The sequence below is a fragment of the Flavobacterium sp. WC2416 genome, from assembly GCF_041200095.1.
Lineage (GTDB): Bacteria > Bacteroidota > Bacteroidia > Flavobacteriales > Flavobacteriaceae > Flavobacterium.
In genome coordinates this window covers 980416-1211101 of the sequence record NZ_CP165626.1, presented here as the reverse complement: position 1 = coordinate 1211101, position 230686 = coordinate 980416, and the positions used below count along the sequence as shown (strand labels likewise).

Genomic DNA, 230686 nt, shown 5'->3' with positions numbered 1-230686 from the left:
CTCTTTGATACGCTATTAGTATGGCTTAAATTCTTATATTTACATTCTAGCAACTATAGAAAACATGCTCTACTCTTTTTTTCGAAAAATAATATTGCTTTTTATAATCACCTCAGCTTCTGCTCAAGTAGAAACTGAAGTTGCTCCCCCATTTAATATCAAGACGGTTTCTTTTATCCAAAATAATCAAAATACAATTCCTGTTTTTGAATTGGGTAGTGGGTTTCAATTACAATTTGATGACTTATACGGAAATGAAGCTGATTATTACTATGAAATTATCCATTGTGATTACAATTGGGCACCTTCAGAAATACCAAAAAACGATTACTTACTAGGATTCGACAACCAAAGAATTCAAGATTACAGTAATTCTTTTAATACTTTACAGATATACTCTCACTACAATCTTTCCATTCCCAATCAATACACCCAACAATTACGACTTAGCGGAAATTATATATTGAAGATTTTAAATGAAAATAAAGAAGTTGTTTTTTCTAGAAAATTTATTCTTTACGAAGACTTGGTAACCGTTCCAATTCAAATAAAAAGAGCCCGAACAGTAGCCAATTTAGAATATAAACACAATCTAGAGTTTTCTATAAAATCAACTACAATCAACTTTCAAAATCCCTTAAAAAATATTAAAGTAGTACTATTTCAAAATGACAAGTTGAACAATGCTATTAAAAATATAGTGCCTCAATATACGATAGGTAACGATTTAATTTATAAATACGACACGGAAACCCAGTTTTGGGCGGGAAATGAATTTTTATATTTTGAGAATAAAGACATAAAAGTGGCCAATAATAATGTAGCTAATGTGGATTCAAGCACTGATATTTATGGTGCCTATTTATATACTAATAACGCCCGAACAAATTTCCCTTACTCTTTACGGGAAGATATAGATGGTCGTTTTCTAGTTCGTAATATCAATGCTGAAAATAATGAAATCGAAGCCGATTATGCATGGGTTTATTTTAGTCTTTCCGCACCTACTTTTAGAATAAACAAAGACATTTACATCAACGGGATGTTCAACAACTATAGTTTGGCCCCAGAATACAAGATGGATTACAATGCTAAAAAAGGGATTTATGAAAAAGCGTTGCTAATAAAACAAGGATTTACCAATTATGAATATGTAGTATCTGATACGAAAGGAAACATCGATTATGAAAATGCAATAGATGGAAATTTTTATCAAACCGAGAATAATTACTCCGTTTTAGTATATTACAGAGAAAATACCGATCGCTACGACAAGGTTATTGGCAAAGGAACCGCTAGTTCGATAAACATCATAAACTAAAAAACATTGCGAAAAATAGCTCTACAAAATCAAAATTTCGTAATTTTGTTGCTATTAAACACGTATTAAATACTTTAAGATGGTTTCTCAAATTACAAGAGGCATAAAAATTTCCGTTTTGACTAGTTTTGAAGGCACTTACTTCAAAAACTATAAGATTCATTTTGCCTTTAGTTACGAGATTACAATTGAGAACCACAGTAAGGATTCGGTTCAACTAACTTCTCGTCATTGGGAAATTTTTGATTCATTAAATGATATAGAAATAGTTGACGGTGAAGGCATAATAGGAAAAAAACCCGTTTTAAAACCTGGTGAGCTTCACACGTATAGTTCTGGTTGTCTTTTAGCTTCGCCTTATGGAGCTATGAAAGGGTACTTCAATATGATTAATTTCACTACTACAAAAACCTTTAAAGTATTTGTTCCTACCTTTAGATTAAGTGCACCATTTGCTTTAAATTAATCTATTTTGTTTCTTTAGAATATATTTCGTTTTTCTTATACTTTCTTTATCAATTTTTTAAATTATCCTTTGTACTTTTGTTGTGCAATAAATTATTCGCAACATTTAGTGCAATTATCTATCTTTGAATGTCTAATCTTATCTGTATTTAAACAGATTAAAAAATTACAATATCATGCTAAAAGGATTTTTTCACGTACCAAAAGCGGTAAACGAACCAGTAAAAGGGTATGCACCAAATTCACCTGAAAAAGCAGCCGTACAAGCAGCTTACACTAAAATGTGGAATTCTAAAATCGATGTCCCTCTATATATTGGAAGCGAAGAAATTAGAACTGGAAATACAAAAAACATGTCGGCTCCTCACGACCACAAACATATTGTAGGAACATACCACCTTGCTGAAAAATCACATGTTGAGAAAGCTATTGCTAATGCTTTAGAATCTAGAACAGCATGGGCAAACATGGCTTGGGAACAACGTGCAGCTATTTTCTTAAAAGCAGCTGAACTAATTGCAGGACCTTACAGAGCTAGAATCAATGCTGCAACAATGATTGCGCAATCTAAAAATATACACCAAGCAGAAATTGATGCTTCCTGTGAGCTGATTGACTTTTTACGTTTTAACGTAGAGTTTATGACTCAAATATACGGAGATCAACCAACGTCTACTTCAGATATGTGGAACCGTCTAGAATACAGACCCCTAGAAGGATTTGTATACGCGATTACTCCATTTAACTTTACAGCAATTGCTGCTAATCTTCCTGCAAGTGCTGCCATGATGGGTAACGTAGTGATTTGGAAACCAAGTGATAGCCAAGTATTCTCAGCACAAATTATTATTGAAGTATTCAAAGAAGCAGGAGTTCCTGATGGAGTTATCAATGTTGTTTTTGGTGATGCGTTAATGGTTACGGATACGGTTCTTGCAAGTCGTGATTTTGCAGGATTGCATTTCACAGGTTCAACTCATGTTTTCAAAGACATTTGGGCAAAAATTGGAACAAACATTCACCACTATAAAACATACCCAAGAATTGTGGGAGAAACTGGTGGTAAAGATTTTATCATTGCACACCCTAGCGCTAATGCGAAACAAGTTTCTACTGGAATTGTACGTGGCGCTTTCGAATTTCAAGGACAAAAATGTTCAGCAGCTTCTAGAGCTTATGTACCACAAAGTTTGTGGCCAGCGATTAAAGAACAAATTATCACTGATGTAAAATCAATGAAAATGGGTTCTCCAGAAGATTTTGGTAACTTTATCACAGCTGTTATTCATGAAGGTTCATTTGATAAATTAGCTGGTTTTATTGACCAAGCTAAAAAAGATGCAGATGCTGAAATCATCGTTGGAGGAAACTACGACAAATCAGTGGGATATTTTATTGAGCCTACAGTTATCGTAACAACAAACCCTCATTACACCACAATGGCAACTGAATTATTCGGACCAGTAATGACTATTTTCGTTTACGAAGATGCGAAATGGGAAGAAACACTGGAATTAGTAGATACTACATCTGAATATGCATTAACGGGAGCTGTTTTCAGTCAAGATCGTTATGCAATTGAAGTAGCAACCGTAAAATTACAAAATGCTGCTGGTAACTTCTATATCAATGATAAACCAACAGGTGCTGTTGTAGGTCAACAACCATTTGGTGGAGCAAGAGCTTCAGGAACAAATGACAAGGCAGGTTCTCCATTGAACTTATTGCGTTGGGCTTCTCCTAGAACTATCAAAGAAACTTTTGTTACTCCAGTTGATTACAGATACCCATTTTTGGGAGAATAGATCGCAAAATATAAAGGTTCAAAGTACTTTTAAAAATAACAAAACCCACAAGAACCAATAGTGTTCTTGTGGGTTTTTATTTTAAAGAAACTTTTTTGCCCGTTTCGGCAGCTTCGTAAATAGCTTCTATAATTCGGACATCCTTTATTCCTTCTTCTCCAGTAATATGACTAGGTAATTTTTTATTTTCTAAAATCAATTTTCCTATTTCATCAAGTTGCGTTTGCTGTTGATTTATTTCAGGGAAATTCAATTCTCCATTACTAGTTCTCCCTTTAAATGGTCCGTAACTTATAGCAGGACTTAATTCAAAAAAACCATCATCAGCCGATGCAAATAACCTATCAACTCCACAATTATTAGTACTAGCGGAGTTACTAACTGCACCACTTGGAAAATTCATTTGCCATGTAATCGATTCTTCAACCTCGGCATATTTAATTTTATTAGTAATGGGGCCAAATTGCGCCGTTACCGAAATAGGTTCTTCACCCAGTATATAACGACTCGCTTGAATGCAATAAATTCCTAAATTAACCAACGGCCCACCTCCCGACAATGCCTTTTTTTGATGCCAATCAATCGTATCGCCTGTATTATAACCTAAAGAAGTTTCTATTAAACGCACTTGACCAAAAACCTTTTCTTGACCCAATCGTTTCATCTCTAAATTATACGGTTCGTAATGCAAACGATAACCAACGGCTAATTGAACACCCGCTTTCTCGCAAGCGTCAATCATTTCTTGACAATCACTAGCCGTAACTGCCATAGGTTTCTCTACAATAACATGTTTTCCTGCCTTTGCAGCCCTAATCACATATTCCTTGTGCATCGCATTAGGCAAAACCACATAGACCAAATCAATGTCTTTGTTGTGAATGATGCTATCAAAATTTTGATAATTGTATTTATTTTTCTCTGGAATATTGTATTTCTTTCCCCAATCTACAGCTTTTGAAGGTGTTCCTGTTACAATTCCCGCTAAACGACAATATTTAGAAACTTGTAATCCCTCGGCTAAATATCCTGCATAACGACCCAATCCGATAAGAGCAATATTCAGTTTTTTTTCGTCATGAATGGCACTATTATTTTCAGCCAAGCTCATAAATGAAGGCAATGATGCCATTACTGTTGTTGCCCCAACTCCAATACCAAAATTATGTACAAAAGTGCGTCTAGATATTTTTTTCATTGTTCTCCGGTTTTAATTATCAGCTAAATAATAAGACAGTTGAAACTTTCGAATGTTACAAAATTTGGATAAAAAAAGAAACCCTACAAAAACACAAAGTCTTTGTAGGGATAGTTATTTCTGAATTTAATTTTCGAATATAATGTTAATTCATTGTATTAAACCACAAACTTCAATGGTAAATGCACCACCTTCTTGGTTTCAAAGAATTCATCTTCAAAAAAGTCGGCTAAATTATATTCTGTTGCCTTAGGAAAATCCTTCAACTCTTCGGTTAAATCTCCTCCTTTAAGGTATAAGATTCCGTTTTTCAAAGCGTGTTTCTGTTGCTTTTTTATTTTGGTTTTCACCCAAGAAACAAAATCTGGCATATTCGTAACGGCACGACTTACGATAAAATCAAAGTCTCCCTTCACATTTTCAGCACGTAATTGTTCTGCTTTTACATTTTTTAATTCTAATGCATCAACAACTCCTTGAACTACTTTTATTTTCTTGGCAATTATATCTATCAAAAAGAAACGCGTTTCAGGAAAAAGAATCGCCAAAGGAATTCCAGGAAATCCTCCACCAGTGCCCACATCGAGAACAAAAGTTCCTGGTTCAAATTTCATAACTTTTGCAATTCCAAGTGAATGCAAAATATGCTTAGTATATAAAGCGTCTATATCTTTTCTAGAAATAACATTTATTTTTTCATTCCAATCGTGATATAAAAAATCCAATTTTGCGAATTGTTCTTTTTGAATCTCAGTTAAATAAGGAAAATACTTAATAATCTCATCCATCGTTCTAATTTTTTAACAAAAGTACTATTTTTAACTCTGAAATATTTAACTCAATTTTGCAGAGTTGAAAATTTTAATAATTATCTTTGGAACTTATTACAATTACTTATGAATAATACTGCACCTACATTTGCAAAACAAGATAAACTGAAGTTCTTCAGAACACTTAACTCGCGGGTGAACAATTACTTCAAGGAAAATAACATCCAAAAAACAGGAAACTGGAGGCTTTATTTAAAAACGATAATTCTTATTACCGTTTTTCTAGCTCCTTACTTCTTGATTTTAACATTAGACATGCCTTTCTGGGCACACCTTCTATTAACCATAGTTATGGGAATAGGAATGGCCGGAGTAGGAATGAATGTAATGCATGATGGAAATCATGGTTCATATTCTAACAAAGGTTGGGTTAATAAATTTATGGGAGGAACCATTTATGTTTTGGCAGGAAATGTTCACAACTGGCAAGTACAGCATAATGTACTGCACCATACCTATACTAATATTCCCGGTCATGATGAAGATCTAGATGCAGGAAGAATTATTCGTTTTACAAAAGACGCAAAGTGGCATAATTTCCACCGTTTTCAACAATATTACTCTGTCTTTTTATACGGCTTACTTACTTTTAATTGGGCTTTAACAACTGATTTCAAGCAAATGAGAAGTTACCTAAAAAGAAAACTATCTTATGGTGAAGCCAAGAGCCCAAAAATACTTTGGACCACATTAATTATCACAAAAATCATCTATGTTTCTATCTGGATTGTGTTGCCAATTGTTATTGGAATCACTTGGTGGAAAGTATTAATAGGATTTTTTGTAATGCATTATACTGCTGGATTAATACTAAGTGTTGTATTCCAATTGGCACATGTTGTAGAAGAAACGACTAATCCATCACCAAATGAATTAGGCGAAATGGATAACACCTGGGCCATTCACCAATTGTTCACTACCACTAATTTTGCTCCAAAAAATGCTATCGTAAATTGGTATACTGGAGGATTAAACCACCAAATTGAACACCATATCTTCCCAAATATTAGTCATGTCCATTACGGAAAAATTGCGAAAATCGTAAAAGAAACAGCACAAGAGTGCAACCTTCCTTATTACGAATACAAAACAATGCGTTCAGCTGTAATTGCGCACTTTAAGCATTTGAAAGATTTAGGAATGAAACCAGAAATGATATAATGTAAAGACGCAATTTGCGTCTCTACAACAAAATAAAACTAAAAACTAATCATTAACCTCCCTAAATTAAGACAGTATTCAGGGAATTCAACACTATTTTTAATGAATCCACTTTCAGACAGAATTAACAATCTAGCGACTTCACAAACATTAGCAATGGCTGCTTTAGCTAGAGAATTAAAAGCACAAGGAAAAGACATCATCAGTTTAAGTTTAGGGGAACCTGACTTTAATACACCTGACTTCATCAAAGAAGCAGCAAAACAAGCTATTGACGATAATTATAGCACTTATTCTCCAGTTGAAGGATACGGTGATTTGAAAGAAGCAATTTGCCGAAAATTCAAAAGAGACAACAATTTAGAGTACAAACCATCTCAAATTGTAGTTTCAACAGGAGCAAAACAATCTTTGTACAACATTGCACAAGTAATGTTGAACGATGGTGACGAAGTTATTTTACCAGCTCCATACTGGGTTTCATATTTCGAAATCGTAAAATTATCTGGAGGAGTTCCTGTAGAAGTTCCTACTTCTATCGAAACTGATTTCAAAATCACTCCAGCGCAACTAGAAGCAGCAATCACACCAAAAACAAAAATGATGTGGTTCTCAACTCCTTGTAATCCATCAGGATCTGTTTACAACCGTGAGGAGTTAACAGCTCTTGCTGCAGTATTAGAAAAACACCCTAACGTATATGTTGTTGCTGATGAAATTTATGAGCACATCAATTTCTCAGGAACTTTTTGTAGTATTGGTTCTATCCCAGGAATGTTTGACAAAACGATAACTGTAAACGGAGTTGCCAAAGCTTTTGCTATGACAGGATACCGTATTGGTTACATTGGAGCACCTGAATTTATCGCTAAAGCGTGTACCAAAATTCAAGGTCAAGTAACTTCAGGAGCTAACAGTATTGCACAACGTGCTACAATTACGGCAGTCGATGCTGATCCATCGGTTTTGAAACACATGGTTGACGCTTTTCATTCTCGTAGAGATTTAGTAGTTGGTTTATTGAAAGAAATTCCAGGAGTAAAAATCAACGTTCCAGAAGGAGCATTTTACGTATTTCCTGACGTTTCTTCTTTCTTCGGAAAAACATTAAAAGGTACTGAAATCAAAAATGCAATGGATTTATCTATGTACCTATTAGCCGAAGCTAATGTAGCTACGGTAACAGGTGATGCTTTTGGAAACCCTGACTGTATCCGTTTCTCTTACGCCACTAGCGACGAGATATTGAAAGAAGCATTAAAAAGAATCAAAGATGCATTAGCACTATAATAAAACATCTTAAAGTCTACAAACCGACTTTTACACATACTAAATACCTCAGGAAATTTTCTTGAGGTATTTTTTTTGGGCGTGACCCAAAAAGGGTCGGGCTATTCGCTATATCTTTTATTCCGCTCCGCTACATAAAAGGATGCCGCTACTATCCCTCACGCAAATTCTACTTTAAGTACGTATTATTAAGAAAATAATTCATGAATTGGAAGGAATAAAAATTGATTTATTTACTTTTACTATCTCAATAAAGATAACAAAAACATGAAAATACTATTGCTAGGTTCAGGTGAATTAGGAAAAGAATTTGTAATCGCAGCGCAGCGCATCGGGCAAACCGTAATTGCCGTTGACAGTTATGAAAACGCACCCGCCATGCAAGTAGCTCATGGATTTGAAGTTATCAATATGCTTGATGGAGTCGAACTCGATCGTATTGTAGCCAAACACCAACCTGATTTTATTGTTCCTGAAATTGAAGCCATTCGTACCGAACGTTTTTATGATTATGAGAAGCAAGGAATTACAGTAGTTCCATCAGCAAAAGCGGCTAACTTTACCATGAATCGCAAAGCCATTCGCGATCTCGCTGCTAAAGAATTGGGATTAAAAACAGCCAAATACCGTTATGCCACAACTGCCAAAGAACTGCAAGAAGGGGTCAAAGCTGTCGGAATGCCTTGTGTGGTAAAACCCTTAATGTCTTCCTCTGGAAAAGGGCAATCAACTATAAAAACAACTGCCGATATTGAAAAAGCATGGAATTATGCTGTAGAAGGTTCTCGTGGTGATGTGGTAGAAGTTATTGTGGAAGCGTTTGTAAAATTCAATTCGGAGATTACTTTATTAACCGTTACCCAAAATAACAATCCTACATTGTTTTGTGCGCCTATTGGTCACCGACAAGAACGGGGCGATTACCAGGAAAGCTGGCAACCTGCTAGAATATCGGATGCAGCCTTGTATGAAGCACAAGACATGGCCGAAAAAGTAACCGAAGCACTTGGTGGTGCTGGACTTTTTGGTGTAGAGTTTTTCTTGGCCGATGATGGGGTCTATTTCTCTGAACTCTCCCCTCGCCCACATGATACTGGAATGGTAACACTCGCAGGAACACAAAATTTCAATGAATTCGAATTGCATTTACGAGCCATCTTAAGTTTACCGATTTCTGGAATTACACTTGAAAAAGCAGGAGCCAGTGCGGTAATTTTAGCTTCGGAAAACAGTACAAATCCAACATTTATTGGACTAGAAAAAATAGCCGCTTTACCAAAAACTGATTTTAGAATCTTTGGCAAACCCACATCACGTCCGTACAGAAGAATGGGAGTGGCATTAACAAATGACACCTTAGAAACCCCTATTGAAGAAATTGTAGAACGTGCCAAAGAAGCAGCCGCATTAATAGAAGTTCATTATTAAATTATTGCTTTGATAGTCGAAATCCCTTTGGAGTCATCGAAGTATTTTTCTTAAACAAACGCACAAAATAAGAGTAATCATCGTAACCTAATTTGGTAGCGATTTCGTTTATGGTTAAGTTTTTATTCATCAACATGCGTTTTGCTTCCAGAATTATTCTGTCTGTTATAACCTGAGTCGTTGTCTTTTTTAGGATTTCATTACAAATTCTATTGAGATGCTTTAAGCTAATATTCAGTGCATCTGCATAAAAAGAGGCTGCTTTTTCATCAATAAATTTTTTTTCTACTAATTGCCCAAATTGCTTGATTTTACTATTGTAGGCATGTACTTCAGGTACTACGGTCTCATTGTATTTTCGAGCCAATTCAATATGAATACAATCCAATAAATTCAAGATTTTGTCTTGTTTAAAAATTTTATATTCTAAACTTTCCGCAAGCATCATTTTAAACAACGGCTGTAGTGCTATTGATTCTTGATCTGTTAATAAAATTTCTGATTTGGTGTTCACCGAAAAGTAAAAAGGAAAACTGTCTACGTCTTTTTGTCCAAAATAGAGATTGTACATTTCTTTTGAATAAAAAACAACAAAACCATCTACGTCTTCTGATAAATTCCAGTGATGCATTTGCCCTGGTTGCAAAACAAAAATACTTCCAGGTTGCACTTTAAACTTATCAAAATCCACCTCGTGACTGCCTGAACCAGCTGTAAAAAAGACTAATAAATAAAAATCATGCCGATGCGGTTTTTCTACAAAACTATGAGTCACTAAATGATTCTTAAACGTATTGATATAAAAATCACTGTTGACTGAATTGCAATTGAACTGTTGTATGTTGTAAATAGGGTATTTTTTCATACTGTACAAAATGTCTTTATTGTGCTATAACTAGCGAATATATAAAATAGCTAGAAGAGAATGATGGAATACCTTTGAAAAAAAAAATAAAATGGCAAATTCACTTGTTCACATCCTAAATAATGAATGTCCTCACTGTAATAAAGGTAAGGTTTTCAATGAAAAAAGCATCTTTTTTAACATTGGGTTTCCAAAGATGAATCAAAGTTGCTCTCACTGCCACTATAAATTCGAGAAAGAACCCGGTTACTTTTTTGGCGCCATGTATGTCAATTATGGACTAACTGTTGCACAATCAATTGCGACCTACGTTATAGCCCAATTTTTCTTTGTAGAAACATTCGACTTACGTATTATTGCTATCATCGCCTTTGTAATCATAGCAATGGCTTCTTTTAATATCCGTTTTTCTAGATTATTATGGATTTATATGTTTAAAAATTATTCGTTATAAAACAAGCAAACGAATTTTATTAAAAACTATTATCTTAGCATCTGAAACCTTATAAGATGCCTTTAATACTTCAAAATATTGCAAAACACATCCTACTCACACCTGAGGAGCAACAACTATTTTTATCCAAAATTGAAGTACACCATTTTAAGGCAAAAACTATTTTATTGAACTCAGGAGAAATTTGTACCCATTCCTATTTTGTAAATTCTGGACTGTTGAGAAGCTTTAATATCAATGATAATATAGTAGAGCATGTACTTAATTTTGCCTGTGAAGGCTATTGGATTGGAGATATGTATAGTTTAATATCACAAAAGCCAGGAAATCTTTTTATTGAAGTACTAGAAGATGCTGAAATTGTTTTTCTTTCTAAAGAAAATCAAGAACTATTATACAGCAAAATACCAAAACTAGAGCGCTTTTTTAGAATCCTAACCGAAAATTCATTGGTAGCCAATCAAGAGCGTTTAATGGACAACTTAAGCCTATCTGCTGAAGAGCGCTTTGAGAAATTTTGCAAAAGATACCCAACACTTATTCAAAAAGTTCCTCAAAAACAAATTGCATCCTATATAGGTGTTACTCCTGAATTTTTTAGCAAAATGAAATCTCGACTACTTAGAAAGTAGTTATTTACGGAACCCTTTTTATCCTGCACTCCTTTTCTTAATCTAGGTTAAGTGCTTTCCCCCTTCACTATTTGTAAATTTGTAGTATAAAAATCACTAAATTTATACAAGATGAAAAATACAGTTTTACATAAAGCGAATACAAGAGGACATGCTGATCACGGATGGTTGAAAGCTAATTTTAGTTTTAGTTTTGGAAGTTGGTACAATCCTGAAAGAGTACAATTTGGCGCACTTCGCGTTTTAAACGATGATATTATAGGAGAAGGAATGGGTTTTGGAACGCATCCACACGATAATATGGAAATCATCACTATTCCGCTAGAAGGTGATTTAGCACACAAAGACAGCATGGGAAATGCCGCTACAATCAAAAATGGAGATGTGCAAGTAATGAGTGCTGGAACCGGAATCCAACACAGTGAATTCAATCCTAATGCCGATTTAAAAACAAAGTCATTACAAATTTGGGTTTTTCCAAACAAACGCAATGTCACTCCTCGTTACCAACAAATCTCTTTAAATAAAGAAGATCGTAATAATAAATTACAACAAATCCTATCACCAAATCCAGAAGACGATGGCGTATGGATTCATCAAGATGCTTGGTTTCATTTGGGTAAATTTGACAAAGACAGTGTTGTTACTTATGATCTAAAAAAAGAAGGAAATGGCGTTTATGCCTTTATCCTTTCTGGTAAGTTGACCATTAACGGACAAGAATTAGAAACTCGTGATGGTTTTGGAATTTGGGATGTCAATTCATTAGAAATAAAAATGACAACTGAGGCTGAAATTTTATTAATGGAAGTTCCAATGAAATATTAACTTTATAAAGTAAAAAAGAAACGATGACACAGGATATAAAACTAGAAGTAAACGATAAAAAAGGTTTTTTCTACATAGAAAATGAAGGGAAGCTTCAAGCTAAAATGACATTTATTTTTGCAGGTGAGCACCAAATTATTATTGATCATACTGAAGTCAACTCGAACCAAAACGGAAAGGGATTCGGAAAACAAATGGTCGAAAGTGCTGTTGCTTATGCACGCGAAAGAGGAATTAAAATTCTCCCTTTATGCCCATTTGCCAAAAATGTTTTTGATAAAAATACGACTTTAAACGACGTATTATAACATGGAAAATGTATTAGAGAATAACATTACTGGACATATTGGAACTCAAAAGTATTTCTGTACTATCACATGGCGAAACGGTAAACTTATAATGGATGAGCCCGATAGTATTGAAGGAAAAGATCTTGGTCCAGATCCTTACTCTACACTCCTAGCATCACTAGCAGGCTGTACGTTATCTACTTTACGAATGTATATTGACCGCAAAGGTTGGGATATTCCAGAAATAAATGTTTCTTTAAACTTTTACCAAGAAAACGATCCCGAGCTGACTACAACAATTTCACGCTCCATTAGTTTTTCAAAGGATATTGAAGAAGACATTAAGAAAAGGCTTTTAATAATTGCTGAAAAATGTCCCGTTTCTAAAATATTAAAAAACAATATTATAATCAATACAACACTATAATTATGGATCCAAAAGACATTAAAAAAGAATATACCAATGGTGAAGTTACCGTTGTATGGCAATCTGGGAAATGCATTCATTCTGGAAACTGTGTTAGAAACAATCCAGATGTATTTCAACCCAAAGAGAAACCTTGGATAAAAATTGAAGGCTCTTCGACTGAAAAAATAATTGAAACCGTAAATAAATGCCCTTCGGGTGCTTTGACTTATTACAAAAACAAATAAAATGAAAAAAATTATCGCTTTTGGTGCTTCATCAAGTACTACCTCTATAAACAAACAATTGGCAGTTTATGCTGCCGAGCAATTTAAAAATGCAACTGTTGAAGTTTTGGATTTGAATGATTATGAAATGCCCATTTTTTCTATGGACAAAGAAACAGCAAATGGGATTCCAGAATTAGCCAAGGATTTTTTTGCTAAACTAGGGAGCGCTGATTTGCTAGTCATTTCATTTGCAGAACACAATGGTGCATACTCTACTGCTTTTAAAAATATTTTTGATTGGACATCAAGAATCCATTCTAAAACATTCCAAGAAAAACAAACGCTTATCATGGCAACTTCACCAGGGCCAAGAGGTGGAGCTTCTGTTTTAGAAATAGCAAAAAATCGTTTCCCTTTTCAAGGCGCAGTGGTAAAAGGAAGTTTTTCTTTACCTAGTTTCCATGAAAATTTTGACGAAAAAGAAGGAATTACAAACACCGATTTAAACAATGAATTGTTACAAATTGTACAATCAATTACGCTGTAGTTTTATTTAAAATTCCTATTTCAAAAAAATGCAATTCTATTGCAAAAGCGTTGTGTCGAGCACCGCTTTTTTTATGTGTTGAAATTAAAGTTCGCTATATTTAGCCCTGATGGCAGCGAAAATCCTCGCAGAGATTGTAGCGAACAGCAGGAGAAGTGTTCCAAAAAACAACTATTGTTGGTGCTCCTAAAAAAAATACTATTTTTGCAGTCGGTTTTGTTGTTGTAATTTAAAGAACTTAAACCTTAAACTTTAAATAAAAAATATGAAAGCATACGTATTTCCAGGTCAAGGAGCGCAATTCACAGGAATGGGAAAAGACTTATATGAAAACTCTCCATTAGCCAAAGAATTATTTGAGAAAGCAAATGAAATTTTAGGTTTCCGCATTACAGACATCATGTTTGAAGGAACTGCTGAAGAATTGAAAGAAACTAAAGTGACACAACCAGCTGTTTTCTTGCATTCGGTTATTTTAGCAAAAACATTAGGAGCTGATTTCAAACCTGAAATGGTAGCGGGACATTCATTAGGTGAATTTTCAGCATTAGTAGCTAACGGTGCTTTATCATTTGAAGACGGATTAAAATTAGTTTCTCAAAGAGCCTTGGCAATGCAAAAAGCATGCGAAATCAAACCTTCAACAATGGCAGCAGTTTTAGGACTTGCAGACAATATTGTTGAAGAAGTTTGTGCCTCAATTGACGGAGTTGTTGTGGCTGCAAACTACAACTGCCCTGGACAACTAGTAATTTCTGGAGAAACAACTGCAGTTGAAAAAGCTTGTGAAGCAATGAAAGCAGCAGGTGCAAAACGCGCATTATTATTACCTGTAGGTGGTGCTTTTCACTCCCCAATGATGGAACCAGCAAGAGAAGAACTAGCAGCGGCTATTGAAGCAACTACGTTCTCTACTCCTATTTGTCCAGTGTATCAAAATGTTACTGCAACTGCAGTTTCTGACGCCAATGAAATCAAGAAAAACTTAATCATACAATTGACTGCTCCTGTGAAATGGACGCAATCAGTACAACAAATGATAAAAGATGGAGCTACTTTATTTACTGAAGTGGGTCCCGGAAAAGTATTAGCAGGTTTGATTGGGAAAATCGACAAAGAAGCGGTTACAGCAAATGCTTAATTAATATTCAACTCCTATTTTAATTTAAAACAGGCTTCAATATCATCCTCATAAATTAATTTTTGTGAGGATTTTTTTTTGTGATAATTTCTAAAAAAACTTTTTTGAGTAAAAAGTTGTACATTTAACACTCTTGTTCTTCTAAAACAATTAATTATCAAAACATTAAAAAAAATGAAAAAAGTACTTTTAAGTTTAGCCCTTGTCTTGGCATTAATGACCTCTTGTAAAGAAAAAACACAAGATAAAATGGGAGAAGCCACAGAAGCTGTTGGCGACGAAATGGATGAAGCAATGGATACAGCTGCGGTCAAAATTGATGCTGCGGTTGACTCCACTAAAGTAAAAGTTGGAGAAACTCTTGAAAAAGGAGCTGCAAAAATGGATGAAGCTGGTGAAAAAATGAAAGAAGCAGTTTCAAAATAATGGAATTAAAGGCTGTCAATTGACAGCCTTTTTTATTTTAATATGGGTATCAACCTATTTTAAATCCAATGACCTCGCTTGAATAGCCGTATCTGTAAAGTCAGAAAACACCCCATCCAAACCTAGCCTATAAAAAGCTTGATATTCTAAAAGGGGGTTGTTATTGTAATCACTTAACAAACGATGGCTTTCATTTCTAAAAGTATAGGCATGCACTTGCAATCCTCTTTTATGTGCTTCATTAATTAAGCTTGTAGGCGGTAATGCCATTTTATCGGCTTCATTAATTTTACCATCGGCATTTTTATCATCTGCAATACCATCCTTATTTACGTCAGTTGCTGTATAAGGAATAATAAAAGGTTTCCAAGGACCAATTCCAGTGGCGTAGGTTTTTACAAAATCCAATCCTTTGGGCGTGATGAAAAATCCAAAATCTCTAGTATCCCCTTTTAAATACCAATCATAAGGCATTCCATCAGAAATCAATTCTCCTTTAGGTACTGAAAAAATTAAGTCCCCGTTTAAAGCAACATCTGTGCAACTTAACAACTGAATGGTTTTTACAGTTGATTTGGATCTAATGTATTGTAAGTTAGAAACTTCAAAAGATTGAACAAATACTGGAGCCTCACTATTATTCCAGCCAGCTACTTCTAATGCCGTTAATAATTTATCGGTAATAGGTAAGTTTAGCGCTTCATGAAATGAAGGGTGTTTTGTTTCTGGATAAATCCCAATGGTCCTTCCTAACTCTTTTGATTTTTGTTTTGCCAAAGCAATAACTTCTTCAAATGTAGGAATTAAATACAAGTTATTGAATTCTTGTGGCCTTTCGGCAAAAGCCTGTTTCGCACGCAATTTTTTTATCTCTGCCAAGGTAAAGTCAGACACAAACCAATCCGTTATTTGTTTTCCATCAATGTTTTTGGTTGTTTTTTTAGAAGCAAACTCGGGCATTTCTGAAACATTTGTTGTTCCTGACAACATGGGTTCATGGCGAACAACAAGGAAGCCGTCTTTGGTTACAACCAAATCGGGTTCAATAAAATCAGCCCCCATTTTTATTGCATTGGTATACCCTTCTATAGTATGCTCTGGCAAATACCCAGGCGTGCCACGGTGCCCAATAACAATTGTTTTTTCACCAGACAAAGTAAACTGTTTTTGAATTGGCATATTATTTTTTTTTACATCATAACTTTTACATGATACTATAAAAATTAAACTCAAAAACAGCATATTTTTCTTTATCATACTTCTATTTTCTAACTTTCTGTTCCCAAGCCCATGCACTAGCCATTGCTTCGTCAAGTGTTGACTCTGCTTTCCAACCTAATACATTATTTGCTTTATCCGTATTGGCAAATGCTTCGATCACATCACCCTCACGACGCGGAACAAGTTTATAAGGCAATTTTTTACCACTCCCTTTTTCAAATGAATAAATAACTTCAAGAACGGAGCTTCCTGTACCTGTTCCTAAGTTAAAAACTTCCACTTTTTCTAAATTCTTTTTATTTAACAAGCGTTGTAATGCAATAACATGGGCTTTCGCCAAATCTACAACATGTATATAATCGCGAATACAGGTTCCATCAGGTGTAGGATAATCATGACCAAAAACAGATAGTTCAGTTCTGATACCCATTCCTGTTTGTGTGATAAAAGGGACAAGATTTTGAGGTACTCCAAGAGGCAACTCACCAATTTCCCCAGAAGGATGTGCACCTATCGGGTTAAAATAACGCAATAAAATAGCATTGATATTAGTAACCTTGGCCGTATCAATAATAATTTCTTCTCCTATTTGCTTAGTATTTCCGTAAGGTGACATTGCTGTTTGAACAGGAGCATCCTCCGTAATTGGCATTTTTTCGGCTTGACCATACACCGTACAAGAAGAACTAAAAATAAAACTAGCCTCCTCTTTTTTCTCTAATTCCTGCAAAATATAGATTAGCGTACTTAGGTTATTTTCATAATACAACAATGGATTTCCAACACTTTCTCCAACTGCTTTTGAAGCTGCAAAGTGAATTACTCCTGTTATATCGTGGTGTCTATTAAAAAACGCTTGTACCTTAGTTTTATCTCTTAAATCTAACTTTTCGAATGCTGGGATTTTTCCAGTTATATTTGAAATTCCATCCAATACACTTAGTGATGTATTTGACAAATCATCTACAATTAGTACATCAAAACCTTGATTTTGTAATTCTACAACAGTATGTGAACCTATAAAACCCAAACCTCCTGTTACAAGTATTTTCATAATTTATTTTTAATTAAAATGAGAGTTCTCATTTCATTTTATAAAAAAGACGCGATAAATCGCGTCTCCATTTTGCTTATTTTAAAAACTCTAAAACACTGTCCGTAATGAATTTTATTTGTTCATCATCAAGCTCTGTATGCATCGGTAACGAAATAACTTCTTTTACCAGTTGGTTTGTCACAGGAAAATCTTCTTCTTTGTAACGAACATCCATATACGCTTTTTGAGAGTGTAACGGAATTGGATAATAAATAGCACAAGGAATTCCTTTATCTAATAAATGCTGCATTAATCCATCTCTATCCGCATCTATAATGCGCAAGGTATATTGATGAAAAACATGACAATCACAAATGTCACAAATGTTTGGCGCAATAATGTTTTTATGTCCTTCAAATGCTAGTGAATACTTTCTAGCTGCATCTTGTCTTGCTTTATTATATTCATCTAACAAAGGTAATTTAGCATTTAAAACAGCAGCTTGAATACTATCTAAACGGGAATTCACTCCTACTACATCATGGTGATAGCGCTCGTACATTCCGTGATTTACAATTCCACGCAATGTATGTGCTAAAGCATCATCATTAGTAAAAATAGCGCCACCATCACCATAGCACCCTAAATTTTTAGATGGAAAAAATGAAGTAGCTCCAACATGACCAATAGTACCTGCTTTCTTTTTAGTACCATCCGAGAATTTACAGTTGGCACCAATCGCTTGTGCATTATCCTCTATAACATATAAATTATATTCCTTGGCAACTGCCATAATCGCTTCCATATTGGCCGCTCGTCCAAATAAATGAACTGGTACAATTGCTTTTGTTTTTGGAGTAATGGCACGTTTTATTTCTTCAATAGAAATATTCATATTATGTAGATCCACATCTACTAAAACTGGTGTCAATTGCAACAAAGCAATTACCTCTACCGTTGCAGCAAACGTAAAATCAGCAGTAATAACTTCATCTCCTGGCTTCAAACCCAATCCCATCATGGCGATTTGCAAAGCATCCGTCCCGTTTGCACATGGAATTACATGCTTAACATCTAGATAATCCTCTAATGTTTTTTGAAATTGGTGCACTTGAGGACCGTTGATATAGGTATTTGTGTTTAAAACTTCTTGGATAGACTCATTTACAACAGCCGAAATTTTATCATATTGACTTTTTAGGTCAACCATTTGAATTTTTTTCATTTATATTTTATTAAAACCAATTCATCTAAAAATTAAAAAAAGCACAAAACACAAAAATTACTGTTTTGGGGTTAATTCTTAGCCTTATAACATTAAATTAAACTGATTAATTTGAACTTTATCAAAACTCTTAATTGCAAAAATATGAATTTAAGCACTAAGATTTAAATGATAAACAAAAGAAACTGTATTTTAGCAAAATAAAATTTCTGGTATGCTTTTTCTTTATAACATCGTGATACAAATTACGGGTCCACTCTTAAAATTTATCTCTCTTTTTAACCCAAAAATCAAACTTTTTGTCAATGGACGAGAAAACGTTTTTCAAATTCTAGAAGAACAAATCAAACCCCAAGACAAATCATTTTGGTTTCATGCGGCTTCATTAGGAGAATACGAGCAAGGAATTCCTATAATTGAAAGAATAAAAAACGAGTATCCTTTACATAAAATTGTAGTTACCTTTTTTTCACCTTCGGGATACGAAGTTCGCAAAAACAATACCATTGCCGATGTAACCGTCTATCTCCCTTTGGACACCAAGAAAAACGCGAAAAGATTCCTAGAAATTGTTAATCCAGAAAAAGCTTTTTTTATTAAATATGAATATTGGCTGAACTATTTGAGTGAATTAAAAAAACAAAACACACCCACGTATTTAATTTCAGGTATTTTCAGAGAAAACCAAATGTTTTTTAAATGGTATGGCGGTTTTTACAGAAAAGCGTTAGACAGTTTTACCTATTTTTTTGTTCAAAATGAGAAGTCCAAACTATTATTACAGCAATTAGGAAAAACTAATGTTGTTATTTCAGGAGACACCCGTTTTGACAGAGTGGCTACTATTCTAGAAAAAGACAATACGCTACAATTTATATCCGATTTTAAAAACGATACCTTGACTATCGTTGTAGGCAGTTCATGGCCAAAAGACGAAACTCTTTTACTTGACTTTATAAATAACAACACCTTAAATGTAAAGTTCATTATTGCACCTCATAACATCAAAAAAGAACAAATAGAAGAATTAAAAAATAAGATTTCAAAAAAAGTGGTTCTATTCACTGAAATGGAAGGCAAAAATCTTTCAGATTATGATGTCTTTATAATAGACACAATCGGCATTCTAACAAAAATCTATAGCTATGCTGACATCGCTTATGTAGGTGGAGGATTTGGAAAATCTGGAGTTCACAATCTATTAGAACCAGCCACTTTTGGAGTTCCAATAGTGATTGGCCCTAATTACTCCCGTTTTGCTGAAGCAATTGCTTTAGTAAACATTGGTGGTTGCGTATCTGTTTCTAAAACAAGTGAACTTAATAGTATCTTCAAAAACCTTGTTCTTGATGAAGCTTTCAGAAGCGAACAAGGACATATTTGTAGCACTTTTGTATTAATGAATAAAGGAGCAACAAATAGCATCATGAATAACATCTCCTAAAAAAGCATGTAAAAGTGATAAAAAACGCTTTGATTATATCGCAATAAATAAGGCTATTTTTTTAATTTTTACAAAAAATAAACATCCATTAAATTTTTTAGATAATTGCCTTAGCCATTTACTTCTAATTCAGTATCCGTAAATCTTAAAACAGTACCGCTAAAGAAATAATCACAGGTCTTAATCAAGTTGATCTACAAAATCATAAACACCTCATATATAGAATACTATGACTTAATTTCTATTTACAAGATACAATAAAATCGTTTAAATCCAGTCCGAAACAACTCCATTTTTTGCTACTTCTAATTTTACAATATTTAGTAAAAAATTAAATTGCATATTATTTTAAAAAAAAATTGAAAAAATAATTTACATATCAAAAATTTTATATCTTTGCGTCGAATTAATAATTAACCTTTATATTAAATTAAGATGAAAAAAGTATTTTTAAGTTTAGCTGCTGTTGCTGTTTTGACTGTTGTATCATGTAAAAAAGCTGACGCTTCTGCTGAAGACGCTTCTGCTGTTGTTGATTCTGCTGCTGTTGTTGTTGATTCTGCTGCTGCTGTAGTTGATTCTGCTGCTGTTGTTGTTGATTCTGCTGCTGCTGTTGCTACTGAAGCTGCTGCTACTGCTACTGAAGCTGCAAAAAAATAATTAGAATTTAATTCTAAAAATTTTAAAGCCATCCGCTTAGCGAGATGGCTTTTTTATTTTACATAACTTATTTACAGTCATAAAAAAGGAGCTCTTGATTAATTAATCAAGAGCTCCTTTTTACTTTAGCATAAAATTTCCCTAATCTTCAAATATAAAATCATTATTGGAGAAATCTAATATTTCTGCTTTTGAACCATATTTGACTATTTCATCAATTCCTTTTTGAACCATCAACTCTGTGGTATATTTTCTGCTAGTTGCCTTGACAACACCATCAACTACAACCCTGAAAAAGAACTTCCCTTTAGTAGTTTTAAACTTCACGTAAGAACAAGTTTCAAAAACCGACCGGATATGCTCCGCATCAGCCTCACAATCCATTCTTAATTCATATGCATTGCTAGTGAAAATTGTTTTTCCTTTTCTAGAAGTAAACTCAAATTTATAATCTCCGCTAAACCTTTTACTAATAACAAAAGAACCCATATTTTATTTAAGTGATATTTATGAATTTTCCATACAGACAAAAAAAAAAGCCTCTTCAAAAGAAGAGGCTTTAGTACTCAGAGCGGGACTTGAACCCGCACGAACATTGCTGTTCACTGGATTTTAAGTCCAGCGTGTCTACCAATTTCACCATCCGAGCATTATGTGGTGTCGAGCGAAAAACGGGGCTCGAACCCGCGACCTCGACCTTGGCAAGGTCGCGCTCTACCAACTGAGCTATTTTCGCATTTTCAATCGTTAAAAAGAACCGCGATACTTGTTCTGTATTGCGGATGCAAATCTAAGACATTTATTGAATTACGCAAGCCTTTTTCACAAAAAAAATCAAGATAAAAGTTAAACTTCTGATAACCTAAACTTTAAAAATAAAAAAAAAAATTACTTTCTTGTCAGCATTCTTTTTATTTCGTTTAATTTCATTAAAGCCTCCACCGGCGTTACTGTATTTATATCTAAATTTAATATCTCTTCCTTAATTTCTTCTAACAACGGATCATCTAAATTAAAGAAACTCATTTGCATTTCATCCTTGTCTGACTTAATTCCATTTAATGCTTCACTGGAATGATTCCTTTCTAATTTCTTCAAGAGTTTTTGTGCTTTCAAAATTACAATCTGAGGCATCCCTGCCATTTTTGCTACATGAATTCCAAAACTATGAGCACTTCCTCCTTTGACTAATTTTCTAATAAAAAGAACAGTGTCTTTTAATTCCTTAACTGAAACATTATAATTCTGAATCCTAGGCAATGATTCACTCATTTCATTCAGCTCATGATAATGTGTCGCAAATAAAGTCTTGGGTTTAGACGGATGTTCATGTAAATATTCTGCGATGGCCCAAGCAATTGAAATCCCGTCATAAGTACTCGTTCCTCTACCAATTTCATCCAAGAGCACCAAACTTCGATCCGAAATATTATTCAAGATGGATGCCGTTTCATTCATCTCCACCATAAAAGTAGATTCCCCCATCGAAATATTATCCGAAGCCCCTACTCTTGTAAATATCTTATCAACTATTCCCATCCTAACACTATCAGCTGGAACAAAACTTCCCATTTGCCCTAACAATACAATCAAAGCAGTTTGACGTAAAATAGCCGATTTACCAGACATATTAGGTCCAGTAATCATTATCAATTGTTGTGTTTCTCTATCTAGATAAACATCATTAGCAATATAAGGTGTCCCTACTGGCAATTGCTTCTCAATAACAGGATGCCTTCCGTTTTTAATCTCTAATTCAAAAGTTTCGTCAAGAATTGGACAAACATACTTGTTTTCAATTGCTAATTGCGTAAAAGAACACAAACAATCCAACTGAGCTACTAAATTAGCATTCAACTGAACAGGCTTGATATAAGTGGTAATCCAAGCTACCAGTTGCTCGAATAATTCCGATTCTATTTTATGAATCTTTTCTTCGGCTCCAAGTATTTTAGTTTCGTATATTTTTAACTCCTCCGTAATATAACGTTCCGCATTAACTAAGGTTTGTTTCCGAATCCATTCCGGCGGGACTTTATCTTTATGGGTATTTCTAACTTCGATATAATACCCAAAAACATTATTAAATGAAATTTTTAAAGACGAAATCCCTGTTCGTTCTGACTCTCTAGCTTCAATTCCTTCTAGAAATTCTTTACCCGAAATGGATATCGCACGTAAATCATCTAATTCTTCATTAACACCTTTAGCAATAGCATTTCCTTTGGCTATAGCCACTGGCGCATCCTGATTTAAAGTAGTTTTGATTTTTTCACGTAACAATTCGCAACTATGCAAACTGTCACCAATAATCTTAACTGCTTCCTGCGGGCTTTCTAAAGCCAATTTTTTTATTGGAATAATGGCATCCAGCGACTCTTTAAGGTATACTACTTCCCGAGGCGATACTTTTCCTGTTGCAATTTTGGAAATTAAACGCTCCAAATCGGAAATTTGCTTAATTTGATATTGCATTTTCTGCAAAACCTCTTGATTCTCTTTCAAATAAGAAACTACTTGATGTCGGTTTTTTATTTTATTTCCATCTTTTAATGGCAATGCCAACCATCTTTTTAACAAACGACCGCCCATTGGCGAAAGCGTCTTATCTATAACATCCAAAAGCGTAACCGCATTGGGGTTATAACTATGATATAATTCTAAGTTACGAATGGTAAAACGATCCATCCAAACATAAGCATCTTCCGCTATTCGTTGAATCGAAGTAATATGCTGCACTCTATTGTGTTGTGTTTCAGATAAATAAAATAAAATAGCACCTGAAGCTATAATCCCTTCTTTTAAATCTTCAATTCCAAATCCTTTAAGGGAAATAGTTTGAAAATGTTTCGTTAAAGTTTCTAAAGCATAATCTTCTTTATAAATCCAATCTTCCAGATAAAAATTATGAAAATCTTCCCCAAAAGTATCTCGAAATTCATTCTTATAATTTTTGGGAATTAAAACCTCCGAAGGATTGAAATTTTGTAATAACTTATCAATATACTCCGCATTTCCTTGTGCAGTTAAGAATTCACCTGTAGAAACATCCAAAAAAGAAATACCAATCGATTTATTTGCAAAATAAATTGACGCTAAAAAATTATTCGTTTTAGAATGTAATACTTCATCATTCATGGAAACTCCTGGCGTAACTAATTCTGTCACCCCACGTTTCACAATAGACTTAGTCATTTTAGGATCTTCTAATTGATCACAAATTGCTACACGAAGACCAGCCTTAACTAATTTTGGCAAATAGGTGTTAATAGAATGATGTGGAAAACCAGCTAGTGCTGTTTCAGTTGCCGATCCTGCACCACGTTTCGTTAATGTAATACCAAGGATTTTTGAAGCTCTAACAGCATCATCTCCAAATGTTTCATAAAAATCACCTACACGAAACAACAAACAAGCATCTGGATATTTCCTTTTTATGTCGTTATATTGTTTCATTAAGGGCGTTTCCTTAACTACTTTATCTTTAGCTGCCAAATTATATGTGTTTTGATATATGAGAAAAATATCAGCGAATTTAAATATTTAAATACGAATAACTAAACACTTGAAAAAAAATTAAATACTTTTAAGGAAATTTTAAGTCATTGGCATGATTTTTTCTTTAGATTTGTTAAATCAATTTTAAACTTAAAAAAATGAAAAAAATAATTTTACTAGCTATGCTGACTGTTTTAGGAGTAACTTCTTCTCAAGCACAAGAAACTACAAAAAAAATAAAAGCTACTGCAGCTAAAGTTGCAAAGGTAGATGGCGCAGGAATGGTGTTTGTTTCTGAAACTATTGATTACGGAACAATTGCTCATAATGCAGATGGAAAACGTGAGTTTGTATTTACTAATAATGGTAACAAACCATTAATTATTACAAATACTCAAGGTTCATGTGGATGTACAGTACCTTCTACTCCAAAAGAACCAATTGCTCCAGGAGCAAAAGGGGTTATTGGTGTAAAATATGCTACAGACAGAGTTGGTGCTTTTACAAAAACGGTAACAGTAACTTCAAATGCTGCAGGACAAGCTACAAAAATCCTGACTATAAAAGGTGTAGTATTAGCAGATGATGCTTCAAAAAGCTAAATTTTAAAAACATTAAAAAAAAGCTTCCCTTAACAGTGGAAGCTTTTTTTATTAGATCAAATCTTAAAAAATGAGAAAGCTAGAAAATAGTGAGTTGGAACGAAAATCAATTGAAGCTTTTAAAAAATCTGACAAAACTCCATTGATTTTAGTTTTGGATGACGTTCGCAGTTTACACAATATAGGTTCTGTATTTAGAACAGCTGACGCTTTTTTAATAGAAAAAATATATTTGTGTGGCATAACTGCTACACCTCCAAATAAAGAAATCCACAAAACAGCGTTAGGCGCAACTGATACAGTGACTTGGGAACATAATGATAATGTATTAGATGTAATTCAAAATTTAAAGAATCAAAAAGTGACAACTCTTGCCATTGAGCAAGTAGAAAGCGCCATTTTTCTTCAAGATTTCAAAGTGGAAAAAGGCGAAAAATATGCTTTAGTTTTCGGGAACGAGGTACATGGTGTCTCACAAGAAGCTGTTGCAATTTGTGATGGTTGCATTGAAATCCCTCAATTAGGAACAAAGCATTCCTTAAATATTTCTGTTAGTGCTGGAATTGTTGTTTGGGATTTATTTCAAAAAATGAATTGGCCTGCTAATTAAGAAAATAAATAATTGGTGCATTATCCTATAGTTTAATTGATTTATTATTATTTTGTCACTTATTTATGAAAAAACTATTCTTCCTTCTTGTTTTGCTTGCAAATATTACTGCACAAGCCCAATACACATCAATTCCTGATGCGAATTTTGAGCAAGCTTTAATAAATTTAGGCATTGATAATGGAACAATTGACGGAAGAGTTCTTACAACAAATATTAGTGGAGTTACTAGCATAAATCTTCAATTTGCAAACATATTTGATCTGACTGGAATAGAGGATTTTACTAGTTTGACATATTTAGCAACCAGTATAGGAAATCAATTTAACAATTTAGATATTTCAAAAAATATTAATTTACAAGTTTTGATTTGCGATCAAAACAATTTAAAAACTCTTGATGTTTCAAAGAATATTAATTTAACATTTTTAAGTTGCGAACAGAATCAATTAACAAATTTGGACGTTTCTAAAAATACAAAACTTGCGCGGTTATATTGCAAGAACAACAAACTCATTACACTGAACTTAAAGAACGGAAATGATTTAGCCCTAGACTCAACTCTAAACCCCGATTTATCTTGTATCTTAGTTGATAATGTAGCATATTACAATGCCAGTTACACTGTTTTTAAAGATTTAACTTCTCGTTTTTCAGCAACTTGTCAAACAAATATTGCTCCTATAATTACAGCGAGCGGAAATCAAATTTATTGCCCGAAAACCTCATTAAAAATTGTCACCGATGTTACAATCACAGATCCTGACGATTTCAGCACAGATGCTATTTATATCCAAATATCATCTGGATATGTCAACGGACAAGACCAATTGTCATTAGCAAATCCTTTGTCACATCCAACAATTAGTGCCATTTGGAATTTAAATGAAGGCAAACTAAAATTATCAAGCCCTATTAGCGGAACACCCGTAACATATGCAGATTTTATTGCAGCCATTAAAGATGTTGAATTCTCAAATTCCACAACCTCCCCTTCTGGAACTAGAGATTTCTCAATTAGTATTGGTCAAGCCAATTATCTCCCTAGAAATGGTCATTATTACGAATTTGTTCCTTTTTTAGGAATAAGTTGGACTAATGCAAAACTAGCTGCTGAAGGAAGTAATTACTATGGTTTACAAGGCTATCTAGCAACTATCACGTCAGCAGATGAAGCAAAAATATCTGGAGAACAAGCAGCAGGTGCTGGTTGGATTGGTGGAAGCGATGCAGAAACAGAAGGTGTTTGGAAATGGGTAACAGGCCCTGCCGTAGATCGTGTTGTATTTTGGAATGGCGCATCTAACGGCTCCACTCCTAACTTTGCATTTTGGAACACAAACGAACCCAATAACACCAACAACAATGAACATTACGCACACATTACAGCTCCCGGAGTAGGAATTAAAGGCTCCTGGAATGACCTAAGAGAATCCGGAGACCCAAGTGGGAACTACCAACCTAAGGGCTATATTGTGGAATATGGAGGCATGCCAGGAGACCCAATTCTTCAAATTTCTGCAAGTGCTAGTATAACAATTTCTAAAATAACAGGAACAATCCCTGCAACGAATTGTGGCCCTGGTACTTTGACGCTTCATGCAACAGCTTCAGTTGGAACTATCGATTGGTACGATTCTCCAACTTCAACCACTACATTACAAACAGGTAATAATTTTGACACCCCTTTATTAAATGCAACTACCACCTATTATGTGGATGCAGGATGCATTTCAACTAGAACTCCTGTTATTGCAACTATCAAAACAATACCAACAATTACATCAACGACTCCATCAATAGTTTGTGAATCTGGACCTGCAACTTTAGGAGCAGTAGCTTCGGCAGGAACAATCAATTGGTATGCCACATCCACTGGCGGAACTTCCTTGCGCACTGGGAGCTCATTTACAACTCCAAATATTAACGCAACAACAACTTATTATGTCGATGCGATTTCAGACGGATGCATAAGTCCTACAAGAACTGCTGTTACTGCAACAGTCAACGCTGCTCCTACAGTAATTGTTACAACCGCAGCATCACGATGTGACTCCGGAACTGTAATACTAGAAGCATTTGCATCGGTAGGCAATATTAATTGGTACAAAGAGTCGATTGGTGGTTCTATATTATTTACAGGAAATTCATTTTTGACTCCTAATATAGATACTACAACTACCTATTACGCTGAAGCGTTTTCTGATGGATGTCCAAGCTCCCGAATCCCAGTTACAGCAATTGTATATCCTATTTCTACTATGAACCAAGACGTTGTCTTGTGTCGAGGTGAAACGAAAATACTAGACGCATCCATTCCAAATATGACTTATTTATGGTCGCCAGGAGGAGAAACCACACAGACAATTGAAATTTCAACTATTGGTGACTACAGCGTATCCATAAGTTCCCCAACTGTTATTTCTTGTGAATCGAAAAAGAACATTAGCGTAATAGAGCATCCAGAACCTATTATTAGTTCGATTGAGGTTAATGAAAATTCAGTTACCATAGAGCTTGCAAATCCAGAAAGCTATTTCGAATATTCAATTAATGGCTTAGATTTTCAAGTTTCAAATCAATTTTATTTTATTTCCAGTGGTCAACATACCGCTTTTGTTAGAGAAAACAATGATTGCAACTTAGTGGCACAAGATTTTACCATTTTTACAATTCAAAAATATTTCACACCAAATAATGACGGTTTTAATGATGTATGGAAAATAAAAGAAATGAGCGATTATCCCAATTCAAGTGCTCAGATTTTTGATCGATATGGAAAATTAATAATAGATTTAACCTCAGTTAAATATAGCTGGGATGGCAGTTACAACACCAATCTTTTACCTGCAGATGACTATTGGTATGTATTAAAACTAGACGACACACAACCCGAAATTAGAGGTCATTTTTCGTTAAAAAGATAAATTATTATTTTTTAAACACCTTTAAACAAACACAATAGAGCTACTCATTTACTTTTACAAAAAAATAGAATACTTTTATAAAATGAAAAGCAGTCTTTTTTTTAAGTGTAGTATTCTATTGTTGTTTTTGACTTCAAAAATGACGTATGCTAATCATGCATTTTATGATTTAAAAAAAGACACACTTTCATCTAAAGAAGGAAAATTAAATTATACCATTTCAAAAAAAAAATTACCTCAAATTATAAATGTGGGATTACCCATTTTAAAAGCAACTGGAAATCAAATATACTGTCCGCAGACCAGCTTAAATATTGTAACGGACTTTACTATAAATGATTCCGAAAAGACAAGCACAGAAGCTATTTATATCCAAATTTCAATTGGCTACAACGATACACAAGATTTATTATCACTTACGGGATCACATCCTTCTATTATAGCAAACTGGGATATAAATACTGGAAGACTTACCCTTACAAGTTCAAATCCAGGTTCACTTGTCTCCTATACTGAATTCATTAATGCGGTAAAAGATGTTGTATATACAAATTCCTCCTTGAAGCCAACTGGAAACCGATCCTTTTCGATAAGTGTCGATAAAGTTAGTTTTTTACCCTCAAACAACCATTTTTATGAATTTGTTCCAGGTTCTGGTCCTGCACCTAAATTTGGATTGGATTGGGGAGTTGCAAATGACTTAGCAAATGCCAAAAAATACTATGGATTACAAGGCTATTTAGCAACTATTTTATCTGCCGAAGAAAATCAATTAGCAGCAACACAACAATCAGGAACAGGATGGATAGGAGGGTCTGACATAGTTGAAGAAGGCATTTGGAGATGGATGAGTGGTCCCGAAAAAGGCATACAATTTTTTTACAATCTTGAAAGCACAATGACACCTGGAGTTTACAGATCAAACCCTCGCGGCATCGGATCAACACTCAATTATGTGAATTGGAATAGAAGTAGTCGCAATTGGTATGCTGGGATTCCTTATTACGAACCAGACAATCTATACAATATCGATAACGAAGACGAAGATTATGCAATTATTGTTGAAAATGATGGTCTTGGCACCAAGGGATCATGGAATGATATAAATTACTATGGAGAATCATACAAAGGATCCCAACAAGCCAATGGATATATTGTTGAATACGGAGGGATGCCAGGTGACCCAGAGATTTACATCGCTACAAGTACTTCTCTTATTATACCCCAAATCACTGAAACCTCAACTGATTCAAGATGTGGCACTGGTACGTTAACATTGGGGGCAACCTCCAATTTAGGGACTATTAATTGGTATGAAACCGAAAATGGCGGAACAGCAATTGCTACAGGAACTAGTTTCACCACACCCGAAATTACAAAAACCACAACCTATTATGTGGAAACAAAATATCCCTTATGTACAAAATCAGCAACTAGAACCCCTATTATCGCTACTATATTAAACATTCCAGTTATAACTACTCCGAATTCCAAATTCTCTTTATGTGGTGAAGGTGACATCACCCTCACTGCATCAGTAAGTGAAGGTACTATTTATTGGTACAGTGAACCAACAGGAAGTTCGTTGATTGGGATTGGAAATAGTTTGACTCGGTTTTTAAGTACAAATACCACATTTTATATTGAAGCCGTAAATAAAAACTGTACCACTGGAGCAAGGCTGCCAGTAGAAGTAGTTGTTTATGACTTGCCAAAATTTCAAGATCAAAACATAGTAAAATGCAAAGATGAAAAAATAACAATTGCTGGCTCTCTATACGGAGTTAAATATTTATGGTCGACAAATGAAACTACACCTACTATTGAGATAAATACACCTGGCACTTATACTGTAGCTGTTACAAGACCAGCACCAGAAAGCTGTATTCTGACCGAAACAATTACCGTTATAGAACATCCTGCACCAAAAATAAAAGAGGTGCTTATTGAGGAAAACACTATTTCGATTCAACTTGAAACTCCTGCTGACTATTTTGAATTTTCGATTGACGGAATTAATTTTCAGAGATCCAATGTTTTTCCTAAATACACTAGCGGATTGCAAACAGCAACAGTTAGAGATACAAAAAATTGCAGTTTTGATAGTCAAACATTCATTACTATTATTATGCCTAAATTTTTCACACCTAATAATGACACTTTTAATGATTTTTGGGAAGTTAAAGGTTTAGAAAATTACCCCGAAGCCACCGTAACCTTATTTGATCGCTACGGAAAACTAATTACCATTTTAAATCCGTCAAACACAACATGGGACGGCACTTTTAATGGAGCTGATTTGCCTGCATCCGATTATTGGTATGTATTAAAACTAGATTCTGAAAGCCCCGAAATCAGAGGTCATTTTTCGTTAAAAAGATAAATTACGAAGCAATTTTCTTTCTAATTTCGTCTAAAATATAAAGGTAATCTTCTTGATTTTTTACAAAATCTTTATCCGAAACATCAATAATTAAAACATTTAAGTCTGTTTGTGATTTAATATAATCCAGATAACCACTGTTTATTTTGTCCAAATAATCAGCGGGGATTTTTTGCTCGTAACTTCTTCCTCTTTTCTTTATGTTTTGCAAAAGACGTTCTGAATTTTGATACAAATAAATATAAAGATCCGGCTTGGGCATTTCTCTATAAATAATATCAAATAAATTACGATACAAGCGATACTCATCTTCGGCAAGAGTAATTTTTGCAAAAATTAAAGATTTAAAAATATGATAATCAGCCACAAGAAAGTCTTTAAAAAGATCAAATTGTGCTAAATCATCTGACAATTGTTGGTATCTATCCGCTAGAAATGACATTTCAAGTGGAAAGGCATATCTATTTTGGTCTTTATAAAATTTGGGTAAAAATGGATTATCAGCAAAACGTTCTAAAACAGTTTTGGCATTAAAATCTTCAGCTATTTTTGTTGCCAAAGTCGTTTTACCCGCTCCAATGTTACCTTCGAAAGCTACATAATTAAATTGTTCGAAAGAAATATTTTGCAATGGACTTTCTAAATTATGAACCACAACGCAATTACTGTCATCCGGACAATCTTGTAATAATACTGAAATCGATTTTTTCAAAATAGGATGTTCCCAATTCAAATCTAAATCCTGAATGGGCAACAATACAAATTTTCTATTTTGCATTAAAGGATGCGGAATTTGAAGCTTTTCAGAATCAATAATAATATCATCAAAAGCTATCAAATCAACATCAATAATTCGAGATTGATATCCTTTTTCATCAGTACGAATCCGACCTAGTTTTTTTTCGATTTTTAATGCTAGATTAAGCACTTTATTGGCCGAATTAAAAGTATGTAATACCAATGCACAATTATAAAAAGCATCACTTTCAAAACCCCATGATGGTGTTTCATATACTTTAGAAACTTTAATAATGGTACCTATTTCTTGGTGAATTAATTCCAGACACTGTTTAATGTTTTCAAGGCGATTGCCTTGATTACTACCTAGAGATAAAACGACCTGATGTTGTGATTTCATATTAAGCACAAATTAACTAAAACAATTTTAGAATAGAACTATATTTGCACAAAGTGTTAGTAACTAAATTTAGAGGTTATACATATCTTATCTGTAACATTTAGATGCTTTTTGCGACATATTAAAAAAATAAGATTATGAAGTTTTTAGGAAATGTATTAGCAACTATTGTTGGTTTGTTTGTCTTTTTTATGTTGTTTTTCTTCGGGATAGTGCTTGTTGCAGCTGTTTTTGGAGGAGAATCGGAAGCGGTAGCAATAAAAAGCAACTCGGTAATTGAATTAAACTTAGAAGATATAAAATATGATTATGCCGGAAAATATGAAGATCCTTGGATCAACATTTTTTCAGACAAAAAAAGCGTTGGTTTATCTGATGTTATTAATGCGATTGAAGTCGCTAAAAATGATAGCGACATAAAAGGGATTTCTATTTTAAATAACGAATCTTCACTGGGAATGGCTCAGAGTAAAGAATTAAGAGATGAGTTAGAAAGCTTTAAAAAATCAGGGAAATTTGTTATGGCTTATGCCAATTCCTATACGCAAAAAGAATATTACTTAAACTCCGTTGCTAATACGATTTACTTAAATCCAGTAGGCGACATGGATTTCAAAGGATTATCGGCAGAACTGATGTTTTTCAAAGATTTTCAAGAAAAAACAGGGGTAAAAATGGAAGTAATACGCCATGGAAAATACAAAAGTGCAGTAGAACCTTTCCTTGAAAACAAAATGAGTGATGCCAATAGAGAGCAAACCACTGCTTTATTAAATTCAATTTGGGGTTCTGTAGTTTCTGAAATTGCTTCCAGCCGAAAAGTCTCCGTAGAAAAATTAAATGAAATTGCTAATGGTCTTCTTGCTAGAACTCCAGAAATGGCTAAAGCGCAAAAATTAATAGATGTGATTGCTTACGAAGATGTGTATCATGATGCGATTAGAAAAGCATTAAAAGTGGACAAAGATGAAGATTACAACAAAGTGAACGTTTTTGACTACGCTAAAAAAATAAAAACAACTTCCATTGTTACTGATACACAAAATAAAATTGCCATCATATATGCTCAAGGCGAAATTCAAAGTGGAGAAGGTGATGTGAATACTATTGGTGAAGGATCTATGCGTCGTTCTCTACAAGAAGCCCGAAAAAATAAAGATGTAAAAGCAATAGTACTTCGTATTGATAGTCCAGGTGGAAATGCATTAACTTCTGACTTAATTTGGAGAGAAGTCGAATTGACTAAAAAAGTAAAACCAGTGGTTGTTTCTATGGGAAATTATGCTGCTTCAGGTGGGTATTATATTGCATGTAATGCGAACACTATTTTTGCCGAAAACAACACTATTACAGGATCTATAGGTGTTTTTGGAATATTACCTAATTTCAGTCAACTGACGAAAAAAATAGGTATTAATGTGGAACAAGTACGAACTCATGAAAATGCGTCCCGTTATAGTCCATTTGTCCCATTAGACGAAAAATTTAAAGCGGTTACTCTTGAAGGTGTAGAACATATCTACAATACATTTGTTACTCATGTAGCCGAAGGACGTAAAATGACTTTCGAACAAGTAGACGCTATTGCGCAAGGAAGAGTTTGGGCTGGATCAGAAGCCTTAAAAATTGGACTTGTAGATAAAATTGGTAGTTTGAATGATGCTATCAAAGAAGCAGCGAAGTTAAGTAAAACACAAAAATATGGTACTCAAAACTATCCTGAGTACAAGAAAGATTTTAATGATCTATTATCTAGTCTACCGTTTGCACAATCAAAAGTAAACTTCATAAAAGAGGAAATAGGCGAAGAAAATTATATGCTAATGGAACAAGTAAAAAGATTTCAAGAACAAAAAGGAGTGCAAGCCATGATGCCATTTGAAATTAATATAAAATAATAATAATAATAATAATAATAATATACATTTATCTTAATCCGTCTCGTTTAGTTACCAGACGGATTTTTTTTATATTTATAGGACTTAAAACCAAACTACTGCTAACAAAAAAGATATAACTTATTATGAAAATATTATAAATTATCTTAGCCCTAATACGCTATTTTTGTAAATAAATTACGGCAACATTTTTGTACTACAAATAAAAATAAACAGCAAACCTTATGTTAAAGAAAATATTAAAAATCGTTGGAATCATAATGCTTTTAATAGTGGCATCTCTTTTTGCTATTCCTTATTTCTTTAAGGATCAAATAAAGGCTAAAATTACTGATGCTATAAATGAAAAAGTAGATGCCAAAGTTTCCTTTGCGGATGCTGATTTGAGTTTGTTTAAAAACTTCCCGAATGCAAATGTTACATTAAATAAGCTGGTTATTATCAACAAAGCTCCGTTTGAAGGAGATACTTTAATCTCATTGGGAGAATTGAATTTAAAAATGTCAATCAAAGAACTTTTTAAAGGCAAGAATGAAGCGATGGAAATCCAAGGAATAACTTCCAAAAATGGTTTGATAAACATTCTATTTAATAAAGATGGAATAGGCAACTACGATATTGCTATAAAAGACAATTCTAAAACTGATTCGAAAAGTAGTCCCTTAGCTTTAAATATTCAAAATTATAAAATTGAAAATTTCAAGTTCAAATACTTTGATGAATCGTCCAAAATTAAAATGGTCATCGACAGCATTAACCATGAAGGAACAGGTGATTTTGCAGCTCAAAAATTAGACTTAGTAACAAAGTCTACAGCCAAGGTATCTCTTGATATGGATAAAGTCAATTACATGAATAAAGTTCCTTTGACATTGGACGCTGTTCTAGGAATTGATCTAGATAAAAGTAAATATACTTTTAAGGAAAATAAAGCTTTAATCAATCAATTACCATTGGAATTTGACGGGTTTATACAGCTTGTGGATGCTGGGCAAGAATATGATTTAAAATTTAAAACCCCAACTTCCTCTTTCAAAAATTTCTTAGGAATCATTCCAGCTGCTTACGCATCGAGTTTAGACAATGTAAAAACAACAGGGGATTTTACAGTGGCTGGTTTTGCCAAAGGATTATATTCAGATACAACTGTACCTAAATTTAATATTGATATTGCGTCAAATAATGCTTCCTTTAAATATCCTAACTTACCAAAATCAGTACAAAATATTGTAATTGATACTAAAATTATCAATGAAACGGGGACTTTGAATGATACTTATATCAATTTAGATAAGCTATCTTTCAAAATAGATCAAGATGTTTTTAATGCTAAAGCAAACATCAAAAACATAACACAAAATGCAATTGTGGATGCCGTACTAAAAGGGACAATCAATTTGTCCAATTTATCGAAAGCCTATCCAATTAAATTAGATAAACCCTTATCAGGAATTCTAAAAGCGGATGTGACGACAAAATTTGACATGCAATCTGTTGAAAAAAGCGAATATCAAAACATCAATAATGCTGGTAAAATGAGTTTGTCTGGTTTTAAATATGTAGATGAAAACGGCAAATCAATGAACATCAGTAATGCATTAGTGCAATTCAATCCTAGTCAAGTAAATTTAAAACAATTTAATGCAACAACTGGAAAAAGTGATTTAGCTATAACGGGAGTTTTAGAAAATTTCTATGGTTTTATATTTAAAAACCAAGAATTGAAAGGGAATTTTAATTTGAATTCAAATCAATTGGCCGTAAGTGATTTTATGACACCCGAAACAAATTCAGGAGCTGAAGCTAAAAAAGCAGAAGCGATGAAAATCCCAGCTTTCTTGAACTGTTCGCTTACTGCAAAAGCAAATACCGTTTTATATGATAATTTAACATTGAAAGAGGTGTCTGGAAAATTGATCGTAAAAGACGAAAAAATGACCATGGAAAATGTTAAAACGTCAATTTTTGGTGGAACAATTGGGTTGAATGGTGCCGTTTCCACAAAAGGAAAAACACCAACTTTTGAAATGAACTTAGGTTTAAATCAAGTGGATATTGCACAATCTTTTACCCAACTGGACATGTTAAAAAAGATTGCTCCAATAGCCGGTATCATTAATGGAAAATTAAACTCCACCATTAAATTAAACGGAAATCTTACAGATTCTATGAGCCCAGATTTAAAAACATTGACTGGAGATTTATTAGGACAATTGTTATCAACTACGTTAAATTCAACCAACTCTACTTTGCTAACAGCATTGGGATCTAATTTGAAATTCATTGATGTTAGTAAAATTAATTTGAATGATTTAAAAGCAGCCATTACTTTTGAAAATGGAAAAGTGAATGTAAAACCATTTGACATCAAATACAAAGACATCAAAGCGACAATAGGCGGAACGCATGGATTTGATCAAAGCATGAATTACAATTTAAAATTTGATGTTCCTGCTAAATACTTAGGAACTGAAGCCAATGCACTTATAGCTAGATTATCTCCTGCAGATGCTGCAAAAATGGAAAGCATCCCTATTAATGCTGTTTTAACTGGGAATTTCACTTCTCCAAAAATTACAACTGACATTAAAACAGCGGTTACTAATTTGACAAATCAATTAGTTCAACAACAAAAAGAGCGACTAGTAAAACAAGGAACTTCTGCTTTGACTGATTTAATCAATAAAAATAAAAAACCTGGTGATACTACAAAAACAGTTATCCCAGTTACCAAAGAAGAAATTAAAACAAAAGCTACTGAACAAGTAAAAACGAAAGCTACCGATTTACTGAATGGTTTTTTTAATAAAAAGAAAAAAGTGGTCGATACAACCAAAGTAAATTAATTAAAAACCTTATTTGAACAGTAATGAAAAAGGGGAATCTCAATGCTGAGATTCCCCTTTTTCATTTCATTATACGATTTAATTTTAAACTAAAATCTTTACCACATATCCTTCAGAACTACGGATATTAAAAACAGTTCCATCTTCAAATAAAAGATACTGCCCTTTAATCCCTGTTAATTTCCCCTGAAAACTAGGCGTTTTGTCCAAACTTAAACTTTTCACTTTTGTGGGATATTCCAACACTGGATAATGCATTTCATACAAGTCATTTTTATTCAAAAAGAAATACTCATGAACCTCTTTTGGAATCAAATTTTCTAATTTTAAACGTTCAGCAATTAAGTCTACATGTTCCACATTATTTGTAAGCATTTTACGCCAGTTGGTTTTATCAGCATAATAATTTTTCAGCGCTACCTCTGTAATTCCAGCTAAATAGCGATTAGGTACCTCAACAATTGAAATAGCTTCATTTGCTCCTTGGTCGATCCATCTTGTAGGTACTTGTGTTTTTCTTGTCACTCCCACTTTCACTTCACTAGACAAAGCCAAATAGACTATGTGGGGTTGCAACTGTACTTTCTCTTCATAGGCCAAATCCCTATCTTCAATTCCTAAATGTGCTGTACTTAATTCGGGTTTCATAATCCAATCCCCAACCGAAGCACTGGAATAAAAACAATCATAACAACATCCTTGTCTAAATATTTTTTTCTTCTTTCCACAATTCAAACATTGATACCCTACAAAGTCAATTTCAATTTTTTTATCTAGTAATTGATTGACATTTAAAAAACCGTCCTCGAAAACTAAATAATATTGAATTGGATTTCCAAATTCAGTTTGCATTTTAGTAAGTACACCTTCGTATTGCATTAAGTTTAAAGTTTAAAGTTTGATGTTTGGCAAATTTTGTTATTTTTGGTAAAGTTATCATTCATAATGCTAATTTCATAACGCCAATTTTAAAAAATGCCATTAACTATAATCAATTCGTTTGCATCTTGGGTTTTAAAACAACGAATCCATCAGATAGAACTTTTCCTGAAATACCCAAATGAGGTTCAGGAGGAATTGCTTATGAATTTAATCCATTCTTCAAAGAACACCGTTCTAGGTAAAGATTATGATTTTGCATCAATAAACTCGTACGCTACTTTTAGCGAAAGAGTTCCGGTCACTTGTTACGAAGACATCAACCCCTTAATTGAACGAACCCGAAATGGAGAACAAAATTTATTTTGGGAAACGCCCATTAAATGGTTTGCAAAATCAAGCGGAACAACCAATGCAAAAAGCAAGTTCATTCCAGTAAGTAATGAGGCATTAGAAGATTGTCATTACAAAGGAAGTAAGGATTTATTATGCCTGTATTTAAACAACAATGAGAATTCAGAATTATTTTTAGGCAAAAGCCTTCGCCTTGGCGGCAGCTCTCAGATCTATGAAAACAACAGTAGTTTTTTTGGAGATTTATCTGCTATTTTGATTGAAAATATGCCTATTTGGGCAGAATTTAGTAGTACGCCTAGCAGCAAAATTTCGCTTATGAGTGAATGGGAAACTAAAATCGCAGCAATTATAAATGAAACTAAGAAAGAAAATGTAACCAGTTTTGCTGGTGTTCCATCCTGGATGTTGGTCTTAATGAATAAAATGCTAGAGGAAACAGGCAAAGGAAATCTATTTGAAATCTGGCCTAATCTTGAAGTGTATTTTCATGGAGGTGTTAATTTTGATCCATACCGCGAACAATATCAAAAAATTCTACCTAAAAAAGATTTTAAATATTACGAAATATACAATGCTTCCGAAGGCTTTTTTGCCATTCAAGATTTGAACAATTCAAGTGATTTGTTACTGATGTTGGATTATGGGATTTTCTATGAATTTATTCCAATGGACACCTTTGGGACTCCCAATCAAAAAACCATTCGATTGGCAGATGTTGAATTGTTTAAAAATTACGCCATTGTTATTACTACTAATTCTGGCTTGTGGCGTTACTTAATAGGTGACACCGTACGTTTTACATCTTTAAATCCGTACCGAATTCGAGTGACTGGCCGAACCAAACATCATATTAATGTTTTTGGTGAAGAATTGATGGTCGAGAATACGGATCAGGCCATTGCTAAAGCCTGTTGCATTACCCATTCTGAAATAGTTGATTATACTGTTGCTCCCATATTCATGGTTGATAAAGAAAAAGGAGCTCACGAATGGATGATAGAATTTAAGAGAAAACCTACTGATATGGTTCTTTTTCAGAAAGTATTGGATGAAACTTTACAGTCTTTAAATTCAGATTACGAAGCTAAAAGACACAATAACATGACGTTAAACCCGTTAGTAATTAATGTAGCTCGCGAAAATTTATTTTACGATTGGTTGAAAGACAGGCATAAATTGGGAGGGCAACATAAAATTCCTCGCTTGTCCAATCAGCGTGATTATTTAGAAGATTTAAAACAAATGCAGATTAAAGTGATCTACTAAAAATGAAAAAAGTCTTACTTTTATTAGTTAGTATTACCCTACTTGCCTCCTGCGGACCACACCGCATGCGATGTGGAGCCAGAGGAATATGCAAAGCTCCTCATCATCTAAAATCTATGGAAATTAAGAAGCATACCCTTGTTTTTAATGAGAATTAATTTTCATTTTCATCAAAATTCACCATCCAGTGAATTCCAAATTTATCCACAAACATTCCGAAATAAGCCCCCCAAAACGTTTTATTCATTGGCATAAAAGGATTCCCTCCCGCAGACAGTCCGTCAAACAATTTATCCGCTTCTTCTTTACTTTCAGCATTGATAGAAAGAGAAACATTTCCTCCAAAAACAACGGAGCCACTGGCTGAATTACTATCACTACCCATTAATACAGATCCTTTACCAATGGGCAAGGTAACATGCATTATTTTATTGGCATCTTCTTCAGAAAGCGCTGGTGTACTAGTATCGGAGGCTGGCATGTCTTTAAACTTTCCCAAATAAGGAAATTCACCCCCAAATACCGATTGATAAAATAAAAATGCCTCTTCGCAATTGCCATTGAAAATTAAATAAGGATTGATTGTTGCCATGATTCTATTTTTTTAAATTATTAAATTATCTACTTTTGAAGTTTTCCAAAATCCATATATAAAACGTTCCAACGATGTCCATCTAAATCTGCGAAACCAAAGCCATACATCCATCCTTCATTTTCAGCAGGTTTAGAAAAAACAACACCTCCAGCATCAGTTACTTTTTTTGCCAATTCATTTACTTCTTTCTTACTTTCTGCATCTAACGAAATTAATATTTCCGAACTAGATTTAGTATTGGTAATCTTATTTTGTAAAAATTTACCAAAAACAGATTCCTCAAAAAGCATGACCACAAAATTTTTATCTCCTACTATCATACAAACCGAATGCGCTGTTTCATTTTTCTCATTAAAAGAAAAGCCTATTTTCTCAAAGAATACTTTTGATTTCTTTACATCCTTAACAGGTAAATTAAGCCAGATTTGTTTTGTCATTTTGCTAACTATTAAATTATTTTCAGCATCACTTTTCAATTGAGGTTTCTACTGCTTTATGTAAAAAAAACGAACATTAAAATTACAACTTATTTAAAACCAAATTCTTTTTTAATGAAAATATTAACAATAAAAAAGCCTTAACTCAATTTGAGTTAAGGCCATAAATATTTTTATAATAATAATAATAATAATAATAATATATTACTCCATCATATCAATATGTCTATCATGATACCCCAAAAGATATAAAACACCATCCAATCCCAAACTAGAGATTGAAGTAGAAGCACTTTCTTTTACTGTAGGTTTAGCATGAAAAGCAATTCCTAAACCTGCCAAGTTTAACATTGGCAAATCATTGGCTCCATCACCTACTGCAATGGTTTGGTTGATATGTATTCCTTCTTTATCGGCAATGGCTTGTAGGTATTCGGCTTTTTTAGCTCCATCAACAATTTCCCCTATATATTTTCCTGTTAGTTTTCCATCAATAATCTCTAATTCATTGGCATGAACGTAATCAATTCCCAATTCCTTTTGCAAGTATTTACCAAAATAGGTGAATCCACCAGATAATATAGCCGTTTTGTATCCATAATACTTCAGGGCTTTCATCAAGCGATGTGCTCCTTGTGTTATTGGTAAATTGACTGCCACATTTTGTAAAACTTCTTCACTCAAGCCTTCTAATAAAGCCATACGTTTCTTGAAGCTTTCGCTAAAATCAATTTCGCCGTTCATCGCTGATTCAGTGATGGCTCTCACCTGCTCCCCTACTCCTGCAAGATCCGCTAATTCGTCAATTACTTCCGTTTGAATTAAAGTAGAATCCATATCGAAACAAACCAATCGGCGGTTTCTTCTATACATATTGTCCTCTTGAAAAGAGATATCGACATCTAAAGTTCTGGAAATTTCCATAAAACTAGCTGTCATCAACGTTTTATCTACAATATTACCCGTTACGGATAATTGTACACAAGAACGAGGAAATTCCTCCTTTTCTACAACAGAAGTTCTACCCGTTAATCTTTTGATAGCATCAATATTTAAATTTTGATCCGACATGATTTTAGTAACCGCCGCTAATTGAACAGCTGTCAATGTTTCTCCCAAAATATTGATGATGTAACGTTGCTTGCGTTGCGCTTTTACCCAAATTTCGTAATCTGGGATTGTGATTGGAATAAACTTCACTTTGATTCCCAGCTCATAGGCTTTAAACAATAAATCCTTTAAAACAGGTGCTGAAGAAGAACCCGATTGTATTTCGAATAAAATTCCTAGAGAAAGTGTATCATGAATATCAGCTTGACCAATATCTAAAACAATAGCATCATAAGTTGCTAATATAGAAGTTAAACCAGCTGTTACACCAGGCTTATCCTGACCAGAAACTTTTAATAAAATAATCTCTTTATCTTCTGTTATCATTTTGTTTAATATTGATTTACGCGAACAAAAATCGGCAATCTATTGTAGATATAAAAGAATAATGTTTGTTTTTTTTTACAATAACAAATAGTGTAAAGTACCCATAAAAAAACCTGTTCAAATCAATGAACAGGTTTATATTTTTGAGAAAAACGCAATCTTTATGAAGCAATTTCCAAACGCTTCAATAAATTTCTATTCAACGTTTCTTTAGCGTAATCTACATCAATTTCTAATATTTTATCATCAGAACTTGGTAGTTCATACATGGCATCCGTCAATATCGCTTCACATAGAGAACGCAATCCACGAGCCCCTAATTTGTATTCTAATGCTTTATCAACAATAAAATCCAATGCTTCATCAGTAATGCTGAAATCTACTTCATCCATCAAAAATAATTTTTGATATTGTTTGATTAAAGCATTCTTAGGTTGAGTCAAAATCGCTCTTAACGTTTCTCTGTCTAATGGATCCATGTGCGTTAACACTGGCAAACGACCAATAATCTCAGGAATTAATCCAAAATCTTTGATGTCTTTTGGAATAATGTATTGCAACAAATTGTCTTTATCAATGTTATCCACATTTTTAGAAGTAGAATAACCAACCGCTTGACGGTTCAATCGTTTCGAAATAATTCTTTCGATTCCATCAAAAGCACCACCAGCAATAAACAAAATATTTTGTGTGTTTACCTCAACAAATTTTTGGTCTGGGTGTTTACGTCCTCCTTTTGGTGGTACATTAACTACCGTTCCTTCTAGTAATTTCAATAAGGCTTGTTGCACTCCTTCACCTGAAACATCACGAGTAATAGATGGATTATCACTCTTACGAGCAATTTTGTCTATTTCGTCAATAAATACAATTCCGCGTTCTGCTTTGGCTACATCATAATCCGCAGCTTGTAGTAAACGAGTCAAAATACTTTCGACATCTTCACCCACATAACCAGCTTCAGTAAGTACCGTAGCATCTACAATAGCCAAAGGAACGTCTAACATTTTAGCAATGGTTTTAGCTACTAATGTTTTTCCAGTTCCAGTTTGTCCTACCATGATGATATTACTTTTTTCAATCTCTACTTCATCATCTAATTGCTGTTGCATTAAACGTTTGTAGTGATTGTAAACTGCCACCGACATTACTTTTTTAGTTTGGTCTTGCCCAATAACGTATTGGTCTAAGAACGCTCTAATCTCTTTTGGTTTCTTTAAAATAAGATCCCCTACTAATTTAGAACTGCCAGATGATTTTATTTCTTCCAGTACAATTCCATGCGCTTGTTCGATACATTTATCACAGATATGCGCATCTATTCCAGCAATTAATAGTTGGGTTTCCGGTTTTTTCCTTCCACAAAATGAACATTCTAATTTTTCTTTTGCCATCTTTTTTTGTTTAAAGTTTAAACGTTTAAAGTTTAAAGTTACCACAGCAACCTTAAACCTTAAACCTTAAACTTGTAACTATTTTTTTTTAACTCCTTCTTAAAACTTCATCAATCATTCCGTATTCTTTTGCCTCATCAGCAATCATCCAGTAGTCACGTTCGCTATCGTTGTGTACTTTTTCGAATGTTTGTCCTGAATGGTGCGAAATGATTTTATACAATTCGTCTTTTAGTTTCAACATTTCTCTCAAGTTGATTTCCATATCAGTAGCCACACCTTGTGCTCCTCCTGATGGTTGGTGAATCATTACTCTTGAATGTGGCAATGCCGAACGCTTTCCTGCTGCTCCTGCACATAACAATACCGCTCCCATAGAAGCTGCCATTCCTGTACAAATAGTCGCTACATCTGGCTTGATGTATTGCATCGTGTCATAAATTCCTAAACCAGCATAAACACTTCCTCCTGGAGAGTTTAAGTAAATTTGGATATCTTTAGAAGCATCAGCGCTTTCTAAGAATAATAATTGTGCTTGAACGATATTTGCAATTTGGTCATCAATTCCTGTACCTAGAAAAATAATTCTGTCCATCATCAATCTTGAGAAAACGTCTAATTGAGAGATGTTCAACTGGCGTTCTTCAATGATGTATGGAGTCATATTTGTAGGATTCATTGCTGCTACGATTTTATCGTAATACATTGCATTTACTCCTTGATGCTTTGTAGCAAATTTTTTAAATTCTTTACCGTAGTTCATTTTTATAAGTTTAAAAGTTTGAAAGTCTAAAGTCTGAAAGTTACATAATCCGTAAGTCAAAGTTCATACCCTAAATACAAATAATGTCAATTTGTCTCCTTTTCTAGCCCAGATCGCAGTGTAAAGCTTTTTGAAAACTGTTTTTTAGTTTTTTCATTCTTGTAAAGCGACTGAAAGAAGCTCTTACAAGAAGAATAAAAACTGAAACAGTTGAAAAAACTTGAAACGAAGAGCTGGATTAGCTTCTGAAATTGATTCAAATAAAAGAGCGTCAAAGAAAAAAATTCATTTGACGCTCAAATATAACTATTTTTTATTATTTAGTCTTTGTAATAAAATCATAATTTTTGACATTTGACTTTATGACTTTTGACTTTAAGGACTAAAATTTATTCTCCGTAAGACGCAGCGATAAATTCGTCGTAAGTAACTTCTTTAGTAGTTGGTTGTGCTTTTTCTTTGAACAATTCCAACAATTTTTCAGCAACCACTTGGTCAGAAAGTCTTTTTACTTCGTCTTGGTTAGACAAAACTCTTGCAACAATTCCTTGAACTTCTTCGTCCGTAGGATTTGTTTGTCCGAATTGTGCCATTTGCTGACGGATGTTTTTTGTAGTAAATGTTTTCAAATCTTCAAAAGTGATTTTGATGTCTGATTGAGCCATTGCTCTACCTTCGATCAATTGAAAACGCAATCCTTTTTCAGAACGTGCATATTCAACTTCTGCTTCTTCAGGAGATAATTTTTTCTCTCCAACAGTTTGCAACCATTTTTTCAAGAATTCTGAAGGCAAATCAAATTTTGTGTTTTCGATTAAGAACTCAGTAACATCTCCTAATAATTTTTGGTCCGCTTGAGTTGCAAATTGCGCCTCAGCATCTTCTTTGATTTTTGCTTTCAACTCATCTAATGAAGCTACAGTTCCAGCACCAAACAATTTGTCAAACAATTCTTGATTCAATTCAGCTAGTTCCGCTGCGTTGATTGCTTCAATAGTGAAGTTTACATCAACCTCTAAACCGTGAACATCATCATGACTTACTTTCATCACGTCCATCAATTGGTGGTCGTCTTCAAATAAACCTTTAGTATTTACAGTAACCACGTCACCTACTTTTTTACCAATGAATAAATCAAAAGTCGCTTTGTCTTTAAAAAGATCAGCAGCAATAGTAGTTGCGTTATTAATTCCTTTTTCTTCGTTAGAGAATGTTCCAGTAACATCCGAGTCAGCTGCAACAACCTCTTGAGGAATTGCAGTACCAAATTGTTTTTGGATACGAGCTACTTGACCATCGATTAATTTATCATCAGCAGTAACTACATATTTCACGATATCGTTTTTAGCCTCTAAATCCAATTCGAAGTTAGGAACCAAACCAATTTCATATTCAAAAACCAATTCTTCAGCAGCCCAATCAAAGTTTTCGTTTACTTTAGGAAGTGGAGTCCCAAGAAGGTTTAATCTTTCTGATTGTACAAAACGCTCTAAAGCCAAGTCAACCACTTTTTTAACTTCTTCTTCTTTTATCGCTTTACCGTATTGTTTTTCAACAAGATCTTTAGGCACAGCTCCTTTTCTAAATCCTTTAACTGTTGCCAAAGGCATTTTTTCGTTTATTCTTTTTGCTACTTGACCTTTGTAATCCATCTGAACAACTGTCATTACAATCGTTTCGTTTACAGCGTCTATTGCTACTCTTTTGATATCCATCTTCTTCTTTAATTTACATGATAAAATTCGCCTGCAAAATTATAAAATTTTTGCTCGCCAACCAAGTTTTTTTACCACCGATACTGAAGCGTCAATACAGAATGAAATTTCTATGCGTTTTAGACTGCAATAACGAAGATTTTCCTAAGCATTTGGGCGTGACCCTTCCTAAAAAGTACGGGTCAGGCTGTTCGTTCCCGCTTTTATAGTTTTATCCCGAAGGGTAAAACTATAAAGAGCTCCACTGCCATCCTTCACGCAGTTCCTAGTCGAAAGTTAGAAAGTCGAAAGTCTTAAAGTCAACCCCAAGTTTCAAATCAAGACGATTCGAAAGAAAACAATTACAATCCATAAATAGAAAGCAGAAAAAGTTGCATATATTTGATGATATATGCAAGTTAGTGGCAAATTTTCAACCCTACATTTCAAATGAAGTTTCAACTTAAATTCGACGTAAGCATTTACAACAAACAAATGGATTTGTTGTTCGATTTGGCGTGGAAACGAAAAACAGAATATTACAAGAACTCACATTATTTTGGATTCATACTTTTGGTAATTAGTGCTTTTCTAATCTTTGAACGTCCAAGTTTTTTTGGCTTTGCAATTTTGATTTTCGGTTTAGGTATTCTTGTTCCATATTTCTATTACTATATTAAAATCAAATCTCTATATAGAAAACTAGAAACAGAAAAGACTCGAGAAATTGAAATTTCGAAAAGTCAAAATTTGTTGTTTTGGGAATTCACAGAAACGTCCTTAATAATGGAAAGTGAAGGAAACCAAAGGAAACTGAATTGGGAAGATTTTGTATCTCAATTAGTAAAAGAAAATAATCTGTTCATGTTTACCAAAGAAAATGAACCTATAATTTTAGGAGAAGTGGAAGTTGGAAAAGATAACTTTAAAATGATTGTAGACTTTGTTGACGCAAAAATCTGCCACTAACAGCCGTCAAACTGTCTAAAAACCTCCCTCCCCGTTATTTTATCCCTTGATTACTATGGTTTAAGCAAATAATAATTCATAAAATTTTCATTTATTTTTTGTGAATAATTCAATAACTTTGTGTTGAAAACAAACAATAAGTCTTGCGAAGGGGAAAAAGTTTTTACTACTTCTTCCCTATCAAAAGAAAAATTTATTTAATTGATCTTAAGCTATTTGTCTTTTTTCAAAGGTTCTGTTTTCCTTAATACATGCGCAAAGACGATGTATGAGTTTGTTTCTTACATTGTTAATTACGAGCATTTTGCTTTTTCCTTCTTGTACTTTTCGGCTATAATAAATTTTCAACTCTGGATCACTTGTGATTGCAGATAACGCACACATATGCAACTGTTTTTTTAATTTTTTATTTGCCATATAATGGACTTTTGGTTTTGAACGTACACTTTTTCCTGAAGTGTGTTCAAAAGGTACAACGCCTGCATAACAAGCCAATTGGCGAGGAGTGATATACATTGTAAATTCATTTGTAAAACAAATTAAGAATAAAGTTGTTACTTTTCCAACGCCTGTAACCGATGTCGATATTTTAAATATTCTAGAAAGATTTTCATCTTCGTTGATTATTTTGTCTAATTGTTTTTCTATTTTTTGCAAATCTGTTTCAATTCCTTTAATTGTACTTTTTTGGAGTTTTTCTGAGAGTTTAGCCACTTCTAAATCAAATGACTTAAGTTCTCTTACATTACGTAACAACGAAGCTTTTGTAATCACTAGCTTTTCTCTTAAAGACAATAAGTTTCTGATTTTATCAACTTCTTTTCTAGGAGCTTTGTACAGAACTGCTTCGTCAACATTCTTCATGGCATAATAAGCTATTCTTTCAGCATCAATTTTGTCGTTTTTACCTCTCTGAACACCAATACTTCGAATAATTTTCAACGACATTTCTACCCAAAGATCAAACTTAAATACCATCAAATACTTGATAAGTAACTTTCCATACATGCCAGTGTGTTCTAAACAAATCAATGTGTTTTCAAAAGTAGCATTTTGCTCTTTCAACCATTTGCGAAGTGCTTGGATTCCTTTGTAATCATTTACAAATTGATTATGGATGGTGTTTTGTTTATCTCCATTCAAAATCACAACAGCATCAAAATATTCTTTGGATACGTCAATGCCTAAAAAATGTTTAAATTTGTTCATAAGAAAATGTTTTAAAGATTAGCAACCAGTTTATTGAACACACTCATAACCTTGATAATAGGCCTAAAAACCTGAATTACTATTTGATGCTTGTTCAATACAAACTGACAAAGTCCTAATCGGGGGATAAGTCTAAAACTTTGCGGCGCGAATGGTTCACTTTGTCAGTTTGGTTGTTAATTTAAATTTAATGATTTTTCAAAGAACAAATCTAAAGGCTGGCGCGAGCGTCTCGCTCGTGAACACAAAGTATAAAAAGAGCAACAGGAAATTTAGTTAATTAATGAATATCTACTTTTAAAATAATTAGAAATTGATTTTGATTGCGGACACGAGCGAGACGCTCGCGCAAAGCATGTAAGTTTAGTGTAAGATAAAAATTTAACTAGCTGCAACTTTTGTACTTTTGAATTATAATTTAAACATATACAATTGACAAAACATTTAAAATACCTTCTTTCCCTCTTTCTGGCTTTTGGCTTGATAGTGAATGATGGCGTTTTAGAATCTCGATCTAATTCGGTTGAATATTATCAATATTCTAATGCAATTGTAGGTAGTGAATGGAAAACTAGCCGTTCTAAATTATACGTTTTCAATCTAGTAAACGCTATAAAAACAGCGATTTCGATTCCTTTTAAATACCTTCGGTTTGCAACTAGTTACAGTCTTACCATTCCTGTTCTATTTAAATTAAGAACACAGGTTTATCAAAAAGTAAGTTCATTTATCGAACAACAACTCTTTATAAACGAGAAAAGTACTTCAACCAACTCTTATACCATTTTATACATAGCCTAGAAAAGTCTTTCTACGCATTTATGCCATCCCTTGCATAACAATGATACCTAATGTCTCATCATTTATCATTTACACCATGTATAAAAACAAAAACCAATCTCGTTTGGAGCCATCCAAGCACCCTATTCTTTGGGCTAAAAGAAAAATCATGCTATTCCTAACCGCATTTATGATAGGAATGTCAAACGGAATGAATGTAGGCGACAACATGACGCACAACAAACAAAATCAAACCGAACAACACCATAAAAAAGATTGATTTCATTGCTTTTAGCATTCTAATTTAAAATTCATCTTGTCATTTTCTTCATAACAATAATGCAATCATGCCATGTATAATGGCTCAATTGGATATAAAAAATGCCATGAGTACTTCATGGCATTTGTATTTTTATGAGTATCTTAAGTAACTTTAAACAACTCCTTTTTTAGACACCTCTATAATAGCACCAACATTAACACTTCCCTCCTGTTGTGCAATTAAATTTTGACCAAAAATCACATTATTACCTACTCTTTTATATTTAGACAAAGTAAATAGAGGTTCTTTTCCGGCAACGATTCCTTTTTCGGGATCTACAGTAACCATTACACATCTTCCGCACGGTTTCACACCATAAAAAGGAAAATTTCCTATGGTGAATTCACTCCAATTTTCTTCTTCGTATTCTTGTCCTCCAGTGAACACAAAATTGGGGCGGAATCGTTTCATGGGCACTGCTTCTTTCAAACGGGAATTCAGATCATCTAAAGACGACTGCCCAATAATTAAAAAAGGAAATCCATCCGAAAACGAATTGATATCATTCCCTGAAATGGCATATTTAGGCTCTACTTTTCGGTGACTTTCTTCGGGCATATACACCAATCGAACGGAGTATTTTAAAATTTCAGAAAACCAATGCGATAATTCTTTATCGACTTCATACGCATCAATTGCATCTTCCCAAAGAACTGTTTTTATATTCTCCTTCTTTTCTTCCACAGGTGAAGGATTCAGTGGTACTTTTATTTTATTAGTTGGGTTTTCTTTGTGAGTAATAATTAAAAACTCGCCCTCAATTTCAGTTTGGAAAAGGGCTAATTCAGGAGTGGTTCTTTGCGATAGAAAAACACCATCTTCATCTACCAACATCCAGCGGCGATCGTGTTCAAGTCCACGATGTGTAACATTAGATTCTTGAAGGAGAATTCCTCCTAATGATTTTACAGGATAAATCCAGATTTCAGAAAGTTGAAGCATAACTACTTTATTTTTATCAAATCTACAAAAAAGTACAGCCAACACAAACAACAAAAAAAGCCTCGAAAGGGTTAGTTTTCGAGGCTTACTTTTTGTTTCTAGGAAGGAAATTGAATTAATTTACACATTCAAAAAGTAAATTCCATTTTCAAAAAATACTGAAATCCTTATATGTAAAATATTGTAGCCCGTAGCGGAATCGAACCGCTCTTACATGGATGAAAACCATGCGTCCTAACCGATAGACGAACGGGCCTTGCTTTTCTATTTCGGGTGCAAAAATAGCACTATTTTTGAGATGTACCAAGCCAAATTCCAAAACGGGCTAGTGAAAACTCCTTTTTTTTTATTTACAAATTATAATTAATTCAGAATTAGCACTTACCGTAAAAAAGAATTACAAAGTTTTTTTTTAAAATGTAAATTCTTACTTTTAAAATAAAGACACAACTTCATTAGCCCACTCTATTTTAAAACAGCGGCTACGTGTCGAAATTTAAAATCGACAATTGCCTTTTCGTTATATAAAAAATGCCCCCAAATAGTATCTTACTATTTGAGGGCATTTATGTAAACAGACTAATCTGTTATATTTGTATTTAAAACTGATTAGTTGAATTGAGCAGCCATATATTCAATTAAACTGTCGTCACTCATCTTAATAGAAGTACTTTCTTTAGCCTCCACATTTTTATACTGTGGCGTCTCATTCAAATAATTAATAAATTGTTCTTGTGAAATTCCAGTTCCAGTCACATGCAGTTCATCAACATTTTGCATATGTGCAGTGATGTTCTTGAATAATTTATGCAGCATATCTCTTTCTGCATTGTTTGATGCGTTTTCGCTTGTATGTACAAATTGATCTTCAACATTTTCGTGACCTAAAACAACGAACTTACCTGAAACTACATTTTCTCTTCCTACAATAGTTGCCTGATGTGAATCCATCCAAACTCCAAATTGTTTTTTATTTTTTCCTGACATAATTATATATTTATTATATTAATACTTGTGTTAAATTGTAAAAATTGTGCGCTAAACAGATGCACTGCTTTTCTTATCTTGCAATAGTAGCCTCATGAATCAAACCGTCACTAATTCAATGAGTAGCTATTTATAAGTAAAATTTAGGGGCATTATTCCAAATTATTTAAACTTCTTTGAAAGTGGTTCCTACAGCTAAAACAATGAAACCAAAAAGCAATAGCGTGTAATTGTGTTCTGTTAAAAACGGAACAGCTGCAAAATGCCCGATTATTCCAAGGATACCAAAAATCAATCCTATAATCCATGTAATTTTCTTTGGTGCTGAAGGGTTTTTCATATAAATAATTTTAAATAATGGTCCGAAATCAATGCGTTCCAGTTAAACAAAAATAACCCTATCCCTTTTCAGAAGTGTCATACAATTCGTTATAATGATTATATAATTCACATGTTTTGTGAATGTACTACACACAACAACCTTATTTTAAGCTTATTAAAAAGCCAGCTTAGATAGTAAGCTGGCTTTTTTAAGTAATGAATACTAGTTGTCGGTATTTAGCAATACAATATCCGCCTATACTTTTTTTAAAAATTACTTCTCAATAGATTTAATAATTCACATTCACTCCAAAACCTACACCCATATCACTATCGTAATGGGTCGTTATTCCAATATTTTTACCTACAATATATTTTAATCCCGCCATGTATTCTTTATCGGTATTTACCATAAGCGCCATTCGTAATCTTTTAGAAACTGGAATGTCTTCTCGCATTAATTGCAAACGAACATTACCATCATGAAAAACCTCAGCTTGTGCAATAACTAAAAGTGGCAAGGTATAATTAACCCCTAAACTGACTACCGAACGATTGTCTTTAGTATTCTTTTGACCAAAAACATTTTTTTCTACTTCGTTCATTCCAAACTTTCTATAACGCCAGTCAAAACCTATGAACGGCATTAACCATTGATTTTTCCCGATGTATCTACCAATATGTGTTTCGGTTTCATAACCGTGTTCGTCCATGTACCCCAAACGCCATTCAGTACCAAAACTCCATCTTGCATTTTGCGCCATCGCTTTACCATCATTTCCATTGGTAGCAAAATCATTTTCAGCCATAAGATGAAGTCCGTTGCTTTCAGATTGTAATTTTTTATAAGCCCATTCTTTATTTGTTAAAAGGGGGTTTGGCGCCGAATTTTCATAACTAAAAACCCTGTTCATTCCTGCCATCATATGATATAAAATATGACAATGAAAAAACCAATCTCCATCCGCATTCGCATTAAACTCAATCGTATCTGTTTCCATTGGCATAATATCTAGTACGTTTTTCAATGGCGCATACGCTCCTTGTCCATTCAATACTCTAAAATCATGTCCGTGTAAATGCATGGGGTGACGCATCATGGAATTATTATGCAATACAATCCGTACGTTTTCTCCTTTTTTGATTAAAATTTTATCCGTTTCAGATAAGACTTTGTTATCCATGCTCCACAAGTAGCGATTCATGTTTCCTGTTAATTCAAAATGCAATTCTCGCACGGGAGCATCTTTAGGAAGCGTAGTAACAGTAGGTGATTTTAACATCCCATAATTCAAGGTTACAATTTCATCAGAACCCATGGTATGTTTTGAATGATCCATTTTGGAATCATTCCCATCCATTCCTTCTGATTTCATATCCATTTTGGAATGATCCATCTTTGAGTGATCCATTTTTGAATCCTTCATATCCATTTTGTCCGACTTCATGTCCATTTTCATTGCTGAACTACCCGTGATTTCTGGGTACATCACCGTATTCATGTCCATTTTTTGAAGGCTCATATCCATGCCCATTTCATTCATACTACCATCCACATTCATCATATCATTCATCATCTTCATCCCTTCAAAATAGTTCAATTTTGGTAAAGGTGAAACTAATTGTTTGATACCGTTGCCTATATACAATGAAGCTGATTTGGTTCTGTCTTCGGGTGTTGCTAAAAATTCATACGCTGTATTATCCGCAGGAATGGTAACTACAACATCATACGTTTCCGAAACTCCAATGATTAAGCGATCCACTTCAACAGGTGCTACATCATTCCCATCATTGGCAACGACCGTGATTTTCCCTCCGGCATAAGTCAACCAGAAATAAGAGGAAGCACCCGCATTTGAAATTCGCATACGTACTTTGTCTCCCCCTTTAGATTTACTTAAAACGTTAGCCATAGATTCTTTGGCACCATTAATCAAGAATTTATCATAATACACGTCACTCACATCCATGGCTAACATGCGTTTCCACTCGTTATTGAATTTGGTTTTAAAATGTCCGCTTCTAATGGCTTCCGCATAACTTTGTGTAGTTCCTTTTTTAATTGCAAACCAATCCGAAGCGTTATGTAACATTCGGTGTACATTTTCTGGTTTGTAATCCGTCCATTCGCTCAAAACAACAGGAAGCGTAGGCAAATCATCAATTCCTTTTCTGAAAGTAGGATCGCTTGTTTTTTTCTTCAAAATTAAAGCCCCATACATACCTATTTGCTCTTGCAAACCACTATGGCTATGATACCAATGGGTTCCATTTTGTACAATTGGAAATGTATATTTATGAGTAGTGTGAGGCGCTATCGGCATTTGAGTAAGAAATGGCACTCCGTCCTCTTTATTAGGTAAATACAAACCGTGCCAATGCAAGGAAGTTCCTTCTTCAAGTTCATTATGCACATAAATTTCAGCAATATCACCCTCTGTAAAAGTAAGGGTTGGCATCGGAATTTGTCCGTTGACCGCTATCGCTTTTTTATCTTTTCCTGAAAAATTGACAATAGTATCTCTTACGTACAAATCATATCGAACTGTTCTAGGCGGAGCATCTGCCACAATTCTTTTAACTGGTTCTTCTTTAACTTTAGTGGTTGTTGCAGGAGCATCTAAATGATTTTTATGCGATTCATTGTTTACTGCATTTGTTTTAACAACACTTGATTTTGACGGTGCCGTTTTCGACGCTAGCTTTTTTGGAACAAATTTACTTACTGATTTTGCTTTTTCCTTAATCAAATCCATACCACATTTTGGGCATTTGCCTGGTTTGGCAGCATGAATTTCAGGATGCATTACACAAGTATAAGTTACAGCTTGAGTTTGGAGAATCTCTTGTTTTTTCGAAACCTTACTCTCATTCCTATTTTCTGCTTGAGCATAGGAATAAAACATCAAGATCAATGCTACTACTATTATTCTTCTCATAGTTAAAATCCTAAATATTGATTAATCATTTTTTAAATTTCTAATAACGTAATTCATGCCCGTTTTTCTTTTCCAGAGAAATTAACTATCCTCTCCTTTTCATACAAACCATAGCGAACTGTTTTTTGGTTGTTTGTTGCAAATGCGATAAGTAATAGAAAGAATTTGATTTGTTTTTTCGTTATTTGGCACCAAAATATAACCTTACAATTGCTCGATTACTTTTTTCAATCGATCTCTTATTTCTGAAGCAATTTCAGCAAGTTTGTCATTTCCTACCGCTTGCATAGAAGCTGCCGGATCAACCGCTGAAACCTCAATCTGACCCGCTACTTTCTCTTGAAGAATTACATTACAAGGCAACATAGTACCTATTTTATCTTCTGCTAACAGTGCTTGGTAAGCGAACGGTGGATTACAGGCGCCTAAAATGGTGTAATTATAAAAATCTACATCGAGCTTTTTCTTAAGAGTAGCCTTCAAATCAATTTCGGTTAGTATCCCAAACCCTTCCGATTTTAAGGCTTCCGTTACTTTTTGAATCGCGTTTTCAAAGCTGTCTGAAATTGTTTTATTGAAGTAATAATCCATAATTCTTTTATTTTTTAAATTAAACTTATTTCCTTTTTCTAAATCTATGAGCTACCGCTAATAGTACTAGTGCAAAAATCAATATGGAGACCCACCAAAAAAAGTGCATTCCCATAAATGAGTAATTTCCCATGTGCATTCCTTCATTTCCATGATTATTCATAACTTTTCAAGTTTAGGTTTATACTCTATTAATGGTGTGATTTATGATCTTCTTCTTTTTTGGATTTTTCGTCCATCGCTTTCATTTTTTTATCTTTTTCCATTTTCTCCATCATTTCCATCATCTCCTTATTTTCCATCATGGATTTACACATTCCAGACATCATAGCGCTATCCCCTTTTGATGAGTCCATCATTTTCGACATCATACTTTTCATCATTTCTGGGTTATCTTTCATCCCTTTCATCATTTCAGACATCATGTTTTTCATCATTTCCGGATTTTCTTTCATCATGTTCATCATTTCAGCATGCTTGTCTTTCATCATTTCGGGATGATTTTTCATCATCTCTGCCATCATGCTTTTCATCATTTCCGGATTTTCTTTCATCATATCCATCATTTTAGCATGATTTTCTTTCATCATTTCCTTTTTCTTTTCCTCCATCATCTCTTTACCCTTTTTGCTATTCATTAGTATACCCATCATCTCTTTGGACATACTCTCATTATTAGCAATGGTATTCATAATCTCCATTCTCTTTTCTGATTTAGATAAGACTTGATTGGTTGACTGGCAAGAATACAACAGTCCAATTAAACCCATCAACAGCGCTACTTTTTGTATTATTTTCATGATTTTAACTATTTAAGATTACTACTATAATTACAATTTTAAGCCTCGTAATCGCAACGCATTTGCAATTACCGAAACTGAACTAAAACTCATTGCCAAAGCGGCAATCATAGGAGATAATAAAATCCCGAAAAACGGATATAAAACTCCAGCGGCTATTGGTATTCCCAATGCATTGTAAAAGAAGGCAAAGAATAAGTTTTGATTGATATTTTTCATCACTGCATGGCTCAATTTTTTGGCTTTCACGATACCTTGTAAATCGCCTTTGACCAAAGTAATTTTGGCACTTTCAATCGCCACATCTGTCCCTGTTCCCATCGCAATCCCAATATCAGATTGTGCCAATGCAGGAGCATCATTAATTCCATCACCAGCCATAGCTACAATTTTACCTTCGGCTTGCAAGCGCTTAATTTCTTTGAGTTTATCTTCTGGCAAACAACCTGCAATAAAGGAAGTCAATTGCAATTCATTGGCCACAGCCTTAGCCGTATTCTCGTTATCACCTGTAAGCATAATCACCTCAACTCCTTGACGCATCAATTCTTTTATAGCCGCAACACTTGTTGATTTTATGGCATCCGTGATGGTCACATAACCTAGAACTTCTTTGTCTATCGAGATGTATGAGACTGTTTTACCTAGTTTTTGTTCGGCAATTATTTTGTTTTCAATATCTTCCGACACTGAAGCACTTACTAGTTCCATTAGTTTTTTATTTCCTAATGCTACTTTTTTATTTGAAACCGTTCCTATTACTCCTTTTCCGGAAACAGCTTCAAAATCTTTAACTTCGATTAATGAAACTTCTTTCGTTTTCGCAAAATTGACCACGGCTTGCGCCAAAGGGTGTTCACTGTATTGATTGAGTGAAGCTATATTTTGCAACAAATCATCCTCTTGATTATTAGATGAAAAAACTTTTTCTACCGATGGTTTTCCCTCGGTAATAGTGCCAGTTTTATCTGTAATTAAAACATTTACCTTATTCATGTTTTCTAGTGCTTCGGCATTTTTTATCAAAACTCCTGATTGCGCTCCTTTACCCACTCCCACCATTACTGACATAGGTGTTGCTAAACCCAATGCACAAGGACAAGCAATAATTAAAACGGCAACCGCATTAATAAAACCGTAGATTAATGCGTTTTGTTCTGGACCAAACTTTGCCCAAACAAAGAAAGTAATCACTGAAACGGCGACAACGATAGGCACAAAATACTTCGAAATTCTATCGGCTAATTTTTGGATGGGTGCTCTTGATCGACTGGCATTATTGACCATTTGTACAATTTGCGAAAGCAAGGTTTCTGAACCAATTTTTTCAGCAACCATTACAAATGATTTATTCCCATTAATAGTTCCTGCAACAACGGCATCATCAACTTTTTTATCTACAGGAATAGGTTCTCCCGAAATCATTGACTCATCAATGGTACTTTCACCATCAGTGATTTTCCCATCAACTGGAATTTTATCACCAGGTTTCACACGCAATAAATCTCCTTTTTTAATATCATGAATTGATATTACTTTATCTCCTCCTTCAGCTACCAAAGTAGCTTCTGTAGGCGCTAATTTTAATAGTTCTTTTATCGCGCCACTCGTTTGACTGTGCGCTCTAGCTTCTAATAATTGTCCTAATAAAACTAATGTTAGGATTACTGTTGTGGCCTCAAAATACAAATGAACGGCTCCATTTTCATTTTTAAATTCTGCTGGAAAAACATCTGGAAAAAAAAGAGCAAAAATACTAAACAAGAAAGCGACTCCAGAACCAATTCCGATAAGGGTAAACATATTGAGATTCCATGTAACGACTGATTTCCAAGCGCGAATAAAAAACATCCAAGTCGCATAAAAAACAACTGGTATAGACAAAACTAGCTGCACCCAATTCCAGCTTTTCATATCCATGATTTGCATCAAAGGATTGTTTGGTATCATATCTGACATGGCTATTATGAAAATGGGCACGGTAAAAAGAAGTGCAATTTTCATTTTTTGCACCAAGTCATTGTAGGTTTTATTTTCCTCACTAGCTGTGGGTTCCATTGGAACCAAATCCATACCACAAATCGGGCAAGAACCTGGTCCGTCCTGCACGATTTGTGGATGCATCGGACAAGTATATTGTGTTTTTACAGCAGTTAAATCTGGCGCTTTTACTAAATCCATCCCACATACAGGGCAGTCTCCCGCTTTATCATATACTTTATCGCCTTCACAATGCATGGGGCAATAATATTTACCTGGTGTATTGGGAATCGCATTGTCTTCCTTTTTATGATGTTGATGCGCGTCATTACTACAACACGCTTTAGCTTTAGTCTCTTCAACTGTTTTATCCATCGCCATTTTAGGATGGCTCATTTCTATAGTGTACTTCCCAACTCCTGACAATGCTTCTTGCAAAACGGGTGTTGGAATGTGTTTTTCCATTGTAATTACAGCTTCTTGTGGATCAAGAGAAACCACCGCTTCAACTCCTTCAACTCCATTGAGTGTTTTCTCCACTTTGGTTCGGCAACCATCGCAAGACATTCCAGTAATTGTGTATGTATGTTTCATTTTTTTCGCTATTTAAAATTATAGTACAAATATCCGAATGAAACCCATTTTTATTATTACACAATTGTGGAAGTGATTTGTATAATTTACAAAGAGTCTATTTGTTTTCGGGTATTCTCTTTCATTTTTTTAAAATAGGTAGGTGTAAATCCAGTCACTTTTTTAAATTGGTTGCTCAAATGGGCTACATTACTATAATTGAGTGCTATGGCAATTTCACTTAAAGTAAGTTCATCATAAACCAACAATTCCTTCGCCTTTTCGATTTTCTGGGCAATAAAATAATGTTCAATTGTTGTGCCTTCATTATCCGAAAACAACTTACTCAAAGCACTATAATCCTGATTTAAACATTCAGATAAATAAGTCGATAAATTGACTTTCAACTGATCTTTTTTATAATGTACTAGTTCAACGATCAAGTTTTTAATTTGTTCAATTGTCTGGCTTATTTTATCTTCCAGTAATTCAAAACCTAGTTTTTCCAGGTTAGTACTGAGTTCCTGAATTTCAATATCCGTTAATTCTCGAGACAAATTCACTTCACCTAATTTAATGGAACTTACAGGAAGCTTCATTCTTTCTAACTCCAATTTTACAGCCATTTCGCAACGGCCACAAACCATATTTTTAATAGTAAGCTTCATTTATAAAGTGTTTGTTAGAACATGCTATCAAAGTTCAACCTTTTTGAATTAAAACGAGGCTTTTTTGACAGAATATTAATATTTAAAACCTTGAAATATAGATAATTAATTTAATTTACATTTTCATTCCTGCCATAGGATCATTTCCTTTTCGAAATTTATATTCGCTATTGATAGCATACGCTCCAGTAATTACTACTTTTTTATTAGGATCTATGTCCGATTTGATTTCAATCATCCCATTTGATTCCACACCTGTTTCAACCATTACATTTTCAAAAACACCATGGCTTTTTTCGACCCAAATAAAAGTGGCATTTTCATCCCTGATTACGGCATCAATAGGAATAAACATTCCATTTAAATTGGATTGTATTAATTGTGCATTGGCCTGCATTCCTGGTTTTAAAAGCATATTAGGATTGGGTACTTCCATTCTAATTAACAGCAATCTAGAATCCGGATTAATTTCTGGATTGATAAAAGAAATGGCTGCTTTTATAGTCTTTGTGGGATAATCCATAAAAGAAATTGTAGCTGTTTGACCCAATCGCAAACTTTTGGCATAATTTACATTGACTTGCGTTTCTAACCAAAGACTACTTAAATCGGCCAATTTAATAATAGCCGCCCCTTCCATCACATAACTACCTTCGGTCGCAACAATTTCAGAAATGGTACCACTATAGGTACTATAAAAAGTAGTATATGGCGAAACTTCATTCGTCTTTTTAATGGATTCAATCTGCGCATTGGAAAGTCCATAAAATACTAGTTTTTGTCTGGCTGCATCCAGCATATTCTTTGCATTTTTACCAAAATCTCCTGGCATAGCCAGTTGCCTGTAAGCGGTTACATAATCTTGCTTGGCTATGGCAATAGGTTCACTATAAAGTTGGTAAACCGCCTGGTTTTTTTGAATATAATCCCCTTCAGTTTTAAAATATAATTTTTCGATTCGGCCCATTGCTCTAGCAGAAACACTTCTTATTTTCTCTTGATTTATCGTCAAAACGCCAGTGTAACCTGCTTGCAAACTGCTTTGTGACTCTGAAATAATAGCAGTAGTAATATTGCCTAACTTCATTTGCTGGTCACTTAATGAAATTTCATTTGAAGCTCCATTGTCTTTTTGTATTGGAGTCAAATCCATATGACATATGGGGCATTTTCCAGGTTTGTCTTCTTTTATTTGAGGATCCATCGAACACGTATAATAAATACTTTCTTTGTATTGATGCTTCTCGTGTTCCTCTTTATTTTTAGTATTGCAGGCCACAACCAAGGTGAATGCCAGCAATAGAAAACCGATTTTTTTGAGCTGTTTCATTATTATTTTGTTTTTATAAAGCTTCCGCTATCTATCAAATATTGGGCATTATCAGCAAGGATATCCGAAACTGAAATACCATCTACTATTTGTACAAAGCCATTTATTTCGATACCCGTTTTTATTTCGGCAGTTTGAAAACCATTTCCCTTTTTGATAAAAACTATTTTTTTGTTACCTAAACTAACCAAAGATTGTTTTTGAAGCCAAATCCCTTCTACTGCATTCGTTGCTACTTTCCCTTGCAAGCGCAAACCAATAGGGAATTGCAGTTTTTCATTATTGAGATACACGCGAATGCGATTGGTCTTATCTGTTGGATCAAGTTGTGTTTCAATAAAATTTACTTTTGCATTGACAATCGCATCTGCGTCCAATTCTGATGAAATTTGAATCGACTGATTGACTTTTATTAGACTATTATAGCCTTGGATAACATTAAAAACACCCCAAACTTTATTCGTGTTTACTAATTTAAAAACCACAGTGTTTTTTGTAATATAATCCCCTTCCTTCAAATTTAAAGCAGTCGTTGTTGCCGTTGTATTTTGCATAGTGCCAATACTAGTAGAAACCATACCATCCGTTCCATCCACAATTCCAGTCACTGGACTGTAAATTGAGATTACTGGATTTATTCTTTTGGCTGTAGCCAAAGCATTAATCTGATTGGTACTCATCCCATAAAGCGCTAATTTTTGCTTTAATGCTTTTAGTATGGCTGAATTCTCAGAATCATTTGAAACCAAATAAATAAAATTCTGCTGTTCCGTTACTAATTCTGGACTGTACAAATCGAATAGTTTTTGCCCTTTTGCAACTTTTTGAAATTTATAATGAACATACATTTTTTCAATTCTTCCATTAATTCGTGCGGCTATATTCACAGCTGAATTGGGATCATAGGCCACCAGTCCAGGTAAATTTATGGAGCTATTGAGAACAGTATCTTTGGCAGTAGTTGTTTTAAAATCTCCCACCACAAAACCATCTGTCGGTTTTAATAAATGTTCAATTGAATGACTTTCAACAGGCTGACTTTCAGAGACTTTTTTTACTAAATTCATTCCGCAAATAGGGCAATTACCCGGTTCATTTCGTATAATTTCGGGATGCATCGAGCAAGTATAAATTTCTTCCTTCTGCTTATGCGTCGCTGAATTATTGGCTTTTTCGACAAAATAATATACGGCAAAACCCACCATTACAACGGCAATAGTCCATAAACTATATTTTAAATATTTGTTCATAATTATTTTGTTTCCAGTTGTTTTTCAATTTCTACTTGAGTATTCAAAATAGCTTGTAATTTATCTAACTTATCCATTTGAGCCATGTTCAATGCTTCCCAAGCATCTAGCACCACAAATAATTCACCCGTATTATTTTGCCAAGCCAAAACTGCCGTATCATAATTCCTTTTCAAAGCTGGAATGATGCTTTTATCGGCGATCTCATATTGTTTTTTTAAGTTTGTCAATTCGGTTTGCATTCCTGAAATCATACCTGTTGCTTCGTTCAAAATCATTTGCTTTTGCCATTCCAAGCTCTCATTTTTTATTTGAATACTATTGATTGTGGCCTTGTTCATTTTAGTAGACCATGGCATCGGAATAGTGACCATTGCCATCAAATTAAACTGTTGTGGGTTCTTCCCAAAAGCAAACATATGATCATATTTTACTCCAAACTCGGGTAATAACTTTGATTTTTCGGTGGCAATTTCCAACTGATTTAATTCCATTGTTTTCTCAATTGCCTTCACATCGCTTCGGTTTTGAGAAAGTGCCGTGGTATCTGTTTGTAATAAATCAAACTCTTTTAAAGTATAATTGGGATCAATTTCAAACAACAGTTTTTTATCTCTTGCCATCAACGTATTCAACATAATTCTTTTTTGAGAAATTTCATTTTGCAACATAACCACCATACTTTGCAATTCGTTGTATTTTGATTTGGCTTTGTAGTACGTTGACAATTTATCCATGTTGTACTGGTAGCGAATTTCCATGCTTTTTATCATGTAATCCATAAGCAACAAATTGTCATTGGCTATTTTTATTTTTTTATCCAATACGATCCATTGGTAATAATTAGTTTTTGCTAAAGCTTCCAACTGATTGGCAGTATAATTTTTATTTTCGGCTTCCACAGATGACATAGCACTCATGTAATTAAAATCGGCTTTTTGTCTGGATGCATTGGGGATCATTTGCGTAAAGCCTACCATATATGCGCCCATTCCTGGATTCATTTCATCTGCTTTCCACATTTTGACATTATAAGGTGTCATAAACAAACCGGTATTTATTTGCGGTGCCATCCAGCTTTTGGCTCCTTTGGCAGCAGCATCCATACTTTGAATGTCAGCATCATACATTTTTAGCTGTGGATTATTGGTCTTGATGGTCACCAAAACTTCATCTAATGAAAGTGATTGCGCATTTACATTTGCAAATCCGAACATCAGTCCACTTATAATGATATACTTTTTAATGTTTCGCATTGATGATTTCTATTTTACCTTTTGTTCTTAATTCACGAAGTTTTGTCATTTCAAAAACAACTGGCGTTACTAATAATACATAAATAGTGGAAGTAATTGTCCCTCCAATAAGTGGTACTGTAATTGGAATCATTACATCCGCTCCAGTTCCTGTTGACCATAGAATGGGGATTAATCCAAACAAAGCCACAGAAACCGTCATTAATTTAGGGCGCAACCTTTTGGCCGAACCATAAATAATATAATCTCGCAAAATATCTTCTGTAATGGTTTCACTACTATTTCCATGTTTTTCGACCATTTTAATCATGGCTTCATTTAAATAAATGGTAATCAACATGGCTGTTTCAATGGCTAAACCAAATAAAGCAATAAACCCGACAGCCACAGCCACAGATAAGTTAATCCCATAAAAATAAACCATAAAAATTCCACCAATCAAAGCAAAAGGAACTGTAATCATGGTCACGAATGCTTCTTTCATGGAGCCATAAGTAAAAAATAAAATCAAAAATATTATTACTACAACAAGAGGCATAATCAAGCTTAATGTTTTGTTGGCCCGAATTTGGTTTTCCCACTGTCCACTCCATTCCACGTAATATCCTTTTGGCATTTTGGTCATCATCGCATTCAGTTTGTCCTGCGCTTCTTTTACAGTGCTCCCTAAATCCCGATCTCTAACATTAAATAAAACGCTTCCACGGAGCATGGCGTTCTCACTATTAATCATGGGCGGTCCATCGCTGATTTTAATATCAGCAACAGTTTCTAATGGTATTGGTCCGTATTCCATTGTTTGCACCTGTAATTTTTTCAAGGCTTCTAGGCTATTTCTGTATTCTTGTGCATAGCGTGCATTGACAGAAAAACGTTGTCGTCCTTCAATTGTGGTCGTTAATGTCATTCCGCCAATCGCTGCTTCTACAACACTATTTACATCATCAACACTAAGACCATAACGACCTATAACTTCTCGTTTAGCAACAATATCAATGTATTTCCCTCCTGTAATAGGTTCCGCAAACAAGTCTTTTACTCCTGCTGTGCCTTCTAAGGATTTTTTTATTTTTTGTGCCAATGCATCTATCGTGTCCAGATTTTCACCGTAAATTTTAATTCCTACATCGGTTCTAATTCCTGTAGATAGCATATTGATCCGGTTGATAATGGGCTGAGTAAATCCATTAGTCACACCTGGAATTTGGAGCTTATTGTTGATTTCAGTTATAATATCACTTTTAGTTTTCCCTTCTCTCCATTCATTATGAGGTTTTAGTAAAACGATGGTTTCAATCATACTTATCGGACTATTGTCCGTTGCTGTATTAGCTCTTCCTGCTTTTCCCAAAACATGGGTTACTTCTGGAATTGATTTTATCAATTTATCCTGAACCTGCAAAATTCGCTTAATCTCTGCATTCGAAACATCAGGTAAAGTTACTGGCATAAATAAGATTGAACCTTCATCCAATGGTGGCATAAATTCAGACCCCAATCGAGTAAACATCAATCCCCCAATTAATAAAGCGACGATGTTTACTGCCAATACTGATTTTCTCCATTTCAAACAAAAAGTTAAAATAGGCGTATATATACTTTCCAATTTTCTATTAATTGGGTTTTTATTCTCGGGACGCAATTTCCCTTTTAACAAATAGCTGATTAAAACCGGCGTCAATGTGATAGCTAAAAAAGCATCCACAATTAGAATAAATGATTTCGTCCAAGCTAACGGGCTAAACAATTTCCCTTCCATTCCTGTTAATAGAAAAACGGGTAAAAAAGAAGCAATCACGATTAATGTAGAATAAAAAACACCTGGCCCTACTAATTTTGAGGAGTCTTCAATCAGTTTCATTCTTTCTTCAGAAGACACTGGATCATGTTCTTTTTTGAATATATTTTTAAATATTTTTTTCATTGCTGTTGATTAATGTTTATTGTCCAGTTCTTCCTGTCTCTCAGAGATACTTCGATAGGCATTCTCCACCATCACAATCCCATCATCAACCACAACACCAATAGCTAAGGCAATACCTGTAAGCGACATAATATTGGATGAAATCCCAAAGGCTTGAAGAAAAATAAATCCTATCGCCACGGATATAGGCAATTGTATCAGAATTATAAGCGCGCTTCGCCAATGAAAAAGAAATAGTAAAACAATAATCGACACTGCAATCATTTCTTCTATCAAAGTTCCTTTAACAGACTCGATTGCCTTTTCTATCAATTCACTTCGGTCATACGACGTCTTGAAAGTCACCCCTTCTGGCAAGCCTTTTTCGACTTGTTTCATTTTGGCTTTTACTGCTTGAATTACTTTATCGGCATTTTCGCCGTAACGCATCACTACAATTCCGCCTACCACTTCCCCTTCACCATTAGCATCAAAAATTCCCAAACGCAAATCGCCACCCATTTGTACCGATCCAATATCACTGACTTTTACAGGAACCGAATTGTAGTTTTTAATGGCAATTTCCTCCACATCCTTTATGTTTTTGATATATCCCAATCCTCTTACTACATACGATCGGTCACTCATTTCAAATTTTCTGCCACCCACATCATTGTTGCTGCTTTTGACCGCTTTCATCACTTCCATCATACTAACATTGTAGTATTGCATTTTGAGTGGATCTAAAACCAATTGGTATTGTTTTTCGAACCCACCAAAAGAAGCGACTTCCGCCACTCCGGGAACCGTTTGCAAGGCAAACTTCACATACCAATCTTGCAAAGCGCGCTGTTCACCTAAATCCATTCCTTTAGTTTCTAAGTGATACCAAAAAATATGACCAACCCCTGTACCATCAGGTCCTAGCGTGGGAACTACACTTTCGGGCAATAGCCGTTGCGCATAATTCAAACGTTCCAATACACGGGTTCTAGCCCAATAAGGATCTACATCATCTTCAAAAATGATATACACAAAACTCATCCCAAACATGGAGGAAGCACGGATATTTTTGATTTTTGGAATCCCTTGTAAATTAGAAACCAAAGGATACGTTACTTGATCTTCTATAACTTGTGGGCTTCGACCCATCCATTCCGTAAAAACAATCACTTGATTCTCGGATAAATCCGGAATTGCATCAATAGGATTTTGTTGCACACTATAAATCCCCCAACCAAACAAACAGGCCGAAACCAGTAAGACAGCTAATCGGTTTTTTAATGAAAAAGAAATTAATTTTTCGACCATAACAACTTATTTTTTTGATGAAAGGCTATCTTTCATTTTATCAATCCATTGAACTACTTCTTCTTTTTGAACTGAAGTAAGGATTGCGTTTCTATGAATTAGTGTGTAAGACGTCAAAGGCATTTCACCCTTCTTTATTTGTTTACTAATTTCATTTAATTTGTTTCCTTGTTTTCTAAGAGAATAATTCCCCCACTCACTAAAATTCAAATTTTCCTTGCCTTCTTTTATATGACTATCCATCAACATTCTTGCAGGCTGAATATTTGAATACCAAGGGTAATTTGTAGTATTACTGTGGCAGTCATAACAAGAAGTTTTCAAAATAGTTTCCACTTTTGTTGGAACTGCATAAGCATTCATAAAATCCAAAGCTGGAACCGGTCCATAATCAATCGTACGAACAGGTTGATACAATTGCATCAACAAAAAAGCAATAAATGCAATTGCGACTATTTTTTTGAAAACTTTCTTCATTTTACCATTCTTTAGTAATTCCACCACAGGTTAGCATTTCGGATCCATAATAGGGATTCTTAATATCCTTAACCTCACTAATCCAATAGCCACTTTTCCCTTGATCATACATTGGGCAATAATCTTTATATATTTTTTTATCTGTTCCAAAGATTTTAATCAAATCATTTACATCCTTGCTTAACATGGCAAAATGCTCTCTTTGGTGGTCAATTTTACCTGCATTATCACCAATATGTTCGGCATGTTCTTTGGCATCATCAGTGATATCTGCATAGGTTTTTTTAATATTAGCTTCAATTTTATCTGAGTTCGAATTTTTTAAAGTAGCATACAATTCCTTTCCCGCTTCGGCTGCCCCTTTAGAGTCGTCTTTTGTCAATGCATTTTTTAATTTCAAATAATTATCTAAAATAGGGTCAATTGAAAATGAAGAGTTACTTTTAATAATTTCCACCTCTTTCACCGCTTCAATAACTGGTTTAGCTTCAACAACTGGCTCTGACAATGACATTCCGCAAACAGAACAAGCCTCGCCTTTGGCTCCTGTCACTTTTGGATGCATCGGACAGGAATACAATTGATTATCTGCAGTCTTCTCTGAATTTACTTCACTTTTAGTTTCTGTTTTATTGTCCTTACATGAAGCAAAAGCCAATACTAAAAGGATGATGCTTAATTTGAATACGTTTTTCATTTTTTTGTTTTTAAATTATTTAATAGTTTCAACTGTTTTACCACAACTCATCATTTTTGAACCGTAATATGGATTTTTAACTTCGTTTTCTTTGCTTAACCAATTTGCTTTTACCATCGGACAATATTGATAATATGTTGGTGTGTCTGTTTTTGATACTTTCATCAACTCATACATGTTTTTTGAAACCGATTTAAAAAAATCTCTCTGAATTTTAATATCTTGTGTTTCAGAAATACTTTTAACATCTGAACCCAGCTCTTTATAAACCTTCATCCAAGCCATGTGCTCTTCCATTTTTAAATCTTCCATTTTTACGGTAGCAATAGCTGTCAATAATTCTTTTGCTTTCATTGAAGCCACTGAAGCATCTGTTTTAACTAAGGCATCTTTTAGTAAAAAATAATCATCAAAAACTAACTTTAACTGATTCACTTGTTCTTTTGTCGTAACACTGACATCCGAATGATTATCATGCCCACCCATTGTATTCATTGAAGACATTTCCATTTTTTCAGCAACTTTAGCCTCTCTTTCATATTGACAACATCCTGGAAGTGTATTGAATGCATCCGTTGGCGCAAGGAATTTTTCACTATCATAACCTGCCAATGCAATTCGTTTTAGAATTTCATCTGGATTGGTTTTAGCGCTGTCATAGGTAATCGCGGCCATTTTGGTGTCTTTATCCCAGTCTACACTGGCTAGTTTATTAAGACTGCCTGCTTTTTCTATGGTAGTTTCGCACATTCCACAGTTACCAAAAATCTTTACCGTTTCGGTTTTGGCATTTTTAATTTGCGCATTAGTAAATGCGACTGATAGCAATAATGTTATTGCCATCACTGATTTGTTTAGTGATTTCATTGTATAAATAATTTGAAGTTGAATAGGGCAAATCAATATCCAAACGATAGTAATTAAACTATAATTTGTCCAATTGTAATGACCATAAATAATTGATTAAAGCAATATGAGCTTTGAATTTGACACACGATTGGCTGTCAAAAAAAGAATTTAGCCTATTTTAGGAATAAGCCAGATAGAAGAATAGCCCGCAGAAGTAAAAGATGCGGATTGGTAAAATTTTTGTTTTTTGGTAGAAAAATTAAAGACATTGTCTTGAACCTCTAATGGAATAGAAGAAACTACCCCTATATTAAATGATGAAACGCTACACATAGCATGTCCACATTTTCCATTACAACCATTGTGATTTTTGCTTTTTGAATGAGAATTCGTGCTGCAACAATCTTTCATTCCTGTTTTTGAAGACATTTCTTTAGAACAAGAACTTTTTTCTGAATGATTACCACATGCAAAAGTTGAAGTTGGCATCAAGAAGACGCCAAGCAAAACGATTAGTATGATGTGGATTTTTTTCATTTTTATTGTAATAAGGAACAAAATTAGTAAATCTATATTTAGATAACCACTAAATAATTGTTAAAACAACTTTACTAATTCACTTTTTTCTTACTGTTTTATTTAGTTTCCCCTAATATCGAATACATAAGTGACTGAGAAACAGAAAGTATAATACTAAATAACAAGGCTGTAAAAAAGGAATCAACACTAAATCCACCTACTATATTATCACATAATAAAATGATTAACGCATTAATTACTAATAAGAACAAACCTAAAGTTATAAAGGTAATAGGCAATGTCAAAATGACCAAGATAGGCTTTACAAAAATATTTAGCAATCCAAGAACTACCGCTACAATCAATGCAGTAGTAAAACCTGCGACATGAACACCAGTCATAAAATGCGAAAGTAAAAGTACTAAAACAGATGTTATAAGAATTCTAAAAAGTAATTTCATGTTTTTTATTTTAATTAAAAGTACTAAATTTTTAAATGAATCAATTTATTTCTAAAAAAGAAATTACCAATTCATGAAACATTTTTGGATTTTCGGCATGAAGCCAATGACCTGCATTAGGGATTGTTTCAATTTTTAAATTCGGAAAATGTTTTTTTATCACTTCAAAATCACTGTCCAAAATATAATTAGAGTTTCCACCACGGATAAAAAGTGTAGGCTTATTAAAAATTGCATTTTCTGGAAGTGCCACTCCTATTTCCTCCATTTTTTCATTAAAAACGGATAGGTTGAATCGAAAGGCCAATTGACCTGGCTCTTGCCAATACAAACTCTTTAGCAAAAACTGCCTTGTACCAAAATCCGTTATATATTCTGATAGGGTTGCTTCAACATCTGAACGACTTGGTTTGTTAGCAAAGTCTACTGCATTCAATCCTGCTAAAATAGTTTGGTGGTGTTGCGGATAAAATTTAGGCCCAATATCGGCTACGATTAATTTATCGATCAATTCTGGATAACTAGTTGCCAACAGCATTGCAACTTTACCACCCATAGAATGTCCTATTATATCTATAGAATTTAAATTATGGCCTTGACAATATTCAACAACATCCTGCACCATAAATTCATAACTAAATTCCTCTGATTGTAAACTTCGACCATGGTTGCGAAGGTCTAACATATGAACTTGAAAACCATCTGAAGCAAATTGTGTTCCAAGTGTTTTCCAATTGTCAGACATTCCTAAAAATCCGTGAAGAATTAAAAGTGGCTTTCCTTCGCCTTCTATTTTTGAATATAACATTATTTAAATTTAATGATATTAATTTACAAATATAAGAAATGAAATTTCATTAAAACACAACACTTCTTAAAGTAATTAATACAAATATCACTAAAAGTGGGTATTGTGAGCCAATAGTTAACTGACTATTTTTGTAAGACTATTTTTATCAAAAAATAAATAAATTGTCAAAATAGTGCAAATCTTTAAATAAAAAACTATGATTAAAAAATTTCTTTTACTAGGCCTTATTGTTACTCAACTTACTACTTCATGTAGTAGTGATAATACTGAAAGTACTGAAGTAACTTCTGAAAATCTAAATGATCAGATTGCAAACTTGATTAAACAACCCTATTCTAAACTAACACCTGCTGAACAAAAGGTAAAACTAGAAGCTGAAGCCAATACAATGTTAGTTGAAATGAATACTTCAAAGACTTCTGGTGCCATTGAAGCTATACAAAATCTGGAAAATCTATTAGAAGTTAGATCAGTTGACATTTTTGATGGCAAATTTAATAACGAAATTGAAAACATTTTAAATGTTTCTGGTGTTTACGGTATTTATACATGGAATAACACAAATAAAATTTGGGTTAAAACAGCTTCATCTACTGAGTTAAAATTTGTTTTTCCAGCTAAAGCAAGCTCTACAACAAACAACGCCTCATTATCATCAAAAGCTATTGAATCTAATATAAAAGTAAAAATCACAGACACTTATGGCAACTGGGTTTATGACCCCACTATTGAGGATTATATTCAAACTCCCTCTGTATATGATGAAATCTTCTTACCTACTTCTGTAGACGCAACCTTAACTATTGATAATGCACAAGCTGCAACTTTTGTAACGAATGCAAAATATACAGGCACTAAAGAGACTCCAGATGAATCTAACTTCAAAATGGTTTTAAATGATGGTTATGCTTATGGAATTAGTAGTAAAAAAGGAGATGTAAATTCAGTTGAATCCACATTCACATATAAGGAAAAAAACCTTGTGAAATTTACTTTAGGAAGTACAGCTAAAATTGACGCTTTAATTGATGATAATGAAGCATTAGTTAGTTATAGAGGAAAAGCGAACGGACTTGTTGAATTGATGGACAATTTTGTTATTGTTGCTGATATTGATATTGCAGGTTTAGGAAATGATCAAACTGCATTAGAGAAAACTTTGGTAGAGCCTGATTATAACACTAGTACTTATTATTCAAAAATAAATGATTATAATAAAGCCTATTCAGAAGCAGAAGTTCTTGCAAATAATAAAAACATGAAGTTGATTTTAGTATCTAAAAAAGATGGGACAAAAATAGCCGATGTCATTTCTAGGTCAGTTAAAGGGTATAGTGACATATATCATTATGAGTGGAATGCAGCTGATAAATATTGGTCATGGAATGACAATAACACTGGTATGCTTTATCAAGAATACGACCAAGTAAGTTACTTAAAATTCAACGATAATACCGAAGTTGAAATGAGCGCTTACTTCTCTACTGGTTTTGATGATTTAGAAAAAAAATTCGAAGTCTTTTTAAAGTCTTTTGAAAGATAAAATCTTAAAAATTGACTTAAAGCCGAACTGAAAATCATTCAGTTCGGCTTTATTTTTTGGGAGGAGTTTTTACGATAATTGTGCTCTGACCATAACCGGTCCATAGTCCTAAACCGCCTTCAATATTTGATTTTAAACTTGTGTTTGAAGGATAAATAGGATTTCTACCGTTTACAATTTCGTTTTGCCAACTATTCCAAAAATTATAAGCATCCTTGTTTAGCGTTTTTAATTTAACATAAATCAAATCACCATCAGTAAAATAGGGCTTGAATTTAGTTTTAGGAAAAATCAAAATTCCTCTATTGATCTGCATAGCAACTGTACTTGAAATAAAGCTGTCATCATTAAAGTTTCCATAAAAAGCAGGAACAAAAATAGGCTCCTCTTTGTCTATTCTAGTTGTAACCTGATAGTAATTTTTCTCTAAAACTGGATCGTCAAATTCTATAAATACATAACCCGTAGTATCTTGTGGGTTCTTCTTTATATAAGATGCTTTTTTTAAGTGTACCACCTTAGGAATTATTGTTTTCGCTTGGAGTACTTTGTCTAAATACTCTATTTTTAACGAATATTCTTTCCCTGATTCTCCAAGTATTTCACTTCCATAGTATACAAATGGCGGGATTCTATCACTGTCCCTTTTCAATCTTAATACCTCTACTTTTTCACCATCAGAAATCGTGATTTTTGCTGACCTAATTACGTGGTTCAAAATGGTTGTTGAATCAATCGTAGCTGCAATAGGAATACTTGTAGATAATATTACTTGTGCATAATCATTTGTTTCAATCCATCCCTCCACAACAATCTTAGAATCAGTATTACTACTTTTATCAAAAGTATCTTGATTACAGCTTAAAAAAAGCATACAAAAAAACAATAATACAAACTGTTTCATATTCATTTAAAATTTAAATCTCCAACTTACTGAAGGTAAAATGGAGTACAATGTTTTCCTTTCTGGTATTACCTCTATTTTTTGTTTGTCTTCATCAATGGCAACATTTAGAACAGTATATATTGGGTTCTCAATATTAAAAGTATTGAAAACAGAAAAAATTAGAGCGCTTTCCTTTTCTCTCGTTTTTATAAAATAATAATTTACAGATAAATCTGTACGTATATAATTTGGCATTTGTGCATTATTATATTTTCCATATTCCTTTACGGGATTATTATTAATAAAATACCACGATGTAGGTAATGTAAAACGATTTCCTGAACTAAAAATTTGAGTAATTCCAAAATTCCATTTTAAATTTAAATCAAAAGTTCCTACTAATGCTAAATTATGTCTTCGATCATATTTAGCATAAAAGTGATCCCCATCATTAAGCGCATCAAATTTACGATTAGCCCAACTTAAAGTATAACTCAACCAGCCTGTAAATTTTCCGTTATCCTTCTTTAACATCCATTCTAGTCCATAAGACTCCCCTTTTCCAACTACAATATCATTTTTAAAGGTTGTAATTTCATTAAACTGTGTTACACCATATGGATATTCAATTAAATTATTCATTGTGCGATAAAAAGTATTTAACGAAAAATCAAACTCTCTCTTAAATTTTTGACTATATCCCAATGAAAATTCATTAGAAAATTGTGTAGGGATACCATCTAAGCTAGCTACCCAAAAATCTGTAGGGATCCCAACACTTGATGTTGTTATAAGATTTAAGTATTGATTTTGACGTGTGTACGAGGCAAAAAAAGAAGTGTTTATTTGCGGAAGGTAATTTAATAATATTCTTGGCTCTAGATGAAGGTAATTCGTTTTTCCCTTATCTGATGAATAATAATTTACACGAAAACCAATCTCTGCAGAAACCTTATCAAATAATCTTGGCTTTGCACTAGTATATAGTGCTAAGCTATTCGCTTTAAAAATTTCTGCTTGTTGATTAGTAGCATTCATACTCAAATTACTAACTTCAATTTTTTGTGGTAGTAATTCATGAATAATATATTGCAAACCTGTTTCAAAAGGAATTTCATTTATTGAATATTTAATCGAATTAGAGAACCCTAAGTCTTTTACATATGAAGCAATATTCATTTGCACAGTCGCTTGCTCCATATATAGTCTATTCTCGTAACGAGTATAATAAAGAGAATTTGTCATTATTATTCCTTTGGACACTAGATACTGCCAAGAAGGCGAAATAGTAGTATTACTCCATTTTAAATTTGAATTAAGTGCCAAATTAGAATCCGTAATACGTAAAATATCACCACTTACAAAAGCATCTACCGTAAATAAATGTTTTTTGGTAAGCGCTGCAATAAATGTCAAATTACTATCTCCAAAACTATATTTCAAGCCTTTTACATCACTATTCTCATTACTTTTAGAAGAATTAAACAATGGACCTACAATTTCATCAATATATGTTTTCCTCGCAGAAAGATACAGTCCCATCGTGGTTGATATCGGTATTGCTAATGTAGCTTGAGATGCTATCAATCCTAAATTACCTTTGGCAGAAAATTTAGTTGGTACTTTTTTATTAGTCAATATTGAAACTGTGGCACTTAATCTACCTCCATTTCTTGCGTCTGAATTTGATTTATCAAACAGAACTTCCTTAATGTGATCACCATTATAAAAAGGAAAAACGCCAAGTAAGTGTGCCATACCATATATAGGAGTTTCAGCGTAAAGCATTAAATTATGCCCTGGATCACTACCTCTTACGTATAAATACCCATTTGCATCTCCAGAGTTTTGCACTCCAGGAGTAAGTTGTAATAATTTTATTACATCTGGAACACCCATTAATGAGGGGATAGAACTTAGTTTTTCAGGGATAAATGACAATCTATTTCCTGATGAAATTGATAGAGGCTTTTTTGAGTTAGTTACTACTATAACTTCTTTTAATAAACCTCTTTCTCTTTCTAAAATAACATCAAGGGAAGTTTTGTTTGAAATAGTATTTTTTAAATATTGAGAAACAAATCCAACATTACGGATTTCAATGTTATAAAAATCAGGGGGTAATTTAATAGAGTATGAACCTATAGAATCCGTTGAAGTAGAAAAAGTATTGCTTCTAGAAACAAAAGTTAGGTTAGCCCCAATAATAGCTTGCTTCTCCTTACTTCTTACTAAACCTCCTACAGTAAATTTAGACTGAGCTACCATTTTTAAACCAAACAATAATAAAAAAGAAGATAGTATAATTGCTTTCAATAGCTCATTTTTAATAAAAGGCTAAAGTAACCATTTCTAATATAAATTAGTAAAATTATTCCTGTTAAGATTATTAATTATAATGATAAATAGTAGGGGGGTATTAATTGAGCTTACAACTTAGTTTGCGTGAGGGATAGTAGCGGAAATCCTTTTTATATGGAGCGATAGCGGAATAAAAAAAGATTGTAGCGAATAGCCCGACCCGCCTTTTTTGGCGGGTCACGCCCCAATTATTTTATTTTAATTTTTGTAAATACATATTGACCACATTCTCTAGTCCTAAATATAAAGCCTCCGAAATTAGTGCATGCCCAATGGAAACTTCTAATAATCCAGGGATATTTTGTTTAAAAAACTGAATGTTGTCCAGACTCAAATCATGTCCTGCGTTGATTCCTAAACCTAGTTCGTTAGCTAAAACTGCTGATTTTACATACAGATCAATTCCGTTTTGATTCCCCAAACTATATTGGTGCGCAAAAGCTTCGGTATATAATTCGATTCTATCCGTTCCAGTTTTTTTAGCCCCTTCAATAATATCCAAAACTGGATCTACAAAGATGGAAGTCCTGATTCCGTTGCGTTGAAATTCTTGAATCATTTCGGTCAAATACGATTGATTTTTTATGGTATCCCAACCCGCAGAAGATGTAATGGCTCCAATAGCATCAGGAACTAAAGTAACTTGGTCCGGTTTACACTCTAAAACCAAATCGATAAAATTATGTAGTGGATTTCCTTCTATATTATATTCGGTGTAAACAATGGCTTTCAAATCGCGAGCATCTTGATAGCGAATGTGGCGTTCATCAGGACGAGGGTGAATGGTGATTCCCTCAGCTCCAAATTTTTGAATATCGGTGGCTACCTTCAATAAGTCAGGAACATTTCCACCACGAGCATTACGTAAAGTAGCTATTTTGTTGATATTTACACTTAACTTTGTCATTGGAATACTTTTTGATTATAAATAACTGTTTAATAGAAGCAAAAATACAAAGTAAAAGGTAGGAGTTTTTGCCTTTTTTTGATTATTTTGCATAAAAATTGAGGATTTATTTAAGATGGAAATTACAAACTACATAACCACTGATTTTAAAGCCATTGACAGTCAAGATACCATCGAGACTGTTAAATATTTTTTTGATGATTTGAACTTTTCTCATTTTCCAGTTGTGGAAGAAGGGATATATATAGGAAGCATTGCATCTGAAGACTTAGAAACTTTTGAAAATGATAAAAAAGTAATTGACTACAGATATACTCTTGAAGGGTTTTTTACTAAAACAGACTCTTTATGGCTTGAAGTTTTAGAAGTTTTTGCGAAAAACCATTCTAATTTGATTCCAGTTTTAGACGAAAACAATACCTATGTAGGCTATTATGAAATAGATGACATCATGAGCTTTTTTCACCAAACTCCCTTCTTGAAAGAGCAAGGACGAATTATAAAGGTAAAAAAAGGAATTCTTGATTATTCCATGAGTCAAATCACTCAAATCGTGGAAAGCAATAATGGTAAACTTTTAGGATTATTCATCTCTGAAGCTGATGTAGACACTATTGAAGTTACGATGAAAATAAGTTTAGGCGCCATCAACGAGATCATTCAAACATTTAGAAGATACAATTACGAAATTACATCTGAACATCAAGAGGATGATTATATAAACAACTTGAAAGAGCGCTCAGACTATTTAGATAAATACCTTAATATATAAAAATAGTTGAGGCAATTATTAGATTAAAAATTCCAAACAAACGATTAAATAAAGAAATGAAAGTAGCCATTTACGGTCAATATTATCAAAACAGTACAGAACCAATCATAAGAGATATTTTTGTTTTTTTTAATCAAAACAACGTAGAATTGGTCATTGAAGCTAATTTTTTGGACATGTTATATGAAAAAAAAATTATTCAAAAAGATTACAATACCTTTTCTTCCCATGCAGAGCTTGACGCTACTTTTGATCTGTTGGTAAGCATTGGTGGCGATGGAACTATTTTGAGAGCAGCCACTTTAGTTCGTGATTCTGGTGTGCCGATCTTAGGAATAAATGCAGGTCGATTGGGTTTTCTTGCCACTGTTCAAAAAGAAAACATTCATGAATTTTTACAAATTGTGATTGATAAAAAATATACTATTTCTAAACGAACCTTATTAAGTTTAACCTGTGACCCGCCTAACGAAGCACTTCAGGATATTAACTTTGCAATGAACGAAGTTTCGGTAAGTCGCAAGGACACCACATCCATGATTACAATTGACACCTTTTTAAATGGCGAGATTTTAAACTCATACTGGGCTGACGGATTAATTATATCAACCCCTACAGGATCTACTGGCTACTCCTTGAGCTGTGGTGGCCCTATACTGACTCCCGATGTAAAAAGTTTAGTTATTACCCCAATAGCTCCCCATAATCTTAATGCAAGACCACTTGTCATTCCTGATGAGACTGAAATTAAACTAAAAGTTTCCGGTCGAGAAGAAAATTATTTAGTTTCACTGGATTCCCGAATTACTTCTGTAGGAAACGAATCTATATTGACAATTAAGAAAACCCCTTTCCAAATAAACATGGTGGAAATCCCCGACGAAACGTTTCTTAAAACACTTCGCACAAAACTACTTTGGGGAGAAGACAAAAGAAATTAATTTTTTTATTACTGCGCTATACGATTTTATCATTTTTTTTCGTTTTGCTTTAACAACTTCAATACATATCAATTGGGCGGTCATAAATGAAATAATTATGACATTTAACACAATGAATATTGATTCCTATTGATAATTATTATATTTGCACGCAATTTTAAATTAAAATGACTAAAATCTTCAGCTTATTTATATGCTTATTCTTGAGTATAGCCATGCACTCTCAGATACATGAAGTTGGAGTTTTTCTAGGTGGAAGCAACTATATTGGAGACGTTGGCCCCACTACTTATATAGCTCCACATGAGCCTGCTTTTGGACTACTTTATAAGTGGAATAAAAGTCCAAGACACGCCTATCGTTTCTCTTATACACAATCAAAAATAACCTCAAATGACCTTGATTCAAAAGAACCAGGCAGAAGCCAAAGAGGCTATCGTTTTGAAAATAATATAAAAGAAGTATCTTTAGGCCTTGAATTCAATTTTTTTGATTTTAACCTGCATGAATTAGATAGAAAAACTACTCCTTATGTATATTCAGGAATTAGTTATTTTAGGTATGACGAGTTGTACATTATATCAGGAGAAACAAGAAAAGATCAAGCAGAGAATACATTTGCTATACCTATGGTTCTAGGAGTAAAATCAAATATTACTCCGCGTTTAATATTAGCGTTAGAAGTAGGAGCACGTTACACACTTACGGACAATCTTGATGGGAGCAATCCAAAGAATGAAAGTTTGAAAACATTACAATTTGGAAATATAAATAATAATGATTGGTATGTTTTTTCAGGTATTACTTTAACGTATACTTTTGGAAACAAACCTTGTTATTGTGCAGACTAAAAAAAATGGATTTACTAGACAGTATAGATAAAAATAAATTACCAGAGCACTTGGCCATTATTATGGACGGTAATGGGCGTTGGGCTAAGCAACAGGGGTTATTACGCGCTTTTGGTCATGAAAGTGGAACCAAATCCGTTAAAATCATTATTAAAACTTGTGCCAAATTAGGGATCCAAAACCTTACTTTGTATGCCTTTTCTACAGAAAATTGGAATAGACCCAAACTGGAAGTAGACACTTTAATGAAGATACTCATCAAATCATTAAAAAAAGAACTGACAACGCTCCAAGAAAATAATATCAGACTGAACACCATTGGTAATTTAGAAAAAATGCCAACATCAGCGCAAAAAGAGCTCCTTGATGTTATTGAAAAAACCAAAAACAATACCCGAATGACCCTAACACTAGCATTGAGTTATGGTTCAAGAGAGGAAATTGTAAATGCAGTAAAAAACATCAGTAATAAAGTTAAAAATAATATAATTTCAATAGACTCTATTGACGATTCAATTATAAATGAGCATCTTTACACGCAAAATTTACCTGATGTAGATTTATTAATAAGAACAAGTGGAGAACATAGGATAAGTAATTTTCTGTTGTGGCAAATAGCCTATGCTGAATTGTATTTTACTGATGTATTGTGGCCAGACTTTAAAGAACAGAATTTATATGAGGCTATTATTAGTTATCAAAAAAGAGAACGTAGATTTGGAAAAACAAGTGAACAAATTAAATAATTTTTTAGTGTTGAATAAAAGTATAAAAGCAGTCCTTACCCTACTATTATTGGGAAGTTTTTCACAAATTAAAGCGCAAGACAGAGTTCCCTTTGATCAAGGTAAAAAATACATTTTAGCAGACGTAGCTGTTACAAATAACATTAGCTTCAACAAACAAACTGTTGTAACATTTGCCGGACTTCAAAAAGGACAAGAAATCACTATTCCTGGAGAAGAAATAAGCGCAGCTATAAAAAAATTAGGGAAACTGGGTCTATTTGACGAAATTTCATTCTATATCAATAGAGTTGAAAATGATAGTATTTACTTAGATTTAGACATTAAAGAATTACCCAAATTAGGACAAGTTAAGTTTGTTGGTATCAAGAAAAACAAAACGGAAGCCTTAATTAAAGATAACGGACTAACAAAAAGTAAAGTTGTAAATGAAAATTTAATAACAACTACTAGAAACTACATCGAGAATAAATACAAAAAAGACGGTTATTTTAATACTAAAGTTAATATTAATATAATTAAAGATACAACTACCATTAACCAAGTTAATATGGTGGTTAATATCGACAAAGGTGATAAAGTTAAAATTAGTAAAATTGACTTTATTGGTAATGAAAAAATATCTGACAAGGCTTTACGCAAAGCAATGAAAGATACAAAACAAAAAAATCCAATACGCATATTAAAAGCCTCAAAGTTCATAAAAGAAAAATACAAAGCCGATTTAGAAAAGGTTATAGCAGCTTACAAAGAAAAAGGATATAGAGACGCAAGAATCCTATCAGACACTGTTGCATTTGATAAAGATAAAAATGCCTTATCTATTAAAATAAATGTAGAAGAAGGAAATAAATATTACTTTGGAAATATTAAGTTTTTAGGAAACACCGTTTATTCTGATCAATATTTAAACAGAATAATAGGAGTGAAAAAAGGAGAAACGTATAATGGTGTACTTCTAGAAAAGAGAATTGCAGATAAATCAAAACCAGATGGTGAAGATATTACCAATTTATATCAAAATAACGGATATTTATTCTCGAATATAAATGCGGTTGAAGTAAAAACTGCAAATGACACGATTGACTTCGAAATTAGAGTTACTGAAGGACCTTTGGCTTATTTTAATCACATAACAGTGGTAGGAAACGACAAAACGAATGACCGTGTAATTTATAGAGAACTCAGAACGAAACCAGGAGAAAAATACAGTAAAGAACTATTAGTAAGAACAATTCGTGAAATTGGTCAATTAGGATTTTTTGATCCTGAAGCAATCGATCCTAAATTCAAAAATGTAGATGCAGCAGCAGGTACAGTAGATATTGAATACAATCTAGTTGAAAAAGGATCTAGCCAAATTGAACTTCAAGGAGGTTACGGTGGAGGTGGATTCATAGGTACATTAGGTTTGTCCTTTAATAACTTTTCAGCAAGAAACTTACTCAACAAAGAAGCTTACAAACCTTTACCGATGGGTGATGGACAAAAAGTATCCTTACGATTACAAGGAAGTACTTATTTTCAAACCTATAGCGTATCCTTTTCTGAACCATGGTTTGGACAAAAGAAACCTGTACAGTTTAGCTCATCTATCTCATACAGTAAGCAATTTTTAAACAATTACATTACTCAAAGAGTTGATAAAAGTAAAAGTTTTAATATCTTAACATTATCAGTAGGATTGGCAAAAAGATTAACCGTACCAGATGATTATTTTGTATTATCACAATCATTAAGTTACCAACATTATGATTTACATAATTACAACACTGGATTATTTACATTTGGAAATGGAGCTTCGAGAAACTTAGCATATACAGTTGGTATATCCAGAAGTAATAAAGGAGTTAACCCTATTTTCCCAACTTATGGTTCAGAATTTAGCTTAACAGGAAAATTTTCACTTCCTTACTCTTTACTTAATGGTATAGACTATGCCACTTTAGGAGATAAAGAAGAATATAAATTAAAAAACACTACTGACAGATCTAATCAAGTCGATGCTAATGGAAATACTGTTAATATTGGTGACTATATCGATGCTGCGGGAAACAAAGTATTCAATTATAAAGATGCTGCCGCAGACCCAGCATTAGTGGATCAAAAGAAATTTAATTGGTTAGAATATTACAAAATAAAGTTCAAAGCAGACTGGTATACCAAAGTTTATGGTAAATTAGTATTACGAACATTGACTGAGTTTGGATTCCTAGGTGCATACAATCAAGATAGAGGTGTAATTCCTTTTGAAAGATTCTATGTTGGAGGTGATGGATTAGCCAACTATTCAATGGATGGTAGAGAGACAATACAGTTGAGAGGATATCCTAATAACTCATTGACTCCTATAAATAGTGCTGGAGAACAAATTGGTGCAACAGTGTACAATAAATTCTCTATGGAACTACGTTATCCAATAACTTTAAAATCATCAGCTTCTATATATGCATTAGCCTTTTTAGAAGCAGGTTCATCCTATGCTGATTTCAAGAGCTACAATCCTTTTGCTTTAAACAGATCAGCGGGAGTTGGGTTACGTGTATTCATGCCTGCATTTGGTTTATTGGGTATTGATTTCGGTAATGGTTTTGACGCGTTACCTGGACAGACAAAAGCTAATGGATGGGAAACCCATTTCATTATTGGACAACAATTTTAATAGATTGGCATATGATTTTCTAATACCATGAAGCTATGAGAAAACAATTTTTATTTTTATTTTTAGCGATGACTGTAGCACATACGATTCATTCGCAAACCAGAGGAACAAAAGTTGGCTACATTGATATGGAATACATTTTACAGAATGTACCCAATTACACAGAAGCTACTGTACAATTAGAACAAAAAGCACAAAAATGGAAGCAAGAAATTGAGGCCAAAAAAATTGAAATAAGTAAAATAAAGGATGCATTAAGTGCTGAAAAAGCTTTATTAACAAAAGAATTAATAGGAGAAAGAGAAACAGAAATTAAGTTTCTTGAAACAGAAATGTTAGATTACCAACAAAAAAGATTTGGTCCTAATGGAGATTTGATGATTCAAAAATCCGTATTAACAAAGCCAATCCAAGATCAAGTTTTTACCGCAGTACAAGATATTGCAGAAGTAAAAAAATATGATTTTATTTTTGACAAATCTTCGGATTTAACTATGCTTTTTGCTGCAAAAAGGTTTGACATAAGCGACCAAGTGTTGCGAGTAATAAACCGATCTGAAAAAAGAGAGCAACTAACAAAAAAGCAACTTGCTGCTGAAGAAGCTAAAGACAATAAAGAAGATGCTGCTGATGAAAATCCAGTATTAGCCGAAAGACAGAAAGCATTAGAAGAAAAGAAAATAGCAAGGGATAAAATTATTGAAGAAAGAAAACTTGCCCAAGAACAAAAGAAAAAAGATTTTGAAGAAAGAAGACAAAAAATAATAGCTGACAGAGAAGCTAAAAAAAATGGCACGGTTTCTGCCTCTACAAAAACAGAAGCTACTACTTCGGTAAATAACGATTCTGAAAAAGAAAGTGCTAAGACAAAAGCCGAAGAAGCTAAACAAAAACAAATCGACGCTAACGCTCAAAAATTAGAAGAACGTAAAAAAGTAATTGAAGACCGTAAAAAAGCAGTAGAGGACAGAAGAATACGAATACTCCAAGTGAGGGATTCCATAAAAAAATCAAGAGAAGAACAAATTAAACTAAAACAATAATTAATTACTTAATATTTTAAAAACGATGAAACAGATTAAAACTTTATTAATTGCTGCACTATTTATTCTTGGAGCAAATCAAACTATTACTGCACAAGCAAAAACAGCACATGTTGATGTAAGTGAAATCATGGCAAAAATGCCAGCTATGTTAGATGCTCAAAAACAACTTGAAAAATTAAGTACTACTTACGATGCAGATTACAAAAAAATGGTTGAAGAGTACCAAGCAAAATTAAAAAAATACGAAGCTGAATCTGCAACTGTTACTGACGCTATAAACGGCGACCGTTCTAAAGAAGTACAAGACATGCAAAAAAGAATTGTTGACTTTAGAGATAACGCTCAAAAAGAATTGCAACAAAAAGAATCAGATATAGTAAAACCATTAATGGAAAAAGTAAGAGCATCAATTGAAAAAGTTGGAAAAGCAAAAGGTTTCCAATATGTTCTTGATGGTTCTACACTTTTACTTGCTGACGGTCCAAACTTAACTGCAGATGTAAAAAAAGATTTAGGTTTCTAGTAGAATACAAATCATAATATTTTAAAAAACCGCTCATCCTAACACAGGAAATGAGCGGTTTTTTTGTAGCACTATTTTTTAGGATATTTAATGTAGAGCACTTAACTTTGTTTTAATGAATAACAATCAACCCATAGGAATTTTTGATTCAGGCATAGGAGGAACTTCAATATGGAGAGAGATTCACCATTTACTCCCTAATGAAAAAACCATTTATTTAGCTGACAGTAAAAATGCTCCTTACGGACAAAAGTCAAAACAAGAAATCATAGCTCTGAGTATGAAAAATACAGATCTATTACTTGAAATGGGTTGTAAATTGATTGTTGTTGCCTGTAATACAGCTACCACAAATGCAATTAAAGAATTAAGAGCAAAATACAACATCCCTTTTATTGGTATTGAACCTGCAATAAAACCGGCGGCTACTAATTCCAAAACACAAACAATTGGCATTTTGGCCACTCAAGGTACATTAATCAGTGAACTGTTCTACAATACAACACAAAAATTTCAAAACACAAAAATAATAGAACAAGTAGGTCACGGATTAGTACAGCTCATTGAAAACGGTGAAATAAACTCACCTGAAATGAGCGAGTTACTTCACTCCTATTTGCAACCTATGATTGAGGCTGACATCGATTACCTTGTATTAGGCTGTAGCCACTATCCCTACCTAATTCCACAAATAAGAAAGATTCTACCAGATAATATTCAAATAATAGATTCAGGTGAAGCTGTGGCCAAACAAACTAAAAATATATTAAATAATAAAATTGGTTTTTCCACAGAAGAAAATAGCAACCCCGTTTTCTATACGAATACTAATCCTAAAGTCTTAAAAGAAATTTTAGAAAACAAATATGAAGTTATAGAAAGAGATTTTTAGTTTATTCAAATTTTCTTTTAACGAACCAAATCCCATCTAAACTTAAATTAAGTGAAATTTTATGATAATTTTCCTTAATTAGACCATTACTAATACTCCCTTTTTGACCATAAGAATACGTCACATTAAGAGTTGAAAAAGTTTGATTCTCAACTGGTAATGAAACACCAACCGAAAAAGATAGATTATTAATTCTTTTATTATCAATTTCTAAAAATCCAGAATCATAATTAAATCCCGTTGCATATTGAATTCTATCAAAATAACTTCTTATACTCTTCGTTTTACTATACGAAAATCCCATAGCAAATTTATCTTGATTGAGATAATTCCCATATATATCAGATTGATTCGTACCATTCCACAGGCTTTTTTTATAATCTATAGTAAAGTTTAAATTATTCTTAAAAACCTTACTTAACCCTACTCCAATTTCTAAAGGCAAATAATAATCATCTACATCATAATTTGCGTCCGTTTCAATTGTTGTAGTTATTGAGTTATTATACGAAATAACAGATTGAACTTTTGAAGCTTTAATTTGACTCGGCGATTTAAAATTCACACCCAATGACAATGTAGAATCAATTTGTACCTGACTTCCTAATGATACCCTTACTCCATTGTAATACGATTTTTTATTTATGGTAGTTATTGAGTTCGAAACAGTATAGTCTCTATTATCTATTGTATTACCAAAAAGAAAATTAGTTGAAATCCCTAATGCAATTTTTTTTCCAATTCTGTATCCATAAGAAAGGTCAAAATCATTTAATCCTCCTGAACCAGAAGCATTCAAAACATAGGTGTCAGCACTATTTTCAATTGGCAAAAGTAAATTTGATATTTTAAAAGCAGCGCTTGAATACGGTTGTAAAGCAACACTAACAGCAGATTTTGACGTTACAGGAAAAGCTAAAGCAATATGAGAAAACTGAAAATTATTTCTACTTTCTTTTTTTGAACTGTTTTCATAAGTGGATAAAATGGACTTACCACCCACATCAAACAAAAAATGATTTTGATACATATAACCCAAAGATGCAGGGTTTAGATTATTGATAAATCGATTGGAAGGCAAAGCAATTCCCGAAGAGCCGATAGAAGAAATCGAACCAAAATCGGAATCATATAAACTTCCTAACCCATACATTGAATAAGGTGAACTTGATATACTTTGTGAAAATGTATTTATGGTAAAAAGCATAAATAAACTTGCAAGCGCTATTTTATTTTTCATTTAATAAGAAATATAATAAATTTTCAATTGAATTTTATTGTTGCTATTTTTTTGATCTCCCACTAGTAATCGATCTACTGCTTTGGAAATACTTGGTAAAGTGAGAATTAATGACAACCTTGAATCAGACTTTTTTATCATTTCATTTTGCAAAAAAGTACCAATAGATACTTTATACCCTATGTTTTCATTAAACTCATCAGCATCGGTATTCAAAATAGCATACGTAGCACTGCCCGTACTATTCAAAGTACCTGAAATTCTATTTAATTTGTCTGCCACAAAAACTCGTAAGGAATCTACCAATGGATAGGAATCAGAATAGGAATTGCTTATGGGTTTAATAATGAGTTGAGCATCAACAATTGCCCCTTTATCCGAAATGTATTTCAGTTGTTTTATATTTGGAAAATCAATTCTACATGCCAAGCCTGTTCCAGATTGAATGAATGCGTTATTTCCAGTTTGCAAACTAGACAAGTGGTCTGTAAAAACTGGCAAGTCCTTTATTAAAGTACCGCTTCTGTCCAAACTTATATTATTAAACTGCTTTGTCGCATCCAAAATATTAAAATCCTTGACTAGTGACTCATCAGAATTTCCCAAATATTTTGAATAATACAATCGGAGTACGCTAGCCGTATTGAAACCTACAATACTTGAAGAACCACTAGTTGTTGTTTTTATAACAAGTCCCCTAAAATATTCAGTAAACTCGTCAAAATTTGTTATCTCTCTTTTTTTTATTTTTTGAAAAAGAGCATCTCCAAAAACATCTTTAATATTTACAACAACAGAATCTTTACTGTGGGGTTTTGGCCTGAATGAAACAGAACCTAAACTTTCAGAATCAAAGTCAAGACTGGAATCATTATAAAAATTGGTGTCATCAACATTTGGCTTCACTTTTTGAAGTAATCGATGAATACTAATTGTTTGTACTTTAGTAGTATCGCCATAGTAATACTTATCAGGCCTCAAAATCATTCGTATAGAATCAAAAACATAGTTTGGAGCATCAGTATCAGAATTATCCGTATTTAAAGTATACCCCGACGAAGACAATTGAAAATAACTATCTGATTTTACCTTCCCAAAATATGGATCGTCATAATTTCCAACTAAAATTCTTTTTTGACTTGACGTTATTAATGAATCCAAATTAATTGTCGAAACATCAACCGTCAAAGTATCTATCAATATAACTTTATTATTTACTGATAAATAATCCGACCCAACAACGAACTCTCCTGTATCTACATCAGAATTACAAGAGGTTATTACAGCTCCAAGAAAAAGCAACAACAATAACTTATACATAAATGTTTTTGAACAAATATATAAGAGCCATTTTTATAGTGCATTATAACATATACCGTTCCTAGTTTTATCTCTATAAAAAGCCACATTATGACTACAACTGCAATAACTCAACTGTAATATTGATTCAGCTATATAAACGACCCGTTTGTCTATGAAATAGGCGGGTATATATATCTTCTTTTTTTAGATTAGATAATGCAACTACTTTTGAAACAATAAAAAAACAATGAGAATAAAGATTTATGCAGCACTGCTGTTTCTGTTTTCAATTTTAGATATTTCTGCCCAAAGCAGTTTCTCTTTAGAATTAAATACAAAAACAGAACCAACAGAAAAAATAACTAGGAACGAAACCGAAATTGGGTTTGGTGTTTTAAAAAACATTGGTTCGGAAATTAAAATAACAAATACTTTAAAATACAAAAAAACAGGAATAAATTATGAATTAGAAAAATACAACTTACAAGATAACCTTACTGATTTTTCCAGTTTTGAAAATAATTTTGAAATTACATATGCTTTAAATAGAAAAACAAGCTTGAATATCGAAATTAAACCAACAATCAATTTTGAAGAAAATGTAGGGATTTCAGATGTAAATATATTAGGCGGACTAAAAATAAATCACATTTTTAATCCTTCAAACTCAATATCTATAGGTACTCAAAGAAGTACCCTTTTTGGAAAAACAACTATTCTGCCAACATTTTCATTCCTACATCGTATGCATCAAAATATGGCAATTGAAATTGGGTTCCCAAATTCACAGTTTTCATATTCGAATAATAATAAAAACACATTCTTGTTTAAAAATAATTTCCAAGGGGCTATTTACAATTTAGATACTCCTGATCCAAATGACAATTATAATAACGCAACAAAAATGACCTATTCACAAATGGCAACAACACTTGAATACGAAAGAAGTATAGATTCTTCCTGGTCAATAAATTTCAAAGGAGGTTACGGATTCCATAATAAATATTATCTAACGGATAATAAAGGGGATTTAAAATATGATTTTAATAGTAACAACGGATACATTTTTAATATAGGTATAAAATTCAAACATTAACAAAAACAATAAATATATGAATAGTTTAAAAAAAGGAATGTTGTTCACCACACTTATTATGAGTTTAGTATTGGTAAGTTGTAGCAATGATGACGATGATGATTTAGTTGGAAACTGGATTAAAAAGTCCTCCTTTGATGGTCCTGCAAGATCCAGTGCAACAAGTTTTGTGATTGGTAGTTATGCATATGTTACAACAGGATATACAGGAGATGAATATTTAAAAGATCTATGGGCATACAATTCAGATGGCGATTACTGGGAGCAAAAAGCGGACTTTACAGGTGTAGAAAGAAGTGCGGCCTCGGGATTTGAATTAAATTCTAAAGGGTATGTAGGTCTTGGTTATGATGGGACGAATAAATTGAAAGACTTTTATGAATATGATCCAGTAAGTAATAGTTGGACTCAAAAAGCCGATTTTGCTGGGACAGCGCGCTATTCTGCAGTAGGGTTTCAAGCAGGTGGAAAAGCCTACTTTGGAACGGGATATGATGGAAATTACCTTAAAGATTTTTACCAATATAGCCCAACCGAAAACACTTGGACATTAGTAAATGGCTTTAGTGGAAACAAACGTAGAGGCGCAAGTATTTTTGTAATTGATGATAAAGTATACTTAGGGTTAGGGGTTAATAGTGGAACATATCAAGTAGATTTTTGGATGTTTGATCCTGCTACTGACATATGGACAAGAAAACGTGATATCGATCAAGACGACGACGATGACTATTCATACAATGATGACTATGTAATTGTAAGGTCTAATGCATCCAGTTTTTCAATGAATGGATTTGGATATGTAGCCTGTGGAGAAGGTACCAGATCCGTTTGGGAGTACGATCCTACAAACGATATTTGGGAAGAAAGAACGTCTCTTGAGGGATCTGCACGAACTGATGCAACAGGGTTTGCAATCAACCAACGTGGATTCCTATTATTAGGAAGGTCAGGATCTTCCTATTTTGATGATTCTTGGGAATTTAAACCATTAGACGAACAAAGCGATGATGACAATTAATTTAAACAATAGATTCTTCTGGGCAACAATCCAGAAGAATCTATTTCTAGTAAACAAATACACTATTTTATTGATATTTAGTTTTTCTTTATTTATTTCGTGTAATCACACCGAAAATTTAAAAGTAAAATCTTTAAAAAATGATTCTGGTTGGGGATATATAATAACTAAAGATGAAAAAATAATTATTAAACAAACGGTAATCCCTGTAATAAGTGAGAATAAAAGCTTTAAAACCGAAGAAGAAGCCTTAAAAGTGGGTAATTTAGTATTGCAAAAACTGAAAGATAATTTATCCCCTACTGTAACAAAAAAAGATTTATTTTTATTAGCTATAAAAACCTAGATGAAATTAGACGGAATTAAGAATAACAATTTAAACAAAATACTAGTACATAGTATCATTTGGTGCTTTTTTATTATTACTTCTTTAATTTCTTTTTCAGAAAATCTTTTATTTATAAAACCTGATTTCTACGTACAATGGACTACTGGCATCATTTTGTTTTATTTAAATTATTTTTATTTTGTCCCAAAATTACTCTTGAATAAAAAATACTGGTTCTTTTTAGCAGTAATACTATCGATAATCACTTTTTTTATGATTATAAGGTCAATCTATTTCATGCCAAGTTTCAAAGAGTTCGCTCATCCAAGAATGTTCGACTCCTCAGGCCATGAAATGATAAGATCAAAGGTTTTTCAGGGAAGGGCTCCTTTTTTTATGAAAATATTTCCCTCCATTTTTTATGTTTTTATAATAGCTACAAGTACAATTATTAAAACGTTATCGGAATTTTATAATAATCAGCAAAATAAGCTTATAGCTGAAACTCATAAAACTACTACTGAACTAAACTATTTGAGAAAACAGACCAATCCACATTTTTTATTCAACGCTCTCAATAGCATTTATTCATTAGCTTATAAGAAATCTGATTTGGTTCCAGATGCCATAGTTACCTTATCCGAAATGATGCGTTATATGCTTTATGAAACAGATAATAAAACTGTATTTCTTGAAAAAGAGATAAACTACATTAAAAATTATATTGAACTACAAAAGTTACGACTTAACAATATTGAAAATATTTATATAAATATTCATGGAGAAACTAGAAATAAATATATAGAACCCTTACTTTTAATTTCTTTTATAGAGAATGCTTTCAAATACGGGACGGATTACAAAGGAGTAGCCTATGTAAAAATTAAAATTAGTATTACCGAGAATGTTTTGGATTTTTGGATAGAAAATAAAATGGAAAATTATAAAAAAGATCCTGAAAACTCTGGAATTGGACTAACAAACATTGAAAGCAGACTCGATCTTCTCTATCCAAATTCGCATCAACTGACTATAACTGAAACTGAAAATAATTATAGCGTACATTTAAATCTGATTTTAGATCAAACACAAGGAACCATTATCTAGATTAAAATAAAAAGTTATTAAATAGAAAATATGATGAAATGTGTTATTATAGATGATGAACCACTAGCGGTTGATTTGATTAAAGAATTTGTTAGCAAAGTAGATTCACTTGAACTTGTTAACACCTTCAACAACGCCATTGATGCAATATCAATAATCAACCAATCTAATGTAGATTTAATTTTTTTAGATATAGAAATGCCCCATTTTTCCGGTATTGACTTTATTAATGCAATTGATAAAAAACCATTAATAATATTTACCACAGCTTATTCTGACTATGCTGTGGAGGGTTTTAATCTTGGTGCTGTAGATTATTTAGTAAAACCAATCCCATTTCATAGATTCTTGAAATCAGTAATGAGGGCGCAACAAATTTTCAACCCACAAAATGTACCAACAAATACAAATTTGATTTCTGCACCTGAAATCGAGCAAGATTTTATGTTCGTAAGAGCTGAATATGAAAATGTTAAATTGAATTTTTCGGATATTTTATATATTGAAGGCTTGAAGGACTATGTCAAAATATATACCACTGACAACAAATATACTTTGACATTAATTAGCTTAATAAAACTCGAAAACTTACTTTCATCAAAGGGATTCTCTAGAATACATCGTTCTTACATCATTAATATAAAACACGTCAAGTCAATCCAGAAAAACAAAGTAGTAATTGCCGAAAAAAGAATACCTATTAGCGAAAGCTACAAGAGTTCCTTCTTTGAACGAATCAATTTATAAATTTTTATTATATAAACCCTATCATTTAATGATGTTCAAAGTGACCAACATCGTTATGATGAACAATGAAAAAAGACCTATCAAGAAAATTAAATCTGCTATTTTTTCAAAATGAGCACTTGGTTTTTTAGTTTTTCGCATGGATAAAAAAGACAGAATACTACTTGTCATAAACATCACAATAGAAATTGCTATAAGTTGATCAATAATTGTAGTCTCGCTGCTGTTATTGACTTTAATAGAAGTAAGTACTAAAAAACATATTCCTAATAAAGTTGATGACGTATTTAATATATGTGATGCTTTATCTTTTCTTTTTCCCATCCTATTAATTATTGAAAAGTAAAACTGATTATTCTTCTTCTTTGAACCAACTGGAATACATTACATAATTGTTAGAAATACGTTCAATTTCCCCTGCAAAATTAGACTGATCAATATCTTTTACTTTCTTGGCAGGAACACCAGCCCAAATCGAACCTGAAGAAACAACTGTATTTTGAGTAATAACAGCTCCAGCAGCAACAATTGAATTACTTTCAATAATACAATTATCCATTACAATCGCTCCCATACCTATCAAAACATTGTCATGTACAGTACAGCCATGAACAATAGCATTATGCCCAATGGAAACATTATTACCTATTATAGTTGGGTGCTTTTTATATGTACAATGTATTATGGCACCATCTTGAATGTTTACTTTATTACCAATTTTAATAAAATTCACATCTGCTCGAATAACAGCATTGAACCATACACTACATGAATCACCAAAACTAACCTCACCGACTATAGTTGCATTTTCAGCAACATAACAATCTTTTGGTATCAGTGGTGTTTTTCCGTTGACCGACTTTATTAACATGAAAGAAAATTAGAATTAATTAATCGCAGGGCAGTTACATTCGTATTTTTCAGGCTTACAAAACAAGTTAAGCCCCAAAGTAATTTGATGATATCCTCCATTATCAAATTTAACTGCGCCAGAAACATGAGAGTAAGTATAAGCAAACATCACATTTTTGTAATTTACTCCAATAATAGGAGTAATATATTGTAATTTTTGTGTAGAAATCCCTGAAGCATCTGAATACTCTGCACCATCTAAACTTCTACGGTAGGACAATCCCGCCCATAGTGTTCCAAAATCCATGTTTTTATATGCTTTCAAATTAAAATCAAATGATTTTTCTTTTGTTTTATCTACTAATTGAAATAAAATAGATGGTTCCCATAAAATTCTATCTTTGTCCCCAAAAACGTATCCCGTACTCAATAAGAACTTTCTTAAATTATCACTTTCGTATTCTGTATAAATATCTCTTCTAGTTTCAAGTACATTCTTTACAGTACCATGTACATAAAAGTCCAAAAAATTATAAGAAGCTCCAATATCCATATTGAAATAAGAATCTTTTTGTACTATAGTTCCATCAATAATAGGATCAAAATCGCCTGATTGAAGAAAACTAGTTTCGTCTAATTGACTCTGGATCAAACCAGCACTAATTCCAAAAGACAATTGATTCAAATCTATTTCATCTCTAGAAAACATAAGATGGTAAGCATAGGATAATTTAACTCCTTTTTGAGAATGATATCCGTTTTTATCATTAAAAAGAATAATCCCTGCCCCTGCTTTCTCACTCACCCTGCCATTAAAACTTACTGTTTGGAGTTTAGGAGCATCTTCTTGACCAGCCCATTGCGAACGAGAGGTAAGTCTTATTTTTGCACAATTTGCCGCACCTGCCATCGAAGGATGGATCAAATAGTAATTATCTGATAAATAATCAGAATATACAGCGATACCTTCTTGTGAAAAAGAATAGGAAGTAATAAAAAAAAGTACAAATAAAATTTTAATTTTGATATACATTGAAATACTTTTATATAAAAAATGAATATAAGTGTTACAGAAAAAGAATAGATAGTCCGTAATAATACTAAACTAAAGTTAATTTATTCATTAATATATCAAATATAGTTATTCGTAGAAAATAACTTTACTAAATTTGTAAAAATTTACAAAAGTTATGACAAAAGTTACCATAAAAGAAACGCAAAACCCAACTATACTAAAATTTGAATTTGAAGATTTCATTACTAAAAATGAAAGTTTTGAGTTTAAAAACATTGATGAAGCAAAAGCATCACCACTTGCACAACAATTATTCTATTTACCATTTGTAAAAACGATATACATTTCTGGAAAATTTATTGCTGTTGAAAAATATAGTATTGTAGAATGGGATGATGTAAAAGATGCCGTTGCTGAACAAATTGAAACATTTGTTACTAATGGAGGTACCATAATTACAATTGAGGAAAATAAAACAAAAAAACAGCCTATTACTGTTTATGGAGAAACAACACCAAATCCATCAGCTTTAAAATTCGTCGTTAGTAGAATGCTAACTAAGAATCCTATTGAGTTTAAAAACATTGACCAAACTGCTTCATCTCCCTTAGCAAAAGAATTATTTAAATTCCCATATGTAAAAGAAATTTTTATTGATGAAAATTATATTTCAGTAACCAAATATGAGGTCAATAACTGGGAGGAAATTACTTTGGAATTAAGAAGCTTCATCAAACAATATATTGAAAATGGAGGAACAGTTTTAGACGAAAGTCTAATTCAAACTATTGTAAAAGACGAAAAAACAAAAGATGCAAATTTTGATTCATTAGACGAAACTTCTCAAAAAATCATTAATATATTAGAAGAATATGTAAAACCTGCTGTTGCTGCTGACGGTGGTAACATTGCCTTTGAATCCTATGACGAAACTTCTAAAACCGTAAAAGTAACTCTCCAAGGAGCTTGTAGTGGCTGTCCATCATCAACATTTACTTTAAAAAGCGGAATAGAAAACATGCTAAAAAGCATGCTTAACGACGATAAAATAAATGTAGAAGCCGCTAACGCCTAATAATTACAAAATACTGATTTACTGATAATTATGATATATTTAACCTTTTTTATAGGGGGGAAATTAAAAAATTAGTTAAATTTAAGTTTAACTAAAAAAGTAGAAATTATGTCAGTATTAAAGGTAATTGAATTACTCTCAAGTTCAAAAACGAGTTGGGAAGAAGCAACACAAAAAGCCATAACGAAAGCATCAAAATCTGTAAAAAATATACGATCTGTATATGTTAAAGATCAAAGTGCATCAGTAGATGGAGGCAAAATATCAGAATACCGAGTAACACTTAAAGTAACATTCGAACTTGAGTAAACTTTATTCTAAAAAAAATTAAAGCGTTTCTTACGAAACGCTTTTTTTGTACAACTACATCATTGTTTCTACATTTTAATTTTGAAATGAAAATAAAATCACAAAATATTGATAACCAATAAATTAATTGCAATAAAATTGTTTAATATTGTATTAGAAATTTAAAACAATAAAACATTATGGGAGTATCATCATTTTTTAAAAATTTATTTGGCTCAGCCAAAGAATCTTCGAGTGAATTAGCTAATAAAGCAGAAATTAAGTTGGAGCAAGCAAAAGAAGCGTCAACTCCTTATATTGAGAAAGCAGAAAATTTTGCCGAAGAGACAATGGCTAAGGCTAAAGAAACCGCTAGTGAATTAGCCTCAAAAACAGAAAAAGCGATGGAAGATGCAAAAACAGCAGCTGCTCCAATGATAGAAAAAGTTGAAGATTATGCAGACCAAGCTAAAGAGACAATCAGCGAGTTCAGTCAAGAAGCTGGGGATGTATTAGGAAAAACTATCGCTTCTATTAAAGAAAATGCCGAAATTGCAAAAGACAAAATAGATCATTTAGCGGTCGAAGCCAAAGGAATAGCAAGTGATAAAATTAAATCTTTAACACCGCAAGACAATCAAGAAGACGCTCAAAATAAAATTGGAGAATAAGTCAATTAATTACTCTATTATTTTTTGTAATTTTGCTTTATAAACACAAACCTTCTTTATAATAGAAGGTTTTTTATTACCTAAAAATGACCCTAACTACCGATGTTGTTACTAATTATGCCAACATATATTTTAAAGAATTTATTACTTATTCTCCTAAACTGATATCAGCTTTTATTATTCTTTTCATTGGGTTATACTCAATTCGCATTATCAATAGGCTTATTAGAAAAATAATGGTTAAAAGAGAGCTTGACCCCACACTAACCAAGTTTTTAGCTGATATTTTATTATGGGTCTTAAGAGTATTACTATTTGTAACATTCATTTCTAAACTAGGAATTGAGACTTCTTCATTTGTTGCTATTTTAGGTGCAATGGGACTTGCTGTAGGACTGTCATTACAAGGTTCCTTATCTAATTTTGCAGGAGGAATGCTAATTATTCTATTTAAGCCATTCAAAGTGGGACATACAATAGAAGCGCAAGGTACACTTGCAACGGTAAGTGAAATTCAAATTTTTGTAACCAAATTAATCACCGCCAACAATCAAACGGTTTTTATTCCAAATGGAGTATTGTCTAACGGCACTATCATAAATTACTCTTTACAAAAAAACAGACGTGCTGATTTGACCTTCTCTATCTCTTATGATTCGGATATTAAAAAAGCAAAAGATTTAATTATTGAAATTTTAAACAATAACCCAAAAGTACTTCAAACTCCAAAACCAGAGGTTTTTGTTAAAAACCTAACTGATAGCGCTATTCAATTAGCAGTAAGACCTTGGGCAACTAATGAAGATTTTGGAGCTGTTTTTACAGAAACTTTGGAAAACTGCAAAGCAGCATTTGACAATGCTGGAATCAATATACAACCGTATGTGAAAGAAATGTCTCAAAGCAATTAACCATTACTTTTTTGGAGTAGTAATCATAAAATCCTTTAAATAATAAGGTTCAAAATAGGCTACATCGACAGTATCGTTTATTGCATATTTCGCAAAGCTAAGAGCGCACATTTCTCTAGCTGATGGGTATTTTATATCATCAAGAAATATAAAATTATCTTTTGTTAATACCATTTTACATTTCTCAGCGCAGTCACCTACAAAATAAATGGGCTCTTTTATATTTTCAAAAGAATTTTCAGTAATAACTTCAGCTTGAGTTTCTCTTTTATTTTCTAATTCAGCAGAGAAAATAGCACTATACACTTCCATTCTTCGAGCATCAATCATAGGAATAATTAATCCATCTGAGACTTTCGTTTGTGCTGCCAACACTTTTAAAGTATCTACAGCTATCAAAGGGATTGACAAGGCAAAACAGAGTCCTTTGGCTGCTGAAACGCCAATGCGAAGTCCTGTATACGATCCTGGGCCTTGACTTACAGCAACTGCGGCTAAATCTTTAAATGTAATTCCCGCTTCTGTCAAAACCGACTCCATAAAAACATGTAGTCGCTCTGCATGAGAATATCCTTCTTCAGCAATTTCATTACAAACAATCGTTTTACCCTCTTTTGCAATTGCAACAGAACAGTTTTTTGTAGCTGTTTCAATATTTAGAATATATGACACGTCATTATGAGATTTAAATTAGAAAAAAAAAGGAACCATCAAAGGCTCTGCAAAGGAATAAAAAAACGGCATAGAAAACAATTCAAAAATTGAAAGACTTCTTAATTGAAAACAAAAAACCCTTTGCTCTCACAAAGGGTTTTAAAAATATTCAATACTAGTTATTGAATAATCTATTTTTTATCTTCTTTCTTATCTGATTTCAACACTACTTTATCACCAGAGTTTAATTCTTTTGTAACAGTAGTATAAGGTCCCGTAATTACAACATCACCTTTTTTCAAACCGCTAAGTATTTCAATATTTGTATCGTCTTGAATTCCCGTTTTAATAATCCGTATTTTAGCTTTATCACCCACTTTCACAAAAACACACTCAAACTTTTTATCGCTTTTTGGAGTTGCATTTTTTTCTTCGGGAGTCTCCACCATTTTAATTTCTTTTACAGCTGCTGTATCAGACTTGATAACGATAGAACTAATTGGAACATTCAGCACGTTTGATTTTATTTTAGTCATAATATCAACTGTAGCTGTCATTCCAGGTCTAAAAGGAGAATAAGTAGCCGGTTTCCCTACTAATAAATCTTGGTACGATTCTTTAACAATTCGTACTTTAACTTTAAAATTAGTTACTTGATCTGAAGTCAAAGTACTACTTGCAGAATTAGAAATACTTGTAACCACACCCTTAAATTTCTTTTTTAAATAAGCATCAACTTCAACGTTAGCTTCATCCCCTTCTTTAATTTTAACGATGTCATTTTCATTTACATCCACTTCAACTTCCATATTATTCAAGTTGGCTACTCTTAAAAGCTCAGTACCTGTCATTTGTTGTGTTCCTAAAACACGCTCTCCTAATTCAACATTAAGCATAGAAATTGTTCCATCTGCAGGAGAGTATATAATAGTACGCCCTAAATTGTCTTTAGCTTCATTTACAGATGCCGAAGCACTTTGTACATTAAAATATGCCGATTGTTTTGTCGCCTTGGCCACTTCATAAGAAGCTATGGCTTTGTCCCAATCAGATTTAGAGATAATTCCTTTTTGAAACAAAGTTTTATTTCTTTCATAACTTGACTTAGCCTCATTAAACTGAGCATCAGCTTGAGTTAATCCTGCTTTTGAACCTGATAGACCAGCAATCGTTCTATTTAAACTAGAAGTATATAAATCCGGATTTATTTTTACCAATAATTCTCCTTTTTTCACGACTTGCCCTTCTTTTACAGGTAATGAAATAATTTCTCCAGAAACCATTGATGAAATTTTCACTTCGATTTCAGGTTGAATTTTTCCAGTTGCCGATACTGTTTCAACAATTGTTGAAGTATTTACCTGAGCAATTTCTACTTCGGTACCTTTATCCTTATTTCCTATTATTCCAGCTTTTGAAAGCGCTATTAATGCAACTATAAGTAGAACTACTCCACCAACTATATAATAAATTGATTTTTTTGACATAATGTATTTAGTTTTTAATGATAGGAATTCCGAAATAGAATTCTAATATTTTAATTTTAAAAATGTAATCGTATTTGCTTCTCAAAACTTCTGATTGCGCATTCGACAGTAATGTTTGTGATTGATTCAAATCGAAAGAATTCATCAAACCAACATCAAATTTGTCCTTGGCATAATTATAAGAAGCTTGTCTCGATTCCAATGCCACAAGAGCAGATTCATGAGATTTTAATGCTCCTTTTGCATCTGCAAATGCAGTATAAACATTTCTTTGCAAATCTAAATTTTGTTGTTCTAAAGCAATCTTAGACTTCTCTAAACTTACTTTAGAGCGCTCTACATTATTTCTAGCAGAGAATCCATTAAAAATAGGAATATTCAGTTGTACACCATAAGACTGCCCTTTATTATCACTAAACTGATTAAAGAACGGTGGTGCAGACTGTACTCCGATAACAGCTCCATTGCTATCTCTTAACGCAATATCAGCATATGATATTCTCGTATTAAAATTATAAAAACCTTGTAAAGTAGGTTGAAATTTCCCTTTTGCAATAGCTACATTTTTTTCGGCAATTTCTAGATTAGTTTGAGCAATTTTTAACTCTGTTCTTCCCTCTTTTGCTTTATCGTAAATGGCAGTAGGCTCTTGAGACAATATATTATTTTCATCTTTAGCCATTGTATCATCAACTACATCAAAATTTTCAAAACTATCCAATTGAAGTAATTGCGCTAAACTTAATTTTGAGATCAACAACGAGTTTTCGGCAGCTATGACTTTTTGATTATCCGATGCCAAAGTAGCTTGAATGTCTAATAAGTCACCCCTAGGTATTGTTCCAGCATTTACCAATTCTCTGGAACGAGTTAACTGCTTTCCATTTATACTCAATTGTTCATTTTGCACCTTTAAATTTTCTTTATTAAAGAGCACTTGTAAAAAAGCGTTCGCAACATTAAGTGCAATATCTTCTTGCATTTTTGTTAATTGATACTTTGCTACAATTATTGAAAGCCTTGCTTTTCTAAGTGTATTTTGGTTTTGCAGTCCTTTATAAATATCAACACCAACACTAGCACCAGCCGAGGTAAATTGCGTAGTTTTATTTTGCAAAAGCCCCGTAGTAATATCTTGATTCAAACCAATATTCCATGAATGAGAGGCTGAAGCATTAACCGAAGGAAGAAAACTACCCAGTGCTCCTTTTTTATCAATTAAAGCGGACTCACTATCTAATGCTGTTTGTTTTATTGAAATATTATGATCTAATGCATATTTCACACACTCTTCTAGAGTCCATTTTTTAGTTTGTGCACTTGATGACAAACTAAAGGCAAAGAGTAAAACTAAAGGTATCCAACTATTTTTTTTCATATATTTTGAATGGAAGTGTAACAAAGGTACTACACAAATTTAACATTTATCTATAAACTAAAAATCTTTTAATCTGTTTTTTATTCTTTAGAATCTGGGCCTTTTAAACCTTGATTCCAAATTTTTATCTTGTCAGAAGCCGTTATTCCGCTTTTTATTTGAACATAAATCCCATCACTCACACCTAAAACAAGATCCTTTCTAACAAATTTTTGGGAGCTAGTTTCTACTTCAACATAAGGCAATTGTGTGTTTTTATCAAATTGAATTAGCGCTTCTTTTAATGCTAAAACTTTATCTGCTTTTTCTAAAATAATAGAAGCATTAGCACTTAATCCAGCTCGAATAAAGGTGTCATCTCTATTTTCTAAAGAGGCTTTTATTTCAAATTGAATCGCACCATTTTCCGTCACACCCTTTGGTGCTATATATTGCAAAACAGCATCAAATTTTTTATTTTCAATTGCGCCTACAGTAATTTCGATAGGTAACTTTTCTTTTATTTTACCTACTTCTGATTCATCAATTTTACCAACAAAAATCATTCTTCCTACATCAGCAACACTGGCAATTGTCGTCCCTTCATTAAAGTTATTACTCTCAATAACCTGATTCCCCACTTTTACAGGAACGTCAAGTACCATTCCGTTTACAGTAGATCGGATTAAAGTATTAGCATAACCCCCAAGTCCAGATGTAGTTCCTGTTTTAACAATATCTAAGCTTCTTCTAGCTGCGTTATAATTTTGCTTTGCACTATTATACGCTAATTGAGCCGCATCGTAATCATTTGCTGAAATAACCCCTTTATCAAACAATGTTTTTTGTCTTTGATGTAATTTTTCTTGATTATCTAATTCAATTTTAGACGACTGCAATTGATTTTGCGTATTACTTAAATTAGAAACATTAGCAACAACTTTAATTTTAGCAATTAAATCTCCTGCTTTAATGTTTTGCCCGGCTTTAATATAGACAGCTTCAATAATTCCCGAAATATTAGGTTTTATTAAGACCTCTTCATCTGGCACAATATTTCCTGTGGCAATAGTATTTTTAACAATTGTTTTAATTTCCGCTTTATCCGTTTTAAAAACTACGGGAGCTTGTTGATTTTTTGCATATAAATAATATAACGCTCCAAAAAAGACTAAGGCGATAAAAATTAAAATAGTTATGGTTACTCCTTTTTTCATTTGTTTTGATTTATTCGTTTATTTTTTGATTGATAATTTATTCCGTTCGTAATGCATCTACTGGTTTGATATTTATTGCCGTTTGTGCAGGAATATATCCAGCTAACAAACCTGATCCTACTAATATAAATAAGGCAATAAAAACTACAGTCAGGTCAACACTGGGGTTAGCAAACATCATTCCCTCACTAGGCATACTATCTAATACCATATTAATAAGTGCAACAACTCCAGTCGCCATGGCAATACCAAACATCCCTGCAATGATTGTTAAAAAAATAGCTTCTAATAAGATTTGAGATCGAATTGCAGCTGGCGTAGCTCCTAAGGCTCTACGAATTCCTATTTCTTTAGTTCTCTCTTTTACTACGATTAACATGATATTTGAAATCCCTATCACTCCAGATAGCAATACCAAAGTCCCTACGAAATAAGCTATAAATTTTAGAATTAAAAACAATCCTTGGATCTTACTAAACTCTTGGTATAAGTCAAAATTACCAATGGCTCGATCATCATCAGGATGTATTGAATGTCTGGATTTTATAAAGTCTAATATTTGAGGTTTTAAAGTTGTTATCGACGCATTATCATTGGCAGTTAATGCCATCCATCCCACAGTATCCCCATAATTGAAAGCTTGCTGAAAAGTAGAAAATGGTATAAATATATTTTTTTGAGCCGATTCAGCATCTCCATTATTTCTAGATTTTGAATTATAAACACCCACCACCATAAAATTTACGCCATTAACTTTAATATAAGAACCAATAACATCTTCAGTTCTATCATACAATTCACTAATTACACCACGGCCTATAATTGCTACTTTCCGTTTCAATAGAATATCTTGTTGATTGACAAAACGTCCATTAACAATTTCCATTTGCTCTTGTTTAACCAACTCCGGATAATCTCCAAAAATGGTATACGAACCCGTTTTTGTTCCTCGGATAACGTTACTGGCTTCATTGTGCCCGCCTAATTGATTTCTTGGAGAAACATATAGAAGATCTGGAAAATTTTCCTTTAAGGCGACAACATCATTGTTTATAAAATGATACTGCCTTGTTTTTGGAAGCCCTTTATACGGTTTTGAAGTAGTTTGACTCCACATAAACATGGTGTTTGTAGCAATTCCATCAAAACCCTTTTTAACACCATTTTCTAAACCTTTACCCGCAGCTAATAAAATTACTAAGATAAAAATTCCCCAAAAAACACCGAAAGCAGTTAAAACAGTTCGGAAAGTATTTGCCGTTAGCGCCTCTAAAATTTCAATCCATCTATCTCTATCAAACATAATTATTCGTCTCTAAGTGCTACAATCGGTTTAATACTTGCTGCTCTATAAGCTGGAAAAAAACCAGCTAAAGCTCCTGCAAAGACAAGTAAAATTAAAGTAGTTAAAGCCACTCCAAAATTCACTTCAGGATTCAAAAAATAATCACTTTTAACCAGCGGACCTACAAATTCTAGTAATAACAAACTTGATAAAAGCCCTACAAATCCAGAAATAGTAGTTATAAAAATAGATTCATGTAAAATCATTACAACAATAGAGAATGGAGAAGCACCTAGCGCTTTTCTGATTCCAATTTCTTTTGTTCTTTCCTTTACAATAATCATCATAATATTACTTACCCCAACAACACCAGCAATGATGGTACAAATTCCGACCCACCAAAAAAACAATCTGATATATAAATTTAAATCGTAAAATTGCTTAACGTTTTCAATTGTACTATTGATTCCAATACCACTCAAATCATCTGGTGAAACAGTATTTTTACCTTTAAGCATTTGGCTAATCTCTGTAGTAAACTTAACTGACTCTGCTAAAGCCTCTTCGTAAGTATCTTTTTTATGAAGTGTAAAAGCCAAATTACTAATCTTGTCACTACCCACAAAAACCTTTTGTACAGTAGTCAATGGCAAATAAGCTCTAGATTCTTCTCTTTCTCCACCAGGATCCATAAAGACACCAACAACTTTGAACTTTATATTACTTATAGCAATTTCTTCCCCTACTGCTTCTTTATCTTTAAATAAATCCAACCTTAGTTTTTCACCAATTACTGCGACTTTTGTACTATTAATTAAATCATTCGCATTTATAAATCTGCCTTTTATAATAGTAAGTCTCTCTATTGCCTGATGCTCGGGAGTTACTCCTTGATTATCATAGTTCCCCGTTTCTTTACCATAAACAATATTCGCATTCCAAAGTGCATAATTGGAACTCTCTTTGTCTATTTGTTTATCAAATTTTTGCGTTGACAACTCATAATCACTATTATGTAGCTGAATCTGCCTTCCTGGATTTAATCCTTTATACTCTTTTGTGGTGGTTCCGGCCCAAATCCAAATAACCCCATCTGCATCGTTTTCAAACTGTTTAGATATCCCGTTTTCAAGCCCCTTACCCACGCCCAGAAGTATCACTAAAATAAAAATACCAGAAGCCACAGAAATACCCGTGAGAAATGTTCTCAGTTTATTCTTAGCAATAGCTTCAAATATTTCCTGCCAGCGTTCTGTATTAAACATAAGCAGCTGCTCTAACTTGTTCTACCATTTTATCATCAATGATTAATCCGTCTTTTAAAACAACATTTCTTTTACACATAGCTGCAATATCCGGCTCATGAGTAACAATTAATATCGTTTTCCCTTCATCATTAATACCTTGAATTAATTCCATTACCTCATATGAAGTTTTAGTATCCAAAGCCCCTGTAGGTTCATCGGCCAATAATACTTTTGGGTTTGATGCCAATGCTCTAGCGATAGCCACACGTTGTTTTTGTCCTCCAGAAAGTTCCGAAGGTAAATGATGTGAATGCGTACCCAATCCCACTTTTTCAAGGTATCGCATCGCAATTTCGTATCTTTCTTTTCTCTTTACACCTTGATAATACAAAGGCATAGCCACATTATCTAATGCACTTTTATAATTAATCAGGTTAAAAGATTGAAAAACAAAACCTAAAAATTGATTGCGGTATCTTGAGGCGATAGTCTCATTTAATTTTTTGATTGGAACTTTATCTAATATATAATTTCCCGAATCCGCTTCATCTAAAATCCCAAGAATATTTAGTAAAGTCGATTTTCCAGAACCAGAAGACCCCATTATAGCAACTAGTTCCCCTTCTTTAATATTAAAATTAATGCCTTTTAAGACATGTAATTCGGAGCTTCCCATTTTGTAGGATTTATGTAAGTCTTTAATTTCTATCATAATATTTATATTTTATAATAATAGTTTATTCGAATAATAAAACCATTATCAACCCTAAAGCTGAATCGCCACCTAACATCTTAATGCATAAGACTTAATTATAATATAATTGTTACAGTTTCATTAGAAAATATATTTCTTTTATTAATTTTACAGCTTCAAAACATAACAAAATGCTGAAATACATTGCGAGTCTTGCCCTATTTTGCTCTTTTCTATTGAGCTGCTCCACTTCACAAAAAATTGACACATTAAGACCCGCCCCTGATGATGCAAGTCCGATAGTCTATGAAAATGTTCCTTCCTTTATCAACTTACCCATCAGCGTTAAACTGAAAGATATCGAGAACAAAACCAACTCACTGTTGAATGGATTGATTTATGAAGACACAAACATAGAAGATGATGATATTGAGATAAAAATTTGGAAATTGGCTCCTATTACTATCCAAAATGAGAATGCAGTTTCTGGTGAAAAAATAAAAACCATTTTACCTCTAAAAGCTATAATTAAATATAGAATAGGAACAAAAACAATGGGGGTTGAACTGTATAATACACGAGAATTTAATTTAAATGGCGTACTTACTTTGAACAGTGATGTGGCATTAAATAATTGGAAATTAAAAACAAAGACTCAATTAAAATCACTCGATTGGAATGAAAGTCCTACAATGACCGTTTTCGGGAAAAATGTTCCAGTCACGTATCTAATCAACCCTGCAATCAAAATTTTTAAATCGAAAATTGAAAGAAAAATCGACGAAGCAATTGAAAAATCAATGGACTTTAAACCTAATGTGTTGACTGCATTAGAGAAAATTTGCACCCCTTTTCAGATGAATGAAGCATACGAAAGTTGGCTTAGGATTGTCCCAGTTGAAATATACACTACCGCAGCTAAATTAAAAGATGATACTTTTTTATTGCAAATGGGTATGAAATGCAATATGGAGACATTAATCGGACTAGAACCCGAATCTAAATTTGATGCCAATAAAATCACATTAAAACCTGTTTTGAAAATTCCCAATCAAATTACAGCAAATATTGTAGCGGTATCCACCTATCAAGATGCATCAAAGATAATACGTAAAAATTTTATAGGTCAAGATTTTGGATCTGGATCTAAGAAAGTCAAAATTCAAGACGTATCTATTTGGCATAAAAATGGAAAAATGGTTATAGCACTGGAATTAATTGGTTCTGTAAATGGAACAATTTATTTAGCTGGATTTCCACAGTATGATGATAAAACAAAAGAAATCTATTTTGACAAATTAGACTATGTTTTAGACACCAAAAACAAATTAATGAGAACTGCTAATTGGCTAGCACAAGGAATAGTTTTAAGAAAAATTCAAGAAAACTGTCGTTATTCCATTCAACCTAATTTAGAAGAAGGAAAGAGAACCATGACAACTTACCTTAAAAATTATTCTCCAATGTCAGGTGTATTTGTAAACGGTAAAATGGATGACATTCAATTTCAAAAAATCGAATTAACAAAAAATGCCATTATTGCTTTTATTAAAGTAAATGGTGAAATAAATATTTCAGTAGATGGTTTAAAATAACTAGTTGAATTAATCCAATTTTTTCTTTTTTCTCATTCTATAAATAGCATACCCTAGAAGAGCCACTAATAAATAGGGTATAACCATTAAAAATACAATTCCATCATTTACAGCTTGAGCTTGTGCCTTATTTCCTTCACCCCCTAATGCTGCTCTACACATGGCACATTGTGCACTTGACGATACAGAATAGATAAAAAAGAAAACAAGAAATAAATATTGATTTTTTTTATTTTTAAACATAATACGGAGAGATCATTAAATAAACTATAACACCAGTAACGGCTACATACAACCAAATAGGAAAAGTGATTTTAGCAATTTTTTTATGTTTATCAAAAATTTGAGCTAAAGCACGAACATAAGTAACTAATACTAACGGAATAATAATTACTGAAAGAATGATATGAGAGGTTAGAATAAAATAATAAACATACTTAATTACACCTTCACCTCCAAATTTTGTAGAATCAGAAGTCATATGATAGGCAACGTACATTGCTAGAAAAGCAATAGAACAGCCTACTGCTCCTTTCATTAAGTTCTCATGCAATTTCCTGTTTCCGTTTTTTATAGCTAAAACAGCCGAAACAAGCAAGACAGCAGTAATACCATTAATTGTTGCGTAAATAGGTGGCAAAAAAGTAAGAGGCTCAACATCAAAACCCATCTTACGCAAATTAACACTAAAAAGCAAAACGACCACTAAAGGAATTGCAACTGACAACAGCACAATCCATTTATTATATTTATTTTCTAAATTTTGTTCACTCTCCTTCATATTCCTTTATTCTTCTAATAAAACATTAATATCTTGTTGAATATCTTTAACTCCTTTTTTGTCAAGACCATCATAATATAAGATTGGATTTCCAAAATCATCTCTTCTGCAACGTATATTACCGTCTTTATCTATTAAAGCAAATAATCCTGAATGTTCAAATCCTCCAGCAACATTACTATTGGCTGCAGCATAAAGGTTAAATCCTTTATTAGCCAAACTATATATGTATTCACGATCACCAGTTAAAAAATTCCAATTAGAGGATTTCACACCTAATAACTCCGCATGATCCTTTAAAACTTTTGCAGTATCGTGATTTGGATCAATTGTAATTGAAGCAATACCAAAATTAGGGTTTCCAAAAAATTTCTTTTCAATAAGCAACATGCTTTGATTCATTTTCGGGCAAATTGAAGGACAAGTAGTAAAGAAAAACTCTAAAACGTATACTTTCCCTTTATAGCTATCATTAGTAATCTTTTCATTATTTTGATTAACCAATTCAAACTTAGGTGCCGGACCAATTTTTACTAATTTACCCTCTTTATTAGATACGGTTTTAACCAGATCTAAACGATCTGCCTTTACAACTTCCCCATTTTGTATTCTATCAATAATTTTAGGAACAGCATAAATCCCAAAGATTAAAATAACAAATGAAATACCGATATATGATTTATTTTTAAACATATTACTCTTTTAATAGTTGTTTAGTAGCATTATGATTTTTTTTAAGAGCAGCACGATACTCATATAAAATTACTTTAAAATCATCTAACATTTCATTACTCAAGTCCGCAGGGTGAAAAGTATTATAGCCTTCTTTATATTCTTTCTTCTTCTTTCTTCCTCTAAGATTTCTTTCTTTATCAATAATATAAACAAGTGGAGTTCCTGAATTTTTATCAAGGGTTCCTACTAAATTAAGTTGTTTATAATATCCATTAATTTCTTGGGGAGTAGTAAAAACAAAATGCCATTGTGAAACATCTGTAAATTCATCAAGTGCATCTAAAATACTTTTGATATCGTTTTCAGTACCAACTGGACAAATCATTACAAATTGCAAATCTTTGAATGTATGATAACGCTGGTAAATTTTTTCATTTAGATTAAATAGATTACCTCTGTTTTTTAAAACATCACTTCCAGAAAAACCCAAAATAGTTATTTTATTATCTAAAGTAACTTTTTCATTATTTAAAGACTCCCAATTTCCAAGGTCAGCAACTTTTGGGGTAATAACAGGTAATTTTGTAAAACTATTTATACCTGAAGCAAAAAACAAATAAGCAACGATAGGTAAAATAAAAAGAATAAAAAGAACAATATTTTTTTTCATTACTGGATAAAAATTAAAGTACAAAAATAAAAAAAGGCACGCAATGCGTACCCTTTTTTTGAATTAATATATTGTTAAAAATTCCATTTAATGGTCGAATCTTTAAAAACCCCATAAATATAATGCCCTTCAGTCAAAAGAATGAAAAGTAAATATAAAATTAAGAAAATAACAGGCAAAACAACCGCCCATCTTAGACTACTTTTTTCACCTTCCATGTGCATAAATGCCCATACAATATAATAAGCTTTAAAAACAGTCAAAATATAAAATATCCAATTCAGCAAATTCATGCCAAGAAAATGGTTAAGGTGTAAAAATTCTGGTTTTATAATCCCAAGAAAAACCTCAACAGTTGTTACAAGAGATAATAATCCGAAAACAAACCAAATTCTCTTTGTATTAGAAACGTGTTCGTGTGACATAATAATAATCTTTAAAAATTAAACTAGATAGAATACTGTAAATACAAATACCCAAACTAAATCGACAAAGTGCCAGTATAAACCAACTTTCTCAACCATTTCGTAACTCTTTCTTTTCTCGTATGTTCCAAGAAGTACATTAAAAAATATAATGATATTTATAATTATACCTGAGAATACGTGAAAACCGTGAAATCCTGTTATAAAGAAAAAGAAATCAGCAAACAGCTTACTACCGTATTCGTTTCTTGTCAAGTTTGCACCTTCAACAACATACGTTGCTTGAGCCAACCTCAACTCAGACTCTTGTCTAGTAAGAATCGTTTTGTGTTTAATCTTTGTTAATTCATGATTAATTTTAGGATCTTTAGCAATTGCCTCGTCCCCTTCATAAATAACTTCTGTTCTGATTAATAAATCTGGATGTGCCTTAAAACCTGCCTGAACTTCAGCAACAGAATAAGATGGCAAAGCTGGCTCACTAATAAACCAATCTCCTTTATTACCAGTTAATCGCTCTCTACCTTCATTCAAAGTTGCAGCGAAATCAGCTAAAGCAACACGATGCCCTTCTTTATCGACAAACTGAAGTAAACTACCTCCTTTTGTTTCAATTGCACCATACTCCCCTTTTATGAAATTTTTCCATTCCCAAGCTTGTGACCCTACGAAGATCATACCACCGATAATGGTTAAAAACATATAAACAACAACTTTGTTTTTTTTCATTTGATGACCTGCATCAACGGCCAATACCATTGTCACAGATGAGAAAATTAAAATAAAAGTCATTAATGCCACATAATACATCGGTGCAGATACACCATGCATAAATGGGAAGTGAGTAAACACTTCATCGGCCAATGGCCAGGTCTCAATAAATTTAAATCGAGAAAAACCGTAAGCTGCTAAAAATCCAGAGAACGTTAAGGCATCTGACACGATAAAAAACCACATCATTAATTTACCATAACTTGCTCCCATTGGCTCATTGCCGCCTCCCCAAGTTTTTTCTTCACTATTTGCAGTAGTAACTGTCGCTTCCATAAAAGTTATTCGTTAAAAAGTTCCCAAATTTACGTTTTTTTCTTATTTAAAGAAATATAAAAATACAAATAAATAAAGCCATAGGAAATCAAGAAAGTGCCAGTACATTGCACCTAGTTCTATTCCAAGAGTTTGAGTCGAATTGTATTTTTGTTTAAAATGATTATAAATTATAATAAGGAGAGAAATTAGCCCTCCAGCAAGATGAATTAAGTGCACAACGGTAACAATATATAAAAATGTTGTTGTTATTGAACTCTCACTTCCTGTAAAATAATACCCGTTTTCTACTATTTGTCCAAAGCCGACAAATTGTAAAACAACAAATAAAATCCCCAGCGCTAAAGTAGCTAAAAGAAATGTAGTAGTCGCACTTTTATTGTCTTTTTGAATCGCTTTTTTTGCTAAATGGAATGTAACACTACAACCAATAATAACAATCGTACTATAATAGAATGCTGTAGGCAATTGAAAATCCTTCAACCAGTCCACTCTCGATTTACTTACCACAAAAGCACTTGTAAGCCCTGCAAACATCATAGTCATACTAACCATCGCAAACAACAAGATCAGCTTATAGGATCTTGCGGTTCTTAATCTATGTTCATTCGTTGTCATTGTAACTTCCATAACTATCTTAAAAATTTATCAAATATATAAACTAACTGCAACAACGTAATATACGAAACACTTACTAACATAAGAGTTCTTGCTGCTTTTGCACTTCTTAACTTGTACAATTGGACTGAATAATACAACATCCATATTCCTAATAAAAAAACCAAAATTGCAGCAACTGGCGTTAAAAATAATTTTCCCGTATAGCCTAATGCTGGCAATAACGAAGCTATAATCAACCAGATGGTATATAAAATAACCTGTAAAGCCGTACCCTTATCTTTTTTTCCAGTAGGAAGCATAAAAAAACCTGCCTTCTCATAATCTTCATACAAAAACCAACCTATTGCCCAAAAATGAGGAAACTGCCAAAAAAACTGTATTAAAAACAAAGTTCCCGCTTCAATTCCAAAATTTCCAGTTGCCGCAACCCAACCCAACATAAATGGGATAGCTCCGGGAAACGCCCCTACAAAAACTGACAACGATGTCATCGTTTTCAAAGGAGTATACACACTCGTATATAAAAATATTGAAATCGCCCCAAACATGGCCGACTTCGGATTAATAGCATAAAGCAATGAAATTCCAACGATTGTTAGCAAACTAGCTACAATCAAAGCAGTATTTGGAGACATTCTACCTGCTGGGACAGGACGATTTTTAGTTCGATCCATCAATGCATCCAAATCTTTTTCAATAACTTGATTAAAAGCATTTGAAGCACCTACCATACAATACCCACCAATGATAAGCATTATTAACACAGACCACTCAAAAGGATTTGCATCATCTATCCCTAAAAAATATCCAGCAATAGAAGAAAACAATACACTAATAGCAAGTCCAGCTTTAGTAATTTCTTTAAAATCTAAAAAAATCCTCTTTAGAGAAAATGTATTTGTTGTAGTATTCAATCCGGTATCCATTAGGTTTTTATAAAACTGGTGCAAAGGTACAAATTAGATGTAGAAATAAGAATGAAGAATTTAGATTTTTTAAAACTAATATTCATAGCGTAATTATTATCCGTTTTTACACAACCAAAACACAACTATTAATTTACTTTTAATTAAACCCGTTGCGAATCTCGATTAAATACTAATAATCAAAATACCAATTAAAGACATCAGCTCTTAAACCTATCGTAAACCAATTAGTACTTTGGGTAAACGCAGTTTTTGTATTCTGTGTAGGATCAAAACTTCTATAAATATAACTTCCAAAAAGTTTTAAATTGGTAGTCGGATTGATCAAATACCCTCCTTGAATATCTGCAATAAAAACTTCCGTTTTGTTTCCTTGACCTACTTTTACTCCGCTATCAAATGGACGATTCTCATCATAATCCTTATAAATATTTCCGCCATAATTAAAACTATCAGTACTTGTATCAAAATCCAAACCTCGGGTACCCGCAGTAATTTTTGCATCAGCAAAATACCTTCCTTTATGATAACGAGCAATTGCTATAAACTCTTTAAAATTACCTCCCCACTGATGCCCAATACTTTGATTATTATGGCCGTAGTTAGTTATCGGTTCACTATGAGAGTACACATAAGGACGAACATGATTGTATTCTAATTGCAACAATAAATTATCAACCTTAAATGCATTGTAATATTTAACTCCTAGCTGATAACCATATTTGTTTTTCCAACTATTATCCCCCCTTTTAATATCACCAAGTGAAAATTCATCCAAAAGGAACTGACCATAAAAATTGATTTGATTACTCCATTTGTATTTATAACTAAAACCCAAAAGTGCGTTTCCAGTTCTTGCTGAAGAAGCAAACTCAACAGATCTATAAAAAATAATTGGGTTTACAAAACTAACATCAAAACCTCTATTATTGGTATTAGTCCAAATTACTGATTCAAAAAGACCAATATTTAATCTATTCGAAACATTCCAACTTAAATAATGATTGGCCATAAACTTGGTAGCATACGTTCTTTCTAGAGTAACTTCGGGACGAACGTCTTTTAACCACATATAGGTATTCGTGTACTTAATTTTCCAAAACTTAGTATTTATTTTAAAATAAGGGTAAGGACTGGCACCATCACTTTCCAAAAGTGAACGATACCCATCACCAATAAAATTTCTGCCATAGCCCAATTGCAAGTCAATATTTTTATTTGGAGCAAATGTAATATTGGCTTCAGCCAAAGGGAAATCATATGAATTTGTTTTGAAGTCTTTAGCTATTCCTATTCCAGGTATAATAGCAGGATTCCCTCCTGCAGGCGCAATAGATTCAGCATATTGATTAAAATAATCAGCAAATCGTCCTTGGCTTTCAAAAACAGTAGTTGTGAAATTAAGTTGTTTCCCAATTCCTCCTCTAAAATTAAGTGCTCGTGTATTAACGTAGGTATAGGAAACATCACTATGTGTTGCTTTTCCAACTTGTAAATCTAATATTGGATTTAATGTAAGCCAATACCCATCACCTTGAATTTCGACAGCATTTTCATTCCATAATTTTTTTGCCCACCAATTTGAAGCTTTTATTTTAAGTTTTTCATTTGCTTCTTTAAGATTGTAATATTTAGAAACTTCTTGATAAGTATATGGTTTAGAAGCAGTGTGATTATTACTTCCTACTTGATTCATTGCACCATCAAACTGAGCATAATAACTATGAGAGAAAGGTATATTTAGATTGCTTTCAAACTCAGGATTGTTGTATTTTTTATAAACGATACTATCCAACTCTGTAAGTTGTTTTGTCTTATTTGGAACAACTTCTGCTCTAGCCAATGCTTCTGACGCGATTGTTTCCTGGCTTTTCAACGGAATTGAAATCGCAATATTATATCTAGAATAGACTGCTTTTCCATTGTAAGTAGAAGGACTAATTTTAGGAAACTTACTAAAAACTCTTTTGGTTTCCTGAATTAACTCTTCATCTACTGCATTAACATAAATTACTTTAAAAATACCATTACTGTCTACTTCAAAAAGCACTTTTATATTCCCTCGGAAATTATTTTTCATTAAAGTTTCTGGCACAACAAAATTTTGAAAAACAAAATCTTGAACTTCACTATAAAAACAACTTTCTAACGCTACAGATTCTAAATTTTGACATTTAGGAAAAACGGGGAACCGTTCTGTAGACAATTTGGCTTGCAAATTATTAGTATCTTCAACTTGAGAATACGTAAAAAAAGATATAAATGATATAAATAAAGTTAAGAAACTTTTTCTCATATTAATTTTGATTGTGAATTTAGTATTCTAGTTGTGTTCCTGCACCATTTGCAATTATTTTCGCTCCAGAGGTACCTATTCGCTTTACACCTAATTGAATCATTGCAACAGCCTCCTCATACGTTCGGACTCCACCAGCCGCTTTAACTGGAAGCGGAAACGCATTTTCAAGCATCATGGTAATTGTTGAAATTGTAGCCCCGTTCGGAAGATTACCTTGGGTTATAAAAAAACCAGTTGAAGATTTAACAAAAACCGAATTATAAAAAATTTCTTTGAAATTTGAAACTACTACATTTTTTATTAAAGCTGTTAATTGAACGACCTGCTTATCATCAAGGGCAGCCACTTCAATTATCCACTTTACTACTTTTCCCTTTTCCAGACCAAGTTTTGTACACTCTAAAACTTCCTCTTTAACTAAGTCGCTATCGCCCGCAATAAATGCGTTATAATTACAAACAAAGTCTAAATCATCCGCGCCATCTTGTATTGCCAGATTAGCTTCAACAAGCTTGTCCTCTACATTTGAATTCCCATCTGGAAAATCGATTACTGTTCCTACTCCTACTTTAGAATTGGCTGTAGTTATCATTTCTTTTGCAATAGCAACCATATTAGGCCGAATCATAATGAGTTTAAAATTCTCATCAATAGCTTCCTGAATAAACTTCTTAACTACAACACTATTCTGGTCTTCATCAAGTCCCGCTTGAATCGCCGTTTTTAAATAGGTAGAATCTAAATATTGTCTAATGTTCATGTTATATCTATTCCATTATAAATGATAGGTTACAAAAATACATTTTATATTCAAAAGAGTTAATTATATGTAATTACTTTTTAAATTTTTACTATAAAAAAATCCCACCAAAGTGGGATTTAAATTGAATTATATACTGTTTATTTCTTGTTTTTAAAATATAGAATCATAACAACGATTGCTAAACTTGCTCCCGTTATATTGGCCAAAACATCAAAAACATCAGCAGTTCGGGTAGTGGTCAATACTTCTTGTAATATTTCAATTGTAATTCCAAAAAAAACAGATAAAACAAATGAATAAAAAAAAGGCTTATAATTATTTGGACTTTGCATTTTTACTTTGAAGAACAAAACCCAAAGAGTAGTAAACACAAAATGAAAAAAGATATGAATCAATTTATCAAGATATAAAATACTTACTTCTGGAATATTACTTGACGGTGTTAAACAAAGAAAAGTAACTATTATAGTCCAAAAAACTGCAATCCAAAAATACAATTGTTTATGCACCGATCAATTCTTTGTAAGCTTCACTAGATAGTAACGAATCAAAATCCGCAACATCAGAAACTTTTATTTTTATCATCCACCCCGCTCCGTAAGGATCTGAATTTACAGTTTCTGGAGTACTTTCTAAAGCATCATTGAATTCAATAATTTCTCCAGCTAATGGAAGAAATAAATCAGAAACTGTTTTTACCGCTTCAACAGTTCCAAAAACCTCATCTTTTTCAAGAGTTTGATCTAACGTTTCTACTTCAACATAAACAATATCTCCTAATTCTTTTTGAGCAAAATGAGTAATCCCTACTGTTGCAACATCCCCTTGTAAACTAACCCATTCGTGATCTTTAGTGTACTTTAAATTTGATGGTATATTCATATAAATACTAATTGATAATTGATAATTGATTTTTTGTACGGCAAATGTAACAATCTTCTAATGAAAATTGGTTTAGATTTTAAAAAATTAATTCCCAAAATTATAACGAAGTGTAAACCCCGAACGGATATTTGTTAATGGAAATGAAGTCGATATTACAGCTTTAGAAAAAGAATGATCGTAATAGAATATTGCAGTTAGGTTCTTACTGAAAGAGTAATCAGCAGTTAATTTTAATGACCAAATATTTTGACCTCCCGCCAATTGATTATTATCGTAGTCCAAATAACGTACAATTGTTTGATTATTTCGATAAGAAAAATCAGCTTTCATATTAATATCTCCTTTTATAATGCCTGATGGATTATCAGCCAGTCTAGAAGAAAAGATAACATCTTTAAATCGATATCCTAGCCCAACAACATATTCAATTCCTTTTACCTCGGTCAATAAATTATTATCAAAACTCATCGATAATGCTCTATCTTTTTTAATTTCAGTAAGAATTTTCAATGAGCTTTTCAATTCAAAATCCATTCTAATCAGCGGACTAAATTGCTCCACTAAGTTAATATTTGACATGATTGTTTTATTCAAAAAATTACCACTTGCATCAACTCCATTCTTGTCATTATCATAATCAAAATTAGATCGGTATTGATTAATGGTATAAGAAGCTCTATAATTATGCTGCAACGAGAATCGTTTAAAATTCCTTTTAAACAAATCATAACGCATTAATCCATTGTATTTTACAGCCCAGTTTGGTATTGGAAAACTTCTAAAAATCCCTAAGGAAACATTTGAGGCACTACTGCCAGAATAGGCAGCTAAAAAAGCTGGCAATAAAACTGCTTGATTATTTTTACCATACCCTAACGGATATCCATCTTCATCCAAATTAGCTGGGTTAGTAACATCAATACCACGTTGTGATGCCAATCGATTAGCAACTATTAATCTATTGCTTCTAAAGTCATCAAATGCCACTGAAGAAACTTCATTGCTTGCCGAAAAAGACGTTTTAATCAAAACCGTTGATATTGAAAAAAGTCCGTATGTATAAGGAGATCTCGAATTATATTCTCCATTAGTCACATCGTATTGTTCTGAATAATTTTCAGAATACGATCTGTCTGCATTTAAATCAATTTTTAAATCGGGGAACAAATCTACATTCGCAGTTGACTTAAACATCTTATTACTTACCTGTGAAAAGTTTTGATTAAAATCCTGATAATTGGTCAACCAACCATTTTTAGCAGCTTCATAACGAACATCATCTTGACTACCAAATATAAACCCTAAAGTAGGTCTTGAAGACCCAAAGAAACCTACACTTGGAGTATAACCCGGTAAAACTGTACCGCTGTTCTCCGTATAATTTACCTGAATATTTTTTACACTCGTTAAAACACCCATAAGTCCATCTACAAATTCATTGTTTTGAACAACTGGTTTTGCTGTATTATTCACTACCTTTTCTCCTGGTTTAGGAGCTGAAGCTTTGGGTTTACTTGTTACTTTAGCATTATTTTTTGTTAACCCTAAATACTTATAAAGCATATCCATATTAAAAGTTGCATTCAAAGTATTCGAACGCGCATTTTGAACCGTATTTCCTAAATTATAATCTACTCCTCCTATTTCTATTTGTGACAATGCATTTGACGAACGTTGCCAGCTATAGTCTCCTGTATAGGAATAATTTGCTTTCACAAAACTAAATAAAGGAATCTTATTGATTGGAATTTCATAATTCAAAACCAACTGTTGCATGTGTTGGTTAGGCGTTCCTATGTTCCAGTAGCTATCCCAAATCGTAAAACTGTCAATAGGTTCATTATCCTGATTTAAATAATTTTTTACAATATTATTAGATGACGCTGTATAACTTAGTTTTAAAGATTTTGTAAGGTTATAATTAAATCCATACTGATAATTAAAGGAAAAATTTCTTCTATACAAAGGATCCAAACCAATCCCCTCAACATCAACTTGACGAAATTGTTGACGATTGTATTGTCTAATTATATTAGTATTAAAAGAAACATTTGAAGGCAAATAATTAAAATTGAAATCACTAAGCAACTTCCAATAACTACTTTTTTTCATGAATTCCGTTTTCTTGAATGGCTCAACAGGTTTTGGCTGAAAACTATAAGCATAATCCACTGACGTATTTACTTGTTGATCAATATAATCTTCAATTTCAAAATCATGTCGCTCTACCTTATTGTATGACTGAGAAAAAGTAAAGTTCTCTGGGTCATAAACATGCTGTTTTTGCTCAGGACTTCTTTGTTTTCTAACACCAATAAAATTAATACTTGTTCGTTTTGTATAATCTACTGCTCTATTTGTAATATTATTTCTCTCCGCAGTATCGGTTGTATTGTCCAACAACTGTTTTAGTTTGATATCTTGATTAAAAGGATCATATTCTGGTGTGATTGTCTCTTCTCCAACGGCATAATTAAATGGTAAATTTATCCCCCATTTTACTGGCAGTAATTTCCCCAAATTAAGATTAGTGACAATATTATATTGTTCAATATCTTCCCGACTTCTCTCATTTGGCCCTTGCTCCAAAGCTCCGAAACCAATAGTACTTTTTTTACCTGTTGCGGAAATAGTTGCAAAATCGGCAAGGTTTGTATCAACATTTAAAACTGCCGCCATACCGCCTTGATTATCCATATCAGCCAAGCGAAGTTCATTGAACCAAACTTCTCCTTTTATATCTTGGTGTGTTTCATTGCTTTTCACACCAACCATAAGTGTACGAACCAATCCAAAATTAGGATTTCCTTTTATCCCCAATCTCAACTTATTTGTTTTATTGGCCAGACTTGGGTTTAACTCATCTTCATTTTGATAATAGATTCCATCCAATGGTAGAGTACTCAAATCGATACTCATTGCCTGAATTTTAAGCTGAGTTAACAAGGCTAGCGTTAAATCAATATTATTATCTTCTGGCCAAACCTCTTCTGCGCTCAATGCGGAACAATTAGAACCTGAAGTAGAAGAAGGAGTCGTTACTTTCAAAGGAATTTCTATTTGATAGAAGTTCTGTGTAAAATCATTTCCAAAACGAATAAATCCAATCATTTGATCGTCTCTAAGTACTGTTTGATTTGGCAATGATTCTGCATGCAAAAACATTTTTAATTTTTTGAACTGCCTCATATCGATGCTAACATTCTTAAAAACGGCTCTTGAATCTTCCGGCTCAAGACCGTTCCCAGAAACTCTAAGTGACAGCGACTGTTCATTTTGATTTATAATCGTATTATTATTATACAATTGTTCCCGTTGCACTCCAGGAGGGATAATATAATTAACTGGGCATCTGTCATTATTTTCTTGAACATTCACTGCTAACACATCTAAATCAGTTCCATCATCAGCTACGTTTGTATCATTAAAATCCAATGTATTCGTATATCTTCTCCATTCTCCTCTGACCAAATCTAGAGCACCAAAACGAACAGTTACGTCTTGATTAAAACCAGTCATAAACATTCTCATAAAACGAATGGATCTAAAATCTGAAATATTTCCTATTGTATTTTCTGGCTGAGAAACTGGGATTTTAAATTGTAACCATCTTGCATCAGTAACTTCACCATTTGCTAATGTTACTTGCGTATTTTTCACATCAGTAATATAGTTTTGACCAACATTCATATTCGGTTGAATATCCACACTATATTCATAATAAGCATTAATGGTATTCATTGTATTATCTCTATTAATATCTTCAACATCTGGAACTGTTGATGAGCCTCTATTGGGATCACTTACACTTACAGCTGAGTTTCCATCAACACCATTATAGTTCTTATATCGCTCTTTTACACTACCTGTAGTGTTTAAGTAATAGGTATAATCATCAGCTGCTGGATCAGACTCTGAAGCAAAATTAGTATAGACAGTCCCTTCATTCGCATTAGACAATCCATCTAAACCTATATCTTGATTCTTTCTATTATCCGCATTAGTATCAAAAGCATAAATCAAAGATTGTGACGCAGGAACATCTCCCCAAATAGGTTTTGGATTTACTAATATTTGATCTGGCCCTAGTCCATTTTCATATTGTTTGCGCCCATCTTTCAAAACATCTTCTGATATCTCCCCTAAATTGAAATATATTTTTCCAGTATTATCATTTGGAACCTGGCCTTTACCAACGTAGGGATCCATTACCCAAAACTGAATATATTCCACATTTCCTTGTTCAAAATTTGTTGAATTTATAGCTCTCATAATTCCACCATAATTAGTTCCGGGGCTTGCAGAAAAACTCGAACTGTTATTATAAGGACCTCTATCAGAAGGATAATAACTTAAGTCCAAAGTATTAACAACTTGCGATTGTCCTTGAGCAATATCAGTTAATGGGTATAATTCTTCACTATAAATTCTTCTTGTAGTATTCAATGACAAATCATCATTTGAAATTCCAGATGGTTTTTGCGTATAAAAAACGGGATCAATAGTATACCAAGCTAGCTTCGCTCTTTTAAACCCATAACTTAAATCATTAGCGTTAGCGTTAAAATCATAGGCACTTCTTGTATTTCTATCTGGTGTAGAAGATAAACTCCAGGCATAAGCAGAACGCATATCAATTGTAGATTGAGATCCCTCAAAGTCATCTACATAAATTGTTGACTCTCCTTGAAACTGATCTGCTTTTGGTGTGTCTGGTTTCAAAAAAGCGATTTCTCCACGTACCGAAAGATTTGAAGGCACATCGGTATCAATATTAGGGAGTTTATTCACTAATCGAGTAAAGAAAGGAACCTCAGTAGAATAATTAGTATTAAAACCAAAAATAGTATTGTTTACCGATTCTTGACCAAAACTTGATTTTTGAGTAAAGGGTTTTTCAGTCATTTTTAAAAATGTAGCTCCAACCAAAAACTTATCCGAAATTTTATGTTCTACATTTACCCCCATAAACCTTCTGGTTTGCTGACCAAAAACAGAATTATTTTCCAGAGAAACATTAATAGGCGTATTTGATGCTTGAAGAGATGGATCCAAAATTTGAACCCTACCCAATTGATAATTTACACTATAATCAATTCCTTCAACTAAAACTCGTCCTCCAGCAGTCACTACAACGGAACCTTGAGGAACATTGAACGCTCCAATAGGAATTCCATCACCTCCTGATGATTTATATTTACCTCTTAAAAGAAATTTATTCTTGTCACTATCTTGCAATGCTCCAGATTGGGTGTTGCGATACATATTACGAAACACATATTTCTTTTGATTTGCATTATAAGTATTAGCATCGTTATAGTTTTCTCCTGAACCTGTGTTTGACAATTTGGAAAACAATAATTCACCAAATGGCTCTTTGGTAGTAAATATTATTCTTCCATTTTGGGAATCAATAGTGATGCCTTGCATAAAATCAAAAAAACCATCCCCTCCAGTTTGTGGATCATTATTATAATTTAATTTATCTAAATTAAATACTTTCAATAAAGGAGTTTCAGCAACTTTATTATCAGGTGATGGACTTGCAGGAAAAGGACTTCCCGACACTTCAGTAATGTAATTTAATGGAGACGGATCAGTATATAGTATATTAAACCTAAAATCCTCTTGTTTCACTTGATAAGCTCCTGGTATTTGATAAATGTTTTTCATCATCAAGTTCCAAACTGGATTTTTGACATTTGTTAAATTACTTTTCAACATTTTCAAAATTAAACTTTGAGTGATAATTGCTTGGGAAGAATTAGTCCCCGTTACAACAGTTGCATCGATACCATCACTACCAAATTCACCTACCTGATACACTTTATCACCTATTGTATATTGATAAGCAACGGCTAGCACCTCATCATTTGCTAATCGTTGTTGCAACGATATATATCCTAATTGAGCATTATAGGTATATTCATTTGAAGTTAATTTTCGAGCATTTTCTAATTTAGAATAATCTTGACCTTCGCTAACAGTGACATTAAATCCAGAATTAGAAGTAACTATTTCCCTAATATTACTATTTAACAAACCTGAACCAGTTAAAATTTGTGCTGGATCATAATCGTTATTAGAGTTGTCTGTGGGCGAATTTATTGGATTATTAAATATTCCTGTTGAAGGATCAAGCACTACCACTTCATTATCTGCCAAGCCCGATAATTGCGATTCTCCTAAATCTTGAAGCGCAATAATATTTCGTAAGTTATTTGAATTAGTACTAACACGAGTTTGTTTATTAGTAACCCAAATTTCAAGTCTTGTAATTTGAACCCTACTATCAATAAAAGGGTAGTTTTTTAACGAAGCATCGTATTTATTTCTAAAATATTGTGACAAGAAAAAATGCCTGTCATTATCGTAATCAAGCGCATACATATCAAAGTCCTGAATTACTCCACCACCTTCTGCAACTACACTTTTTGTTTTTGATTTTTGTTCTGAAAAGACTCCTGTAACTGTAGTTTTTCCAAATTGCAATTGGGCTTTTACACCAAATAAGCTTTGCGCTCCCCTAATTAATGAGCTATTCAAAGGCATACTTACATTTCCAACTTCAATTTTTTGAATAATATCATCTTCTGAAGGAGCATATTCTAATTTAATTAAATTTTGAAATGCGAAAGTAGACTGCGTATCATAATTTGCATTAACATTCAACCTTGTACCTACTTTCCCCATTAAGCTCATGCTTATCCTTTGATTAAAATCAAAAGACAAATTAGATCTATTTCTTGGAGAGAAAGAAGGATTATCTTGTTTGGTATATCGAGCACCCAAATCCATTTCAACGGAACCTGTAGGCTTAACATCAATTGTATTACTCCCGAAAATTGACTCAAAAAGACCAGAATTTACATAATATTTAGGTAATAAATCTTTTTTCGCAGCCTCACTTCCTTCTTTTTTACCATCGATAGCATCCGTTTTTTTCTTGAAATAATCTCTCATAGATTCTTTCAAGACTAAACTTTCATACTCTTTTGGAGTTAATATAATAGGGTAATTGATAGAAAACCCATCAACAGAATTAGTATAAACATACCTATCCGTAACAGGATCATAAGTATAGGCCGAGAGAATACTTTGAGGGTTTTTTATTTGGACTTTTCCTAAAGAGAAACCCTTATTAATTGTATCTTGAGCTTCTTCTTTTACTTGAGCCCTAGACGCAAAACCACAAAATAAAACTAACAAAAAAAGACAAATTTTCTGCATATAATTCGTGTTTCCGAGTTCCTTTTATAAGTTCTTTAAAGCTTTTTTAATAATTGATTCAACAGAAGCATCTGGATCCTCTTTTACAATTTTTTCAATGATTTTTTCAGAAGTTTTTCGAACAAAACCTAATACCTCCAAAGCTGATAACGCTTCATCTCGGTTTGTATTGCTTTGCACCATTGAAACTTCATCTAAATCATATAGTTTCAACACTTTTTCTTTTAAATCAAGTATCACCCTTTGAGCTGTTTTACTACCGATTCCTTTTATCGATTGAACTGTAACTACATCCCCTGAAGCAATCGCATTTGTAATTTGTTTAGGATCTAATGACGACAACATTGTTCTCGCAATATTGGCCCCAATTCCCGAAACGGAAATTAACAATTTAAAAATCTCTTTCTCAGATTTTTCTACAAATCCAAATAAAGTATGCGAATCCTCTTTAACTTGAAGATGTGTAAATAACTTTACAAAATCAGTATTAGGAAGCAATGAATAAGTATGTAACGAGATATTTACATGATAACCAACACCACCGCAGTCAATTACGATGTGTGTTGGTGTTTTTTCCACTAATTTCCCTTGTAAATGTGCTATCATTTATAGTTTGTATATGAAACAATTTATTGTTTTTATAAAGCTAATTATAAAGAAGCATTAATTTGTTTTTTCTTTTGTTTTTCCTGCGCATCAATTACAGCAATTGCTGCCATATTGACCATCTCTTCTACACTTGCACCTAATTGAAAAATGTGAACTGGTTTTCCCATTCCAAGCATAATAGGCCCAATTGAATCCACTTTGTTTAATTCTTTCAATAATTTATACGTAATATTAGCAGAATCTAAATTAGGAAAAATTAAAGTGTTTACCTTTTTTCCAGCTAGTTTAGAAAACGGGAATTTCTCTTTCAGCATTTCTGGATTCAAGGCAAAATCTGCTTGAACTTCACCGTCAATAATAAGGTCTGGATGATGCTCATGTAAATAAGCTACTGCCTGTCTTACTTTAGCAGCATTAGCATCACTAGAAGAACCAAAGTTAGAAAATGAAACCATCGCTATTACTGGCTCTACACCAAACATTCTTGCTGTTTTAGCAGTCATAATAGCAATTTTTGCCAAGTCATCTGCAGAAGGATCGATGTTTATCGCAGTATCTGACAAAAACATTGGACCACGAGCAGTCATCATCATGTTTGTAGTCGCCACAATAGAGGCTCCAGGCGCTTTTTCAATTAATTGCAACATTGGTTTCACTACAGAAGAATAACTTCTAGAATGACCTGTAACTAATCCATCAGCCTCTCCTTCATTGACCATCATGGCAGCAAAATAATTTCTTTCACGCATTAACTTTTCAGCATCATATAAAGAAATTCCTTTTCTTTTTCTAGTTTCCCAATAGGTAGTCGCAAATTTATTTCTTCTAGCGTCTTCTTCTTTTATTTTAGGATCAATTATCTCAATATCAGCATCAAAACCTAATTCTTCTTTTAATTCTAAAATAATTTCCTTGTTTCCTAATAAAATAGGATGTCCAATTCCTTCTTCTAATACAATTTGTGCTGCCTTAAGTACATCTAAATGATCTGCTTCTGCAAATACAATTCTTTTAGGATCCATTTTAGCTCTATTGGTAATCAATCGAACCATTTTATTATCATTCCCTAATCGGTCTAGAAGTTCTTCTTCGTACTTATGCCAATCAGTAATAGGGTTTAATGCCACACCAGAATCCATAGCAGCTTTAGCAACTGCAGGAGCCACAATAGTAATTAATCTTGGATCAAATGGTTTTGGGATAATATAATCTCTACCAAAAACTAATTTAGTAGCGCCATAAGCAACATTAACTTGCTCTGGAACTGACTCTTTAGCTAATAAAGCCAATGCTTTAACAGCAGCCATTTTCATCGCTTCATTTATTTTAGTAGCGCGAACATCTAAAGCACCCCTAAAAATATATGGAAACCCAAGTACATTATTCACTTGGTTAGGATGATCAGATCTTCCTGTAGCCATGATAATATCTTTTCGTGTTGAAATAGCAAGATTATAATCTATTTCTGGGTCTGGATTTGCCATTGCAAAAACGATTGGATTATCAGCCATTCCCAATAACATTTGAGGACTCATAATATCTCCAGAAGATAGTCCTAAGAAAATATCTGCTCCCTTTAAAGCTTCTTCAAGACTTACTGGCTTTATATCTTTTGCATATTTTAATTGCATAACAGATAGTGATGGATTGTCTTTTGTCAAGACTCCTTTACTGTTAAACATCAATATATTTTCTATTTTAACTCCTAGTAAAACATATAAATCAGCACAAGCTAATGCTGCTGAACCTGCACCTGAAACTACCATTTTCACATCCTCAGCTTTTTTATCAGCTAATTCCAATGCGTTTATTAAAGCTGCAGAAGATATAATTGCTGTTCCATGTTGATCATCATGCATCACTGGAATATTCAATTCTTCAACTAACCTACGTTCAATTTCAAAAGACTCAGGTGCCTTTATATCTTCTAAATTTATCCCTCCAAATGTAGGAGCAATATTTTTTACGGTTTGAATAAATTCCTCAATATCTTTAGTACCAATCTCAATGTCAAAAACATCAATATCTGCAAAAATCTTAAACAATAATCCTTTTCCTTCCATAACTGGTTTTGAAGCTTCAGGTCCAATATCTCCTAGACCCAAAACTGCAGTTCCGTTAGTAATTACCGCAACTAAATTTCCTTTAGCTGTATATTTATATACGTTATTTACATCTTTAGCAATTTCTAAACAAGGTTCAGCTACACCAGGTGAATAAGCCAAAGATAAATCTCTTTGGGTTGCATATTTCTTAGTTGGAACTACTTGAATTTTTCCTGGAGTAGGTTTTGCATGATATAATAACGCTTCTCTTCTTTTGCTGTTTTTGTTCATTTTTTAATGTTTTATTCTAGCTTACAAAGATATAAGACTTGGTTTAAAAAGCAGACTTTTCTTCTATTCTTTTAAAAAAAAACCAAACCCTATTTGTAGAAAAAAAAATAGCCGCACTAAATTGCAGCTATTTATACTTATTTTTAAATTCTATTTTAACCTTTTGATCCACTAATATAAGAATCCAAATGCTGAATTGTTTCTTTTTGAATTTCTATTATTGCTTTCACTACGTCACCAATTGAAATAACACCAGTAACGACATCATTTTCTACAACCGGTAAATGTCTAACCCTTCTTTTACTCATAATTCCCATACAGAAATCAAGATCATCCGTTGGTTTTACCGTAATGACATCCTTTTCCATGATTTCATGTACAAACGTATCTTTTGAAGCTTTATTTTTTAGGACAATTTTCCTAGCATAATCTCTTTCAGAAAGTATTCCTTTTAAAATATTATCTTCAATGACTAATACTGCTCCAACATTTTTTTCTCCCATCACTTTCAATGCATCATATACGGTGATTGTAGAAACTATAGAATGAACATCCTTTCCTTTTGTGCTTAATATTTGATTTACAGTCATGTTGAAAAAATTTAGTTGACTATAAAGTTAAAAAAAATAACATACAAAATACAGCTTTACAAAAAAAAAATTAGCCTTTAAATAAATCTTCCGGAGAAGTAAGTCTATTTAGTTCTTGTTTCAAATGATCGTTTAGTATTTGCAATCCATATTGATAGGACGCATTAACCCATCCAAAACCTTCTTTAGAAATATAATCGAATTCCGTCCCAACATTACCATACTCTGCAAAAACTTTATGGGAACTGGTTTCCAAATCAAATTTCTCTGGAATCGTTCCATTGTATTCCACTGCATTTTTAGTAATCAACCAAAGCCATCTGTACACCATTTCTTGGGCTTTATCAATAAAACCATAATTAAGTAAACCCTCCCATAACAGCATTTGGTGTGGAGCCCACCCAAAAGGATAATCCCACTGCCTTTGTGGCGCATCCTCAGGAAAATTTGCCGTACTTGCTTTTGTACTTCCTGTAATTCCTCCACTTTTTATAAATTGTGGCAAGGCTACTTCGACTAATTGTTTTGCCTGATGAGCATTGCATAATCCGGCCCATAAAGGGAAAAAAGTAGTTGCAGCTTCAAAAGGGAATTGTCTATTATTTACAAAATCATAATCAAAATACATAGTTGATTCTTCATTCCAACATAATTCATCCATTTTTTCTTTTCTTGAATTTGCTTTGGATTCCCAATCTTTAGATGTGTAATGAGTATCAGCTATTTGTATTTTATCATCATAGAAATTCTTAATCAAAAAGGCTATATCTTTTTCATATTTGTAAAGAAAACTATTTACATCAACTGAATTTAAGTTAGCACAAGTATTAATCAATCTATTAGTAGTGTCATGTCCGCTTTCGCGTAAACTTCTATCATGAACAAAATACTCATCAAGTTCAGCATCAACAATAGTTCTATTTAAATATTGCTTTTCAAATTCTCTAATTGGCAAATTATATTTTATTGCATACGATTCTAAAACATCATCAAAATGTCCTGGCTCCACTTCAAAAGGCATTCCTACACCACCTGACTTATATCTATTTAATCCTGTAGGAGTCAATCGACCACCTTGCACCATCCAAACTGTATTGTATTCTAGAATAACCGTTTCTAGATGGCCTTTCAACCATTCTAAATTTGGAACTTTATTCTTTACAATCTCAACTAATAAAGAGGAGTATAATGGTGGCTGTGTTCTAGTTAAATAGTAACTCCTATTGGCATTTAGTATTTTTCCGTAGTGAACAATTTGATATTTAAAGTTATCTGCTATAGCCATCGCTTTCTCCAGCTGATTATCAATTAGCAATCCAACACCAATAAAATAGCTATCCCAACCATACATTTCATTAAATCTCCCACCTGGGACAACAAATGGAACTCCTTGTAAACTGTATAATTTTTGCTCTAAAGCCAACGCAAGAATCCCGGGTTTTGTATTCAACGTATCAACATACTCTTCTGTATAATCTTCCGGTAAAACTCCTACTTTGAAATTTTGCAGTTCTTTTTCTAAATCCTGAAAATACTTCACCCCTTGTTTATCTTTAGCGGAAACATATAGAGTTGGTATTTCATTTGTCGTTTTTTCATCTTGTAGAATTTGCATCAGGCCTTTCTTATCAATAGTTCTAGTAAGTTCATCCCAATAATCCTCTCTGATTTTTCTCGAAATACGATCTACAGGCTCCTCTTGAATCCGTGTTAAATCGACTTCACCCAATTCCGTTTTTTTATCTTTGAGGACTGCCAGTTCTTGAAGTAAATTTGCCAAATGATAGGTTCCTTCAATTACTCTTTCTTTTTTAGTTTTTTCATCAACTAAAACGAATCTTTTAGGACCATTGTCATCCTTTGTAATCTTTTTATCATTATCAGTATCCTCTTGAAGCAAAAGTTCGCGAAATGTTTTATCTATGTTTAGTGAAATTTTCATGATTTAGCAGTTAGTTTTTTTAATATAAAGAAAGAGACTAATAATAAAGACATTGGAATCAAAGTATAATAGAACGCATTTTCAGGCCCTTCATTTTTAAACAAATACCCAATTACTCTTGAACCTAATGTACCTCCTAATGCTGAAAAAACAACAATTAAACCCGTCATGGAACTGTGCAGTTTCTTGGGCAAAGCACTTAAAACAACTGAATTTAAAAGGGGATATATTGGAGCGATAAACAATCCCACAAGAGGAAATGCAAATCCTATTAAAGGAATATCTCCTAGCGAATTGATTTCTTTAACATCCAGCCCAACCGTCCTTGGCAATACAAAAATAACGATTAACATGGCCATCACAATACAAAAACTAAGGACCCAAATCCAATTTATACTTTTAGTAATTACACCCGCAAGTAATCGTCCTACCGCCAAAGTAATAGCCAAAATACTCGCCATCATTATGCTTATATTCTCTGGAAGGTGTAATACTTTACTATTAAAAGTAGGCAACCATGACATAATTCCTTGTTCAATCATTACAAATAGAAAGGCACTAATTACAAAAACAATAGTCAGTAGTTTAGCAAACAGCTTGAACATTTGTTTAAAATCATCCGCTAAATCAACTCCAGGAATATCGGTTTGGTCTTCAAATTTGGCAAAGAACAAGAATCCAAATGATAACAATGAAATTCCCGCTAATAACCAATACACGTTCAACCATGCATCAGGATCCGATTCTGAGTTGAAAGCGGGGAATAAAAAGTATGCCAGCGCAATTCCAATCATAAAAACCCCTTCAATACTACTCATTAAACTATTGTGTTCTTTTTGATTTTCAGTAACGGTTCCAATAAGAGAATAAACGGACACCTTTATCAAAGCAAATGAAACTCCAACAGTCGCAAAAAGTATTTTAGCTGTTTCAAATGAGTTTCCAAAATACATCGTAATACAAGCTACAGATACCAAAGCTAAACCAATAAGCATGGCTTTTTTATAACCTAATCTAGGCAAAAAAGAAGCTATCAAAAAAGAGACAATTGCGATAGGTAAATCTTTAAAAGCCTCTAGAATACTAGCTTGTAACTCATCTACTCCATAATTTTTTTGGGCTTTTAAAATCACTATTCCTACACTATTCAATAGAATAGCAAAGACAAAATAATTCAAATACATCGCTAATTTAATAGTACTTTTTTTCATTTTTAATTGGTTTTATTATTTTATAAAAACTAGCTGTCCGTATTCAAATAGGTAGCAATATTAATCCCCTCTGGTAATCTCCCTACGTTTTGCAATTTTAAAACGGCTAACTTTTGAGCAATCGTAATGGTTTCTTCAAAATTTTTATTCAATAATTGCGCATACAAAAAACCAGTCCAAAAAGCATCTCCAGCACCAGTTGTGTCTTTTATCTCATCAATTTTTTGTGCTTTTTGATAAAACATACCAAAATTTTTATCAGATAAGACCACCCCATCTTTCCCTTTAGTCAAGCATATTGTTGCCGCACCCAAATCATGAAAATAGTCAAAAATAAAATCTTCGGTTTTTGTTTCAGCAAAAAGACGATAACAATCATCTTCACTTAATTTTACAAATGGGTTTGTTCCCAAATATTCTTTCAAAACCAGCTTAGCTTCCTCTCTATCTGGCCAAATTCTCTCCGAAAAATTAATATCAATACTTGTTTGCAAACCTAACGATTGGGCTTTTTTTGCACTTTCTAAAATAGTCGTTCTAGCTGGGTTTTTGCTTAATGCAAAACAGGTTGTATGAAAAATTTTGGCACTTGCCAATAAATCGTCTGGAATTTGACTCTGATGAATTTGGTAATCTGCCTCTCTATATGGAATAAAATCAGGAGTTCCAGTCGATTTTGAAACAAAAATAACAGAAGTTGGCTCTGTATCTGATTTTCTTATTTGGGAAGTAATCACCTTATTTGCTTTCAGTTTACGAACAATATATTCTCCCAATCCGTCTTGACCACAAGTTGCCACTAAAACAGAGTTCAAACCCAACCTTGCCGCATTCACCGCTACATTAGTTGGAGAGCCACCTAAAAATCGGTGGTAATCTTTTGTTCTGTTTATTGAAGTATTTACTTCGTGTCCTATAAAATCTATCAGTACTTCCCCTGCACAGATTATGTCAATTTTCTTTTCCAATTTAAACTAAAAATTTAAAATTTGTATTTATACTTTGATGCAACATTACTGTTGCGGCGCCACTCCATGCACAAAATGGAACTCCATTTGGCTTTTGAGTTTCACTATTGAAATTTTCATAAAAACTATAATCCTCCACTTTGTTCACTGCATTTATAGCCTCTAATATTTCTAATGCTTCGCTACTTTTGTTTTTAGATTGTAATGCTAATCCATAAAATCCATTGACCATAGACCAACTACCTCCATTATGAAATTCATTTGGATAATTTCTAAATTCATATTTGCAATTGTTCTTCAAAAGATTCCAATCAATATCACTTTCCTCTATTGGAGGCCAAAAGGCGGGCAACAATTGTAGAGGTCTTTCCTTTTTCAGTTCAATTGAATACTCTAAAATAGAATGCTGAAAATTTTCTGATCCAATATTTAAGTATAATGCCAATGAGTTAGCAAAAGCATCAAACTGGGTTTTGTAACCCGCTGGTGAAAAAGAGCAAGGCATAAATTTGTTAATATTTATTTCGTTGTATGCTCTTTCATGGTATTTCTCTCCAACTGAATTTGGAGTAAAATTAATTTCAATCTGTTCCGTTATTTTTTCTATTTTTTCTGTAATTGACTCCTTCTTTGCAAAATGATTGTAACTTCTTAATGCCCAAATTCGGAGCAATTGATCGTATAAAACATAGCCATCCGTTATATATTCATCAGCCCAATTTCCAGAAAGCGGGACATACAACAGCCCTTTATTATTAAACTCCCAAGCCTCAAGAAGTTGCAAGCATTTTTGAATGTTTTGTTCGTATTTTATTACGAAAGAAGGATCCTTTTTATAAAAAGCATATTGACAAATTCCAATAACAAACCAAGTAACTGCATCCACTCTTCCTGCTAATCCACCATAACTAACTTCTACATCGGCTCCATTTGTCATTACATTTGAAGGGATTGTTCCGTTATAATGTTGATTTTCAGCCAATGTGTCTAATGTTTTACGAAAGGTTTCTATCAAATCATTATCCCCAGATGCTAAAGCGGCCAATCCACAAATTACTCCATCACGAGCCCAAACTCTTTTGTAATTAGAAATATCCTGAGCACTCGCTAAAAACCCCTCAGTTGACGAAGCTTTATGCAACAATTCCAATGCCTTTTTGTAATTTAAATCATTCACTTAATTCCACTTTTTTTGTTTTAATAAATAAGGTACATATCGCACTAATAACCAATAGTACTCCTGCAAATGTGATCGCTAATCTAGGATCATTGTTTAAAAAATGTTTTAAAATATACCCGAAAGTAATCGTTTGGATAAACATAGGAATAACAATCATCATGTTAATGATTCCCATATAAACCCCATAACGTTCTTTAGGAATATTGTTCACCACCATTAAATAAGGGATCCCCATCATACTTGCCCAACCGATTCCAAAACCAGTTATAGCCGGGAATAATAAATATTTATTTTCAATATGCGGAAATATTAAAAATCCTATTGCTGCTAATACTAAACATGAAAAATGCACCATTTTTGGCGAATATTTCTTTGCAAAATAGACCAATCCAAAAGCGCATAAAAAAGTAACGACATTATACCATCCATTTACTAAGCCAGTCCAACTAACAGCCTCTCCATATAATTTCATGTCTTTTTGAGGAGTAGTATGCCAAACAGAAAGAGCAATACTTTTTGATGAATTTTGCCAATAACAAAATAAGGCATACCATTGAAACAAATACACCAAAGCCAATTGCCACATTACTTTTGGCATGTCTTTTATTGCTGAAAATATATCCACAAATGGAGTAAAAACATGTAAGGGTTCCTCTTTAATTTTTTTTAATTCTTCTTCAGTAGGCGGAATTTCTTTAGTAGTATGTGAACTCCACCAAACGGATCCAATCGAACAAACTGCACCAAGAAAAAAGGAAGCAAATACCCAAGTGGGTAGTTTCCCTGTTGTTCCAATAAAAATTAATGGGAAAATAAATAGTGAAACGTTTGCCAAAGTTTGCCCAAAACCTGTAAAAAAACTTTGAGCTTGAAATCCTGTAGGCTGTTGATCAGTATCTAGTGTATCAGCAATGAAAGCTCTATAAGGTTCCATAGCTGTATTATTACCTACATCTAATATCCAAAGTAACCCTGCGGCCATCCATAACGAACTACTAAAAGGAAACATAAATAAAGCGATACTACATATCAAAGCTCCAATAAAAAAGTATGGCTTTCTTCTTCCTCCTAATTTTGGAGACCATGTTTTGTCACTCATTGCACCTATAATTGGCTGAATCAACAACCCTGTTAGTGGACCAGCAAGATTAAGCAATGGTAATTGATCAGGACTTGCGCCCAAAAAATCATAAATGGGATTAACGGCGCTTTGTTGTAATCCAAAACTATATTGAATTCCGAAAAACCCAACATTCATATTAATTATCTGCCAAAAACTAAGCTTTAATTTCATTGCACTTCTTTATAAATTAATTATTTCGTAAATTTTTTAGATATTTTATTTAAAATTAATTTTTAAATCGACAATTTATTGCATTATAAAAATAAAAACGTTTTCGGAAGTACCGAAAACGTTTTCGAATTCTTAAAATAAACTTAAATTATAACTTTGTAGTTTTACTCAAATGGGATAACAATTTTAGTTTCCCAAGATAGTTCATCCCCTCCGTTGAAAGGGTTAGCAAGGAAGTGTTCAAGAGGTTTATTAACTAATTTATAATTATGGGCTTTAGCATAATCCAACAAAGCAAACCAAGCTCTATCTGACGTTCTGAAATTGCCATAATAAGTGGCTTCTAGACCTTTTACTGCTTTTATAGTTTTAAATTTTACAATCCCATTATTGATCATTTTTACATCCTTATCAATAGGGAAGCAATAATTAAAATCAAGTTGCTCTTTGTCAAGATCCCAATTTTCAATTTCTAAATAGGGCCTTCCTATAATTTTAATTTTACTTTGTTCCAAAAAACCAGTAATAGCAGCATCATTCATTATCATGGTTTGTGCCTTTTCCTGCAGTACACTTTTTAAACTGATATAGGCCACAAAAGTTTCTTCAGATTGTCCTAACCCATCAATTTTAACTTTAAAATTTTCTAAATGCTTATTTAAACCATTTCTAAAATCAGTAATCTTTTTAATTTGTTCTTTTTTAAAGCTAGTATTATAAAAGGGCGCTGTCAATCTATTGTATATGCTATTCTTTTGCTCCTTTATACCTACATTCACCATAGTAATAGAATCATTTATGGAATTAAAATCCCAAGTATATTCCATTTTAGTACTATCTTTTGTCATTTCTTGCTTAATAAAACCAAAGTTTTTCTTTTCAACAAGAACAAAATTTTCTTTATCAGTAGTCATACGTGTCTTTGACCACTCTTGAACTCCTTGAAAAACAGTACCAGTCGCAGTTTTAATTTTAAATGAAATACAATAGTCACTTTCTTTAATAAATAGATACCAGATTAAGAAAAGAGAGAAAACAAAACTAAAAACTAATATTATTATTTTCTTTGTTTTCATTTTACTTCTTCATTTTTAATTTATCAACTATAAAATCGGCTATTTCCTTTCCTTGAACTATCCCGTTTTCAATTGCTGCTCTATAATGAATCCCTCCATAAAAACGACTCATAGCCGCTTCTTTTGATGCTTCATTAAACGATTTAAATGTCCTATTTGGCAAACCAAATTGTAATTCTGAATCATCTACAAAAGAGAAATTATCACCGAAAATAGAAGTCAAGATATTTGAAGACACTGTAGAAACAACTGAATGCCCACTTGTATATTCAGGAAATGGAGGAGTTTGTAAAGCGGGTTTCCAGTTTTCATCAATTTTTTGATTAATTACAGTTTCTGGACGTATTACATTACTTCTGAATTTTTCATCCCAACAACTTATAAAAGCTTCAAACATCCCGATTGAGGTTTCTGTATAAGCGAATACCGTTTTCTCAAAATTAGCTTTCGATGTTTTACATGCAATTTTTGTAATCCCCATCCAGTGTGCACCTGGAGTAATTTTCTTTTTAGCAAACATCATGTGCCCTTGACTCACTGATACATACGGGTTACAGTCCCAAAATTGAGCCATTTTTACCTCGTTGCACGTATCTCCCATTTTTTTCATCTTCAAACTGATATCATAAACTTCTTGTACTTCTTTGAAAAAAGGAGAGTTTTTATCTAATGAAAAAGGAAGAGCTGGAATGGGTTTAAATTGTGAAGCTGAATCTAAAACCAGAGTTCTAATCTCAGCCCAATGAGGCTCAATTGCGTCCATATATGCTGGAGGTGTAGGCTGCCATCTACCAGCAACATTAGGAAGTACAGAAAACTTAGACATTGTACGCGTTTCCTTGTAATTATCCTTATCCATCCATTTTTTTATACGAGCAGCCACTTTTAGCCCGTATTCTTTAGAAACTTCAAATTCCTTTTCATTTTCCTTACTCCATTTTTGGTACAAACTATCTCTGAATTTTTCCACTAATTCTTCAGAAAAAACCAATTGTTTACTAACATCCATATGGGCAACTAAAGCTGCAACTTCTATATTCACTCCGCTTTTAGGATCCAATTTTGGAATAGAATCTAGGCCTTTCAATTGATTTTGAAGACTTCCGTAGGTCTTACTGTTTTGAGCAATTATCTCGTATGCTGCAATATTTGGATATACAAAAATCCTACTAGCAACTGGTGGCGAAAAAATATCATGAACCATAATTTGGGTCACATTTTCAACAGCAGCACTATATTCATCTGGAGTTACTATAATCGATTTTTCTTTTTTACAAGAAACAAAAAGGAGACTTAACGAAGTGATTATAAAAAATTTAGTTTTCATTTTAATCTGTTTTTTAATATTTATTTTAGAATGAATTATTGAGCCATTGGTATTTCGAATACTTCAGCTTTATTATTATTAACAGTTACTAATAGGTACTTTTTACCATTAAATTTTATAATATCTAAATGTCTAACTGCCTTCTGTGACAAATCAATACCTATTTTACTCCCTAATATTATTTCTTTTTGGTTCTTAATTAAAGCACCAGAAAATCCATCAAATCTACTATGATAAGGAGCTACCCCAAAATAATTTCCAGCTGCAAATACAGATTCTTTTTTAGCAGAATCAAAATTTGATTTTACAAAGCAATTAATTGGTGCCACTTGTAAATCATTTGAAAAAGGTACAAAGATGAATTTACCATTTTGATTTTTCAAATAACCTGATTTCAAATTATCAACCTCAAACAATTTAGCTTTAGAAAGCATTTGTGGACTAAATACCTCTTCTACCGTTTTTCCTGCAAATGATTTATACGATTTGAATTTCTTTTTTATCATCCCACTGAATTGTTCGGCAAGCTCATCAAGACCTAATGTAGTGTAGTATCTTCCATTTTTTTCAATGGCCACAATTGTTTCAAAAGAGCCATTAGCATCAAAATCATCATAATACATTTTCATTGGAAATTCATCAGAAGCTTTAAACTTGGAATTTAATCCCCAATTCCCAACCATATAGTCTAAATCTCCGTCATTATCAATATCAAACGGAATAATAGCTTGCCATAAACCATTACTTTTTTCTGGAAAAACGGTTGCAGTTACATCAGTAAATTTTCCATTTTTATTCGCAAAAAATGTTGGTTTCATCCACTCTCCTATAACTATAATGTCCACTTTACCGTCTTTATTGAAATCAGTAAAGACAGCGTCTGTAACCATTCCAACTTTAGAAAAAGTTTTATTTTCTACTTTAGTAAATACCCCTTTATTATTATTTAGTAAAAAACAATCTGGCATACTTCCAAAACGATTGTTTATTGAACTATTCCCTATAAAAAGATCCAGGTCCCCATCATTATCATAATCAAACATTCTGACAACTGAAGCATTTTGAGCTAATTCCGTCAATGTAGTTTTGGCCAGTTGCTTATTCATAGAAAGATACAAACGATCTTGCAAATTAGAGGCGTTTTCACCACCTCCAGAGACAACAAATAAATCATTTAGTTTGTCATTATTAAAATCACCTATAACCGCAGATGCATCTTCATAAATAGAATCTTTTTCAATTTCAGCAAATGATTTTTTTGAAAACCCATTTGAGTTTTGAATGTAAATACTCGCTTTTTTATCTTTAGAACCTCCAAAGAATATATCTTCTTTACCATCTCCATTCAAATCGCCAATAGCTGTTGCTGGACCACGATCAGAACGTTGGTATGGTATCATCTTTTGTGCTAAGAAATCAATATAATCATTTTCTTGGTGAACAAAATTAATCCCCAAATTAGTTTCGTTCTTTCTAAAAACTGGCGAAACCATAGGATGCAACTTTTGGTAATCAAATACTTTTCTGTTTTTAGCTGCCTTTACAATAAGCGTTTGATTTACTTTTACATTTTTTAATGTTTGATATGTTTTGTCTGGCCAAATCACAACTAAAGAATCTACGATGGTTGTTTTCCCATATCCAAAATGGATCATTGGTTCAGACGAAGATTGAAAACCTCTTGTAGTTTGCAATTCTTTAAATTGTTTTTTGCCTTTTACATATGAAATTACTTTTGCTCCTATTCCAAAGGTGTTTTTCCCTTCAAACTCCAATTTCAATTTTAAATAATTTGAGGCAGTATCCGTTCGATTAATATAAACTGATGCAATGCTATTTAAATTATTTGTGATCACATCAAGATCTCCATCATTATCAATATCAGCATATCCACTACCATTTGAAATTATAGAATCATTTTCAATCCATTGCTTTGATTTATTTTTGAACTGCAAATCTTTAGATCCTTGAAAAACAAAATTGGTCACATTTCCTTTCGGCATTTTTTTCAACGCTTCTTTATCTAGTAATTTTGTAGATGTAATTTTATTTTTTATTTGATCATTTGAGTAATATTTCACATAATCCAAATCATTTGGACGCTTAGGAATTCCGTTACATATAAATATATCTTGTTCACCATCTTGATCATAATCCGCAAAAAGAGCACTCCAACTCCAGTCTGAAGCTGCAACACCATTTAGTAATGCCGTTTCTGTAAAGTTATTTCCAGCATTATTCAATTGCAGCATATTTCGAGTATATTGATAATGATACCCCAATTTTTCAGTTCGCATTTTCAACATCTGAACATTATCATCTCCTAATGAAGATTTTAATACTTTTTCATCCTCAGGAAGCATATCTAAAGTTAAGATATCTGGAAAACCATCATGATTAATGTCGGCTACGTCCACTCCCATAGAAAATCTACTAGTATGTCCAAAATGACTTTTTAAACTTTCCGTAAAAGTTCCATCTCCATTATTCAAGTAATAATAGTCATCTTCATGAAAATCATTCCCTACATAAATATCTGGATAACCATCTAAATTAAAATCTGAAATAGCCAATCCAAGCCCATACCCATTAGCTCCACCAAAAATTCCTGCTTTTTCACTTACATCAACAAATTTTCCATTATCATTTCGAAATAACTTGTCTCCACATTCGTAACTTCTTTTATTTCTAATATCTGAATTTCCAAAAGACTCTTCCGAATGGACTGCGTGATTTAATAAATACATATCTAAATCCCCATCTAAATCATAATCAAAAAAAGCTACTGATGAACTATAATTATCAAGATCCAATCCATATTCTGCAGCACTTTCTGTAAATGTATTGTTCTTATTATTGATAAATAATTCATTATGCCCTTCGAATCCATTGATTCCAACTACTGCACAAACATAAATATCTAGATAACCATCTCCATTTACATCAGCCATCACGGTGCCTGAACTCCAATCACTTTGACCCTCAACTCCCGCTTTTACGGTAATATCTTCAAATTTATTTCCCCCTTTGTTTAAATACAACTTATTCTTACCTTGATTTGAAGTGAAATAAATATCTACTAGTCCATCATTATTTATATCTCCAAGCGCTACTCCACCTCCATTATAATAATAAAGGTAGTCCAGAATTGAAATATTTTTGGATGGGTCTAACTGGTTGTTGAACGTAATATTACTTTTGTCTGAAGCTAGTTTCTCAAATAAATGGTTTTGTTTTTTAGTACAACTTACCACCAAAAAGGAAAATAGTACTATTCGAAAAAAATTATTCATTGCTTTTAAATATTTTTGGTGAGTTGTCGTTAATAACTGCAATAACCGAAACAGAGTTATTTGCATTTTTTATTGATTTTAAATGTTTTACTTCCCCTCTCATGAAGAATCCTGATTTATTATAGGGAACCCAAGAATAGGTTCCGTTTTTATTTCCTAGAAGTAGGCTTCCATAGTTTGAATCCAATCTAGAAAACTGAGGTTTAAATTCATATTGATTTCCACCCAAAAGAATATCTAAAATACCATCTTTATTCACATCCATAGTACAAATTGTATTTACACAAGAGAACTGAACTTCTTTAGGAAGCAATTTTATTTCAAATTGTCCATTCCCTTTATTAATAGCAATTACACTTTCCTGAATCGTAGCCTCTTTTTGTATTGTATTGTCAACAACCTCTTTAGCGAATAATTCTTGAAAAGTCTTTTTAGCATAATCAGCATAACTTAAATTCTTCTTTTTAATCATCGGAATTTGTTTTGCAACATCTTGTTTTAAGTTCAGCGGTAAATCCTTTCCGTCAATAGAACGCGTTGCAATTTGCTCAATTGTTCCATTATTGTCAAAATCATTTACAAATAAACGCATCGGATTTGCCTTTGTAGCCTTGTAATTTGTGTTTGTTCCTTTATTTCCTAAAATCAAATCCTTTTTTCCATCATTATTCAAATCAACACAGGTTACTGCATTCCAAAAACCGGAATATTCTGAAAGATTAGACTTGAATTCAGCCAATCTTCTCCCTGTGTTTCTAAATATTCTTGGAGCCATCCAATCCCCAACAAGGATTAAATCTTTTTTGGAGTCATTATCAATATCTTCCCAAACTGCATCTGTAACCATTCCAACTTCATTCAATTTGAATGCCACTTTATCAGTACTGTTTGTGAAATTTCCTTTTCCATCATTTTCTAATAGTAAATGTTTGGGATTAATTCCATAAACCCCAGGAACAGATCGGCTACCAATAAAAACATCAACATCCCCATCATTGTCAAAATCATAAGCTGCTATAACAGAAACGTTACTGTTAGTTGTAGGAACAACCGTTTTACTTTTGGTAAACATCCCTTTTCCATTATTCAAATACAAACGGTTTTTATAATTCGCCTGATCTGCTTTTTCATTTCCTCCAGAACCAACTAATAAATCCAAATCGCCATCGCCATCTGCATCAAAAAAGCTGGCAGCCGTATCTTCATAATTAGCATCCGAATCTAAATCAACTTGGTTTGTGATAGCAAAATTATCATTTCCTTTATTCAAATATATTTTTCCTGGGGCTCCTTTAGCGCCACCAATATAAAGATCCTCATTCCCATCACCATTAATATCTCCAACCGCTAGTGAAGGTCCTTCTTGAGAAAGTTCTTTTGAGATTAAACCTTCGTAATCAAAATCGATATAATCATTTTCTTTATGTGTAATGAATTTTGATTTCTTTTCTGTAAATAAAGGTTTAGTTTTATCAACTTTAGGAATATAATTTAATTTAGCATCTGCAACATTCAAATTAAGTGTCGTATTATTGACCACTTTATTAATGGTTTGAAATTTACCATTTGGCCAAATTACTTGTAATGAGTCAATTTTTTTAGTTCCAATACCAAAAGTCATTACATAATCTATAGACGATTGAAACCCTCTTGAAGGAATTAATTCTTGTCGTATAATTTCATTTCCAGAAAACAATTCTACAACACTCCCTACACCAAATTTATTCAGATTATCGCCTTTCAACTTCACTTTTACAAAATGATTTTTTTTGTTTTTCTCTGAATTATTTTTATAAACAAAAGCCTCCATATTAACATTATTGACAATCAAATCTAAATCTCCATCATTGTCTAAATCACCATATGCCGCACCATTTGAAAAACTAGGCGTACTTAATCCCCAGTTTTGAGCTTCATTTGTAAAGGTTAAATTTTTATTGTTTTTAAAGGCATAATTAGGAATAGGTGTGCTTGGCATCCTATTTATAATGGTTTCAATTTGCTCTTTTTTACCAGTAACAACCATTTTTTGCATAAATTCATTCGCAAAAAAATCAACAAAATCTTGATTGGTTAAATCATGATAAATACCATTACAAACATAAATATCTTTGTATCCGTCATTATCCATATCAAACATTAAAGCCCCCCAACTCCAATCTGTTTTTGAAACCCCTGCATAATTGGCAATTTCCGAAAATTGATTGTTGCCATTATTAATTTGAAGGGTATTTTCCATGTATTGATTGAAAAAATCCAAATTCAATTTTCGAAGATATAAATCGTAATTTTCAAAACTAGTAGTGTTTTTCAATCGCTCATCTCCTTCAGGCAACATATCCGTTACAAATATATCTGCCTTACCATCATTATTAACATCGGCCATGTCAGCACCCATCGAAGATTGACTGATGTGAGAAGCCCATCCTTGAATTTGCTCAGTGAAGGTTCCATTTTTATTATTTATGTATAAGTAATCTCTTTCATAAAAATCATTTGAGATATAAATATCTGGATACAAATCTCCATTTACATCACCTACTGTGACTCCTAAACCAAAACCAATAAGGCTTCCATATATCCCAGATTCCTTACTTACATCAACAAATTTACCATTATCATTACGTAATAATCTGTCTCCACCACCTTTTAGAATATCGGCAACATCCCAGTCTTTATCCCTTAATTCTCTTTTATTAGAATAATTAAGACTACTTACAGGTATAAAACTATTATTTAAGATATATACATCTAGGTCTCCATCTTTATCATAGTCAAAAAATGCAGCATGGGTTGTTATTCCGGTATCGGCCAAATTATATTGTTCAGCTTTATCTGTAAAAGTACCATTTCCATTATTAATAAAAAGTTCGTTTTTTTGATTATCACCTTTAATACTTCCTGCATTACAAACATAAATATCTAATAATCCATCCCCATTAAGGTCGACCATTACTACACCAGTTGACCAGGATTTAGTCCCTTCAACACCTGCTTTTTTAGATATATCTTCAAATTTGAAATTTCCTTTATTTAAGTATAATTTATTAGCACCCAGATTTGAAGTAAAATAGATATCAGAAAGCCCGTCATTGTTTATATCACCAATAGCGACACCTCCACCATTATAGAAATTTCGGTATTTGAATATATTCATATCCTCCCCATTTTTCACCTCATTAATAAAATTAATACCGGTTTGTGAAGTTTCAAGTTTGGAAAAAAGGGCATTTTTATTATCAGAATTTTCTTGGGAACAATTGACAAAAAGAAGAATAAAAATTGAAAAGAAAATAGAACGATTAAACATATTATACGTAGTATTTGGTTAAGACATTTTGAAAGGAAAGAAAGGTCTAATTTATATAATATTCAGTAAATAAAACAATGAATAGCGTTAAAATTAAAAAAATAAAGAGGGCAATACGATTGCCCTCTTTATAACTAACTCAAAACATAATAATATTTTCTAAAACCTAGTAACCAGGGTTTTGTTTCAAATTTGCGTTAAATAACGCATCTGCTGGAATAGGAAACAAAGCATATCTTTTATCAGATACGTAAGGTTTTAATTCTCTTGCGGCAAGGAATGTTCCAAAACGAATCATATCATTTCTTCTCCATCCTTCTAACCACAATTCTTTACCTCTTTCTTTATATATTCCATCTAGAGTAGTTGGAAAAACTCCAACTTGCCCAGATCTAGAAACGATTGTTGCCAATTTAGCTACATCATTTGTACCAGCACCACCTCTAGCTATTGCTTCTGCTTTCATCATTAAAGCATCAGAATATCTCATGAATACAAAATCATTATTAGGTGCACCAAGATTGGCAGCATCTGGAATGTATTTTTCCATTCTAATACCTGCTGTTTCTAGTGTAGCTCCACTAGTAATCAATGTTATTGCAGATGTATAAAATAAAGGATTTCCATTTCTGTCTTTTAAAGCAACAGTTCCACCCGGTTTATACATTTGACCTATTTGCATCCCAACATTGTTACCAAAATCAGCAATGATTTGTGGATCTGAATTTTTAATACGTCTGTCATTAGGATTAAAGTTATTGTAGTATTCTGCTACAATTGCAAAACCATTCCATCCATCAGGAGTTTGGTTGTAATGCATCCCCATTCTCCAGTGGTATTGGATTCCTCCACCTGCACCACCTTGAACATTTTTAGAAGAAAGCAAAATTTCAGGTGATGTATTGTTTGTTGGTTTAAAGTTATCCCAATAATCTGTAGCTAAAGAACTATTTATTGCATCAACATTTGTAACCACTTTCGTCATATCAGCAGCAGCAAAAGTAAATGGTCCAGAAGCATCTGCTGCTTCAAAAACCCCTTTATTCAAGTACAATTTAGCTAATAAAAAGTGAGCAGCATCAGCATTTGCTAAACTTGCATCTCCAGCTGTTCTTGCAGGCAACGAACCTACAATAGCTTCTAATTCGCTAATTACGAATTCCGTTGCTTCTGTTCTAGTCCATACTTTAGGATCATCAGTTAACGGCGACCCAGCTTCTCTATAAGGAGCTTGTCCAAACAAATCGATTACATTGTAGTAATAAAAAGCTCTTAAGAAACGAGCTTCAGCAATTTGTGAACCTGAACCATTTTCAATAACTAAGTTACAATTGTACACTTGAGACAATAAAGCGTTCCAAGCATTTTTAACCTCATTATGATCAGGAGCCCAAGTATGCACGTGGATTTGTCTCCAAGTAGCGTTATCATCCCAGTCACCTCCACGTGTTGGTCCAACTAATGCATCAGATGACATTTCGTCCAAAGCAAACATTTGCCCTTGCGTCTCAAAGCCTCTTAAACCCTCATAAGAACTAGTTAAAAGTGAAGCAGCGTTTACTGTTCCTCCACCCGTATTAGAGATAACAACACCATCTAATACTTCTTCATCTAGATTAGTACAACTTACACCTAATACTATCGTACTAGTTAATAAGATGCCTTTTATAATATTAATTCTTTTCATCGTTTTTTAATTAAAATGTTACGTTAAGACCTACAGATACACTTTTATCTCTTGGATATGATAAATATTCCATTCCAGCTGAAGGAACACCATTCAATGATTTATCAGTATCTACCTCAGGATCTGTTCCTGAATACCCTGTTATTATAAATAAATTAGAAGCATTTACATATAATCTTGCTGTAGACATTTTAAATCTATCCAAAATAGCACCTTTAACTGTATAACCAAAAGTTAAGTTACCCATTCTTAAGAAATCTCCTTTTTCTAAGTATTTAGTAGAAGGTGAATTTGGATCTCCTTGCGCTTGAGCAGATGTAGCTGCTTCTTGAGTTACGTTTCTACCACCTAAGAAAGCTCCTTTAAAGAAATAAGCATTCGTAGTATTGTTGTAAATGTAATGTCCAAAAGCACCATAGAATGAAGCTCCTAAGTCAAAATTCTTGTAAGTAAAGTTTGTATTGAAACCAACATTGATTTTTGGTAACGGTTGTTTGTCTAATAATTTTTTAGCTGCAGTACCTAAACCAGTATCATTTCCTGCTGCATCAGCGTAAATTGAATTTCCTGTTGAATCATATCCTCTCCACTCATACATGTAATAAGAATAGATTGGTTTGTCATTAGTAATAACTTGTGCATAAGCACCTGATAAACCTTGACCGTTAATTCCACCTGTAGAAATGAAACCCGCAAAATTTGTCATTTTATTACTTAAGAATGAAGCATTCCCAGAAACATCCCAACTAAAATCTTCTTTGTCAATCACTTTATAGCTTAAAGAAACCTCAAAACCTTTATTGATTAAGTTTCCTGGTAAGTTTTTGAAACGTGGAGATGGAGGACCTGGTTGCGTTGCTGCAGCAGGAACAGGGAAGATTAAATCTTTAGTGTCTTTTTGAAAATAATCAACTGTACCAGTTAATCTGTTATTGAATAATTCAAAATCAGCACCTACACCATACGACTTAGTAGTTTCCCATTTCAAATCAGCATTTGCGTTACTATCTACATTCAAACTTCCGTTTAGACCATAAGCCCCTCTTGAAATAGCTGAGTTAGGTGCAAATTCTTGGTTACCTGTTTTACCAAAGTTTCCTCTAATTTTAAAATCATTTACAATCCCGTCTTTATTTTCAACTACTTTGTAAGCGATACCTACAGATGGGAAATAATCGTATTTATTATTTACCCCTAATTTTGTAGAACCGTCAGAACGTAAAGTTCCAGTAAGAATTAATTTATTATATAAAGTTGCATTAACTCTTGCGAAATAAGACTGTAATTCCGATCTGTTTCTAGCAGAATAAACTCTAAACTCATTTTGAAGACCACCTTCAATATTGTCAATCAAATTAGTTTGAGCCATGTCATACCCTTTACCTATTGCAGAATTTGCATCATAAGTATAGTCATAGTAAGAATAACCAACTAAAGCATCTAAATTAAAATTATCACTAAAATCATTATTATAATTCAATGTGTGCTCAAAAGTTTTATTAAACTTATTAATAGCATTAATTGACGCTTGACCATGTTTAACATCTGTAGATCCAGGAACTGAAGCTTGTGCCACATTCTGAATATCCATTGTAGGTAACAATTGACTTTTTCTACTAGAAGTTGAACTTTCGATACCAAATAAGAATTGGTATTTCAATTTACTGTTGATTTTCCAAGTTGTATTGATACTTCCTAAAAATTTATTAGTGTTTGTAAAATCTTTATAAGAATTCAATAATTGAACTGGATTCAAATATGTATTACTAACTACATTATAAGTACCATCTGTATTATAGATTGGCAAAGTTGGATTCCAGTACAAAGCAGTACCAATGATGTTTCCAATATATCCAGCATCGTTAGACAAGATAGTCGTTTCATCTTTTAATGAAGCATACATAATTCTTTCTTCTACTTTCAAAGCTCCACCAAAGAAGTCATTTGAGTTGTAAACAGTAGCCGAATATTTATCTAAACCTGTATTTTTTACAATACCATCAGTATTAGATGCACCCAAAGAGATTCTTGTATTCGAATTCTCAGTTGATTTTGTAAAAGATAAATCGTGATTCATAGAAAAACCATTACGTAAAACAGCATCTTTCCAATTGTAACTTCTAGATCCTTTATCATCACCCCCTGCAGCAACGAATTGCTCTGGAGTCATCACATCAAAATTCCCTGCCATTTTACTAAATGTCACAGAGCTACTGTATGCTAATTGTGGTTCTTTAGATTTTCCTTTTTTAGTTGTAATAACAATTACTCCATTAGCTCCACGAGAACCGTAGATAGCTGTAGAAGAAGCATCTTTTAATACACTAATGCTTTCAATATCATTTTGGTTTACGAAGTTCAAAGGATTTCTTGCAGAAGAAGCTCCTAATAAATTATCTCCACCTCCAGAAACGCTTCCTCCATCTAACGGCACACCATCAATAACGATAAGTGGTCCATTACCTGAACGAATAGAAGTATTACCACGAACTCTAATTGCAACTCCACCTCCTGGCTCCCCACTTGATTGTGTCACTTGTACACCCGCTACTTTACCTCTTAATAATTGTGCTGGTGAAGGAGAAGCTACATTGTCAAAATCTTTTGCACCAATCTGGTCAACTGCACCAGTTGCATCTTTCTTTTTAACTGTACCGTAACCTACAACAATCACTTCTTGTAATTCAGCTGAGTCTTCTTTTAAGATAACCTTAACTGAAGTTTTTCCTGCTACATTTACTTCTTGAGCTTTAAGACCAATGTAACTAAAAACTAAAACTGCATTTGCTCCAACATTTCTGATAGTAAACTTTCCATCGAGATCTGTTTGTGCTCCAATTGTTGTTCCTTTAACTAATATTGAAGCCCCTGGAAGTGGACCGCTAGCGTCAGATACTGTACCAGACACATCTTGCGAATACGTCAAACTTGTACATAGTACCGTTAGAAACACCATCAAGCCTTTGATTAGACTATTTTTCATACGTAATAAATAAGTTGGTTAATAAATTGTTTAAATGGTTTTGTTTAAATTCAAAACCAAACTTAGACAAAATTTATGAAAATTTTAAGAAACCTTTAAACTATAACGTTTTCGTTAAGCCGAAAACGTTTTCGATTTTAAAATTAATCCTTCAAAAATTTAATAATAAAATTATATAAAACATAAAAAAAATAAGAATAATTATTAATTGTCATGATTTTTTAAGTTTTTAGAGGTAAAATGATTGCATTTTTGTTAAAAAAAACGGCCTAAACTAGAAAACGTTGCAGATTAGTTATTCTTTTGCCATTTTTTTTGATTTTTATTCAAAACAGATTTAAACTTATTACCTATGCGTTTCGTACTATTTATCCTAAAAAACCTAAAACCAACAACATACCTATTAAAGCAGAGAATATACAGGGAAATTTAAAAAACAAATGCATCTATCCTCATTTCATTGGATAGATGCATTTGTGGTAAAAAAATGTTAAATAAATAATAAGGAACTATTCTATTTTTATGGTCTTATTATCTACACCAAGGCCTATTATTTTTAAAGATTTCCATTGTTTTGGCAAAAGTCCTTTGTTGTACTTCAAGCCTTCATCAGTTTGTTCTACTCCACCAAAACCATAAATTACAGCTTGAAGCATCGCTCCTGCCCCTGTTGCAAAATAAGGGTTATTACTATTAGCTGATTCAGAAAATACCCCAAAAGGAGGGCGACTGTTTGGCATATATGATTTTACAAAGTAACTATACGCTTTTTCCCTATCTCCCAAACGGGCATACAAAACAGATAAAACTCCGGAAGCCATGGCTGGTCCGTCTTTAGGGTCTATTTTAGCAGCATAATACTCCAAATCCTTTTCAATTTGTTTTTTATCTGTAATTACATGTAAAGGGTACGCTAATAAATTCACATCGGCTTGTTTAATTATTTGTCCGTCATATCCTTTATAATTTTGAGTAATCCCGTTTTTTGAATGAATAACCAAATGATCCGAAACTTCAATCCATCTAGGATCAATTGGTTCTCCTAGAATTGTAGCCGCTTTAATTGTATTCTTTAAAGATTCAATAGCCGATGCATTAGTAAAAGCATTGTCATCTATATGTTGCGCATATTCATCTGCACCCACAACATTTAATATAGAATAACTACCATCTTGATTTTTTACCACTCTGCTCACCCAAAAATCAGCAGTCTCTTTCAAAACATTCCATTCTTTTTTCAACCACGATTTATCCTGTGTATAGGTGTAGTAATTCCAAAATGCTATAGAAACATCAGCTGTAATATGTTGTTCAAAAATACCTGTCAATGCCCAAGTTGGAGTTGCCTCCTCACCTGTATCATCAGATTCCCATGGAAACATTGCTCCTTTATACCCATAAACAGTTGCTTTTTGTTTTGCTTTTTGTAAACGATCTGAACGGTAATCTAAACATGATTTAGCCATATCAGGTTGTAAAGCCAAAAGTGTTGGATACATCCAAAGCTCAGAATCCCAAAAAATGTGTCCATTATATCCTTGAGAAGACAATCCCATTGGCGCAACACTTTGTCTTGTTTCTGGACGGATAAATGAATATAAGTTATACAATGCAAAACGCACTCTTTGTTGTGATTCTAGATCTCCTTCAATTTGTATGTCTCCCGTTTTCCATAATTCAGCCCAAGCTTTTTTATGTTTATCTAATAATTTATCAATTCCTTCTTGAAGTGCATATATGGGTTGTCTTTCGGATTCATTTAAAGGATCCGTAAAATCTTTGGAAGTACAAATTCCACCAGCAATCGCAAATCTATATTTTTTGCCTTTCAAAAGTTTTTTCGAAAAACCAACTTCATTTCCTGTTTGCTTTAAAGTCTCATTTTGTCCATCAAACAAAAATGTAGTAGATGCCGAAACAATATATTTCCCAAATAAAGTTTTTGCCGTAGTTCCAAAAACTGGCATCATATATTGATTGTCTTTTAAAACACGAAATTGACTTTTGGCTTCTTTCAATTCATCGGGAACAACCATATAATTATTAGCTACAATTTCTATATCTTTTTTAGGGGTGATTTCTACAATAGCCATAGCTGAGTACGGAATTGCCCTATTGGCCAAAATAGTATAATCTACAGCAACCAAATCTTTAAAAGTAAATGAAGTAGTACTCATTCCCTCTTTCATTGAAACCACCTGACTCCAATTATCAATATTATCTGATTTAATTTCTTGATTATTAATCGACAAATGAAGGTTTAAAAATTCAATTCCTCTCACAATTCTACTTATTCCATTTTCAGGACTGCCTTCATAAACGCCATTTAAAATAATTTCTTTTGTTTTCAACGGAGTATCATCAGTGACGATTCCAATTTGACCATTGGCCATAGCCACACCATAATAATTAGCTCTTGAATTAGCGTACAAATGCCATTCATCTGATTTTGTTTGTCCAAAAACAACTGGGCCCACTAAAAGCACTAATAAAAAAATCTTCCTGTATACAATCATAATATTTCTATTTTTTAATATTTCAAACTTACATAATTAAATACTTAAGCATCCTTTTATTTCTTAAAAAGCCGAACCGATAACGTTTTCGGAATTTCGAAAACGTTATCGATTTTTTCAAATGTGATTTATTCAAAATGAATGTTAATTTTATGATAAAAAAACACAACCCATAATTAAATGAATATAAAATTACAAAAAATATTATTTTTAAGCATAATTTCGGTAGTATTATCATTCTATTCTTGCGCTAAAAAATTAGAAAAAACAGCAATAACTGTTAATTCTAATGAAAAAATAGTAGTTGACTCAACAAAACGGTACAAAGAGCCTTTCCGACCACAATTTCATTTTACTCCAGAAATAAAATGGATGAATGATCCAAATGGATTAGTTTATTATAAAGGCATCTATCATCTATTTTATCAGTATTATCCAGATGACATCGTTTGGGGACCGATGCATTGGGGGCACGCTACTAGTACTGACTTAATTCATTGGGAACATAAAAAAATAGCACTATTCCCTGACAAACTTGGACTTATATTCTCAGGAAGTGCCGTTGTCGATTTAAAAAATAATTCAGGATTAGGAACTCTTGAAAACCCTCCCATGGTTGCGATTTTCACTTATCATAATATGGAAGGTGAGAAATCAGGTAGAAAAGATTTTCAAACACAAGGATTAGCTTACAGCTTGGACGAAGGTAATACTTGGCTGAAGTACAATGGAAATCCAATCATAAAAAACACCAACCAAAAAGATTTTAGAGATCCGAAGGCTTTTTGGAATCCAGAGACAAATCTTTGGAATTTAGTTTTAGTAGCAGGTGATCACGCTCAATTTTACACCTCCAAAAACTTAATTAATTGGGAGTTTGAAAGTGAATTTGGAAAAAACACAGGAGCACATGGAGGTGTTTGGGAATGCCCCGATATTTTCAAACTAAAAGTAGCCGATTCAAAGGAAGAAAAATGGGTGTTGCTTATAAGCATCAACCCTGGCGCACCGAATGGTGGTTCAGGTACTCAATATTTCATTGGTGACTATGACGGTGAAAATTTCATAAGCGATCAAAAAGACATCAAATGGCTAGATTACGGTACAGACAATTATGCTGGTGTCACCTACAACAACACCCCTGATGGCAAGCGTATTTTTATTGGTTGGATGAGTAACTGGAATTATGCAAGAGATACGCCAACTAAAAATTGGAGAAGCGCTATGACATTACCGAGAGAACTTTCACTTGAAAAAATAAGCAATAATTATGTATTAAAAAGCAAACCTGTTGAACAACTACAAAAACAATTAAAACAGGACTATTCGAATAAACTAATTGCTTTGAAAGCAAACGAAAAAGCAGTTGTTAATTATGGAAATTTAAATCAATCTGAAATTAAATTCACAGGAGAAAATAAAGATTTAAAGTTTATTTTCTCAAATGAAGCACACGATTCTTTAAGAGTAGAGTACAATGCCAAGCAGAAAACATTTTCTATAGACAGGCGCCATTCCGGAATTGTCGCTTTTGAAGAAAGCTTTGGGAAACAAATTCACAAAACAGTAATTCCTAATGTTATTTCGAAAACTATTGATTATCAAATCATCATGGATTGGTCATCAATTGAAATCTTTCTAAACGGAGGGATTTATAGCTTTACTGAACAAATTTTTCCAAATAAACCGTACACAAAAATGATCCTAATATCGAGTGAAAATCAAGATATAAAAGATTTCACAATCCACTATATAAAAGACATTTGGAATAAAAAATAAACCAAAAAACAATAAATAAACAACCAAAAAACCAATAAATGAATAAAGTTAGAAACTGGTCTCTCACCGTAGCGGTAGCGGGATTTTTATTTGGATTTGACACTGTCGTCATCTCCGGAGCCAACTTGCCAATCAAAGAATTGTGGCATACTACTCCCCTGTTTCACGGAATTTTCATAATGTCAATGGCATTATGGGGAACAGTATTAGGTTCATTACTAGGAGGAATACCATGTGATAAATGGGGACGAAAAAAAACATTATTTTGGATTGGAATATTATTTTTGGTATCGGCTATAGGTTCGGCATTAGCACCTAATCCATATATATTCTCGTTTTTTAGATTTATAGGTGGTATTGGCGTAGGTGCTTCGTCTGTTGCGGCACCCATTTATATATCAGAAATATCTACTCCTGAAAACAGAGGTAAATTAGGTACCCTGTTTCAATTCAATATCGTCTTTGGAATCTTAATCGCCTTTTTTTCCAATTATTTATTTGAAGGATTTGGAGGAGTTAATGATTGGAGATGGATGATAGGAATAGTAGCTTTACCTGCACTTGTTTATAGTTTAATTGTCACACAAATACCCGATAGTCCCCGCTGGTTGATCTTGAAAAAAAGGGATGATACAACTGCTATGAACGTACTGGAAATGATTTATAACAAAGAAGATGCTTTAGCCAATTTTAACGAAATAAAAAAGGACCTTGTTGAAGACTCAGCTTTTAAAGAAACTATTTTCTCTTACAAATATAAACTACCTGTAATCTTAGCTTTTTTGCTGGCTTTCTTCAATCAATTATCTGGAATCAATTTCATCCTATATTATGCCCCAGAAATATTAGAAATGGCGGGATTAGGATCTAAAGAATCTTTAATGAATTCTATTTTAATTGGATTTACAAACCTGATTTTCACCCTTGCAGGGATGCGGTTAATTGATGTTCTAGGAAGAAAACAATTAATGTTAATAGGATCTATTGGTTACATTTTAAGTTTGGGAATGGTGGCCTTGGCCTTTCTTAATAATCTAGGACCAATTGTTTTAATGGTATCAATTCTCGTATTCATTGCTTCTCACGCCATTGGTCAGGGAGCAGTAATTTGGGTGTTTATTTCTGAAATATTTCCAAATAACGTTAGGGCAAATGGACAGTCATTTGGAACAGGGATCCATTGGATTTTTGCTGCCTTAATCACTTTGGCTGGTCCAGTAGTAATCGATTTATTCAAAGAAAATCCTTGGCCAATTTTCGCTTTCTTTGCGTTTATGATGGTATTACAGTTAATATTTGTCTTATTTATGATGCCTGAAACAAAAGGTTTGTCACTAGAAGATTTAGAACATAAAATGCTTAGCAATGGAAAATAATTTACAAAAACCTAATGTAGTATGTTTTGGAGAAGTGCTTTATGATGTTTTTCCAACGCACAAGAAAATTGGTGGAGCACCACTAAACGTGGCTTTACGTCTTGCATCCCTGGGCATAAATACTCAAATAGTAAGTCGTATTGGTAATGATGAAATTGGAAAAGAACTCCTGTCTTTCATAAAGAAAAACAAAGTAAAAACAAATTTGATTCAGGTTGATCCTGTTTATAAAACGGGTGAAGTAATAGTAGAATTAAACGACAAAGGATCGGCATCTTACACTATTAATTATCCTGTGGCTTGGGATAAAATTGAATGCAATCCAGAAATAGAAAATACAGTAAAAAAAGCAGATGCATTTATTTATGGCAGCCTAGTTTGCAGAGATTCTACCTCTTTTGAGACCTTAGTTGAATTAATAGGATACGCTAAATACAAAGTATTTGATGTCAATCTACGCGCCCCATTTTACAAGAAAAAAGTACTTATTAATTTGATGATGCAGTCTGATTTTATCAAGTTTAATGATGAAGAGTTGTACGAAATAAGTAAGTTTCTAAATTCACCTTACCATTCTTTAAAGCAAAATATCCTTTATATAGCTGAAACAACAAATACAAGTCGCATATGTGTAACATTAGGGTGCCATGGAGCCATTTTATATTATGACGATACGTTTTATTACAATAGTGGATATGAAATAAAGGTAGCGGACACTGTTGGAGCTGGAGATTCATTTTTGGCCGGTTTAATTAGTGAATTACTAACCCAAAACGACCCTCAAAAAGCTCTTGACTTTGCTTGTGCTTTAGGTGCTCTTGTTGCTGAAAAAGAAGGAGCTAACCCAATAATTTCAAATTCAAAAATAACTAAATTCATGAATCCAATATAAGTAATTATGAAACCTATATCTGTTTTTACACTAACGCTATTATTTATAAGCATGACTATTAACGCACAAATTGATAAAAATCTAATAATCCCAGTTAAAGATGCCAAATGGTGGAAAGAAGCTGTTGTTTACCAAATATATCCTAGAAGTTTTAAAGATAGCGATGGTGATGGAGTTGGAGATTTGAAAGGAATAATATCTAAATTAGACTATATAAAAAGTCTTGGAATTGATGCCGTTTGGCTAAATCCAATCTATACTTCTCCAAATGACGATAATGGATACGACATTAGTAATTATCGGGAAATCATGAAGGATTTTGGGACTATGGAAGATTTTGATGTTTTGTTGAAAGAAATGCATAAACGCAAAATCAAACTTATCATGGATTTAGTGGTCAATCACAGTAGTGATGAACATGATTGGTTCAAACAATCCAGAAGTTCTCGTGACAACCCATATAGAGATTATTACCATTGGTGGCCAGCCGAAAAAGGAAAGCCTCCCTACAGATGGAGTTTCTTTGATGTAAATAGTGAAGCTTGGAAATACGATGCGAAAACGGATTCCTATTATCTACATTACTTCTCACAAAAACAACCTGACTTGAATTGGGAAAACCCAAAATTACGAGAAGAAGTATACGATATCATGCGTTTTTGGCTGGACAAGGGAATTGATGGATTTAGAATGGATGCTTTTCAATTTGCCTCAAAAGATACAACTTGGCCAGAATTACCAAAAGGGTATGAAAAAGACATTATAAAATACTATGGTGTAGGACCCCATTTACATGAGTATTTACAAGAAATGAATAAAAAAGTATTTAGCAAATACGACATCATGACTGTAGCCGAAGGTGCTGGAAGTTCACCAGCAGATGCATTACAATTTGTAGATCCAGATCGAAAAGAACTGGACATTGCGTATCATTTTGAAAGTGTTGACATTGGTAAGCATGTGCTTGATTTTGGCTTAGTAAAATATAAAAAAATATTTTCGAGATACGATAATGCATTCAAAGACAAAGGATGGTTAGCCATTTTTCTTGCTAATCATGATCAACCAAGAATGGTGAGTAAATTTGGAAATGACACCCCTAAATTTAGAGAAATCTCTTCAAAAATGCTTTCAACTTTTATCCTGACTATGAGAGGAACTCCTTTTTATTACAATGGAGATGAATTAGGAATGGTTAATATTCGTTTTGATTCTATTGAAGATTATCAAGATGTAGATACCCGTAACAAATACGTCGGGTTGAAAAACAAGAATGGAGATTTAGAAGGATTCTTAGAAGGACAAAAACAAACTTCAAGAGAAAATGGACGTACCCCTTTTCAATGGAACACTACAAAAAATGCAGGTTTTACATCAGGAACTCCGTGGTTGAAGGTAAATCAAAACTTTAAAACGGTAAATGCTGAAGAGCAAGAAAAGGACCCAAAATCAGTTTTGAATTACTTTAGAAAATTAGTTCAAGTCCGTAAAGAAATTCCCGCACTTATTTATGGTAAATATACCTTATTGGATGAGAACAACTCAGCTGTATATGCCTATACAAGAGAACTCAACAATAAAAAAATATTGGTTTTATTAAATTTTACCAATAAAAAAGCTACCTATAATTTAAATTTCAAGCTAGGCAAACATGAAGTGATTTTAGATAATTATGAAGATTGTAATAAAGTTAAAAGCAATTCATTAAGACCCTATGAGGCGATGATAATTCATTTTGATTGATTTAGAATAATTAGTTCAACTACCACATAGCGTAATCAACTATAATTTTTAATGTAACTGTTTATTTGAAATCTGAATTACAATAAATAAATTGTAAGTTTGTTTTCAAATAAACAGTTTTTCATTCTAAACAATCTGGAAATCAATTCATGAAAGAAGCTACTCTTAAACAAATCGCTACTCAACTAGGGGTGTCAATTACAACTGTTTCTAAAGCACTGAAAAATTATCCTGATGTTAGTGAAAAAACAAAAAAAAAGATTGTAGACTTAGCAATTAAACTAAATTATACCCCAAATAGTTTTGCAGTTAACTTACGAACAAAAGAATCAAAAATTATAGGAGTTATAATACCCACGGTGGATTACAATTTTTTTTCCAAAGTTTTCAAGGGTGTGCTAGAAGAAGCTGAAAAAAGAAAATACCAAGTAATAATATTACGCTCCAATGAAAAGCTAGAGGTTGAAAAAAAACAAATTGAACTTTTATTAAACAAACGAGTTGACGGAATTATAATGTCACTTTCTAATGAAACTGGGGATTTTAATCATATTAAAAACATAATTAAACATAAAACTCCTTTAGTTCTTTTTGACAAAATCGCAAAATTAGTCAACTGTTCAAAAGTGGCAATCAATGATCGAAAAGCAGCTTATGATGCTGTAAATTATCTTATCAAAAAAGGGCATAAAAAAATTGCCCACTTTCGAGGATCCTATATGCCACAAAATTCTATAGATCGTTTTTTAGGTTATAAAAAAGCACTTGAAGATAACAATATTGTGTATGACCCCTCACTAGTATATTTATGTGATAATAATACCGATTTTGAAGACGGGTATGAAAATGCGAAAAAAGTTTTAGTGGAACACCCAGATATTGAAGCCATTTTTGCTATAACTGATCTCGTGGCAGTTGGAATAATAAAATACTTTAATGATATAGAGCTAAAAATACCCGCACAAATAGCAGTTTTTGGCTTTTGCAATTCATTCATGTCCGAAATAATAACTCCAAAGCTAACAACAATTGACCAACCAGGATTTGAAATTGGCAACAGAGCGGCTTCCATTTTATTTGATGAAATTGACTTAAAAAAGAAAAACAAACCTGTCGTCTTTCAATCCATTGAATTAGAAACTAAAATAATTGAAAGGGATTCTGCATAAAATTTAATCTAGATTATTCTTTGTGAATTTATTTTTAATAAATACTACCTGAATTTTAACTAATCTAATTTATTCGTTAAATAAAAAAAATAACACACATTTAAGATAAAAATTAATATCTTGGTAAAGAAAATTACACCTCCATTTTATTTAAAAATAAGTCTAAACGAGTTCCAGACCTTAAAATAGAAAAATAGTTGATTCGAAAATGTATTTTTTAAACTTAAACTATTAGAAAATTAGTTCATGAAAGACATCACTCTTAAAGAAATTGCAACAAAATTAGGTATTTCGATAACGACCGTATCTAAAGCATTAAAGAACTACCCTGATGTTAGTGAAAAAACTAAAAAAGCGGTCATTGACCTTGCACAAAAATTGCATTATACCCCAAATAGTTTTGCAGTAAACTTAAGAACAAAAGAATCCAAAACTATTGGTTTAATTATTCCAGAAGTAATGCATCATTTTTTTTCCAATATTATTAATGCAATAATTGATGAAGCTGAAAAAAATGGTTACCTGGTTATCATTTTACAATCAAACGAGTCATTAGCCTTAGAAAAAAAACAAGTTGAACTACTAATTAACAAACGAGTAGACGGGATTTTAATCTCCCTATCTAATGAATCAAATAATGACGAACATATAAAGGAAATTATAAATAGAAAGATTCCATTTGTCATGTTTGATAAAATATCTAAACTTTCTAAGTGTTCTAAAGTAATTATTGATGATCAAAAAGCGGCTTTTAACGCTGTTCAGCATTTAATTGATAATGGGTGCAAAAAAATTGTTCATTTGCGTGGCCCATTAAACCCACAAAATTCTATTGATCGTTATATTGGATATAAAAAAGCTTTAGAGAAAAACAACATTCCTTTTGATTCAAAATTAGTATACACTTGCGAAAATGTTACATTTGACGAAGGTGTTTATTTTGCCAAACACATAATAGAAGAACATCCAGATGTAGACGGAATATTTGCAATCACTGATTTAGTAGCAGTAGGTGTATTGTCCTATTTTAACGATCATAAAATTAAAGTTCCAGAACAAGTAAAAATAATAGGATTTAGTAATTGGTTTATGTCGCAAGTATTGACTCCAAAATTGAGTACTGTAGATCAACCGAGTAATGAAATGGGTGTTGTATCATTTAATCTACTATTAGAAGAGATGAACTGTCATAAAAATGATATCGCCTTTACACCTAGAACTATCGAACTAGAAACCAACGTATTAATTAGAGAGTCCTCATTAAAAACCGATAATTAGATTTACACACTAAAAAAAAGCTACTTAATAAAATCAATATTACGCTTAATACCTTGAAATTTTGATCTTTTTAACGGAGAGTCTTTAAATACCGCTTTAAAAGTTTCTTCAGTAATTTCATTCCAATCTTTTTTACTAAACTTTAATAATTCGGGATTTGGATTAAATAATGGTTCACTATGAGGTTTAGAGAACTTATTCCAAGGACAAACGTCTTGACATATATCGCAACCAAAGGCCCAATCATCAAATTTCCCTTTCATCTCTATTGGAATATTTTCTTTAAGTTCGATAGTAAAATAAGAGATGCATTTGCTGCCATCCACGACGTAAGGAGCAACTATTGCTTCTGTGGGGCAAGAATCTATACAAGCAGTGCAAGTACCGCAATGATCAGTAGTAGCGTAATCATAGTTTAATTCCAAATCAATAATTAATTCGGCAATAAAGTAAAAAGAACCTGCTTTTTGAGTCAATAAATTACTGTTTTTACCAATCCATCCCAAACCACTTTTGGCTGCCCAAGCTTTATCCAACACTGGAGCTGAGTCAACAAAAGCACGTCCTGACACCTCTCCTATTGTAGATTGAATAGAAAAAAGAAGTTCATTTAATTTTTCTTTGATGACAAAATGGTAATCTTTACCATAAGCATATTTTGAAATTTTATAAGAATCAGTTTCTTGAAATTGTTCTGGGTAATAATTTAGGAGTAAAGAAACCACACTTTTTGAATCATCAACCAGTAAAGTAGGGTTTAAACGTTTGTCAAAATTATTTTCCATATAGGACATTTGTCCGTTATGGTTGTTATTTAGCCAAGTTTCTAATCTTGGTGCTTCTTGTTCTAAAAAACCAGCTTTGGATATACCACATGAAAGGAAACCGAGCCGTTTCGCTTCTGCTTTTATAAATTGGGTATATTTTGTTTTAGAATTAATAATATATCTTATAAATGATGTTTTAGCCCTGATGGCAGCGGCATCCTTTACTTGCTTTCTTTATGCAAGTAAAGATATAGCGGACAGCAGGAAATAGCTTCTTAAAAATTAAAACAAACCTCCTTGAATATTAGAATTAACTTTCCCTAAATGCTTATATGCTTTTTCGGTGACTTCTCTTCCTCTAGGAGTTCTCATAATAAAACCTTCTTGAATCAAAAAAGGTTCATATACCTCTTCAATTGTTTCACTACTTTCCGAAACCGCCGTTGCTAAAGTAGATAACCCTACAGGGCCTCCCTTGAACTTATCAATAATAGTATTTAGAATTTTATTGTCCATTTCATCTAATCCGTGTGCATCAACATTTAACGCTTTTAAGGCATAACGAGCGATAGCAACGTCAATAGTTCCGTTTCCTTTAATTTGGGCAAAATCACGTACCCTACGCAACAAAGCATTTGCGATACGAGGTGTTCCTCTACTTCTACCAGCAATTTCAATGGCTGCTTCTAAAGAAATAGGCATTTTCAAAATACTTGCGCTACGTTCTACGATAGTTGTTAATAGTTCTGCTGTATAATATTGCAAGCGTGATGATATTCCGAAACGAGCCCTCATAGGAGCCGTTAAAAGACCTGAACGAGTAGTGGCACCTATTAATGTAAATGGATTTAAATTGATTTGGACCGTACGCGCATTTGGTCCAGATTCAATCATAATATCGATCTTAAAATCCTCCATTGCTGAATATAAATATTCTTCCACAATGGGGCTCAACCGATGGATTTCATCAATGAATAAAACATCTCTTTCCTCAAGATTAGTTAGCAAACCAGCTAAATCGCCCGGTTTATCTAAAACAGGACCAGATGTGATTTTTATACCCACCTGCAATTCATTAGCCAAAATATTAGCCAATGTAGTTTTCCCTAATCCTGGAGGTCCATGGAAAAGGGTATGGTCCAAAGCTTCATTCCTTTGGTTAGCTGCTTCAACAAAAACCTTAAGGTTTTCTAACACTTGATCTTGTCCAGCAAAATCATCAAATGATAAAGGTCTTAATTTTTTTTCAAGATCAAATTCTTCCGAATTATAACCATTGGTAGTTGGATCTAGATTCTCATTCATACAACAAAGATAAGACAAAGTTAGAACTAAAAAAAAATGCCTTTCCATTTAGAAAGGCATTTTATATATAAATAAAATCTAGTGATGTAAAACTTCTTCACCTGGTTTCATTGGAATATTTTGAGGAACAAAATCTTCGACATGACTTGGGTTACTATAATCATATGGCCATCTATGAACTTCCGGAATTTCTCCAGGCCAGTTTCCATGCATATGTTCTACAGGCGCTGTCCATTCAAGAGTATTAGATTTCCAAGGGTTTTGTACCGCTTTCTTACCGTAGAAAATACTGCTAAAAAAGTTATACAAAAATACCAATTGAAAAGCTCCACCAATTAATGCGAAAGTAGTAATCAATACATTTACGTTTTGTAAATCATCAAATAAAGGAAAATTAGTATTTGTATAATAACGTCTTGGTAAACCTGCTAGTCCAATAAAGTGCATTGGAAAGAAAACACCGTAAGCACAAATCGCAGTTACCCAAAAGTGAACATACCCTAAGTTTTTATTAAGCATTCTTCCAAACATTTTAGGAAACCAGTGATAGATTCCAGCAAACATACCATAAAGAGCAGAAATACCCATTACTAAGTGAAAGTGTGCTACAACAAAATAAGTATCGTGAACATTAATATCTAATGTACTATCTCCTAATATAATTCCAGTCAATCCACCAGTAATAAAAGTAGAAACTAATCCGATAGAGAATAACATTGCTGGATTTAATTGTAGATTACCTTTCCAAAGAGTGGTAATGTAGTTAAAAGCTTTAACGGCAGATGGTATTGCAATCAATAGAGTTGTAAAGGTAAATACAGAACCTAGAAATGGATTCATTCCTGAGATAAACATATGGTGACCCCAAACAATAGTTGATAAAAATGCAATAGCTAAAATTGACATAATCATCGCTCTATAACCAAAAATAGGTTTACGTGAATTTGTAGCAATAACTTCAGAAGTAATACCCAATGCAGGTAGCAAAACGATATAAACCTCAGGATGTCCTAAAAACCAAAACAAGTGTTCGAACAATACTGGAGAACCACCTTGATAATGTAATACTTCACCCGCAATATATATATCAGACAAGAAGAAAGAAGTACCAAAACTTCTATCAAAAATCAATAATAAAGCAGCTGATAAAAGAACAGGAAATGAAACGATACCAATAATAGCGGTTACAAAAAATGCCCATATAGTTAAAGGTAGTCTAGTCATAGACATTCCTTTTGTTCTCAAATTAATTACTGTAACTACATAATTCAAAGATCCCATTAAAGAAGATGCAATAAATATAGCCATTGAAACTAACCATAAAGTCATACCTAAACCAGAACCTGAAATAGCCTGAGGCAATGCACTTAAAGGAGGGTAGATTGTCCAACCAGCATTAGCAGGACCTGATTCTACAAAAAGAGACCCAATCATGATTACGCTAGACAAAAAGAATAACCAATACGAAATCATATTCATAAAACCAGAAGCCATATCTCTAGCACCAATTTGAAGTGGAATCAATAAATTACTAAAAGTTCCACTTAACCCAGCGGTAAGTACAAAAAATACCATTATAGTTCCATGAATAGTAACTAAAGACAGATAAATATCGTTAGCCATTACACCATTGGGAGCCCATTTGTCTCCTAATAATATATTAAATATTTTAAAAGACTCCTCTGGCCATGCTAATTGCATTCTAAAAAGCATTGACATACTAACTCCAATAATTCCCATAATAATACCAGTAATAAGGTATTGTTTAGCAATCATTTTATGATCAATACTAAAAATGTATTTAGTAATGAAAGTGTCTTTATGATGATGTTCGTGTTCGTGATCGTGTCCGTGATCGTGACCTTCTGCTGACATATATGTATACTTTAAATATTCTTATTAATTATTTCATAGCTATTTTAGAAATAGCTGCTGTATCTTTTGATTTTAAAGAATCTGTACTTATTGCACCTTCAACAGGAGCTGGTGTATTAGCTTCTTTTACTTGTTGTACTAAAATTGCTTGCTCAGACAACCATTTTTTATAGTCTTCTGGAGTATCAACAATAATTTTCATTTGCATATTATAGTGAGATGCACCACAAATTTTGTTACAAAGAAGCAAATAATCAAATGAATAAGGATCAAGAGCAGTTTCTCCTTTTGCAACTAAAGCAATACTTTTCTTAGCTCTTAAAGCATTAATATTAGAAACCTTTTCTACCATATAAGGTAATTCTCTATATTCAGCTGTAGTATAAATTGGTTCAAAAGCAAATTCTGTAACCATTCCAGGAACACAATTCATTTGCGCTCTAAAGTAAGGCATATAAGCTGAATGCAATACATCTTGAGATCTCATTTTAAAATGAATCTTTTTTCCTTTAGGAATATGTAATTCAGAAACCACAATATCATCTTGAGAATAAGGATCTGCAAGATCAACACCTAAAGTATTGATTCCTTCAATGTATCTAACATTTGCTTTTCCAAGAACATTATCTTCTCCTGCAATTCTAGCTGTCCATTTAAATTGTTGTGCATATAATTCTACTACAACAGTATCATCTTCATCATCGATGAACATAATATTTGTCCAAGCATATAATCCGTAAAGAATTAATCCAGCTAAAACAATTGCAGGAATTACACTCCAAATCGCTTCTAATTTATTATTATCAGCAAAATACAATGCTTTTTGATCTTTTTTACCTCTATATTTAAAAGCAAAATAATGTAATAAAACTTGCGTAATTGCTTGAACAATAAAAATTAAAACCCAAGTAATGTTCATCAAGTTGTCAACCTGACCTCCATGTGCTGATGCTGGTGTATGAAGAACTAAAGGTCCCCATTGAAACAAACCATATATAGTAAATATATATATGAAAGCTAAAAAGCCAAACATCAAATAACCTTGAACATTATTATCATTATCAGAAGCTATCTGAGAACTGTCTGAATCAGAACCTACTTGCGTAAGGTCAAATATTTTAGTCAATTGCCATAAAGCAACAGCTAATAAAACTAAAACTATAATTACCAACAAACTTGTCATCTGTTTATTTCTTTAAATATTAATAATGAAAATGTTTACTCTCTTCGATGTAAGGATTTCTTTTTGGCAATAAAGGCGCTTTAGTCAATGCTGTAAAAACAACATAAATAAATAAACCTAAGAAGAAAAGTACAGAAGCAATTTCTGATATTCCAATAAACCACTTATCACCTACTGTTCCTGGCATAATCATATTAAAAAAGTCAATATAATGTCCAGTTAATATTACTACCCCTGCCATAACAAGTATCCAAGTAATTCTTTTGAAATCTGTATTTACTAAAATTAGTATTGGGAATACAAAATTCATAACAACAGCACCAAAAAAGGGCAAATTATATAATTGTATTCTAGTTACGAAATAAGTAATCTCTTCAGGAATATTAGCATACCAAATCAACATAAATTGAGAGAACCAAAGGTAAGTCCAGAAAACACTAATCCCAAACATAAATTTAGCTAAATCATGGATATGACTTGTATTTACATATTCTAAATACCCTCTTGATTTCAAATACAAAGTAACCATCGCAATCATTGTGATACCACTTACGAAGAAACTAGCAAAAACATACCATCCAAATAAAGTACTAGACCAGTGAGGATCTATTGACATGATCCAATCCCACGACATAATTGATTCAGTAACGATAAAGAATACTAAAAAACCAGCCGTTATGTTAAAATTCTTTTTGTAGAAAGCATCATCTGTTGCTTCATCTTGAGCTAAACAATTCTTTCTTGAATAAAACCTGTAAAGATTCCATCCAATTAAAAATACTGCGGCTCTAACAATCCAAAAAGGAAAGTTTAAATATCCTGACTTACCAGCAATAATTTTATCAAAATTAGGACTAGTAGGATCTGTAACACCTTCAACTAACCAAGCAAATAGATGATTAAAATGAAGACCACAAAGAATCAAGATAACAAAGAATATAACTGAACCTACAGGCAAATAAGCTGTGATTCCTTGCATTACTCTAAACAAAACTGGAGACCAACCTGCTAATGCAACTTGCTGAATTGCATAAAAAGCTAATACTCCCATTGAAAGCAACATAAAGAAAATACAAGCTACATATAATGCTGCCCAAGGCTTATTTTGCAATTGATGCAAAACATGAGTTAAGTGCTCTTTATGCTCTGTAGCTTCATTTGTATCTTTAACTTCTTCATGAGAAGCTTTAACAGCATGAGCTTCATCAGCTGATTCATGCTTAACCTCACCATGACCTTCATGGCTTTCAGAAGCAAGAATTTTCTCCACTTCTTGAATATCTTTAGGTGCATTTAAAAAACCATATCCAATTCCTAAAAGACCAATAGCCATTAAGACGAGAGAAAAAGTTTTTAATTTACTTGAAAATGTATACATATCTATTACGATCAGTTTGTTCAACAATTATAATTGGCTTTTTAGTTTTAAAACATAGTCAGCAACTAACCATCGCTCATGAGCGCTTAATTGATTAGCATGAGACCCCATTGCATTTAAACCATAAGTTTCAACAAAAAAAATACTCCCTTCTGTGATAACCCTATCTTTATAACTAGGCACTCCAAGAAATTTTTCTCTTTCAACTAATTTACCTTTACCATTTCCAGCTGCACCATGACAACTAATACAGTAAATTTCAAAAAGTTCTTTACCTTTTCCAGAATTTCTATCTAAAGAATCTAATGGAGATTTAAGGTTAGCTTTAGCTAGTTCATAATCAGCAGTTGTATTCTCATAAGCAAAAGGCTCAAAACCTCTATTTATAGTACCAGCTACTGGAAGTTGTCCCTCTTTACCATTATTGAATGCATTAGACTCTGAATATGTTTCATACCCAACAGACTCGTACATATTTGGAAAATACTGATAGTTTGGTGCGGAATTATTATGACAAGACGTTACTAATATAGTGATGCCAAATAATAGTGTTATTTTATATATCGTTTTCATATCTAAATTAATGCTTTTCTATTACTTTAACTTCTACAGCTCCTGTATTCTTGAAAAAAGAAACTAATTCCTCTTCATTATTATTCACTGCAACTTCCATTAAAAAATGATCATCTGTTGTTCTAACATCTGGATTTTCAGCTTTTTTGAAAGGCCATATTTTACTTCTCATATAAAAAGTAACTACCATTAAATGCGCTGCAAAAAACACAGTCATTTCAAACATAATAGGTACAAATGCAGGCATATTTTGAATGAAACTAAAACTTGGTTTACCTCCGATATCCTGAGGCCAATCTTGAATCATTATATAATTCATCATTGTTGTTGCTACTGTTATACCAACACAACCGTACATGAAAGCACAAATAGCTAATCTTGTTGGAGCAAGCCCCATCGCTTTATCCAAACCGTGAACCGGAAATGGAGTAAAAACTTCTTCAATATGATGATGAGCTGCTCTGGTTTGTTTAACCGCATCCATCAATATATCATCGTCATTATAAATGGCGTATATTACTTTATTACTCATGATGTGAATCTTTATTTGCTTCTCTTTCTCTTTTGTAATTATCTCCTGTTCCTTTTAATATTGTTTTCACCTCTGCTTGAGCTATAACTGGGAAAGTTCTAGAATATAACAAAAATAATACAAAGAAGAAACCTATTGTTCCAATGAAAATTCCAATATCAACAAACGTAGGAGAAAACATAGTCCATGAAGATGGTAAATAATCTCTATGTAAAGAAGTAACAATAATTACAAATCTTTCAAACCACATACCTATGTTTACAACAATAGATATGATAAAAGAAAACATAATACTTGTTCTTAATTTTTTAAACCACATAAACTGAGGTGAAAAAACATTACATGTCATCATCGACCAGTAAGCCCACCAGTAAGGTCCAGTAGCTCTATTCAAGAAGGCGTATTGTTCATACTCAACTCCTGAATACCATGCGATAAACAGCTCAGTTATATAAGCAACCCCGACTATAGAACCCGTAATCATAATTACGATATTCATCAACTCAATATGCTGTATAGTAATGTAAGCTTCAAGATTAGAAACTTTTCTCATGATAATAAGCAAAGTATTTACCATTGCAAATCCTGAAAAAACTGCTCCTGCAACAAAGTAAGGAGGGAAAATAGTAGTATGCCATCCTGGTATAACAGAAGTAGCAAAGTCCATCGATACAATAGTATGTACAGAAAGTACAAGTGGAGTTGCTAAGCCTGCAAGAACCAAAGATACTTCTTCAAAACGTTGCCAGTCTTTAGCTCTACCACTCCATCCAAAACTCAAGATAGAATATATCTTTTTATTAAAAGGAGTTATTGCTCTATCTCTAAGCATTGCAAAATCGGGTAATAAACCAGTCCACCAAAAAACAAGCGATACTGATAAGTAAGTTGATATTGCAAATACATCCCAAAGTAATGGAGAGTTAAAATTCACCCATAGTGAGCCAAATTGATTTGGAATTGGCAATACCCAATAGGCCAACCAAGGGCGACCCATGTGAATAATTGGAAATAAACCTGCTTGAATAACAGAAAAGATTGTCATAGCTTCTGCAGAACGGTTAATTGCCATTCTCCATCGTTGACGGAATAATAATAGAACTGCAGATATTAATGTTCCTGCGTGACCAATACCTACCCACCAAACGAAGTTCGTGATATCCCATGCCCATCCAACAGTTTTATTTAATCCCCATGTTCCTATACCTGTAGACACGGTGTAAATTATACAGCTCACTCCCCAAAGGAAGGCTATTAATGCGATTGTAAATACAATCCACCAATGCTTGTTAGCTTTTCCTTCAACAGGTGCAGCTATGTCTACTGTTACGTCGTGATAAGATTTATCACCTATAACTAAGGGTTTTCTAATGGTTGCTTCGTAGTGAGACGACATAATACTTTATATTGTTTCTTAATTAATAATTTTTTGTACTAGGTATTTCTAACTTTAACGTGATAGATAACATTAGGTTTTGTCCCAACATGCTCTAATAAATGATACATTCTATCATCAGCAGCTAATTTAGCAATTTGACTTTCTGTATCATTAACATCTCCAAAAGCCATTGCTCCAGTAGAACAAGCATTTGAACACGCCGTTTGAAATTCTCCATCAACAATAGCTCTACCTTCTCTCTTCGCACTTAAAATTGTCGCTTGTGTCATTTGAATACACATTGAACATTTTTCCATTACTCCACGAGAACGAACATTTACATCTGGATTTAAAACCATACGTCCTAAATCATCATTCATATGATAATCAAATTCACTGTTTTTGTTATACAAGAACCAGTTAAAACGACGTACTTTATAAGGACAGTTATTAGCACAATAACGAGTACCAACACATCTATTATAAGCCATCATGTTTTGACCTTGACGACCATGAGAAGTCGCAGCAACAGGACAAACTGTTTCACAAGGTGCGTGATTACAATGTTGACACATTACAGGTTGAAAAGAAACTTGAGGATTATCTCCTGCTTTTTCCATTTCATTAAAAGTAGACAAAGAACTAGACAAACCAGCTATATTCTCTTTTCTTTCATTATCACCTGCAAAAGTACTTTCAGAAGAGTAATATCTATCGATACGCAACCAGTGCATATCACGACTTCTTCTTACTTCAGACTTACCTACAACTGGCACATTATTCTCAGCGTGACATGCTATTACACAAGCCCCACATCCAGTACAAGCATTTAAATCAATTGAAAGATTAAAATGATGTCCAACTGAACGATCAAATGAATCCCATAAATCAACTTTTGTAGCCTCTACTTCTTCATGGTCTAAAGATACCATAGGTACTTCATTCCAAAATTTAGCATCTTTAGTATTGAAGATTTCCAAGGTAGTTTCCTTGATGATATCCCCTCTACCCATTAATGTTTTTTGACCTTGAACACAAGCAAACTCATGTTCTCCATTAGCTTTAACTAAACTAACAGATTGTACATCATTAAAACCTTTATATAAAGCGTAAGCATTTAAACCTACTTGCATTTCTTCTTTCAAAGCCGCTTTACGACCATAACCTAATGCCAATCCAATAGTTCCTACAGCTTGACCTGGCTGAACAATAACTGGCACATTATCTAATTTTAAACCGTCAGCAGTAGTAATTGTAGCATAACTACCATTCAAACCACCATTAGCAACGATTTCATTAGTCATCAACAATTGTTTTGCATCTGCATTAGAAACAGTAACATAATTATCCCATGACACTCTTGTAATTGGATCAGGAAACTCTTGTAACCAAGGGTTATTAGCCTGTTGCCCATCACCCATACCTGTTTTAGTATACAGTACCAATTCAAATCCAGCACCAGCTTTTGATTTTGCTAAAGCATTTGCAGCAGCAGAATAATCAGCAGAACCTCCAGATAAAGATTGAGAATCTCCAACATAAACACCATCATGCAACACTTTATTCCAAGAAGCACCTGCAATAACTGAAGCAGAAGTTGCTTTTAAGTAATCGTAATAAGTACCTGACATTCCATTCAAAGACATTAAAACATCTTGAAATTGTTTTGTATCAAATAAAGGACGAATTGTTGGTTGCGTTAAACTATAAGTTCCTTTTGTCAAACTTAAATCACCCCATGATTCCAAATAATGAGGAACTGGCATAGCAATAGTAGTTACAGAAGCAGTTTCATCTTCTTTCAAAGATAAAGAAACTGACGTTTTAACTTTCTTAAGACCTTCAGCGAATAAACCTGAATCGGCCAAAGTATATATTGGGTTAACACCACTCATTATTAAGGTATGAACACTACCCGCATTCATGTCACTTACTAACTGAGCCACTTTTTCATTAGACCCTTTTCTAATTTGTCTTGTTCCAGAAGTTATAAAAGCTTCACTTGATAAAGCTTGATTAATTGCTAAAACTAACAATTGAGCATTTTTATCTTGAATACCAGAAACTAAAACTCCATTTGACCCAGCAGCTTTCAACTGTTGAGCCGCTTTACTAACTTCAGCTTTAAATTTATCATCTAAATTTACCGCTACAGAAGAACCAGTAATAACATTATATATATGTACTAACGCTTGTTTTTGATTTGCAGTTGACATAGCCAAACGCTTATCAGCAGCAGCACCAGACAAAGTCATATTAGCTTCTAATTGAAAGTGACGAGACATTTTTCCACTTTTAGGAATCCTACCTTGTGCATAACTAGAATCATATCCTCCACCTTGCCAATCTCCTAAGAAATCCGCACCAACAGAAACAATTAGCGATGATTTTGAAAAATCATAATCAACTAAAGCTCTTTCACCATAAACGGACTCAAAAGCATCTAAAGCTTCAGATGAAGAAACAGCATCATAAACCACATGCTTAGCAGTAGGATTTAACGCAATAAATTCTCCAATTAATTTTTCAGTGGACGGGCTAGCTAAAGTATTAGTTAACAATACTACCTGACTACCATTTGCTTTAGCTTCAGCCAAACTTGCTTTTATATCTGCATCAACTGCAGACCAAGTAGCACTTTTACCTTTTGACTTAGGCTCTTTCAAACGCATACTATCATATAAAGATAATATAGACGCATGAATTCTAGCATTAGCAGCAAATTTAGCTCCTGAAATAGTATTATTATCTATTTTAATAGGACGCCCTTCACGTGTTTTAACAAGTAGATTTGCAAAATCAAAACCATCAAAAACAGAAGTAGCATAATAATCAGCTACTCCAGGAATGATTTGCTCTGGCTGCAATACATAAGGAATCGACTTGTTCACAGGACCTTCGCATGCCGCAAGCGTGGCTGCAGCAGTACTAAACCCAACGTACTTTAAAAAATCACGACGTGATGTTGAAGAAGATGACATTGCATCATTATTTCCTAAAAAATCTTCAGTAGGAATTTCTTCAACAAATTCGTTATTTCTAAGCGTCTCAACAATAGAACTATTTTCTAGTTCCTCAACACTTTTCCAGTATTTTTTGTTTGATGACATTGTATATAAATATTAAAATCTTAATAATTTGATTAATAGTGGCATTTACCGCATTCTAAACCTCCCATTTGAGCTGCAGTCAATTTGTCTACACCATATTTTTTAGAAAGTTCTTTGTGAATTTTAGTATAATAGTCGTTTCCTTCCATTTTAACATCGGTTTTTCTATGGCAATTAATACACCATCCCATCGTTAATGGAGCGAACTGTTTTTGAATTTCGTAAGTTTCAACTGGACCGTGACAAGTTTGACATTCAATTCCAGCAACAGTAACGTGTTGTGAGTGATTGAAATAAACGAAGTCAGGCAAGTTATGAATACGAACCCATTTAACTGGCTGTGTTTTACCAGTATAAGATTGTGTTGCTTTATCCCAACCCACAGCAGTATACAATTTTTGGATTTGCTCATCATAAAATGCTTTACTGTACTCAGGAGTAGCAGTAGATTCAGCAACTTCAGAAATGTTTTTATGACAATTCATACAAACATTCAAAGAAGGAATTCCAGAATTTTTACTCACTCTAGCTGCAGAGTGACAATATTTACAATTTATCTCGTTATCACCAGCATGAATTCTGTGTGAATAATGAATTGGCTGTATTGGCTCATATCCTTGATCAACTCCTACCTGCATTAAAAATCCATAAACAAAGTACCCACTGGCCAATAATAAAAATATTGAAGTAATAAGCACTAAAAATTGATTTTTAACAAATGCCTTCCATATAGGCGTAGTTGGTGTTTTAGGAGCTACTTCAATTCCATTTGATTTTGCTACCTTAGTTAAAACATTGTTCACCAAGAACAACATCACAACTAACATAAGCATCACAAGAGCCAAAGCACCTAAGATTATATTATTAGAAACACCACTTTGATCAGCCGATCCCGCAACAGCAGTTCCTGGTACAGGAGCCGGTGCCTCAGCCTTAACTTCAGAAGTATAAGCTATTATATTATCAATATCTCCAGTTGCTAATTGTGGAAATGCAGTCATTACTGACTTATTATTATCCGCAAAAAGTTTAACAGCTGCAGCATCTCCTGATTTAATAAGTTCTGAGCTATTGTGAACCCACTTGTAAATCCAAGCCATTTCGTGCTTACCAGCAACCCCTCTTAAAGCAGGACCTGTTGATTTTGCATCAAGCTTATGACACGCAGCACAATTTGAATTAAAAAGCTCTTTACCCTTTACTGGGTCACCACCTTGTGTAGCTACTGGTGCTTCCGTTGCTGCCGCAGGTGCAACAACTTGCGCAAATGAAGTTAAGGAAAAAGTTAGCATTAAAGCTAAGCTATAAAATAATTTCCTTGAAGTCGAATTATGGTTACCCACCTTTTTCATAAAGTATAATGATTATCTACTAAAAATTGGCACAATTTTTTCTATATAGACTTATAGAAAACTGTTCCTTTATTTTAAAACTTCGACAAAAATACGACTTATGAACTATTCTCAAAACCTTAAAATAGTCTTAATTTCAATTTATATTAATTCTAAATAATATTTATGTTTTACAATCATTCAATAAATAGTATTTTTGCTTAAAAACCATCACGTTATGAGAATTTTAACAACTTCAAAATTCATTTTCTTTACAATAGCCCTTAGTATTTCAACAAGTAAATTAATGGCACAAGATCAAAACATTAACATTCGCCAAGATCCAAAGTTTGAACAATTATTGATTGAAAAGAGAAAAACAAACAGTTCATCAGCTGTTAATGAGCGCTATAAAATCCAAATTTTTAGTGGAGAAAGTGAAAAAGCAAAAAAAGCACTTAATGACTGCAAACAAGAATTTAGAGACTTAGACGGTACAATAGTGTTTAATACCCCAAATTACAAAGTGTGGATTGGAGATTTCAGGACTCGCATTGAAGCAGAAAAGTATTTAGTAGAAATTAAGAAAAAATACGATAATGTCCTTTTAATAAAACCACAGAAATAAATTCTAAACAGAAAAAAAATAATTTTAATATAAAAAGCAACTCCTTTTACGAGTTGCTTTTGTGCTTTTTGACTTATTTAATATGCCCTTGATGATAATTTGAATTAAATATTGCTCACGTTAGATAGATTGAGACTGCTTTTTTTAGAAACTTGGTAAATACCCATAGTAACGATTGACTATAACCAGGAGAACGCTTTCAGAACTCATTATACATGCACGGTCCTTTTAAATCACTTATCATTATTTTATATTTTTATTACCAAGGACATTTCTCAATAGTATAAAAAAGCATTTATTTAGTCCGTGCAATGAATTAAATACATTGTATCATTTAATTCGATGATCTCTAGGTTCAGGTACAAAAACGAGAACTTGTCATTACCAAATTACCAACCAATAAATAACCAAATTATTTTCTAAATCGATTGCATATCCTCTACTAAATCCATCTTTCCATTCATTAGGCATATACCAAGTTCCGTGATGAAATTTTTCAGAACAACATTGTTTAGGCTCGGCTTCAATTAAATATATTGCATATGATTTGTTCAACAAATTATACCTATCCCCATCAAAATCACTTACTTTATAAAAATTCGGTATTGGAACTGCACTTTGGTGTTCTATTTGTGCTTTAAATTGTTCATGATTTTTAGTGATGCTTAATATATTTGAATCTCTGAGGTATTTATTTACAATATAATATGATGAATCTGAATATTTAATTTTGCGAGAAACCGAGATTAATGAATCAACCATTGATTTGGATTCTTTCTGCCTAACAATTAATTGCGAAGGTGAATACATTGACAAATAATTATGATGAATCTGATAATCGGATTTTATTTCCTTTTCATTTGGGAAATGTCTTGTCAGTCCCTTTGGGTATTCTCTTAAGAATTGTAAATAGCCTAATTTCAATTTCTGCTCCTGAGCAGATTTATCTTGGCAGGATAATACAAAAATGAAAGACAAAAACACTAAATATAATTTCAATTTATTCATAACTATTTTTTTAAACCTCAAAAAACTAGGCTTTGCAATCCGTAGCAACAAAAAAAATAAAAGCCTAAAACAAATCTAATCCAAAAAAATCTAAACCCTCAAAATACATAAACACTTAAAAACAAAAAAATCCCGATTGCTCGGGATTTTTTAACAAATATATTGAAAATTCTATTTCAATTTTTTCTTGATCGCTACCTCATGGTACGCTTCAATAACATCTCTTTCTTCAATGTCGTTGTATCCTTTAATTTGAATACCACAGTCATACCCTTTAGCTACTTCTTTCACATCGTCTTTGAAACGTTTCAGTGCAATAAGCTCTCCTGTATGAACAACAACTCCTTCACGGATAACTCTAATTTTAGAGCTTCTAGCTATTTTACCGTCCATAACCATACAACCTGCAATAGATCCTACTTTAGAAATTTTAAATATCTCTCTAATTTCAGCAGTACCTAGAATTTCTTCTTTCATTTCAGGAGCTAACATTCCTTCCATTGCATCTTTCAAGTCATCAATAGCTGCGTAGATAATTGAGTAGTAACGGATATCGATTTCTTCTTTATCAGCCAGTTGTCTCGCATTTCCTGCAGGACGAACATTAAATCCAATAATAATCGCATCTGAAGCAGAAGCCAACATAACGTCAGTCTCCGTAATTGCTCCAACTCCTTTATGTATAATGTTAATTTGAATTTCTTCAGTCGATAATTTAGAGAACGAATCAGATAATGCTTCAACAGAACCATCAACATCTCCTTTAAGGATTACGTTCAATTCTTTAAATTGACCTAAAGCAATACGACGTCCAATTTCATCAAGTGTAATATGACGTTGTGTACGTACGGATTGTTCACGCATTAATTGAGAACGTTTAGAAGCAATTTGTTTCGCTTCTTTTTCATCTTCAAAAATATTAAACTTATCTCCTGCAGTAGCTGCACCATCTAAACCTAATACTGAAACTGGTGTTGAAGGACCTGCTACAGTAACGATATTTCCTCTTTCATCATGCATAGCTTTAATTTTACCATGATGTTTTCCAGCTAACATATAATCTCCCACTTTCAACGTTCCGTGTTGAACTAAAATTGTAGAAACATATCCTTTCCCTTTGTCCAAGAATGCCTCAACAACAGTTCCTTGAGCAGCCTTATTAGGATTAGATTTTAAATCTAAAACTTCCGCTTCTAATAAAACTTTTTCTAATAATTCTTTAACTCCGGTTCCCACTTTTGCAGAAATATCATGAGATTGGTATTTACCACCCCAATCCTCAACAAGTAAATTCATACCTGCTAATTTCTCTTTAATTTTTTCAGGATTAGCATTTGGCTTATCCACTTTATTAATTGCAAATATAATTGGCACACCAGCCGCTTGAGCGTGACTGATTGCTTCTTTAGTTTGCGGCATGATATCATCATCTGCTGCAATTACAATAATTGCAATATCTGTAACTTGAGCTCCACGTGCACGCATTGCGGTAAACGCTTCGTGACCTGGTGTATCAAGGAATGCTATTTTTTGTCCGTTATCTAAAGTTACTCCGTAGGCACCAATGTGTTGTGTAATTCCTCCAGACTCTCCTGCAATAACATTTTCTTTACGAATATAATCCAGTAAAGATGTTTTACCGTGATCGACGTGACCCATTACCGTAACAATAGGCGCTCTAAACACTAGGTCTTCTTCTTTATCTTCAACAACTTCAATTGCTTCTTCAATATCAACAGTTATGAATTCAACTTCATAACCAAATTCATCAGCAACAATAGTTAATGTTTCTGCATCCAAACGTTGATTCATGGTAACCATGATTCCAAGCGACATACATGTTCCAATAACCTTAGTAATTGGCACATCCATCATTATCGCAATTTCACCAACGGTAACAAATTCAGTAACCTTAATAGTTTTACTACCTTCGTCTATTGCTCTTTGCTCCTCATCCGATTTTTGACGGTGCGTATCTCTTTTGTCTCTTCTGTATTTCGCTGCTTTAGATTTACCTCCTTTTTTACCTTGAAGTTTTTCTAAAGTCTCACGAATTTGATTTTTAACTTCCTCTTCTGTTGGCTCAACTTTAGCTACAATAGCTGGTCTATTCCCTTTAACAAATCCAGGTCTAGAACTTCTATTTGCATTAAAACCACCCCCACCAGTATTTGGTGTAATTTTGTTTGGGTTTGGCGCACCAGGAACTCCAGGAGGTCTAGGTGTTCCAGGTTTTGGAGCAATTCTTTTACGCTTATTTTTATTTGCACCAGCAGCTCCTGGAGCACCAGGCTTATTAGGTGTAATTTTAGGCTCTTCTTTTTTCTTTTTTGGCTTATTAAATTGAGACAAGTCAATTGTTTGACCAGTTAATTTAGTACCAGATAATTTTTGATACTGCGTTGTGATTGCCTCTTCAACAGGAGCTTCATCAGTTTTAGGAACGACTTTTGCTTCAGGAACAATTGCCTTAGCAACCACTTTCTTAACATTTTCTTTTTTCTCTTCCTTTATTGCCTCTTTTACTTCAACAGTAGGTTTTACTTCTTTTTTGTCTGAAACAAGATTTTCCTGTACTGGTTCTTTTTCAACTGGTTTTTCAACTGGAACTATTGCTTTTGGAGCCTCTGTTTTTTCAACTTCCGCTTTTACTGGAGCAACTACTTTTTTAGGATTAAGATCTATCTTCCCAACTTGAACAGGACCGGTAACTACAGCTCTCGCTTTTATCACTTCTTGTTGTTGTTTCAGAACTTCATCGTCATGCTTGCGTTTATCTTCAATTTCTTTTTCTCGCTCCACACGCAATGCCTCTTTCTCTTTTCTTTTCTCTTCTCCTACTTCTTTCGAAGCTTCTTTTTTCCCTCTGTCACCTGCAAATTGACCGCACAAGACATTGTACACATCATCAGAAATTTTTGTGTTTGGATTTGCTTCAATAGCAATCCCTTTATCTTTTAGATAATCCACAGCTCTTTCCAAAGAAATGTTCAATTCCCTTAAAACTTTGTTTATTCTAATAATTCTCTCTTCAGACATAAAACCTTTTTATTATTACCTTTTTTGTTATTCCTCACTTTACTCCCAACTAGGCACTTATTGACCAAGAAAATTATAAAGTGGCATGTTTATCGTTGAAGATACATTGACTAACTGTCAAATTCTTCTTTCAATATTCTCATTACATCTAGAATCGTTTCCTCTTCTAGGTCAGTTCTTCTTACCAAATCCTCTACATCTTGTTTTAAAATACTTTTTGCAGTATCCAATCCAATTTTTGCAAATTCTTCTATTACCCACTCTTCAATTTCATCCGAAAACTCAGTTAATTCAACATCATCTTCATCAGCAGTTGCTCCAGCTACATCACCTTCACGAATCACATCTAATTCATAACCTGTCAATAAACCTGCTAATCTAATATTGTGTCCACCTCTACCAATTGCTTTAGAAACTTCTTCCAATTTCAAAAACACTTCAGCTCTTTTAGTTTCTTCATTAATTTTAATTGAAGATACTTTGGCTGGACTTAATGCTCTTGTAATATATAATTGTATGTTACTTGTAAAATTAATAACATCTATATTTTCATTTCCTAATTCACGAACAATACCGTGAATACGTGATCCTTTCATCCCAACACAAGCTCCTACAGGATCAATTCTATCATCATAAGAATCAACAGCTACTTTTGCTTTTTCACCAGGAATTCGCACTACATTTTTAACCATTATCAATCCGTCAAACACTTCAGGAATTTCTTGTTCAAATAATTTCTCTAAAAACTTCTCAGAAGTTCTAGACATAATAATTTGAGGTTTGTTTCCTTTCAGCTCAACGCTTTCAATGATACCACGAACATTATCTCCTTTACGGAAAAAATCGGATGGGATTTGTTTTTCTTTTGGCAAAACAATTTCATTCCCTTCGTCATCAACTAAAATAACAACTCTAGGTCTTACATGATGCACTTCGGCAGTATAAATTTCACCAATTAAATCTTTAAATTGCTTGTAAAGATTCGTGTTGTCATGTTCATGAATTTTAGAAATTAAGTTTTGGCGTAAAGCCAAAATTGCTCTTCTTCCTAAGTCAATTAACTTCACTTCTTCAGAAACTTCTTCTCCAATTTCAAAATCTTCTTCTATTTTTCTAGCTTCAGTAAGTGTAATTTCTTCGTTTTCAAAATCTAAATCTTCGTCAGCAACGATCACCCTTCTTCTCCAAATTTCCATATCTCCTTTATCAGGATTTATAATAATATCGAAATTATCGTCTGAACCGTATTTTTTCTTCAATGCATTTCTAAATACATCTTCCAAAATTGCCATAAGCGTTACACGATCAATAAGTTTATCATCTTTAAACTCTGAGAATGAATCGATTAATGCTAAATTTTCCATGCGAATTCTTTAATTAAAATGTTACTGTAACAATTGCTTCTTTTATGTCTACATAAGGTATCTCAAGTCTTTTTTGAACTGTCTCCTTACCTTTTCCAATTTTTTTAGGTTCTCTTGCTTTCCACGACAAAATTACAAAATCATCATTAGCTTCCACCAATTCTGCCTCTATATTTTCTGTTCCCGTTTTAACAATCAACATTCTACCTATGTTTTTCTTGTATTGTCTTATCAATTTTAAAGGTGATCCAACTCCTACTGACGCTACTTCCAGAGAGTAATCTTGCTCTTCTCTATCTAAATTAGCATCGATAAAACGACTCACATCAATACAATCTTGAAGAGCCACACCATTGTCTCCATCTAAGTTCACAATTACTTTAAAAGCATCCGTAATAATTAAATCAATTAAGAAGATAGAGGGCTTATCCACAAGACCTTCCGCTAACAATGTATTTACTTTTTCTTTAAATGTCATATTTTTTATAAAAAGAGGGGACATTTAGTCCCCTCATTATCTAGATTTTAATAAATAACGGTGCAAATATAGTGTTTTTTTTATAAACCAAAATAATTGATTGCTGTTAAAATATTTCTTATCTTTATTGGAGCATTTAAATAAAGGTTTTCTGAATAATTAATTCTATAAATTATGAAACGAATTCTAGTTCCTATCGATTTTTCAGCTCATTCTGAAAACGCTTTAAAAGTAGCTGCTCAAATTGCAAAAAAAAATAATAGCGAAATCCATTTGCTTCACATGTTAGAAATTCCAACTCAAATGAACGATGCTATTACTGGAGCAACAGGCATCCCAGAAGTCATGTTATTTATTAAAAAAGCCAATGAAACGTTACAAAAATTTAAAGAAAAAAACTACCTAAACGGCATACAAGTTACTGAGCAAGTGAAATTTGAAAGAGCTTTCGAAGGCATTCTTTCTTATAACAAAAAAAACAACCCTGACTTAATCGTCATGGGATCACATGGCGTTTCGGGCATCGAAGAAATTCTAGTTGGATCTAATACTGAAAAAGTAGTTCGCCTTTCAGATACCCCTGTTTTAGTAATTAAAAAAAGCATCCCTGAATTTAAATCTGCTGATTTTGTTTTCGCTTCTGATTTTTCAAAAGAAATAAAAAAACCATTTAAAAAAATGATTGAGTTTACTAATCTTTTTGATGCAAATTTACACTTAGTCATGATTTGCACCCCTAATAGTTTTAAAACTACTGAACTTTCAGAGAAAATAATGAATGACTTTTTAGCTGAATTCGATATTAAAAACTATTCAACGCATATTTACAATGATGTTAACATTGAAAAAGGGATCCTTAATTTTTCAAGAAAAATAGATGCTGACTTAATAGGCTTGTGCACACATGGCAGAACAGGATTATCACATTTCTTTTCAGGAAGCGTATCCGAAGATTTAGTAAACCATGCTATTAAACCCGTAATAACATTTAAAATTTAGCCAAAAAAAATCATAACTGACTAAATAAAATCATTTCTCACTCTAAATTTAATCCAAAAAAAAAGCCTCTCAAAAATTGAGAGGCTTTATGTTGGTCTACAAGGACTCGAACCTTGAACGACTGCACCAAAAACAGTTGTGTTACCATTACACCATAGACCATCATTGCTGTTAAGCGAGTGCAAATTTATAATAAAATTTAGTTTGCGCAAACTTTTTTAGAGTTTTTATCAAAAAAATTTACGTCAGAAACCAATAAAATTAAGCAAAACCTTGAAAAATACTAAAAACCAATACGTTACCAAATGTAAATAGTTTCCCAGAAAATTTTGTTAATGCCTACATCCTTAAATAAAAAAACATTTTCTTTGTAACTTAAAATATAACTAAATTTTAATACATGAATAAGGCGACATTCAATTTCAATAAATGGAATACGATAATAGGATGGATTACATTTGGAATCGCACTAATAACATACACGCTTACAGTGGAGCCCACAATGAGTTTCTGGGATTGTGGAGAATATATAGCAACTGCCGCTAAACTCGAGGTAGGTCATCCACCTGGAGCACCCTTATTTCAGATGATTGGCGCTTTTTTCGCCATGTTTGCCTCAGACAATCAGCACATCGCATTGATGGTTAACATGACATCCGTATTCTCAAGTGCATTTACGATCTTATTCCTTTTTTGGTCATCATCCATGATTTTAAAAAAATTAGTTTTAAGAGTTACTGACAATACGAATGATAACAATCAAGACTCAACTCTTACTAAAAGCAATGCGATTGTAGTTTTAGGAAGTTCATTTGTTGGCGCTTTAGCTTACACTTATTCAGATAGTTTTTGGTTCAATGCCGTTGAAGCGGAAGTATACGCTATGGCTTCACTGCTTATTTCTTTACTTTTTTGGCTTGGGTTACGCTGGGAACAAGACATGGATTCTCCAAGAGGAAATAAATGGTTACTCATAATTTCGCTTGTAATTGGTCTTTCATTTGGTGTTCACTTCATGGCATTATTGACCATTCCTGCTATAGGTTTTTTATATTATTTCAAACATTACAAAACGGTTACAATCAAAAACTTCCTCCTAGCCAATGTTGTTGTAATCTCTATCCTATTGTTCATTTTCAAACTATTACTTCCGTTAACAATGGCTTTCTTTGGTAAAACAGAAATATTCATGGTTAACAGCCTAGGAATGCCTTTTAACTCTGGAAGTATATTTGTTACTCTAGCATTAATAGCTTTCTTTTATTTTGGATTAAATTACACTCGCAAAAAAGAAATGGTTCAATATAACACCTTATTATTGTGTGTTTTATTTATTTTTATTGGATTTTCAACATGGATGATGCTACCTATTAGAGCAAATGCCAATACCGTTATTAACGAAAATAAACCTTCTGATGCTGCCGAAGTACTGGCTTATTACAACAGAGAACAATATGGTGTAAATCCATTATTCTACGGACCGCAATACACAGAAACATTTGCCGGATTAGACAAAAACAACCCTTACCTTGACAAAGCTCCAAATTACGAGAGAGACTACAAAACAGGCAAGTACGTTATTGTAAATAACTTTAAAAATGCAGAGCAAAATAGCGATGATAATCAAAAAACTATTTTGCCAAGAATGTGGAGCGCTGATCATATTTCAAATTATATGAACTTCACCAATCCTCCTGAGTTCAAAATAAATCCAGCTTATCCTTATGAAAATGATTTAGCGCAATACGGAATTGACGCTAGTAAATTATCTGAAGAAGATTACAATAAAGCAATCGCTCAGTTGAAAAATGAAGTAGCAAAAACAGTTACGGAATTTAGACACGCCTACGCACAAAAGCAAATTGACAATGACGGATACGTTAAGTTTCTAAAAAGTTACGGCGATTATCTAATAATTGAAAAACCAACAACAATTGACAACTTAAGTTTTATGGTCGAATACCAATTTGGCTATATGTACTGGAGATATCTAATGTGGAATTTTGTTGGACGTCAAAGTGATGTACAAGGAAGATATGACAATCAAGATGGTAACTGGATAAGTGGAATCAATTTTATAGATAATTTACATGTTGGCTCTCAAGATAATTTACCTTCGGATGTTTTAAACAACAAAGGACGTAACGTATATTACTTTCTTCCATTCATTCTTGGACTTATAGGTTTAATGTATCATGCCAATAAAGATTTAAAAAGTTTTTATGTCTTGCTAGCCCTATTCCTTTTCACGGGTTTAGCATTGAAAATCTACTTAAACGAAAGACCCTTTGAACCTCGTGAGCGAGATTATGCCCTCGTAGGTTCCTTTTATGTCTTTGCCATATGGATTGGTTTTGGAGTATATGCTCTTTACGAAAGTTTGCAAAAATACTTAGCTCCAAAAATAGCTGGACCAGTTATTATTGCTGCTTCTTTATTGGCCGCTCCCGTACTTATGGCTTCTCAAAACTGGGATGATCATGATCGCTCTGGCAAATATACTGCAACTGCAATGGCAAAAGCGTACCTTAACTCTTGCGACCCTAACGCCATATTATTCACTATAGGAGACAACGACACCTTCCCACTTTGGTATGCCCAAGAAATAGAAAAAGTAAGAACCGACGTAAAAATTGTGAATACAAGCCTTTTCATGACTGATTGGTATATCGATCAAATGAAAACAAAAACTTACGAATCAAATCCATTGCCTATTTCATTTACACATGACCAATATGTAGGAGACAAACTGGATTATGTAGTTCATATTCCAAAAACAGAAAGCAGATGGGAAATAAAAGATTTTATAAATTTTATAAAAAACCCAAAATCAACAGTTGATATGCAAAATGGACAAAGAATTCATTTTTACCCAACTAATAAAATCAGAATTCCTGTAGACAAAAATAGCATCATAAAAAACAAAGTGGTTGCTACAAAATACAATGACTCTATTGTTCCCTACATTGATTTAGACATCAAAGGAAATGCATTGTATAAAAACAGATTAATGATGTTGGACATTGTAGCCAATAACAACTGGAAAAGACCTATTTTCTTCAGCCCAGGAGCTTTTGATGATGAAGATTATTTATGGATGAAAAACTACCTTCAATTGGACGGAATGGTTTATAAACTAGTCCCAATAAAAACCGCTATTCCTAAAGATGGAAGCCCACTAGATATGGGGCAAATTGATTCTGATAAGATGTATACCAATATTATGAAATGGGATTGGGGAAATAGTGATAGCGATAAAATCTATCATGACCCAGAAACCAGAAGAGAAAGCATAACCTATAGAACAAATCTTGCTCGACTAATGGACCAATTAATTGTGGAAGGAAAAATGGACAAAGCCAAAAAAGTAATTGATTTGGCAATGAAAAAAATGCCATTAGAAAAATTTGGCTATTATTCCCTTCTAGAGCCTTTTACAAGAGGATATTATCAAGTTGGAGAAAAAGCAAAAGCACAAGAACTTTTAGGGAAGCTAATTACAAAATACAGAGAAAACTTAAATTATTATTCAAAACTAGCTCCATCAGAACAAACAAGTATCGCTATTGACATCATTACAGATATTGAGCGCTACAGAGGACTGCTACAAGTAATGATTGAAAGTGGCGACAGTGCGTTTTACAACCAAAACAAAGTTGTATTCAATACCTACATTACGATGTTTGAACGTTTTGGACGTAAAAAAGAATAACTTTAAATCATTTTTAATCTAAAAAATGCAGCAAAATCTTCTGACTTTGCTGCATTTTTTTTAATTTTATAAAAAAACAAATGAGCTTTTATTGGATAAAAACACACTCAATAATAAAGAAATTATTTTCAAAATACATTTGGGATTTACCCAATACTGAAAATAAAATATATCTTACTTTTGATGACGGTCCCACACCAGAAATTACCAAATGGGTGCTAGCAGAATTGAAAAAACATTCCGTCAAAGCTACTTTTTTTTGTATCGGGAAGAACATCGAAACAAATCCAGCCATTTTTAATCAAATAATAAATGAAGGTCACGCAATAGGAAATCACACTTTCGACCACTTAAAAGGATGGAAAACAACTACAGAAACATATATACATAACGTTTCCCTTTGTGCAGATTCAATTTCTAACTTTAAAAAGGGAAAAATAACTTTATTTCGTCCTCCTTATGGCAAAATAAAATCCAATCAAGCTAAAATATTAAAAGCCCAGGGATATAAAATTATTATGTGGGATGTACTTAGTGCTGATTTCGACCAAGCAATAACTAAGGAAAAATGTTTAGAAAATGTGATCTCCAATATGAGATCAGGAAGTATAATAGTCTTTCACGATAGCATAAAGGCATTTGATAACCTCAAATATACATTGCCTAAAGTTTTAGATTATATAGCTGAAAATAAATTATCCTGCGAAGTTTTAGAATAATAGAAAGTAAAACTAAAGTTGTTCCTGAACAATACTAATGATAGTATTCGCATCCAATTCACCAGATTGTCTCCAGATCATTTGTCCCTCTTTATAAATCATTAAGGTAGGAAGCCCTTTAATTCTTAAAGCATCTGCTAATTCTTGATTTTTATCCACATCAATCTTGATGACTTTTGCTTTGTCACCAAGAGCTGCTGCAACATCTCTAATAACTGGATGCATCGAAACGGATGATTCATTCCAATCTGTGTAAAAATCGATTAACACAGGTACTTGTGCGCTTATAAGTTCTCCAAATTTTGACATAAAACCAAAAATTTAATTTTTAAATCTATTAAAAAAAATAGATATAATTTACAAATGTAGCATTTTTAACGAATTATGCCACATTCTTGCCTTTTTTTAGTTCAATGACTGTGATTTCGGGCATAATTCCCACTCTTCCAGGGTAAGCATGAAACCCAAACCCTCTATTCACATAGACATATCTACCTAAATTTTCGTATAAACCTGCCCATTGTGCATAAACATATTGTGCCAAACTCCATTTAAAATAACCTGGGATTTCTATTCCAAATTGCATTCCATGTGTATGTCCTGACAATGTAAGATGAAAATTTTTTACATGATTTTTAATTTCATAATCCCAATGACTCGGATCATGACTCATTAAAATCTTAAAATCATCTTGAGCAACATCCTGAGAAGCTTTGTTTATATCACCTGCTTTTTTAAAATTATGTCCCCAATTCTCAACCCCGATTAGAGCAATTTTATCATTTCCCTTTTCAATATAAGTATGCTCATTCAACATTAGTGTAAAACCAATTTTTCCGTACAACTCTTTTATAGCTTGAAAATTATCTGCTTTATCTTTCTCTGAAGGCCAAGTCACATATTCTCCATAATCATGATTCCCTAGCACCGAATATTTACCATATTCATGCTTTTTAATTCGGTTGAAGGTCTCTAACCACGGATGCATTTCTTTAGCATCAGTATTCACAATATCTCCTGTAAAAAGAATCATATCTGAATTTTGCTCATTAACTAAATCAATTGCATAATTAATTTTCTCAGGATTATCAAAGCTTCCGCTGTGAACATCTGATATTTGAGTAATAGTAAAACCATCAAAAGCATCTGGTAAGTCCGGAAAGAAAATACGTTGCTTTATTACTTTATAATTATACTTCCCTATTGTAATACCATAAATCAATGACATAAATGGAATTGCCGCCAATCCTAACCCTATCTGGCTAACAAATTTTCTTCTTGAACCCAAAAAAGTATCGTTATTGTTTTCTAAAAAATAGTTCACAGAACCAGCACCAATTCGAAAAACATCTTCACCAAGAAGCAAGAATGTAACTATTAATTTCGGAACATATACTATTAGGAGCAACCCCATAGTAAACATTGTCTGTTTTGTTTGCCCAACCGAACTATCAAACTTGGTAAAAGAATAGAGGATAAACAACAAGACTAAAACACTTATTACTTGATATGAAATTAAAATCCATTTTAACTTAACTAATGTTCTAAATGCTTGGAATGCATAAATCTCTATAATAAGAAGAATCAAACCTAGTAACAGTATACGAAAAACCATTATTATATATTTTTTGACAAAATAACAAATTAAGAAAAGACTATGTGCTTATATTAATCAATATTTAACAAAAAGAGACCATTTTTTTTTCAACCTGTCATGTATTTAGAAACAAAAAAGTCAGCAAAAAAACTTGCTGACTTAAAATTATATTAATTTTCATTTCCTTCACAGTTGCTTTTAATTAACCGACAAATTTAAAGAAACTGTTAGCATACTCCCACTTCCAGAATATCTTTCAGCAAAAACTTCAATAAAATCATTTGGACTCAATTCAAGTGTAGTTCCAATAGGAATTGCCAGAATATCGTTTGTTGTTGTTGAATTGACATACACTTTAGATTGATTAACAACAGTACCATTTTTTGCAATATATACAATATAGGTAGTTGTATTCGCTGAGGATTGAAATGAAAGCGAACCGTTTACTCTAAAGTAGCGTTTTTTACTGCCTAAATATTTCAACCTATTATTAGTTACATCAGTTGAAAATCGAAATAAATTATTGGATGTAGTCGTTCCTAATAATTTGGTTTTAGTACTTCCCGAAAAAGAAGTTGATGCTCCTGAACCAACTGGATAATCAAAATTAACATCTCCAGTTGAAGCCATATCACTTTCAACAGGAATTCCAGGACAGTTTACCGCCCATTTATTATCAAAATTAAATCCAGAATAACTACCAACCGTATATCCATTTATGTACTTACCAGAAGTAACTACTCCCGTAAAAACTACTTCTCTTAAAACAGCATCGTTTGTAATCATTGGATTAGAGACAACACTCAATCCAACACTACTACCTACAACTTCAGTAAACCCTCCTATTTTTGCCACTAGTCCAAAAGTCCCTTGTAATGTTTCATAAGTACCACTATTATTTCCAAACCAACCAGCATTGTTAATCAGTAATTTATTAATGTCCTTATAAACAATCCCAGTTGTATTTCCTGCAAATTGAATGATACTAACAAAAACCAAAGAAAAATTTTCAATTTTACCAACATTAGAGGAGCTTGCAATAATAGCATCTCTTACAATTAAATTTTGAGTTTGGGTTCCTGCCCCTATTGATCCTGTACCTGTAATATTAAAAACATTACCAGAAGAAGCAACTAATGTCAAAACCCTTATTGACCCTCCTGTTATTCCTGTAAATAAATCTCCTGAAGACTTCACTAATTTATCATCGCTAGAATCCAGCCCCACTACATAGGCATTATTTAACTCAATTGGTAAATCAACAACAACAGTCCCATTAATCTCATATAGAGTTTGAGAGTCTAATAGATACTTTGTACCTCCACCTGCAATTTTTTCAGCAGCTAAAACAATTGCTAAAACATCTGTAGATTTAATTCGCTTGAATTTTGACCTTCCATCACTAGCTGAAGCACCAATACTTACCCAAGAAATAGTAGAACTATCATAATAATTAAACGCTTTAAGCGTGGTATCATAAACCATTAAACCATTAGCTGGACTAGTTATCGCCATTTTTTGCATGGTAGTCATACGAGGAGTTAATAATCCTTGCGTTGTAGAAGACACATCAAGGACAGCACTTGCGTCAGGCGTAGTAGTCCCTATCCCTACTTGTGAAAAAACACTCAAATTTGATATCATGAAAAATAAAAAAAGATAAGCTGAAAAGTTTTTGAAAAATGTAATTTTATGCATGATATTCGAATTAAGAATTAAACAATCTACCTAAGTATTTAGTTGTACTTATTTTTAAATATACAAATAAAACCGATTAAAAGCTAATTAATCCGATAAAGAGTTGCTATTTTTAACTAAAACCCCTTAAATAAAATATTTTATAAGCTATGTATTACAATTTTTAAAAGCCAAATTAAATTTAAAACTCTTTTTTTTACAAAAAAAACAAGCTCCTAAATAAATAAAATTCTTTCAAATTAAATAATCGAAACGACAATTATAAATAATAAATTCTAGCACTTCAATATCTTTTAAGTTTTGTACTTTTGAAATCTTTATAAAATTTCAATCATGTCACAACAAAAACGTCTTTTCCTTCTCGATGCATACGCCTTAATATTTAGAGGTTATTATGCTTTTATAAAAAACCCTAGAATAAATTCTAAAGGAATGGATACATCAGCAATTATGGGGTTCATGAATTCCTTGATGGATGTAATAAAAAGAGAAAAACCAGATCATTTGGCCGTGGCCTTTGACAATGGTGGAAGTCAATTACGAAATGAGATTTATCCAGAATACAAAGCACATCGTGACGCCACTCCCGAAGCTATTAAAATAGCCGTGCCTTATATCCAAGATCTATTGCGCGCCATGCACATTCCAATAATTGAAGTAAAAGGCTTTGAAGCCGATGACTTAATTGGAACCATAGCAAAACAAGCTGAAAAAGAAAACTACAAAGTTTTCATGGTTACTCCAGATAAGGATTTTGCTCAATTGGTTTCTGAAAACATTTTCATGTACAAGCCCGCTCGAATGGGGAACGGAATAGAAATTTGGGGAATTCCTGAAGTTCTTGCAAAATTTGAAATAGAAAGACCAGATCAAGTAATCGACTTCCTAGGGATGATGGGTGACGCAGCTGACAATATTCCTGGACTACCAGGGGTAGGCGAAGTAACAGCCAAAAAATTCTTGAAAGAGTACGGAACAATGGAAAACCTTTTAGCAAACACTGATAAGCTAAAAGGAAAAATGAAAGAGAATATTGAAGCCAATAAAGAAAAAGGACTTTTATCTAAAACTTTAGCCACCATATTACTCGATTGCCCTGTCGTATTTAACGAAACTGATTACGAACTATCAACTCCTGATGTCGAAAAAACAGATGCATTATTCAATGAATTAGAATTTCGCCGAATGGCAGAACAATTTGACGCCATATTCAAAAAAGGAGACACAATAGCTACAAGCAATCCAGCTGACGAAGCCAAGTTATACAAAAAACCGCAACCAAAAAACGAAGACCAATTTGACCTTTTTGGAAGCACAATAGCTAATGAAACCTCAGAAGAAACACATCACCAATATTATAACACTTTAGAAAATACAGAACATTCCTATCAAATTATTCAAGGTGATTTAGGATGTAAATTACTATTACAAAATTTACTAAAACAGACTTCCGTATGTTTTGACACTGAAACTACTGGCTTAGATGCATTACATGCAGAACTAGTTGGTGTTTCATTTTCATATGAAAAAGGAAAAGGTTTTTATGTTCCTTTTTCAGAAAATCAAGAAGAAGCAAAAATTTTGATTGAGAAATTCATTCCTTTTTTCGAAAATGAATCTATAGAAAAAATTGGTCAAAATTTAAAATACGACCTAAAGATTCTATCCAACTATGGCGTTTCAGTGGAAGGAAAATTATTTGATACGATGATTGCTCACTATTTGATCAATCCTGATATGCGTCATAATATGGACATCTTGGCCGAAACCTATTTGAAGTACTCTCCAAAATCGATTGAGACATTAATTGGAAAAAAAGGAAAAAACCAAAAATCGATGCGTGATGTTGATTTAGAAGAAATCAAAGAGTACGCCGCTGAAGATGCGGATGTGACTTTTCAATTGAAAGAACAATTTGCTGTTGAATTAGAAAAAACCGAGACAAAAAAACTTTTTGAAGAGATTGAAATTCCTTTGGTAAAAGTACTAGCCGATATGGAAAAAGAAGGTATTCGTTTAGATACCGATTTCTTAAAATCATTATCACATGATCTAGATAATGATATTAAAAAACTAGAAGCTACTATTTACGAAATTGCCGGAGAACATTTTAATTTAGCTTCACCAAAACAACTTGGAGATATCTTATTTGACAAATTAAAAATAGGCGGAGCCAAGCAAAAAAAGACAAAAACAGGTCAATATGCTACAGGTGAAGAAGTATTGAGCTACTTGGCCAACGAAAATCAAATCGTAAAAGATATACTTGATTGGAGACAATTAATTAAACTAAAAAACACTTATGTCGATGCCTTGCCAAATCAAGTTGACCCAATTACATTGCGTGTTCATACTGATTATATGCAAACGGTAGCAGCCACAGGCCGATTGAGCTCTAATAATCCCAATTTACAAAACATTCCTATTCGTACAGAACGAGGAAGACAAATACGAAAAGCATTTGTAGCCAGAGATGAAAATTACACTTTAGTATCTGCGGATTATTCTCAAATTGAACTTCGTGTTATTGCTGCTTTGAGCGGCGAAGAGAATATGATCAAAGCGTTTCAAAATAATGAAGATATTCATAAATCTACTGCTTCTAAAGTTTTTGATGTCCCGTTAGAAGAAGTAACAAGAGAACAACGTAGCCATGCTAAGACGGTCAATTTTGGAATTATATATGGGGTTTCAGCATTTGGATTAAGCAATCAAACTTCACTTTCCCGTTCTGAAAGCGCTACTTTAATTGAAGCGTATTACAAAACATATCCAAGACTCAAATCATATATTCACGAGCAAATTGAATTTGCACGTGAAAACGGATACGTACAAACCGTTCTAGGAAGGCGTCGCTATTTAAAAGACATCAACTCGCAGAATGCAATAGTTCGTGGTGGCGCAGAACGTAATGCAGTAAACGCACCAATTCAAGGAAGCGCTGCCGACATTATCAAAATTGCCATGATTAATATCCATGAAAAATTAAAAACAGAAAACTGGAAAAGTAAAATGCTCCTTCAAGTTCATGATGAACTTGTGTTTGATGTACATAACTCGGAATTAGAAAAAATCCAACCGATGATCAAACACGAAATGGAGAACGCTTTCAAACTTGATGTTCCATTAATTGTAGATCTTGGAATGGGTAAAGATTGGCTGGAAGCACATTAATTTCAATTAAAAAAAGCACAAAAAAACCACTCTTATATAAATAGGAGTGGTTTTTTTTAATATTAAAAAAAACCACTCTTATATAAATAGGAGTGGTTTTTTTTAATATTAAAAATTCTAATTATCCGTTTCTTGTAGACTCTCTTTCTTTCAAAATTGTTTTAATAACCACCGTTTTAAAAGGTAAATTTTCTTCTTTAGCTTCTAAACGATCAATTAACAACAAAGCTGCTTTTTCTCCAATTTCAGGCGCATGTTGGCTTACAGTTGTAACACTTGGAGTTAGCCTTCTCGAAGCTAATATTCCATCTGCAAAACCAATAATTGATAATTCTTCAGGTATTTTAAAACCATGTTTTAGTCCATACTTTAATGCAGCAACCGTATCCGTTTCTTCCAAAGCAAAAATTGCATCTATAGGCTCATTTGAAGGAATATTTAAAACAGCGGCACTTAAATCATCTTCTGAGTTTGTTCTTAAAATAATAGTTTCATTTACTGCAACACCATTATTTTTCAACGCTTGTAAATAACCATCTGTACGCAATTTACCAACACTAAGTTTATCTACTGATGAAAACAATGCTATGTTTTTACAGCCTAAATCAATTAATCTTTGTGTAGAATTTAAAGCTGAATTAAAATCATCAACCACGACTTTATCACATTCAATTTCATCCGCTATTCTATCAAACATTACTATAGGAGTTCCGTCATTTATTATTGCTGAGAAATGAGAATAATCCTGAAGCTTCTGTGCTTCTTCAGATACTGATAAAATGAAGCCATCAATAGTTCCATTACTAAGCATTTCTAATGTATTTATTTCCTTTTCAATCGACTCATTAGAAATACAAGTAATCACATTATATCCTTTTTCATCCGCAACTTTTTCAATACCACTAAAAACTTTTGCGAAAAAAGAATTTAAAATATTGGGTATAATAACACCAATTGTTTTTGTTTTTCTGTTTTTTAGATTTAAACCAATAACATTGGGTTTATAATTTTTAAGTTTAGCGTATTCTTTTATCTTAATTTTTGTTTGATCACTAATCTCAGGACTATCATTAAGGGCTTTTGAAACTGTAGAAACAGAAACGTTAAGTTCTTTTGCAATTTGTTTAAGAGTTGCTTTAACTTTCATAATTATGTATTTGTTGACTAAATTAGTAATAATAGTATCTTGAATAGTCTCTAACTTTAAATATAATAGCAATTTACATGCTATAAAAAAAGACAGTATTATTCTATAAAAATAGCTGGTAAGAATGCAATATAAAAATTTTATTATTGATAACAAAAGTAATACAAAAATAGAATAGATGTATTAAGTAAAAATCCAAAAGATAAAAATACAACGACACCCTAAATATACAATTGATTATCAGTGTAAAAACAAGTGAAAATTATTCTTTTAAGGTATTTGTATTTAAAATAATTAATTGTACTTTTGCATCCCCTTTAATGGGGATGGAATGTTTAATTAAAAAATTATTATGGACGCATTAAGCTACAAGACACAATCAGCAAGCAAAGCCACTGTTACAAAAGAGTGGATCGTTGTAGATGCTGAAGGTCATAACTTAGGTCGTCTTGCTTCAAAAGTCGCTATGATTTTAAGAGGTAAGTACAAGCCAAGTTACACACCGCACGTTGACTGTGGAGATAACGTAATTGTTATCAACTCAGAAAAAATTAACCTTACAGGTAACAAAATGGACGAAAAGATTTACATGCGTCACACAGGTTACCCAGGAGGACAAAGAACTTTAACTGCTAAAGTATTGCAATCGAAAAACCCTGCATTATTAGTAGAAAAAGCAGTAAAAGGAATGTTACCAAAAAACAAAATTGGTGCTGAACTTTTCAGAAATTTAAATGTTGTTGTTGGTTCAGAGCACAAACAAGGTGCACAAAAACCGAGAACAGTTAACCTAAACGATCTTAAGTAATGGGAGTTATTCACAAAATCGGTAGAAGAAAAACCGCTGTTGCACGTGTTTATGTTTCGGAAGGAACAGGAGTAATCACTGTAAACAAAAAAGAATTCGCAACTTACTTCCCAACAGCTACTTTACAGTACAAAGTAATGCAACCTATGTCTATGACAGAAAATGCAACTAACTTTGACGTAAAAGTAAATGTTTATGGAGGTGGTTCAACTGGTCAAGCAGAAGCTGTAAGAATGGCATTAGCACGCGTTATGTGTGAAGTAAATGCTGAAAACAGATTAATCTTGAAACCAGAAGGTTTATTAACAAGAGATCCAAGAATGGTTGAGCGTAAGAAATTCGGTCAAAAGAAAGCTCGTAAGAAATTTCAATTCTCGAAACGTTAATATTGCCTGTCTTGAATACATTTATTCAAGACTTATTGAATTTATTATTGAATTTAAAACAATGTTGTTGTTGCCTACCGAGGTAGGAATTAGTTTAGCATCTAAATGTATTTAGCCGAGAAATCGCCATTCATACATTGCTAATCAACAGAACGTAAACTAGTACAAAAAATGTCAAACAAAGTAGAAGTAAAAGAATTACTAGAAGCAGGTGTTCACTTCGGACACATGACTAGAAAATGGGATCCAAACATGGCTCCGTACATTTATATGGAACGTAATGGTATACACATTATCAATCTATATAAAACTGCAGCAAAAATTGAAGAGGCTAATGAAGCTTTGAAAAAAATCGCTGCATCAGGTAGAAAAATATTATTTGTTGCTACCAAAAAACAAGCAAAAGACATCGTTGCTGAAAAAGCAAAAGCTGCAAACATGCCTTACATCACTGAAAGATGGCCTGGTGGAATGCTAACTAACTTCGTAACTATCCGTAAAGCTGTTAAAAAAATGGCTACTATTGATAAAATGAAGAAAGATGGTACTTTCATGACACTTTCAAAGAAAGAGCGTTTACAAGTTGATCGTCTTCGTGCTAAATTAGAGAAAAATTTAGGTTCAATTTCTGATATGTCAAGATTACCAGCTGCATTATTTGTAGTAGACATCAAAGCTGAACACATCGCAATAAAAGAAGCTCAAAAATTAAACATTCCAGTTTTTGCAATGGTTGATACTAACTCTGATCCTCGTGAAGTAGAGTTTGTAATTCCATCAAATGATGATGCTTCTAAATCAATCGATAAAATTTTATCTTTAGTTACAGCTGCAATCACTGAAGGACTTTCTGATAGAGGGTCTGACAAAGAAGCTGACGCAACTGAAAAAGCTGCTCCTGCTGCTGTAGCAACTGCTACAACTGAAGAAGTAGTAGCTCCAGCTGCTGAAACAGCTGCACCAGCAACTGAAGAATAAAAAACAAATTTTAAATTCCAAATTTTAAATTCCAAATTCCATAAAAAAATTAGAAACAATAAGTTGATAATTTAATAAAATTGGAATTTGGGATTTAAGAATTGGAATTTTTACTTTTAACCTTAAAAAATAATACAACATGGCAACAATTACAGCTGCAGACGTAAATAAATTAAGAACAATAACCGGTGCAGGAATGATGGACTGCAAAAAAGCATTAGTTGAAGCAGAAGGAGATTTTGATTTAGCGATCGAAAACCTTCGTAAAAAAGGACAAAAAGTAGCGGCTAACCGTTCAGATAGAGAATCTACTGAAGGCGCTGCAATTGCTGTTGTAAATGCTGACAAAACTGCTGGTGTAGTGATCACTTTAAACTGTGAGACTGACTTCGTAGGTATGAATGAAAGTTTTGTGAAAATGGCTACTGAAATGGCTACTTTAGCATTAAATTTTGATTCAAAAGAAGCATTTTTAGCTTCAGATTTCAACGGAATTACTATTGCTGATAAATTAATTGAGCAAACTGGAGTTATTGGTGAAAAATTAGAAATCAGAACTTTCGAAAAATTAGAAGGTGCTTTTATCGGATCTTACATCCACTCTGGAAACAAAATCGCAACTTTAGTAGCTCTTTCTGCAAAATTAGAAGGTGGTGAAGAGGTAGCTAGAAATATTGCTATGCAAGCTGCTGCAATGGCTCCTATCGCGTTAAACGAAGAAGGTGTTGATGCTGCAACTATCGAAAAAGAAATTGAAATTGCTAAAGATTTACTTCGTCAAGAAGGAAAACCAGAAGCAATGTTAGACAATATCGCTAAAGGTAAATTGGCTCGTTTCTTTAAAGACAATACTTTAGTAAACCAAGATTACATCAAAGACAATAAATTAAGTGTTGCTAACTACGTAAAATCTTTAGATAAAGATCTTATCGTTACAGGATTTAAAAGAGCGGCTTTAGGTTAATCCTAATTTACTTCCAAAATAGAAAAAGAGCGATTTGTTTATTCAAATCGCTCTTTTTTATTTAATGCTACTTAAACTATTATTTCAAAAAAAATCAGACATATTCTAAATCAATGATTAAAACTTAAAACTCAAAATAAAATATTAAATTTGAGTTTTAAATTAGTTTTATGCTCAAAACAAAAAAAGAATTTGTCTTTATCATCCTTGCAGGAATCTTCATCACTAATGCTGTTGTAGCAGAATTAATAGGCGGTAAATTAATCCAAATTGGCCCTTTTGTAATGAGTATAGGAATCTTGCCTTGGCCAGTTGTATTCCTAACAACTGATTTAATTAATGAATATTTTGGAGAAACAGGCGTAAAAAAACTGTCCTTAATAACGGCTTGCTTAATAGCATATGCTTTTGTCATATTGTTTTTTGCCATAAATGTTCCAGCAGCTGTAGGCATCAGTCCTGTAAATGACAATCAATTTTATGCCGTTTTTGGGCAAAGTATGTGGATTATTGTAGGAAGCATAATTGCATTTATGGTTTCTCAACTAATAGATGTTAGCATCTTTTGGTTTTTCAAGAAGCGCACTGGAGAACAAAAAATATGGCTTCGTACTACTGGTTCCACTGTAATCTCACAATTATTTGACTCCTTCATTGTTTTAGGAATTGCATTTTGGTTGCCTGGAAAAATAAATTTCGATACTTTTATCTCATCTGCATTAACGGGTTATGTTTTTAAATTAACCATTGCTATATTACTCACTCCGTTAATATATTTAGGGCATCATATTATTAAAAAATACTTATCTGAAGAAACTGAAGAATAAAATGGAAGAAAAAACAAGATGCGGCTGGTGCTTATCAAGCGATTTATATAAAGAATACCACGATCAAGAATGGGGAACTCCTGTTTATGATGACGCTACGCTATTCGAATTTTTAATTCTTGAAACCTTTCAAGCTGGATTAAGTTGGATAACTATACTCAACAAAAGAGAGAATTTCAGAAAAGCTTTTGACACATTCGATTATAAAAAAATAGCCAACTATTCTGAAGATAAAATTCAAGAATTACTATTAGACAGTGGAATTATTCGCAACAAATTAAAAGTTCGATCGGCTGTTTCTAATGCACAAGCTTTTATCAAGATTCAAGAAGAATTTGGAACTTTTTCAAAATATATTTGGGGATTTACTGATGGAAAACCGATTGTCAATAACCCCAAAACCCTAAAAGAGGTTCCAGCTACTACTCCATTGTCCGACGTTATTAGCAAAGATTTAAAAAAAAGAGGCTTTAAATTTGTCGGCTCCACTGTAATCTACGCCAACATGCAAGCCACTGGAATGGTTAACGATCATGTTCAAGATTGCTGGAAACGCAACTAATTTTCACTTTCAATCGTAGACTTACCTATTTATAATATCACAAAAAACCACAAACAACCTCAACTTTAAACTTAAAACTTAAAACCTTTAAGTAAAAAAACCATTACATTTGCTGCACACTTTAGGGGTGTCTACAATTTTGTAGGCTGAGAATTACCCTCTGAACCTGATCTAGTTCATACTAGCGTAGGGAAAAGTAAGATGACTTCGTCGCGTATTTTTATGCGCCCTTGTAGCCATTCCTAAAGTATAACTATACTAAATTTAAAAAGGAATGGAGCTTAAAATCAACAACCAAACAAAACAATTTGCCGCAGACAGCCTAACTGTTCAAGCACTTCTGGACTTGGAAATTCCCGAAAAACAAAACGGAATTGCCATAGCCATCAACAATACGGTTATTCCAAAATCCACCTGGAATTCCCATTCTATACAAGAAACCGACATTATTCTAATCATTTCTGCGACCCAAGGAGGCTAATTTGGCTGCTCGGGCGGGCTATCCGTTTCAAGTCCGCACTGCAATCTTATAAAACATAGTCTTAGTTAAAGCTTCTTTCAGTCGCTTCACTAATCCTTGTTTTACATCGATTCCACTTTACGGGCTTTTCACTGCTATCCCTAGCAGAAAAGAGTGCATTTTAACAGAGGAAAGAATCAAGATAAAAGAACCAAAAGAAAATCAACAAACTACTACAAACTGAAAAATCCGCTTCAATCCGCGTTTCTGCTTTAGCAAATCAGTCTCATCCGCGTGCCATTACACACAATTAAAACAGACTTTAAGACTTTCGACTTTATAACTTTAAGACCTAAAAAAATGACAAACGAAGAAAAAATATCAAGAACTCCTTTCCCAAATTCCACCAAAATATATGTGGACGGAACAATTCATCCTATAAAAGTAGCCATGCGAGAAATCGCATTGGCGGACACTAAAATGTCAAATGGACGAATTGAAAAAAATCCTCCCGTTACCGTTTACGATACTTCGGGACCATTCACCGATCCAAATATCGACATCGACATTCGAAAAGGTTTGCCTCGCATCCGCGAACAATGGATTCTAGATCGTAATGATGTAGAAGAACTTACAGAAATCACATCAGAATACGGAAAACAACGACTACGTGACGAAAAACTTAACGACTTGCGTTTTGAATATTTGCACAAACCCATGCGTGCCAAAAAAGGGGCTAATGTATCCCAATTGTATTATGCAAAACAAGGAATCATCACTCCCGAAATGGAATACATTGCCATTAGAGAAAACCAAAGAATTGAACAAATAAATGACCAAACTAAAGCAATGCAGTGCCAACATGGTGGTCAAAGTTTTGGTGCCAACACGCCAAAATCTAAAATCACACCAGAGTTTGTTCGTTCTGAAGTAGCCAGAGGTCGTGCCATTATTCCAAACAACATCAACCATCCAGAAAGTGAACCTATGATTGTAGGCCGTAACTTCTTAGTGAAAATTAATGCCAACATTGGTAATAGCGCAGTTACTTCAACTATCGAAGAAGAAGTAGAAAAAGCAGTTTGGGCTTGCCGCTGGGGAGCTGACACAATTATGGATTTATCAACGGGTAAAAATATTCATGAAACCAGAGAATGGATTATCCGTAACTCTCCAGTACCAATTGGTACGGTGGCAATTTACCAAGCATTGGAAAAAGTAAACGGAATTGCCGAGGACTTAACATGGGAAGTTTTTCGTGATACCTTAATCGAACAAGCAGAACAAGGAGTTTCTTATTTTACGATTCATGCCGGAGTATTATTACGCTACATTCACTTAACAGCGGAGCGTGTTACAGGAATCGTTTCTCGAGGTGGTTCGATTATGGCAAAATGGTGTTTGTTCCACCATAAAGAAAACTTTTTATACACCCATTTCGAAGACATTTGCGAAATCATGAAACAATATGATGTTGCTTTTTCATTAGGAGATGGTTTACGTCCGGGTTCAATTGCAGATGCGAATGATGCAGCACAATTTGCCGAATTAGAAACTTTAGGTGAGCTAACAAAAGTAGCTTGGAAGCACGATGTACAAGTTTTTATTGAAGGCCCTGGTCATGTTCCTATGCACATGATTAAAGAAAACATGGACAAACAACTAGAACATTGTGACGAAGCTCCATTTTACACCTTAGGGCCCTTAACTACAGATATCGCACCTGGTTACGACCACATTACTTCAGCCATTGGCGCGGCAATGATTGGTTGGTATGGTTGTGCTATGTTGTGTTATGTTACCCCAAAAGAACACCTTGGACTACCCAATAAAAAAGATGTAAAAGATGGCGTTATCACTTATAAGATTTCTGCACATGCAGCAGACTTAGCCAAAGGGCATCCAGGATCACAATACCGTGACAATGCTTTAAGCAAAGCACGTTTTGAATTCCGTTGGGAAGACCAGTTTAATTTATCATTAGATCCAGACACAGCAAGAGAATTTCATGATGAAACTTTACCTGCTGAAGGAGCTAAAATAGCACATTTTTGTTCGATGTGTGGCCCAAAATTCTGCTCGATGAAAATTTCACAAGAAATCCGTGATGTTGCCGAAGCCGAAAAAGGAATGAAAGAAAAATCAGAAGAATTTATTGAGCAAGGGAAAGAAATTTATATCTAAACGAAAATATAAGAAAGAAGTAAGATTATGATAGTAATCACAAACCCTATTCCCATAGCAAATGAAATCAACACCATTCATTCTCTTTTTGAGAGTGGATTGGAGTTGCTTCATGTCCGCAAACCTGATTATTCTGACGAGGAAATGATAGCGTTTTTATCTAAAATCGAATTAAAACACTGCTCTAAATTGGTTTTGCATCAACACCATAATCTAGCTGAAGATTTTGGAATAAACAGAATTCATTTTACAGAAACTAAAAGATTTCAATTAAGGATTACCGCTGACCAATTTATAGAATCTACCTCAACTCATTCGATAGAAGATTTCAATTCATTAAATACTGGTTTTAATTACGCCTTCCTATCTCCTATTTATCAAAGTATTTCAAAACCAAACTATGTGCCTAGACTGAACCTTATCGAAACGGTAAAACAACGAACTAATTTCAAAACTAAACTCGTTGCCTTAGGTGGAGTTTCTTCAAAAAATATCAAAGAAACGTACAAATTAGGTTTTGATTCAGTAGCCCTTTTAGGAACCATTTGGAACAGTAAAAATCCGATAGAAAATTTTAAATTATGTCAACAATTCGCCCATTCGTTCTAAGCATAGCAGGATTTGACCCTTCAGCCGGTGCTGGCATTTTAGCAGATGTAAAAACATTTGAACAACATCAAGTTTACGGTTTTGCCATAAGCACAGCCAATACTATCCAAACTGAAGAGGAGTTCTTCAAAATAGAATGGACTGACATTAATTTTGTTTTAGAATCACTAGAAAAATTATTGAGTACCTATGATATAAAAGCAGTAAAAATTGGAATAATACCTTCATTGGATTACTTAAAAAAAATTGTATTAAGTATCAAACGACTTTCTCCACAAACCAAAATCGTGTGGGATACAGTTTTGAAATCCACAACCCAATTTAATTTTATAACTGTAGAACAGCAAGATTTATTAATAGAAATCTTAAAAAAAACAGATTTAATAACACCCAATTACGATGAGATTTTATCGTTTTCATTGGATGAAAAAAACCCAGTACTAATAGCTCTAACACTTTCAAAATACACTTCGATTTTACTTAAAGGAGGACATAATTCAGCTGCAGTTGGGACAGATTATTTATATAGCAAGAATGAAATTTTCAGGCTTTCACCAAAAACCACTTTGGTTTTCCAAAAGCACGGTTCTGGTTGCGTATTGTCATCGGCCATTACTGCCAATTTAGCTTTAGGCCAAGACTTATTAACTGCTTGTAATAATGCCAAAATATATATAGAAACATACTTAGCATCAAATCAAACTAAATTAGGATATCATTATGTATAATAAATTACAATACATTTCTCAAGGAAATACAATCAAAAAACAGTTGTATGCTATCCATAGCGCATTAGACAATGGGTGCAACTGGATTCAAATGCGATTCAAAAATCCAAATGTGCTTGAAGTTTTAACTTTGGCAGAAGCCGTAAAAAAGTTAACTCAAGACTATACATCCACATTTATCATCAATGATAATGTCCAATTAGCAAAACAACTGGACGCAGATGGAGTCCATTTAGGCTTAACAGATATGGGGATTATTGAAGCCCGCTCCATTTTGGGGCCTACAAAAATCATTGGAGGTACTGCTAATACATTTGAAGACATTCTTAGAAGAGCTGCTGAAGATTGTGATTATATCGGATTGGGACCATTTCAATACACAACAACAAAACAAAATTTGAGCCCAATTTTGGGATTAGAAGGCTATTGTGATATCATAGAAAAAATGAGGACATACTGTATAAAAATACCCATATATGCTATTGGTGGTATCGATTTTGAAAACATAGAAAACCTAATGGAAACTGGCATTTATGGTATTGCAGTTTCTAGTTTAATTACAAAAAATAAAAATCCGTCAGAACTTATTACTCAACTTAACGAAAAATTATATGTCAGTATTTAATTTAGGAGATAAAACCTTCCACTCCCGTTTATTTTTAGGCACTGGTAAATTTGGTTCGAACCAACAAATGGCAGAAGCAATCTTAGCTTCTGCCAGCGAATTAGTGACGGTTGCTTTGAAACGAATCGATTTAGAAACCGAAACAGATGCTATTTTATCACATCTAAAACATCCTCACATCAACTTATTGCCTAATACTTCTGGCGCTAGAAATGCTAAAGAAGCTGTTTTTGCAGCACAATTGGCAAGAGAAGCACTCGAAACCAATTGGCTGAAACTAGAAATTCATCCCGACCCAAAATATCTAATGCCAGATGCCATCGAGACCTTAAAAGCTACTGAAGAATTAGCCAAACTCGGTTTTATAGTCTTGCCTTATATTCATGCCGACCCCGTTTTATGTAAACGGTTAGAAGATGTTGGAACCGCAGCAGTAATGCCTTTGGGCGCACCAATAGGAAGTAATAAAGGACTTAAAACAATTGATTTTCTTGAAATTATAATTGAATCCTCCAAAGTTCCTGTGATTATTGACGCTGGAATTGGCTCTCCATCTGATGCTGCAAAAGCAATGGAACTGGGCGCAGACGCCGTTTTAGTAAATACTGCAATATCAGTTGCTGGAAATCCAATATTAATGGCAGAAGCTTTTAGAGAAGCTGTAATTGCAGGTCGAAAAGCATATGAAGCCAAGCTGGGACAGCAATATAAACACGCAATGGCTTCGAGTCCCTTGACAGCATTTTTAAATCAATAAATTAACCGCAAAATTCACAAAGATAGGCACTAAGCGCGCAAAACTTTGTGAACCTTGCGAAAAACCGTACGCACTTTGCGTTTAAGCTTATGAAAACATTCAAATCTATTTTTGAACAATACGATTGGGAAACCATTAAATCAAAAATATACCAAACCACTTCAAGAGAAGTTGAGCAATCCTTAGCTAAAACTAAAAGAAACCTAGCTGATTTCCTTGTCTTGATTTCTCCTGCAGCCCAACCCTATTTAGAACAAATGGCACAGTTAAGTCATGAACTTACAAAAAAACGTTTTGGCAAAACCATTCAAATGTATGCTCCATTATATTTAAGTAATGAATGTCAAAATATATGTACCTACTGCGGTTTTAGCCTCGACAACAAAATAAAAAGAAAAACTCTAACCGACTCTGAAATTAAACTTGAAGTAGGAGCTTTAAAAAAAGCTGGTTTTGATCATGTACTATTAGTAACTGGAGAAGCCAACTATACCGTTAATATCAATTATTTTCTTAATGCTATAGATGTGATAAAAGAACAGTTTTCCATTATTTCCGTAGAAGTGCAACCGCTGTCCACAGAAGATTATGAGTGTTTGCATCAAGCTGGTGTTTATTCGGTATTAGTCTATCAGGAAACCTACCATCAAGAAGTCTATAAACAATACCATACAAAAGGGAAAAAATCAAATTTTGATTATCGACTAGAAACTCCAGATCGTGTGGGATCGGCAGGAATTCACAAAATAGGTTTAGGGGTCTTACTCGGATTGGAAGATTGGCGTACAGATAGTTTTTTTAACGCTTTGCATTTAGATTATTTACAAAAGACCTATTGGCAAACAAAATACACTGTTTCATTTCCTAGATTACGTCCCGCCGAAGGGGTGATAAAACCCAATTTTATTATGGACGACAAAGATTTAGCCCAACTCATTTGTGCGTATCGTTTGTGGAATGAAGATCTAGAGATTTCTTTATCAACACGTGAAGATGAAAAATTTAGAAACAATATTATTCCACTTGGTATTACTAGTATGAGTGCAGGTTCTAAAACAAATCCAGGTGGATATGTGGTAGATCCACAATCGTTAGAACAATTTGAAATTAGCGACGAACGATCTTCTTTTGAAATTGCATCAATAATTTCTAATAGCGGATATGAACCGGTTTGGAAAGATTGGGACAGGACTTTTAGCCAAAAGTCTAATTGAAGTCAAGAGCTTCCAATAGACTATTATTAAACATAAAAACCTCATACTTTAATATATAAAATAAAATGGGTGTAATACAAGATTTTTTGCGCTATAACCGCCAAACCATGCTTCCCGAAATAGGTAATGCGGGACAAGAGAAACTAAAAAAAGCCAAAGTACTCGTTATTGGTGCGGGAGGATTGGGTTGTCCCGTTTTACAATATATAGCCACTGCAGGAGTGGGAACTATTGGAATAGTAGATTTTGATATTGTAGAACTACACAATTTACACCGTCAAATTTTATATACTGAAAAACATCTTGGCCATTCGAAAGCAATTATAGCAAAATCAGTTATAGAGTCTTTAAATCCATTAATTAAAATTGATGCTTTTCAAGAAAAATTAACTTCAGATAATGCCATACAAATTATTGCCAATTTTGATATTATCGTCGACGGTAGCGATAATTTTGCTACCCGCTATTTAGTCAATGACACTTGCGTAACTTTAGGAAAAACAGTTGTATATGGAAGTATTCTAGGTTTTGAGGGACAACTTGCTGTTTTTAATCACCAAGGCGGTAAAAACTTGCGTGATTTATTTCCGGAGGCACCTGATCCTAAAGATGTTCCTAACTGCAATTTAAATGGTGTATTGGGTACTTTACCGGGGATGATTGGCACCATGATGGCACATGAAACATTGAAATTAATTATTGGGTTGCCGAGTTTAAGGAATGAATTGGTATTGTTTAAAACTTTGGACTGGCAATTTACTAAATTGAAGTTTTAAGTCAGTCTTAAAATCTATTTTGATTGTGTGGAATGGAACGCGTATGATGCGGATTTACTGAAGCAAAAACACGGATTAAAACGGATTTCAAATTATTCTGTTTACTGTGTTTCTTATTGATTTATGTAGATTGTGTGTCGTAGTTTTCTTTGTAGGATTGTATGTGTTTTGCCCCAGATGGGAGTAAAAAGCCCGGACTTAAAAAACTATTTTTTCAAGGAATAAAAGAGCGACCGTAGGAAGCTCCTTTTATGATTTTAGAAAAAAAGGTTTTTAAGGAGGACTTGTAACGGACAGCTGGATAAGGCCCTACCCTTTATTTTCAAGAATGGTTATAAAATCTTCTCTTTCGATTTCTCGGCATCCTAGAGTTTCTAAATGAGGATTATAAACTTGACAGTCTAAGAGTTTATAATTGGCTTCCTTTAAATGATTCACTAACGAGATAAAAGCGACTTTGGAAGCGTTAGAAACTTTAGAGAACATGCTTTCTCCACAAAAAACATGACCCAAATCTATTCCGTACAAACCACCAACTAATTCCCCATCTTGCCAAACCTCAACTGATTTTGCTACTCCCAATTCATGCAATTTGCAATAAGCATCAATCATATCATTGGTAATCCATGTTCCGTTTTGACCGTCTCGTTTTATTTTTTGACAATTAGAAATAACGTCTTTAAAATTATGATTAAATGTAACAATAAAGAGATCCCGATTTAGAATATTTCGCATACTTTTAGAAACAATCAATTCATCTAAAAACAAAACCATTCTTGGATTAGGAGACCACCAAGTAATAGGTTCACCATCTTCAAACCAAGGGAAAATACCGCTTTTATAGGCCAATTGCAGCCTTTCGGGAGATAAATCACCACCCAACGCAATAATACCAGAAGAATGCGTTAAACTAACATCTGGAAAAAATAAATCTTGAGACAAATAATACATATTTTAAATAATATCTAAATCATTACACTTAACTTTGGTATACAATTTTAATTTTCAACCCATTCATTCTTATAATAAAGTCATCCTTATGAAATACAAATCAATTCTACTTGTTTTTATAGTATTGGCAACACAAATGTATGGACAAAAAATTGATACGTTATCAACTTCCAAGAAACTCAGCTATAAACCTTTTATTGTTCCAACTGCTATGATCACAGCCGGAGTAATATTACTCAATACGGATGATAATCAGGAAATACAAGATAAATCAAATAATTTTTTTGGAAAAAATTTCCATTCTACAGCTGACAACATATTCCCTTTAGTTCCAATTGCACAAATTTATACAGGACGTTATTTAGGTTTTCAACCCAAAAACAACTTTAAACACCAAACTATTGATATTGTCGTTGCCAACGCAACCAGTTTAATTATTGTTGAGATTCTTAAAAATACCATTAAAAAAGAACGCCCCGACCAATCAGACAATTTGAGTTTCCCCTCTGGACATTCGGCCATCGCTTTTACGAATGCAGCACTGTTGTTCAACGAATATAAAGACTCTAATATTTGGTATGCAAGTAGTGGTTTTCTATTTGCTACTACTACCGCAGTTTTTCGAATAGCCAATAACAAACATTACAGTTCTGATGTGTTGACTGGAGCAGGAATCGGCCTGGCATCGGGAATTTTAGTATCGTATTACAATCCTTTTCAATCCATGCGATTTGGAAAAACAAAAAAGACAACTGCTTTCATTTATCCCCAAATTGGCAATAAAATTGGATTTGGGTTACTTATAAAACCTAATTATTGAGATGGGAATTGATTAAACAAAAAAAGCCTTGAGATAAACTCAAGGCTTTTTTTTTGTTTTTCTTTTTATTAAAAAGGCAAATCGTCTGGTTCATCTTCATTAAGATTTGTAGCAGGAGCAAATGCTTGTGCTGCTGGCATAGGTGCTGAAGCTGCTGGAGCATCGGCAACTAATTTTTCAATTCTCCATCCTTGAATACTGTTGAAATATTTAGTTTCACCTTGTGGATTAACCCATTCTCTACCTCTTAAATTGATTGAAACTTTTACAGGTTCACCAATACTATAATTGTTTAACAAATCACATTTATCTTGAGTAAACTCAATCATAATGTGTTGTGGATACTGCTCTTCTGTAGTAACAACTAATTCTCTCTTTTTAAATGAGGCACTAACTTGTTGTTCTGGATTAACAACTTTAATTTTTCCTGTAACTTCCATCTTCCTTTATTTTAATTGTTATTTAAGATTATTTTTTTGCAAGAAGTACTTTCCATGCAGAAAGAACATCGTTTTCATCTAAGTATTTCTTTGCTTCCAAATGCACATTTTTTTGGTCATCTGAGCTTAAAACTGCTTTTATCGAAAAATTCTGTTTTACAAATATACTAACTTCTTCTGTTGTAGGCAAGGCTTCTATGTTTCCTAATTTACCAAAATCATTTCCGTCAAATACAACGCTATTCCTCAAATGATTAGGAATTGCATCTACCCCAATTCCAAGAGTGGACAATGGCTTTGGTACTTCAAACAATCCTTGATTTGACCTTGAATACCAATTCCCTCCTAGCCTGGAAACTAAATCAATTTTATGTTGATCAATAGCTCCGTTTTCATCTAGTATAGCTTCATCAATATGCAACTTAATCACTTCACACAGAATTAAATTCCCAGCTCCGCCTTCGGTCCCCAAAGCAATAATCTCAATTACTTTACATTCAAATTGCACTGGTGATTCTTTTACTCTAAAAGGTTTTACCAGATCAGATGGTATAGCAGTAAACCCTGATTTCAAAAATTCATTTACCCCATCAGCATACTCTGTACTAGCAAGTGAAGTTTGTTGCACCATATCAAAATTGACAACATTGATGACTACTTCTTTTGTAGCTTCACAATTAATTAAGGTATGCTTTACCGAATTATCACGTACTCGTCTGGCTGGTGAAAAGACTAGAATTGGCGGATTAGCACTAAAAACATTAAAAAAGCTAAAAGGAGACAAATTGGGATTTCCGTTTTCATCTATAGTACTTGCAAATGCAATTGGTCTTGGCCCAACAGAACCCTGTAAATAACCTTGCAACACAGCAGTTCCAACACTTTTTGGATCAATACTAATCATACTTTTTATCGTTTTTATTTGTTTAAATCGCTTAGTTTACAAAAGTAAGCAAATCGTTTAAGTTTAAAAAAGAAGGTACACTATTTTAATCTTAAATGTTTAATACCACGTAAAAAATTTTCTTTCACCTACTAAAACAATCCAGTATTTATTTCGTTATATTTATACCTCAAAATAACATTTATGCAGTTTTCTGAAAGAAGAAATACAAGTCGTTGGATTATTATTTTTGCTTCATTTTTGATTATCTCTCTGATACTTTGGAATACCTATACTTTTTTTCAAATTTTTAAAAACGAAGAACGTTTAAAAATGAATCTTTGGGCAAATGCTCAAAAAACACTTATAAATGCTGATGCAAATACTGATGTCGAATTGCCATTACAAATATTCAGTAACAATACGTCGATACCCATCATTCTTACCGAAAATGACAGCATTATAAATACCGTTAATATTGATGAAGTGATTATAAAAGACAGCAATAAAGCAACTCTTTTTTTAAATGACTTAAAAAATGAAAATGACCCAATCGTAATTAAATACGGCCCTGGGAAATTTCAAAAATTATATTATGGAAATTCTGCTTTACTAAATAAGCTTAAATATTATCCTATTGCTTTATTACTTATTATTGTATTATTTGCCGCCTTAGTCTATTATTTTTATCGAAGTACAAAAATTGCAACTCAAAATAAACTCTGGGCTGGAATGGCCAAGGAAACCGCACACCAAATAGGCACACCACTCTCCTCTTTAATAGGGTGGGTAGAAATATTAAAAGCAGATAACGTAGCTGAGTCAATTACAACTGAAATTGAAAAAGACATCGATCGTTTACTAACTATCACAGATCGTTTCTCGAAAATAGGATCAGAACCCATATTAGAAAATAAAAATATTGTTGAAGAAACACAGCAATCGTATCACTACTTACAATCCCGTTTCTCCAAACAAATTGAATTTATATTTGAAGCTCCAGAGAAACCCATATATGTTATGCTGAACTCTAGCTTACACAGTTGGACTATAGAAAACTTGGTCAAAAACGCCATTGACGCTATGAAAGGAAGAGGGAAATTAACGTTAAAAATTGAACAGGATAATGATTATGTGAAAATAAATGTGTCCGATACCGGAAATGGAATTCAGAAACAACAATTCAAAACAGTATTTGAACCCGGCTTTACTACTAAAAAAAGAGGTTGGGGATTGGGCCTTTCTTTAACAAAAAGAATCGTTGAAGAATATCACAAAGGAAAAATTAGAGTATTAAATTCTGAAATAGGGAAAGGAACCACCATGCAAATTGTATTAAAAAAGAATAAGCCGCTTAATATCTAATGATGGTACGAAACATAGTCTCTCTTGCTGGCTCTGATTTACTTAAGTATTTAAACACAAACTTTTCATGTTCTTGAGTCAATTGCATTGCAACACTTAAAGATTTTTTTATTGAATTTAGGCTTGCAACATTTTTATCACCTACTTGCCCCAAATTATTCAACAAATATTGACAGTTACTAAATATATCTTTGGGGTTACGTATCATTCTTTTTAGTTCTTCATCTGAATGAATGGGTCTAAATTGCTTGTTTCTATAATTAATGAATTCATTTAATTTATTAATCCCTTCTTTATATAAGTTTACTATTATTTTAAAATCGTCTAAAGCTTTGACTTGATCGTAATATTCTATTTTCTTTTTCTCATAAGAAAGCTGATCCAAAATCATAGAATTGATAACACCATTCTTTTTAATTCTTTCCGAAGAACTTATTAATTGTTCTTTCTCTGATAGCGTATTATATCTTGAAATTTCTGAATCAAAATCGAAACGTCTTTTTGATGAATTGATTTGGGTTTGCCCATTATAGAATTCCTTATTAGATATTGTATAATTAAGAAATTGCCACATATAATCAAATGGAATGTGAGATGAAATTATTTTACTTGGATCTGTTTTAAAATAATAATTATCAATTGCTTTAACAAATACACCATTTCTTATATAACCAGCGCCCCAAGTTGGATCAAAAACATACCATTTATTATCAATATTAGCACCACACCAAGCATGTGGGTCAGTAAGAATTTCTCCTTTATATTTTGTATATCCGTTTATCACTACGGCATTAATTCCTGCTTTAATTGCAATGTCTTTAAATATTTCTGCATAGTCACTACAAACTCCTTTTCTAGTTTTTAATGTGTTTTTTATTCTGTTTTCAAAAGTATCGGTATAGTTAAGGACACGCATGTTTTCAATATCATAATTGATTGTTGATGCAGTCCAATAAAAAACTGCCCGAATTTTTTCGTCATTAGTTTTAAAATTAGATGTGATATAATCCGCAATTGAATTTGTAGAAAAGGTCAATCGATTTGGAATTTCAGCCATTTTCTTATCAATTGAAGCGTACTCTATTTTGGCTTGACCCAAACAAAACAGGGAGAAAAAGAAAGTGATAAAAAGAAATAAAAAACTATTTTTCATTGTAATGGTGCGCTCTAAATTAAAATTAGCAATTGCTTATTTCATTTTAAACGAAAACCGTACCACTTTATTGGATTGTGCTGATAAACTACAAATTGGATTGAATTTGCTCTGCCAACGATTCAAATTCTTCTTTAGTTAAAGAAACTTTATTTTGAAAACGCATTTCATCCATTTCATTAAGAGGAATTAAATGAACATGGGCATGAGGTACTTCAAGCCCTACAACTGCCATTCCTACTCTTTTACAAGGAACGGCTTTCTCTAAGGCTATAGCTATTTTTCTAGAGAAATGCATTAATCCCAGATAATGCGCTTCGTCCATGTCAAAAATTTTATCAACTTCAAATTTAGGAATACAAAGTGTATGCCCTTTAGCATTAGGATTTACGTCAAGAAAGGCCAAATAGTTATCGTCCTCCGCAATTTTATAACAAGGAATCTCACCGTTTACAATTTTGGTAAATATGCTACTCATAATTTAAGTTCATTTGAAGTTTTAATATATCCTATAATTGAGTACAAAATTAGTCACGCGAAATTTCTAAAATTTCAAATTTCAACACTCCATTCGGCACCGTAATTTCAGCAAATTGACCTACTGATTTTCCTAGCAATCCTTTCCCTATTGGAGATGTTACTGAAATTTTTCCTGTTTTTAGATCTGCTTCACTTTCAGCTACCAAAGTATATTTCATTTCCATTCCGTTGGCTTGATTTTTAATCTTTACAATAGATAAAACCAATACTTTAGAAAGGTCAAGGTGTGTTTCGTCAATCAATCTAGCGTTTGAATGTACCTCCTCTAGTTTAGCAATTCTCATTTCTAACATCCCTTGAGCCTCTTTGGCTGCATCGTATTCTGCATTTTCAGACAAATCTCCTTTATCTCTTGCCTCAGCAATATCTGCAGAAGCTTTTGGACGCATGACACTTTTTAAATAATCTAACTCTTCTCTTAATTTTTTTAATCCTTCTGCTGTGTAATAAGATATTGCGCTCATAGTTTAATTATATTATTTGTTGGGTCATATGTAAGCTTTGAATTAAAAGTGTGAGTATCATTCTTCATTTAGTTTAACCCAAATCAAACTTAAATTCTCTTAGCTTATATAAATAGAAAAAATCCCATCAGGACGGGATTTCTTTCCACAAAGATAGTATTATTTTTTTAGTATATAATTATATGTTAATCATATCTAATTCAAAGTTAAATAATTTAAATTTGTTTAACTAATACTTTTAAAATATTATTATTTAATGAAAAAATGTATCGTATTACTCGTTATTATAACTGCTTTTTGGGGCTGTAGCAACAGTGATTTCAATAATAAAAACCCCTATATACCTAGCTATACTTTTACTGTTGATATCAACATGAATTTACCTGCTTACTCAAACTTACAATATCCTAGCAATGCTATCTATTACTCTAGTGTTGGAGCAAAAGGAATTTATATTTTCAATACAGGAAGTGGCTACAATGCATTTGATGCCGCCTGCCCTAATCAAGCAATTAGCAGTTGCTCTACGATGACATTAAAAGGCATTAATGTAGTTTGCCCATGTGATGACACTGAATATAGTTTGTTTACTGGACAAGGAAAATTACAATATCCTTTAAAACAATATCGAGTTGAAGTAAATGGAAATGTATTACGCGTGTATAATTAATAAAAAAGCCCGAAAATAAAAACTTTCGGGCTTTTTTATACGTTTCACTATGTTTATCTAAAACTTCAATGTTAATCCTACAAGGAAGTTAATTCCAGCTTGTGGATAGTACCCTGCTCCTTCTATCGTTTTAATTTGATTTGGATCGCTCCAGTTATCATCGTACGTATAGAAATAACCGTTGGACACATATTTATAATCAAAAATATTATTAACTAATCCTGTTACTAAAATTGATTTGAATACTGACTTCGGTGTAAACTCATATGAAACATTCAAGTCGTTTACAAAATAAGACTTCAATTTAGATTCTTCTGAATCTATATTTCCCATGTATTGCTGACCAACCATTTTTGATAAAAACGAAACTTGAAAATTAGTAATTGGCATAAAAGTGATTATGTTCCCCGCAATAAAATCTGGTGAATAGGCAATATTAGTATTTCCTAAAGCAGTTAAGACTCCGTCTCTTTCAAAATGAAAATCTTTATTTTTATTACTACTTAGGGTAAAGTTTGGTCGAATGATTAAATTATCCAATACTGCTATTGTAGCATCAACCTCTACACCTAAGCGATAACTATCCCCGCTATTTTTGCGAATTGGACTTCCTACATCATCTAATTGTCCCGTTAAGATCAACTGATCTTTGTAGGCCATATAATAGACATTTGCGTTTAATTTTACTTTTGCAGTACTATGACGCAATCCCAATTCAAAGTCATTTAACTTTTCAGGTCTTGGACTTCCGTTTTCATAATCGGTTCTATTTGGTTCACGATTCGCTCTTGCATATGAAGCATACAGTTGATTGTTGTCGTTAATCTCAAAATTCAATCCTGCTTTTGGATTAAAGAAATTAAAGTTGTCATTTACTACTCCTGTTTCAGGGCTATCTGCTTTGTAACGTACATTTCTCAATTGCAAATCTCCATATAAACTAAACTTCTCTGCAATTTGATAATTGGCTTTTGCAAAAACATTTCCATCAGTTTTGGTGGCATAATCATCATAATAATGGTCTCCCAATTCGGTTGTTGAAGCAAAACGTGCCCAAATTACTTTTCCAAAATGACTTCCTTCGTATTTATTGTATCCTCCTCCAAGTATTACATCTAACTTTTCACTTTTATAATTAGCAGAGAATGTAGTTCCATAGAAATCATTGTCTAACCATTTTTGACGGACAAGGTCGGTAGTAGTCACTGTCCCAACAGGCTGTAAACCATAATCAGCCATATCAGCATCTTCCTTGTAATTTTCATAATACCCCTTCCCTTTGGTATAATGAAAAGCTAGGTTTGTATTCCAGTTATCAGATACTTTTTCGTTCCAATGCAATTGGTAATGATCTTGCTGGTAATTATCCGTTTCATTATCATAAAATCGTGTATTTCCAGATTCATCTGTAAATATTCCAGCTGAATTAAATGTCCTGTCACTGATCAATGTTTCCGCATCAATACCATTCCAAGATTGATAGGTTTTTTCCTTTCCCCCAAAGGCCAACGCTTTAATCAAGGTTGTTTTACCTACATAAGTTCCTTGTAAGAAATACGATTTTAAGTCGGAACTAGCGCGATCAATATAACCATCTGATTTTAAAGCAGACAATCGTCCTGCCAATTCAAAATGATTGTTCATTAATCCCGTACTGAATTTAACTGTATGTTTTCTAGTATTGAAACTTCCAAAAGAATTAGAAATCTCCCCATTACTCTCTTTAGAGTAGGCATCAGTCAACATATTTAAACTAGCTCCAAAAGCTCCTGCTCCATTTGTTGATGTTCCTACACCACGTTGCAATTGCAAGCTTTCTACTGAAGAAGCAAAGTCGGGCATATTTACCCAATACGTTCCGTGACTTTCAGAGTCATTATAAGGGATTCCATTAATAGTTACATTCACACGGGTAGCATCACTACCTCGTACCCGAATTCCTGTGTAACCTACTCCATTTCCAGCATCTGATGTTGTAATAACCGAAGGTAGATAGTTCATCAAAATAGGAATATCTTGACCTAGATTTCTAAACTTGATGTCTTTTTTATCTAAATTACTAAAACTAACCGGCGTTTTTGTAGTAACCCGAACCGCTGAAACCAGTACCTCATCGAGTTGGTTTACTTTGGTAGTGTCTTTAACTTGTGAAAAAGAGATAAAAGAAAAAAGAGAAAAAAGAATTGACGTTGAGATTGTCAATTTTTGTTGTTTTGCAGCTTTGCAGCTTTGCAACTTTGCGACTTTGTAATCAATAATAGTATTCATCCGTAAATAAGATTACGAATAAAAGGGGGAATTATTCTTTTGTTAAATTAATAAATGATTGTTTCCTATGACTATCAGATAGCGTACACACTATTGATTTATCATTTTTTCCCTTGACAACATTACTCGTCTAGGTTCGTTGGGTATAATCTCAGCTCGTTATTTAGAGCACCCCTTTGAGACGGTGCAAATGTAATCTTAAAAAAAATAAAAATCAAACAAGAAATTACAATTTAATTAAGAAAAACAGACGAATGCAAACAAGTTAAAAACCACCATAAAACCTAGCTACTCTATATCTGGTTTTTTCCTATTTTGCTTTATTTGAGAGATATTCTTTTTATTCTTAATCCTTTTTCTAATGGCTGATTTTGGAACTTTTGTCTCTTTTCTCGGTTTTTGTACAATTAGTCCCTTTCTAATTAATTCCAAAAATCGTTTAGTGACAATTTCCTTATTTCTTAATTGACTTCTGTCTTCATCACAGTTGAGTATCAAAATTAAATCATCAGTTAATCTTGTGGAAAGACTCATTTCAAGCACTGCTTTTTCCTCATCAGACAAAGCATTAGAATTTTTTAGATCAAAAGTCAACACTATCTTAGAAGAAACCTTGTTTACATTTTGTCCACCGGCACCACTACTACGGACGGCTTTGTACTGTAATTCCGATATGATTTTTTGAATTTCCATTATGCTTGCTTAATGCTATAAAACTATTGAGGTTGATGCGCTAGATTTAATAAATCATTCACTGTTTTAACTGGATTAAAGGTAATTAAAGGTACCTGTACAAAAACCGTTAACCAATTAGCCATTGCTCCATTCCACAATCCTGGCAATTCGTATGCTTTTATATCTTTCCCTGAAATACTTTTTTCAACAATAAATCCACGATCATGATCTACAAAATTCATTAAATCAAACTTTTCATTTTTGTAGTTTTTTAAACTACAAACCAAATCTACAGGGTTAAAATGAGAAGCGTTTTCCATAATTTTCAGTTGGCCTTTAACTGATAAATCTACCTCCGATGATTCTACAATTTGAAGTGATACATTTCCATCATTCTCTTTCGTCCAAAAAGGACCACCTCCTGGCTCACCTTCATTTTTAACCATACCGCAAATACGAATAGGTCTATTTAAAATAATCTTTATTTCTTTAACACTATTTTCAAATGTAAGACTTTGAAAATCTGAAGAAAATGACATGTTTAATTTTTCTTTCAAAAATGTCATTGTCTCCTCTAATAATTCTTGATCAAATGCATTAGTATCAATTGCATTGAGATATAAAAATATTTTTTGTTGTAAATCAATCAAAATTCCTGCTAACGCTTTCTTATACAATGAAATTTTATCGTGATTAATTTGAGTTACATTATCAATATTTTTTATAAAAACAATATCAGCATCTAATTCATTTAAATTTTTAATTAATGCCCCATGACCACCAGGTCTAAACACTAATCTGCCATTTTCATTTCGAAAAGGTTTATTGTTTAAACCCACTGCAATTGTATCAGTGCTTTTATTTTGAAAAGAAAAATTCACGCTTATTGAAGTCTCCGTTTTTTTCTCTACTATAGGTTTAACCTCTTTTATTATATCTTCAAATTGCTCTAAATGAGTTTCAGAAACAGTAAAATGTAAATTTGAAACCCCGTTTGAACTTGAGTAATTAGCACATTCATACAAATGTTCTTCTATTGCTGTTGCGCTATGTGTTTCATATTTATGAAATGGAAGTACTCCTTTTGGTTTATTAGAAAAATCAAAATAATCCTCCGATAACATTAATTTTATAAAATAGTAATTTTTTAAATTGCGATGAAGAGAGTCAAAACTTATAAATTCTTCTTTTAATTTTTTATTTATCTCTTCATAAAAAGCGAGTCTTTCCAACCCTACCACAAAAACAGGTAGCTTACTATTCTTTTTTCTATTTACATAAGCCTTAATACTTTCGTTTTCAACATCAAATTCATTCAAAAAAGTAATCAAAAACTTAAACATTCTACTAGCAGCGCCAGATGCTGGAACAAATTTCTCTAACTTTAATTCCGCCTTATTTGAATCAAAATAAGCGGCTTTCTCTTTAAATTCAATTTCGGATAGCTTTAAGATTCCATTGTATAGGGTTGCAGGCTCTAATAACACCGTTTTTTTAACACCATTTTTAAATATCGACAACTGTTTTCGAATATTCTCTAATGGAATCCCATATTCATAAATCTGTACAAAATCACGGGAGCTCAAACCCATTTCTTTAGCCTTAGCTAAATCATCAATAATAGAAATTGCAGTATTTAATCGAAGATTTTTATCTCCAGACAGTGTTATAAATGGTTTTTTATTTTCTATCAATGCCCTTTTAAAAACCTCAAAAACAGATTTTCTACCTTCTGGCTTGTCCCTCAAATCATCTTTTTCCCACGGCACATCGATATCAGTAAGAAAAAACAAGTCGTATTCATGTTTAAGCGCAGCTTTATCTAGCGAAGGGTCGCAAAAATTATAGTAAACTTCAGAAAAAACTTTTGTCACCATTAAGTTGGTATCACAAAACAAATAATCATTTGCATGAGCAAGAGCATCATTTTCTAATTTAGTTTGGCCATACGCAATGGGTAGCATATCATTAACATCACAAGCAAGTTGCTGCTTATCCCATTTTTCTTGTAAATAATCACGCGCAAACTCTGGAACCCACAGTGTCTTATAGTATTCCGCAAGTTGCTTTGCTAAAGTTGTTTTCCCTGTACTTTCAGGGCCAAACATAGCAATTTTTATAATTGCAGACTGCTTTTGTTTAAGATTTTCCTCCATTCTAAATAAGCTGAAACAGCTAAAATTGTAAATATTAAATATTGTAAAGACAACATCCCTAACCCTCTATAAGCGTACAACGGTGTTACAATTATATCACCAATAATCCAAAGCGTCCAATTTTCGATTTTTTTATTGGCCATATACCACATCCCTGTAAAGAAAACACCAGAGGCAATGATGTCTATATAATTATCATTATGAATTTTATAATCAAATAATTTATATATCCCGAAAACTACGAAAATTGTCACAAAAAACAACAAAATACCAATTAATTTTTCTTTACCATTTGTTCTCGTTATTGGCAATGAGTCGCTATCTTTTGTCTTTCTAGTCCACTTATACCAACCATAAATACTCATAATTGTAAAATAACCGTTAATCATCATGTCACCAAGATAACCAGCTATAAAAAGTAAATATACTGAAATTATTGTGGCTATCAATCCAGTAGGATATACTAAAATATTTTCTTGTCTAGCAAACCAAACGCTTAATATCCCAAAAACGAAAGCTATAAACTCTAATACAATATGCATCATACTTACATCTTTGTAAGCATTTAAAAAAAAATCTATCATTGATTAAAGTGATTAAAAAAATTAAAATCTTTTTCAAAAGCAGTCCCAATAACTACCAAATCAGCCCCTGCAGCATATGCTTTTTGAATTCCTTGTAAATCTACAATTCCACCCCCAACAATTAAAGGAATTTCTAAATTTTGAGCAACTAATGCAATCATTTCAAATGGAACTGCTTGCTGCGCTCCACTACCCGCTTCTAAATAAATGAGCTTATTACCCAGCATTTCGCCCGCTTGGGCAGTTGCAAGCACTAAATCACCGTTGCTTCTCGCTACAGGATTTGTTTTACTAACTCTGGCTACGGCAGTTTCATTTCCGCTTTCGATCAATATATAACCTGTCGAAATAATTTCGAGATCACTTTGTTTTAAAATTGGAGCTGCTATAACCTGATGGCCTATTAAATAATCTGGATTTCTTCCTGACAATAAGGAGAGAAACAATATCGCATCGGCTTCATTTGAAATTTGAGACGGATTGCCTGGAAAAAGAACGATTGGTAAATTAACGTTCTGCTTTAATCGAATAATTAATTCATCGATTCGATTCGATTCTACCAAACTCCCACCAATGAAAACATGTGAAGCAGGAGATTGATTAATTTTCAAAATCAAATTATCCAAATCTCTCCAGACAATTTTATCTGGATCCAACAAAATGGCCAATAGTTTTTTTTTATCTGCCTTACTTTTTACTATTTCTTGATATGTGTTTTGTGTTTTTTTTTGCATTGGAACGTAAAAGTAAAAGTTTTTTATTAAGCACAAGAACTATTTTTGAAACATTTATATTTGTTTAAATGTTCTCAATCAAAAACCAACAAAAAAATGATTGCTATTGAATTACTTGAAAAATATGGTGCCGTAAAAAAACGATACGACAAAGCCTCCACTATATTTGAAGAAGGAAAATTACCCACGCATTATTATCAAATTCTTTCTGGCGAAGTGAAAATGAATAATTATAATGACGATGGGCGCGAATTTATTCAAGGTTTTTTTTATGAAAATCAATGTTTTGGAGAACCTCCTTTATTCCTAAATCGAGTTTATCCAGCTAGTGCAGTTGCCTTAGAAAATACCGAATTGATTTGCATCATTAAAGAATGCTTTTTAGAATTGCTCGCTAATAATCCTGCAATAAGCATAACAATAATTGAAAACTTAGCACAGCGATTGTACTATAAATCAGTAATGGCAGCTGAAATATCTTCTGAAGAACCCGAACATAGAGTCTTAACACTCATTGATTATGCGATTGCTAATTTTAATTTAAAAAAATCCCAACATGGATATCTAATCAATTTTACTAGGCAACAAATTGGTGATTTAACAGGACTTCGTGTAGAAACGGTTATTCGAGCTATCAAATCTTTAGAAAAAAAAGGGCTCTTAAAAATCATTAATCGAAAGGTCTATCGTTAAGTTGTCCTTTATGATTTGAATCATAAATACCACGAGTCCCATACCTCTAACTTTGTCATATTAAATTTTTACACTATGACACTTTATAAAAATACATTAGAGAATTTCGACAAAAATTTTATTGGTTTTTCAACTTTAGCCATATTAGGACAAAGCTGTCTCGGTGGAGCTGCAGCTATGATGATATTAGCAAATGGAACTTCTTTTGGACAGATGATTCAACTTAGTATTATTGTACTAATTTGCATGCTAGTGAACACTTCTATTTTAGCACAAATGAAACACAAACTAATTTTTAATCTAATTATTGCAAGTACTATTCTAAGCACTTTATTGATTGTATTAAATAATCTTTAATAATGAAAAAGACTATTGATAACCGAGCTGACATTTCACTTTTAGTCACCACTTTTTACAAGAAAATAAGAGCTGATAGTGAAATAGGTTTTTATTTTAATGACACCATACTTAACTGGGAAGAACATGTAACAAAACTGACCGATTTTTGGGAAACCAATTTATTTGCGGTCAAAAAGTACAGCGGAAACCCAATACTGGCTCACAATACAATCGACAAGTTATTTACTAACCAAATATCATCACACGAATTTGGCATTTGGCTGAATTTATGGTTTGAAACCTTAGACGAGTTATTTTTAGGAGAGAATGTGGATATTCTAAAAAGAAGAGCCCGAAAAATGAGTACTTTTCTTTATATGAATATGTTCGAAAGCCGAACTAAAGTGTAGTTCATTTATACCGTTTTGCAACACATATTACTTTTTCTCAAAAGCATACACAAGCCCAAAGTCTTCTATTTCTTCGTGAAATATTTTAAAATCTTTCACTAACTTATCAAAGTGAAGTTCTGCTCTTAATTCTTTATCATCTAAACGGAAGGCTTTGACTTTAATATGATCCTTGAAACTAATTCCCTTTTCATTTCTAATTTTAAAAATAGCTTCTTTGGCTCCCCAAATCACAGTAAGTTTTTTTATGTATTCTTCGTGATTTTTTATATCTAAATAGTTGAACTCTTCATCAGCAAATTTATCAGCGATGCGAATGATTTTTTCTCTTTGTAGCTCAATATCGATGCCTACGGTTTCATCACTCAGAATAATAGCTGAAAAATGGTGGGAATGTGTAATAGAAATGTATTTACCATCTATAAGATGTGGCTTCCCAAACTCATCGTAATACAAGTCTAAATCATTATAACCTGCCTCTTGCAAGAGTTTACGAACGCTTAAAAAACCCCGTTGATGCAAGTCGGATTTCATATTATCAAGTCGGATACGGTTTTTCATGTTTAACACAACTTCCCCATGGAGTTCATCAAAAGATTCGGTGATTTTCCAAACCAGAATTTTAGTATTTATCCCAACGCTTGGGGAGAAGTTTATGGTCTTGTATAAAGGCATGATTCTATATCGTGATTTTTAGCCCCGATGGCAACGGCATCCTTTTTATCTTGAAAATTGTTTTAGTTTACCAAAACAAGTTCAAGATAAAAAGATATAGTGAACAGCGGGATTAGCTCCTGAAAATGAAGCTAAACAGTCTTTAAATTATTATTTTACTGATTTTTAAAAGATTACACTATTAAACAATTCATAAATATAAGTGAATCCTTTTTAAATCATAAGTTATTACGTAAATTTGCAAAAAATTACAATACAAATATACTATAAATGAGTACTACAACTATGCCTTTTGTGGCTTTCAAAGTAAAAGACATCTCTCTAGCAGCCTGGGGAAGAAAAGAAATTGAACTAGCTGAAGCTGAAATGCCAGGTTTAATGGCACTTCGCGCTGAATACAAAGACGAACAACCTCTTGCTGGTTCTCGTATTGCTGGATGTTTACACATGACGATTCAAACTGCAGTTTTAATAGAGACTTTGATTGCTCTTGGTGCTGAAGTGACTTGGTCTTCTTGTAACATTTTCTCAACTCAAGATCAAGCTGCTGCTGCTATCGCTGCTGCAGGAATTCAAGTATACGCTTGGAAAGGTTTGAACGAAGAAGATTTTGACTGGTGTATTGAGCAAACATTATTCTTTGGTGAAGATAGAAAACCATTGAACATGATTCTTGATGACGGTGGAGATTTGACTAACATGGTTATTGACCGTTACCCAGAATTAGTTGCTGGAATCAAAGGATTGTCTGAAGAAACTACAACTGGAGTTCACAGACTTTACGAAAGAGTAAAAGCAGGAACTTTACCAATGCCTGCTATCAATGTTAATGACTCGGTTACTAAATCGAAATTTGACAACAAATACGGTTGTAAAGAAAGTGCAGTTGATGCAGTTCGTCGTGCAACTGATATTATGCTTGCTGGTAAAAGAGTAATCGTTTGTGGATATGGTGACGTAGGAAAAGGTACTGCTGCTTCTTTTAGAGGTGCTGGATCTATTGTTACAGTTACTGAAATCGATCCAATTTGTGCTTTGCAAGCTGCAATGGACGGTTTTGAAGTGAAGAAATTAAACACTGTTGTTGGAAATGCTGATATCATCATCACAACAACTGGAAATAAAGATATCGTTCTTGGTTCTCACTTTGAGCAAATGAAAGATAAAACAATCGTTTGTAACATTGGACACTTTGATAACGAAATTGCAGTTGCTTGGTTAAACACAAACCATGGAGCATCTAAAGTTGAAATCAAACCACAGGTTGACAAATATACTATTAACGGTAAAGATATCATCCTTTTGGCTGAAGGTCGTTTAGTAAACTTAGGTTGTGCTACAGGTCACCCAAGTTTTGTAATGAGTAACTCATTTACAAACCAAACTCTAGCTCAAATCGAATTATGGAAAAACAGTGCATCTTATGATAATGATGTTTACATGTTACCAAAACACTTAGACGAGAAAGTAGCAATGCTTCACTTGGCTAAATTAGGAGTTGAATTGGAAACGCTACGTGACGATCAAGCGGCTTACATTGGTGTTCCAGTTGACGGACCATTCAAACCAGAATATTACAGATACTAAATGATTGTAAATTAGCGATTGCTGATTATAATTTTAGATTTATAGAAACCCTTGCAAGAAACTGAACTAAATTCAGTCTGAATGCGAGGGTTTTTTGTTTTTGGGCGAGACCCTACGTAAAAACTTCGGGTCGGGCTATTCACTATATCTTTTATTTCTTCCCGAAGTTTCGAGACGAAATAAAAGGATACCGCTACTATCCCTTTCGCAGTTCCCACGAGCTAGGGAATCCCTTCCTGCACAGATTTTCACGTAGAGCTGCAGTGAGGCTCTGCAATTACGCAACGTTTTGACACAAACAATTTTTACAATCAAAAAAATCCATTTCCCGTTCAGCCACCCTCTCCTTTAGTAAAGGACTGGGAATTATCCACAAAAAAACCCGCTTCTTTCGAAACGGGTTTTTAATAAATTGAGAAAATCAATTATGCTTCAACTTCAAATGGAAGTATAGAAACGTATGATTTGTTGTCTCTTTTCTTTTGGAACTTTACAATCCCAGGTACTCTAGCATGTAGTGTGTGATCTTTACTGATGTAAACATTTTCACCTGGATTGTGCTTAGAACCTCTTTGTCTTACGATGATGTTCCCTGCAATAGCAGCTTGTCCTCCAAAAATCTTAACGCCTAAACGTTTTGATTCTGATTCTCTACCATTCTTGGAACTACCGACACCTTTCTTGTGAGCCATGACGTATTAGTTTAATATTGTTATTATTCTTTAGTATCTTCTTTTTTCGCTTTTGGAGCTTTTTTTACTTTTGGAGCTGCCTCTTCAGTAGTTGCTTCAACCGCTGCTTTCTTAGGAGCTGCTTTTTTAGCACCTGCTGCAGTAATACCTTCAATTACAATTTGAGTAAGATATTGTCTATGACCGTTTCTCTTTTTGTATCCTTTTCTTCTTTTCTTTTTGAAAACGATTACTTTATCTCCTTTTAAGTGTTGTAACACTTTAGCTTCTACTGAAGCACCTTCTATAGCTGGGGCGCCTAAAGTGATAGATCCATTGTCATCTAATAAAAGAACTTTGTCAAAAGAAACTTTTGAACCTTCTTCATTAGTCAAACGATGAACATAAACCTTTAAGTCTTTGCTTACTTTAAATTGTTGCCCTGCTATCTCTACGATTGCATACATACCGAATTGATTTATTGATTTTTAAGGTTGCAAATATACAATTTATTTTTTACCATGCAATCACTTAAAGGAAAAAATGTTTTCATTGCTTTTCTCCCCATTTTCAAGACTTTAGAAGCCCTAAATATCATTAGTTTACGTATTAATTAAAAACTATTGCACTTTCATCCTTAAAAAAAAGGTATTTTTGGAGTAACAATAATCCACTTTCAATAACTTATTGTAAATACATTTTTATTAATCTTTATGAAAAAATCAATAATGGTATTAAGTTCTGCCCTTATGCTTGGTGGAGTAGCAACTGCCCAAAAAATAGCTTTTGAAGAATATGATCTTGATAACGGAATGCATGTTATTTTGCATCACGACCCTACAGCACCGGTAGTTATCACCTCCGTAATGTACCATGTAGGCTCAAAAGACGAAAATCCTGAAAAAACAGGTTTTGCCCATTTTTTTGAACACTTATTATTTGAAGGAACTGCCAATATAAAACGCGGAGAATGGTTTAAAATTGTAGCTTCAAATGGAGGTACTAATAATGCCAACACTTCTGACGACCGAACCTATTATTACGAAGTCTTCCCTTCCAATAATTTGGAATTGGCTCTTTGGATGGAATCCGAAAGATTAATGCATCCTATAATCAACCAAATTGGTGTTGATACTCAAAACGGTGTTATAAAAGAAGAAAAAGCATCCCGTTATGACAATCGCCCTTATGGAAAAATCATAAACGTAGTAAAAGAGCACCTGTTTATTAACCATCCGTACAGATGGTCCACCATTGGCTCCATGGAACATTTAGATACCGCTACATTGGAAGATTTTCAAGCTTTTAATAAAAAGTTCTACACCCCTAATAATGCTGTACTGGTTGTTGCAGGAGATTTTGAAAATGCAATTACTAAAGAATGGATTCAAAAATACTTTGGAACTATCAAAAGAGGAGAAGAAATACAAAAACAAGTTTTTACCGAAGAACCCATTACACAAACTATTAAAGCAACTTATCAAGATCCAAATATCAAGATCCCAATGATTGTTGCCGCATATAGAACGCCTTCAATGAAAACTAGAGACGCAGTTGTTTTGGATTTCATTTCTGCTTATTTAAGCGATGGTAAAAGTTCAAAATTGTACAAGAAAATTGTTGACCAAAAGAAAATCGCCTTACAAATTGGAGCCGTTAATCTTAGCGAAGAAGATTATGGAATGTACATTTTATATGGTCTACCAATGGGCACTAATTCATCTGAAGATTTATTAAGAGAAATAGATGAAGAAATCCTAAAAATACAAACTGAATTAATTACTGACAAAGACTATCAAAAACTATTGAATCAATTTGAGAATCAAAATGTAAATAACAATTCTAATGTAGAAGGTGTTGCCGAAAATCTAGCCAAGTATTATTTGCTTTATGGTGACATTCATTTAATAAATAATGAGATTGATATTTACCATTCTATTACCCGAGAGGAGATTCGAACAGTGGCTAAAAAATACTTAAATCCAAACCAACGATTATTATTGGATTACGTTCCCGCTACTGAAACAGCACAGAACTAAGATAATCATGAAAAAAATAAGAATTACACTCATCCTTTTGTTTATAACAGGAATTATGCAAGCACAAGATCGCCCACAACCCAAAGCCGGAAAAGCTCCAGTGGTAAACATAAAAAAACCACAAACTTTCTTTTTGGCAAATGGACTTAAAGTCATGGTAGTCGAAAACCACAAATTACCAAAAGTTACTTTTAATCTTACGATAGACAATCCCCCATTTGCCGAAGGCGATAAAAAAGGGGTAGATGAACTTTGCAGTTATTTAATAGGAAGCGGAAGTACTAAAATCACAAAAGATGATTTAAATGAAGAAGTAGACTTTCTTGGTGCAAATATCAGCTTTAACTCCCATGGCGCATACGCGAGTTCTCTTTCTAAATATTCGGGGCGTATTTTAGAACTACTTTCTTATGGTGCTTTATACCCTGATTTCACTCAAGAAGAATTCGATAACGAAAAAGCCAAACTTCTTGAAAATCTAAAATCGCAAGAAAAAAGCGTTCCTGCTATTGCCAATAGAGTCATAGACGCCTTAGCATTTGGAGAAAACCATCCATCTGGAGAATACATTACTGAGGAAACTATAAACAATGTGACTCTTGCCGATGTTAAAGCTAACCACACAAACTATTTTGCTCCTGAGAACGGTTATTTAGTAATCATCGGCGATGTCAAATTCAAAGAAATAAAACCAATTGTCGAAAAGCTTTTTGGAACTTGGAAAAAAAGGAATACTCCTAAATTAACTTATACTGCACCACAAAACGCACCTTTTACTCAAATAAATTTTGTAGACGTTCCTAGTGCTTCACAATCTGAAATTTCATTAGTCAACACCATAAATTTAAAAATGGGAGACAAAGATTTTTTCCCCGCAGTAATTGCTACCTATATATTAGGAGGAGGCTTCAATAGTTACTTAAATATGAACTTACGAGAAGAACACGGCTGGACGTATGGCGCTAATGCTATTATAGGTGCCGGTAAATATGTGTCCAAATTAAGATCAGCATCATCCATTAAAACTAGCGTTACAGATAGCGCAGTCGTTGAATTTATAAAAGAAATCAAAAGAATCCGAACCGAAAAAGTGTCCGTACAAACACTTAACGAAGTCAAAGCGGGCTATATTGGTCGTTTTGTAATGCAGGTCGAAAAACCACAGGCCGTTGCACGATATGCATTAAACATTGAAACGGAAGAACTACCAAAAGATTTTTACGAAAACTACATCAAAACAATAAATGCGGTAACCCCAGAAGATGTACTACAAGCTGCTAACAAGTATTTTTTAATTGACAATACTCGAATCATTATTGCTGGTAAAGGAGCCGAAGTAATCCCTGGCTTAGAAAAACTCAATATCCCTATATCCTATTTTGATAATTATGGAAACTCCATAGAGAAACCGAATTACAAATAAAAAAATAGTACTCTTTTTAAAACACAAAGGCGGTCTAGAAAGACGGCCTTTGTTGTTTATATCATATTCAAAAGAGCAGCTACTACTTTTTCGCCGATAAATACACTCCTATTAAAATAATGAATGCACCAAAAAACTGTACAGGTGTCAACATTTCATTATCTAATAACCCCCAAAAGAAAGCCACAACTGGAATCAAATAAGTCACTGAAGTTGCAAAAACGGGTGATGAAATTTGGATTAATTTAAAAAATAAAATATTAGCAATCCCAGTTCCTACTACACCCAAGATCATAATGAAATAAACCGAATGCTGTACTTTTTCAACTGCTAGCACATCATAAAATCCTGTAAAATACAGAATTGTTAATGCGGGAAATATTAGAAATAAAAAATTTCCCGTTGTTATACTAAGCGGAGCTAAATCAGACAGAAATCGTTTGATTAGATTTACGTTGACAGCATAGCAAAGTGAAGCAATAACAACCAAAATAGCATAATAATAATTTTGATCCGGATGGTTCATTGCTCCGTTAAAAACGAGAAGTAAACTCCCAACCAATCCAATAAAAACACCCCAGACCTGTCTTCTTTGAAAATTAACACCAAACACTAAAGCACCCAAAATCAACGTATTTAAAGGAGTTAATGAGTTTAGAATCGAACTTACTGAACTATCAATTTCTGTTTGCGCTAATGCAAAAAGAAAAGCAGGAACAAAAGTCCCAAATACCGAGGTTAGAGCAATATATTTCCATTTCTCTTTAGGGATCTTTGACAAACTTTTAAAACCAATCAACAACAAAAAAATGGCAGCAAATATAATTCGTAATGAACCCACTTGAATCGCGGACAACCCTATTAATCCTTTTTTAATTAGAATAAAAGAACTCCCCCAAACCAAAGAAAGCACCAATAAATAACCCCATTTTAATTGTTTTGATTCCATATCTGTAATTTTACCCCAAAATTGTAACAATTTTATGAATAGACTGCCTTTTTTTAATTTATTTTAGAAATAAATTACAACTCCCATCAAATAAGTACAATACAATATCACAGCTAATTGCTCTCAGAAAAATTGAATCAGAAATTTGAAACAACTATCTATCAAAAATAACTTTGAAACATGCTACCTAGCATTTTACTCAAAAAAAAAGCGTCTCAATTGAGAAGCTTTTATATGAAAATTTATTTCCATTTTAAGGTTTCCAGCAGTCTTTGCATGTCATTTTTCACATAACTAGCTGCAGGCATAATGGAATCAAAATTAGGTTTTGCGTAGAAATAGATAGAACCCGTTACAAAATGCTTAATACTGTCAGTAGCATAAAACTGAGAATTCGTAGCCGCATTCCCATCTACTTGATAAAACATTCCAAACACTTTTTTTTGCGGGTTCAAATAGGGTTGCTCTAATATATCATCGGCTTTTATAACATGCTCATAAGTTAGTTTTTGAGCATCCCTCAATAACTTATTAATATTGTTATTTACAGGCTTATAAGTCAGATAAATAGTTGCTTTCATTTTTGGATAGGTAATCGTAAAACCACAATCCTTTTCTCCTTTTATAACAGCTTCTGAATTCATTTCAAAAGTAAACGGGCACTTATTTTCAAAACCCACATATTTAGCCACTGGATAATCCAAACGCAAATAGCTTGATGGTTTAGGAATAACATCATCTTTACAACTTGAAAAAAGAAGTACCCCTGAAAATAAAATTAAAAACACTACTGCTGTTTTAAACTTTATAGGTGCTGTTTTAAAATTAAGCATCAATTGTAACTTTTATTTGTTTTATACGTTTCTTATCTACAGTTTCAATAGTAAACAAACAGTTTCCATATGAAATTTTTTGTCCTTTATTTGGGAAGTTCCCAGAGATTTCGAGGATAAATCCAGCCAACGTTTCGGCTTCCCCTTTTTTAATTTCAAATAGATCTTCATCAACATCTATAATTCGGTAGAAATCTTTAAGATTTATCTTCCCTTCAAAAATATAATTTTTATCATCTAACTGAGAAAAATTAACACCCTCGTCATCAAACTCATCGCTAATATCACCAACAATTTCCTCTATTACATCTTCCAAAGAAACCAAACCAGAAGTCCCTCCATATTCATCAACAACTATAGCCAAATGGCTTTTCATATTTTGAAAATCTTTCAACAAATTGTCTAATTTTTTATTTTCTGGTACAAAAAACGGCTCTCTAATTAATGTAGCCCAATCAAAATCAGTAGTATTTAAGTGTGGTAATAAATCTTTTACAAAAAGTACCCCTTCAATTTGATCTACATTATCTCTATAAACAGGAATTCTAGAATACCCTTTTTCAATAATTTTAGCATATATTTCACTAAAGGTTTCAGTTATTTCCAAAGCAAAAATATCAATCCTAGGACTCATTACCTGCTTTGTATCTGTATTTCCAAAAGAAACAATTCCTTCAAGAATTTTTTGTTCCTCAGATGAAGTTTCGTCAGATGAAGTAAGCTCTAATGCTTGTGATAATTGATCCACAGAAAAACTAGTTTTTTGCTTTCCTAATTTATTATGTAAATACACCGTGGCCTGACGCATTGGAATACTTAATGGCGAAAGTAACTTGTCAAGTATTACTATTGGATAAGCAACACCCTTAGCAAATTTAATATTATTTCTACTTGCATATACTTTGGGCAAGACCTCTCCAAATAGTAATAATAAAAAGGTCACAACTATTACTTCTAATATAAATTTTAAAATAGGAGAACTGATTGCCGCAAATAAGTCATTCCCAATAAATGAAAATAAAATTACTACTCCAATATTGATAAAGTTATTAGCGACAAGAAGTGTAGCCAGTAATTTTTTTGGCCTTCCTAAAAGGTCAGACAAAATTCTCCCTTTGGAGGCATTTCCCTGTATTGCTTCATCAATATCTTTTTGAGATAAGGAAAACAAGGCAACTTCGGCTCCAGAAACTAATGCAGAGCAAAAAAGCAATACAAATATTCCGGCAAAACCAAACACTAGATCAGTATCTAATGTATAGGCAAAATTTAAACTGGGCTCTGGGTCCAAATTAAAAAAGATTAGTTAAACAATTAAAACGGCAAATCATTGATTGGTAAGCCGTTATTCTGTGGGTCAAAGTTAGTGTTTTTTGTCGATTCTTGAATGGGAATTTGCTTGTTGTTTTCTCCATCCTTTTTTGTGGATAAAAAAGTGAACTCTGTAACCTGTATTTCAGTAGTGAATTTTGTTACACCTTCCTCCGTTTGCCATTGACGTGATTTAATTCGACCTTCTACGTAAATTTTATCTCCTTTCGAAAGATATTTTTCGCAAAGCTCAGCAGCTTTATTACGTACTACCAAATTATGCCACTCTGTAGAAGTTATTTTTTCATTAGTCGTTTTATTTATATAGACTTCATTTGTTGCCAATTGAAACCGTCCAATACAATTTCCTCCATCAAAATAGTGCATTTTCACTTCATCACCAAGATGCCCAATAAGCATCACCTTATTTAACGTTCCGTTCATTTTATTTATTATGGTATTTCTATCAAAGATACATTTTTTACAAACCAAATATTATTCCTTTTCAATAAAATTATGAATCACTATTGGAAAAGGGAACGTCTTTAAAGCAACATTGTCAACCCCATTTTCAATCACCCCTTTTACTTTAATTTTCCAGAACTTAATATATAGGTGTTGATGTGATAATTTATGAATTATACTTTCAGCATTACACTCCATTATACTGACAACCTCATTATTCTTAAAAAAATCATTTTTCACCTGCATGGCTACATATTCAAAATCTTCCACCTTATCCGTTTCAATAACTGGAAATTCATATAGATTTTGCCAAATCCCTTTTGAAGTTCTCTTTTGGATTAGCGTATCCTCACGCTCATCAGAAACCACTAAATAATTAAAATAACGATTTCTAACTTTTAGTTTCTTAGACTTAACAGGCAATTGGTCTACTTTGTTTTTTTGTAAGGCTGCACAACTTTCGTTAAAAACACAAATGCTGCAATTAGGACTTTTAGGCACACATTGTAAAGCACCAAACTCCATAATTGCCTGATTAAAGGTTGCCGGATTATCTTTAGGCATTAATTCAAAAGCCAAAGCGGCAAACTCTTTTTTGGCGGAAGCCAAAGCGATATCCGTTTCAATATCAAAATAACGAGATAATACTCGAAACACATTTCCATCTACAACAGGAACCGTTTCATTATAGGAAAAAGAAGCTATGGCCGCTGCAGTATATTCGCCAACTCCTTTCAACTTCAATAACTCATTATAAGTATCAGGAAAAATTCCTGATAAATCATTAGCTACATATTGCGCAGTTTTATGTAAATTGCGAGCACGGGAATAATACCCTAAACCTTGCCATAGTTTCAAAACCTGTTCTTCATCGGCTTTAGCCAAATCAAATACAGTAGGAAATGCTGTAGTAAAAGACAGAAAATAAGGCATTCCTTGCGCTACTCGAGTCTGTTGCAACATGATTTCAGAAAGCCAAATAAAGTAAGGATTGGTGGTATTTCTCCAAGGTAAATCACGTTTATTTTGTAAATACCATTGAATTAGCAAGTTAGAAAAAATCATTATTAAATATTTGTTTGCAAAAGTAAAAGTTTATATGATTAAAATTTAACGAATTAGCTTGATTTATTGTTTTTTAAATTCCTATATTTGCACACTCAAAAAAATTATTACAATATAATAAATAAGGAAAGAAAATGACGAAAGCAGATATCGTAGCAAAAATTTCAGAAAAATTAGGTCTTGAAAAAGGTGATGTTCAAGCAACAGTAGAGACTTTTATGAATGAAGTTAAAAATTCATTAGAAACTGGAGACAATGTTTATTTAAGAGGTTTTGGAAGTTTCATTGTGAAAACAAGAGCTGAGAAAACTGGTAGAAATATTTCTAAAAATACCACAATAAAAATTCCTGCACATAACATTCCTGCATTCAAACCTGCAAAAGTTTTTGTAGAAGGAGTAAAAATAAATAACGAAGCAAAATAATATTAATTAATCATAAAATCAACACAATATGCCAAGTGGTAAAAAAAGAAAGAGACATAAGGTAGCAACTCACAAACGTAAAAAAAGAGCGAGAGCTAACCGTCACAAAAAGAAAAAGTAGTTTATAACTACTTTTTTCTTTTTAAACGTTCATTGAAATCGAAAATTAGTATTCAGTCGTCAGTTTTTAGTATTCAGTTTACTGATCACTTATTACTGCAAACTGCCAGCTAGTTTTCTCCGGGTTCAATACCTGTTAAAATTATTGTTTAATCCATCCTTACAATTCAGTTATGAATTATGAGTTAAGAGTTTTTAAAACTTTAAACTTTATATTAAAACTAAAAGTTTGGATAAAAATTTACAGATGAATAAAGAATTGATCATTAGATCTAGTTCTGATTTCGTAGATTTTGCCTTATTAAAAGATGGAAAACTAATTGAATTACACAAGGAAGAAGAAAAAAGCAATTTTCAAGTTGGAGATATTTTTATCGCCAAAATTAGAAAACCCGTTGCTGGACTTAATGCCGCTTTTGTAAATGTAGGCTTCGAAAAAGATGCTTTTTTACATTATCACGATTTGGGTCCAAATTTATCTTCCCAACTGAAATTCATAAAACTTGTAAGCGCAGGTAAATTAAAAGATTTCTCCCTAAAAAACTTTCAGTTTGACAAAGAGATTGATAAAGATGGTACTATTACAGATGTAATAAATGCCAATCAATCTATCCTTGTACAAGTCGTAAAAGAACCAATATCTACTAAGGGTCCAAGAATTAGCGCTGAGCTTTCTCTTGCCGGACGTTTTATTGTTCTAGTCCCATTTTCTGATCGCGTCTCTATTTCTCAAAAGATAGAAGACAAAAAAGAAAAAGACAGACTAAAAAAACTTGTACATTCAATCAAACCCAAAGGTTTTGGTGTTATTGTTCGCACAGTAGCAGAAGGCAAAAATACAGCCGAATTAGAAAAAGATTTGCAGAACCTGCTAAGCAGATGGGATGCAATGTGTAAAAAATTACCAACTGCTCATCATCCATCCAAAATATTAGGAGAGCTTAATAGAGCTTCTTCGATATTAAGAGATGTTTTTAATGATACCTTTAGTGGTATTCAAATTGATGATGAAGAGTTGTACAACCAAACTAAGGATTATTTGCAAGAAATTGCACCATCCAAACAATCAATTGTTAAGTTTTATCAATCAAACGATACACCAATTTTTGAGAAATACAATATAGAGAGACAAATCAAGACTTCATTCGGGAAAACAGTATCCATGAGTAAAGGGGCTTATCTTATTATTGAACATACTGAAGCTTTGCACGTTATTGACGTAAACAGCGGAAACCGTTCTAATAAAGCTACCAACCAAGAAGACACTGCCATGGAAGTCAACATGATAGCTGCTGCTGAAATCGCTAGACAATTGCGTCTACGTGATATGGGTGGTATTATTGTAATTGATTTTATCGATATGTCTAATCCAGAAAATCGTAAAGTTTTGTTCGACTTCTTGAGAGAAGAAATGAGCGATGACAAAGCGAAACATAAAATCTTACCTCCTAGTAAATTTGGATTAGTCCAGATTACAAGACAAAGAGTAAGACCAGAAGTAAATATAAAAACTAGAGAAGAAGATCCAAACGATGTTAAAGGCGAAATTGAAGCGCCAATTTTAATTATCGACCGAATCAATTCTGATTTAGAAAGAGTTTTAAAAACCCACAAAGATGTTGTACTTAATGTACATCCATTTGTGGCAGCATACCTTACCAAAGGTTTTCCATCATTACGTTCAAAATGGTTTTTTGAACATAAGAAGTGGGTGAAAATCATACCTCGTGACGCTTACACGTATTTAGAATATCATTTCTTTGACAAAAAAGGAAATGCTATAAAAGACTAAACAAAAAACCGCCTTTCGTGAGATTGGCGGTTTTTTTGTGCGTCATTGCGAGATTATTCGAAACAATCTGTAATTTATAATTTATTTGTTTTTAAGAGCTACTTCCAGCTATACGCTGCAATCTTTTTATTTTTAAAGAAAAAATAAAAAGGATTTCCACTGCTATCTGGGCTAAAGTAATTTCATTATCAATACAATTACCTTCTCTCCAGAACGAACAAAAAACAAATTGCAATTCAGTTGAAGATCTTAAAAACAAGAAAACTGTTCCTATAAACTAGAGTTATCTACTTATAAATCAATAGTCACTAACAAATTTAGTTGTTTTGCCATTTTAATATTCGGCGCTTTCTCTGAAGAAAAATTGTTGTAAAAAACACCCCTGATAATGCCATCACAACTCCAACTAAATTAGGAGTTGCGTAGCTTAAGCCAGCGACTAGAGGCAAACCACCAAGAAAGGCACCTAATGCATTACCCACATTAAATGCGGCTTGAATTGCAGCCGAAGCAATCATCTCTGAGCCTACAGCCGTTTTAATCATCAGCATTTGAATAGGAGCTCCTATAGAGAATGAAATACATCCAGTAGTAAATACTAACAACAAACTCACATATTGGTTTGAAGAGAATAAATAGACTAAGATTAAATCAACCGACAGAAATAGAAGAATCGATATAATTGTAATTTCAGGAGAAAATTGATCGGTCAACTTCCCTCCTATTAAATTTCCTATAACCATCCCAAACCCAGCTAAAACCAATATATATGAAACATCTGAAGCAGAGAATTGTGACACTTCTGTGAGCAACGGAGCGATATAGCTAATCCAACAAAATAATCCTCCAGTTCCGATGGCTGTAATTAAAATAACCAACCAAGCTTCCGGTCTCTTAAAAAATTGCAATTGACTCTTAACTGTTTGTTTTGCTCTAGCTTCTAAATTTGGCATCCAAAAGTAAAGAGCAACAAATGTGATCATACCAATAAAAGCAATTATTATAAAAGTATAACGCCAAGCAAAATGATGTCCTATATAAGTTCCAATAGGCACCCCAGCAAGATTGGCAATCGTTAAACCAGAAAACATAATTGATATAGCTTGCGCTTCTTTCCCTTTATCGGCAAGACGAGTAGCAACCACGGCACCAACACCAAAAAAAGCTCCATGTGGCAATCCAGAAAGCAAACGTGAAATAAACAGCAAACTATAAGATGGTGCAATTATAGATAATGAATTAAAAAAAGCAAGCATTGCTGCTAATATCAGCAATATCTTCTTTGGCGGCTCATTTCTCGCTATTATTACAATTAAGGGCGCACCAATAACAACACCTAAGGCATAAGCCGAAATTAAATATCCAGCAACTGGAATGGATATTTTTAAATCAGAGGCGATATCAGGCAATAGTCCCATCATTACAAACTCTGTTATTCCTATTGTTAGCCCACCCAACAAAAGAGAAAAAAGACTTTTTTTCATGTAAAAAAAATTAATTATTTGAATATGCAGCTTTTTTTAAAATAAGCTGCTATT

At 33.0% G+C, this 230686-nt stretch carries 197 protein-coding genes, 4 tRNA genes, 1 pseudogene and 1 riboswitch; of the genes and pseudogenes, 82 read left to right on the top strand and 120 right to left on the bottom strand.

From position 1 onward, the window contains the following. Positions 1 to 64: 64 nt before the first annotated feature. The 3 genes from AB3G39_RS05025 (at position 65) to pruA (ending at position 3591) form a co-directional block, all read left to right on the top strand. The gene (locus AB3G39_RS05025) at positions 65 to 1321 is read left to right on the top strand and encodes a DUF5103 domain-containing protein (protein ID WP_369766156.1); all 1257 of its coding nucleotides are present in this window, start codon (positions 65 to 67) and stop codon (positions 1319 to 1321) included. Between the two features lie 79 nt (positions 1322 to 1400). Then, positions 1401 to 1787, top strand: a complete 387-nt coding sequence (gene apaG / locus AB3G39_RS05020; protein ID WP_367755152.1) for a Co2+/Mg2+ efflux protein ApaG — start codon at positions 1401 to 1403, stop codon at positions 1785 to 1787. A gap of 175 nt (positions 1788 to 1962) precedes the next feature. Continuing rightward, a complete protein-coding gene (gene pruA / locus AB3G39_RS05015; RefSeq protein ID WP_367772012.1) occupies positions 1963 to 3591 on the top strand; it encodes an L-glutamate gamma-semialdehyde dehydrogenase in 1629 nt (542 codons plus the stop codon). 76 nt (positions 3592 to 3667) lie between these two features. On the opposite strand, the gene AB3G39_RS05010 is transcribed toward pruA, so the two are convergent. Both AB3G39_RS05010 and rsmG read right to left on the bottom strand, forming a co-directional pair. Continuing rightward, entirely contained in the window at positions 3668 to 4789 is a 1122-nt protein-coding gene (locus AB3G39_RS05010) for a Gfo/Idh/MocA family protein (RefSeq protein ID WP_369766155.1), read from the bottom strand. 158 nt (positions 4790 to 4947) lie between these two features. Further along, the gene (gene rsmG / locus AB3G39_RS05005; protein ID WP_367772015.1) at positions 4948 to 5577 is read right to left on the bottom strand and encodes a 16S rRNA (guanine(527)-N(7))-methyltransferase RsmG; all 630 of its coding nucleotides are present in this window, start codon (positions 5575 to 5577) and stop codon (positions 4948 to 4950) included. 108 nt (positions 5578 to 5685) lie between these two features. Here rsmG and AB3G39_RS05000 point away from each other — a divergent pair, with 108 nt between their 5' ends. The 3 genes from AB3G39_RS05000 (at position 5686) to purT (ending at position 9498) form a co-directional block, all read left to right on the top strand. Then, positions 5686 to 6780: a fatty acid desaturase gene (locus tag AB3G39_RS05000; protein ID WP_369766154.1), complete on the top strand. Its 1095-nt coding sequence runs from the start codon at positions 5686 to 5688 to the stop codon at positions 6778 to 6780. Between the two features lie 102 nt (positions 6781 to 6882). Further along, positions 6883 to 8070 carry a pyridoxal phosphate-dependent aminotransferase gene (locus AB3G39_RS04995; RefSeq protein ID WP_367772017.1) on the top strand — a complete coding sequence of 396 codons (1188 nt, stop codon included), beginning with the start codon at positions 6883 to 6885 and terminating at the stop codon, positions 8068 to 8070. Positions 8071 to 8337: 267 nt separating this feature from the next. Next, positions 8338 to 9498: a formate-dependent phosphoribosylglycinamide formyltransferase gene (gene purT / locus AB3G39_RS04990; RefSeq protein ID WP_369766153.1), complete on the top strand. Its 1161-nt coding sequence runs from the start codon at positions 8338 to 8340 to the stop codon at positions 9496 to 9498. A gap of 1 nt (position 9499) precedes the next feature. Here purT and AB3G39_RS04985 read toward each other — a convergent pair whose 3' ends face one another. Next, entirely contained in the window at positions 9500 to 10363 is an 864-nt protein-coding gene (locus tag AB3G39_RS04985; RefSeq protein ID WP_367772020.1) for an AraC family transcriptional regulator, read from the bottom strand. A 91-nt stretch (positions 10364 to 10454) separates the two neighbouring features. On the opposite strand from AB3G39_RS04985, the gene AB3G39_RS04980 reads away from it, so the two are divergent. The 9 genes from AB3G39_RS04980 (at position 10455) to AB3G39_RS04940 (ending at position 15317) form a co-directional block, all read left to right on the top strand. Further along, positions 10455 to 10817 (top strand): DUF983 domain-containing protein, encoded by a 363-nt coding sequence (locus AB3G39_RS04980; protein ID WP_367755168.1) that lies wholly within the window; start codon positions 10455 to 10457, stop codon positions 10815 to 10817. A gap of 56 nt (positions 10818 to 10873) precedes the next feature. Continuing rightward, on the top strand, positions 10874 to 11449 hold the full coding sequence (locus AB3G39_RS04975) for a Crp/Fnr family transcriptional regulator (protein ID WP_367772022.1): 576 nt from the start codon (positions 10874 to 10876) through the stop codon (positions 11447 to 11449). Between the two features lie 111 nt (positions 11450 to 11560). Beyond that, positions 11561 to 12277 carry a pirin family protein gene (locus AB3G39_RS04970; RefSeq protein ID WP_367755172.1) on the top strand — a complete coding sequence of 239 codons (717 nt, stop codon included), beginning with the start codon at positions 11561 to 11563 and terminating at the stop codon, positions 12275 to 12277. Positions 12278 to 12300: 23 nt separating this feature from the next. Further along, entirely contained in the window at positions 12301 to 12585 is a 285-nt protein-coding gene (locus tag AB3G39_RS04965; protein WP_367755174.1) for a GNAT family N-acetyltransferase, read from the top strand. Position 12586: 1 nt separating this feature from the next. Further along, positions 12587 to 12994: an OsmC family protein gene (locus AB3G39_RS04960; RefSeq protein ID WP_367755176.1), complete on the top strand. Its 408-nt coding sequence runs from the start codon at positions 12587 to 12589 to the stop codon at positions 12992 to 12994. 2 nt (positions 12995 to 12996) lie between these two features. Then, a complete protein-coding gene (locus AB3G39_RS04955; RefSeq protein WP_367755178.1) occupies positions 12997 to 13221 on the top strand; it encodes a (4Fe-4S)-binding protein in 225 nt (74 codons plus the stop codon). A gap of 1 nt (position 13222) precedes the next feature. Continuing rightward, a complete protein-coding gene (locus AB3G39_RS04950) occupies positions 13223 to 13750 on the top strand; it encodes an NADPH-dependent FMN reductase (protein WP_367772026.1) in 528 nt (175 codons plus the stop codon). A gap of 265 nt (positions 13751 to 14015) precedes the next feature. Further along, complete coding sequence (fabD, locus tag AB3G39_RS04945; protein ID WP_367755181.1) at positions 14016 to 14891, top strand: ACP S-malonyltransferase; 876 nt, start codon at positions 14016 to 14018, stop codon at positions 14889 to 14891. A gap of 174 nt (positions 14892 to 15065) precedes the next feature. After that, positions 15066 to 15317, top strand: coding sequence for a hypothetical protein (locus AB3G39_RS04940; RefSeq protein ID WP_367755183.1), 252 nt, complete (start codon positions 15066 to 15068; stop codon positions 15315 to 15317). Positions 15318 to 15371: 54 nt separating this feature from the next. Here the strand turns inward: AB3G39_RS04940 and AB3G39_RS04935 are convergent, their stop codons facing one another. The 3 genes from AB3G39_RS04935 to AB3G39_RS04925 all read right to left on the bottom strand — a co-directional run bounded on the left by AB3G39_RS04935 (position 15372) and on the right by AB3G39_RS04925 (position 18799). Beyond that, complete coding sequence (locus AB3G39_RS04935) at positions 15372 to 16496, bottom strand: glycerophosphodiester phosphodiesterase (protein ID WP_369752550.1); 1125 nt, start codon at positions 16494 to 16496, stop codon at positions 15372 to 15374. A gap of 82 nt (positions 16497 to 16578) precedes the next feature. After that, positions 16579 to 17592: a UDP-glucose 4-epimerase GalE gene (gene galE, locus AB3G39_RS04930; RefSeq protein WP_367772030.1), complete on the bottom strand. Its 1014-nt coding sequence runs from the start codon at positions 17590 to 17592 to the stop codon at positions 16579 to 16581. Between the two features lie 76 nt (positions 17593 to 17668). Further along, entirely contained in the window at positions 17669 to 18799 is a 1131-nt protein-coding gene (locus AB3G39_RS04925) for a DegT/DnrJ/EryC1/StrS family aminotransferase (RefSeq protein WP_367772032.1), read from the bottom strand. Positions 18800 to 19013: 214 nt separating this feature from the next. Between AB3G39_RS04925 and AB3G39_RS04920 the strand changes: the two genes are divergently transcribed. After that, complete coding sequence (locus tag AB3G39_RS04920; RefSeq protein WP_369766152.1) at positions 19014 to 20243, top strand: 3-deoxy-D-manno-octulosonic acid transferase; 1230 nt, start codon at positions 19014 to 19016, stop codon at positions 20241 to 20243. 435 nt (positions 20244 to 20678) lie between these two features. After that, entirely contained in the window at positions 20679 to 20903 is a 225-nt protein-coding gene (locus AB3G39_RS04915; RefSeq protein ID WP_367755193.1) for a hypothetical protein, read from the top strand. A gap of 141 nt (positions 20904 to 21044) precedes the next feature. Here the strand turns inward: AB3G39_RS04915 and AB3G39_RS04910 are convergent, their stop codons facing one another. The 4 genes from AB3G39_RS04910 to mutS all read right to left on the bottom strand — a co-directional run bounded on the left by AB3G39_RS04910 (position 21045) and on the right by mutS (position 24398). After that, positions 21045 to 21392: a DUF1508 domain-containing protein gene (locus AB3G39_RS04910; protein ID WP_367772036.1), complete on the bottom strand. Its 348-nt coding sequence runs from the start codon at positions 21390 to 21392 to the stop codon at positions 21045 to 21047. A 74-nt stretch (positions 21393 to 21466) separates the two neighbouring features. Beyond that, positions 21467 to 21552 (bottom strand) — tRNA-Leu (locus AB3G39_RS04905). Between the two features lie 14 nt (positions 21553 to 21566). After that, positions 21567 to 21639: transfer RNA gene (locus AB3G39_RS04900), tRNA-Gly, on the bottom strand. A gap of 152 nt (positions 21640 to 21791) precedes the next feature. Beyond that, positions 21792 to 24398, bottom strand: coding sequence for a DNA mismatch repair protein MutS (gene mutS, locus AB3G39_RS04895; RefSeq protein WP_369766151.1), 2607 nt, complete (start codon positions 24396 to 24398; stop codon positions 21792 to 21794). A 161-nt stretch (positions 24399 to 24559) separates the two neighbouring features. Between mutS and AB3G39_RS04890 the strand changes: the two genes are divergently transcribed. From AB3G39_RS04890 to AB3G39_RS04875, 4 genes are all read left to right on the top strand, one after another. Then, complete coding sequence (locus AB3G39_RS04890) at positions 24560 to 25003, top strand: DUF1573 domain-containing protein (RefSeq protein ID WP_369752553.1); 444 nt, start codon at positions 24560 to 24562, stop codon at positions 25001 to 25003. 70 nt (positions 25004 to 25073) lie between these two features. Beyond that, a complete protein-coding gene (locus AB3G39_RS04885; protein ID WP_367772042.1) occupies positions 25074 to 25613 on the top strand; it encodes an RNA methyltransferase in 540 nt (179 codons plus the stop codon). Positions 25614 to 25678: 65 nt separating this feature from the next. Beyond that, a complete protein-coding gene (locus AB3G39_RS04880) occupies positions 25679 to 28540 on the top strand; it encodes a T9SS type B sorting domain-containing protein (protein ID WP_369766150.1) in 2862 nt (953 codons plus the stop codon). Positions 28541 to 28622: 82 nt separating this feature from the next. After that, the gene (locus tag AB3G39_RS04875) at positions 28623 to 30923 is read left to right on the top strand and encodes a T9SS type B sorting domain-containing protein (RefSeq protein ID WP_369766149.1); all 2301 of its coding nucleotides are present in this window, start codon (positions 28623 to 28625) and stop codon (positions 30921 to 30923) included. A gap of 1 nt (position 30924) precedes the next feature. Here AB3G39_RS04875 and folK read toward each other — a convergent pair whose 3' ends face one another. After that, positions 30925 to 32061 carry a 2-amino-4-hydroxy-6-hydroxymethyldihydropteridine diphosphokinase gene (folK, locus tag AB3G39_RS04870; RefSeq protein ID WP_369766148.1) on the bottom strand — a complete coding sequence of 379 codons (1137 nt, stop codon included), beginning with the start codon at positions 32059 to 32061 and terminating at the stop codon, positions 30925 to 30927. Positions 32062 to 32198: 137 nt separating this feature from the next. Here folK and sppA point away from each other — a divergent pair, with 137 nt between their 5' ends. Then, positions 32199 to 33959 (top strand): signal peptide peptidase SppA, encoded by a 1761-nt coding sequence (gene sppA, locus AB3G39_RS04865; protein ID WP_369752557.1) that lies wholly within the window; start codon positions 32199 to 32201, stop codon positions 33957 to 33959. A gap of 224 nt (positions 33960 to 34183) precedes the next feature. Next, the gene (locus AB3G39_RS04860) at positions 34184 to 36805 is read left to right on the top strand and encodes an AsmA-like C-terminal region-containing protein (protein ID WP_369766147.1); all 2622 of its coding nucleotides are present in this window, start codon (positions 34184 to 34186) and stop codon (positions 36803 to 36805) included. Between the two features lie 84 nt (positions 36806 to 36889). Here AB3G39_RS04860 and AB3G39_RS04855 read toward each other — a convergent pair whose 3' ends face one another. Then, the gene (locus AB3G39_RS04855) at positions 36890 to 37684 is read right to left on the bottom strand and encodes a DUF2797 domain-containing protein (RefSeq protein WP_367772054.1); all 795 of its coding nucleotides are present in this window, start codon (positions 37682 to 37684) and stop codon (positions 36890 to 36892) included. A gap of 96 nt (positions 37685 to 37780) precedes the next feature. On the opposite strand from AB3G39_RS04855, the gene AB3G39_RS04850 reads away from it, so the two are divergent. Beyond that, positions 37781 to 39307: a GH3 auxin-responsive promoter family protein gene (locus AB3G39_RS04850; RefSeq protein WP_367772056.1), complete on the top strand. Its 1527-nt coding sequence runs from the start codon at positions 37781 to 37783 to the stop codon at positions 39305 to 39307. Positions 39308 to 39461: 154 nt separating this feature from the next. Here the strand turns inward: AB3G39_RS04850 and AB3G39_RS04845 are convergent, their stop codons facing one another. From AB3G39_RS04845 to AB3G39_RS04820, 6 genes are all read right to left on the bottom strand, one after another. Beyond that, the gene (locus AB3G39_RS04845; RefSeq protein ID WP_369766146.1) at positions 39462 to 39899 is read right to left on the bottom strand and encodes a VOC family protein; all 438 of its coding nucleotides are present in this window, start codon (positions 39897 to 39899) and stop codon (positions 39462 to 39464) included. Positions 39900 to 39928: 29 nt separating this feature from the next. Then, positions 39929 to 40339 (bottom strand): VOC family protein, encoded by a 411-nt coding sequence (locus tag AB3G39_RS04840; protein WP_369766145.1) that lies wholly within the window; start codon positions 40337 to 40339, stop codon positions 39929 to 39931. 204 nt (positions 40340 to 40543) lie between these two features. After that, on the bottom strand, positions 40544 to 41776 hold the full coding sequence (serB, locus tag AB3G39_RS04835) for a phosphoserine phosphatase SerB (RefSeq protein WP_367755225.1): 1233 nt from the start codon (positions 41774 to 41776) through the stop codon (positions 40544 to 40546). A 161-nt stretch (positions 41777 to 41937) separates the two neighbouring features. Further along, on the bottom strand, positions 41938 to 43170 hold the full coding sequence (gene clpX, locus AB3G39_RS04830; RefSeq protein ID WP_369752562.1) for an ATP-dependent Clp protease ATP-binding subunit ClpX: 1233 nt from the start codon (positions 43168 to 43170) through the stop codon (positions 41938 to 41940). Positions 43171 to 43258: 88 nt separating this feature from the next. Continuing rightward, positions 43259 to 43933: an ATP-dependent Clp endopeptidase proteolytic subunit ClpP gene (clpP, locus tag AB3G39_RS04825; RefSeq protein ID WP_367755229.1), complete on the bottom strand. Its 675-nt coding sequence runs from the start codon at positions 43931 to 43933 to the stop codon at positions 43259 to 43261. A 389-nt stretch (positions 43934 to 44322) separates the two neighbouring features. Further along, positions 44323 to 45648: a trigger factor gene (locus AB3G39_RS04820; RefSeq protein WP_369766144.1), complete on the bottom strand. Its 1326-nt coding sequence runs from the start codon at positions 45646 to 45648 to the stop codon at positions 44323 to 44325. A gap of 429 nt (positions 45649 to 46077) precedes the next feature. On the opposite strand from AB3G39_RS04820, the gene AB3G39_RS04815 reads away from it, so the two are divergent. Beyond that, positions 46078 to 46596, top strand: a complete 519-nt coding sequence (locus AB3G39_RS04815) for a hypothetical protein (protein ID WP_369766143.1) — start codon at positions 46078 to 46080, stop codon at positions 46594 to 46596. 207 nt (positions 46597 to 46803) lie between these two features. On the opposite strand, the gene AB3G39_RS04810 is transcribed toward AB3G39_RS04815, so the two are convergent. Next, positions 46804 to 47805 (bottom strand): IS110 family transposase, encoded by a 1002-nt coding sequence (locus AB3G39_RS04810; RefSeq protein WP_369765230.1) that lies wholly within the window; start codon positions 47803 to 47805, stop codon positions 46804 to 46806. Positions 47806 to 48237: 432 nt separating this feature from the next. Here AB3G39_RS04810 and AB3G39_RS04805 point away from each other — a divergent pair, with 432 nt between their 5' ends. Together AB3G39_RS04805 and AB3G39_RS04800 are read left to right on the top strand one after the other, a co-directional pair. Next, a complete protein-coding gene (locus AB3G39_RS04805; protein WP_369766142.1) occupies positions 48238 to 48606 on the top strand; it encodes a hypothetical protein in 369 nt (122 codons plus the stop codon). Between the two features lie 40 nt (positions 48607 to 48646). Beyond that, the gene (locus AB3G39_RS04800) at positions 48647 to 48865 is read left to right on the top strand and encodes a hypothetical protein (RefSeq protein ID WP_369766141.1); all 219 of its coding nucleotides are present in this window, start codon (positions 48647 to 48649) and stop codon (positions 48863 to 48865) included. Positions 48866 to 49018: 153 nt separating this feature from the next. On the opposite strand, the gene AB3G39_RS04795 is transcribed toward AB3G39_RS04800, so the two are convergent. The 19 genes and pseudogenes from AB3G39_RS04795 to AB3G39_RS04705 form a co-directional block, all read right to left on the bottom strand. Beyond that, positions 49019 to 49849: an MOSC domain-containing protein gene (locus AB3G39_RS04795; RefSeq protein WP_369752569.1), complete on the bottom strand. Its 831-nt coding sequence runs from the start codon at positions 49847 to 49849 to the stop codon at positions 49019 to 49021. Positions 49850 to 50033: 184 nt separating this feature from the next. Next, positions 50034 to 50105: transfer RNA gene (locus AB3G39_RS04790), tRNA-Glu, on the bottom strand. Between the two features lie 353 nt (positions 50106 to 50458). Continuing rightward, positions 50459 to 50836 (bottom strand): hypothetical protein, encoded by a 378-nt coding sequence (locus AB3G39_RS04785; RefSeq protein ID WP_369766140.1) that lies wholly within the window; start codon positions 50834 to 50836, stop codon positions 50459 to 50461. A 166-nt stretch (positions 50837 to 51002) separates the two neighbouring features. Beyond that, complete coding sequence (locus AB3G39_RS04780; protein ID WP_369752570.1) at positions 51003 to 51176, bottom strand: hypothetical protein; 174 nt, start codon at positions 51174 to 51176, stop codon at positions 51003 to 51005. Between the two features lie 271 nt (positions 51177 to 51447). After that, on the bottom strand, positions 51448 to 54099 hold the full coding sequence (locus AB3G39_RS04775; protein ID WP_369766139.1) for a multicopper oxidase domain-containing protein: 2652 nt from the start codon (positions 54097 to 54099) through the stop codon (positions 51448 to 51450). A 204-nt stretch (positions 54100 to 54303) separates the two neighbouring features. Next, positions 54304 to 54690 (bottom strand): DUF302 domain-containing protein, encoded by a 387-nt coding sequence (locus AB3G39_RS04770; RefSeq protein WP_369766138.1) that lies wholly within the window; start codon positions 54688 to 54690, stop codon positions 54304 to 54306. Between the two features lie 191 nt (positions 54691 to 54881). After that, positions 54882 to 55490, bottom strand: coding sequence for a membrane or secreted protein (locus tag AB3G39_RS04765; RefSeq protein ID WP_369766137.1), 609 nt, complete (start codon positions 55488 to 55490; stop codon positions 54882 to 54884). Positions 55491 to 55520: 30 nt separating this feature from the next. Further along, positions 55521 to 58064, bottom strand: coding sequence for a heavy metal translocating P-type ATPase (locus AB3G39_RS04760; protein ID WP_369766136.1), 2544 nt, complete (start codon positions 58062 to 58064; stop codon positions 55521 to 55523). Between the two features lie 86 nt (positions 58065 to 58150). After that, positions 58151 to 58711 carry a helix-turn-helix domain-containing protein gene (locus AB3G39_RS04755; protein WP_367772085.1) on the bottom strand — a complete coding sequence of 187 codons (561 nt, stop codon included), beginning with the start codon at positions 58709 to 58711 and terminating at the stop codon, positions 58151 to 58153. Positions 58712 to 58826: 115 nt separating this feature from the next. Continuing rightward, on the bottom strand, positions 58827 to 60041 hold the full coding sequence (locus AB3G39_RS04750) for an efflux RND transporter periplasmic adaptor subunit (protein WP_367772087.1): 1215 nt from the start codon (positions 60039 to 60041) through the stop codon (positions 58827 to 58829). 2 nt (positions 60042 to 60043) lie between these two features. Beyond that, entirely contained in the window at positions 60044 to 61291 is a 1248-nt protein-coding gene (locus AB3G39_RS04745; protein ID WP_369766135.1) for an efflux RND transporter periplasmic adaptor subunit, read from the bottom strand. A gap of 2 nt (positions 61292 to 61293) precedes the next feature. Further along, the gene (locus AB3G39_RS04740; protein ID WP_369766134.1) at positions 61294 to 62508 is read right to left on the bottom strand and encodes a TolC family protein; all 1215 of its coding nucleotides are present in this window, start codon (positions 62506 to 62508) and stop codon (positions 61294 to 61296) included. Positions 62509 to 62533: 25 nt separating this feature from the next. After that, positions 62534 to 65761 (bottom strand): annotated as a pseudogene (locus AB3G39_RS04735) (efflux RND transporter permease subunit). A gap of 6 nt (positions 65762 to 65767) precedes the next feature. Further along, positions 65768 to 66238 carry a heme-binding domain-containing protein gene (locus AB3G39_RS04730; RefSeq protein ID WP_367755277.1) on the bottom strand — a complete coding sequence of 157 codons (471 nt, stop codon included), beginning with the start codon at positions 66236 to 66238 and terminating at the stop codon, positions 65768 to 65770. Position 66239: 1 nt separating this feature from the next. Further along, positions 66240 to 66935: a DUF3347 domain-containing protein gene (locus AB3G39_RS04725; protein ID WP_369766133.1), complete on the bottom strand. Its 696-nt coding sequence runs from the start codon at positions 66933 to 66935 to the stop codon at positions 66240 to 66242. Between the two features lie 15 nt (positions 66936 to 66950). Beyond that, a complete protein-coding gene (locus AB3G39_RS04720) occupies positions 66951 to 67802 on the bottom strand; it encodes a DUF3347 domain-containing protein (RefSeq protein ID WP_367772097.1) in 852 nt (283 codons plus the stop codon). Between the two features lie 150 nt (positions 67803 to 67952). Next, positions 67953 to 68321 (bottom strand): hypothetical protein, encoded by a 369-nt coding sequence (locus AB3G39_RS04715; protein WP_367772099.1) that lies wholly within the window; start codon positions 68319 to 68321, stop codon positions 67953 to 67955. A gap of 98 nt (positions 68322 to 68419) precedes the next feature. Continuing rightward, the gene (locus tag AB3G39_RS04710) at positions 68420 to 68764 is read right to left on the bottom strand and encodes a phage holin family protein (protein WP_367755285.1); all 345 of its coding nucleotides are present in this window, start codon (positions 68762 to 68764) and stop codon (positions 68420 to 68422) included. 40 nt (positions 68765 to 68804) lie between these two features. Beyond that, entirely contained in the window at positions 68805 to 69572 is a 768-nt protein-coding gene (locus tag AB3G39_RS04705) for an alpha/beta fold hydrolase (protein ID WP_369766129.1), read from the bottom strand. 199 nt (positions 69573 to 69771) lie between these two features. Here AB3G39_RS04705 and AB3G39_RS04700 point away from each other — a divergent pair, with 199 nt between their 5' ends. Then, on the top strand, positions 69772 to 71118 hold the full coding sequence (locus AB3G39_RS04700) for a hypothetical protein (protein WP_369766128.1): 1347 nt from the start codon (positions 69772 to 69774) through the stop codon (positions 71116 to 71118). A 49-nt stretch (positions 71119 to 71167) separates the two neighbouring features. On the opposite strand, the gene AB3G39_RS04695 is transcribed toward AB3G39_RS04700, so the two are convergent. The 3 genes from AB3G39_RS04695 to AB3G39_RS04685 all read right to left on the bottom strand — a co-directional run bounded on the left by AB3G39_RS04695 (position 71168) and on the right by AB3G39_RS04685 (position 75272). Continuing rightward, positions 71168 to 72022 carry a DUF4249 domain-containing protein gene (locus AB3G39_RS04695; protein WP_369766127.1) on the bottom strand — a complete coding sequence of 285 codons (855 nt, stop codon included), beginning with the start codon at positions 72020 to 72022 and terminating at the stop codon, positions 71168 to 71170. A 6-nt stretch (positions 72023 to 72028) separates the two neighbouring features. Then, a complete protein-coding gene (locus AB3G39_RS04690) occupies positions 72029 to 74320 on the bottom strand; it encodes a carboxypeptidase-like regulatory domain-containing protein (protein ID WP_369769718.1) in 2292 nt (763 codons plus the stop codon). Between the two features lie 238 nt (positions 74321 to 74558). Beyond that, positions 74559 to 75272: a pyridoxine 5'-phosphate synthase gene (locus AB3G39_RS04685; RefSeq protein ID WP_369766125.1), complete on the bottom strand. Its 714-nt coding sequence runs from the start codon at positions 75270 to 75272 to the stop codon at positions 74559 to 74561. 115 nt (positions 75273 to 75387) lie between these two features. Here AB3G39_RS04685 and AB3G39_RS04680 point away from each other — a divergent pair, with 115 nt between their 5' ends. The 8 genes from AB3G39_RS04680 to murI all read left to right on the top strand — a co-directional run bounded on the left by AB3G39_RS04680 (position 75388) and on the right by murI (position 83705). After that, complete coding sequence (locus AB3G39_RS04680; RefSeq protein WP_369766124.1) at positions 75388 to 76044, top strand: CBS domain-containing protein; 657 nt, start codon at positions 75388 to 75390, stop codon at positions 76042 to 76044. 56 nt (positions 76045 to 76100) lie between these two features. Beyond that, complete coding sequence (locus AB3G39_RS04675; protein WP_367755293.1) at positions 76101 to 76985, top strand: NAD kinase; 885 nt, start codon at positions 76101 to 76103, stop codon at positions 76983 to 76985. 167 nt (positions 76986 to 77152) lie between these two features. Then, a complete protein-coding gene (locus AB3G39_RS04670) occupies positions 77153 to 77836 on the top strand; it encodes a DUF6089 family protein (protein WP_367772107.1) in 684 nt (227 codons plus the stop codon). A 5-nt stretch (positions 77837 to 77841) separates the two neighbouring features. Continuing rightward, positions 77842 to 78582, top strand: coding sequence for an isoprenyl transferase (locus AB3G39_RS04665; protein ID WP_369766122.1), 741 nt, complete (start codon positions 77842 to 77844; stop codon positions 78580 to 78582). Then, the gene (locus tag AB3G39_RS04660) at positions 78515 to 81244 is read left to right on the top strand and encodes an outer membrane protein assembly factor (protein WP_367772111.1); all 2730 of its coding nucleotides are present in this window, start codon (positions 78515 to 78517) and stop codon (positions 81242 to 81244) included. The genes AB3G39_RS04665 and AB3G39_RS04660 overlap by 68 nt, the downstream gene beginning before the upstream one ends. A gap of 35 nt (positions 81245 to 81279) precedes the next feature. Then, positions 81280 to 82287: an OmpH family outer membrane protein gene (locus AB3G39_RS04655; RefSeq protein WP_369752583.1), complete on the top strand. Its 1008-nt coding sequence runs from the start codon at positions 81280 to 81282 to the stop codon at positions 82285 to 82287. A 25-nt stretch (positions 82288 to 82312) separates the two neighbouring features. Then, the gene (locus AB3G39_RS04650; RefSeq protein ID WP_367755302.1) at positions 82313 to 82813 is read left to right on the top strand and encodes an OmpH family outer membrane protein; all 501 of its coding nucleotides are present in this window, start codon (positions 82313 to 82315) and stop codon (positions 82811 to 82813) included. Positions 82814 to 82928: 115 nt separating this feature from the next. After that, a complete protein-coding gene (gene murI, locus AB3G39_RS04645) occupies positions 82929 to 83705 on the top strand; it encodes a glutamate racemase (RefSeq protein ID WP_367772115.1) in 777 nt (258 codons plus the stop codon). A 1-nt stretch (position 83706) separates the two neighbouring features. Here the strand turns inward: murI and AB3G39_RS04640 are convergent, their stop codons facing one another. Then, on the bottom strand, positions 83707 to 84945 hold the full coding sequence (locus AB3G39_RS04640; RefSeq protein ID WP_369766121.1) for an aromatic hydrocarbon degradation protein: 1239 nt from the start codon (positions 84943 to 84945) through the stop codon (positions 83707 to 83709). Beyond that, on the bottom strand, positions 84946 to 86265 hold the full coding sequence (locus AB3G39_RS04635; protein WP_367772119.1) for a DUF4270 family protein: 1320 nt from the start codon (positions 86263 to 86265) through the stop codon (positions 84946 to 84948). A 229-nt stretch (positions 86266 to 86494) separates the two neighbouring features. Between AB3G39_RS04635 and AB3G39_RS04630 the strand changes: the two genes are divergently transcribed. The 5 genes from AB3G39_RS04630 to AB3G39_RS04610 are packed head-to-tail and all read left to right on the top strand — an operon-like array spanning position 86495 to position 90546. After that, the gene (locus tag AB3G39_RS04630) at positions 86495 to 87343 is read left to right on the top strand and encodes a DUF6268 family outer membrane beta-barrel protein (protein WP_369766120.1); all 849 of its coding nucleotides are present in this window, start codon (positions 86495 to 86497) and stop codon (positions 87341 to 87343) included. A 16-nt stretch (positions 87344 to 87359) separates the two neighbouring features. Further along, positions 87360 to 88364 carry a Kelch repeat-containing protein gene (locus AB3G39_RS04625; protein WP_367772121.1) on the top strand — a complete coding sequence of 335 codons (1005 nt, stop codon included), beginning with the start codon at positions 87360 to 87362 and terminating at the stop codon, positions 88362 to 88364. Then, entirely contained in the window at positions 88351 to 88710 is a 360-nt protein-coding gene (locus AB3G39_RS04620; protein WP_369752586.1) for a DUF4907 domain-containing protein, read from the top strand. The genes AB3G39_RS04625 and AB3G39_RS04620 overlap by 14 nt, the downstream gene beginning before the upstream one ends. Continuing rightward, the gene (locus AB3G39_RS04615; protein WP_369766119.1) at positions 88711 to 89799 is read left to right on the top strand and encodes a sensor histidine kinase; all 1089 of its coding nucleotides are present in this window, start codon (positions 88711 to 88713) and stop codon (positions 89797 to 89799) included. Between the two features lie 33 nt (positions 89800 to 89832). Next, complete coding sequence (locus tag AB3G39_RS04610; protein ID WP_367757981.1) at positions 89833 to 90546, top strand: LytR/AlgR family response regulator transcription factor; 714 nt, start codon at positions 89833 to 89835, stop codon at positions 90544 to 90546. A 21-nt stretch (positions 90547 to 90567) separates the two neighbouring features. Here AB3G39_RS04610 and AB3G39_RS04605 read toward each other — a convergent pair whose 3' ends face one another. Genes AB3G39_RS04605 through AB3G39_RS04595 form a run of 3 tightly spaced genes read right to left on the bottom strand, consistent with a single transcriptional unit; the run spans position 90568 to position 92431 of the window. Further along, complete coding sequence (locus tag AB3G39_RS04605) at positions 90568 to 90870, bottom strand: hypothetical protein (protein WP_367755318.1); 303 nt, start codon at positions 90868 to 90870, stop codon at positions 90568 to 90570. A 28-nt stretch (positions 90871 to 90898) separates the two neighbouring features. Then, positions 90899 to 91417 (bottom strand): gamma carbonic anhydrase family protein, encoded by a 519-nt coding sequence (locus AB3G39_RS04600; RefSeq protein WP_367772125.1) that lies wholly within the window; start codon positions 91415 to 91417, stop codon positions 90899 to 90901. A gap of 15 nt (positions 91418 to 91432) precedes the next feature. Further along, positions 91433 to 92431: a type IX secretion system membrane protein PorP/SprF gene (locus AB3G39_RS04595; RefSeq protein ID WP_367755322.1), complete on the bottom strand. Its 999-nt coding sequence runs from the start codon at positions 92429 to 92431 to the stop codon at positions 91433 to 91435. Between the two features lie 157 nt (positions 92432 to 92588). Here AB3G39_RS04595 and AB3G39_RS04590 point away from each other — a divergent pair, with 157 nt between their 5' ends. The 4 genes from AB3G39_RS04590 (at position 92589) to AB3G39_RS04575 (ending at position 95358) form a co-directional block, all read left to right on the top strand. Then, complete coding sequence (locus AB3G39_RS04590) at positions 92589 to 93488, top strand: NifU family protein (RefSeq protein WP_367772127.1); 900 nt, start codon at positions 92589 to 92591, stop codon at positions 93486 to 93488. Between the two features lie 108 nt (positions 93489 to 93596). Further along, positions 93597 to 93797, top strand: coding sequence for a dodecin family protein (locus AB3G39_RS04585; protein ID WP_367755326.1), 201 nt, complete (start codon positions 93597 to 93599; stop codon positions 93795 to 93797). A 179-nt stretch (positions 93798 to 93976) separates the two neighbouring features. Beyond that, on the top strand, positions 93977 to 94447 hold the full coding sequence (locus AB3G39_RS04580) for a YtxH domain-containing protein (RefSeq protein ID WP_367772129.1): 471 nt from the start codon (positions 93977 to 93979) through the stop codon (positions 94445 to 94447). 86 nt (positions 94448 to 94533) lie between these two features. Then, on the top strand, positions 94534 to 95358 hold the full coding sequence (locus AB3G39_RS04575; protein ID WP_369769717.1) for a mechanosensitive ion channel family protein: 825 nt from the start codon (positions 94534 to 94536) through the stop codon (positions 95356 to 95358). 3 nt (positions 95359 to 95361) lie between these two features. Here the strand turns inward: AB3G39_RS04575 and tsaB are convergent, their stop codons facing one another. From tsaB to AB3G39_RS04540, 7 genes are all read right to left on the bottom strand, one after another. Beyond that, on the bottom strand, positions 95362 to 96030 hold the full coding sequence (tsaB, locus tag AB3G39_RS04570; RefSeq protein ID WP_369769716.1) for a tRNA (adenosine(37)-N6)-threonylcarbamoyltransferase complex dimerization subunit type 1 TsaB: 669 nt from the start codon (positions 96028 to 96030) through the stop codon (positions 95362 to 95364). A gap of 173 nt (positions 96031 to 96203) precedes the next feature. Beyond that, a complete protein-coding gene (locus tag AB3G39_RS04565) occupies positions 96204 to 97499 on the bottom strand; it encodes an efflux RND transporter periplasmic adaptor subunit (RefSeq protein WP_369769715.1) in 1296 nt (431 codons plus the stop codon). A 7-nt stretch (positions 97500 to 97506) separates the two neighbouring features. Then, a complete protein-coding gene (locus tag AB3G39_RS04560; protein WP_369752591.1) occupies positions 97507 to 98877 on the bottom strand; it encodes a TolC family protein in 1371 nt (456 codons plus the stop codon). An 80-nt stretch (positions 98878 to 98957) separates the two neighbouring features. Beyond that, entirely contained in the window at positions 98958 to 100073 is a 1116-nt protein-coding gene (locus AB3G39_RS04555; protein WP_369769714.1) for an efflux RND transporter periplasmic adaptor subunit, read from the bottom strand. A 37-nt stretch (positions 100074 to 100110) separates the two neighbouring features. Next, the gene (locus tag AB3G39_RS04550; RefSeq protein WP_367772139.1) at positions 100111 to 101376 is read right to left on the bottom strand and encodes an ABC transporter permease; all 1266 of its coding nucleotides are present in this window, start codon (positions 101374 to 101376) and stop codon (positions 100111 to 100113) included. A 2-nt stretch (positions 101377 to 101378) separates the two neighbouring features. Next, the gene (locus AB3G39_RS04545) at positions 101379 to 102623 is read right to left on the bottom strand and encodes an ABC transporter permease (protein WP_367772141.1); all 1245 of its coding nucleotides are present in this window, start codon (positions 102621 to 102623) and stop codon (positions 101379 to 101381) included. Continuing rightward, a complete protein-coding gene (locus AB3G39_RS04540; RefSeq protein WP_367772143.1) occupies positions 102616 to 103317 on the bottom strand; it encodes an ABC transporter ATP-binding protein in 702 nt (233 codons plus the stop codon). The genes AB3G39_RS04545 and AB3G39_RS04540 overlap by 8 nt, the downstream gene beginning before the upstream one ends. 173 nt (positions 103318 to 103490) lie before the next feature. Here AB3G39_RS04540 and AB3G39_RS04535 point away from each other — a divergent pair, with 173 nt between their 5' ends. Continuing rightward, positions 103491 to 104894: a DUF4403 family protein gene (locus tag AB3G39_RS04535; RefSeq protein ID WP_369769713.1), complete on the top strand. Its 1404-nt coding sequence runs from the start codon at positions 103491 to 103493 to the stop codon at positions 104892 to 104894. Between the two features lie 9 nt (positions 104895 to 104903). Here the strand turns inward: AB3G39_RS04535 and AB3G39_RS04530 are convergent, their stop codons facing one another. From AB3G39_RS04530 to AB3G39_RS04395, 28 genes are all read right to left on the bottom strand, one after another. Continuing rightward, positions 104904 to 105137 carry a hypothetical protein gene (locus AB3G39_RS04530; RefSeq protein WP_369769712.1) on the bottom strand — a complete coding sequence of 78 codons (234 nt, stop codon included), beginning with the start codon at positions 105135 to 105137 and terminating at the stop codon, positions 104904 to 104906. Next, on the bottom strand, positions 105130 to 105675 hold the full coding sequence (locus tag AB3G39_RS04525; protein ID WP_367772149.1) for a DUF420 domain-containing protein: 546 nt from the start codon (positions 105673 to 105675) through the stop codon (positions 105130 to 105132). Before AB3G39_RS04525 ends, AB3G39_RS04530 begins: the two co-directional genes overlap by 8 nt. A 6-nt stretch (positions 105676 to 105681) precedes the next feature. Further along, a complete protein-coding gene (locus AB3G39_RS04520) occupies positions 105682 to 106368 on the bottom strand; it encodes an SCO family protein (protein ID WP_367755351.1) in 687 nt (228 codons plus the stop codon). 1 nt (position 106369) lies between these two features. Continuing rightward, positions 106370 to 107020, bottom strand: a complete 651-nt coding sequence (locus AB3G39_RS04515; RefSeq protein ID WP_369769711.1) for a hypothetical protein — start codon at positions 107018 to 107020, stop codon at positions 106370 to 106372. A 74-nt stretch (positions 107021 to 107094) separates the two neighbouring features. Then, positions 107095 to 107445 (bottom strand): cytochrome C oxidase subunit IV family protein, encoded by a 351-nt coding sequence (locus AB3G39_RS04510; protein ID WP_367755355.1) that lies wholly within the window; start codon positions 107443 to 107445, stop codon positions 107095 to 107097. A gap of 18 nt (positions 107446 to 107463) precedes the next feature. Further along, positions 107464 to 108492: a cytochrome c oxidase subunit 3 gene (locus tag AB3G39_RS04505; protein WP_367772152.1), complete on the bottom strand. Its 1029-nt coding sequence runs from the start codon at positions 108490 to 108492 to the stop codon at positions 107464 to 107466. A gap of 42 nt (positions 108493 to 108534) precedes the next feature. Further along, a complete protein-coding gene (locus tag AB3G39_RS04500; RefSeq protein WP_367755359.1) occupies positions 108535 to 109122 on the bottom strand; it encodes a heme-copper oxidase subunit III in 588 nt (195 codons plus the stop codon). 2 nt (positions 109123 to 109124) lie between these two features. Beyond that, positions 109125 to 110027, bottom strand: a complete 903-nt coding sequence (gene cyoE, locus AB3G39_RS04495; RefSeq protein ID WP_367774184.1) for a heme o synthase — start codon at positions 110025 to 110027, stop codon at positions 109125 to 109127. A 184-nt stretch (positions 110028 to 110211) separates the two neighbouring features. Next, positions 110212 to 112335: a gliding motility protein RemB gene (locus AB3G39_RS04490; RefSeq protein WP_369769710.1), complete on the bottom strand. Its 2124-nt coding sequence runs from the start codon at positions 112333 to 112335 to the stop codon at positions 110212 to 110214. Positions 112336 to 112354: 19 nt separating this feature from the next. Beyond that, complete coding sequence (gene deoC / locus AB3G39_RS04485) at positions 112355 to 113098, bottom strand: deoxyribose-phosphate aldolase (protein ID WP_369752596.1); 744 nt, start codon at positions 113096 to 113098, stop codon at positions 112355 to 112357. 140 nt (positions 113099 to 113238) lie between these two features. Next, the gene (locus AB3G39_RS04480) at positions 113239 to 113610 is read right to left on the bottom strand and encodes a VanZ family protein (RefSeq protein ID WP_369752597.1); all 372 of its coding nucleotides are present in this window, start codon (positions 113608 to 113610) and stop codon (positions 113239 to 113241) included. Beyond that, entirely contained in the window at positions 113603 to 113983 is a 381-nt protein-coding gene (gene gcvH, locus AB3G39_RS04475; RefSeq protein WP_367755363.1) for a glycine cleavage system protein GcvH, read from the bottom strand. Before gcvH ends, AB3G39_RS04480 begins: the two co-directional genes overlap by 8 nt. A gap of 87 nt (positions 113984 to 114070) precedes the next feature. Next, entirely contained in the window at positions 114071 to 121216 is a 7146-nt protein-coding gene (gene sprA, locus AB3G39_RS04470; RefSeq protein WP_369766111.1) for a cell surface protein SprA, read from the bottom strand. A gap of 24 nt (positions 121217 to 121240) precedes the next feature. After that, positions 121241 to 121822: a Holliday junction branch migration protein RuvA gene (gene ruvA, locus AB3G39_RS04465; RefSeq protein ID WP_367755367.1), complete on the bottom strand. Its 582-nt coding sequence runs from the start codon at positions 121820 to 121822 to the stop codon at positions 121241 to 121243. 44 nt (positions 121823 to 121866) lie between these two features. Next, positions 121867 to 124161: an NADP-dependent malic enzyme gene (locus AB3G39_RS04460; protein ID WP_369766109.1), complete on the bottom strand. Its 2295-nt coding sequence runs from the start codon at positions 124159 to 124161 to the stop codon at positions 121867 to 121869. Between the two features lie 155 nt (positions 124162 to 124316). After that, on the bottom strand, positions 124317 to 124751 hold the full coding sequence (locus AB3G39_RS04455; protein WP_369766108.1) for a CBS domain-containing protein: 435 nt from the start codon (positions 124749 to 124751) through the stop codon (positions 124317 to 124319). A 70-nt stretch (positions 124752 to 124821) separates the two neighbouring features. After that, complete coding sequence (locus tag AB3G39_RS04450; protein WP_367772159.1) at positions 124822 to 126693, bottom strand: trehalase family glycosidase; 1872 nt, start codon at positions 126691 to 126693, stop codon at positions 124822 to 124824. After that, on the bottom strand, positions 126690 to 127904 hold the full coding sequence (locus AB3G39_RS04445; RefSeq protein WP_367772161.1) for a sugar MFS transporter: 1215 nt from the start codon (positions 127902 to 127904) through the stop codon (positions 126690 to 126692). Before AB3G39_RS04445 ends, AB3G39_RS04450 begins: the two co-directional genes overlap by 4 nt. Positions 127905 to 127933: 29 nt before the next feature. Next, on the bottom strand, positions 127934 to 128872 hold the full coding sequence (locus AB3G39_RS04440; RefSeq protein ID WP_367772163.1) for a carbohydrate kinase family protein: 939 nt from the start codon (positions 128870 to 128872) through the stop codon (positions 127934 to 127936). A 1-nt stretch (position 128873) separates the two neighbouring features. Continuing rightward, on the bottom strand, positions 128874 to 130049 hold the full coding sequence (locus tag AB3G39_RS04435) for a fructofuranosidase/invertase (RefSeq protein WP_369769709.1): 1176 nt from the start codon (positions 130047 to 130049) through the stop codon (positions 128874 to 128876). Then, positions 130042 to 131346, bottom strand: coding sequence for an MFS transporter (locus AB3G39_RS04430; protein WP_367772167.1), 1305 nt, complete (start codon positions 131344 to 131346; stop codon positions 130042 to 130044). The genes AB3G39_RS04435 and AB3G39_RS04430 overlap by 8 nt, the downstream gene beginning before the upstream one ends. A 164-nt stretch (positions 131347 to 131510) precedes the next feature. Then, complete coding sequence (locus tag AB3G39_RS04425) at positions 131511 to 132422, bottom strand: hypothetical protein (protein ID WP_367772169.1); 912 nt, start codon at positions 132420 to 132422, stop codon at positions 131511 to 131513. Between the two features lies 1 nt (position 132423). Next, positions 132424 to 133749 (bottom strand): vanadium-dependent haloperoxidase, encoded by a 1326-nt coding sequence (locus tag AB3G39_RS04420; RefSeq protein ID WP_369766106.1) that lies wholly within the window; start codon positions 133747 to 133749, stop codon positions 132424 to 132426. 35 nt (positions 133750 to 133784) lie between these two features. Continuing rightward, entirely contained in the window at positions 133785 to 137042 is a 3258-nt protein-coding gene (locus tag AB3G39_RS04415; RefSeq protein ID WP_369766105.1) for a VCBS repeat-containing protein, read from the bottom strand. Further along, positions 137035 to 140352 (bottom strand): FG-GAP-like repeat-containing protein, encoded by a 3318-nt coding sequence (locus AB3G39_RS04410; RefSeq protein ID WP_369766104.1) that lies wholly within the window; start codon positions 140350 to 140352, stop codon positions 137035 to 137037. The genes AB3G39_RS04415 and AB3G39_RS04410 overlap by 8 nt, the downstream gene beginning before the upstream one ends. Before the next feature lie 166 nt (positions 140353 to 140518). Then, positions 140519 to 142039 (bottom strand): RagB/SusD family nutrient uptake outer membrane protein, encoded by a 1521-nt coding sequence (locus AB3G39_RS04405; protein ID WP_367772177.1) that lies wholly within the window; start codon positions 142037 to 142039, stop codon positions 140519 to 140521. Between the two features lie 10 nt (positions 142040 to 142049). Beyond that, complete coding sequence (locus AB3G39_RS04400; protein ID WP_367772178.1) at positions 142050 to 145022, bottom strand: SusC/RagA family TonB-linked outer membrane protein; 2973 nt, start codon at positions 145020 to 145022, stop codon at positions 142050 to 142052. Positions 145023 to 145531: 509 nt separating this feature from the next. Next, a complete protein-coding gene (locus tag AB3G39_RS04395; protein WP_367772180.1) occupies positions 145532 to 147538 on the bottom strand; it encodes a glycoside hydrolase family 65 protein in 2007 nt (668 codons plus the stop codon). A 180-nt stretch (positions 147539 to 147718) separates the two neighbouring features. Between AB3G39_RS04395 and AB3G39_RS04390 the strand changes: the two genes are divergently transcribed. The 6 genes from AB3G39_RS04390 to AB3G39_RS04365 all read left to right on the top strand — a co-directional run bounded on the left by AB3G39_RS04390 (position 147719) and on the right by AB3G39_RS04365 (position 155775). Further along, a complete protein-coding gene (locus AB3G39_RS04390) occupies positions 147719 to 149317 on the top strand; it encodes a glycoside hydrolase family 32 protein (RefSeq protein WP_369766103.1) in 1599 nt (532 codons plus the stop codon). 38 nt (positions 149318 to 149355) lie between these two features. Continuing rightward, positions 149356 to 150693 carry a sugar porter family MFS transporter gene (locus AB3G39_RS04385; protein ID WP_367772183.1) on the top strand — a complete coding sequence of 446 codons (1338 nt, stop codon included), beginning with the start codon at positions 149356 to 149358 and terminating at the stop codon, positions 150691 to 150693. Then, positions 150683 to 151585, top strand: coding sequence for a carbohydrate kinase (locus tag AB3G39_RS04380; protein WP_369769708.1), 903 nt, complete (start codon positions 150683 to 150685; stop codon positions 151583 to 151585). Before AB3G39_RS04385 ends, AB3G39_RS04380 begins: the two co-directional genes overlap by 11 nt. A gap of 51 nt (positions 151586 to 151636) precedes the next feature. Further along, complete coding sequence (locus tag AB3G39_RS04375; protein ID WP_369766260.1) at positions 151637 to 153328, top strand: alpha-glucosidase; 1692 nt, start codon at positions 151637 to 151639, stop codon at positions 153326 to 153328. 149 nt (positions 153329 to 153477) lie between these two features. Beyond that, on the top strand, positions 153478 to 154497 hold the full coding sequence (locus tag AB3G39_RS04370) for a LacI family DNA-binding transcriptional regulator (RefSeq protein ID WP_367755400.1): 1020 nt from the start codon (positions 153478 to 153480) through the stop codon (positions 154495 to 154497). Positions 154498 to 154743: 246 nt separating this feature from the next. After that, positions 154744 to 155775 carry a LacI family DNA-binding transcriptional regulator gene (locus AB3G39_RS04365; RefSeq protein ID WP_369766101.1) on the top strand — a complete coding sequence of 344 codons (1032 nt, stop codon included), beginning with the start codon at positions 154744 to 154746 and terminating at the stop codon, positions 155773 to 155775. A 20-nt stretch (positions 155776 to 155795) separates the two neighbouring features. On the opposite strand, the gene queG is transcribed toward AB3G39_RS04365, so the two are convergent. The 10 genes from queG to AB3G39_RS04315 form a co-directional block, all read right to left on the bottom strand. After that, complete coding sequence (gene queG, locus AB3G39_RS04360) at positions 155796 to 156719, bottom strand: tRNA epoxyqueuosine(34) reductase QueG (RefSeq protein WP_369754103.1); 924 nt, start codon at positions 156717 to 156719, stop codon at positions 155796 to 155798. Between the two features lie 105 nt (positions 156720 to 156824). Further along, positions 156825 to 157847, bottom strand: a complete 1023-nt coding sequence (gene ruvB / locus AB3G39_RS04355) for a Holliday junction branch migration DNA helicase RuvB (protein WP_367755404.1) — start codon at positions 157845 to 157847, stop codon at positions 156825 to 156827. Between the two features lie 78 nt (positions 157848 to 157925). After that, positions 157926 to 159722, bottom strand: a complete 1797-nt coding sequence (locus AB3G39_RS04350) for a cbb3-type cytochrome c oxidase subunit I (protein ID WP_369752607.1) — start codon at positions 159720 to 159722, stop codon at positions 157926 to 157928. 28 nt (positions 159723 to 159750) lie between these two features. Continuing rightward, positions 159751 to 160905 carry a cytochrome c oxidase subunit II gene (locus AB3G39_RS04345; protein WP_369752608.1) on the bottom strand — a complete coding sequence of 385 codons (1155 nt, stop codon included), beginning with the start codon at positions 160903 to 160905 and terminating at the stop codon, positions 159751 to 159753. Between the two features lie 19 nt (positions 160906 to 160924). After that, positions 160925 to 162283, bottom strand: a complete 1359-nt coding sequence (locus tag AB3G39_RS04340) for a quinol:cytochrome C oxidoreductase (protein WP_367772190.1) — start codon at positions 162281 to 162283, stop codon at positions 160925 to 160927. 27 nt (positions 162284 to 162310) lie between these two features. Continuing rightward, a complete protein-coding gene (locus tag AB3G39_RS04335; RefSeq protein WP_367755412.1) occupies positions 162311 to 162856 on the bottom strand; it encodes a cytochrome c in 546 nt (181 codons plus the stop codon). Positions 162857 to 162863: 7 nt separating this feature from the next. Next, positions 162864 to 163388 carry a DUF3341 domain-containing protein gene (locus AB3G39_RS04330; RefSeq protein WP_367755414.1) on the bottom strand — a complete coding sequence of 175 codons (525 nt, stop codon included), beginning with the start codon at positions 163386 to 163388 and terminating at the stop codon, positions 162864 to 162866. Further along, positions 163381 to 164784, bottom strand: coding sequence for an NrfD/PsrC family molybdoenzyme membrane anchor subunit (nrfD, locus tag AB3G39_RS04325; protein WP_367772192.1), 1404 nt, complete (start codon positions 164782 to 164784; stop codon positions 163381 to 163383). Before nrfD ends, AB3G39_RS04330 begins: the two co-directional genes overlap by 8 nt. Positions 164785 to 164822: 38 nt before the next feature. Then, the gene (locus tag AB3G39_RS04320) at positions 164823 to 167876 is read right to left on the bottom strand and encodes a TAT-variant-translocated molybdopterin oxidoreductase (RefSeq protein WP_367772194.1); all 3054 of its coding nucleotides are present in this window, start codon (positions 167874 to 167876) and stop codon (positions 164823 to 164825) included. Positions 167877 to 167908: 32 nt separating this feature from the next. Continuing rightward, a complete protein-coding gene (locus AB3G39_RS04315) occupies positions 167909 to 169228 on the bottom strand; it encodes a cytochrome c3 family protein (RefSeq protein ID WP_367755420.1) in 1320 nt (439 codons plus the stop codon). A 217-nt stretch (positions 169229 to 169445) separates the two neighbouring features. Between AB3G39_RS04315 and AB3G39_RS04310 the strand changes: the two genes are divergently transcribed. After that, positions 169446 to 169835, top strand: a complete 390-nt coding sequence (locus AB3G39_RS04310; protein WP_367772198.1) for an SPOR domain-containing protein — start codon at positions 169446 to 169448, stop codon at positions 169833 to 169835. Between the two features lie 381 nt (positions 169836 to 170216). On the opposite strand, the gene AB3G39_RS04305 is transcribed toward AB3G39_RS04310, so the two are convergent. The 4 genes from AB3G39_RS04305 to rimP form a co-directional block, all read right to left on the bottom strand. After that, the gene (locus AB3G39_RS04305) at positions 170217 to 170843 is read right to left on the bottom strand and encodes a hypothetical protein (protein ID WP_369766099.1); all 627 of its coding nucleotides are present in this window, start codon (positions 170841 to 170843) and stop codon (positions 170217 to 170219) included. A 171-nt stretch (positions 170844 to 171014) separates the two neighbouring features. Beyond that, the gene (gene infB / locus AB3G39_RS04300) at positions 171015 to 173882 is read right to left on the bottom strand and encodes a translation initiation factor IF-2 (RefSeq protein ID WP_367755426.1); all 2868 of its coding nucleotides are present in this window, start codon (positions 173880 to 173882) and stop codon (positions 171015 to 171017) included. A gap of 110 nt (positions 173883 to 173992) precedes the next feature. Then, positions 173993 to 175246, bottom strand: coding sequence for a transcription termination factor NusA (nusA, locus tag AB3G39_RS04295; RefSeq protein WP_367755428.1), 1254 nt, complete (start codon positions 175244 to 175246; stop codon positions 173993 to 173995). Positions 175247 to 175259: 13 nt separating this feature from the next. Then, complete coding sequence (gene rimP, locus AB3G39_RS04290) at positions 175260 to 175724, bottom strand: ribosome assembly cofactor RimP (protein WP_367757989.1); 465 nt, start codon at positions 175722 to 175724, stop codon at positions 175260 to 175262. A 174-nt stretch (positions 175725 to 175898) separates the two neighbouring features. Here rimP and AB3G39_RS04285 point away from each other — a divergent pair, with 174 nt between their 5' ends. After that, positions 175899 to 176723 (top strand): universal stress protein, encoded by an 825-nt coding sequence (locus AB3G39_RS04285; protein ID WP_367772201.1) that lies wholly within the window; start codon positions 175899 to 175901, stop codon positions 176721 to 176723. Positions 176724 to 176814: 91 nt separating this feature from the next. On the opposite strand, the gene AB3G39_RS04280 is transcribed toward AB3G39_RS04285, so the two are convergent. After that, positions 176815 to 176885 (bottom strand) — tRNA-Gln (locus AB3G39_RS04280). 238 nt (positions 176886 to 177123) lie between these two features. Between AB3G39_RS04280 and AB3G39_RS04275 the strand changes: the two genes are divergently transcribed. Together AB3G39_RS04275 and AB3G39_RS04270 are read left to right on the top strand one after the other, a co-directional pair. Beyond that, positions 177124 to 180435, top strand: a complete 3312-nt coding sequence (locus AB3G39_RS04275; RefSeq protein ID WP_369766098.1) for a protein O-mannosyl-transferase family — start codon at positions 177124 to 177126, stop codon at positions 180433 to 180435. 80 nt (positions 180436 to 180515) lie between these two features. After that, positions 180516 to 181154 (top strand): polysaccharide deacetylase family protein, encoded by a 639-nt coding sequence (locus AB3G39_RS04270; RefSeq protein ID WP_369752614.1) that lies wholly within the window; start codon positions 180516 to 180518, stop codon positions 181152 to 181154. A gap of 12 nt (positions 181155 to 181166) precedes the next feature. Here the strand turns inward: AB3G39_RS04270 and AB3G39_RS04265 are convergent, their stop codons facing one another. From AB3G39_RS04265 to AB3G39_RS04255, 3 genes are all read right to left on the bottom strand, one after another. Further along, on the bottom strand, positions 181167 to 181463 hold the full coding sequence (locus AB3G39_RS04265) for a thioredoxin family protein (RefSeq protein WP_367755436.1): 297 nt from the start codon (positions 181461 to 181463) through the stop codon (positions 181167 to 181169). A gap of 73 nt (positions 181464 to 181536) precedes the next feature. Then, on the bottom strand, positions 181537 to 182769 hold the full coding sequence (locus tag AB3G39_RS04260; protein WP_367772214.1) for a metallophosphoesterase: 1233 nt from the start codon (positions 182767 to 182769) through the stop codon (positions 181537 to 181539). A gap of 180 nt (positions 182770 to 182949) precedes the next feature. Beyond that, on the bottom strand, positions 182950 to 184395 hold the full coding sequence (locus AB3G39_RS04255) for a hypothetical protein (RefSeq protein WP_367772215.1): 1446 nt from the start codon (positions 184393 to 184395) through the stop codon (positions 182950 to 182952). A gap of 387 nt (positions 184396 to 184782) precedes the next feature. Here AB3G39_RS04255 and polA point away from each other — a divergent pair, with 387 nt between their 5' ends. After that, entirely contained in the window at positions 184783 to 187623 is a 2841-nt protein-coding gene (gene polA, locus AB3G39_RS04250; protein ID WP_367772216.1) for a DNA polymerase I, read from the top strand. A gap of 121 nt (positions 187624 to 187744) precedes the next feature. On the opposite strand, the gene AB3G39_RS04245 is transcribed toward polA, so the two are convergent. Next, a complete protein-coding gene (locus AB3G39_RS04245) occupies positions 187745 to 188770 on the bottom strand; it encodes a LacI family DNA-binding transcriptional regulator (RefSeq protein WP_367772218.1) in 1026 nt (341 codons plus the stop codon). Positions 188771 to 189122: 352 nt separating this feature from the next. On the opposite strand from AB3G39_RS04245, the gene rplM reads away from it, so the two are divergent. The 14 genes from rplM to AB3G39_RS04175 all read left to right on the top strand — a co-directional run bounded on the left by rplM (position 189123) and on the right by AB3G39_RS04175 (position 200648). Further along, the gene (rplM, locus tag AB3G39_RS04240) at positions 189123 to 189578 is read left to right on the top strand and encodes a 50S ribosomal protein L13 (RefSeq protein WP_367755447.1); all 456 of its coding nucleotides are present in this window, start codon (positions 189123 to 189125) and stop codon (positions 189576 to 189578) included. Then, positions 189578 to 189964 (top strand): 30S ribosomal protein S9, encoded by a 387-nt coding sequence (rpsI, locus tag AB3G39_RS04235; RefSeq protein ID WP_091083100.1) that lies wholly within the window; start codon positions 189578 to 189580, stop codon positions 189962 to 189964. Before rplM ends, rpsI begins: the two co-directional genes overlap by 1 nt. A gap of 171 nt (positions 189965 to 190135) precedes the next feature. Next, positions 190136 to 190942, top strand: a complete 807-nt coding sequence (gene rpsB / locus AB3G39_RS04230; RefSeq protein WP_367772220.1) for a 30S ribosomal protein S2 — start codon at positions 190136 to 190138, stop codon at positions 190940 to 190942. Positions 190943 to 191081: 139 nt separating this feature from the next. After that, positions 191082 to 191906, top strand: a complete 825-nt coding sequence (tsf, locus tag AB3G39_RS04225) for a translation elongation factor Ts (protein WP_367755452.1) — start codon at positions 191082 to 191084, stop codon at positions 191904 to 191906. Between the two features lie 170 nt (positions 191907 to 192076). Further along, positions 192077 to 192733 (top strand): queuosine precursor transporter, encoded by a 657-nt coding sequence (locus AB3G39_RS04220; protein WP_367772222.1) that lies wholly within the window; start codon positions 192077 to 192079, stop codon positions 192731 to 192733. Between the two features lies 1 nt (position 192734). Then, positions 192735 to 193295, top strand: a complete 561-nt coding sequence (locus AB3G39_RS04215) for a DNA-3-methyladenine glycosylase I (RefSeq protein WP_367772224.1) — start codon at positions 192735 to 192737, stop codon at positions 193293 to 193295. 113 nt (positions 193296 to 193408) lie between these two features. Further along, a riboswitch (TPP riboswitch) is annotated at positions 193409 to 193505 on the top strand. A gap of 64 nt (positions 193506 to 193569) precedes the next feature. After that, positions 193570 to 193776, top strand: a complete 207-nt coding sequence (gene thiS / locus AB3G39_RS04210; RefSeq protein ID WP_367772226.1) for a sulfur carrier protein ThiS — start codon at positions 193570 to 193572, stop codon at positions 193774 to 193776. A 339-nt stretch (positions 193777 to 194115) separates the two neighbouring features. Further along, on the top strand, positions 194116 to 195939 hold the full coding sequence (thiC, locus tag AB3G39_RS04205) for a phosphomethylpyrimidine synthase ThiC (RefSeq protein ID WP_369769707.1): 1824 nt from the start codon (positions 194116 to 194118) through the stop codon (positions 195937 to 195939). A 27-nt stretch (positions 195940 to 195966) separates the two neighbouring features. Then, positions 195967 to 196548 (top strand): thiamine phosphate synthase, encoded by a 582-nt coding sequence (locus tag AB3G39_RS04200; protein WP_369766097.1) that lies wholly within the window; start codon positions 195967 to 195969, stop codon positions 196546 to 196548. Continuing rightward, complete coding sequence (locus AB3G39_RS04195; RefSeq protein ID WP_369766095.1) at positions 196521 to 197276, top strand: hydroxymethylpyrimidine/phosphomethylpyrimidine kinase; 756 nt, start codon at positions 196521 to 196523, stop codon at positions 197274 to 197276. The genes AB3G39_RS04200 and AB3G39_RS04195 overlap by 28 nt, the downstream gene beginning before the upstream one ends. After that, positions 197269 to 197901, top strand: coding sequence for a thiamine phosphate synthase (locus AB3G39_RS04190; protein WP_369766094.1), 633 nt, complete (start codon positions 197269 to 197271; stop codon positions 197899 to 197901). Before AB3G39_RS04195 ends, AB3G39_RS04190 begins: the two co-directional genes overlap by 8 nt. Continuing rightward, a complete protein-coding gene (locus AB3G39_RS04185; protein ID WP_367772236.1) occupies positions 197888 to 198658 on the top strand; it encodes a thiazole synthase in 771 nt (256 codons plus the stop codon). The genes AB3G39_RS04190 and AB3G39_RS04185 overlap by 14 nt, the downstream gene beginning before the upstream one ends. An 89-nt stretch (positions 198659 to 198747) precedes the next feature. After that, positions 198748 to 199872: a 2-iminoacetate synthase ThiH gene (gene thiH / locus AB3G39_RS04180; protein WP_369752623.1), complete on the top strand. Its 1125-nt coding sequence runs from the start codon at positions 198748 to 198750 to the stop codon at positions 199870 to 199872. A gap of 65 nt (positions 199873 to 199937) precedes the next feature. Beyond that, complete coding sequence (locus tag AB3G39_RS04175; protein WP_367772239.1) at positions 199938 to 200648, top strand: ThiF family adenylyltransferase; 711 nt, start codon at positions 199938 to 199940, stop codon at positions 200646 to 200648. A gap of 309 nt (positions 200649 to 200957) precedes the next feature. Here AB3G39_RS04175 and aat read toward each other — a convergent pair whose 3' ends face one another. Then, positions 200958 to 201599 carry a leucyl/phenylalanyl-tRNA--protein transferase gene (gene aat, locus AB3G39_RS04170; protein WP_369766093.1) on the bottom strand — a complete coding sequence of 214 codons (642 nt, stop codon included), beginning with the start codon at positions 201597 to 201599 and terminating at the stop codon, positions 200958 to 200960. An 88-nt stretch (positions 201600 to 201687) separates the two neighbouring features. Between aat and AB3G39_RS04165 the strand changes: the two genes are divergently transcribed. After that, positions 201688 to 202419 carry a phosphatase PAP2 family protein gene (locus AB3G39_RS04165; protein ID WP_369752626.1) on the top strand — a complete coding sequence of 244 codons (732 nt, stop codon included), beginning with the start codon at positions 201688 to 201690 and terminating at the stop codon, positions 202417 to 202419. A gap of 68 nt (positions 202420 to 202487) precedes the next feature. Here the strand turns inward: AB3G39_RS04165 and AB3G39_RS04160 are convergent, their stop codons facing one another. After that, positions 202488 to 202859: a DUF3127 domain-containing protein gene (locus AB3G39_RS04160; RefSeq protein ID WP_367772244.1), complete on the bottom strand. Its 372-nt coding sequence runs from the start codon at positions 202857 to 202859 to the stop codon at positions 202488 to 202490. A 28-nt stretch (positions 202860 to 202887) separates the two neighbouring features. Beyond that, complete coding sequence (locus AB3G39_RS04155) at positions 202888 to 203763, bottom strand: flavin reductase family protein (RefSeq protein ID WP_369752628.1); 876 nt, start codon at positions 203761 to 203763, stop codon at positions 202888 to 202890. A gap of 183 nt (positions 203764 to 203946) precedes the next feature. Between AB3G39_RS04155 and AB3G39_RS04150 the strand changes: the two genes are divergently transcribed. Continuing rightward, positions 203947 to 205107, top strand: a complete 1161-nt coding sequence (locus AB3G39_RS04150; RefSeq protein WP_367755482.1) for a sensor histidine kinase — start codon at positions 203947 to 203949, stop codon at positions 205105 to 205107. Here AB3G39_RS04150 and AB3G39_RS04145 read toward each other — a convergent pair. From AB3G39_RS04145 to greA, 3 genes are all read right to left on the bottom strand, one after another. Then, positions 205097 to 206260, bottom strand: coding sequence for a transglutaminase domain-containing protein (locus AB3G39_RS04145; RefSeq protein WP_369766092.1), 1164 nt, complete (start codon positions 206258 to 206260; stop codon positions 205097 to 205099). The two genes, AB3G39_RS04150 and AB3G39_RS04145, sit on opposite strands and share 11 nt — an antisense overlap. A gap of 88 nt (positions 206261 to 206348) precedes the next feature. After that, complete coding sequence (locus AB3G39_RS04140; protein WP_367755486.1) at positions 206349 to 206738, bottom strand: HIT family protein; 390 nt, start codon at positions 206736 to 206738, stop codon at positions 206349 to 206351. 49 nt (positions 206739 to 206787) lie between these two features. After that, positions 206788 to 207264: a transcription elongation factor GreA gene (gene greA / locus AB3G39_RS04135; protein WP_367755488.1), complete on the bottom strand. Its 477-nt coding sequence runs from the start codon at positions 207262 to 207264 to the stop codon at positions 206788 to 206790. Between the two features lie 256 nt (positions 207265 to 207520). Here greA and AB3G39_RS04130 point away from each other — a divergent pair, with 256 nt between their 5' ends. Continuing rightward, positions 207521 to 207934: a Rieske (2Fe-2S) protein gene (locus AB3G39_RS04130; RefSeq protein ID WP_367755490.1), complete on the top strand. Its 414-nt coding sequence runs from the start codon at positions 207521 to 207523 to the stop codon at positions 207932 to 207934. A 57-nt stretch (positions 207935 to 207991) separates the two neighbouring features. Here AB3G39_RS04130 and AB3G39_RS04125 read toward each other — a convergent pair whose 3' ends face one another. The 5 genes from AB3G39_RS04125 to AB3G39_RS04105 form a co-directional block, all read right to left on the bottom strand. After that, positions 207992 to 210202, bottom strand: coding sequence for a TonB-dependent receptor (locus tag AB3G39_RS04125; RefSeq protein WP_369766091.1), 2211 nt, complete (start codon positions 210200 to 210202; stop codon positions 207992 to 207994). Positions 210203 to 210490: 288 nt separating this feature from the next. Further along, positions 210491 to 210895, bottom strand: coding sequence for an alternative ribosome rescue aminoacyl-tRNA hydrolase ArfB (gene arfB, locus AB3G39_RS04120; RefSeq protein WP_369766090.1), 405 nt, complete (start codon positions 210893 to 210895; stop codon positions 210491 to 210493). Between the two features lie 23 nt (positions 210896 to 210918). Continuing rightward, the gene (locus tag AB3G39_RS04115) at positions 210919 to 213033 is read right to left on the bottom strand and encodes a DUF4301 family protein (RefSeq protein WP_369766089.1); all 2115 of its coding nucleotides are present in this window, start codon (positions 213031 to 213033) and stop codon (positions 210919 to 210921) included. Further along, the gene (pnuC, locus tag AB3G39_RS04110; protein WP_369752633.1) at positions 212994 to 213617 is read right to left on the bottom strand and encodes a nicotinamide riboside transporter PnuC; all 624 of its coding nucleotides are present in this window, start codon (positions 213615 to 213617) and stop codon (positions 212994 to 212996) included. The genes AB3G39_RS04115 and pnuC overlap by 40 nt, the downstream gene beginning before the upstream one ends. Further along, positions 213614 to 214351, bottom strand: coding sequence for a geranylgeranylglyceryl/heptaprenylglyceryl phosphate synthase (locus AB3G39_RS04105; protein ID WP_369766088.1), 738 nt, complete (start codon positions 214349 to 214351; stop codon positions 213614 to 213616). The genes pnuC and AB3G39_RS04105 overlap by 4 nt, the downstream gene beginning before the upstream one ends. Positions 214352 to 214447: 96 nt before the next feature. Between AB3G39_RS04105 and AB3G39_RS04100 the strand changes: the two genes are divergently transcribed. From AB3G39_RS04100 to AB3G39_RS04090, 3 genes are all read left to right on the top strand, one after another. After that, entirely contained in the window at positions 214448 to 215044 is a 597-nt protein-coding gene (locus AB3G39_RS04100) for a Crp/Fnr family transcriptional regulator (protein ID WP_369769706.1), read from the top strand. Positions 215045 to 215119: 75 nt separating this feature from the next. Further along, positions 215120 to 215401, top strand: a complete 282-nt coding sequence (locus tag AB3G39_RS04095; protein WP_367772264.1) for a hypothetical protein — start codon at positions 215120 to 215122, stop codon at positions 215399 to 215401. A gap of 2 nt (positions 215402 to 215403) precedes the next feature. Next, positions 215404 to 215793 carry a group III truncated hemoglobin gene (locus AB3G39_RS04090; RefSeq protein ID WP_367772266.1) on the top strand — a complete coding sequence of 130 codons (390 nt, stop codon included), beginning with the start codon at positions 215404 to 215406 and terminating at the stop codon, positions 215791 to 215793. A gap of 27 nt (positions 215794 to 215820) precedes the next feature. On the opposite strand, the gene AB3G39_RS04085 is transcribed toward AB3G39_RS04090, so the two are convergent. Next, the gene (locus AB3G39_RS04085) at positions 215821 to 216468 is read right to left on the bottom strand and encodes a 4'-phosphopantetheinyl transferase superfamily protein (protein ID WP_369752636.1); all 648 of its coding nucleotides are present in this window, start codon (positions 216466 to 216468) and stop codon (positions 215821 to 215823) included. 270 nt (positions 216469 to 216738) lie between these two features. On the opposite strand from AB3G39_RS04085, the gene ahcY reads away from it, so the two are divergent. Next, positions 216739 to 218055 (top strand): adenosylhomocysteinase, encoded by a 1317-nt coding sequence (gene ahcY, locus AB3G39_RS04080; RefSeq protein WP_369766087.1) that lies wholly within the window; start codon positions 216739 to 216741, stop codon positions 218053 to 218055. Positions 218056 to 218480: 425 nt separating this feature from the next. Here the strand turns inward: ahcY and rpmA are convergent, their stop codons facing one another. Next, a complete protein-coding gene (gene rpmA / locus AB3G39_RS04075) occupies positions 218481 to 218747 on the bottom strand; it encodes a 50S ribosomal protein L27 (RefSeq protein ID WP_007137428.1) in 267 nt (88 codons plus the stop codon). A gap of 23 nt (positions 218748 to 218770) precedes the next feature. Next, positions 218771 to 219193, bottom strand: a complete 423-nt coding sequence (rplU, locus tag AB3G39_RS04070; RefSeq protein WP_367755512.1) for a 50S ribosomal protein L21 — start codon at positions 219191 to 219193, stop codon at positions 218771 to 218773. Positions 219194 to 219439: 246 nt separating this feature from the next. Here rplU and AB3G39_RS04065 point away from each other — a divergent pair, with 246 nt between their 5' ends. Then, positions 219440 to 220765 carry a M16 family metallopeptidase gene (locus tag AB3G39_RS04065; protein WP_369766086.1) on the top strand — a complete coding sequence of 442 codons (1326 nt, stop codon included), beginning with the start codon at positions 219440 to 219442 and terminating at the stop codon, positions 220763 to 220765. Positions 220766 to 220772: 7 nt separating this feature from the next. After that, positions 220773 to 222188 carry a M16 family metallopeptidase gene (locus AB3G39_RS04060; RefSeq protein WP_369766085.1) on the top strand — a complete coding sequence of 472 codons (1416 nt, stop codon included), beginning with the start codon at positions 220773 to 220775 and terminating at the stop codon, positions 222186 to 222188. Positions 222189 to 222270: 82 nt separating this feature from the next. Here AB3G39_RS04060 and AB3G39_RS04055 read toward each other — a convergent pair whose 3' ends face one another. The 5 genes from AB3G39_RS04055 to mutY all read right to left on the bottom strand — a co-directional run bounded on the left by AB3G39_RS04055 (position 222271) and on the right by mutY (position 226811). After that, complete coding sequence (locus AB3G39_RS04055) at positions 222271 to 223137, bottom strand: DMT family transporter (RefSeq protein WP_367755518.1); 867 nt, start codon at positions 223135 to 223137, stop codon at positions 222271 to 222273. A 242-nt stretch (positions 223138 to 223379) separates the two neighbouring features. After that, on the bottom strand, positions 223380 to 223970 hold the full coding sequence (gene gldD, locus AB3G39_RS04050; RefSeq protein ID WP_367772276.1) for a gliding motility lipoprotein GldD: 591 nt from the start codon (positions 223968 to 223970) through the stop codon (positions 223380 to 223382). Continuing rightward, complete coding sequence (locus tag AB3G39_RS04045; RefSeq protein WP_367772277.1) at positions 223963 to 225261, bottom strand: gliding motility-associated protein GldE; 1299 nt, start codon at positions 225259 to 225261, stop codon at positions 223963 to 223965. Before AB3G39_RS04045 ends, gldD begins: the two co-directional genes overlap by 8 nt. Before the next feature lie 23 nt (positions 225262 to 225284). After that, positions 225285 to 225725, bottom strand: a complete 441-nt coding sequence (locus AB3G39_RS04040; protein WP_367755526.1) for a single-stranded DNA-binding protein — start codon at positions 225723 to 225725, stop codon at positions 225285 to 225287. A 51-nt stretch (positions 225726 to 225776) separates the two neighbouring features. Beyond that, positions 225777 to 226811: an A/G-specific adenine glycosylase gene (mutY, locus tag AB3G39_RS04035; protein ID WP_367755528.1), complete on the bottom strand. Its 1035-nt coding sequence runs from the start codon at positions 226809 to 226811 to the stop codon at positions 225777 to 225779. Between the two features lie 134 nt (positions 226812 to 226945). Between mutY and AB3G39_RS04030 the strand changes: the two genes are divergently transcribed. Both AB3G39_RS04030 and AB3G39_RS04025 read left to right on the top strand, forming a co-directional pair. Beyond that, positions 226946 to 227236, top strand: coding sequence for an HU family DNA-binding protein (locus tag AB3G39_RS04030; RefSeq protein WP_016989051.1), 291 nt, complete (start codon positions 226946 to 226948; stop codon positions 227234 to 227236). Between the two features lie 367 nt (positions 227237 to 227603). Continuing rightward, the gene (locus AB3G39_RS04025) at positions 227604 to 229148 is read left to right on the top strand and encodes an Rne/Rng family ribonuclease (protein ID WP_367772281.1); all 1545 of its coding nucleotides are present in this window, start codon (positions 227604 to 227606) and stop codon (positions 229146 to 229148) included. A gap of 317 nt (positions 229149 to 229465) precedes the next feature. On the opposite strand, the gene AB3G39_RS04020 is transcribed toward AB3G39_RS04025, so the two are convergent. Further along, on the bottom strand, positions 229466 to 230632 hold the full coding sequence (locus tag AB3G39_RS04020) for an MFS transporter (RefSeq protein WP_369766084.1): 1167 nt from the start codon (positions 230630 to 230632) through the stop codon (positions 229466 to 229468). Between the last annotated feature and the right edge of the window lie 54 nt (positions 230633 to 230686).

Coding starts and splice junctions, on each gene's coding strand:
- polA (WP_367772216.1), top strand. CDS start 184,783: ATGTCACAACAAAAACGTCTTTTCCTTCTCGATGCATACGCCTTAATA.
- AB3G39_RS04650 (WP_367755302.1), top strand. CDS start 82,313: ATGAAACAGATTAAAACTTTATTAATTGCTGCACTATTTATTCTTGGA.
- AB3G39_RS04040 (WP_367755526.1), bottom strand. CDS start 225,725: ATGAACGGAACGTTAAATAAGGTGATGCTTATTGGGCATCTTGGTGAT.
- AB3G39_RS04055 (WP_367755518.1), bottom strand. CDS start 223,137: ATGGAATCAAAACAATTAAAATGGGGTTATTTATTGGTGCTTTCTTTG.
- AB3G39_RS04715 (WP_367772099.1), bottom strand. CDS start 68,321: ATGAAAAAAATCCACATCATACTAATCGTTTTGCTTGGCGTCTTCTTG.
- AB3G39_RS04995 (WP_367772017.1), top strand. CDS start 6,883: ATGAATCCACTTTCAGACAGAATTAACAATCTAGCGACTTCACAAACA.
- AB3G39_RS04760 (WP_369766136.1), bottom strand. CDS start 58,064: ATGAAACATACATACACAATTACTGGAATGTCTTGCGATGGTTGCCGA.
- AB3G39_RS04455 (WP_369766108.1), bottom strand. CDS start 124,751: ATGACTGTAAATCAAATATTAAGCACAAAAGGAAAGGATGTTCATTCT.
- AB3G39_RS04755 (WP_367772085.1), bottom strand. CDS start 58,711: ATGAAGCTTACTATTAAAAATATGGTTTGTGGCCGTTGCGAAATGGCT.
- apaG (WP_367755152.1), top strand. CDS start 1,401: ATGGTTTCTCAAATTACAAGAGGCATAAAAATTTCCGTTTTGACTAGT.
- AB3G39_RS04615 (WP_369766119.1), top strand. CDS start 88,711: ATGAAATTAGACGGAATTAAGAATAACAATTTAAACAAAATACTAGTA.
- AB3G39_RS04020 (WP_369766084.1), bottom strand. CDS start 230,632: ATGAAAAAAAGTCTTTTTTCTCTTTTGTTGGGTGGGCTAACAATAGGA.
- AB3G39_RS04560 (WP_369752591.1), bottom strand. CDS start 98,877: ATGAAAAAAAATAGTTGGATACCTTTAGTTTTACTCTTTGCCTTTAGT.
- AB3G39_RS04525 (WP_367772149.1), bottom strand. CDS start 105,675: ATGAAGGAGAGTGAACAAAATTTAGAAAATAAATATAATAAATGGATT.
- AB3G39_RS04575 (WP_369769717.1), top strand. CDS start 94,534: ATGACCCTAACTACCGATGTTGTTACTAATTATGCCAACATATATTTT.
- AB3G39_RS04625 (WP_367772121.1), top strand. CDS start 87,360: ATGAATAGTTTAAAAAAAGGAATGTTGTTCACCACACTTATTATGAGT.
- AB3G39_RS04635 (WP_367772119.1), bottom strand. CDS start 86,265: ATGTATAAGTTATTGTTGTTGCTTTTTCTTGGAGCTGTAATAACCTCT.
- ahcY (WP_369766087.1), top strand. CDS start 216,739: ATGAGTACTACAACTATGCCTTTTGTGGCTTTCAAAGTAAAAGACATC.
- AB3G39_RS04310 (WP_367772198.1), top strand. CDS start 169,446: ATGAGAATTTTAACAACTTCAAAATTCATTTTCTTTACAATAGCCCTT.
- gldD (WP_367772276.1), bottom strand. CDS start 223,970: ATGCTTAATTTTAAAACAGCACCTATAAAGTTTAAAACAGCAGTAGTG.
- AB3G39_RS04925 (WP_367772032.1), bottom strand. CDS start 18,799: ATGAAAAAAATTCAAATGGTTGACCTAAAAAGTCAATATGATAAAATT.
- thiS (WP_367772226.1), top strand. CDS start 193,570: ATGGAGCTTAAAATCAACAACCAAACAAAACAATTTGCCGCAGACAGC.
- AB3G39_RS04130 (WP_367755490.1), top strand. CDS start 207,521: ATGAAAAAATGTATCGTATTACTCGTTATTATAACTGCTTTTTGGGGC.
- AB3G39_RS04175 (WP_367772239.1), top strand. CDS start 199,938: ATGGGTGTAATACAAGATTTTTTGCGCTATAACCGCCAAACCATGCTT.
- AB3G39_RS04935 (WP_369752550.1), bottom strand. CDS start 16,496: ATGCCAATTCAAAAACAGTTTACTTTGTCTGGTGAAAAAACAATTGTT.
- AB3G39_RS04960 (WP_367755176.1), top strand. CDS start 12,587: ATGGAAAATGTATTAGAGAATAACATTACTGGACATATTGGAACTCAA.
- AB3G39_RS04600 (WP_367772125.1), bottom strand. CDS start 91,417: ATGTTAATAAAGTCGGTCAACGGAAAAACACCACTGATACCAAAAGAT.
- murI (WP_367772115.1), top strand. CDS start 82,929: ATGAATAACAATCAACCCATAGGAATTTTTGATTCAGGCATAGGAGGA.
- AB3G39_RS04595 (WP_367755322.1), bottom strand. CDS start 92,431: ATGTATATCAAAATTAAAATTTTATTTGTACTTTTTTTTATTACTTCC.
- AB3G39_RS04365 (WP_369766101.1), top strand. CDS start 154,744: ATGAAAGACATCACTCTTAAAGAAATTGCAACAAAATTAGGTATTTCG.
- fabD (WP_367755181.1), top strand. CDS start 14,016: ATGAAAGCATACGTATTTCCAGGTCAAGGAGCGCAATTCACAGGAATG.
- AB3G39_RS04500 (WP_367755359.1), bottom strand. CDS start 109,122: ATGGAAGTTACAATGACAACGAATGAACATAGATTAAGAACCGCAAGA.
- AB3G39_RS04955 (WP_367755178.1), top strand. CDS start 12,997: ATGGATCCAAAAGACATTAAAAAAGAATATACCAATGGTGAAGTTACC.
- AB3G39_RS04550 (WP_367772139.1), bottom strand. CDS start 101,376: ATGTTTGATAGAGATAGATGGATTGAAATTTTAGAGGCGCTAACGGCA.
- AB3G39_RS04145 (WP_369766092.1), bottom strand. CDS start 206,260: ATGAAAAATAGTTTTTTATTTCTTTTTATCACTTTCTTTTTCTCCCTG.
- AB3G39_RS04395 (WP_367772180.1), bottom strand. CDS start 147,538: ATGATTGTATACAGGAAGATTTTTTTATTAGTGCTTTTAGTGGGCCCA.
- AB3G39_RS04725 (WP_369766133.1), bottom strand. CDS start 66,935: ATGAAAAACGTATTCAAATTAAGCATCATCCTTTTAGTATTGGCTTTT.
- AB3G39_RS04390 (WP_369766103.1), top strand. CDS start 147,719: ATGAATATAAAATTACAAAAAATATTATTTTTAAGCATAATTTCGGTA.
- AB3G39_RS04505 (WP_367772152.1), bottom strand. CDS start 108,492: ATGGAAGCGACAGTTACTACTGCAAATAGTGAAGAAAAAACTTGGGGA.
- AB3G39_RS04630 (WP_369766120.1), top strand. CDS start 86,495: ATGAGAATAAAGATTTATGCAGCACTGCTGTTTCTGTTTTCAATTTTA.
- thiH (WP_369752623.1), top strand. CDS start 198,748: ATGAAAACATTCAAATCTATTTTTGAACAATACGATTGGGAAACCATT.
- AB3G39_RS04195 (WP_369766095.1), top strand. CDS start 196,521: ATGTCAACAATTCGCCCATTCGTTCTAAGCATAGCAGGATTTGACCCT.
- AB3G39_RS04855 (WP_367772054.1), bottom strand. CDS start 37,684: ATGCAATACGAAGGTGTACTTACTAAAATGCAAACTGAATTTGGAAAT.
- AB3G39_RS04270 (WP_369752614.1), top strand. CDS start 180,516: ATGAGCTTTTATTGGATAAAAACACACTCAATAATAAAGAAATTATTT.
- AB3G39_RS04165 (WP_369752626.1), top strand. CDS start 201,688: ATGAAATACAAATCAATTCTACTTGTTTTTATAGTATTGGCAACACAA.
- AB3G39_RS04315 (WP_367755420.1), bottom strand. CDS start 169,228: ATGAAAAAGGTGGGTAACCATAATTCGACTTCAAGGAAATTATTTTAT.
- greA (WP_367755488.1), bottom strand. CDS start 207,264: ATGAGCGCAATATCTTATTACACAGCAGAAGGATTAAAAAAATTAAGA.
- AB3G39_RS04345 (WP_369752608.1), bottom strand. CDS start 160,905: ATGACAAGTTTGTTGGTAATTATAGTTTTAGTTTTATTAGCTGTTGCT.
- AB3G39_RS04510 (WP_367755355.1), bottom strand. CDS start 107,445: ATGTCACACGAACACGTTTCTAATACAAAGAGAATTTGGTTTGTTTTC.
- AB3G39_RS04030 (WP_016989051.1), top strand. CDS start 226,946: ATGACGAAAGCAGATATCGTAGCAAAAATTTCAGAAAAATTAGGTCTT.
- folK (WP_369766148.1), bottom strand. CDS start 32,061: ATGAAATCACAACATCAGGTCGTTTTATCTCTAGGTAGTAATCAAGGC.
- AB3G39_RS04655 (WP_369752583.1), top strand. CDS start 81,280: ATGAGAAAACAATTTTTATTTTTATTTTTAGCGATGACTGTAGCACAT.
- AB3G39_RS04385 (WP_367772183.1), top strand. CDS start 149,356: ATGAATAAAGTTAGAAACTGGTCTCTCACCGTAGCGGTAGCGGGATTT.
- AB3G39_RS04780 (WP_369752570.1), bottom strand. CDS start 51,176: ATGAAAAACCCTTCAGCACCAAAGAAAATTACATGGATTATAGGATTG.
- AB3G39_RS04685 (WP_369766125.1), bottom strand. CDS start 75,272: ATGACAAAGTTAAGTGTAAATATCAACAAAATAGCTACTTTACGTAAT.
- AB3G39_RS04200 (WP_369766097.1), top strand. CDS start 195,967: ATGATAGTAATCACAAACCCTATTCCCATAGCAAATGAAATCAACACC.
- AB3G39_RS04740 (WP_369766134.1), bottom strand. CDS start 62,508: ATGTTCGGATTTGCAAATGTAAATGCGCAATCACTTTCATTAGATGAA.
- AB3G39_RS04695 (WP_369766127.1), bottom strand. CDS start 72,022: ATGAAACAGTTTGTATTATTGTTTTTTTGTATGCTTTTTTTAAGCTGT.
- AB3G39_RS04920 (WP_369766152.1), top strand. CDS start 19,014: ATGCTTTTTCTTTATAACATCGTGATACAAATTACGGGTCCACTCTTA.
- AB3G39_RS04090 (WP_367772266.1), top strand. CDS start 215,404: ATGAAAAAGACTATTGATAACCGAGCTGACATTTCACTTTTAGTCACC.
- AB3G39_RS04705 (WP_369766129.1), bottom strand. CDS start 69,572: ATGTTATATTCAAAAATAGAAGGCGAAGGAAAGCCACTTTTAATTCTT.
- AB3G39_RS04515 (WP_369769711.1), bottom strand. CDS start 107,020: ATGAAAAAAAATATTGTTCTTTTTATTCTTTTTATTTTACCTATCGTT.
- AB3G39_RS04430 (WP_367772167.1), bottom strand. CDS start 131,346: ATGAAATTAAAGCTTAGTTTTTGGCAGATAATTAATATGAATGTTGGG.
- AB3G39_RS04420 (WP_369766106.1), bottom strand. CDS start 133,749: ATGAAAACTAAATTTTTTATAATCACTTCGTTAAGTCTCCTTTTTGTT.
- AB3G39_RS04590 (WP_367772127.1), top strand. CDS start 92,589: ATGACAAAAGTTACCATAAAAGAAACGCAAAACCCAACTATACTAAAA.
- AB3G39_RS04555 (WP_369769714.1), bottom strand. CDS start 100,073: ATGAAAAAAGGAGTAACCATAACTATTTTAATTTTTATCGCCTTAGTC.
- ruvB (WP_367755404.1), bottom strand. CDS start 157,847: ATGAATGAGAATCTAGATCCAACTACCAATGGTTATAATTCGGAAGAA.
- AB3G39_RS04975 (WP_367772022.1), top strand. CDS start 10,874: ATGCCTTTAATACTTCAAAATATTGCAAAACACATCCTACTCACACCT.
- AB3G39_RS04815 (WP_369766143.1), top strand. CDS start 46,078: ATGAAGTTTCAACTTAAATTCGACGTAAGCATTTACAACAAACAAATG.
- AB3G39_RS04085 (WP_369752636.1), bottom strand. CDS start 216,468: ATGCCTTTATACAAGACCATAAACTTCTCCCCAAGCGTTGGGATAAAT.
- AB3G39_RS04580 (WP_367772129.1), top strand. CDS start 93,977: ATGGGAGTATCATCATTTTTTAAAAATTTATTTGGCTCAGCCAAAGAA.
- AB3G39_RS04160 (WP_367772244.1), bottom strand. CDS start 202,859: ATGGAAGTTACAGGAAAAATTAAAGTTGTTAATCCAGAACAACAAGTT.
- AB3G39_RS04140 (WP_367755486.1), bottom strand. CDS start 206,738: ATGAGTAGCATATTTACCAAAATTGTAAACGGTGAGATTCCTTGTTAT.
- AB3G39_RS04460 (WP_369766109.1), bottom strand. CDS start 124,161: ATGAACAAAAACAGCAAAAGAAGAGAAGCGTTATTATATCATGCAAAA.
- AB3G39_RS04795 (WP_369752569.1), bottom strand. CDS start 49,849: ATGCTTCAACTTTCTGAAATCTGGATTTATCCTGTAAAATCATTAGGA.
- AB3G39_RS04890 (WP_369752553.1), top strand. CDS start 24,560: ATGAAAAAAATAATTTTACTAGCTATGCTGACTGTTTTAGGAGTAACT.
- AB3G39_RS04985 (WP_367772020.1), bottom strand. CDS start 10,363: ATGAAAAAATACCCTATTTACAACATACAACAGTTCAATTGCAATTCA.
- AB3G39_RS04060 (WP_369766085.1), top strand. CDS start 220,773: ATGAAAAAAATAAGAATTACACTCATCCTTTTGTTTATAACAGGAATT.
- AB3G39_RS04880 (WP_369766150.1), top strand. CDS start 25,679: ATGAAAAAACTATTCTTCCTTCTTGTTTTGCTTGCAAATATTACTGCA.
- arfB (WP_369766090.1), bottom strand. CDS start 210,895: ATGGAAATTCAAAAAATCATATCGGAATTACAGTACAAAGCCGTCCGT.
- AB3G39_RS04915 (WP_367755193.1), top strand. CDS start 20,679: ATGAAAAAAGTATTTTTAAGTTTAGCTGCTGTTGCTGTTTTGACTGTT.
- AB3G39_RS04850 (WP_367772056.1), top strand. CDS start 37,781: ATGCCATTAACTATAATCAATTCGTTTGCATCTTGGGTTTTAAAACAA.
- AB3G39_RS04660 (WP_367772111.1), top strand. CDS start 78,515: ATGAGGCTATTATTAGTTATCAAAAAAGAGAACGTAGATTTGGAAAAA.
- clpP (WP_367755229.1), bottom strand. CDS start 43,933: ATGAACTACGGTAAAGAATTTAAAAAATTTGCTACAAAGCATCAAGGA.
- AB3G39_RS04965 (WP_367755174.1), top strand. CDS start 12,301: ATGACACAGGATATAAAACTAGAAGTAAACGATAAAAAAGGTTTTTTC.
- AB3G39_RS04105 (WP_369766088.1), bottom strand. CDS start 214,351: ATGCAAAAAAAAACACAAAACACATATCAAGAAATAGTAAAAAGTAAG.
- pnuC (WP_369752633.1), bottom strand. CDS start 213,617: ATGATAGATTTTTTTTTAAATGCTTACAAAGATGTAAGTATGATGCAT.
- rpsI (WP_091083100.1), top strand. CDS start 189,578: ATGGGAGTTATTCACAAAATCGGTAGAAGAAAAACCGCTGTTGCACGT.
- rplU (WP_367755512.1), bottom strand. CDS start 219,193: ATGTATGCAATCGTAGAGATAGCAGGGCAACAATTTAAAGTAAGCAAA.
- AB3G39_RS04745 (WP_369766135.1), bottom strand. CDS start 61,291: ATGAACAAATATTTAAAATATAGTTTATGGACTATTGCCGTTGTAATG.
- sppA (WP_369752557.1), top strand. CDS start 32,199: ATGAAGTTTTTAGGAAATGTATTAGCAACTATTGTTGGTTTGTTTGTC.
- purT (WP_369766153.1), top strand. CDS start 8,338: ATGAAAATACTATTGCTAGGTTCAGGTGAATTAGGAAAAGAATTTGTA.
- mutY (WP_367755528.1), bottom strand. CDS start 226,811: ATGATTTTTTCTAACTTGCTAATTCAATGGTATTTACAAAATAAACGT.
- AB3G39_RS04285 (WP_367772201.1), top strand. CDS start 175,899: ATGAAACGAATTCTAGTTCCTATCGATTTTTCAGCTCATTCTGAAAAC.
- AB3G39_RS04750 (WP_367772087.1), bottom strand. CDS start 60,041: ATGAAACAGCTCAAAAAAATCGGTTTTCTATTGCTGGCATTCACCTTG.
- AB3G39_RS04065 (WP_369766086.1), top strand. CDS start 219,440: ATGAAAAAATCAATAATGGTATTAAGTTCTGCCCTTATGCTTGGTGGA.
- AB3G39_RS04840 (WP_369766145.1), bottom strand. CDS start 40,339: ATGACAAAACAAATCTGGCTTAATTTACCTGTTAAGGATGTAAAGAAA.
- AB3G39_RS04700 (WP_369766128.1), top strand. CDS start 69,772: ATGATTAAAAAATTTCTTTTACTAGGCCTTATTGTTACTCAACTTACT.
- AB3G39_RS04115 (WP_369766089.1), bottom strand. CDS start 213,033: ATGGAGGAAAATCTTAAACAAAAGCAGTCTGCAATTATAAAAATTGCT.
- AB3G39_RS04185 (WP_367772236.1), top strand. CDS start 197,888: ATGTCAGTATTTAATTTAGGAGATAAAACCTTCCACTCCCGTTTATTT.
- AB3G39_RS04800 (WP_369766141.1), top strand. CDS start 48,647: ATGATACCTAATGTCTCATCATTTATCATTTACACCATGTATAAAAAC.
- AB3G39_RS04670 (WP_367772107.1), top strand. CDS start 77,153: ATGACTAAAATCTTCAGCTTATTTATATGCTTATTCTTGAGTATAGCC.
- rpsB (WP_367772220.1), top strand. CDS start 190,136: ATGTCAAACAAAGTAGAAGTAAAAGAATTACTAGAAGCAGGTGTTCAC.
- AB3G39_RS04450 (WP_367772159.1), bottom strand. CDS start 126,693: ATGAAAATTTCACTAAACATAGATAAAACATTTCGCGAACTTTTGCTT.
- AB3G39_RS04025 (WP_367772281.1), top strand. CDS start 227,604: ATGAATAAAGAATTGATCATTAGATCTAGTTCTGATTTCGTAGATTTT.
- AB3G39_RS04545 (WP_367772141.1), bottom strand. CDS start 102,623: ATGTTTAATACAGAACGCTGGCAGGAAATATTTGAAGCTATTGCTAAG.
- rimP (WP_367757989.1), bottom strand. CDS start 175,724: ATGACATTTAAAGAAAAAGTAAATACATTGTTAGCGGAAGGTCTTGTG.
- AB3G39_RS04565 (WP_369769715.1), bottom strand. CDS start 97,499: ATGTCAAAAAAATCAATTTATTATATAGTTGGTGGAGTAGTTCTACTT.
- AB3G39_RS04640 (WP_369766121.1), bottom strand. CDS start 84,945: ATGAAAAATAAAATAGCGCTTGCAAGTTTATTTATGCTTTTTACCATA.
- AB3G39_RS04405 (WP_367772177.1), bottom strand. CDS start 142,039: ATGAAAAGAATTAATATTATAAAAGGCATCTTATTAACTAGTACGATA.
- AB3G39_RS05025 (WP_369766156.1), top strand. CDS start 65: ATGCTCTACTCTTTTTTTCGAAAAATAATATTGCTTTTTATAATCACC.
- AB3G39_RS04375 (WP_369766260.1), top strand. CDS start 151,637: ATGACTATTAACGCACAAATTGATAAAAATCTAATAATCCCAGTTAAA.
- AB3G39_RS04155 (WP_369752628.1), bottom strand. CDS start 203,763: ATGATTAGTATTGATCCAAAAAGTGTTGGAACTGCTGTGTTGCAAGGT.
- AB3G39_RS04875 (WP_369766149.1), top strand. CDS start 28,623: ATGAAAAGCAGTCTTTTTTTTAAGTGTAGTATTCTATTGTTGTTTTTG.
- rsmG (WP_367772015.1), bottom strand. CDS start 5,577: ATGGATGAGATTATTAAGTATTTTCCTTATTTAACTGAGATTCAAAAA.
- AB3G39_RS04305 (WP_369766099.1), bottom strand. CDS start 170,843: ATGAATAAATTGAAATTATATTTAGTGTTTTTGTCTTTCATTTTTGTA.
- AB3G39_RS04220 (WP_367772222.1), top strand. CDS start 192,077: ATGCTCAAAACAAAAAAAGAATTTGTCTTTATCATCCTTGCAGGAATC.
- AB3G39_RS04810 (WP_369765230.1), bottom strand. CDS start 47,805: ATGAACAAATTTAAACATTTTTTAGGCATTGACGTATCCAAAGAATAT.
- AB3G39_RS04860 (WP_369766147.1), top strand. CDS start 34,184: ATGTTAAAGAAAATATTAAAAATCGTTGGAATCATAATGCTTTTAATA.
- gcvH (WP_367755363.1), bottom strand. CDS start 113,983: ATGAATATACCATCAAATTTAAAGTACACTAAAGATCACGAATGGGTT.
- nusA (WP_367755428.1), bottom strand. CDS start 175,246: ATGGAAAATTTAGCATTAATCGATTCATTCTCAGAGTTTAAAGATGAT.
- AB3G39_RS04400 (WP_367772178.1), bottom strand. CDS start 145,022: ATGAAAAATAGTCTAATCAAAGGCTTGATGGTGTTTCTAACGGTACTA.
- AB3G39_RS04535 (WP_369769713.1), top strand. CDS start 103,491: ATGCTGAAATACATTGCGAGTCTTGCCCTATTTTGCTCTTTTCTATTG.
- AB3G39_RS04980 (WP_367755168.1), top strand. CDS start 10,455: ATGGCAAATTCACTTGTTCACATCCTAAATAATGAATGTCCTCACTGT.
- AB3G39_RS05010 (WP_369766155.1), bottom strand. CDS start 4,789: ATGAAAAAAATATCTAGACGCACTTTTGTACATAATTTTGGTATTGGA.
- galE (WP_367772030.1), bottom strand. CDS start 17,592: ATGAAAATACTTGTAACAGGAGGTTTGGGTTTTATAGGTTCACATACT.
- AB3G39_RS04255 (WP_367772215.1), bottom strand. CDS start 184,395: ATGATATCAAATTTGAGTGTTTTTTCACAAGTAGGGATAGGGACTACT.
- AB3G39_RS04730 (WP_367755277.1), bottom strand. CDS start 66,238: ATGAAGAAAGTTTTCAAAAAAATAGTCGCAATTGCATTTATTGCTTTT.
- AB3G39_RS04845 (WP_369766146.1), bottom strand. CDS start 39,899: ATGGCAACAATCAATCCTTATTTAATTTTCAATGGCAATTGCGAAGAG.
- AB3G39_RS04885 (WP_367772042.1), top strand. CDS start 25,074: ATGAGAAAGCTAGAAAATAGTGAGTTGGAACGAAAATCAATTGAAGCT.
- AB3G39_RS04190 (WP_369766094.1), top strand. CDS start 197,269: ATGTATAATAAATTACAATACATTTCTCAAGGAAATACAATCAAAAAA.
- nrfD (WP_367772192.1), bottom strand. CDS start 164,784: ATGTCGTCTCACTACGAAGCAACCATTAGAAAACCCTTAGTTATAGGT.
- AB3G39_RS04665 (WP_369766122.1), top strand. CDS start 77,842: ATGGATTTACTAGACAGTATAGATAAAAATAAATTACCAGAGCACTTG.
- AB3G39_RS04785 (WP_369766140.1), bottom strand. CDS start 50,836: ATGTCAGGAAAAAATAAAAAACAATTTGGAGTTTGGATGGATTCACAT.
- AB3G39_RS04150 (WP_367755482.1), top strand. CDS start 203,947: ATGCAGTTTTCTGAAAGAAGAAATACAAGTCGTTGGATTATTATTTTT.
- AB3G39_RS04540 (WP_367772143.1), bottom strand. CDS start 103,317: ATGATAGAAATTAAAGACTTACATAAATCCTACAAAATGGGAAGCTCC.
- AB3G39_RS04340 (WP_367772190.1), bottom strand. CDS start 162,283: ATGTATACATTTTCAAGTAAATTAAAAACTTTTTCTCTCGTCTTAATG.
- infB (WP_367755426.1), bottom strand. CDS start 173,882: ATGTCTGAAGAGAGAATTATTAGAATAAACAAAGTTTTAAGGGAATTG.
- rplM (WP_367755447.1), top strand. CDS start 189,123: ATGGACGCATTAAGCTACAAGACACAATCAGCAAGCAAAGCCACTGTT.
- AB3G39_RS04095 (WP_367772264.1), top strand. CDS start 215,120: ATGACACTTTATAAAAATACATTAGAGAATTTCGACAAAAATTTTATT.
- AB3G39_RS04620 (WP_369752586.1), top strand. CDS start 88,351: ATGATGACAATTAATTTAAACAATAGATTCTTCTGGGCAACAATCCAG.
- AB3G39_RS04765 (WP_369766137.1), bottom strand. CDS start 55,490: ATGAAAATAATACAAAAAGTAGCGCTGTTGATGGGTTTAATTGGACTG.
- AB3G39_RS04530 (WP_369769712.1), bottom strand. CDS start 105,137: ATGTTTAAAAATAAAAAAAATCAATATTTATTTCTTGTTTTCTTTTTT.
- AB3G39_RS04265 (WP_367755436.1), bottom strand. CDS start 181,463: ATGTCAAAATTTGGAGAACTTATAAGCGCACAAGTACCTGTGTTAATC.
- AB3G39_RS04610 (WP_367757981.1), top strand. CDS start 89,833: ATGAAATGTGTTATTATAGATGATGAACCACTAGCGGTTGATTTGATT.
- AB3G39_RS04260 (WP_367772214.1), bottom strand. CDS start 182,769: ATGGTTTTTCGTATACTGTTACTAGGTTTGATTCTTCTTATTATAGAG.
- AB3G39_RS04970 (WP_367755172.1), top strand. CDS start 11,561: ATGAAAAATACAGTTTTACATAAAGCGAATACAAGAGGACATGCTGAT.
- clpX (WP_369752562.1), bottom strand. CDS start 43,170: ATGGCAAAAGAAAAATTAGAATGTTCATTTTGTGGAAGGAAAAAACCG.
- AB3G39_RS04775 (WP_369766139.1), bottom strand. CDS start 54,099: ATGAGAAGAATAATAGTAGTAGCATTGATCTTGATGTTTTATTCCTAT.
- AB3G39_RS04350 (WP_369752607.1), bottom strand. CDS start 159,722: ATGTCAGCAGAAGGTCACGATCACGGACACGATCACGAACACGAACAT.
- AB3G39_RS04125 (WP_369766091.1), bottom strand. CDS start 210,202: ATGAATACTATTATTGATTACAAAGTCGCAAAGTTGCAAAGCTGCAAA.
- AB3G39_RS04410 (WP_369766104.1), bottom strand. CDS start 140,352: ATGTTTAATCGTTCTATTTTCTTTTCAATTTTTATTCTTCTTTTTGTC.
- tsf (WP_367755452.1), top strand. CDS start 191,082: ATGGCAACAATTACAGCTGCAGACGTAAATAAATTAAGAACAATAACC.
- AB3G39_RS04320 (WP_367772194.1), bottom strand. CDS start 167,876: ATGTCATCAAACAAAAAATACTGGAAAAGTGTTGAGGAACTAGAAAAT.
- serB (WP_367755225.1), bottom strand. CDS start 41,776: ATGATAACAGAAGATAAAGAGATTATTTTATTAAAAGTTTCTGGTCAG.
- pruA (WP_367772012.1), top strand. CDS start 1,963: ATGCTAAAAGGATTTTTTCACGTACCAAAAGCGGTAAACGAACCAGTA.
- deoC (WP_369752596.1), bottom strand. CDS start 113,098: ATGAACATTAGACAATATTTAGATTCTACCTATTTAAAAACGGCGATT.
- AB3G39_RS04330 (WP_367755414.1), bottom strand. CDS start 163,388: ATGAGTAATAAAGTAATATACGCCATTTATAATGACGATGATATATTG.
- AB3G39_RS04415 (WP_369766105.1), bottom strand. CDS start 137,042: ATGAATAATTTTTTTCGAATAGTACTATTTTCCTTTTTGGTGGTAAGT.
- AB3G39_RS04770 (WP_369766138.1), bottom strand. CDS start 54,690: ATGGATTATTACTTCAATAAAACAATTTCAGACAGCTTTGAAAACGCG.
- AB3G39_RS04445 (WP_367772161.1), bottom strand. CDS start 127,904: ATGAAAAAAAGTACTATTAAATTAGCGATGTATTTGAATTATTTTGTC.
- AB3G39_RS04275 (WP_369766098.1), top strand. CDS start 177,124: ATGAATAAGGCGACATTCAATTTCAATAAATGGAATACGATAATAGGA.
- AB3G39_RS04720 (WP_367772097.1), bottom strand. CDS start 67,802: ATGAAATCACTAAACAAATCAGTGATGGCAATAACATTATTGCTATCA.
- sprA (WP_369766111.1), bottom strand. CDS start 121,216: ATGCAGAAAATTTGTCTTTTTTTGTTAGTTTTATTTTGTGGTTTTGCG.
- ruvA (WP_367755367.1), bottom strand. CDS start 121,822: ATGATAGCACATTTACAAGGGAAATTAGTGGAAAAAACACCAACACAC.
- AB3G39_RS04910 (WP_367772036.1), bottom strand. CDS start 21,392: ATGGGTTCTTTTGTTATTAGTAAAAGGTTTAGCGGAGATTATAAATTT.
- AB3G39_RS04380 (WP_369769708.1), top strand. CDS start 150,683: ATGGAAAATAATTTACAAAAACCTAATGTAGTATGTTTTGGAGAAGTG.
- AB3G39_RS04585 (WP_367755326.1), top strand. CDS start 93,597: ATGTCAGTATTAAAGGTAATTGAATTACTCTCAAGTTCAAAAACGAGT.
- AB3G39_RS04680 (WP_369766124.1), top strand. CDS start 75,388: ATGGAAATTACAAACTACATAACCACTGATTTTAAAGCCATTGACAGT.
- rpmA (WP_007137428.1), bottom strand. CDS start 218,747: ATGGCTCACAAGAAAGGTGTCGGTAGTTCCAAGAATGGTAGAGAATCA.
- AB3G39_RS04425 (WP_367772169.1), bottom strand. CDS start 132,422: ATGAAAACAAAGAAAATAATAATATTAGTTTTTAGTTTTGTTTTCTCT.
- AB3G39_RS04950 (WP_367772026.1), top strand. CDS start 13,223: ATGAAAAAAATTATCGCTTTTGGTGCTTCATCAAGTACTACCTCTATA.
- aat (WP_369766093.1), bottom strand. CDS start 201,599: ATGTATTATTTGTCTCAAGATTTATTTTTTCCAGATGTTAGTTTAACG.
- AB3G39_RS04335 (WP_367755412.1), bottom strand. CDS start 162,856: ATGAAAACGATATATAAAATAACACTATTATTTGGCATCACTATATTA.
- AB3G39_RS04520 (WP_367755351.1), bottom strand. CDS start 106,368: ATGTTTAAAAATAAATCATATATCGGTATTTCATTTGTTATTTTAATC.
- AB3G39_RS04820 (WP_369766144.1), bottom strand. CDS start 45,648: ATGGATATCAAAAGAGTAGCAATAGACGCTGTAAACGAAACGATTGTA.
- AB3G39_RS04245 (WP_367772218.1), bottom strand. CDS start 188,770: ATGAAAGTTAAAGCAACTCTTAAACAAATTGCAAAAGAACTTAACGTT.
- AB3G39_RS04370 (WP_367755400.1), top strand. CDS start 153,478: ATGAAAGAAGCTACTCTTAAACAAATCGCTACTCAACTAGGGGTGTCA.
- AB3G39_RS04100 (WP_369769706.1), top strand. CDS start 214,448: ATGATTGCTATTGAATTACTTGAAAAATATGGTGCCGTAAAAAAACGA.
- AB3G39_RS04215 (WP_367772224.1), top strand. CDS start 192,735: ATGGAAGAAAAAACAAGATGCGGCTGGTGCTTATCAAGCGATTTATAT.
- AB3G39_RS05000 (WP_369766154.1), top strand. CDS start 5,686: ATGAATAATACTGCACCTACATTTGCAAAACAAGATAAACTGAAGTTC.
- AB3G39_RS04675 (WP_367755293.1), top strand. CDS start 76,101: ATGAAAGTAGCCATTTACGGTCAATATTATCAAAACAGTACAGAACCA.
- AB3G39_RS04605 (WP_367755318.1), bottom strand. CDS start 90,870: ATGGGAAAAAGAAAAGATAAAGCATCACATATATTAAATACGTCATCA.
- thiC (WP_369769707.1), top strand. CDS start 194,116: ATGACAAACGAAGAAAAAATATCAAGAACTCCTTTCCCAAATTCCACC.
- AB3G39_RS04940 (WP_367755183.1), top strand. CDS start 15,066: ATGAAAAAAGTACTTTTAAGTTTAGCCCTTGTCTTGGCATTAATGACC.
- AB3G39_RS04490 (WP_369769710.1), bottom strand. CDS start 112,335: ATGAGAAAAAGTTTCTTAACTTTATTTATATCATTTATATCTTTTTTT.
- AB3G39_RS04710 (WP_367755285.1), bottom strand. CDS start 68,764: ATGAAATTACTTTTTAGAATTCTTATAACATCTGTTTTAGTACTTTTA.